This is a genomic window from Rhizobium sp. R711, assembly GCF_002211365.1.
In the GTDB taxonomy this organism is placed as follows: Bacteria; Pseudomonadota; Alphaproteobacteria; order Rhizobiales; family Rhizobiaceae; genus Rhizobium.
The window spans coordinates 1-222,403 of the sequence record NZ_LOKZ01000036.1 but is presented as its reverse complement, the minus strand read 5'-3'; the positions used below and the strand labels follow the sequence as shown (position 1 = coordinate 222,403).

The window sequence follows — 222,403 nt, the reverse complement described above, 5'->3', positions numbered from 1 at the left end:
GATCTCGCGGATGTCGTGCTCGTCGTCAACGACCAGAATATCAGAGGCCATAAACACTTTCCTTGTCACTTGTGGCCGAGGCAGAAGGCGCGGTTTCCAGACGTGGCAGATGCACGCGGATCATGGCCCCTCTTCCCTGGTCAAAATCGGCGGGCGCGTCATGCAGTTCGAGCTGCCCGCCGTGTTCCTCAATAATCTTCTTGACGATTGCCAGACCGAGGCCGGTACCCTTCTCGCGCATCGTCATGTAGGGTTCCAGAATGCTGTGGCGGTTCTCCACCGGCAGACCGCGACCGTTGTCGACCACGTCCACGGTGAAGCGATCGCGCACCGGGTCGAGCGAAGCCCGAACCAGGATCTTGCGCTCGTCGCGCTCGCCAGTCGGCACCGCTTCGATGGCCTCCACGGCATTCTTGATTAGGTTGCCGAAGGCCTGACCGAGCATGCGGCTGTCAAACTGTCCTTCCAGCGGCTGGTCGCCCAGTTCCTGCAGGAAGGTGACGTGGCTATTGCCCATCTCGCGTAGGAATACCGCGTCGTGCAGGATCTTACGCAGATCGCTAGGCTCCTTGATCGGCTTCGGCATCCGGGCAAAGGACGAGAACTCGTCAACCATGCGGCCAATGTCGCCAACCTGCCGGATGATGGTCTCCGTGCACTGGTCAAAAACGCTGCGATCATTCTGGTCGATCTGCTTCCCATAGCGGCGCTGAATCCGCTCCGCCGATAGCTGGATCGGCGTCAGCGGATTCTTGATCTCGTGAGCGATGCGACGGGCGACGTCGCCCCACGCGGTCGAGCGCTGTGCAATGACGAGATCGGTGATGTCATCGAGCGTGATGACGTAGGATTCACTCATGTCGCGCACTTCCTCGCGTGTCACCTGGACACTCAGAGTTCGCACGGTACCGGCCCGTACAAGGGCAATCTGCTTGCGGAAATCACCGCGATAACGGGAGGCGGCTTCCGTCAGGACCTGATCGACTTCGGGCGCGATCTCGGAGAGCTGCTTACCGAGCATGTCCGACGCCGGCAACGCCATCAGCGCTTCCGCTGAACTGTTGACGATGGTGATCCTGCGGTCATGCTCGACGCCGATGACCGACGCGGTTACGCCTGACAGAACCGCCTCGATGAAACGACGGCGGTCGTCCACCTCGTCCTTGGCCTCGAGAATCTCGTCGCGCTGTGTGCGAATTTCCGAGATCATCTTGTTGAAGGTGCGCGAGAGGTTGGCAACGTCGCCGTCCACAGCATGGACCGGCACGACGATATCCATATTGCCGGAGGCCACGCTGTCAGCGGCGGTAATCAGCAAGCGGATCGGACGCACGATACGGTCAGCCACGGCAATTGCAGTCCAAATTGCAGCCAGCAGAACGATCAGGGCAAAGCCGATGTAAAGAACCGCGAAAGCGATCTGCAGCGAGAAGCGCCCTGCCTCCATGGATTTGTACTCGGTCGCGTTCTCCTCCATGAGACGCATCGCGCCCATGACCTTGGGATCGACCGCACGGACCGTGTAAAGGAACGCTCCGTCGATAGCATCGAGCTTGATGATGGCGCCGACCAAATTCGTGACACCCGGCGGGATCAAGGTTGGCTGCCCGGCCGCGGCTTTATCCAACGCGTCCTGGGGAATTGCCGGTAGCGGCTTCTCGGTCTTGATGTCAGCCTGGGTAATAACCGAGCCGTCAGACTTCACGAGGAAGGCGCCGAGCAGCCCACGGCCGCGCGCCTGTCGCGTCATCAAATCGGAAAAGCCCGTGCGATCGAGATTGAACAGCGCCCTGTTACGTTCGAGGTCGTTCGCCATCGACACAGTCTGGCCCTGCAGGTAGCTCGCATTCTCCATCATGTAGGCCTGCCCGATGTTGCGGGAGGAACTGATGATCGACTGCGTACGAAGGGCAAACCACCGATCGAGGCCGGCGTTCAGCGTTATACTGGCGAAAATTGCGACAAGGATCGCCGGCGTGATCGCGACGATCGAGAAAAGCACGACGATACGGATATGAAGGCGCGCCGCGGCGCGCCCGCGTTTGCGTGCCTTTAACAGGCGGGACACCTCACGTGCGATGAGGGCCATCAAGCCGAGCACGAAGAACGAGTTCACGACGACCGAGGTGACGACGACATGGTAGGTCGGCGCGATCGGCGTCAGCCCCAGCAGCACGAAGAGCGTCAGTGTGGCGCAGAGAAGCGCACCACCGGCAAGGATCAGGCCCGGCAGCGCAAACAGGGCACGGCGATCGGTCACGGCCGTGACAGCTTCGCCTTCCGCCGCAGGCGGCATTGCATCCTGTTCCATTCGCTTAATTCTCCTGGCGGCAGACACTCGCTTCCGCCGCTCCCCGCAGACAGGCGCGGAAGCCGCCAACCTGCCTGCAAGACGCAACGACGAGTGCCGCTACGCTCTTGGACAGCTGCGAAAACCCGAGCCCCATGCGTGACTTCTAAGCAACGCATTGTGGCGAAAATGCAACGTCGCCAGTCACATTGTCAAGCAGTACGGGAGCTTCTATACACCGATACGCCAAGCTCTCTGATCTTCTTGCGCAGCGTATTGCGGTTCAGTCCCAAGAGGTCGGCGGCCTTGATCTGGTTGCCGCGTGTTGCCGTCAGCGCGGCGAGAATCAGGGGATACTCCATTTCCGTCAGCACTCGATCGTAAAGCCCGGGCGGCGGCAGGCCATCGCCGAAACCGGCGAAGTATGTGCGCATGTTTTCCTCGACAGCCTGGGCGATCGTCATGTTGCCAGAACGGATCGGACCCTTATCTATTGGGCTGTCCGGCACATCGGACCGAAGCTCGGCTTCGATGATTTCCCGGGTGATCACATCCTGTGGATAAAGTGCCATCAGCCGGCGAATGAGGTTCTCCAATTCGCGCACGTTCCCCGGCCAGGCGTAGGCTTTCATCAGATCGAGCGCTTCCTGATCGAAGCGCTTGGAACCGAGCCCTTCCTTTTCCGCCTGCTGAACGAAGTGGCGCACCAAATCCGGGATATCCTCCGCGCGATCACGCAGCGGCGGCAAACGCAACGGTACGACGTTCAGGCGGTAGTACAGATCCTCGCGGAAAAGCCCCTGATTGATCGCTTGTTTCAGATCCTTATTCGTCGCGGCGACGATGCGAACGTCGGTGCGGATCGGTGTGCGACCGCCGACGGTGGTGTATTCGCCCTGCTGCAGCACACGCAGGAGACGCGTCTGCGCATCCATCGGCATATCACCGATTTCATCGAGGAACAGCGTACCGCCCTCGGCCTGCTCGAAGCGACCGGTGGAACGTGTCTGGGCGCCGGTGAAAGCGCCCTTCTCGTGGCCGAACAGCTCGGATTCGATGAGGTCGCGCGGGATCGCCGCCATGTTGATCGCGACGAACGGCCCGTTGCGGCGCTTGCCGTAGTCGTGCAGCGCCCGGGCCACGAGTTCCTTGCCGGTGCCGGACTCGCCGGTAATCATCAGCGTCAGGTCGGTCTGCATGAGGCGCGCAAGGACACGGTAGATTTCCTGCATCGCAGCCGAACGGCCGACAAGCGGCATTCCGTCCTGCATATCCTCGTCAAGCTTGGCCGGCCTGCGCTTCGGCTCGGCCAGCGCACGACCGATGATGCCGATCAGTTCCGTCAGGTCGAACGGCTTCGGCAAGTAATCGTAGGCGCCTTTCTCGGAAGCCTTGATCGCCGTCATGAAGGTGTTTTGTGCGCTCATGACGAGGACGGGGAGGTCCGGGCGCGCCTTCTTGATCCGCGGCAGCAGGTCAAACGCATTTTCGTCCGGCATCACGACATCGGTTACGACAAGATCGCCCTCGCCTGCCGACACCCAACGCCAGAGCGTGGCGGCGTTGGAGGTAATTCGCACATCATAGCCGGCGCGGCTCAGAGCCTGATTAAGCACGGTACGAATTGCCGCATCATCATCCGCGACGAGGATCGTTGCTGTCATCGAGTAGGTCCTGTGGGAGTTATGGTCGTTGCGTCTTCCATCGATGCGTCCTTGGAGGCGGGCATCAAGACGCGGAATGTCGTGCGGTTGTTCTGGCTGTCGCATTCAATAATGCCGCCATGATCTCCGATAATCTTCGCGACGAGCGCCAGGCCGAGGCCACTGCCGTTCGTCTTGGTCGTAATGAATGGATCAAACAGATGCGGCAGTAGGTCCGCCGGCACGCCGGGACCGTTGTCCTGAACACAAAACTCCAGCGGCAACGAAATCTTTTCGCGAGTCCCGGCGACCGATAGGCGAATGCCCGAGCGGTAGGCCGTCGTCAAAACGATCTCGCCATCCGGACGATCGCCGACCGCTTCAGCGGCATTCTTCACGAGATTGAGAAACACTTGAACAAGCTGATCGCGGTTTGCGTAGACCGATGGCAGTGACGGGTCATAGTTCTCGGTGATGCGGAGGTGCCGCGCAAATCCCGCCTTCGCCACGGCCTTCACGTGATCGAGAACGGAGTGGATATTGACCGGCATCCGATCGACGGGGCGCTCGTCCGAGAATACTTCCATGCGATCCACGAGCGAGACGATGCGGTCCGTTTCGTCGCAGATCAGCCGCGTCAAGGCGCGGTCGTCATCGACGACCGATTGCTCCAGCAGCTGTGCCGCACCACGAATCCCGGAAAGCGGATTTTTGATCTCATGCGCCAGCATGGAGGCAAGCCCGGTAACCGAGCGGGCAGCCGCGCGATGCGTCAGCTGCCGATCGATCTTGTCCGCCATGGATCGCTCCTGGAAGACGATGACCACCGACCCGGGATCGCTGACCACAGGGGCGACATACAAGTCGACAAGCTTGTCCTGTCCGAGGCGCGGCGAACTCAAGTCGACTCGGTACTCATTGATCGGCGCGCGGCGTTCGCGAACCTGATCGATCAGGGCCAGTAGCGGACTGCCGAACGGGATGAAGGTCGAGATCTTGTAGCGGGCAAGGTGGGCGGCGCTGGCGCCAAAGAAGGCTTCCGCCTCCCAATTGGCGAAAGCGACGAGGCCAGCCTCGTTGACCATAACAACCGGATTCTGGATCGCGTTGAGTACAGCGATCGCAACTGCGCTACCGCCGTTGTCGATCGACGATGGCACGTCATTCGTCATGCAGCCTCCCGGGTCTGCGTGTTCGATGCCGCAGCCATCAATGCATCATAAAATCTTGCAGCGACGTCGTTGGGCTCGCGCGCAGTCATAATCGCAGCCCTCTCCTGCTCTGCGAGACCAGGCGCAAAGCGGCCGAGATACCAGCCAAGGTGCTTCCTCGCATGGCGGACGGCGACTGCCTCACCGTAGAATTCGAGCATCATTCTGTAGTGCTCGGTGGCAATTTCCGGGATGTCCCACGTTTTCGGTCCCGTCCGGCCAGCCAGTACGCCAGCGTGCCATGGCCTGCCCTGACAGCCTCTGCCGATCATCACAGCATCAGCTCCCGAGCGACGCAGAATCTCGTACGCGTCTTCAACGGTTTCGACATCGCCGTTCGCGACCAGAGGCACGGCGACAGCATCGCGGACGGCCCGTATTGCATCCCAATCCGCCCGGCCTTCGTAAAACTGCATGCGCGTACGGCCGTGGATCGTAATCAACTGGACGCCCGCCTCTTCCGCGCGACGCGCAATCTCGGGCGCGTTGATCGAGTCCTCATCCCAACCAAGCCGCATCTTCAGTGTCACGGGAACGCTGACCGCCTTGACTGACGCCTCAATAAGGCTGAGGGCGTGATCGGGATCGCGCATCAAGGCGGAGCCGGAATAACCGCCAATCACCTTCTTGGCCGGGCATCCCATGTTGATGTCAATGATATCAGCGCCGTGATCAGCCGCGATTTTCGCAGCCTCAGCCATCCAATGCGCTTCGCGGCCAGCGAGCTGCACCATGTGCGGCTCAAAACCCGCGCTCTCAAGCCGGGCCCATGATTCGGCGGTGCTGTTAACCAGTTCACGGCTCGCGACCATCTCTGTGACTACAAGCCCGGCGCCATGACGCCACGCCAGTTGCCGGAACGGCATGTCCGTCACGCCGGACATAGGCGCCAGGACGACACGGTTCCTGACTCCCACAGGTCCGATCCGCAAAGGTGATGCGAGGTCAAAGTCCAACAATTGATTATCTTTCAGGCACGCAAAATGCGTGCACTATTTTTAGACATGTTTGAATGGCTTGCCAAGAGGGCACTGCGCGAATTGACATTTTTCGGGCAAATGCTGGAATTCGAAGCGTCAAGCCGCTAAGCACCAGTGCAAAATCGCGCTTTGAGGATTTATGCCGCAAATGCATCAAAAGCAACCAACAATAGGTATTGTCGTCGTGGCGGCGGGGCGTGGCGAACGCGCAGGCGCATCCGAAGAAGGCCCGAAGCAATATCGGGCAATTGGCGGCAAGCCGGTCATCACTCATACACTGGAGAAGTTCGCCAGCTGGAAGCTCGCGAGCCACATCGTCGTGGTCATTCACCCCGACGACGAAGCCCTGTTCGCCAAAGCTGCCGGTCAAGTCCGGTCTGGCAGGCCGATCGATGCCGTTCACGGCGGCTCGACGCGCCAGCAATCCGTTCTAGCCGGACTGCGCCATTTGCGAAGCAAGAACGTCTCGCACGTTCTGATCCACGACGCTGTGCGACCCTTCTTCGACCATGCCCTTCTCGATCGCATCGCTGGCATGCTCCTGCAGGGCGTGCCGGCAATTCTCCCGGCCATGCCCGTCGCCGATACGCTGAAGCGAGCCGACCTCGACGGAACGGTGCTCGATACCGTTTCCCGCTCTCAGCTCTACGCAGCGCAGACGCCACAGTCGTTCGCATTCGAACCTATCCTCGCCGCCCACGAAAAGGCGGCCACCGCAAACCTGACGGATTTCACAGACGATGCCGCCATCGCCGAATGGGCCGGCGTGCCGGTGCGGATCGTCGAAGGTCTGGCGGACAACGTGAAACTGACGGTCAAACGGGACATTGCAATGGCAGACAGCAAACTTTCTGGACAGGCGCTCCCCGATGTTCGCACCGGCAACGGCTATGATGTTCATCAGCTCGAGCCCGGCGATGGCGTGACGCTCTGCGGCGTTTTCATTCCCCACGACCAGAAACTCAAGGGACACTCGGACGCCGACGTGGCCCTGCACGCCTTGACCGACGCGCTTCTGGCCACCTGTGGGGCGGGCGACATCGGCGATCATTTTCCGCCGTCGGATTCACAATGGAAGGGTGCGCCATCGCGCATCTTCATCGAACATGCGGCGAAGATCGTCCGCGAACGCGGTGGCACGATCATGAACGCTGACGTGTCGCTGATCGCCGAGGCGCCGAAAGTCGGGCCGCATCGCGACGAGATGCGTGCCAAGCTGTCGGAGTTCCTAGGCATTTCCATCGATCGTTGCTCGGTCAAAGCGACGACGAACGAGAAGATCGGCTTTGTTGGTCGCCGCGAGGGCATAGCCGCAATCGCCACTGCAACCGTCGTCTACCGGGAAAGCTGAGATGAGCATCTTCCCGGCCGATATCGTCGCGCAAGCCGAAGCCATCGTTCGCGACTTCACGGCTGCCGGGCTGATGATCTCGACGGCAGAATCCTGCACCGGCGGATTGATAGCAAGCGCGCTTACGGAGATTTCAGGATCGTCCGCGGTCGTGGACAGAGGTTTCGTCACCTATACCAATGCCGCCAAGATGGAGATGCTTGGCGTGCAGGAAGAGACGCTGATCCGCTTCGGCGCTGTCTCGGAAGAGACGGCACGGCAGATGGTGCATGGCGCCCTCTTCCGCTCTCAAGCGGTCATCGCTGTTGCCGTGACGGGCATTGCCGGCCCCGGAGGCGGGTCGGCCGAGAAGCCGGTCGGTCTCGTCCACCTCGCCGCCAAGTCGCGCAGGGGGAGCCTCGTTCATCGGAAGATGCTCTACGGCGATATCGGTCGCGATGAGGTGCGCCTTGCAACTGTCAGGACCGCCCTTGGCATGATCCAGCAACTGGCTCAGTCATAAATCTTCGTCGCCCGAGTTTCAAAGGCTTCGGAGAACATGCGGAAGGCACGGTCAAACATCGAGCCCATGACAGCCCCCAGGATGCGGCTCTTGAACTCGTAGTCGATGAAGAAGTGGACGTTGCTACCCGTTGCCGTTTCTTCGAAGCGCCAGCGATTGTCGAGATAGCGAAACGGCCCGTCGATATACTTGACCTCGATGAGGCGTTCAGCCCTGTTCAATAGAACCTGTGTCGTGAAGGTTTCGCGGATCGCCTTGTAACCGACGGTCATATCGGCGATCAGCAGAACCTTGCCGTCACGCTCCTTCCGGCTGCGAACGCTCAGCGCCTCGCAGAGTGGCAGGAACTGCGGATAGTGCTCGACGTCGGCAACGAGGTCGAACATCTGGTCGGCGGAATGCGGGACGGAGTGATGCGTTTCGAACTGGGGCATGATCGGCAGTTAAGTGGGAGCGCCGAGAAGATCAAGAAGGTGGTCCACCTCTCGCCGGCTTTTCAGCTGAAAAACCGGGACATCAGGTCCGTGCCTGTCGAGTCCGGCAATTACCAGAGGCGTGAATCGCTTCTCGAACGTCCATATGTAGCTGAGGAACTCCCGGTCCGGCAGGCGCTCCAGGCATCCGGGTGCCATGTCCGGCCGCGTCCTGCCGAAATGGAACAAAGCGCGTTTGCAGATGCCCCACAGGCAAAGCCAGCGCGGCATGCGTACCCAGATGACCAGTTGCGCGCGTGGCACACGAATATCGAAGGTCGACGGGCCGGTTCCGTCCATGAGCCAACGTTCGCCGGCGACAACCTCGGTGATCAGGCGGCGTTCTTCATCTTTCGAGCGCTTGACCCAGCCCGGCAGCCAGAAGAACTCTTTGTCCATGGAGAAATAGGGAAGATCGAGCCGGCTGCTGAACTTTCGCGACAAGGTGCTCTTGCCGCCGCCCGAGCAGCCGATGACCATAATGCGCTCGGATTGCCGCAGCAGTCCGGCGGCTTCCCGTGTATCGTCGATATAGGCGGGCATCCTCGTCGCCTCCGCAAACAAAAAGCCGCGGAAAATTCGGCGCGGCTTTCGAAAATTGCAAACGCTCGTTGATTATTCCGCTGCGATCAGCAGCTTTTTCTCGCGTGCGGCCTTGAGGCGCGCGAAATCGTCACCTGCATGATGCGACGAGCGGGTCAGCGGGCTCGAAGCCACCATCAGGAAGCCCTTGGTGTAGGCAACCGTTTCGTACGACTTGAACTCATCGGGAGTGACGAAGCTCATCACCTTGTGGTGCTTGCGGGTCGGCTGCAGGTATTGGCCGATCGTCAGGAAGTCGACGTCGGCGGTCCTAAGGTCGTCCATCAGCTGCAACACTTCGTTTCGCTCTTCGCCGAGGCCGACCATGATGCCCGATTTGGTGAACATGGTAGGGTCCAGTTCCTTCACGCGCTGCAGCAGGCGGATGGAGTGGAAATAGCGAGCGCCGGGGCGAACCGTCAGGTAGTTGCCGGCGACCGTCTCCATGTTGTGATTGAAGACGTCGGGCTTGGCGGCAACGACGCGCTCCAGGGCACCCGGCTTCTTCAGGAAGTCAGGCGTCAGGATCTCGATGGTGGTCGTCGGCGATGCTGCGCGGATCGCCCAGATCACCTTCTCGAAATGTTCGGCACCACCGTCTTCCAGATCGTCACGGTCGACTGACGTAATAACCACGTGGCTGAGGCCCATCTGCTTGACGGCCTTGGCGACGTTCTCGGGCTCTGCCATGTCGAGCGCGTTCGGCTTGCCGGTCGCAACATTGCAGAAGGCGCAGGCGCGGGTACAGATCTCGCCCATTATCATGAAGGTCGCGTGCTTCTTGTCCCAGCACTCGCCGATATTGGGGCAGCCGGCCTCCTCGCAGACGGTGACGAGCTTGTGCTCCTTCACGATCGAGCGCGTCTCCGCGTATCCTTTGGAGGTCGGCGCCTTGACGCGGATCCAATCCGGCTTGCGCATGACTTCCGTATCCGGGCGATGCGCCTTTTCCGGATGCCGCACACGCTTGGTGTCAGGATTGATCGTATCGAGAATGGTTACCATGGCAGTTCAAATCTCCGCCGCTCCATGCGGCAAAAGCCTATCTATCGGCGGACGAGCCGCGCGACGAATATCAGCAAGCAGGCACCAAGAAAACCCGTAATGAAGTAGCCGAGCCTGCCGCCGGCCACCTCTATATGAAATTGCGCGAGAATCGCGGTTGAAACGACGGAGCCGACGATGCCGAGCACGATGTTCAGCAATATACCGTAACGGGTCTCCATCAGCTTGCCTGCGAGCCAACCCGCAAAACCGCCGATGATGATCGCCGCGATCCAGCCTATACCTTCCATCCTGCCCTCGCACCTTAAAGTCTCATGTTCAGCCTGCGTCCTATCCGAAAACCGCTTTGCGTTCTTCAGGACACGCTATGCTATCGCCCTTGCGATCAGAACCACGATGATGGCTCCGACCGTTGCGTGAATGATCTGCACCACAAGCGCATTGTCGATACCAAGCGATATTCCGAGCGCGTTGAAGAGAAAGCCTCCGACGAACGCGCCGATGATGCCGCTCAGCAGGCACCGTATCAAGCCACCTCCCCCGACAACCAGGCTTGCGAGGAACCCCGCCACCAGGCCGATCAGGAGAAAGATAAGCAGTGCCTGCGTACCCATAGACATGATGATTTTCCTCCATTCTTTCCAGCCCCGAAATAGAGAGCGGGAAAGGAAACTATCAAGCGTTCAGCACCCGACCGTAGGCATCGAGCACTGCTTCCTTCATGGTTTCGGAAACCGTCGGATGCGGGAAGATGGCGTGCATCAGCTCCTCTTCCGTGGTCTCGAGGTTCATGGCGACAACGAAGCCCTGGATGAGTTCGGTGACTTCGGCACCGACCATGTGGGCGCCGAGCAATTCGCCGGTCTTCTTGTCGAAGATCACCTTGCAGAGACCCTGATCTTCGCCGAGCGCGATCGCCTTGCCGTTGGCTGCAAAGGAGAAGCGGCCGACGCGGATGTCGCGGCCCAGTTCCTTGGCCTTCGCCTCGGTTAGACCGACGGAAGCGACCTGTGGGTTGCAGTAGGTGCAGCCCGGGACCTTGCCCTTGTCGGTCGGATGGACGTTCGGCAGGCCGGCGATCTTCTCGACGCAGACGACGCCCTCGTGTTCGGCCTTGTGCGCGAGCATCGGCGGGCCGGCGACGTCGCCAATGGCATAGATGCCAGCGACATTGGTCTTGCCGTAGCCGTCGATGACGACGCAGCCGCGATCCGTCTTGACGCCGACAGCCTCGAGGCCGAGGTTTTCGATGTTGCCCTGGACGCCGACAGCCGAGATCATCCGGTCGGCCGTGATCTGCTGGACCTTGCCATCGGACGTCTCGACATGCGCGGTGATGCTGTTGGCGGACTTTTCGACCTTGGCGACCTTGGCGCTGGTGAAGATCTTCAAGCCACGCTTTTCCAGCTGCTTGCGCGCGATCGCAGTGACTTCGGCATCCTCGACCGGCATGATGGTGGGCATAACTTCGACGACAGTGACGTCGACGCCCATGGAACGGTAGAAGCTTGCGAACTCGATGCCGATCGCGCCCGAGCCCATGACGATCAGGGATTTCGGCAGCACATCCGGCTTCAGCGCTTCGAAATAGGTCCAGATCAGCTTGCCATCCGGCTCGATGCCCGGCAGGGCGCGCGGGCGCGCACCCGTTGCAACGATGATATGCTTGGCGGTGTAGGTGCCCTCGCCTTTGACGCCCTTCGGCACAGGATGCTGCGGCTCGACCACTGGCTTTGACGACTTGCCGACGACGATTTCGCCCGGCTTGGTAATCTTGGCTTCACCCCAGATCACGTCGACCTTGTTCTTTTTCATCAGGAAGCCAACACCGCCGTTGAGGCGGGCGGAAACACCGCGCGAACGGGCAACGACGGCCTTCACGTCTGCGCTCATCTTGCCCTCGAGCACGAGGCCGTAGTCCTTGGCGTGATTGGCGTGGTCGAGAATTTCGGCAGAGCGAAGCAGAGCCTTGGTGGGGATGCAGCCCCAGTTCAGGCAGATGCCACCCAGATGCTCGCGCTCGACGATCGCGGTCTTGAGGCCCAGCTGGCTGGCGCGCACGGCGGCGACATAGCCTCCGGGGCCGGAGCCAATGATGATGACGTCGTAGTTCTCAGCCATGTTTTCCTGCCTTTGCTATCGGGCGTCGCGGGTAAGAAGCACCCACTCGTGTTTCCTGCCGTTTTCGAAGAAGGCCACGGCATCCGCGCGCGCCGACTCCGAAAATCCATTCTTCTTGTAAAGCGACAGCGCCGCTTCGTTGTAACCTGCTGTAATCAGACTGACCGCCGCGTTCCCCGCCCGCTCAATCTGATCCTTAAGAAGCCGCTGACCGATCCCGATGCCACGCAGATGGCTGTAGACACCGAGCGTTCCGATAAACCAGCTTCCCACCACCATTTTCTGCAGATCGATGACCGGTTTCAGCGCCGGGCGATCCGCCTCGATATTCCGTATGCCTTCACCAAGACCGTAGCCAATCGCAGCGCCCGCGATCTCGCCGTAGGCTTCGGCAATAACCGCATCGTTCCAGTTGCCCTGCCCCTGGTCACCGCGCAGCTTCTGCCGTCCTCGCTCCATCGGCGTATCGCCGCCGCCGTTTCCGAGCTCCGAGAGCCACAGCCAGGAAGCGAAACCATGCGACGCGATATCCGTGAGTAAAGCCAGCTCCGTCGCATCCTCCCGCGTCGGGGAACGAAGCGAAACGAAGGATCCCATGCTCAAAGCCCCAGCATCATCCGCACAGTCGATTCCATGCCGCGCCCGAGAGCGCGGGTATTCTCCGCATCGAGGTGAATGCCATCAACCGGTGTTGTCTTCGCTACCGAATTGCCGTCAAAGAAGCCGCAGCCAAGTTCGTCCGCGAGATCGCGATAGAGGGTCGGAAGCTTCGCAGACTCCTCGATGCCGCCGACGAAAGATGCCGCAAACGGCACGTTCGCCGTCTCGCGAATCTTCGGCGGCGCGACGATCAAAATGTCCGGCCCGTCGAATTCGAAAGGCCAGGCATGGTTGCGGATCAACCGCACCAGCCGGGCGATGCCCTGGCAGGCGGCAAAGGCCGACCCTGCCACGACAGGCTTCATGTCGTTGGTGCCAAGCAACAGAATGACGAGATCAAGCGGCGCATGGCTCTGCAGGATCGTTGGCAGGATGCGTGCACCGTTCCGGTCGCAGTCGGCGAGATGGTCGTCGAAGGCGGTGGTCCGCCCGTTCAATCCTTCAGCGATGATCCGCACCTCGTTGCCGAGCGCCGCCTGAAGCGTGCTTGGCCAACGATCCTTGTAGGCATGACGCCCGATCGTGTCGGCGTCATAGCCCCAGGTCAGCGAGTCACCATAGCAAAGAACGGTCTTCGTCATTTCCGCCTCCGCTCCGGTCTCAGACGAGCATACCCATCGGATTTTCGATGTAGCCCTTGAACGCCTGCAGCAGCTCGGCGCCAAGCGCGCCGTCGACGCAGCGATGGTCGGTCGAAAGCGTGACGGTCATCACGGTCGCGACGGCCAGCTGGCCGTTCTTGACAACCGGGCGCTGCTCGCCTGCGCCGACCGCGAGGATCGTTGCATGCGGCGGGTTGATGACGGCTGCGAAGTTCTTCACACCCATCATGCCCATGTTGGAGACCGACGAGGTGCCGCCCTGGTATTCCTCGGGCTTCAGCTTGCGATCCTTGGCCCGCTTACCGAGATCGCGCATCTCGTTGGAGATGACCGACAGGGTCTTCTCCTCCGCCTTGCGGATGATCGGGGTGATCAGACCGCCAGGGATCGAGACGGCAACGCCGACGTCGGCGTGCTTGTGCTTGACCATGTTGCTTTCGGTCCACGACACGTTTGCATCCGGAACATCCCGCAGCGCCAGCGCCATGGCCTTGATGACCATGTCATTGACGGAGAGTTTGTAGGCCGGCGCGCCGTCCTTGCGGGGTGCCGCGTCATTGAGCTGGGTGCGCAGCGCCAGCAGCGCATCGAGCTCGCAATCCACGCTGACGTAGAAGTGCGGCACGGTCTGCTTGGACTCGACGAGGCGCTTGGCGATGACCTTGCGCATGCCGTCATGCGGCACGAGCTCGTAGGAGCCCGGCTCGAAGAGCTTTAGAACGGCATCGTCCGAAGCAGGCTTCGGCGCGACCGGAGCTTGCGCTGCGGCCTGTGGCGCGACTGCGGCAACGGGAGCCGCCTTGGCGCCACCGACTGCGACGGCGGCTTCGACGTCACTCTTGACGACGCGGCCATGCGGGCCGGAGCCAGCAATGGCGGACAGATCGATACCGGCTTCCTTCGCCAGACGGCGTGCGAGCGGCGAGGAGAACGTGCGATTGCCACCAGCCGAAGCAGCGGCAGGCGCCGCGGCGGGAGCCGGTGCGGCAGCAGCCGGGGCCTGTGCGGTCGGTGCGGGCGCAGCTTCCCCTTTCGGGGCTTCCGCAGCCTTCGGCGCCGGTGCGCCGGAGCCTGCACCGCTGGCAGCGGCAGCTACATCCTCACCATCGGCGGCAAGCACGGCGATCAAGGCATTGACTTTTACGCCTTCAGTGCCAGCAGGAACGACGATCTTGGCGACCGTACCCTCATCGACGGCTTCGACTTCCATCGTTGCCTTATCGGTCTCGATTTCCGCAATGATGTCGCCCGACTTGACGGTGTCGCCTTCCTTGACGAGCCACTTGGCCAAATTGCCTTCTTCCATCGTCGGAGAGAGGGCAGGCATCGTGATGTTGATAGGCATCGAAATACCCTCCCCTTGTTACTTGTAGCAAACAGCCTTCACGGCATCGACGACTTCGGCAACGCTCGGAAGCGCGAGCTTTTCGAGGTTTGCGGCGTAAGGCATCGGAACGTCCTTGCCGGCGATCGTGAGAACCGGCGCATCGAGATAATCGAAGGCCTGTTGCATGACGCGGGTGGCGATTTCGGTACCGACGGAGTTCTGCGGATAACCTTCTTCGACGGTGACCAGGCGACCCGTCTTCTTGACCGATTCGATCACGGTCGGAAGATCCATCGGACGCAGCGTACGCAGGTCGATCAGTTCGGCGTCGATGCCGATCTTTTCGAGTTCCGCGACAGCCTTGGTGGCATAGGTCATGCCGATACCGAAGGAGACGATCGTCACGTCCTTGCCCGGACGGTGGATGCGAGCCTTGCCGATCGGGAGAACGAAGTTATCGAGCTTCGGCACATCGAAGTGCTGACCGTAGAGGATTTCGTTTTCAAGGAAGACGACCGGGTTCGGATCGCGGATGGCGGCCTTGAGCAGACCCTTGGCGTCGGATGCCGTGTAGGGCATGACGACCTTGAGGCCCGGGATCTGGCTATACCAGGCCGAGTAATCCTGGCTATGTTGAGCGCCGACGCGGGCAGCAGCACCGTTCGGGCCGCGGAACACGATCGGAGCGCCCATCTGACCGCCAGACATGTAAAGCGTCTTGGCGGCGGAGTTGATGATCTGGTCGATCGCCTGCATCGCGAAGTTGAAAGTCATGAATTCGACGATCGGCTTCAGACCAGACATGGCAGCGCCGACGCCGACGCCGGCAAAGCCGTGTTCGGTGATCGGCGTGTCGATGACGCGGCGGGCGCCGAATTCCTGCAGAAGCCCCTGGGTCACCTTGTAGGCGCCCTGGTACTCGGCAACTTCTTCGCCCATGACGAAGACGCCGTCGTCGGCGCGCATTTCTTCGGCCATGGCGTCGCGAAGTGCTTCGCGAACGGTCATGGAAACCATTTCGGTGCCGGCCGGAATTTCCGGATCGTTCGGCACAGCTGCCTTTGGCTCAGCAGGAACCGGAGCAGCGGCAGGCTTCTCTTCAGCCTGCGGAGCGGCGGCAGGCGCGGGCTGCGCGGCAGGTGCGGTCGAGATATCGGACGCCGATTCGCCGTCCTGCAGCAGGACCGCGATCTTGGCATTGACCTTTACGTTTTCGGTGCCGGCCGGGACCAGCAGCTTGCCGATGACGCCTTCATCGACAGCTTCGACTTCCATCGTTGCCTTGTCGGTTTCGATTTCGGCAATCACGTCACCAGACTTGACGGTGTCGCCTTCCTGCTTGAGCCACTTGGAAAGCGTGCCTTCTTCCATCGTCGGAGAGAGGGCGGGCATGAGAATATCGATTGGCATGGGTCGTCCCTCCCCGATTAGAGCAGAATGTCAGTGTAGAGCTCGGACGCATCCGGCTCCGGATCGGCCTGGGCAAAGTCGGCGCTGTCTGCAACGATATCGCGGACGTCCTTGTCGATCGCCTTGAGATCGTCTTCAGAGGCCCAGCCTTTTTCGAGCAGGCGCGCGCGCACCTGCTCGATCGGATCCTGCTCCGAGCGCATCTTCTGCACTTCTTCCTTCGTGCGGTACTTCGCAGGGTCGGACATAGAGTGACCGCGGTAACGGTAGGTCAGCATCTCGAGGATGATCGGACCCTTGCCGGAGCGGCAATGCTCAAGCGCTTCGTCGGCAGCAGCCTTGACGGCGCGGACATCCATGCCGTCGACCTGAATGCCGGGGATGCCGAAGCCGGAACCGCGGAGCGAATAGTTCGACTGCGCGGTTGCGCGGGCGGTCGAAGTACCCATGGCGTAACGGTTGTTTTCGACGATGTAGATGATCGGAAGCTTCCAGAGAGCGGCCATGTTGAAGCTCTCGTAGACCTGGCCCTGGTTCGCAGCGCCATCACCGAAGTAGGCGACGGAGACGCTGTCATTACCACGATACTTGTTCGCGAAGGCAAGGCCCGTTCCGAGCGAAACCTGAGCGCCGACGATGCCGTGGCCGCCGTAGAAATGCTTCTCCTTGGAGAACATGTGCATCGAGCCGCCTTTGCCGCGCGAATAACCGCTGCGGCGGCCGGTCAGTTCGGCCATGACGCCACGCGCGCTCATGCCGGTCGCCAGCATATGGCCGTGGTCGCGATAGGCAGTGATAACCTGATCGCCTTCCTTCTGGGCCATCTGCATACCGACAACGACAGCTTCCTGACCGATGTAGAGGTGACAGAAACCGCCAATGAAGCCCATGCCGTAAAGCTGGCCGGCCTTCTCCTCGAAGCGGCGGATCAGCAGCATCTCGCGATAGGCGCTGAGCTCTTCGTCACGCGTGAAATCGGCAACAGGACCACCATTGGATGCCTTGTTTGCCGGCTTTGCGCTAGTTTTACGGCTGGAAACGGTCGCGTTTTTTCGCGGCGCCATTCAACCCTCCCTATGGGTTTGTCGGTTCTCTGGTGGCGCGTACCATAGGGAAGAAATTTCGCCACAGCAATGCCATAAATGCATGGCTCGTATTCACCAGCAAGCCACTGATAAATAACGATTTAATTCGATTAACTGGATTTGGGTTAATTGGAATAATGGTTGAATATGACGATCTCGTCGGCACGAGAAACATTAAGCTGAAGACGCGCTTTTTCGTCCAGCATATCCTTGTCCATAGAACCGTCGCTCAGCAGCGCGACCTGCTTTTCAAGATGCTCGCGCTTGCTTTTCAGAACCGCCAGCTCCCTTTCGCGCGCGATCCGTTGGCGCTCAAACCCTTCGGTTGCCCGCAGACCGTAGTCCCCATGGATGCAATGATAGCCGAAGTAGGAAAGAAAGGCGACCGTCATGGCCGGAACCACGAAACGACCGATCTTTTTCTTCTTGTGATGCTTTGTCCACATAAACACACGCTCGAACGCATTACCTCGATACGTGCGAGACTACCGGGCAGAGATTAACTGTCCGTTGACTATGAAAAATCAGGCAAGAAAAAACCCGCGCCTTTCGAAGGCGCGGGTCTAACTTGCTGAAATCAGACGCGATTAGCCGCGGATGATCGAGCGGCCAGCGTAGCGAGCCTGCGGGCCGAGGCCCTCTTCGATGCGGATCAGCTGGTTGTACTTGGCCAGACGATCGGAGCGCGACAGCGAGCCCGTCTTGATCTGACCACAGTTGGTGGCGACCGCCAGATCGGCAATCGTCGAATCTTCGGTTTCGCCGGAACGGTGCGACATGACGGCTGTGTAGGCAGCCTTGTGCGCGGTGTTGACGGCATCGAGCGTTTCCGTCAGCGAGCCGATCTGGTTGACCTTGATGAGGATCGAATTTGCGACACCCATGCGAATACCGTCGCGCAGGCGAGCCGAGTTGGTGACGAAGAGGTCGTCGCCGACCAGCTGAACCTTCTTGCCAGCGAGATCGGTCAGAGCCTTCCAGCCGTCCCAGTCATCCTCAGCCATGCCATCTTCGATCGAGATGATCGGATACTTGGCTGCAAGCTGAGCAAGGTATTCGGCCATGGCGCCCGGCTCCAGCGTCCGGCCCTCGCCCTCGAGGACATACTTGCCATCCTTGAAGAATTCTGTCGAAGCGCAGTCAAGACCAAGGCTGATGTCGTCGCCCGGCTTGTAGCCGGCTTTCTCGATCGACTTCATAATGAAGTCGAGGGCCTCAGGCGCACTCTTCAGGCCCGGCGCGAAGCCGCCTTCGTCACCGACGTTGGTGTTGTGACCCTGGGCCGACAATTCCTTCTTGAGGACGTGGAATACTTCCGAGCCCATGCGAACAGCTTCGCGAATGGAATCGGCGCCAACAGGCATGATCATGAATTCCTGGAAGTCGATCGGATTGTCGGCATGCGCGCCGCCGTTGATGATGTTCATCATCGGAACCGGCAGCAGGTGAGCGCTGGCGCCACCAACGTAACGGTAGAGCGGCAGACCGGCGGCCTGCGCAGCGGCCTTGGCCACGGCGAGCGAAACGCCGAGGATGGCGTTGGCACCGAGACGCGACTTATTCGGCGTGCCATCCAATTCGATCATGATGTTGTCGATCTGGATCTGATTTTCGGCATCGATACCGCCGATCGCGTCGAAGATTTCGGTGTTGGCGGCCTCGACGGCCTTCTCAACGCCCTTGCCGAGATAGCGCTTGCCGCCATCGCGCACTTCGACGGCCTCGTGAGCACCGGTCGAAGCGCCCGACGGCACCGCCGCACGGCCCATGCTGCCGTCTTCGAGATAGACATCGACTTCGACGGTCGGATTGCCACGGCTGTCGAGAATCTCGCGGGCGATAATGTCGGTAATTGCAGTCATCGGTTCTTCCTGCTCGGTGGGTGATAACGTTCGAAGCCTGTTTAATCGAAGGTACGCAAATTACAATGCCGCACTGACGACACACGGCATGTCACGGCCCTATAGCGCGAATATGTCAAGCTTTTGAAGCGGCGCGCCGTTCCGCCAATCCGTGAGGAACGAAATGTTTCCAGTATTTCAAAACCTCAAGTTTTGAAAACAGAGATTATTACTCTCAAGTTGGTTGAAATTTATCGGTCAGTAACCAATCAAACCTATAGTTAACGCTTGATGAGGAAATACTGCCCGCTCTTCGACGGACAGTATTGCATGATGCGCCTCCTCATGCGGTCCAACCCCGCCTACCAATGTAACCAGACCGTCGCCGTTACGGTTCGCTCGGAAATTCCAAGAATAGGTTTTAGCAACGACATTTTTCGCCATTAAAATTCACGGGGCATAGGATGAAACTCAACATTGCACGTAGCCTTGCCATCTTCGCGGCAGTCGTCACCGCGGGGCTTGTCGCTTCAATCGGCATACAGAATTATGCCTTCAACAAGTTGCGCGTGAACGGCGAGATGTACAAGCAGATCGTCTATGGGAAGGATCTCGTAGCCGATATTTTGCCGCCGCCCCTCTACGTCGTTGAGTCCTACATGCTCGCGCTCGAAGCGGTACAGCGCCCGGAGGTTGCTCGGAAGAACATCGACCGCATCCAAAGTGTCCTGATTCCCGCTTATGAGGACCGCCGTAAATATTGGCAGGCGACGGCGCTCAGCGCCGACCTCAAGGAAAAACTGCTGAACGATGTCCTCGTCAAAGGCGATTTGTTCTGGAAGGTGATGCAGGACGAACTTGCCCCTGCCATTCTCAACAACGACACCGCCGTTATCCGGACTGCTTTCGAGAAACTCGCGACTAATTTCCATGTCCACGAAAAGGCAGTCAACGAACTGGTCGATATGGCGAACGCCTTCTCGGCCCAGGCCGAAAAGGACGCTGCCGAGCAGACACACCTCCTCTCGACGATCACGTTTGCATCTGCTGCCGTCTCGCTTTGCCTGCTTCTTGGCGGCCTTTATGTCTTCCGCCGGCGCGCCATCGTGCCGCTGTCGGCGATGCGTGATTACATGACGGTCCTTGCCGGCGGTGACTATTCGAAGGATGTACCCTTCAGCGGCCGCGCCGACGAGATCGGCGAGATGGCACGCGCCGTCACCGTCTTCCGCGAATCTGCTCAAGAGCGAAACAACATCCGCCAGCGCCAGGACGCCGAGCGCCAAGCTCAAACGCTGCGCGATGCGGCGCATGCCGCCGTCAAGGCAGACGAGGAGGCCGCGCGCGAGCGCGTGATCGTGGACCTCGGCCGTGGCTTGGAACGCCTCTCCGGTGGCGATCTCACCGTACAGCTCAGCGAGCCCTTCGAGTCAGCCTACGAGAAGCTTCGCGAACAGTTCAACTCGAGCGTCCGCACGCTTTCCGGCGCGATGAAGGACATTGCAATCGCGACGAATGCGGTAAAGATCGGCTCCGGCGAAATTTCATCAAGCACTGAAGATCTGGCGCGGCGAACGGAACATCAAGCAGCCTCGCTCGAACAGGCCGCTTCCGCGCTCGACCAAATCACCGTGACCGTCAAGAACTCGTCGGAACGCGCGAATGAAGCGAATGCGATGATGACGGCGACCAAGGAAAGCGCCAGCTATTCGGCAACCGTCGTACACGAGGCGGTGGCTGCGATGGAGAAGATCGAAACGTCGTCCGCGCAGATTGGCGCGATCATCAATGTCATCGATGAAATCGCCTTCCAGACCAACCTGCTTGCGCTCAATGCCGGGGTGGAAGCCGCCCGTGCAGGTGAGGCCGGCAAGGGCTTTGCCGTCGTGGCACAGGAGGTGCGCGATCTGGCGGGCCGCTCTGCCAATCTGGCGAAGGAAATCAAACAGTTGATCGAGACCTCTTCCGGTCAGGTTTCGACCGGCGTTGCCTTGGTCAACCGCACCGGCGAAGCCCTAAACCATATCGATCAGCAGGTCCTGAAGGTGACGGCGCTGATAGAGGCGATCGTGCGTTCCTCTTCCGAACAGACGACCGCCCTCGTCGAAGTCAACGCCGCGGTCAACACCATGGACAGCGTCACGCAACAGAACGCAGCGATGGCCGAGGAAACGAGTGCGGCCTGCCGCGAGCTTGGCGACGAGACAGCACACCTCAATCACCTGCTCTCCCGCTTCGTCCTCGAGAATGCAACGAGGGCCGCGGCATCGGGATACTCTTCAAACCAAAGGATCGCGCTCGCCAGCTGATGGCGAGCATCCTCCGCTCGCCCTTCAAGCCAGTTTGGCAATCGCGTCGAAGGCGAGGAGTTTTTCCAGCAGCCGCGGCATATCCTTGAGGTATACCATGTTCGGGCCATCAGACGGCGCGTTGTCCGGATCTTCGTGTGTCTCGACGAATACACCTGCGACGCCGACTGCAACGGCAGCGCGCGCGAGAGTTTCGACAAACTCGCGCTGACCACCGCTGGAACCGCCTTGCCCGCCCGGTTGCTGGACTGAATGCGTCGCATCGAAAACAACCGGAGCGCCCATCGCCGCCATGATTGGCAGCGAACGCATGTCCGATACGAGCGTGTTGTAGCCGAAGGAGGCCCCGCGCTCGCACAGGAGAATATTCGGGTTGCCTGTCGAGTTCAGCTTGTTGAGGACATTCTTCATGTCCCAAGGCGCCAGGAACTGCCCCTTCTTGACGTTGATGGCTCGGCCGGTTTTGGCGGCAGCCACGAGCAGGTCCGTCTGGCGGCTGAGGAAGGCAGGAATCTGCAGGATGTCGACGACGGTTGCCACCTCGGCGCACTGCTCTTCCGTATGGATGTCAGTCAGAACAGGAAAACCGTATTCCTTCTTAAGATCGGAAAAGACCTCCAGAGCCTTTTCAAGGCCGATGCCTCGCTGGGCCGAGAGCGACGTCCGGTTGGCTTTGTCGAAGGACGACTTATAAACGAGACCAAGACCAAGCTTGTCGCAGAGTTCCTTAAGCACGCCCGCGACCATGAATGCATGGTCACGGCTCTCCATTTGACACGGGCCGGCAATCAGCGACAGCCTGCCGATATTCGAAAAGGTGACACGGTCGGCGCCTTGGCCAACCACGACTTCGGAATTTGTCTGGCTCATCGTTTCTCCTCGAAGGCGAAGAGCGCACCCTGCCCGGGCGCCGCCTTCACCAGAATTCGATTGTTCTTGCGCGTGTAGGTCATCCCGTTAGCAGCCAAATGCGCTTCTGTCACGGCGAGATCACTGACCGTGAAAACAATGGCGACGCCACGCAGGCCGCGATCGTTTGAGGGTGCGGGAATGTCGAAGTAGGCATCCAATCCATCTGGAGAGAGAACGCTCACTTTGGCGTTCGGAGTTGTAACACTCGCGCCAAAGGCCTCGTTGGTCACCGTGAGGCTGTGCGCCGCGGCGCGCACAAATGGTGCAAAAGCCTTTGGGTCCCGCGCGCCAAGAATGATCTCCGCGATTCCTTTGACGCCGTTCACATGGGTTTGCAGCGTCCTTCGATCAGACGGCAGCGGATTGACGCGTTGGCATGTGAAAAAGAAAAAGTCCGGAGCTCGCAGATCGACCGCGAACGCGAGCTTGAACGCGGCGGTTGCCTGAGAACCGTCGGGCAGTCTCATCGGTCGCTCGAACTGCAGCATCTCGCCACCGTTGATCTTTTCGGCAAGGAATCTGGCATGGTCGCGGTCGGCATCGGCGGTCGCGAAGACCGCCGCGGAGAACCCATCATCCCCGCATCGAAACCGAAAAGCGCGGTCACGCGCGGTAAAGACATTGCCTTTCTTCGCTGACGCCTCATACGGTTCTGCGCTGGCGACCGCGAGCGGCTCCAGGTAAGTTTCGTCGGCGAAGAATATGCAGGCGTTCTCGGTTCCAAAAGGATGCCGGGCATCGGGCGCGACGGTGAATCCGAGTTTTCCGAGACGCTCGCGGGCAAGTACAATATTGGAGACCGGCAGCACGATGTGGTCCAGCGGATGTGCTTCGCTCATGGCAAACTCCCGGGAATTTGCGAAGATGTGCGCCGGGCAAGGGAACAATGCAACCCCCTTCTGCGCTTTCGCTCAAAAGCAACGCAAAAACTGAACAAGTTGCAGGCAAGTTTTACGAAAATTTAGGTACTTGCGGAACACATATGGAACATATAGTGTCTGTTCTGGCTTTGTTTCACGACTCTGGGGTTCAACTTCGATGCTGACGCGCAAGCAACAGGAGCTTCTTCTCTTCATTCACGAACGAATGAAGGAGTCCGGTGTCCCCCCGTCTTTTGACGAAATGAAAGACGCCTTGGACCTCGCGTCGAAGTCCGGCATCCACCGGCTAATTACTGCTCTGGAAGAACGTGGTTTCATTCGTCGACTGCCGAATCGAGCCCGCGCCCTGGAGGTCATCAAGCTTCCTGAAGCCTACAATCCGAGCTTGCAGCCCCGCCGCGGCTTTTCGCCGAGCGTCATCGAAGGCAGCCTCGGAAAGCCACAGCCGGTCGCGCCGCCGAAGCCGGCTGCACAAGCCGACAACGGCAATTCCGCCTCCGTGCCAGTCATGGGACGGATCGCCGCGGGCGTGCCGATTTCGGCAATCCAGAACATTACCCACGACATCACTGTTCCAGCCGACATGCTTGGCCCGGGCGAACACTATGCGCTTGAGGTCAAGGGCGACTCGATGATCGAAGCCGGCATCTTTGATGGCGACACGGTGATCATCCGCAACGCCAGCACTGCAAATGCCGGCGACATCGTTGTCGCACTTGTCGATGACGAGGAAGCAACCCTTAAGCGCTTCCGCCGCAAAGGCGCTTCCATTGCGCTTGAGGCCGCGAACCCGGCTTATGAAACGCGTATTTTCGGGCCTGACCGTGTCAAGGTTCAGGGCAAGCTCGTCGGCCTCATTCGCCGTTATCATTGAAGACAGGCGGCTCACCGTCGAAGGTGCCGCTCCGCCAGTTGTATGCCCGATGCCGCATCCAAGGGCGGTCAAGTGTGGTGTAGGCCGTCGTTACCACGGGTACACCCTGGTCATCTATCCTTATCTCAGCAGCGCCCGAATGACGCAGGGTTTCGCCGGTGAACAGAAGCGCGCCCGACCGGCATGCCGTCGCCCGCAGGCGAGCGGGCGTTACGACGATATCAGCTGTATCACAGGCAGTGCCGAAATAAGCGAGATTTTCGACGATTGTCACGATGTAGCCGCATGCGGGGCAGTGCACCAGGCGCCTTTCAGGCAGACGAAGCGGTTCCCAGCGCCCGTCGCAGCCTGACGTAGCGCGTTGCGAGCGTTACGCAATTCCGTTGCTGAGAGCCGTGGAGCTTCCCCTTTACTTCTCCGCTGACGAACAGGGCCGACGCCTTCCAATAGTTGCGGTGGCTGGCTTAACTCCGCCGCGAGCGCCCTTCGCCATTGATCGAAGACGAAGTCAGGCGGATGGGGTCGATTGGATTGCAAGGACCTGCCCTTTGACAATCGCGACAAATGCTGCCGTCCTCGGCGATGACAATTTCGCGGGGGCGGTCTGGACGGCGCCAATGCCACAATGGCGCCAACGCGATCACGGCAGCGCCGAGATAGCGGAGCTTGGTTCGCAGAGGGGCAAGCGAGAGGAAGCCCGCGACCGCCACAGGAAAGTACCAACCCGGCAATCGTCCCATATCGACGTTGCCACCCCAGCCCGAGACCGTCTTGGCAATGGCGATCACGATGTCGAGCCCGAAGCCCGCGATTTTCCAGGGAATAACATCGAGGCCAAACGGCGTCAGCAACATCGCGAACATCCCCATTGGCATTACCACAAAAGAGATCACCGGCATGGCCATGAGATTTGCGGGTAGTCCGTAAGCGCTGAGCCGGTGGAAGTGCTCGACGGCAAAGAGCGCCGTCGAGAAGCCGCCGATCATCGAGGTCAGCAAGATGCCCCCAAAGAAGCGAGCGACAAAAACGATGGGCTTCACTGCGGCGACCTGCAGCAGAGGGTGTTCGCGCGCGCTTCTCTTCGACCAAATCGCGTAACCGGCGACAAGGGCGAGCGTCGCTGCAAATGACATCTGGAAGCTCGGTCCCAGCGCCTCGGACGGAGACAGGAGCAAATCCGTTCGCGCCGATCCCGTCGAAATAGGCGCTGAAAGCAAAATCGTTGATCTCGGGGGGCGCGGGTCCGGCAGGCGGCGTCAGCCGCGCGCGACCCGTCAACCACGCACCGATGCCGATTGGTTCCGCCTGCCCGCGCGACGACGGAAACCCGCTCAGGTGGCCGCCTTATCTCGGTGACTGCGTCGATGAGACGGAGAGGATGTAGCGCCACCGGCCACGGCCGTCCCCCTCGCGGCGCTCGACGCGCCCCGTAGTTGTGGTCGTCACGGCTGTGTCCAGTATAACGGTCGCTCCAAGTTTCGAACTGGCCCGCGAACATCCCGCGACGCAGAGCAAGCCCCCCAATGGGGCATTTCGGACAAGTCGGCGTCCTCGCCCTGCCGCCAGCACGACAAGGGCGAATGCCGCAAACCAGGCCACCATCCGTCGCTCCGGCAGGTCGCTTTCAAGTTCGAACCAGAGCACCGCGCCTGCCCCCAGGAAGACCGGCGAAAACAGGAAGAACCGCCCATGTTCCATTTCCGTTGCTGCGGCGTGTCGAAGCCACGCGGAGCAACAGTCCGTCGCAGTCATAATCCGAGTTGGCCACGGCAAGAACGATTGAGTGCGGAAAATGAGCGGCATTCCGGAGTAGCTTGCGGAACAAGAAAAGAAGGTTCTTCCGCGCGCTCAAACGCATCCGCGCCGGGTGCGACCTCCCTCACCTTGAATGGCTTCAACCCCGGCATGCATTGCGCCCAAAAACAGCCGCCCCTACAACCAGAATGCAAGCTCGATGGCTTCTAAGCAAGGATAATCGATTGAAATCTGAAGGAAAATCGGAAGTGAGAAAAGCCAAGGATAATCATCAGCTTCTGCTATGCGCGGCGCTCATCGCAGCAGTGCCCAAAAGTTGATACTGCGATGCACAAAATGGCGCCGCGGTAACTTGGCATTAGGCGCGCGATCATATAGCTATCGTCGACGACGCTTAACCTATGGCGCTTTTATGGCGCCAACCGCCAGTTTGGAGGATCAGAATGACGGAACAAAGCGCAACACTGAAAATCGGTGACAAATCAGTCGATCTCGCTGTCAAGAGCGGCACGATCGGTCCTGACGTCATCGATATCGGCGCCCTGTACAAGAACACGGCTTCCTTCACGTACGATCCTGGTTTCACCTCGACCGCATCCTGTGAATCGAAAATCACCTACATCGACGGCGACGCCGGTGTGCTTCTGCATCGCGGCTATCCGATCGAGCAACTCGCCGAGCACGGCGACTTCCTCGAAGTCTGCTATCTGCTTCTCTACGGCGAACTGCCGACCGCAGCCCAGAAGAAGGATTTCGACTATCGCGTCACGCATCATACGATGGTGCATGAGCAGATGAGCCGGTTCTTCACGGGCTTCCGCCGCGATGCGCATCCGATGGCTGTCATGTGCGGCTGTGTCGGCGCGCTGTCGGCCTTCTACCATGACTCCACCGACATCACGGATCCGCATCAGCGTATGGTCGCAAGCCTGCGTATGATCGCCAAGATGCCGACGCTGGCCGCCATGGCCTACAAGTACCACATTGGCCAGCCCTTCGTTTACCCGAAGAACGACCTCGACTACGCCTCGAACTTCCTGCGCATGTGCTTTGCAGTTCCCTGCGAGGAGTATGTGGTCAATCCGGTGCTGTCGCGCGCGATGGACCGCATCTTCATCCTGCACGCCGACCACGAGCAGAACGCGTCGACCTCGACCGTCCGCCTCGCAGGCTCTTCGGGTGCAAACCCGTTTGCCTGCATCGCTGCCGGCATTGCATGCCTCTGGGGCCCAGCTCACGGCGGCGCCAATGAAGCAGCGCTCAACATGTTGACCGAGATCGGCACTGTCGACCGCATTCCGGAATACATCGCGCGCGCCAAGGACAAGAGCGATCCGTTCCGTCTGATGGGCTTCGGTCATCGTGTCTACAAGCACTACGATCCGCGCGCCAAGATCATGCAGAAGACGACGCATGAGGTTCTCGGCGAGCTCGGTGTCAAGGACGATCCTCTGCTCGAGGTCGCGATGGAACTCGAACGCATCGCACTGACCGATGAATACTTCATCGAGAAGAAGCTCTATCCGAACATCGACTTCTATTCCGGCATCACGCTGAAGGCCCTGGGCTTCCCCACGACCATGTTCACCGTGCTGTTTGCTCTCGCCCGTACGGTCGGCTGGATTGCCCAGTGGAACGAAATGATCGAAGATCCGGAACAGCGTATCGGCCGCCCGCGCCAGCTCTATATCGGCGAGCCGCAGCGCGACTACGTGCCGGTTTCCAAGCGCTAATCAGCGACAGCAAAAAGCAAAAGCCCGGTCAGAAATGACCGGGCTTTTTCTTTTGAAGGATGTCGAGAACAATCTCGGCCGCGTGTTCTCCCGGCGGCTTTTCCGTCTGCATCCTCTGCCAGAGGACGTCATACCCCTCCATCATTGCCTGCCGAGGCAAGGTGTCTACCGAGAGCTTCTCCATCCAGCGCGCAAAGCTGCCGCCTCGGACAACGTCGTTGATATATTCGGGCACAACAGCGTAATCCGCGATCAGGTTCGGAAGAGCCGCGCTCCACGTTTTGATCTTGCTGGTCATAAGCTTGATGATCCAGTCGGTCTTGTACGCAGAGATGCAGGGAACCCCGGTCAGCGCCAGCTCGAGCACAACGGTCCCCGACGCCGCCATGGCCGCATCCGCTTCCGTGAAAGCCCGCCACTTCGCCTCCGCTCCCGTCACGATCTCCGGCTTGGTGGTCCAATCCTTCACGAGATCCCGGATCATGGATTCGCGGCGCGGCATCGTCGGCAAAATGAAGCGCATCTCGCCGTTACGTGCCACCAGCTCGTGCACGGCATCGCCAAAGTGCGGCAGCAGCTTGGTGATCTCGGACGAGCGCGAACCGGGCAGCAACATCACTGTCTTCCGGTCAGCCGGGCCTCGCGGTTTCGTCTGGGCGCGCTGGCCGCGGGCGTATAGCAGGTTCTGATCAGCAGTCAGGCGGTGGCCAACGTAGGTTGTCGGCGGGCCGCCCAGCCTGTGCATGACTTCCGGCTCGAATGGCAAGACAGCCAGCACATGGTCGACATAGGCGAGCATGCGCTGTGCGCGGTATTCCTTCCACGCCCAAACGCTCGGGCAAACATAATTGACAACAGGCAGGTCGGGCAGCGCCGTGCGCACACGCTTGGCGACCCTATGGGTGAAGTCCGGACTATCAACGATAATAAGCACATCGGGCTTGGCGGCGATGATTGCCGACGCCGTCTCGCCAATCCGCCGAACCAGCCGAGGCAGCTTCGAAAGCACCTGCGTGATGCCCATGACCTGCAGCTCGGAGAAATCGAAAAGCGAGCACAGACCCTGCGCCTCCAGTCCCTCGCCGCCGACCCCTCTCAGGTCCACGTCGCCCGGAAATTGCCGCTTCAGGGCTGCAATCAGGTCCGCGCCCAGAAGGTCGCCCGAAACCTCTCCAACGACGATAGCAACTTTCAGTGCCGCCTCGCTCACGCCAGCCCCCAGGATGGCAATCCCCTGTCCAATCCACACACGAAGATACCGGCTTCATCCGCAGCCTTTATGACAGCGTTTCGCTCCAGGACGAGTGAGCGGCCCGCTTCAACAGCCACGCCGGCCAGCCCCGCCTTCTGTAGGTTCTCGATCGTCGAAATACCGATCGATGGCAGGTCCGCGCGGATATCCTGCTGCGGCTTGCAGAGTTTCACGAGCACGCCACGGCGGCGCGCGGAAATTCGCCCAGCCGAGCGCAGATTAGCGACGCGATCCAACATGCTGTCCGTGCCCTCCACTCCTTCGAGCGCGACAATGCGGCCACCAACCGCAACAGCCCCCTGACCGACGTCCAGCCTACCGAGCGCATCCGCCGCTTCTGCGGCTCGCGCGATGTCCTTTATATCATCCGCGCTTGGGCGAATGGCACTCAGCGGACCGACGGACGCAAGCAGATCGGGTGCGATCTCGTGCGCACCAACGACCCGACGTCCATTCTCCTCGATCAAGGTAATGACCATCCGCAACACCGTATCGTCGCCGCCAGCAAGCAGCGTGCGAATTGTCGACGGCAGTTTCACGAGCGTTTTCAACGTCGGCCTGACTTCGCGCCACTCCGGACGCCGGCGTACGCCGCCTGACATTACGACGCGGTCTATGCCGTTGTTTTCAAAGATCCGATGGAGAGCAGCGAAATCGCCGACGCCGATGACCGCGTGGTCGAAGCCGTCCCAGGACCGGTCGGCCTCGTCTTTCAGAGCGATAATGAAGGGGTTCTCGCCTGCGTCTCGCGCCGCGGTGGCGACATGAGACGGTAGAAGACCGCTGCCCGCGATAATTGCCAAGCGGCCTTTTGCCATGTCACCCGCGAGAGCCAAGCATCACCCTTTCTGTCCCCTGGTCGGAGAGGAAAGAGCACGATCGCTTTCAGCGGCGATGAAGTCGAGAATCTGAATGACCTGCTCGCAATCGGCATATTCGTCCCGGATCGCGGCGGCGTTGTCACGGATCGAACCGTCGCCCTCGAAGATCGCCTTGTAGGCGCGCCGCACGGTATGGATCGTCGCCCGATCAACGCCAGCGCGGGTCATGCCAACGACGTTCAGGCCACTCAGAAGACCGGGATTGCCATTCAGCATGCCATAGGGAATGACGTCGTAGCTGACGGCAGAAAGGCCGCCGACAAAGGCCTGCCGGCCGACACGCGTGAACTGATGCACGGCACAGCCGCCACCGAGAATGACGCGATCCTCGATCGTCACGTGGCCGGCGAGCATCACATTGTTGGACATGATGACGTTGTTTCCGACCCGGCAATCATGGGCGATATGCGAATTCGCCAGGAAGAGGTTGTTATTGCCGACAATCGTCTGGCCACCAAAGTCGGCGGTACCCGTATTGACCGTCACGCCTTCGCGGAACGTGCAGTTATCGCCGACCCTCAAGGTCGTCTCTTCGCCGCCATGATGAACACTCTGCGGATCGCCGCCGATCACGGCCATCGGGAAAACGCGGCATCCCTTACCTAGCGTCGTCCTGCCGGAGACAACCGAATGCGCAAGCAGTTCCACGTTATCACCCAGCACGACCTTCGGCCCAACGTGGCAGAAAGGGCCGATCTTGACGTTCTCGCCGATCACGGCGCCGTCTTCGACAACCGCCATCGCGTGAATGCTGGCGCTGGCTGCAATGGTGCTCATGCCTGATCCTTGCGAACGATCATCGCGCCGATGTCAGCTTCGGCGACAAGCGCTCCATCAACCTTGGCATCGCAATGGAACTTCCAGATATTACCGCGCTGCTTCTGTTTCTTCACGTGATATTCGACACGGTCGCCGGGAACGACTGGCTTGCGGAAGCGCGCGTTGTCGATCGTCATGAAGTAGACCAGATTCCCAGTCTCGCCTTGCTTTTTGGCGCAGATCGCGCCGGCCGTCTGCGCCATGCCCTCGATGAGCAACACACCCGGCATGATCGGCGACTCCGGAAAATGACCGGTGAAATGCGGTTCGTTTGCCGTCACGTTCTTGATACCGATCGCGGATTCGTCGCCGTCGATATCGATGATCCGGTCCACAAGCAGGAACGGATAACGATGTGGCAGCAGCTTCATAATCTCAATGATATCTGCCGAAGAGAGCGAAGTCTTGGCTTCCTCAGTCATTCTTTTCTCCCGTTTTCTTGCCGCCCGTTGATCGCGCCAAAATCGCTGCGGTCTCTCGCAGAAAATCGTTGATGGGGCGCGCGGGCACACCACCGTAGCGTTCGCCGGCGGGTATGTCTCCGATCACGCCGCTCTTCGCGGCGATCTGCACTCCGTCACCGATCTTGATATGTCCGTTCAGTCCAGCCTGCCCGCCGATCTGCACGCCATCGCCAAGCACGGTGCTGCCGGCAATGCCGACCTGCGAAACGATGGCGCAATGGCGCCCAATGCGGCAATTATGGCCGATCTGGACCTGGTTATCGATCTTCGTGCCTTCGCCGATGACCGTATCGTCCATCGCACCACGGTCAATCGTCGTATTGGCGCCGATCTCGACGTGATCCTGGATGATAACCCGACCGATCTGAACGATCTTGATCATTCCGCGCGGACCCGGAGCATAGCCAAAACCATCCTGGCCGATGCGCGCGCCGTTATGGATGATAACGCCGTTGCCGACGAGTGCGCACAGCACGCTCGCGCCAGCCGCGATCGTACAATTGCGGCCGATCTTCACATTTGGACCGACGATGGCGCCGGCTCCGATGTGCGTGCCCTCGCCGATCTCCGCATGCGCGCCGATGATCGCGAATGGCTCGACCGAAACCCTGGCTTCCAGACGCGCCGTCTTATCGACGACCGCGCGATCCGAGACGCCAGCCCCTTCGGACAGCAGCGCCTCCGGCCGAAGTGCCTTCGGATGGAGATAACCGCCCGCCATTGCAAAGGCCGCATGAGCATTCTTCGAAATCAGCACAGGCAGATGCTCGGGCACCAGCGATCGCAGTCCGGCAGTGCAAAGCACAGCAGATGCCGCACAGGTCGCGAGCTCGTCCTTGCTCTTTTTCGACATGATGTAACAGAGATCGCCCGCTTTCGCCCGATTTACGGGCGAAACGGAGCGGATCACAACATCTGCATCTTTGGGGTCAGCAAGCTCTGCCCCAAGATACTGCGCCAACTCCGAGAGTTTCACGCCATCATGGGGCAGAAAAAAGCCATTTTGCTCCATCGGCAAATCTCCAGAACGGAATTCGGTTTTACGGTTCCGGACTGCCGATATCAGAATTGGTTGTTTATGCCAAACTTGAAGTTCTGAGTTTTGTCAAAGTCTTCCTTGACGACCGGGATCGCGTAGTCGACGCGCAGGGTACCAAACGGCGATGCCCACATAAGACCAACACCGACGGACGCGCGAAGCGATGCGTCCTCACCGTTCACACTGTCGCCAAGCGGATCGACGTCATTGCCAAACAGCGTGCCAGCATCGGCAAACAAGGCGCCGCGCAGGCCGAAGTCGCGCGGGAATGCCGGAAGCGGGAAGGTCGCTTCAGCCGACACCGTAAAGTAGGTCGTGCCACCGAGCGGGTCGTCGTTAGAGCCGGCAATGCGCGGGCCAATCCCCTTGTTCTCAAAGCCTCTGATATCGCCGTTGGTCAGCGTGAACTGGTCAAAGACATTCAGATGCTTGTCGAAGCCGACGACGTAACCTGCCGAACCCGCAAGCGAACCGATGATATCAGCATCATCTGCCAGCAGGTGATAATAGCGTGCCTTGCCGTAGATCTTATAGAACTGCGAGTCACCGCCGAGGCCGGCAATTTCCTGCGTCACGCTCGCATAGATGCCTTCGCGAGGCAGCGTCATATCGTCAAGCGTGTTGTAGGTCAGCGTCTGCGAAATGGACGACTTTACCCACGGGCTGTCTTCGACAAGATGCTGGTAAGGCGCAGACAGATCACTCAGCGATCCCGAAGGATCGTATTTCATCTGCTTATAGTTGTAACGGAACGTCGTTGCCAGATCTTCCGTGATCGGCGCCGTCGCACGCAGCACACCACTGTTTTCTTCGTAGTCGTAGTTGTCGTTGCTCGACGTCTCGCTGTGGTTCAGATCGAAACCGACGGCCAGACGATAGCCCAAGAAGTAGGGCTCGGTGAAGTTCAAGCCGTAGGTTCTGGAGCCCTCTTGGCCGCCACCAGCACTGACCTTGATGTACTGACCGCGACCCAGGAAGTTCTTTTCTTCAACCGAGGCTTCGAGGATCAGACCATCGCCGCCCGCAGCATAGCCCGCGCCAATACCGAACGAGCCGGTGGCCTGATCCTGCACATCAACAACGACGACGACGCGATCCGGCGAACTGCCAGGCTGCGTCGAGATGTTGACCGACGAGAAATAGCCGAGAGCTTCGAGGCGGCGCTTTGCGCGCGTGATCATCTGCTGATTGAACGCGTCGCCTTCGCTCATGTCGAACTCGCGACGGATAACGAAGTCGCGCGTACGGCTGTTCCCACGGATTTCAATACGCTCGACGTAGGCGCGCTCACCCTGATCGACCAGGTATTCGACGCCAATCGTGTTGTTGCCCAGATCGCGATTGCCGCGCGGCGTTACGCGCGCAAATGGATAGCCAGCGGAAGCCACCTGATCGGAGATCGCCTCCATGGACTTCTGGACTTCCTTGGCGCTGTAGACCTGGCCTTCGCGCGTGCGAACCAGCCCCTGCAGCTGCGTCGAATCGATGCCGGGAACGGTCGACTGCACAGTTATGGCACCAAAATCATAGCGCGGGCCTTCTTCGATGTTGAAGGTCAGCGTGTATTTGTTCGTTGCCTCGTCGAACGCCGCATCCGACGAAATGATACGGAAGTCGGCATATCCGCGATTGTAATAGAACTGACGCAGCGCCTCTTCGTCGGCGCGCAGCTTATCTTCGTTGTAGACGTCCTTGCGGGTCAGGAACGACAGAAAGTTGGAGCGCTTCGTGTTGATGACCGAAGAGAGACGGCCCGAGCTGTAGGCGTTGTTGCCCACGAAATTAATAGCGGCAATCTTGGTGCGATCACCTTCGTCGATGACGAAAGCCAGATTCACACGTCCCTCGCCGAGGGGCACGACCTGCGTGGTTACCTGGACCTCACTGCGACCGGTCGCGGCGTACGCATCCTTGATCGCTTGAATGTCCGACTGGATCTGCGCGTCGTTGAAAGGTCCGGCCGCATGCGTCTTCACGACAGCAGCAAGCTTGTCGTCCTTGATCTTGCGGTTGCCGTTGAAGACGACCTGGTTGATGAGCTGCGCTTCCTGGACGGAAACAACCAGCGTGCCGCCAGAGACGGAAATCTTCACGTCAGAGAAATAGCCAGTGTCGTAAAGCTGCTTCACCGAGTCATCGATATCGGTATTGGAGAAGCTCTTGCCAGGCTGGATTGTAAGGTTTGAGCGGACGGCCTCAGCGCCGACACGGCTGGCACCACGCACATCAATACGCTGAATAACTGCAGCTTCTGCCGTCGTTGCCGAGACGAAAACCGTTGCACCTGCCCCCGAAGCAACAATACCTGCAGACAGCGCAACCGCCGATACTGCGTTCAAAAATCTTGAACCAGCCTTCATTTCACCCATTACCTTTTTTCTCGTCCCCGGCTTCAGGCGTCCCCCGATTCCGGCCACGTGTGTCGTTTTACCCGCTTTTGACATACAAGCAAGGGAGCAAGTTAATTTCTGTTTACTTCATTTCAAAGCGTGACGCATTCGCCACTACAGCTTTGAAACATCGTAAATAAACGGTAATTTTCCCTCGTCCGGCAATCAGCCAATTAAAGCACTTATATCGTTCCAGGTGGCAAAAACCATCAAGCTCAAAACCATCGCCAAGCCAATGCGGAACGCAATGTCCTGGGCAGAAGAACCCAACGGTTTTCCCCTAACCGCTTCAATCGCATAGAACATCAAATGACCGCCATCAAGTACCGGTACCGGCATCAAGTTCAGTAATCCGATAGAAACCGACAAGACAGCAGCAAGCTGCAGCAAAGCTGCAACGCCCAACGTCGCCATCTGGCCGGAAGCCTGTGCGACGCGGATCGGTCCGCCAAGCTGGTCGGGCTTCATGTAACCGGAGACCAGATTGCCGATATACTTGAAAGTCCCGGTTACGATGTGCCAGGTCTGGATCGCGCCTTCCTTGACCGCCTCCAGCGGCGAATAGGTCTGCACCCGGAAGTGCCCGACCTCCTGGTTCGTAACGATACCGATAAGACCGATTTCGATCTTGTTGCCGAACTGATCGGTCATGTCAGTCCGGGCCGGCACCATGGGCACATCCAGCTTCTCGCCGTTGCGCTCAATCGTCACAATGATCCGCTGCTCGGGCCGAATGCTGACGTAGCGCCGCACGTCATCGAAGGTCTCTACCTTCGTGCCATCAATGGCGATCAGCAGATCGCCCGGCGCGATGCCGGCCTCAGCCGCGACGCTGCCCGGCTTGACTTCCGCGACAACAGGATCGGCGATCGATCGGCCGTAGATCGAGAAAAGAACTGCAAAAATCGCAATCGCAAGGATGAAGTTCGCAATCGGGCCGGCAGCTACGGTTGCGGCGCGCTTCCACAGCTTCGCGCCAGCGAACGAACGCGCGCGGTCTTCTTCCGACATCGCGGCGATCTTGTCGTCATCGGGCTTGCTCGATACGTCCTCGTCGCCGAAAAAGCGGACGTAGCCGCCAAGCGGTATCAATGAAAGCTTCCAGCGGGTTCCCTGCTTGTCCGTGAAGCCGATGAGTTCCGGACCAAAGCCGATCGAGAACGCCAATATCCGGATGCCGCTCCAGCGCCCGACAAGATAGTGCCCCATCTCGTGCACGAAGACGAGCAACGACAAGACGAGGACGAAGGGCACGATATAGCCCGTCAGGAACGCCAATATACCGGTCAAGCCAAGCATCTGATCTTTCCGCCAGCCTTTGCAGACATTATACGCCGAACAGGGCTGCACCGAGCGACGTTATTTCGCCGCCCTTTATCAGCGAAAAAAGCACAGCTAGCAAGAACGCCGCAAAGCAGGCGAAAATGAGCCCGTCGACACGGTCCATGACGCCGCCGTGCCCGGGGATCAGATGGCTCGAATCCTTGACGCCGAAGCGGCGCTTGATGAAGGATTCGAAGAGATCGCCGCTCTGGCTACAGACTGACAGTATGAACGCGACCGGCGCCACCAGCACGACGCTTTCCGGAAAGGCAAAATAGGCAACCAGGCTGCCGGCGATCACCGCGGATACGGCGCCACCGATGGCGCCGGACCATGTCTTTCCGGGAGATATCTTCGGCGCCAGCTTCGGGCCGCCAATCGCGCGCCCGACAAAATAGGCAAGAATGTCGGTCGACCACACGACCGCGAATACGAAGAGCATCGCAACGAGCCCGACACTGTCGGCGCCGCGGATGGTCGATAGCGCTATTCCTGTAAGGCCGGCGTACACGGCCCCCGTGGGAAACCAGCGCGACACGCCCAACGTAAACACGAAGCCGACGGCAATCAGAAAGAAAAGCACGAGGAGAAGAAGAGAATAGCCCAAGGTACCAGCAACGACGGCCACTGCGATCGCCGCCTGCCCTATCCAACCAACGGCGTTGGCGACCGGCTGTTCCGTGGCGAGCTTCGTGATGGTCGACCACTCATAGTAGATCAACAGCCCGATCAATGCCGATAGCAGGCTGAAGGCCACTCCGCCGTACCAAGTGGCGAGCAGAACAATGGCGGCGAGAATTACGCCGGAGACAATGCGTAGCTTCAGCTCCTGCTGCATCAGGTGCCCACTGCCGCAGCCGTCTGTGCCACCAGTCCGCCAAAGCGACGGTCGCGCGACGCGAAAGTCTCCAGCGCCGAGTAGAAAATTTCCCGGCTGAAGTCGGGCCAATACTCGGGAACGAAAATGAACTCGGAGTAAGCCGCCTGCCAAAGCAGGAAGTTGGAGAGACGTTCTTCGCCACTCGTGCGGATGATCAGATCGGGATCCGGGATCCCAGCGGTATCCAACCGGGCGTTGATCAGCGAAGGAGAAATGTCCTGCGCCCTCAGCCGGCCTGCCTCGACGTCACGTGCAAGGCCTGCCACGGCACGAGCGATCTCGTCGCGCGAACCATAGTTGAAGGCGATAACGAGCGTCAGCGCGGTATTCGCCTTTGTGGTCTCTTCCGCGTCCACGAGAAGATTGAGGATGTCACTCTTGAGGCTGTGTCGGTCACCAATGACTTTCACGCGCACGTTCTGGCGATGGAGTTCCGCCAAGTCACGACGAATGAAAGCTTTCAGCAATCCAAGGAGATCAGAGACCTCCGTTTCCGGACGACGCCAGTTTTCCGACGAGAAAGCAAAAAGCGTGAGATATTTGATCCCCACGTCGCCGGCCACACGCACGGCTTCGCGCACGGCGTCGACTCCTTTGCGATGTCCCATCGTGCGCGGAAGTCCGCGCTGCTTCGCCCATCGGCCGTTGCCATCCATGATGATGGCAACGTGTTCTGGCACAGTCAAAAATGTTCGTTCCGACATTTCCCGTCCGGTTCTTGCAGGCAAGGCGCAGCCGCAGCGCGCCTTAAACCTGCATGATTTCCTTTTCCTTGTCGCCAAGCAAGCGGTCGACCTCAGAAATCGTCTCGTCGGTCATCTTCTGCACACGATCTGATTGCGCCCGGCTTTCGTCCTGCCCAATCACACCGTCCTTTTCGGCTTTCTTAAGGCCGTCCATGCCGTCGCGGCGCACATGGCGAATCGCAACCTTGCTTTTCTCGGCATAGTCGTGGGCAACCTTCACCAGCGACTTACGGCGCTCCTCGTTGAGCTCCGGCAGCGGAATGCGCAGGTTCTGGCCGTCGATGATCGGATTGAGGCCGAGGTTGGATTCGCGGATGGCGCGATCGGTCGCGTTGACCATCGACTTGTCCCAGACCGAAACCGACAGCATGCGCGGCTCCGGCACGGTGATGTTGGCAACCTGGTTCAGCGGCACGCGCGAACCGTAGGCCTCGACCATCACCGGATCGAGAATGTTGGCCGAGGCGCGGCCGGTGCGCAGCGATGCGATATCGTGCTTGAACGCGGAAATTGCGCCATCCATGCGGCGCTTGAGTTCCTTGATGTCGATGCCTTCACTCATTTCATTGCTCCCGTCTTGGTAGAAGCTGCGGCAAATCGGCCGCCCACTCAATCAGTTATCAGAGACGACGGTCTTGAGGCCACCGCCCTTGAGGATTTCAGCGAAACCACCCTTCTCGTGGATCGAGAAGACGATGATCGGAATGGAATTCTCCCGTGCCAGGGCCACTGCCGCAACGTCCATGACGGCCAAGCCCTTATCCAGGACTTCCTTGTGGGTCAGATGGTCAAAGCGGGTCGCTTCAGGGTCCTTTTTCGGATCAGCCGAATAAATACCATCGACCTGCGTTCCCTTAAAGATCGCCTCTGCTCCCATTTCGGCTGCGCGCAATGCGGCTGCCGAGTCGGTCGTGAAGAACGGGTTGCCGGTACCGCCTGCGAAGATCACGACACGGCCGAGCGACAGGTGGTAGAGCGTGGCGCGCTGCGAAAAGCTCTCGCAGATCTCCGGCATCGCAATGGCCGACAACACGACAGTATCGATGTTTAGCTTGCGAAGCGACGTTGCCAGCGCCAGCGCGTTGATGACAGTCGCGAGCATACCCATGTGGTCGCCCGTGACGCGATCGCCGCCCTTGGAGGCAACCGCGACGCCACGGAAGATGTTGCCACCGCCGACGACGACGCCGACTTCCACACCCATCTGCCGCGCTCCGGCTATGTCAGCCGCAATGCGGTCTGCGACCGCTACATCAATTCCAAATCCCTGGCTGCCCATGAGGGCTTCGCCGGAAGCTTTGAGTAGAACGCGTTTGTAGACAGGCTCTGACGACATCGTGGCTCCTCGTATATTACCGCTGTGTGCCGGATACACGAAGGGCACCGCGTTGTCACGCGATGCCCTTCTGTTTTCACATGTATAGGTCGATCAGCCCTTGGCGACAGCGGCAACTTCAGCAGCGAAGTCGCTTTCTTCCTTCTCGACGCCTTCACCGAGGAGGAGGCGTGCCATGCCGACGACTTCGATCTTCGCGCCAGCTTCCTTTTCAGCTTCCTTGACAGCAGCGCCGACCGTCAGGTCGGGGTTGATCACGAAAGCCTGCGAGAGAAGAGCAACTTCCTCGAAGAACTTGCGCATACGACCTTCGACCATCTTTTCGATGATGGCGTCCGGCTTGCCGGATTCGCGGGCCTGTTCGATGAAGACGTTCCGCTCACGCTCGGCAACGGCAGCGTCGACTTCCTCGGCGCGGATGGCCAGCGGGTTCGTCGCAGCGATGTGCATTGCAACCTGGCGGCCGATCGAGGTCAGGACGGCCTTGTCGCCTTCCGACTTCAGAGCGACGAGAACGCCGAGCTTGCCGATGCCGTCGCCGGCAGCGTTGTGGATGTAGGTTGCAACAACGCCGTGCTCGACTTCGAGCTTGGCAGCGCGACGGAGCGTCATGTTTTCGCCGATGGTTGCGATCGCGTCCTTGATGGTGTCGGCGACCGGCTTGCCGGATGCCGGGTAGGTTGCAGCAGCAATTGCTTCAACCGTGCCGTCGGTGGACAGGGCAACGTTGGCGATGCCGCGAACCAGATCCTGGAAGGCATCGTTTCGGGCAACGAAGTCGGTTTCCGAGTTCAGCTCGACGACAACAGCCTTGTGGCCGGCGCCGGCGATGGCGATCAGGCCTTCAGCGGCAGCACGACCAGCCTTCTTGTCGGCCTTCGAGATACCCTTGGCGCGGAGCCAGTCGATCGATGCTTCGATGTCGCCGTTGTTTTCGAGCAGCGCCTTCTTGCAGTCCATCATGCCTGCGCCGGACTTCTCGCGCAGTTCCTTCACCAGTGCAGCCGTAATCTCGGTCATAAGCTTCCTCTTGTCGGTTCAAACGGTGGCCCGCTAAAGGCGGTGCGGCACCGGATTGAGGCACGAAATGTACCTGTATGTATGACAGCGTGATGAAAGACGCGTCATAACGAAACTCAAATGGCGAGAGACTGAATTCCCTCGCCTGAAACGGTCAAGGCCGCCGAACTTTATAAAGTCGCGAGCGGCCTTTTCCCAATCTCTGGAAAGCATGGCGGACCGCTGGGTCCGCCTGCTTCTTTTATCAGGCTTCGGCTTCGCCTTCGAGCGCCGGCTCAGCCGGAGCTTCGATCGATGCACCGAGGTCACGACCCGACGAGCTCTGCTGACGGGCGATACCGTCGATGGCAGCGCGCGAGATCAGGTCGCAGTAAAGGGCGATTGCGCGCGAGGCGTCGTCGTTGCCGGGGATCGGATAGTCGATCAGGTCCGGGTCGCAGTTCGAGTCGATGATTGCGACAACCGGGATGCCGAGGCGCTTGGCTTCGTCGATCGCGATCTTTTCCTTGTTGGTGTCGATGATGAACATCAGGTCCGGCGTGCCGCCCATGTCCTTGATACCACCGAGAGCCTTGTCGAGCTTTTCGCGCTCGCGCTCGAGGTTCAGGCGCTCTTTCTTGTTGTAGCCGGACTGTTCCGAAGACAGGATCTCGTCGAGCTTGCGCAGGCGCTGGATCGAGTTGGAGATCGTCTTCCAGTTGGTCATCATGCCGCCGAGCCAACGCGAGTTGACGTAGTACTGAGCGGAACGCTTGGCCGAGTCAGCGATCAGCTCGGAAGCCTGACGCTTGGTGCCAACGAAGAGAACGCGGCCGCCACGAGCAACGGTGTCGGAGACAACCTGCAGGGCGCGCGACAGCATCGGAACCGTCTGTGCGAGGTCGATGATGTGGATGTTGTTGCGATCGCCGAAAATGTACGGCTTCATCTTCGGGTTCCAGCGGTGCGTCTGGTGGCCGAAGTGGACGCCTGCTTCGAGGAGCTGGCGCATAGAAAAATCGGGCAATGCCATGCCTTGTTATCCTTTTCCGGTTGAACCTCCGCAAGGCTAACAGCATCCTCTTCGAGGAATGCCACCGGGCGGAACCATCCGGATTTCTCCCGGACAATCCCATGCCTTACGTGTGGAATGCGGGTGCCCTTACCCCCCCTTCCGAGGAAAATCAAGGCTTCCCGCAAAAAAAGCGACAAAGAAAGTCGCGGGAGACCGGCCGTATCGGCGCGACGCTGCAACGCTCCGTCAATCGGAGGCACATGGCCAGCTTGCCGGCGCGGAAAGGCCTGTCGGCAATTTTGTCTTAGCGTCGCCACAGGCGAGATCGACCTGCTCTTGTTCAAGGCCGGTTGCGGCGGACAAATCAAGCCCTTCGATTCGCGTCAAAAACATGAAGGCACGATCCAGGGCGATCGGCCCGTCAAAGGTGGCGCCACTGAGGTCGGCACGCGAAAGATTGGCGAGGGAGAAGCTAGCGCCGGTCAGCACCGCCTTATTAAAACTTGCGCGACCGAGCTCGGCCTTCTCGAAATTCGCGCCGCTGAGCTTTGCGCCGTTGAAATTGGCGCGCTGCAGTTCAGCTCCGGCGAAGGATGCGCCCTCAGCGGAAACATTCTCGAATCCGGCCCGAAACGCCTCGATCTTCGAGAAATTCGCCTTGCCTGCCTGCGCCCCCGTGAACCAGGCGCGCACCAGCGTTGCCTTTTCCAGATTCGCGGAGGTCAGGTTCGTGCCGCTCAGATTGGTCAGGGTGAGATCGGCATCCGCCAGGTTCGCGCCCTGAAAATCGCTCCCCTGCAGCATGAGGTTCTTCTTGCTGCACTCACTCCAATCGATGCCTGCCACCGGCGTGCTGCTGCAATTCGACGCCAACGCAGGAGCGCTCGAGAACAACGTCAGCGCGACCAGTCCGGTTGAGATGCCGACGAGTCCACCACCCAATACACCATGCTGTATCGCCAAGTTCCTCACTCCAATCCGACTGTACTGTTACGCCCAAATCAGCGCCCTTCCGGATTCCTAACATAGAGAGGGTTTGCTTAGACATACCGACAATCGTCGCGGTGAGCGTGCCACGACGATTATTTGCAGGCCGCCGATTTGCTGTCGAGCAGTTCGAGCTTCGCAAGCCGGCCGCTTAGAACAAAGTCGCCATAGTCCATCGTCAAATCACGCGTAATGCCGTTTTCGTAGAGCTTGAACGACATGCGGTAGACAGGCAAAGCGTCCGTCTTTGTGTTCTCATTGAAATACGAGATCGTGACCGGCCAGAAGGCGGCCTTCGCGAAGGCTCCCGCATTACCCGCATCGGCCTCATCGGTCGCAGGCGCCACCTGTTTGCCGACGACGGTCGTCGTTACCAGCGCCTTGTCCCCATCATCCGAGCCGTCGAAGACGCGCGCCTCGAACAGCCGCTTGCCAGCCTTGGCATTCTCGATCACGTCCAGCATATGTTCGGTCGGGAACCGGCTCGCGGCGAGCTGCAGTTCCTTGCTGGTCGGCTGCGTCAGAGCAACCTTTACCCCTTCAGCCTGATCCTGCGCAGCACCGTTGACCTCTTTGTCGAGCTGGTCATCGGTAAAGGACTTGGTGTCGAAAGTGAATCGGCGATCCTTGAGGTTCTCGAAGGTCTTCGTCTGCTGGTCGCTGACGCGGACAGCATCGCCCGTATCGATCTGCGTCACGAAGCGGAAGTTGGTGGTAAAGCCGGTGCAGTAGTTACCCTCGAACTCGTAGACCATTCGGCCGGACATGCCGGAGATCCCGGAGCGCTCGGAGGCATCCTTCAATTCCAGATCGTAGACCGCCCGATGAGCGACGAGGCCAGTCGCAATCGCGGCGCTGGTCGCTGGCGCAGCCGCAAAGGCGGACGTCGAAACGCTCGCCAGAAGAACTGCGGCAAGACTCGATCGGAACATTGACAATCTCCTGTTGAACTCGCCTGCAATGTTATAAGAACGCTTTCGGCCAAATCGAGGCTCGAAAATGTCACAATCTAGATTCCAAGCCTTGATGCATAATTTTAGAACTATTGACAACAAAAGCGGAGAGGAAAATGTCCGATCAAATCGCTGCGCGCCTGAAAGAAATGGGGATATCCCTGCCTGAAGCTGCCGCACCGGCCGCAAACTACGTCCCCTATGTCATCAGTGGCAACCTTCTCTACATCTCCGGGCAGCTACCGCTCGAGAACGGCAAAATAATTACGGGTCATTTGGGCAAGGCTGTCGACGTCGCAACCGGCCAGCGTGCCGCAGAGCTCTGTGCCATCAATATTCTTGCCCAGGCAAAGTCTGCTCTCGGCGATCTCAGCCGCATCAAGCGCGTCATCAAACTCAATGGCTTCGTGGCCTCGACGCCCGATTTCGTTGAACAGCACCTCGTCATCAATGGCGCCTCCAACTTGATCGCAGGCGTCCTCGGTGAGGCCGGAAAGCATGCGCGCGCCGCCGTCGGCATGGCCGCGTTGCCGATGAACGCCGCTGTCGAAATCGACGCAATCGTGGAAATTGCCTGATGACCGCGGCTGCATGGCTCAAGGAACAGCCCGTCGCCCACCGCGGCTACCATGACCTCAACAAGGCGGTGTGGGAAAACACGCTCTCCGCCTTTTCCCGCGCGGTCGAAGCAGGCTTCGCGATCGAATGCGACCTGCATTATGCGTCCGATGGCGTACCTGTTGTCTTCCACGACGAGGATCTGGAACGCCTCTGCAATCTCAAGGGTGACGTGCGCGAGCGGACGTCACAAGAACTCGGCCTCATCTCCGTCGGCGGAACGGCCGACAAGATCCCCACGTTGCGGCAGCTGCTGGATCTGGTAAAAGGCCGGGTTCCGCTGGTTATCGAGCTGAAAGGCCGCGAGGCCGACGACGAGGGATTTGCGGAAGCAGTTCTCGAAGTGCTTGAAGGCTATGAAGGCAAGGTTGCCCTGATGAGCTTCGACCACTGGCTGCTTCGCGATCTGAAGGCGCTTAATGCCCCCTATCCGCTTGGGCTGACGGCGGGCGGCAACAAGCCGCAAGAGTTCGAAGTCCACGAAAAGGCCATGGAACTCGGCCTCGACTTCATCTCCTATTTCTTTGCCGATCTGCCTAACCCCTTCATCACAGCGCAGCGCGAAAAGGGTGTCGTCGTCATCACCTGGACCGTGCGCGATGAAAAGGCGCGAAAGCACACCTTCGAGAATGCCGACCAGATGACATTCGAGGGATTCGATCCGCGCGTTTCGGCTTGACGCTCGCTTTTTGGACAAGATCATGCGCAGACTGTCGATGAGCCCTATTCTCCTCCCAAACGGTCTCGCATTCGCTCCATGACAGACGAACTTTCAATCCGCATCGAGCGGTCCTTTACCGCGATTTCCCCGGAGAGCTGGTCGCTGCTTTCCGGGACCTCCCCAAAAGGCGGCGCGCTCGCCTATAATCCGTTCGTGTCGCATGCTTTCCTGTCCTCGCTGGAAGAATCGGGATCGGCGACGGCGCAATCCGGCTGGATGGGCCACCATCTTCTGTTGGAAACGGACAAAGGCGAGCTCATCGGCGCCCTGCCCGGTTATCTCAAGAACCATAGCCAGGGCGAATATGTTTTCGACCACGGCTGGGCCGATGCCTTCGAGCGAGCCGGCGGACGCTACTATCCGAAGCTCCAATGCTCCATTCCCTTTACGCCCGCGACCGGCCCGCGTCTGCTTGTCGCCGAAGGTTTGCAGCGCCTCCCGATCCAGCACGCCATAGCCGAGAGTCTCAAGGAAGTCGTGCGCCGGCTTGGCGTCTCTTCCGCTCATATTACGTTCGTACCCGAGGACGAAATCGGCATCTTTGAAGGCGAGGACTACCTTCATAGGACGGATCAGCAGTTCCACTTCGTCAACGAAGGTTACGCCAATCACGAGGAATTTCTGGAAACGCTCGCGTCGCGCAAGCGCAAGGCGCTTCGCAAGGAACGCCGCACCGCCCTCGAACATGGCATCAGCGTCGATTGGCTGACCGGTCGCGATCTGACTGAACGGGTATGGGACCAGTTCTTCGAGTTCTACATGGACACGGGCGGCAGAAAATGGGGCCGACCCTACCTGACGCGCAAGTTCTACTCGCTGATCGGCGAGCGCATGCCCGACGACATCCTGCTCATCATGGCAAAGCGTGACGGGCGCTATATTGCCGGTGCGATCAACTTCATCGGTGGTGATGCGCTCTACGGCCGCCATTGGGGCTGCATCGAGGACCACCCATACCTGCATTTCGAAGTCTGCTACCATCAGGCGATCGACTTTGCCCTTGAAAGAGGCCTCAAGCGAGTGGAAGCCGGCGCGCAGGGTGAACACAAGCTGGCACGAGGTTACCTGCCGGTGACAACCCACTCAGCGCACTATGTTGCACATGCCGGTCTGCGCCGGGCGATTGCCGACTATCTCGAGCGGGAGCGCGACGACGTCGAGCACATGAACGAGATCTTGACGGAGCACAGCCCGTTTCGAAAGGGCGAGCGCCAGCAGGAGGATTGACGCTCTCGCCCCTGCCGCGCTACGCGGTCACAAGAGCAACGAGGAGATTTTGTATGACCAGCGCCGCCTACGACAACAACAACATTTTCGCCAAGATCCTGCGCGGCGAAATCCCCTCGCACCGCATTTACGAAGACAACGACACTGTCGCCTTCATGGACGTGATGCCTCAAGCACCTGGTCACGTGCTTGTTGTTCCCAAGGCGGCGTCGCGCAACCTACTCGATGCGGACCCGACAGCTCTCGCCAAGACGATTCCCGTCGTCCAGAAGATCGCCAAAGCGGTCAAGGAAGCCTTCGAGGCCGATGGCGTCTTCGTCTGCCAGTTCAACGAGCCTGCCGCTGGCCAGACCGTTTTTCACCTGCACTTCCATGTCATTCCGCGTTACGAAGGCATGGCGCTGCGCCCGCATTCGGGCCAGATGGAAAACAATGCAGTGCTTGCTGCGAACGCAGAGAAGATCAGAGCCGAGCTTTGATCAGGCGTTGCCAGCGGTCAACGTGCGATCGTCGGGCTGACGCTGTTGCACCTTTTCAAATTGGCGGAGTGCGGCATTGGCGAGCATGTACGCAAGGGCGAAGGCCAGCAAACCTCCGAACACGTCAATAAAATGGTGCCCACCCTGTATCAGGACGGCGGGCACCATTAGTGTATTCAAAACGAGGAACGGTGCGGCGAGCGCCCCGCGACGGATCATGAAGCATGCGGACATGGCTGCCATGACCGTGTGGAATGACGGAAATCCAATCAGACCGAGAACATTTCTGGGCGTCAAATAGGTCACGCCGTTGCGTCCCAGTTCGACAACCTTAGCATTATAGTCAGGCCCCACGGCAAGTGGAACGGCCTCGGTCACCTCGGGTGGCAACTGGTAGATCGCGGAGGCGCCAAACGACGGCAAGAAGGACCAGAAAATGATTGCCAACAGCGCTCCCACAACGCCAGTCATCAGAAAGTGATGAAGCAGCCTCATGTGCCCGCTAAAGCCCAGGATCAGCAGAATGGCAAGCAACTGCGGCAGTGACGATGCATAAACCACCCTCAGCAGCATTCCCGTGCGTGGATATTGGGAAGCCCACGTCACGAAGGCAGGCCAATGAAAACCCAGCGCTTCATCAAACCGGCCAAGAGCGGGATCGATAAACTGGAACCGCAGCGGCAGGAGCAGATAGTTGAATACCGAGCCGGCAATCGTGAACAGCACGAAGAGACCGGCGGCAGTGGCCGTCACGGCAATCCGTTCGTTGCGGCGGACCTGGCGATAGAATTGGCCAAGTGCAAGCAGGAACGCCCCGCAAGCGACGAGGCTCGCATATCCGGCAACGTCGATGCCAACGCCCTTCAATAACAACAGGCCGACATCAAGCAGCGCCAACGTCGCGATGATCAAAATGATGAAACGTTCAGCCGGCAGAAACGCCATCGTGAGGCTCCTTGCTGGAGCCGATATAAAGCCGGTTCATTTAAGAATTGTCTAAGCGATCTCCAGTGGGACAAAGAAAAAGGCGGCTGTCGCAGCCGCCTTTTCTCAGTTTACTTCTTCGGAACTCTCGGAACCGCACTGCCCTTCTTGGGCGGGCTCTTCGCCTGATGTTCGACGACTGCCTTTGCCTTCCTGGCCGTCGTCTTCTTCGTGCGGGTCTTCGTCTTCAGCTCGCCGTCATCCTCGTCATCGGCCTCCGGATGGACGACTTCTGCTTCCGGCTTCGGCTTGATCGGAGCGCTATCCGGCACCGCTTCCAAAATGATATCCGGCTTTCCGTCTTCCTTCGGCCCGACAGTGACGTGGACCACGCCACCTTTCCGTAGCTTCCCGAAAAGGATTTCGTTTGCGAGTGGCTTCTTGATGACGTCCTGGATGACGCGGGCAAGCGGGCGGGCGCCCATCTTGTCGTCGTAGCCCTTTTCAGCCAGCCATGCGATCGCATCCTCGTGCAGGTCGAAGGTGACGTTCCGTTCCGAAAGCTGTGCTTCGAGCTGCATGATGAACTTCTGCACAACCTTATAGATGACTTCCGTCGGAAGCGCCGCGAACGGGATGATCGCGTCGAGGCGGTTGCGGAACTCGGGCGTGAACAGGCGGGTTAGCGCCTCTTCGTCTTCGCCTGTCCGCTTGGACGAGCCGAAGCCAATCGCGGCCTTGGCCATCTCCGATGCGCCCGCGTTGGTCGTCATGATCAGGATGACGTTACGGAAGTCGATCTTCTTGCCGTTGTGGTCCGTCAGCGCGCCGTGGTCCATCACCTGCAACAAGATGTTATAGATGTCAGGATGCGCCTTCTCGATCTCATCGAGCAGCACAACGCAATGCGGATGCTGGTCGACGCCGTCGGTCAGGAGGCCGCCCTGGTCGAAGCCGACATAGCCGGGAGGTGCACCGAGCAGACGCGATACCGTATGCCGCTCCATGTATTCGGACATGTCGAAGCGCAGGAGTTCGACCCCCAGCGACGATGCCAACTGCTTGGCAACCTCGGTCTTGCCGACGCCAGTCGGGCCGGAGAAGACATAGGAGCCGATCGGCTTGTTCGGTTCGCGCAAGCCCGCGCGAGCGAGCTTGATCGAGGTCGACAGCGCTTCGATCGCCTTGTCCTGGCCGTAGACGACCGAGCGCAGTTCCTGCTCGAGATTGGCAAGAACGGCTTCGTCGTCCTTCGACACGGTCTTCGGCGGGATGCGGGCCATCGTCGCGACAGTTGCCTCGATCTCCTTTTCGGTGATCAGCTTGCGGCGCTTGGACGGCGGCAGCAACATCTGGGCAGCACCAGTCTCATCGATCACATCGATTGCCTTGTCAGGCAGCTTGCGGTCCGAAATGTAACGGGCTGACAGCTCGACGGCGGTCTTGATCGCTTCGTTCGAGTAACGCAGGTGATGATATTCCTCGAAGTAAGGCTTCAGGCCCTTCATGATTTCGATCGCATCATCGATCGACGGTTCATTGACGTCGATCTTCTGGAAGCGGCGAACCAGAGCACGGTCCTTCTCGAAGAACTGGCGGTATTCCTTATAGGTGGTCGAACCGATGCAGCGGATCGCGCCCGAGGACAGAGCCGGCTTCAACAGATTCGAGGCATCCATCGCGCCGCCCGACGTCGCACCCGCACCGATGACGGTGTGGATCTCGTCGATGAACAGTACGGCGCCCGGATATTCTTCCAGCTCCTTGACGACCTGCTTCAGACGCTCTTCGAAATCGCCGCGATAGCGTGTGCCAGCCAACAGCGTGCCCATATCCAGCGAGAAGATGGTGGCATCGGCCAAGGCTTCCGGCACCTTGCCTTCGACGATGCGCTTGGCAAGGCCTTCGGCAATCGCCGTCTTGCCGACGCCGGGATCGCCCACGTAGAGCGGATTGTTCTTTGACCGACGGCACAGGACCTGGATGGTCCGATTGACCTCTGCCTGACGGCCGATCAACGGATCGATCTTGCCGCCCTTTGCCTTCTCGTTGAGGTTCACGCAGTAGGCCTTCAGAGCATCCTGCTGCTTCTTCGGACCGCCCTCTTCCTGCTCGCCGCTGCCACGTGACGTTGGCTTGCTCTCAGATTCGCCATCGTCGGCACCACGTGGCGGACGCGATTCTGACGAGCCCGGTCGCTTACCGATCCCGTGCGAGATGTAGTTGACCGCATCGTAACGGGTCATTTCCTGCTCCTGCAGGAAGTAGGCCGCATGGCTCTCTCGCTCGGCGAAGATCGCAACCAGGACGTTAGCACCTGTCACCTCTTCGCGGCCAGACGACTGCACATGGATCACCGCTCGCTGGATAACGCGCTGGAAGCCGGAGGTCGGCTTGGAGTCCTCGTCATAGCCGGTGACCAAATTGGAGAGTTCGTTATCGACATATTCAACAAGCGTTTTGCGTAGCGCGTCGAGGTCGACGTTGCAGGCCCCCATAACGGCGGCGGCATCGGCATCGTCGATCAGGGCGAGCAGCAGATGCTCGAGCGTGGCATATTCATGATGCCGCTCGTTAGCAAAGGTCAGTGCCTGATGGAGCGCCTTCTCAAGACTAGGCGAAAATGTTGGCACGTTCAGATCCTCACTTCTTTTCCATGACGCATTGCAGCGGATGCTGGTGCTGTCGGGCGAAGTCCATCACCTGACTCACCTTCGTCTCCGCCACCTCGTATGTAAATATTCCGCATTCACCGACGCCGTGGTTGTGGACGTGGAGCATAATGCGGGTGGCACTTTCACGATCCTTCTGAAAAAAACGCTCGAGGATATGAATGACAAATTCCATGGGAGTGTAGTCGTCATTCAAGAGTAGCACGCGGTAGAGATTAGGCTTCTTGGTCTTCGGTTTGGTGCGTGTGATGACCGAGGTTCCGCGATTTCCGTTGTCCCCGTTCCTTTCGCTATCGTTTTGCATCCGGATCGGCTTTGCGATCATTTTCCTTCATTCCTCGATCGGTCCGGCGGGGCATGGGAGGGCTGCTTTTCCGCCGAATATTCGAAATACTAACTTAGTTCATCCTGGAGCGATTTTAAGCCCCTCGTTTCACACTGCAATCACAATTCGGCCAGTCTCAACGCAAAGACACAAAAACTGGTGACGGCAGCCGATGGGCACCGTGAAAAAAGAAAAGACCGGCCGCAGATGCGTAGCCGGTCTTCGTTTTTCAAGAGCTATGCGGGCTGTGCCGCGTATCTTTACGCCGCGGCGGGCGGGACAACTGCAGCGGCTTTCGTTGCCTTTGCGGTCGCTGCCACGACAGGCGCTTCGTATGGTTTGTAGGCGTTCTTGGCGAGATCGGAATACATTTCGCCGAGCTTGGTGGCTTCGCTCACGAAGCTTTCGTATGCGCTTTTCACATAGTTGGTCTGCAACTCGAACGCCGCTTCGAGGCTACGAGCGCCGGACAGGCTTTCAAAATGCGTCACCGCGTCCTGAAAAGACTTCTTCGAGTACTCGACCCCTTCAACAGCGATTGCCTGAAAGCCTTTGGCGGTATCGGAATAGCTCTTCAGCATCGTATCCATGGCTTCCTTGCTCTTCCGGCTCGCTTCATCGAAGTTCAACATGACCATCATCCTCCTTGGCCTTTGCAGCAGGATGAAGCGTAGCTGCGGCGCACAAATAGTCAAGCAGTATTGTGCATTGCAAAACAATCCGTGATTGCATCCTTGATGCTTTTACTTTTGGCCGCGCAGGATGGTCATATTTGAATAATTGATTTTGCTAAAATATATCAGAAGCGCCGCAACCAGAAGCTTTATCAAAAATGTCGCCACGGCGCCGATGGCATAGAGCCCTCAATCGAGAAGCTCCGCAGGAACCTTTCCGCCGTTCTCGGCAAGTCGCTTCATCAACGCCTTGTGCAGGAACATGTTCATGGTGGCGGTGTCGTGCGGATCGCCTTTGAAGCCAAGTTCCGTCGCAAGCTCTCTGCGCTCCGCAAGGCTCGCGTCCATGCCGACAGCCTTCATGAGATCGACGATCGAGTGGCGCCAGTCCAGTTTCTGTCCGCTTTTCTTCACCGCCGCGTCCAATAGCGGCACGATATCGATCGCCGCCGCGGCTGCCGACACCTGCTGGGATGCTGGCGTGTCGCTTGGCGCTGCTGCAGTCGGCGGTGGCGCAGGTGTGGCGGACGGAGTGGCCGGAGCAGCTACGGCCTCACCAAAAATCGCATGCTTGATCTTGTCGAAAATACCCATCCTCGGCATTCCTCCATTGACACTAGAGCACATGCTCAAGGGGGAGATGGAGCATCCGGCGGGGTGGTCCAGAGAAGGAGGCTTGTTTTTCCGCTAAAGATTGCCCTGCGAAAAGAAACAATCGGAGGTTTGCGAGATCAAGGCTTGAGCCGCGCTGCAGGTCGATCGATCGGCCCGCCTTAAGAAGCCAGCCGCTCGCGGTTGCGGTCTGGGCAGACGGGCGGCGAAAGACGAGCCGCCCATCAATCACGGATCAAAGATCGACGTCGAGGATCGCCATCGAGAAATTGTAGGAGCGGTCGCCGTCCTCGTCATCGATATAGACGACACCCAGAAATTCTTCGCCGAGATAGACTTCCGCGGAATCATTCTTTCGCGGGCGTGCCTTGACGATCACCTGCGGGTTGAACGTGCGCTTGAAATAGGCGTCGAGTTTCTTGATTTCTTCGGGCTTCACACTGCATCTCCTGAGCGGTCTCGGTTGGCCGCTTCTTGCATGGGAAAGACGGCGCTGTAAAGGCACGGGGGACGGACGCATGAACGCTATCCCCGCCGATATGCCACGCTGTTAAGTGACGCGCGGCTCAGATATCCGCGCCGATCACCTGATCCATTATTCGCGACGGCTCCGAACACCCTGCTTCTCCGACCACCTTGGCCGGCACGCCCGCCACGGTCGTCTTAGGCGGCACCGCCTTCAGCACGACAGAGCCTGCGGCAATGCGCGAGCAATAGCCGATCTCGATGTTACCGAGAATCTTGGCACCAGCGCCGATCAGGACACCGCTGCCGATCTTCGGATGCCGGTCCGAGCCTTCCTTGCCGGTACCACCGAGCGTGACACCATGAAGGATCGACACGTTGTCGCCGATCACAGCGGTTTCGCCGACGACCAGCCCGGTGGCATGATCGAGGAAGATGCCCCTGCCGATACGCGCCGCGGGATTGATGTCGGTCTGGAAAACACTCGACGATCTGCTTTGCAGATAGAGCGCCAGATCGCGCCGACCGCGGTTCAGCAGCCAATGCGCCAGGCGGTGCGTCTGCAGCGCGTGGAATCCCTTGAAATAGAGTACGGCTTCCATGAAGCGCAGGCACGCGGGGTCGCGATCATAGATCGCCTGGATGTCGACGCGCAGAATGGCACTCCACTCCGGCCAATCGTCCAGCATCTGATCGAAGGTCTGGCGCAGCAGGATCGCCTGCATGTCCGGGTGATCGAGACGTTCGCAGATGCGGTAGATCACGCACTCCTCGAGCGACCGATAATTCAGCACGGTCGAGTAGAGAAATGCGGCCAGCACCGGATCATTTTCTGCGGCAGCGCGCGCTTCGTCGCGCAGGCTGTCCCAGATCGGATCCATCACCTTGAGAGGATTGCCTGTCTCAAGAGAGCGAATGTCTGTCTTTGCGACCATGAAAGGTCTCCTCGTATGCGTAGGATCGGCTCTATATAGGGCAAAAACCTGTTAACATAAATGGGTGCGTCGGGAATCGTTCCCGCGGTCCTCGAACCGCCACGACAAATCCCATATCACCGCCCGGAGACTTCGGCGTAAAACTCCAGCACTGCCTTCTTGAAAACCCGGTCTCCCACGGCCAGCATGTGATCGCGGCCAGGAATATCAAGGGCCTGGGCATGGGGCATCAATGCCGCAAGCTCCTGAGCTGAACCCGCGATATCGTCCTTAGTTCCAACGCCAATCAGTGTCGGAGCGTCGATTTTCGTCATGTCGGACCGTGCGACAAGATCGCGAGATCCCTTGATACAGGCGGCGAGCGCTTCACGGTCACTCTTCGTCTGATCGGCGAAAGCCCGGAACATGCGTCCGCGATCGTGGACGACATCATCAAGCGACTGGGCCAACAAGGCATCCGCAATCGGATCCCAATCGCCGACCCCATCCGTCATGCCGATCCCCAGGCCGCCGAGAACCAGAGAGCGGACCCGGTCTGGATGGGCAAGTGCCGCGAAGACGGAAATGCGGGCTCCCATCGAGTAACCGATGAGGTTGGCTTCAGAAATCCCGAGGTGATCGAGGAGCGCAATTGCATCGCTCGCCATATGCCAGGGACGATAGGCCTCGGCGTCGCGTGGCTTGTCACTTGCGCCGTGTCCGCGGTTGTCGATGGCAATGACCCGATAACCCGCATCACCCAAGGTCTTCAGCCAACCCGGATGAACCCAGTTCACGTTGGCGCTGGAGGCAAAACCGTGGATCAGCAGAACCGGCGCCCCGGACGGATCGCCTTCATCAAAGAAGGCAAGCTTCAGACCATCATGTGTGAAGCTGGAAAAAGCGGGCGTATTCAAGTTCATCGGACTGTCCTTTTTTGCCGGACCATATTTTATAGGTCACCGAACTGAAACCCTCGCAGTTGCAAAAACTGTGCGCCGGGACACTCTTTGGCTCTACACATTTGCAGTGAAGGACTATAAGGTCCGCGCACATTACAAAGCATTCGGAGACGAACATGGCCGGCCACAATATTCCCCACTTCCAGAACGACGGCGGACACCGCGTTATCGAAGTCGGTGTGAAAGAGTTCATGTGCACCGGCGCCTCCGTTCCGTTCGATCATCCGCACATCTTCATCGACATGGGCGATGAGAACGAGAAGGTCTGCTCCTACTGCTCGACCCTCTACCGTTTCAATGGTGCGCTGAAGGCAAACCAGACCAATCCGGCTGGCTGCGTTTTCCACGTCAAGGCTGCCTGAGACGCAATCTAAGATCGGACAACCTATGCCGGCAGAACATGCCGCCATCGTCGGCGCGGGCGTAGCGGGGCTTACGACTGCACTGGCGCTGGCGCGGCACGGCATCAGTTCCGAGATTTTCGAGCAGGCACCTAAACTGACCGAAGTCGGGGCAGGTCTGCAGATTTCGTCGAATGCTTCTCGCATTCTGGCGGAACTGGGCGTCCTCGAGCACCTGACCGACACCTGGCTCGAGCCAGATTCCATTCGGCTTATGTCCGGAACCACGCTGCGTCAGCTCGCAGCCGTTCCTGCTGGTGGATTTGCACGCGCCCGGTGGGGCGCGCCCTATGGTGTCCTCCATCGCTCCACCTTGCAGCGGGCGCTGCTTGACGCGGTCTCCAAGGAGCCACTTTGCAAGCTGCATCTGGGAGCGCGGATCAAGAGCCGGGTATTGTCGGACCTATCCCGCCCGGCGGATCTTCTGATTGGTGCCGACGGCGTCTGGTCGCAGGTTCGGGAAGACATCGAAGGCAGCCCCTCGCCTCGCTTCTCCGGCAACATCGCCTACCGCTTCACGATAGACGCGGCAAACGCGCCCACCTTTCTTGAACGCACGAGCGTCTCGGCATTCCTTGGTCCGGCGGCACACCTCGTCTGCTATCCGCTCCGTGAAACCAGCAGTTTCAATATGGTGGCGATCACTGCCGGCAACGCCACATCGCATGACTGGACCAGCCAGCCGACGGAAGCGCAGCGTCAACAACTGCTTTCGCGGTTTTCCCGGTGGCACCCTGCCGTGGCCGAACTTTTCGCGAGGACGGGCGACATCACCTTCTGGCCTCTCTATGAAACGAAAAATGGGCGTTGGCAAAACGGCCGCGATTGCGTCCTTATTGGCGACGCCGCGCATGCAATGATGCCCTTTGCGGCACAGGGCGCTGCAATGGCGATCGAGGACGCCTATGAGCTTGCGATGTTCGTGGCAACACGGCCGGTTGCCGAAGCGCTGCGGTTGTTCGAAGCACATCGCACACCGCGGATAGCGCGGCTGCGCCAGCGCGGTGCATTCAACCAGTTTGCCTATCACGCCCGCGGGCCGGTGCGCATCGGGCGCGATATCGTTCTGGCATTAAGACCGCCGCAAAGCCTCGCGGCGGATCTCGACTGGATCTACGGCTACCAAGCCGGCGCCTGATCAGACGGCCTTTGCCGCGGCGAAACCGCGCTCGATATCGGCCTTGATATCAACGACGTCCTCAAGCCCGATCTGCAGGCGGATGACCGGTCCTTCGGTTGGCGCCGTTCGAATGCGGCGATCGCTCAGGTTGACGTGAATGGCGAGGCTTTCGAAGCCGCCCCACGACCAACCGAGGCCGAAGATCTGCAGCGCATCGAGGAAAGCATGGGCCTTGGCCCTGAACTTTTCCGGTGCGTCGACGGCAAGCACGAAAGAGAAGATGCCGCTCGCGCCCTTGAAGTCGCGCTTCCACAATTCGTGCGACGGGAAGCTCGATAGCGCCGGATGCAGCACCTTGGCAACGTCCTCCCTGCCCTCCAGCCATTTGGCAATCGTGAGCGCACTTTCGTAATGGCGCTCCAGGCGCACGCCCATGGTGCGCAAACCGCGCAGGATCTGGTAGGCGTCGTCGGGCGCACCGCAAATGCCGAGCGTGATGTTCGCTTCGTGGAGCTGCGACCAGTATTTGGCGTTTGCGGAGACCGTACCCATCAGGATATCGGAATGCCCGGACGGGTATTTGGTGGCTGCGTGAATGGAGACATCGACACCGAAGTCCAGCGGCTTGAAGTAGACAGGCGTCGCCCAGGTGTTGTCCATCGTCACGACCGCACCGTGCTTGTGCGCGATTGCTGCGATCGTCGGAATGTCCTGCATCTCGAAGGTATTCGAGCCGGGCGCCTCCGTGTGGACGAGCTTGGTGTTCGGCTTGATCAGCGCCTCGATGCCCGCACCAACCATTGGATCGTAATAGTCTACCTCGACACCGAGACGCTTCAGCATCGTGTCACAGAAATGCCGGGTCGGCCCATAGACCGAGTCGACGATCAATGCGTGGTCACCAGAAGATAGCAACGCCAGGAACGGGACGGTCACAGCCGCCAGTCCCGACGGTACGAGAATCGTTCCGGCCGACCCTTCCAGCGCATCGATCGCCTCACAAAGGGCATCGGTTGTCGGAGTCCCGCGCGTTCCGTAGGTGTATTTCTGTCCACGGGTTTCCATTGCTCGCGCATTTGGAAAGAGGACTGTCGAGGCGTGAACAACCGGCGGATTGACGAAACCGTGGTATTCGGCCGGGTCGTTGCCGAGATGGGAAAGGCGCGTGTTGATGCCAGCGTTCTGAAGCGGGCCTTCTTTATCTTTCATATTGGGAATGCCTTTGGCGATAAGATGCGGTCGGCAAACTCTTGAACCGCACGAAACGATCGGTCAACCCCGAAGCCGGACCACGTACAGCATCCCTGCCATGCAGATTCTTCAGATATATCAGTGATTTTTCGCGATTTTTTTCGGCAACGGCCGCCATTTCGATAGTCATCTGCTTATTTTGCGCGCCTCAATTAGAGAATTGCCGAAATATCACGCAATCTTTCACTGCGACACTTGACCATGGTGACATTTGCGACTGTGATAGAACCACTCGCGCCGGGAGGGTGTCGGGTCATATGGGAGGTTCCGCGTGCTTCGGCGAACGCTCCCACAAAAAGATAAGACAAAGGAAAAGGTTGGGAAAAATGAAGATTAAGCTTCTGTCCGCCGCCATCGGCGCAGCAGTTTTCGGACTTGGCGCTTCGGCAGCTTCTGCCACCACGCTCGAAGACGTAAAGGCAAAGGGTTTTGTTCAGTGCGGCGTCAACACCGGCCTTCTTGGTTTCGCGCAGCCTGACGCTTCCGGCAATTGGGCCGGCTTCGACGTCGACTTCTGCAAGGCAGTTGCCTCCGCCGTCTTCGGCGACCCGACTAAAGTGAAGTACACGCCACTGTCGGCCAAGGACCGCTTCCCGGCTCTGAAGTCGGGCGAAGTCGATGTTCTATCGCGCAACACGACGTGGACCATCAACCGCGATACCGCGCAAGGCTTCAACTTCCGTCCAGTCACCTATTATGACGGTCAGGGCTTCATGGTTCGCAAGAGCCTTAACGTGAAGTCGGCGCTCGAACTTTCAGGTGCCGCCGTTTGCGTCCAGGCCGGCACAACGACGGAACTGAACCTCGCCGATTACTTCAAGTCGAACAACCTCCAGTACAATCCGGTCGTCTTCGAGAAGCTTGAAGAAGTCAACGCCGCCTACGACGCTGGTCGTTGCGATGTCTACACGACCGACCAGTCCGGCCTCTACTCACTGCGCCTGACGCTGAAGAATCCCGACGAACATGTGGTTCTTCCGGAAATCATCTCGAAGGAGCCGCTCGGACCGGCCGTTCGCCAGGGCGACGATCAGTGGTTCGATATCGTATCGTGGACGGCCTATGCCCTCGTCAATGCTGAAGAGTTCGGGATTACCCAGGCAAACGTCGATGAGATGAAGAACTCTGCAAATCCCGATATCAAGCGCTTCCTCGGTACGGAAACCGATACAAAGATCGGTACCGACATGGGGCTTACCAACGAGTGGGCCTATAACATCATCAAGGGCGTCGGAAACTACGGTGAAGTCTTCGACCGCAACGTCGGTAAAGGCAGCCCGCTCAAGATCGAGCGCGGCCTGAACGCGCTGTGGAACAAGGGTGGCATCCAATACGCTCCGCCGGTCCGTTGATCGGATAGACCTTCAAGACTTGGAGAGGCGGTTTGCCGCCTCCCCATCATAAAGAGAAAAGCCCGAAAACGGGCTCATAGGGGATTAGGCTCGGCATGACGCAAGAGGCTGTGCACACGTCGCATGTGCAAAGCACTGGCTGGAGTTTCCAATCAGTGATCTACGACCCGAGGTTTCGGGGCATTTTCTTTCAAGTTCTCACCATCGTGATCCTCGTCGGATTCGTGTGGTGGGTCACCCATAACACGGCCCAGAATTTGGCCCGCACCGGCACTGCGTCTGGCTTCGGGTTCTTGAACGGTCGGTCGGGCTTCGACATCGGTCAGTCGCTGATCGACTATTCCAGCGATGCCACTTATCGGCGCGCATTGTTGGTCGGCCTTCTCAATACCATGCTGGTCGCCGTAACCGGGATTATTACCGCAACGATCATCGGTTTCGTCGTCGGTATCGGCCGCTTGTCACATAATTGGCTGATCTCGAAGCTGTGCACGGTCTACGTCGAGGTCTTCCGAAACATTCCGCCGCTGCTCGTCATCTTCTTTTGGTACCAAGGCGTCCTTGCCGTCCTGCCTGGACCGAGAGATTCCCTCCACCTGCCCTTCAGCATGTTCCTCAACAACCGCGGCCTTGCTTTTCCGAAGCCGATTTTCGGTGAAGGCATATGGGTGGTCGGTATAGCGATCATCGTCGGGATCATCGCTTCCACGGTTGTTGCGCGCTGGGCGCACAAACGCCAGGCTACCACCGGCAAACAGTTCCACACGATCTGGACGTCCATCGCTCTGATTGTGGGCCTGCCGATATTGACCTTCTTTCTGGCCGGCATGCCTCTGTCGTTTGACGTTCCCATTGCAGGCAAATTCAATCTCACCGGCGGCTCCGTCGTCGGGCCGGAATTCATGTCGCTGTTCCTGGCTCTATCCTTCTACACTGCGGCCTTCATTGCCGAAATCGTCCGCGCTGGCATTCGCGGCGTTCCCAAGGGCCAGTCGGAGGCTGCCGGTGCGCTTGGCCTCCATCCGTCAAGCATCACGCGCCTCGTTGTCGTCCCCCAGGCGCTGCGTATCATCATTCCTCCGCTGACCAGCCAGTACCTGAACCTGACGAAGAACTCATCGCTGGCGATCGCCATCGGTTTCGCGGATCTCGTCGCGGTTGGCGGCACCATCCTCAACCAGACCGGACAGGCGATCGAAATCGTGTTCATCTGGGCGGTTGTCTATCTCACGCTCAGCATCCTCACTTCGCTGTTCATGAACTGGTTCAATGCCAAAATGGCGTTGGTGGAGAGATAAGATGTCGGTATCCAACCAATCTTTCGTCAGGACCGCTTTTATCGACCCGGCACCAGCACCGCGCAGCGAGAGCGGCGCATGGGCCTGGGCTCGCAAGAACCTGCTAGCAACGCCGAAGGACATTGTCCTGACCGTCATTGCCGTTACCTTCCTCGCCTGGGCGTTGCCGCACGTCATCAACTGGTTGTTCATTCAGGCCGTCTGGACCGGAACGGACCGCACCTTCTGCGCGACGACTGTTCAAGGTGGCACCCAGCCTGATGGCTGGAGCGGCGCTTGCTGGGCATTCGTCAACGCGAAGATCTCTCAGTTCGCGTTCGGCACTTACCCGCTCGACGAACGTTGGCGCCCGACGATCGTCGGTGTCCTGTTCGTGCTGCTGCTCGCGCCTATGCTGGTCCCCAAGGCGCCGTTCAAGCGCATCAACGCCATTCTGCTGTTCGCCGTCCTGCCGCTTCTTGCCTTCTGGCTGCTTTACGGCGGTTTCGGGCTCGAAATCGTCGATACGCCTCTATGGGGCGGCCTGATGGTGACGCTGGTGCTTTCCTTCGTCGGCATTGCCGTGTCGCTGCCGTTTGGCATCATTCTGGCGCTGGGGCGCCGATCGAAGATGCCTGTGATCAAAATTGTCTGCGTCGCCTTTATCGAAATCATTCGCGGCATACCGTTGATCACCGTGCTGTTTATGGCGAGCGTATTGCTGCCGCTTTTCCTGCCGACCGGGTTCACCATCGACAAGCTGCTGCGCGCATTGATCGGTGTGGCAATCTTTGCTTCCGCATACATGGCGGAGGTCATTCGCGGTGGCCTACAGGCGATCCCTAAAGGCCAGTCCGAAGGCGCCGACTCGCTCGGGCTCGGTTACTGGCAGAAGATGCGACTGATCATACTTCCGCAGGCGATCAAGCTGGTCATCCCCGGCATCGTCAATACCTTCATCGGCATGTTCAAGGATACGTCACTGGTGTCGATCATCGGCATGTTCGACCTGCTCGGTATCGTCCGGTTTAACTTTACCGACGCCAACTGGGCGAGCGCGGTCACGCCCTTGACAGGCCTGATTTTCGCTGGCTTCGTTTTCTGGCTGTTCTGCTTCGGCATGTCGCGCTATTCAGGCTTCATGGAACGCTATCTCGATACCGGCCACAAACGATAAAAGATCAAGGGAACGAACATATGGCTGAGGCTCAAAAGAAGATGACTGTTTCGGCGACAGACGTTGCCGTCGACATCATTGGCATGAACAAGTGGTACGGCGATTTTCACGTACTGCGTGACATCAATCTCAAGGTAATGCGCGGCGAGCGCATCGTCATTGCCGGCCCCTCGGGCTCGGGAAAATCGACGATGATCCGCTGCATCAACCGTCTGGAAGAGCACCAGAAGGGCCAGATCATCGTCGATGGGGTCGAACTCACCAACGACCTGAAGAAGATCGACGAAGTGCGCCGCGAAGTCGGCATGGTCTTCCAGCACTTCAATCTCTTCCCGCATCTGACCATTCTGGAAAACTGCACGCTGGCGCCGATCTGGGTGCGCAAGATGCCGAAGAAGCAGGCCGAAGAAATCGCCATGCACTTCCTGAAGCGCGTCAAAATCCCGGAGCAGGCCAACAAGTATCCGGGTCAGCTCTCGGGCGGTCAGCAGCAGCGCGTGGCGATCGCCCGCTCACTCTGCATGAACCCGAAGATCATGCTTTTCGACGAGCCGACCTCGGCGCTCGACCCTGAGATGATCAAGGAAGTTCTGGAGACCATGGTCGGACTGGCAGAGGAAGGCATGACCATGCTTTGCGTGACCCACGAAATGGGCTTTGCGCGTCAGGTCGCCAACCGCGTCATCTTCATGGACCAGGGACAGATCGTCGAACAGAACTCGCCTGCCGAGTTCTTCGACAATCCGCAGCACGAGCGCACCAAGCTCTTCCTCAGCCAAATCCTGCACTAAGTCGATTGGCGAACAACGAATTCAAGGGCCGTCGGATTTTTCCGGCGGCCTTTTCGTTTTGGCGTATTTTCGACGGTCGGTTTGAGAGCGAGCGCCGCATGACGACAAACAAAAGGCCCCGATGACGGGGCCTTCCGAGTTGAGCCAAACCCCTATCAGCTCTTCAGCTTGGCATTGCACAGGCTGTAAAAACCACCGCCCTTCTGGATCCACTTCAGACCATTGAGCGTATTGGCGTCCTTATTCTGGTGATAGGCGTCGACGCAGGTATGCATCCGTCCCTTGCCGGGTGTTTCCTTCGCATATTTCGGTGAAATGGCTGTTGGGAACGAAACGCCCTTGGGCGCCGTCATCGTGGGCTTTTCTGGTTCTTCACCACTATTGAGTGTCACATCCGGCTCAGCCGTCGCATCCGGACCGCACTGCGCCTTGCGGAAATCATTCCACTTCATGTCCTTCGCGGAGCCGTCAGCCTGGGCCGCCTTATACTTCGCGCTGCACTCCTTCATGGTCAGCGCCGAGGACGGCGTCGCAAACGCGAGCGCCCCGAGCAGGGAAACGGATGCAAGAATAGTCAAACGCTTGATCATTGATCTTCCTCCAAGCCTCTAGGGGCTAGCGAACTATCAATCTGACGTTTTTTCTTGTCAACGCGACAATTGGCGCAACCAACACGTTAATTTTGTTCAAGGATCGCGCTTCGTCTTCGTAAGCGGAACAGTTTGCCACTAATGCCGCAGTGTTGTTTTAGCGGCAAACACCGGCAGTGATATAGTGCCCGACGGGCTGGTTTTTCCTGCATCTCCGAGGGAGGAAGACATGCGCGAACCCGACATGCAGAAAGTGGATGCACTCGTCGGTCGGTTGATCGGCGACGTAGGCGCGGCCGTATCCGGAGCGCTGGTGGTGCTGGGTGATGACCTTGGCCTGTTCAAGGCCATGGCCGACGGCAAGCCACGCAACTCATCCGAGGTATCGAAGGAAACCGGCATAAAGGAACGTTACCTCAGAGAGTGGCTCTCCGCCCTCGCGGCCGCCGACTATCTCACCTATGACGAGAAGACCGATCGCTTTCACCTGACGCCGGAGCAGGCAATGGTCTTTGCCGAGGAGGATAGCCCTGCCTTCTTCGCCGGCGCTTTTCAGGTCGTGCAAGCCATGTGGATGGACGAACCCAAGGTAGCCGACGCCTTCCGCACCGGCACGGGCGTCGGGTGGCACGAGCACAGCGCTTGCCTGTTTCGCGGTACCGAGCGCTTCTTCCGAACCGGCTACAACAACAATCTGGTTGCCGACTGGATTCCTGCCTTGAAGGGCGTCGAGGCCCGTTTGAAGGCCGGCGCACGAGTCGCCGACGTCGGCTGCGGCCACGGCGCTTCGACGATCCTGATGGCTCAAGCCTATCCCGCTTCAAAGTTCTTTGGCTTCGATTATCACGCGCCGTCGATCGAGCGGGCGAAGGCTGCGGCCAAGGAGGCTGGCGTTGCCGATCGTGTCACGTTCCAGCAGGCGCCCGCTGCTGGATTTCCGGAAGGAAACTACGATCTCATCGCCATGTTCGATTGCCTGCACGACATGGGGGACCCGGTCGGCGCCGGCAAGCACGTCAAGGAATCGCTCTCCGCTGACGGCACCTGGCTGGTCGTCGAGCCCTTTGCGCATGATTGCCTGAAGGACAATCTCAACCCAGTCGGTCGGGTCTATTACGGCGCGTCGACGATGATCTGTACCCCGGCATCGCTCTCGCAGGAGGTTGGACTCGGGCTCGGCGCGCAGGCCGGCGAAACCAAGCTGAGGAAAGTCGCCCTCGATGCCGGTTTCAAGCATTTCCGCCGCGCCACGGAAACACCCTTCAACATGGTCTTCGAGGTGCGCGCCTGAGGAAGTTGCATTACTCGCGACGCGGCTGCCCCGGTCGGCCGCGTCCATCGAAACTTTCCACATGTCCATCAATAGCCTGTGGAACTAGAAATAACGTAGCGATATCAAAATGATAATCACCAATTACAGAGCACCACGGGCGAGAAGCCAAGAAAAATTCGCGCCATTGTGATTTTTTCTTGTTTTGCCGCTTGCGGGATTCAAAGTGCCTGACTATAAGGGCGCCACCACGAAGGAAGCGCCCTTCGTCTATCGGTTAGGACACCAGATTTTCATTCTGGGAAGAGGGGTTCGACTCCCCTAGGGCGTGCCAACTTCTTTTTCTCCCTTCAATATTTTCAATACGTTGCGGGTAGCATCTGCTAACACCGTTTCCCTTATCGACGAGCGCCTTTCCAGATTGGAGAGCCGCAAGCAAACGAGTTCGCTGATCATCACGCGGGGGGGGTGAAAGAGCGCGTTTAGCCTTCGGTTGAAGAAGACGAAGAGGCGATTTACTTTCCGCTAGACGGAACTGACGTTCCCCCCACGTGGCCTCCCGCCTGATTGTAACAAATGCAGGAGGGGAAAATGAGGATTATTGCTTATTTAGCAATGCCTTCAGCCTTGCTCTGCGTCGCTCCATCGGCACAAGCCGATTGGCAATATACCAAATGGGGCATGACGCCCGATCAAGTCATTGCTGCTGCGCCTCCTGAAAGCGGACTGCGATGGGTCGCCAAATCCGCCACCAACGAGCCTTATCTCACTATGGTGCCGGAGAATATAGGTTCGAAAGCAGATTTTGGTTCAGCGACAAGGGCCTTTACGAAGTCGAACTAGAGCTTGATACCCGTACGGCTTACTGTATCAAACTTAAAGCATCCATGCTTGTGACCTACCCCGACATCGAGCCCAATCGGAAGGCCGCGCTGCACGGGCATTTCCTTCAGACTTACGATAACGCCATAGAATGGATTGACCACGCCAAATCCAATGTCGTGTATATGAACGAGGATCTGTCTTCCTGTTCCCTCGTTTATCACCCGATGCCACCAAAAATCGAAAAGGAAGATGGCCTGTAGCGCCGCCACGAGAAGATGCTGCCCAGGCGCGTTTCCGATCGCCTCCTCCATAGTCTCGCCCATGCCTGCCGGCCTCACCGCGCTGGAGCGGCGTCCTGAACACGTAGCTGGATGCGTCGGGAGCCCTGATAGTGGTCCGCGCCGAGCGAGCCCGCGACGTGCAGACTGGAGCCCCTTGAATTCAGCAGCAGGTTGCCCAGTTGCGTATCGGCTGCCCGAAAGGCGATTCCGTCGAGACGGGCGCCGTCCATGGCTTCGAGCGTCACCTTCACATGCTTCTCGCCAACCAGGCGGGAATCGCGAAGGCGATGAGCGGGAACCGCAAAGAGCGGCTGGGAATGACCCGATCCGTAAGGCCCGGCCGTCTCCAGGCGATCGATCAGTTCGATCGTTGCACCGCTGGCGGCAATCGCACCGTCTATCTTCAGCGTCTCGTTAGCCACGAGCGCGGCTATTGTCTTTTCCGCGCGTTCGTCAAAAAAGCTGCGCAGCAGACCCAGCTTGTCGCGCTCGACGGTCAGGCCAGCGGCCATGGCATGGCCACCGCCCTTGACCAGCAAACCTTCGTCCACGGCCGCGCGCACCATCTTGCCCATGTCGAAGCCGTTGATGGAGCGGCCAGAGCCGGTGCCTTTGCCGGATGGGTCGAAGGCGATCGCAAAGGCTGGGCGCTTGAATCGCTCCTTGAGGCGGGCGGCAATCAGGCCGACAATGCCGGGGTGCCATTTTTCGTGCGCGGTGACGATGACCGACGCCCCCTCACCGTCCCCGTATTCCGCCATCGCCTCGGCCTCAGCCTCTTGAAGCATCGCGGCTTCCATCGCTTGCCGGTCGCGATTGAGGTCATCGAGTTGCTGCGCAATAACCTCGGCCCGGCCTGTATCATCGAGGGTGAGCAGGCGGCTGCCAAGTGCGGCGTCGCCGATGCGCCCGCCCGCATTGATGCGCGGGCCGATCAGGAAGCCGAAGTGATAGGGTGTTACAGGCCCGGCAAGGCCCGCCCTACGGAACAGCGCGGACAAGCCTGCATTGCCCTGATGCCGCGCGGCAATCAATCCCTTGACCACGTAGGCACGGTTCAGGCCCTTCAGGGGGACGACATCGCAGACAGTCGCGAGCGCGACAATATCAAGCCACTGCAGCAGGTCGATCGACCGCGCGCGTGGGTCCCCGGCTTCCCGCAACAAGCGCAGCGTCGCGACGAGCACAAGGAATACGACGCCGGCGGCACAGAGATGTCCTTGCCCTGAAAGATCGTCCTCGCGATTCGGATTGACCAGCGCGTGGCAGGGCGGCAAATCATGTGTCACCTGATGGTGATCAATCACCACGACATCGATGTTGCGTCTCGCAGCTTCGGTCAGCGCTTCATGGCTCGTAGATCCGCAGTCAACGGTGACGATCAGCCGTGCCCCATTGTCGATCAGGTTGCCGATCGCCACAGCGTTGGGACCGTAACCCTCAAAAATGCGGTCGGGAATATAAATCTCGGCCTTGACGCCAAAGTGTTTGAGAAAGCGAAACATGAGCGCCGATGAGGAGGCGCCGTCGACATCGTAATCTCCGAAAATCGCGACCTGTTGATGGCCGCTGATCGCTTCGGCAAGCCGCTTGGCTGCCTTTTCGCAATCCGTCAGGGTATAGGGATCAGGCATCAGGCCACGAAGGGTCGGGTCAAGAAACTCCAGGGCCTCATCGACGGTGACACCGCGTCCGGCAAGAACGCGCGCAATGAGCTCCGGCAGTCCATGCATCTGAGACATCGCGAGCGCCCGGTTCTGGCCGGCTTGATCCAGGCGCGAGATCCAACGGTTGTCCAAGACGGACTTCTCTACGCCCAGAAACGCGCGCTGTACCGGATCGGCCGGAATCTCCATCTCGTCTGCTGCCCTCATCGCTTGTCACCACCCCGAGACCGGAGGGATATCGGCAGCTTTAAGCGGCTTGGCACGGCCACACAACGATTTTGGCGAAGACATACGACGTTAGCTGTGGATGCACGCAGCAGATCTGCCGCGGCACCCCAAGCAACGCCAATATGCCTGAAAACGAGGAGACTTCTCAGTCTTCCTTTGGCCGCTCGATGCGGATCACCTGCGGTTCGCCGACATGGTAGCCCTCGCCCTTGATCGCGGCGACCGCCTTGCGGACGGAATCCTCCGTCGTCGCGTGAGTCACCATGATGATCGTCTGATGATGCGAGGGCGCCAGATGCTGCTTCGAACGCTGAACAATCGATTCCAGCGAAATGTGGTTTTCCGCCATGTGGGTGGCGACGCTTGCGAACACGCCGGTACGGTCGAGCACGGTCAGGCGAATGAAATATCCGCCTTCGTGGCTTCGCATCTGTGCCTTGCGGTAGGGCTCCAGCGATTTGGCGGGATGGCCGAGAACGGGCACGCGCTGTGCACCGGGTCGGCTTTTTGCGATGTCCGCGATGTCACCGAGAACGGACGAAGCCGTCGCATTGCCGCCGGCGCCGGGGCCGACCATCAGCAACTCACCGAGAACGTCGGACTCGATCGCAACCGCGTTTGTCACGCCGTCGACCTGTGCAATCACGGAATCAACGGGCACCATCGTCGGATGGACGCGCTGTTCGATGCCGGTATCGGTCCGCTGTGCAACGCCGAGCAGCTTGATGCGGTAGCCGAGATCGGCTGCGGCGTGGATGTCTTCGATCGAGATGTTGGTGATGCCTTCGAGGTAGATGTCGTCGGCTGCGATCTGGTTTCCGAAGGCGAGCGTCGTCAGAATGGAGAGCTTGTGCGCCGTGTCATTGCCTTCGATATCGAAGGCGGGATCAGCTTCGGCATAACCGAGCCGCTGTGCTTCCTGCAGGCAATCGGCAAAGGAAAGGCCTTCCTTTTCCATCTTCGTCAGGATGTAATTGCAGGTGCCGTTCATGATCCCGTAGATGCGGGAGATCGTATTGCCCGTCAGCGATTCGCGCAGCGCCTTGATGACCGGAATACCGCCGGCAACCGCCGCCTCAAAGTTCAGCAAGGCGCCCTTCTCTTCCGCGATCGTAGCCAGCTCGACGCCATGATAGGCAAGCAGCGCCTTGTTCGCTGTCACCACGTGGAGACCACGCTGCAGAGCCGCACGCACAGAGCTGTTGGCCGATCCATCGACGCCGCCCATGAGTTCGACGAAAACATCGATGTCGCCCTTCTCCGCCAGATCTTCCGGCCGGTCGAACCACTCGATGCCGCCGACGTCGATGCCGCGGTCCTTGGTCTTGTCTCGGGCGGAAACGCCCGTAATCAGGATCGGGCGCCCGCATGTTGCGGCAAGCTCGTTGCTGCGCTGCTGAATGATACGGACAAGCGAAGCACCAACGGTACCCAAGCCCGCAATGCCGATTTTGAGGGCATCTGCCATGGATCGATCCTGAAATGTGTCATGAAGGGCAGCCGCCGAAGCGGCTGCCGTTGAGGAGATTATATCAGCGATGTGCGTTGAGCGAGATGACGTTGTGCATCGTCTCGTCGGCCGTCGACATGAACTTCTTGATGTTGCGGGCTGCCTGACGAATGCGGTGTTCGTTCTCGACGAGCGCCAGACGCACATAGTCATCGCCCATTTCACCGAAACCGATGCCTGGCGCGACAGCCACGTCGGCTTTCTCGACGAGCAGCTTGGAGAATTCCAGCGAACCGAGGTGGCGGAACTTCTCCGGAATCTTGGCCCATGCAAACATGGTCGCCGCCGGTGGCGGCACTTCGAAGCCAGCCTTGCCGAAGGTATCCACCATGACGTCACGGCGGCGCTTATAGACGTTGCGGACTTCCGCGATGTCGGAGCCGTCACCATTCAGCGCATGCGTTGCCGCCACCTGGATCGGCGTGAACGCGCCGTAATCGAGGTAGGACTTGACGCGCGTCAGCGCCGCGATCAGGCGCTCGTTGCCGACGGCAAAGCCCATGCGCCAGCCCGGCATCGAGAAGGTCTTCGACATCGAGGTGAACTCGACCGTCACATCCATCGCGCCCGGAACTTCCAGAACCGACGGAGGCGGCTCGCCTTCGAAGTAGATCTCGGAGTAGGCCAGGTCGGAAAGCACGATGATGTCATGCTTTTTCGCGAAAGCGATGACGTCCTTGTAGAAGTCGAGCGTCGCAACAAAAGCCGTCGGGTTGGACGGATAGTTGAGAATCAGCGCCAGCGGCTTCGGGATCGAATGACGGACCGCGCGCTCCAGTGGCGGGAAGAAGCTCTCGTCCGGCTCGACCGACATCGACCGGATGACACCGCCTGCCATCAGGAAGCCGAAGGCGTGAATCGGATAGGTCGGGTTCGGGCAAAGGATCACGTCGCCGGGCGCTGTGATCGCCTGCGCCATGTTGGCGAAGCCTTCCTTGGAGCCCAATGTCGCAACGACCTGGGTATCCGGATTGAGCTTCACGCCGAAGCGGCGGGCGTAGTAGGCGGCCTGGGCCCGGCGGAGACCCGGAATACCCTTGGACGAGGAATAGCGATGCGTGCGCGGATCCTGGACGACTTCGCAGAGCTTGTCGACGATCGCCTTCGGGGTCGGAAGATCAGGGTTTCCCATGCCGAGATCGATGATATCGGCCCCGCCCGCTCGCGCGCTTGCTTTCAAACGGTTGACCTGTTCGAAAACGTAAGGCGGCAAACGCCGGACTTTGTGAAACTCTTCCATTTCTTTCCCCACGGAAATGCGGCCACCATGACCGCGCTCGAAGTTCGTCCTAATTCCCGGCTGTTCGCGATACGAACTTCAGAATCGCCAACGCCGTATTCATCAGACTTGTGTCACACGGCATTTCTTTGGCGGAAAACCGTGCAGGCCTTGCATTATTGGGAAAAATTCATCTTCCGCCACTACTGGAAGGCTTTGCTTCCAAATCGCAGCGAAGGCAAGGCCTAATTGGCGATTTCGGAGAGCGTTTCGGCGCCATGCTCGGCCGCAAGCTTGCGAAATTCCGCTACGCGACGCTGATACTCGGCTTCCGAGATCGTGCCGGCCTTGCGCTGTGCGCCGAGGGCCGTCAGCTTCTTCTGAAGCCCGCCGGCCTCGTCGTCACCCATCTGAACGTTTGCGGCTGTCAGCGGCGCACCGAATCCCGGGTAGCCGTCCTTGTAGTGTGACAGGCCGCTTTCCGTCGCCGCCTCGCCCTTCGTTGCGTTCATGACAACAGGCGTCGGCGCTGCCTGCCTGGCCCGGAAGGCGGCCTTTTCCTCGGGCGTTTCCAGGCATCCGGCAAGCGTCATGGCCGCGGCGGCGCTAATGAGCGCGATGCGGGTCACGTTTGCGATAGTGCGGATGCCGTTTTTCGTCATGTGCCAGAGGTCCCAAATCCTGAGGTGCTTCGACTGTTAAATTCGTCGCCGCCACAAAGCAATAGCACGAGCGTGCATCAGCGGAACTTGTTTTATCGATCTTTCCAGATGTACAACTCGATTTGCAGGATATGCTGCCGCCGGAGGAGACGCGTGACCGACAGCAAGCAGGACAACGGCAACAAGGCAAAAGGCCCGGGCTTCGATGCAAAGGACCTCGATCCCTACCTGTTGAAAGATCCCGAGGCGATGGCGATCAATTTCGCCCGGGCGCTCGAAAATCTCGGCAAGGCGGCTACAGCCTGGCTCGCGCCTCGCGAACGTGGCGAAATCGCGGAAAATGCCGCAGAACCGGTGACCGACATGGTGAAGACGCTCTCCAAGGTCACCGAGTACTGGATCTCCGATCCGCGCCGGACCTTTGAAGCGCAGACGCAGCTGATGAGCAGCTACTTCGGCATCTGGATGCGCTCGATGCAGCGCATGCAGGGCGAGACACCGACGGAAGAGCCGGACCGCAAGGACAAGCGCTTTGCCGATGAGGACTGGCAAAAGAACCCGTTCTTCGAATTCCTGAAGCAGGTTTACCTGATCACCGCCGATTGGGCCGAGAAGATGGTGGCCGACACCGACGGGCTCGACGAACACACGAAGCACAAGGCCGGTTTCTATGTGAAGCAGATCACGGCCGCGCTCTCGCCAACCAATTTCGTCGCCACCAACCCCCAGCTTTACCGCGAAACGATCGCCACCAGCGGCGAAAATCTTGTGCGCGGCATGAAAATGCTTGCCGAGGATATCGCGGCGGGCCAAGGCGACCTCAGGCTTCGCCAAACCGACATGACCAAGTTCGCCGTCGGCCGCGACATGGCGCTGACTGCAGGCAAGGTGATCGCGCAGAACGAGATCTGCCAGATCATCCAGTACGAGCCGACGACCGAGACGGTGCTGAAGCGCCCGCTTCTCATCTGTCCGCCGTGGATCAACAAGTTCTACATCCTCGATCTCAACCCGCAGAAATCATTCATCAAATGGTGCGTCGACCAGGGGCAGACCGTTTTCGTGATTTCCTGGGTCAATCCGGACGCGCGCCATGCGCAAAAGGATTGGGCCGCCTATGCGCGCGAAGGCATCGACTTTGCCCTCGATACCATCGAGAAGGCGACGGGCGAGAAGGAGGCAAACGCTGTTGGCTACTGCGTGGGCGGCACACTGCTCGCCGCAACGCTGGCACTGCACGCCAAGGAGAAGAACAAGCGGATCAAGACCGCCACCCTCTTCACGACGCAGGTGGATTTTACCCATGCCGGCGATCTCAAGGTCTTCGTCGACGAGGAGCAATTGGGACGGCTTGAAGCCCATATGGAGGAGATTGGCTATCTCGACGGGTCGAAGATGGCGACCGCTTTTAACATGCTGCGGGCCTCGGAGCTGATCTGGCCCTATTTCGTCAACAACTACCTGAAGGGCCAGGATCCGATGCCCTTCGACCTGCTCTTCTGGAACGCTGATTCCACGCGCATGGCGGCGGCGAACCACGCTTTCTACCTGCGCAATTGCTACCTCAGGAACGCATTGACTGCGAACGAGATGATCCTCGACGGGCAAAAGCTGTCCCTGAAGGACGTCAAGATTCCGATCTACAATCTCGCAACCCGCGAAGACCACATCGCGCCGGCAAAGTCGGTGTTCCTTGGCAGCCAGTTCTTCGGTGGTAAGGTCGATTTCGTGCTCGCAGGCTCCGGCCATATCGCTGGCGTCGTCAACCCGCCGGACAAGAAGAAGTACCAATACTGGACCGGCGGCGCAGCGAAAGGCGACTACGAGACATGGCTTACCGAAGCCGCCGAAAATGCCGGCTCGTGGTGGCCACACTGGCAGGCATGGATCGAGGCGAAAGACAGCAAGCGCGTGCCCGCCCGCAAGCCGGGCGGTGCTGCGCTCAACGCCATCGAAGAAGCGCCGGGAAGCTATGTCATGGAGCGAGCCTGAGGCTTGCTGGAAACCGCAGCGGCTCTGTTACTCCAGGAAGATCAGGCTGGCCGGTGACGGCGAAAGCGGCTTCGTCGCGACGACGCGAAAACCGGCCGATTTGGCCATCTCGGCAAGCTCCCGCCCGGTATAGGCATCGCCATTCGGCGTCGTAGCCAGCATGACCATGGCAAACGCCGCCGGGAACTCGGGCGACACGCGATCCTCGTTCGGAACGAACTCGACCACCGCCACGCGGCCTTCAGGCACGAGGCTCGCACGCGCTTTCTTCAACAGCGTAACGCAGCCCTCTCGATCGAAGTGATGGAGAAAGTTCGGCAGCAGGATAAGGTCATAGCCACTGCCCCAATCGACTTCGAAGGCGCTGCCGGGGCGGAACGTGAAGCGCTCGGCAACGCCTGCTTTCGTCGCATTCTCTTCCGTCACCGCAAGAACCGGCTTCCAGTCGATAGCGACCACACTGGCCGATGGCGCCACCTTGGCGATCTCTATGCCGAAGGCGCCGGGACCGGCCGCGATATCCAGCACCCTGCTCGGCAGCTTTGGCCACGTCGCCACCTCAGACGCCAAGGCCATTGCGCTTGCACCGGTAAAGGAACCCATTGCCCGGGCAAACTTGACCCAAATGGGATTGTCCGGCGCTACGTTGGCCAAGCCGACGGAGCCGCCGTTGCGAACAAAGGCAGCCGGGTTTTCGAGGAACAAGGACATCATTTGCGGCGAAGCCAGGAAATCGATCGCCGCTCCCATATAGGCCGGGGAGCGCCTGTCGAGAAAGGCCTGGCTCGACGGCGTCAGCGCATAACTCTCGCCGCTCTTCGTCAAAAAACCCGAAACCACCAGAAAGTCGCAGAGAATGCGCACTCCGCGCTCGGCGCAATCCAGGTCCGACGCAAGCATCTTCGCGGTGCGCGCCTGGCCGCCAAACTTCGTGAAAAGATCGAATTCGATTGCGGCCTTCATTGCCGCCGTTTTTCGAAAAGCAAACATCGCATCGACCAGCGACGCTGGCGAGATTTCTTCATGAACCACTTGTGTCGAAGACATCGTTTTCCCTCCCAAGGTAGAGACACGCGACGGCAGGCATTCATAGCAGAATCCGCGTTCTTCGGCACGTCATGACAAAGAAGGAGGCGGGTAAAATCGAGCCTCGGGGCCATGCCGAAAGCTCTGCATTCAAATTCGTACGGTGCAAGCGATCACGTAAAGGAATTGGTTACCATAATTCGCCATTCTGTCAGGCAACCGGACATATTAGCAAAGCCGCAATTTGGCCCTGATGCTCCTATACCGGCCCCGGCGAAGAAAATTATCAATCTGTCAGTACCGCCGGCCTTGTAACGAGTTGTGAAAGACAAGTGTTATGGCGTTTGCGGTCGATGTGTTTGCCAATACCAGGCCCATAGGTACGTCCATTTCTCGCTTCGGTCGCTCTTTCCATTTTCTCTCAGGTGCAACTCTTATCGGTGCGGGGTTTGCCGCTTCGGCGTGGATCGTCGCCACAGTCGCGACCATGCACATGGCTGCGCCAGCTCCGCATCCGAGCACCGGTCGCTTTGCCGACATCGCGCTGGCCCCTGCAGCCATTGCTAGAACCGAGCCCATGCAGCGCCTCGTTCATGTCAAGAAATTCTCGCGCCTACGAATGAGCTCGGAAAGCGAGCTGGCGGAGGCCACGGGTATTCGCGTGGCCGCTCCATCCGCGGCGCTGGCAGCTGCATTCGTCGGGCAATCCGAACCTCTTGCTATTTCTGAAGGCTCTCCGAACAAGCAGCCGGCAATGGTTGCCGCAACGACAGCACCTGCCCTGCCAAGCCGCGAGACCAAGGACGACGCCGTCACGGCGACACCGGTCGCTGTTGCCTCGGCTGATCGCATCATCATTCCGTCGAAAGAAGAAATTGCAGTTGCCGAAGGACCTGCCCTGCTGGCGCTCGCCGCAAGACCTGCTGACCCCATCAAGGGACAGGTTCCACCCGCGGCGGCCAAGCCAGGAGGTCCGGTCGAGGTTGCAAGTCTTGCTTCTGCCGCGCCGACCGAGCAACCTGCGTCGTCCACCCAGCCGTTTGATCTCGTATTGAGCGGCAGCGACACGTCGATCCCCTTGCCGATGGCCCGGCCCGATGGCCTGACCAAGCGGGCGACGCTCAGCGATCGTAGTGCTCCGGCAGAACCCGTGCTGGCCTATGCCCGGCCGGATGCGGGCGCTTCGGATGATGACGAAGACGCAATGCCGACCGTGAAGAAGGGACTATCTGCGCCCGTCGCGCGTAGTGGCGTCGCGGTCTACGACATTTCCGCCAACATAGTCTACCTTCCGAACGGTGAGCGCCTGGAAGCCCATTCCGGTCTCGGCAAGATGCGTGACAACCCGCGCTATGTGAATGCCAAGAACCGCGGACCGACCCCGCCGCATACCTACAATCTGACAATGCGCGAAAGCCTGTTCCACGGCGTCGAGGCTATTCGCCTCAATCCTGTTGGCGGCGCAGGTTATGTCTACAACCGCGTTGGCCTGCTAGCGCATACCTACATGCTCGGCGCTCGCGGCGATTCCAACGGCTGCGTGTCCTTCAGGGATTACAAGCGCTTTCTCGCCGCCTTCAAACGCGGCCAGATCCGTCAACTGGTGGTGGTCACGAGCATGCCGAACAAGCCGACGTCCACCTTCGCTTCGTTGTTCTCGTCGCGCTCCTAATCAATAGTCATCAAGAACGACGTGCTCGATTTGCCCAGCGGCACGCGGAAATGCCATCATCGTTGCGTCGGATACAAGCCACAGATGACACCCGCCGCGTGAAGGCAAGCCCTCGCGCCGTCACCCAGCCGTTCACCTCCTCGTCCCCCCCCCCAACTGGATCCAGAGCCAGCGCGCTCAAGTCCTGGGCGAGAAAGACGCCTTTGCGCCGTAGACGCGGGGCTACTGGATGCCGGGTCGAGCCCGGCATGACGGGAGCTAACGGTGAACGACGAAGTGCAAGACAGGCCGGCCCGGGCAACTGCTCTCCTCCCGTCATCCCGGACCTGATCCGGGATTCCGCCACCTCGCATCCGCGCGGTGAATCAAGCGGCTCCTGCGCAATCAGCAATTGCTTTGATGTTGAGGTGCCGCATTCGTAGTAGGTCTCGACAGCTCACCATATGAACGTAATCTGCGACTGTTCCCACAAAAACAACCACATAGCCCCCGTTCCATCCCCACCCCTCGCCCCCATGCCATCATCCCCTCGTCCCGTCATGGATACACCGCAAGGCGTTGCGGCGAGGCGGGACCGGCGCGCCGGGTGCGGAGGAAGGACGTGAGCTTCCGCATCAGGGGCCCGCAGAAAATGGCCTCCCTCCGGGGACGGCGGCGTCCGCGCGAATGCGGCGTCGAGTTGAGCCCCGGACGTGCCTGTGTGGCACACATGGCCCCCAGGGGAAGCAAGAGCTTCCTCGGGCAGGCCGCAGAGGGACCGGAGTTGCGGGCACAAACCGCCGAACGGGGCGCTGGGAAGCGCCATATTGTTTTACTCAGCGAGGCACTTTCCAGCGCCGCGTCCGAGTGACAATGCAGGTCAAGCCACGGGCCAAAAGGATCGCGTGAAGGCGAAGCTGCGCGCGGCTCGCAGAAGAGCTGCCGGTGCCGGTTCAACGCGACCGCAAGGCCATAAATCACATCCACCCCATTGATCGCGATGGACGAACCCTGCATAGCTGCATTATGTACCAGAATGACAATCCTAAAGGCCTGCAATGGTGAATTATATCGAAGCCTCTTCCGCGCCATCGAAAAATACGGGCGCAATCAGGCTCTACGGTCCTGAAGCTTTCGAGGGAATGCGGAAGGCTTGCCAGCTGACGGCGCGCTGCCTCGACGAGCTGGCCGCTGTCGTGAAGCCGGGCCTTCCGACCGACGCCATTGACCGCTTCGTTTTCGAATTCGGCATGGACAACGGTGCGATTCCGGCGACGCTCAATTATCGCGGATACACGAAATCAACCTGCACCTCGATCAACCATGTTGTCTGCCATGGTATTCCTGATGCCAAGCCTCTGCGCGAGGGCGACATCGTCAACATCGATGTAACCTACGTGGTCGATGGCTGGCACGGCGACTCAAGCCGCATGTATCCGGTCGGGACCATCAAACGTGCAGCGGAGCGGTTGCTTGAAGTGACCTACGAATCCCTTCTGCGTGGCATATCGGCCGTTCGGCCCGGTGCTCGCACCGGCGCGATTGGAGAGGCCATTCAGACCTATGCCGAAGCCGAACGCTGTTCCGTTGTGCGCGATTTCTGCGGTCACGGCGTCGGTGCGTTGTTCCACGACTCCCCGAACATTCTGCACTACGGCCGCGCGAACGAAGGGCCGGAACTGCGCGAAGGCATGATCTTCACGATTGAACCGATGATTAACCTGGGTCGGCCGCATGTGAAGGTGCTGGCGGACGGCTGGACTGCCGTTACGCGCGATCGCTCGCTTTCGGCGCAATACGAACACACGGTCGGCGTCACCGCCGACGGCTGCGAGATATTCACGCTTTCGCCTGGCGGCCTCGACCGACCCGGCCTTCCGCCCTTGAACCGATGAGCGCTTGATGACGAAGGGTCCTGTTTCGCAATCCAACGACGCCGAACTGCCCTTCGCCACCAGCGATGCAAGCGACGAACGCTCCTTCTTTGCGGAATAGGCCGCCAAGCCGGCATCGCTCACGAAGCAGGCCAACCTCCCGGCATCGCTCGGCAAGGAAGAGCACTATCACGGACACCGGGAGCGGCTACGCGACCGATTTCGTCAGCATGGCGACACGGCGCTCGCCGATTACGAGTTGCTCGAACTGCTGCTGTTCAGGCTGATCCCGCGGCGCGATACCAAGCCAATCGCAAAGGCGTTGCTCGAGCGCTTCGGTTCACTTGCCGCCGTCTTCGGCGCACCACTGCCTTTGTTGCAGTAGGTGAAGGGCATCGGCGAGGCCGTGGCGCTCGATCTGAAGCTGGTCTCGACAGTCCGCACACAGGACCCTGAAGAGCGAGCTTCGCGGCAAGCAGGTGCTATCATCATGGTCGTCAGTGATTCAATACTGCACGCCGCCACGGCCCATGAGACACGCGAGCAATTCCGCATTCTCTTTCTCGACAAGCGCAACGCGTTAATGGCCGACGAGGTTCAGGGACGCGGGACGGTTGACCATACGCCGGTCTAGCCGCGCGAGGTTGTGCGGCGCGCGCTGGAGCTTTCGGCGACGGCGCTGATCCTCGTCCGCAACCATCCCTCGGGCGATCCGACGCCGTCGAGGGCCGATATCGACATGACGAGGATGATTGTCGATACGGCAAAGCCGCTCGGCATCACCGTCCACGATCACATCATCATCGGTAAGGACGGTCACGCGAGTCTTAAGGGTCTACGTCTGATTTAGAGACCAAACCTGCTTCAGGTGTCCGTCAGGTTTGGGTGGCAAGGCAAGCATGCTGCAACCGTTCTGCTTCGAGACCTTTATGACGACGACCTTTGTTTCTCGCCAATTCCCTCGTTCCAGGATGGCAGCGGCATTTCTGCTCACCCTGCTCCTTGCCATCGTTGGCGGCTACGCTTTCTATTTGGAGGCGACGAGCAACTTTCATGCTGTCGTTGCCGGCGAAGTCTACCGTTCGTCGCAGCCATCCCCACAGGAAATTGCCGACTTCTCGAAGCGCTATGGGATAAAGACCATTATCAATCTGCGCGGCGGGATCAACAGCCCGACATGGAGCGCCGAGGTCGAACAAGCCAAGACACTTGGCATCGAGCACATCGATTTCCCGATGTCGGCTTACAAGGAGCTTTCCCCGGAGCGGGCGAAGGAATTGATCCAAGTCATGAAGGACGCTCCGAAGCCGCTGTTGATCCACTGCCTCTCAGGTGCAGATAGAACCGGGCTCGCATCCGCGCTTTATCTGGCGGCGATCAGCAAGACGAACGAGAAAGTGGCTGAAGGGCAGATGTCGATCTTTTACGGCCATATCGCACTGCCGATCAGCCGGGCTTTCGCCATGGATCGCACCTTCGAGAAGTTGGAACCCCTACTTGGCCTCAATGAATCCTGATATCCGCTCATAAAATAATCTGCAACATTGACCTGCTACCGGTGGACGCGCGAGATATTGCGTCGCAAAAATGATTCCAGCTTTTCAATCGGGGCCAGCTTAATGTTCGAGTACGATCTTGTTGTTGTGGGTAGTGGTCCCGCAGGCCGCCGCGGCGCTATTCAGGCCGCCAAGCTTGGCAAGAAAGTTCTGGTCATCGAACAGGGCAAACGCGTTGGCGGCGTTTCGGTGCACACCGGCACCATCCCCTCCAAGACGCTGCGCGAAACGGCGCTCAATCTCTCCGGCTGGCGCGAGCGCGGCTTTTACGGCCGGTCTTATCGCGTGAAGGAAGAAATCAGCGCGGAAGACCTTCGGCGGCGCCTGCTGATCACCCTCGATCACGAAGTCGAGGTGCTGGAGCACCAGTTCGCCCGAAACCGCGTGCAGCATATCAGAGGCAAGGCAAGCTTTGTCGACCCGTCGACGCTCGAAGTCGTCAAGGACGACGGCGAAATCCTCAGGGTCACAGGCGCCAGCATCCTTCTTGCGGTCGGCACGAAGCCGTTCCGCCCCGATGACATCCCATTCGACAACAAGACGGTGCTCGACAGTGACGAGCTGCTCGACATCGAAGAGCTGCCGCGCTCGATGGCCGTGATCGGCGCGGGCGTCATTGGCATCGAGTATGCGACGATCTTCAGCGCACTCGATACCGCGGTGACCGTGGTCGACCCTAAGCCGACGATGCTCGATTTCATCGACCGGGAAATCGTCGAGGACTTCACCTACCAGCTGCGCGATCGCAACATGAAGATCCTGCTTGGCACCAAGGCCGACAAGGTGACGCGCCTGGATAACGGCAAGGTCGAACTGAAACTCGACAATGGTCGCCATCTGGTGACCGACATGGTTCTCTTCGCCGCCGGCCGTATGGGCGCGACCGATACGCTCAACCTGGAAGTGGCGGGACTCGAAGCCGATAGCCGTGGCCGCCTCAAGGTCAATCCGGAGACCTTCCAGACCTCTGTCCCGAACATCTACGCCGCGGGCGACGTTGTCGGCTTTCCGAGCCTCGCATCCACCTCCATGGAACAGGGCCGCATCGCCGCCCGCGTTGCCATCGGTGCGGTCGCGAAGGAGCCGCCGAAATACTTTCCCTACGGCATCTACGCCGTTCCGGAGATCTCTACCTGCGGCTTGACGGAGGAAGAGATGAAGGAGCGCGGTATTCCCTATGAATGCGGCATCGCGCGTTTCCGCGAGACCTCGCGCGGACATATCATGGGTCTCGATACCGGGCTTCTGAAGCTCATTTTCTCGTTGAAGACGCGCCGACTGCTTGGCGTGCACATCGTCGGTGAAGGGGCAACCGAGCTGGTTCACATTGGCCAGGCCGTGCTGAACCTCAAGGGAACGGTGGAATACTTCGTCGAAAACACGTTCAACTATCCGACGCTCGCCGAGGCCTACAAGATCGCCGGTCTTGATGCGTGGAACCGGATGGGCGACATCAAATCGGAGCTGTGATCCCCTAACCAGGCTGCAGGCTTTGACAATTTAGTAAACGAAAACAAAAATCTAAGATCCGGCCAAAATACGGTCGACCTGACTTATTTGTGTCGAATAGCGCCGGTAAAACCTTCGCTTGTATAATCCGCCGCGTCTGGTAGCGTCCATTTTCGGGGATTCCTCTTACCAGCGAGTGACCGTGCAAGATCTGTCCAAGACCGCCAAACGGAGTTTCCAGCTCATCCTGATCAAGCCGTCGCATTATGACGATGATGGCTATGTGATCCGGTGGTGGCGGGCAATGATCCCCTCAAATTCCTTGGCTGCGATCTATGGAATCGCGTCCGATTGCGCTGAGCGCAAGGTCCTCGGCCCCAATGTCGAAATCGACATTACGGTCATCGACGAGACCAACACGCGGGTCAACATCCCGGCTCTGCTCAAACAACTTGGACAACACGCCAATTTCGGGATGGTCGCCCTGGTCGGCGTTCAGTCGAATCAGTATCCACGGGCACTGGATATCGCGCGCCCCTTCCGCGCCGCCGGCATTCCAGTTTCGATGGGCGGCTTTCACGTGTCGGGGTGCCTGGCCATGCTCGACGGCAAGGCGGTCGGCCTGGACGCGTGTCGCGAGATGGGTATCTCGATGTTCGCCGGCGAGGCCGAAGGCCGGCTGGAGCGCGTTCTGCAGGATGCCGCCAGCAGCCAGCTTGAGCCGCTCTACAATTTCATGAACGACTTGCCGAGCATCGAAGGTGCGGCCGTCCCGTTCCTGCCGAAAGCCAATGTGGCGCAGACGCTTGGCCTCAGCACGAGTTTCGACGCCGGCCGCGGTTGTCCGTATCAATGCTCGTTTTGCACCATCATCAATGTGCAGGGGCGTAAATCGCGCTTTCGATCGGCCGATGATGTCGAAAAACTGGTGCGGATGAACTGGGCACAAGGCATCCACAAGTTCTTCATCACCGACGACAACTTCGCGCGTAACAGGGATTGGGAAGCAATCTTCGACCGCTTGATCGAGCTCCGAGAGAAGGACGGCATCCCACTTGGATTGATGATCCAGGTCGACACGCTCTGCCACAAGATCCCGAACTTCATCGAAAAATCCAAACGCGCCGGCGTCACCCGCGTGTTCATCGGGCTTGAGAACGTAAACCCCGACAATCTGACTGCGGCCAAAAAGAACCAGAACAAGATCACCGAATACCGGAAGATGCTGCTCGCCTGGAAGGCACAGGGCATCATGACGCTCGCCGGCTACATTCTCGGCTTCCCTGCAGACACGCCGGAGTCGATCCGGCGCGACATCGCGATCATCCAGCACGAATTGCCCCTTGATGTCATCGAGTTCTTCGTGCTGACCCCGCTGCCGGGCTCGGAGGATCATCAGACCCTGTGGAAGAAAGGCGTCGAGATGGACGCCGATCTCAACATTTACGACGTCGAGCACGTCTGCACTGCGCATCCGAAGATGAGCAAGCAGGAATGGGAAGACATCTATCAGGAGGCCTGGTCGCTCTACTACTCGCCAGAGCATATGAAGACGCTGCTGCGCCGGGCTGTTGCCACGGGCGTACCGCTCGCCAGCCTTGTCAAGATGCTCGTGTCGTTTGCGACGACGGTGCCGCTGGAGAACGTTCATCCGCTGCAGAGCGGACTGCTTCGTCTCAAGCATCCATCCGAACGCCGCCCCGGCCTGCCACGAGAAAGCGCCGTGACGTTCTGGCCACGTTTCATCTGGGAAACCGTTCGCAAGCACCTGTCGCTAGGCGCCACCATTGCCAGCCTCGCAACGAGCGCCTTCTTCATCGCACGCGACAAGAAATCGAAGACGTATATGGATCAGGCACTGACACCGGTCGGTGACCACGAGGATGAAACGCTTGAACTGTTCACCAAGACAGCAGGCGGACGAGCCGCCGTCTCTCATATTCACAAGGTCGCGGAACTGACCCACGCACACAAGGCTCGGCCCGCGGTCTGAACGCAGTAGGACGCCGGCTTACAGAAGACGGGCAAACTAGCCGTTGAGTCGCCGGGATCGTCGCGATGTCAGTGGTAATGTGGCCTGAAGCGTGTCGATAATTCCACGCATTCAACAACCACGTCGTTGTCGAATGTCATCTTGTCCATGACCTCTGTCTCGAACCTCGCCGTGCCGTGACGCATTTTCCCTGCGATGCATAAGTGCGACGTCGCCCTCGGCACGAAGGGCTTTCATCTCCAAGTGTCGATCCATGCAGCACCGTCGCGCGAAGCGCAGTGCTCCCGACAACAGGATCCGTGAGCGGTGCCGACGGCGGCTTCCACGGGCCGAACGGCAGTCGCTGGCTCCGAAAACAAAAAGCCCCGCACGAGGCGGGGCTTTCGTAAATCCGATTGGCCAAAAGATTACTCGGCGCCTTCCTCGGAAGCCTTCTTCTTCGGAGCGGCCTTCTTCTTCGGAGCAGCGGCTTCTTCGCCTTCAGCCGCTTCTGCCTTGGCAGCAGCCTTCTTCTTCGGGGCAGCCTTCTTGGTTTCCTTTTCGGACACTTCGCCTTCTTCGTCGGCGAGCAGTTCTTCCTTAGTCACCTTCTTGTCCGTGACGTCGATCTCGGTCAGCAGATGGTCGATGACCTTTTCTTCGAAGATCGGTGCGCGGATCGAGGCGGCGGCACCCGGCTGGCTGCGGAAGAAGTCAAGGATCTGCTTCTCCTGGCCCGGATACTGACGCAGCTGCTCGTAGATGGCGCGCTGCATTTCGTCTTCGCTCACTTCAACGCCAGCCTTTTCGCCGATTTCGGAGAGAACGAGGCCGAGGCGAACGCGACGCTCAGCGAGCTTCTTGTACTCTTCGCGAGCCTTCTCTTCCGTCGTGTCTTCGTCTTCGAAGGTCTTGCCGGACTGAGCGAGGTCGTTGGCAACCTGGTTCCAGATGCCGTTGTACTCGGCTTCGACGAGCGAGGCAGGCGTCTCGAACTTGTACATTTCGTCAAGCTGGTCGAGGATCTGGCGCTTGACCTTCTGGCGGGTCATCGAGCCGTACTGCGACTCAATCTGGCCGCGGACGATTTCCTTGAGGCGGTCAGCCGATTCAAGGCCGAGCTTCTTTGCCAGTTCGTCGTTGATTTCAACGTCGGCCGGGGCAGCAACGTCCTTGACCGACACGTCGAAAGTGGCTTCTTGGCCGGCCAAGTTCTTGGCCGGGTAGTCAGCCGGGAACGTAACGGTGATGGTCTTCTCGTCACCAGCCTTCGTGCCGACCAACTGGTCTTCGAAGCCTGGGATGAAACGGCCGGAGCCGAGAACGAGTTCGGCGCCCTGGTCGGTGCCGCCGTCGAATGCTACGCCATCGACCTTGCCGACGTAGTCCATCGTGATGCGGTCGCCGTCAGCAGCCTTGCCCTTCTTGGTTTCGTACGAACGGGCGCTTTCAGCAACCTTCAGTACCTGTTCGTTGACTTCTTCGTCGGAGATGTCGACGACTTCGCGCGTGATCTTGATGCCCTTGTTGGACTTCAGTTCGATCGGCGGCAGAACTTCGTAGGAGAGTGTGAACTCGAAGTCCTTCTGAGCGGCGAGGATCTGTTCTGCCTCGTCCTTGTCTTCCGTCATCGCGATTTCCGGCTGCGTCGCGGACTTTTCGCCGCGCTCGGCGAGAATTGCGGTCGGCTGCTCGCGAACGATCTCGTTGACGAGATCGGCCATGATGGACTTGCCGTAGACCTTCTTGAGGTGAGCGGCCGGAACCTTGCCTGGACGGAAGCCGTTGATGCGAACCTTGTCCTTCACGTCGGCAAGACGCTCGTTCAACTTGACTTCCATGTCCTTGGCCGGGACTACGACCTTGATTTCGCGCTTCAGCCCTTCAGCGAGCGTTTCGATAACCTGCATGTCTTCCTACCTTCATTTCGTGGCGGCCGTGCCCAGACGCCGTTCGTTTCGATGAGCACGACGCCGGAAAATTGCCGGGCGTGGCTTGTTCTCAATTCTTCTTCATTCCACCCTTGGCGGAACGGCGCTTTGCTGCCGGGTAATCGAGGGACACCGGTTCCGATCCCCCCGCCTGCAAGCCAGCTTTTGGTGCGGGTAGAGAGACTTGAACTCCCACGCCTTGCGGCACCAGAACCTAAATCTGGCGTGTCTACCAATTTCACCATACCCGCGTTCTCAAAAACCGCATGCATATGCCTGCACATGAGGCCTTCCGGAGCGCGGCGTCTCTATATCACCCGATTTGGTAGAGGCAAAGGAAAAATGAAGGGCAAATGACAGTGTTTTCGCCCGCACTCGTAGGCCTCCACACCCATTCGGTGTCAATTTAATAAAGAGGCTCGTCGTAAGCGGGCTTACCATCGACGAGCAGGCTCCTTATCTGCGCCGTCCCATCCGAACCGACGCGAATAGCAATGGAGACGTCACCGCCCTGCCGAGCCTTCTCCAGGGCCGTCCCTTGCCCTTCGGGAACATAGTAACGCTCGATGCCGTACTCGACGCGGATATGGTCGGCGGAATTGGGGCCGTAACTATAGAAGGGTCTACTGTGCAGAACCACAGTACCCGGCTGCTCCGGAAGGCGTTCGAAAGATGATTCGACAATGCCGGAGAAGCCGCCCTCGCCGGGCTTCAGCCGCACCCAGAGGCTCTTCTTGCCCTGATCCTGCGGCACACCCCCGACAATCGACCCCACCGGGACCGAGGAGATGTCGTAGTTCAGCACAACATAGTCTCCGCGTAAAAAGTCGCGCGGATCTACGGGTGCAGTCTTCAGCAAAGCGTCGGCGCCACTGCGCAGAATCGACGCACGGCTCTCAATGACATAACCGAGAACGGCCGTCTGCAGGGCTGCCACAATGATTGCGGCGACAACATAACGACGCCCGGAGTTCTGCCTCGTGAAAATGCTCATCGGGTTGCCTCCGGGTTTCTCATGGCAAATCGCCGCTCGAGGCGAATGACGATCCACGCAACGGCAGCGACGAAAAGCCCGGAGAACAAGAAGAGGCTCGAGGTGCCGAGAATCGATCCGACCGTCACCGACGCAAGGTAGAGCATCTCGACGGCAAAGGCCGTGTAAGCCAGATAGCGCACCGCACCGTTGTCGCGCCCCTGAAGCGCAATGGCAAGCACCGCGGCCCCCAGCGTCACGAGCGCCAACGTTATGAACTGCCAGCCGTGCTCCAGTTCAACATGCAGGAGAAACAGACCAATCATGGCGACGAGGAAAGTGTAGAAGGCAGGAGCGGAGCCGGCGGTTCTGATGAGCGTCGAACGTCGTGACAGCGGCAAACTGACAAGCACGAACGCAAGCATGCCACCGACGGCATAGCCGAGCGCGAGCCAGAAATTCTCGTTCACGGCATAGAGCCACGCAAGCCAACCGACCAACAGCAGATACGCAAGGTGACGCACGCGGTCTGCTCCGGTGAAGCGCACGAGACCAATGACCACCGCTGCCATGAGCGGTACAATCCAAGGCTCGAGCCCGACCCATCGCGTGTCATAGGTGTTGAGATAGGCGGCGAAGCTACCCCAGGACAGAAAGCCCGCCACCGCGGCAACGACACCGGACCGGAACAGAACCGCCGACACCGCCGCGATGGCAAACCAGAGATACATCACTGTCAATTCGTCGCCCGACAGCTGGTACATCTGCCCGACCAGCGAAATGGCCCCGCCGAAGGACAAGGTGCCTATAACGAGCAGTCCGCTCGCGGCAGCGATCGCGCCGCGCCTCAGCATGGCCGCTGCACCGAGATGCACGGTCCAGATAGCCGCAAGAATGACGGCGAGGCGCACAAGCCGCGGGATGGCCTCCCAGTTCGAAGCGATAACCAGCAGGATAGCCGCCCCAAGCAGGATTGCCGCAAGGATCATCAGCACCTTGCCGAGGCTGAAGCTTGCCGGGCGGGCATCATATTCACTCAGCAGCGCTCCAGCGGTTGCTTCCGGCAAAAGCCCCTTCTCGACCCAAACCGAAAGGTCTCGCTCCAATCGACCGCGGTACATGCCCTACTCCGTGCAAACGCGCGATGATGCGCTTCTCCCCGCCTTATAGCTGCTAGTCGAGCATCAGGGAAATATTCCCATACAAATTCCTAGACGAAGTCGGGGCACACATTAACCGATCAACAACATCAAATCTCTAATATAAAGTCATTCACCGAAAGCCATGCATCCAGCGCATGGTCACCATGTATATATTGCACTGCAAAATCCACGCGGAGCGATTTATATTACTTTTCGGAGAGCAGGGGATGGCGTCCCTGCCCGGACCTTCCGGAAGCCTTCGAAGATGATCTTCGTAACGAAATTCGGAGCAGCGCACTCCTCCTCCCAGCGCCCTCCGATGGACTGACAACACTCCTCCTCCCAGTTGTCAGTCGCCTTAATGCGCCCACCGGATCCTCCCCCGGTGGGCGTTTGGTTTTTGGGACCTGCAGAACTACAAACCTGTTTCTTCAATGCAATCAGGGCATCGACCGCAACTAGCTCGCGCAGAAGCGCGCGCATGAGAGGCTGACAACAGTCTTTCCATGATAGACGCCGATCGACGACCTCGACAGCAGTCAAGCCTCCTTCATGCCGACGCCGCAGTGTACCTGGTCGAACTGACTGCACGAAGCAAACATCAATTGGGCTCGCCTCAGCGCCATTCTGCCTAATGATTGATCATATGTTGGCCAAATCGTGCAATCGACGACGACAGACTTGCATTCCGCGCATAGGTGCTCTGAAATCTTGTCTCTGTTACGACTTCGCAGTGCAACATATATTCGGGTCATCAAATAGAGGTCAGCGCCGATCGGCGGCAGCTGGCAGATCGCAAGCCCTAGGAAAGGGGATTAAAATGAACCTCACACGCTCTTTCAACAACTGGCGCAAGTACCGTCAAACCGTTACCGAACTCGGCCGCATGACCAACCGCGAATTGCACGACCTCGGCATCGACCGCTCTGACATCCATCGCGTTGCTCGCGAGGCTTCTGCCCGCTAATCCAAGCGATCCGCTATCCTCCCGAGCAGATCGCCTTGCCAAAACGCCCGCTGCCCATGGCAACGGGCGTTTTCTTTTGTCTGGCTACCAGCTTCCGCAATAGTTGCGATTGCATCCGCTCCCTTTTGGTAGCGCTCAGAAAGTAATCACTGCATCGGGAATGAGCATCGCATGCACAATTGCATAGCAGATGCCTTTTCTTTGCACTGCACAATGTGACAGGGAACGCCTATATGAATGTCAACGATGAGACGGCGATGGCGCTGCTCTCGACGATCATTCTGAGGAAGACGAACATGAACCCGATCCGCATTGCAAAGAGCTGGATTAGCTACCGCCGTACGCTCAGCGAACTTGGCAGCCTTTCCAACCAGACCCTCGCCGACATTGGCGTTAGCCGTTACGACATTCGCACCATCGCTTCCCGCTCGTTCCGCTAATAGCGGCGAGCGTGAAGCTTCCAAGACGGCGCCTTTGGCGCCGTTTTTGATTCCAGGCCTTTCGCCGCGAACAGGCGCCGTCAAAGCGATACGATCGCGAACCAAATCCCCGAGAACCGAATAGCGGCAGCAGCGCGAACACGCGACATGGCGAGATCCACTCTGGGCTGTCCTGTTGATACCGGGGTTGCCTCCATTCTTTAGGGTGGACTAATATTAACCATTGTGAAACTATCCGGCCGCTGCCTAAGGAGAGATACGCGATGTGCCGATATAATCTTCGCATGGAAGATGGTTTGTGGACGGTTGTCGATGCAACGACACAGAACCCGGCTGAATTGAACGGCGTTCGGATGGCTCGGATGACGTGGCGCGAAGCATGCGACATGGTCGACATCCTGAACAACCTCGATCGAATAAGCTTCCTGTCAAAACGCTACGAAGCCTCGGCCAGGACAATGGCCTGAGGACGGATGCGGCCGCCGCGGTATGGCCCGAGCGGCTTCGAGGCTGAAACCGCCTCGGCATCGAGACAACTCCGGCCACTAGAGGCCGAGGGCCTTTATCTTCTGAACGGCGAAATCCACGAACGCACGCGTCTTGGCCGAGACGTGCCTGCCCTCGACGTGAACGACGTGGATCGGCAAGGGCTCTTCTTCATACTCACCAAGTACTGTTTTCAGCCGACCGGCAGCAATATGTTCCGCCACCTGGTAGGACAACGTACGCGTCAGGCCCCAGCCGGTCACGACTGCGGAGATGGAGGCATCGACAGTATTGCAATACATCCGCGGGCGCAGCTTGACGGGCATATGGTTCGGCGCAAAGTGCCAGTCCAACGGCGCCGATGACCCTGTATTCACGATGGTTACGTGCCGGGCGAGGTCGGCCGGGGTTGCCGGTTCGCCATGGCGCTCGAAGTAAGCTGGCGCCCCGCAGACGACGCGGCGCACGCTACCAACCTTTATCGCCTGCTGGTCCGAATCCTGAAGATGGCCAATACGGATGGCGACATCGATGCCCTCCTCTACCAGGTTGACCATCCGATCGAAGAAGAGGACGCGTCCGGTGACGGCCGAGTGCATCGTTAGAAACTCGGTCACGATCGGGACGATATGAATCTGACCGAACAGCACCGGTGCCGTGATGGTCAAGACTCCCGATGCCGTTGAATGAGATCCACCGGCAGAGGCTTCCGCCTCGTCGATATCGCTGAGGATTCGTCTGCAGTCATCGGCATACCGACTTCCCGAGGGCGTCAGCTTCACCGAGCGCGTTGAGCGCACGAACAGCCTCGCCCCTGTAGCCTCTTCCAGAAAGGCAACCGCGCGCGTGACAGCCGGAGGGCTCATGTGAAGTTGGCGCGCCGCCTGTGCAAAGCTCGCCGTCTCGGCGACCTTGACCAAAACCCTCATGCATTGAAGCCGATCCATCGTTTTATTCCGCGTTCAGAAATAGTATCTTTCTTATTATCATCATTCATCGCCTCATCTGAAACAATTATCGTCTGATCACCAACACGGAGATCAGCCTGATGAAACTCTATTCGCATCCTCTCTCGGGCCACGCCCATCGCGCCTGTCTCTTCCTCTCTCTTATCGGCGCCAAGGCCGATGTCGTGGACGTCGACCTAGCGGCGCGTGAACACAAGAGCCCCGGTTTCCTGGCGCTCAACCCATTCGGACAGCTGCCGGTGCTTCAGGACGGCGACGTCGTCGTCAGCGATTCCAACGCCATCCTCGTCTATCTTGCCAAGAAGTATGCGCCAGAGGGATGGCTCCCGGAGGAGCCGGCAACTGCGGCGGCGGTTCAACGATGGCTGTCGGTCGCGGCGGGCGAAATCGCCTATGGTCCATGCGCGGCACGTCTTGTGACCTTATTCGGAGCGAAATTCGACACCGAAGAAGTGATCGCGAGAGCTCATCGCATTCTTGGCCTTATCGATACGCATCTGGCCGGTCGCGAATGGCTCGCCACGACGAGACCGACGATCGCCGACGTCGCCCTTTACAGCTACATCGCCCGCGCCCCTGAGGGAAACGTTGACCGATCTGCCTACCGAAGCGTAACGGCCTGGCTCGAGCGGATAGAAGCGCTTCCCGGCTTTCAACCCTTCCAGAAATCACCCGTCGGCATCATCGAGGCGGCTTGACGCGTTTCATCGCGCCGCGCCCAAACCAAAGCCGTCAAGGAGCCGTTATGCCTACCGAGGCACAGAGCACCACATCCTCTCCCTGGCATGCCGGAGAGATAGCACTGCAGGAAAAGGTCGGGGTCGCGAAGCGAATGGACGAAGTGGGCCGCCGCGTGCTGCGAGATTACCTGATCGAGCAGCACTGCCAGTTCTACCCGCAGCTGCCCTTCATCGTCCTGGGAACGGTGGACGCGGGCGGCAACGCATGGGCGACACTCCGTGCCAATCGTCCGGGTTTTCTTGAGAGCCCGGACGTCCATACGCTGAGCGTCCGCCTTGCGCGTGAGCAGCTCGACCCGGCCGACCTGGGAATAGACAACGGCAAGGCCATCGGCATGCTGGGCATCGAACTTCACACGCGCCGCCGCAACCGGCTGAACGGCACCATCCATAGAACCGGGCAGAACGGCTTCGATGTGCGCGTGGGGCAGTCCTATGGTAACTGTCCGCAATATATCCAGCTGCGCGATTTCGAATTTGCACGCGATCCGATACAGCCTTCGGGGTACGACCCGGTCAGCTTTGGCAATCTCGACGGTCGGCCCGCCGAAATGATCGCCAAGGCGGACACGTTCTTCGTTGCCTCGTATGTCGACCGCGACAATGAAGGGCGCCAAATCGACGTTTCGCATCGTGGCGGCAGGCCCGGCTTTGTCCGGATTGGTCAGGACGGCGTTCTGACCATTCCGGACTTTGCCGGCAACCTCTTCTTCAACACGCTCGGCAACATTCTCGCCAACCCGAAGGCGGGGTTGGTCTTCGCGGATTTTGAGAGCGGCGATTTGCTGCAATTATCAGGCGACGCCGAGGTCGTTCTGGAATCGCCTGAGATAGCGGCGTTCCAGGGTGCGGAGCGACTATGGCGCTTTCGCCCGACGCAGATCGTCTACAGGCAGGAAGCGTTGCCGCTTCGTTGGCGGTCGCGTGCCGATGGTCGCTCTCCCAACTCCTTGATGACCGGCAGCTGGGACGAGGCCGCCGCGCGGCTTCGCGCGAAAGCCCTCGCGAGGAGCTGAGCTGTGAGCGAGACAGCGGCTCGGCTGGCGCTGGATATCTGAAGACATCCGCGCCGACATCGAATAGTCGCCAATTCTTTGGTTCCCTGCGCTGGCCCGGCGTGGTAATCAGCCGCGCATGAACAAGACCTCTTCCCATTCCCCCATCCATGTGGTCGGCGGCGGGCTCGCCGGCTCCGAGGCGGCCTGGCAGATCGCCAATGCCGGCGTACCTGTCATCCTGCACGAGATGCGCGGCGTGCGCGGCACCGACGCCCACAAGACCGATGGCCTGGCCGAACTGGTGTGCTCCAACTCCTTCCGCTCAGACGACGCGACCAGCAATGCGGTCGGCGTCATCCATGCCGAGATGCGCATGGCGGGATCGCTGATCATGGCGTGCGCCGACAAGCACCAGGTCCCCGCCGGTGGCGCACTGGCCGTCGACCGCGACGGATTTTCCGACGCCGTTACCAAGGCCATTCAAGAGCATCCCTTGATTACGGTCGTTCGTGAAGAAGTAGCCGGTCTGCCGCCGAAAGAATGGGATCTCGCCATCGTTGCTACCGGCCCGTTGACGGCGCCTTCGCTTGCAGGCGCTATCCAGGCCGAGACGGGTGCGGACGCGCTTGCCTTCTTCGATGCGATCGCGCCGATCGTTCATCGCGACAGCATCGACATGGATATCTGCTGGTACCAGTCGCGCTACGACAAGGTTGGTCCCGGCGGTACCGGCAAGGATTACATCAACTGCCCGATGACCGAAGAGCAGTACAATGCTTTCGTGGACGCACTGATCGCCGGCGATACGGTCGGGTTCAAGGAATGGGAAGGAACGCCCTACTTCGATGGCTGTCTTCCGATCGAGGTGATGGCGGAGCGCGGCCGCGAGACGCTGCGTCACGGCCCCATGAAGCCGATGGGCCTGACCAATGCGCACAACCCGACAGTCAAGGCATACGCCGTCGTTCAGTTGCGGCAGGACAATGCACTCGGTACGCTCTACAACATGGTCGGCTTCCAGACGAAGCTGAAGTATGGCGCCCAGGCAGAGATCTTCCGTATGATCCCGGGGCTCCAGAACGCCGAATTTGCCCGCCTCGGCGGCCTCCACCGCAATACCTACATCAATTCGCCGACGCTGCTTGACCCGTCGCTCTCGCTGAAGTCGCGCCCGGGCCTGCGTTTCGCCGGGCAGATCACCGGCTGTGAAGGCTATGTCGAAAGCGCGAGCGTCGGGCTGATGGCGGGCAGGTTCGCCGCAGCAGAGCGCAAGGGAGAGACTGTATCGCTGCCGCCTGCAACAACGGCGCTCGGCTCGCTGCTCGGCCACATCACGGGCGGTCACATCGTCAACGACGAGGAACCTGGCAAGCGGTCGTTTCAGCCGATGAACATCAATTTCGGCTTGTTCCCCGAGCTCGAGCCCGGATCAATCGTCAAACCCGAAGGCGTGAAGCGTTTCCGCGGCAAGGACAAGACGATCATGAAGCGGCAGCTGATCGCCAAGCGGGCGCTTGCCGATTGTGCCGGCTGGCTCGGGCAAGACGTTGAGCTCGCTGAAAGTGCGTGATCGAGCCGCGAAACTGTCGATCTAGCCACAAGCGTCTTGCCGAGAATCGTATTTCTGCATGGTGAGACCTTCCGCGAAGGGCGTGACGTTTATGGCAGCATTGTTTCAAGGCACGTCCATGCCAGACAGAGATTGGTGGTCTGCGCTGTGGCCTGATCCCAAAGGGCTGCTTCAACAGATTGGCATCCGGCAGGGCATGAGCGTTCTCGACCTTTGCTGCGGTGACGGCTACTTCACCGGCCCCCTCGCAGCACTGGTCGATGGAAATGTGGCGGCCCTTGATCTCGATCCCGCTATGATCGAGCTGGCGAAGGCCGAAGTTGAACGACGAGGCGCGTCCGTTCGTCAGTGGATTTGCGCGGACGCCACCTCGCTAGGCGAGAGCCTTGACGAGCCGGTCAACTTTGTCTTGATCGCCAATACCTTCCACGGCGTTCCTGACCAGATTGGCCTTGCACATTCCGTGAGGGCAGTTCTTCAGCCAAACGGGTTGTTCTGCATCATCAACTGGCATCCAGTGCCTCGAGAGGAAACGGTAGTGTTGGGCAAGCCGCGCGGACCGCGGACTGAAATGCGCATGTCACCCGAGGCCGTCCGTACCGTCGTCGAAACCGCTGGCTTTGCCATGCAGCGGATCGTTGACCTCCCGCCTTACCACTACGCGGCCATATTTCAGGTAGCCTGACAGCACCTCGGCGCCATGCGGGCCTGAATCGGTGGGCACGGCACTGATCCGTATGAGCAAAAGATGCAGCAATCACCCTGCTTTGGCTTGAGCGTTGCGCCACAGCCTCGGCATTCGTGAACCCAAACACAGGCGTCAACCGGCATCGTCTCCACCGACCGGTGGCCGCAGAGGGGACAGGTCAGAATTGATCGCTGCTCTTCCATCGTATCGCCTCACACGGGAAACTACCCCTAATGCGCGATCGGTCCGTCGGCTTTCTTCCAGGCATCGATGCCTCCTTGAATATGAAAGGCCAGGGGAAGGCCGGCATCGTGCGCCGCCTGCACGGCCATTGCCGATCGTTCACCAAACGCGCAGTAGAAAAGCAGCCTCTTGCGGGTCGAGCTTGCCAGCTCATGCAGCATCCCACCGGCGCCGATGCTTTCCTCCAGCGACGGATAGGGTACGTGCAGAGAGCCCGGGATTGTGCCGTTTCGCTGCCGCTCGGGATTCTCACGTAGATCGATGAGGGCGACGTCGCCGAGGCCAACAACGCTCAGCGCTTGCTGCGCCGTCAGTGCCCAGCCATGGCGCATCACGTTGTCCTGATTCATGCCGACCTTCATGTTGGCCGGAACGGCGACATCCATCATCTTCGGGTTGGCCAGCTTCAGATTGTTCATCAGATCGGCATATTCATCGGCGGACCTTACCTGCAGGCGCGGATTGAAAGCCTTTTCTTCACCAATGGTTGAGACGGTATCGCCCTTATAGTCGTGTGCCGGGAAAACCAAGGTCGATTCCGGAAGCTTCAGCAGGCGCCCGAAGATCGACTCGTATTGCGCCTTGGGATCACCATTCTGGAAATCGGTCCGGCCCGTGCCGCGAATGAGCAGCGTGTCGCCGGTGAAGACGCGGTCGGGCAAGACGAAACTGTAGGAATCGTCCGTGTGGCCCGGCGTATAAATCACATCCAGGGCAAGTCCCTCGATAGTCAACTTGTCATTGTCCGACAGACGCATCGAAACGACGTCGGCCTTCGTCTGTTCTCCCATCACGGTAATGCAGTGGGTCTTGTCGCGCAGAGCGCCAAGACCCGTGATGTGGTCGGCGTGGAGATGCGTATCCACGGCCTTCACCAGCTTCAGATCAAGCTCGTGGATGAGCTGGAGATAACGATCGACCCTTTCCAGCACCGGATCGATGATCAGCGCCTCACCGCCCGTCCGGCTTGCGAGCAAATATGAATAGGTACTCGACACCGGATCGAACAGCTGCCGGAAGATCATCCCCACCTCCTTCATGGCGGCTTGGCTTGCGATAAACTATCCGTGCGGCTGCGGCACGATCCTGATGTAAGGCTTCGGCGCACGCCAACCTTGCGGGTACTGCTTCTTTGCGTCGTCGTCGGAAACTGAACCAGCGATGATCACATCCTCCCCGTTCTTCCAGTTCACCGGCGTAGCGACCTTATGCTTAGCGGTAAGCTGAAGGGAATCGATGACCCGCAGCACTTCATCGAAGTTGCGACCAGTGGTCATTGGATAGACCATGACCAGCTTGATCTTCTTGTCAGGCCCTATCACGAAAACGTTGCGGACCGTCTGGTTATCGGCGGGGGTACGCTCGGTCGGATCACCGGACACCAAAGCAGGCAGCATGTTGTAGCGCTTTGATACGGCGTAATCGACATCCGCGATCATCGGATAATTTGGACGATAGCCCTGCGTTTCCTCGATATCCTTCATCCAGCTGGTGTGACGTTCAAGCGGATCGACGGAAAGGCCGATGATCTTCACACCGCGCTTGTCGAATTCGGGCTTGATCCGCGCCATGTAACCGAGTTCGGTTGTGCAGACGGGCGTAAAATCCTTGGGGTGCGAAAACAGCACCGCCCAAGAATTACCGATCCACTCGTGAAAACTGATCTTGCCTTCGGTAGTCTGGGCTTCGAAATCCGGAGCGGTATCATTGATTGCAAGCATCACGCACCTCCCGTAGCGTTTGTGAATACAAACTCAAACTTTTACCGGATGAGCATAAATCTTGCGCCTATTTCAAACGGTAGGCAACGGCAAAACGGCCGCGTCCGGCATCACTGGAGGTGCCACCGATCGGAATGAAGGTGACTGCCGTAACGTGAGGATAAGACCCCGTTCACCCTACTGGCCGTTGGCAGTCGTGGAGCCATGGGAGGGCAAAGCCTTGTCGGGGTCGGCCACATAGTTGCCGAGCAGCCAGAGGGAGACCTCTGATGCCTCCCTGGCGGATACGAATTCGAACGTACCGTTCTGATGCGGGGCGTCGAGGAACTCGATGCTGAGGCCGTTGCCCGTTTCAGAACTCAGGACACGTACCCTGCCCGGCTCGATGATGTGGCATGAATAGTGTCTCTGCATGTTGCGCATGAAGCCCGCCTTATTGTCATGCAGGCGCACGAATACAGCCTGGCCGTTGGCGGTTGCCTGCAACTGGCGGATCGCTTCAGTGGGGAAAGCCCGATTGAACTCGATGATCGCGAGGCCAGTGTCGTGAAGGCCATCTTCCTTGTTCTGCGCAGCCATGCGCGTCGAAATGAAGGCGATGAAAACCACGATCGCGAATATAACGCACCAGACGATAATGCTCACATCGCTCTCCGATCAAAGCTGCAACGGCGCTCTTATAGAGCACGAGCCTTGCGCGAGTTTAAACAAGGTCAGATTTTCTTGCGCATCAACGCGAGCAACATACCCACCTGGCGCCGCAACTGCGACCGCTGTAGTTGACGCTCGAACAGGCCCGCGCCTACACGCTGGGCGCTGACGAGAACCGGTTCTGCCAAAGCGACAGGTAGAAAGGCGGGGAACACGGCTTGCGGGATCGCGAGTTTTCTCGCCTTGGCAAGATGATCACGGCCAAGCCCCGCAAAGGCTTCGATCGCGGCAGAGATACGCGGTTTGTCCTCGCCGGCGAGAAACGCATCACGATCGAGCCCGGTAGCGGACAGGATTTCAAGCGGGATGTAGAGCTGCCCGCGGTGGCGGTGCAATGGCATCAGAAGCAAGAGCCCGGCGATGGCCTGCGCAACACCAGCGTGCCCAGCAGCTTCGGCCGTTCTGGCGGCGTCCTCTGGTGCAAGCACCAGGCTGGCCAGCTGAATGAGGGCAGATGCCGTCTCGCCGGCATATCCCTCGAGCGAGACGCGTGTCTCCATCGCATCGTCGTAGAGATCGAAGATGCGAGCATCGATCATGTTGACGAGGGTCTGCGATGGCAGGCGGTGCGCTTCGATTGTCGATAGCAGGGCCGCGGCAATTGGATTTGCCTGGGTGGATCCATGCGCGCTCCCCTGCAAGAGGTCACGCCAGTATTGCATACGAACCTCGCCTGGAAGGGGCTCGTGCACCAGATCGCGAATGCGCGCAAGCTCGGCGTTGAAGGCGTAGAGGGCCGCCAATGCGTCCCTTTTACCTTCCGGCGACAGCAGGCAGGCCAGATAGCGGTCGCGGTCGTTGTCGCGCAGCGTCGCCAGGCAAATGTCCTGGTTCGTCAAAGACTGATCGGCCATTGTCAGACCGCTATCAATGCCGCGGCAACAGCGCGGGATTCCATCAGCATGATATTGAAGGTGCGGACCGCCGCGCCGGTATTCATGGGATCCGAGGAAATACCCGCTGCCTTCAGCGCGGACTTCAAATCCGCCGGGATCGGCCGCATGTCGTTTCCGGTACCGATCAGCAGGACCTCGATCTCGGCCGCCTCATCGAGCACCTTCTGAAAGTTCTCGATCGATAGCGGCTTCGACATATCCATGTCCCAGCCATAGATGCCGGACGGCAGGCAAAGGATCGACCCGCGATGGGACATGTCGGCGAAACGGAAACCACCATTGCCGTAGGTGTCGATGGGCGCGCGTCCGGGAAAATGCGCCTCGCGGATTTCTATGCCTCTTGCCATATTCTCACACTGCCGGATTGCCGGAGTTCGTATCCGGCTCGGCCACTTTCTCATGTTGGTCGCTATCAACCACGTCCGGGCGGAGCTTGAAAGCGATCAGCACGGGCGCGGCTATGTAGATGGAGGAAAAGGTGCCGATGGCAACGCCAAACAGCATCACAAAGGCGAACGGGCGGATCACGTCACCGCCGAAAAGGCAGAGCGCGACAAGCGCAAGCAAGGTCGTCGCAGCCGTCAGTACCGTGCGCGACAGCGTCTGATTGATGGACGCGTCGATCAGGATCGGCATCGGCATCTTGCGATAGCGCTTCAGATTCTCGCGCATCCGGTCGTAGACGACCACCGTATCGTTGAGCGAATAGCCGATGATCGTCAGGATGGCCGCGACGCTCGTGAGATTGAATTCCATCCCAGTCAGCACGAAGAGGCCAAGCGTCAGTATGATATCGTGTAGTGTCGCGATGATAGCCCCGACCGCGAACCGCCATTCGAAGCGCAGCCAGATGTAAAGTAAGATGACAGCCAGTGAGCCAAGTATGCCCAACGTCGCGGCCTTGGTCAGTTCGCCCGACACCGCGGGGCCGACAACCTCGACCCGCGGGATCTCATAGTCGTCGCTCAACTCATCACGCAGCAAGGTCATCGCCGACTGCTCAGCATTTTCGCCGCCGCCCTGCGCCTGGATGCGAACCAATGCCGTCGACGCGTCGGAGAGGCGGCGAGCTTCAATGTTCCCAATGTTCAGATCGTCGAGGCGGGCACGAATATCATCAGGATCGGCATTGCCGTGCTTCGCCTTGACCTCCACCAACGACCCGCCGGCAAAATCAACGCCAAGATTGGCGCCGACCGTTGCGAAGCCGATCATCGCCAGGATCGAAAGCGCTGCCGACGCAGTGAAGGTGTAGCGCCGTATCCCCATGAAGCGGATGTTGGCGTGATCAAAGATGCCTGTGCGGACGTCCCTGGGCAGATGCCGCGGATGCTTGCGGTGAAGCCAGGTGACGACAATCCAGCGCGTCAACGTGAAAGTGGTAAAGACGGTCGTCAGAATTCCCGCCGCCAGCGTCACCGCAAAACCCCGAACGGTGTCACTGCCGAGATAGTAGAGGATGACTGCCGCGATGACGATCGTGACATTGGCATCAAGGATCGTCAGGAATGCACGCGAAAACCCGTTACTGATCGCATCCGCGAAGGAGTGACCGGCTTTCGCCTCCTCCCGGATACGCTCGTAGACGAGCACATTAGCATCGACAGCCATGCCTATGATCAAGACGATGCCTGCGAGGCCGGGCAGCGTCAGCGTTGCGCCGATTGCGCTCAGCACAGCGAGAATCAAGAGGAGGTTCAGGACAAGCGAAATGCCGGCGATGATGCCCAGCTTTCGATAGAAGGCAAACATCAACCCGGTGACAAGGATCGCAGCGACGAAGCCAGCTACCAGACCGGCGCGCTTCGATTCCGCGCCGAGGCTGGGGCTGACGGTGCGCTCCTCCACGGTCGTCAACGTCGCCGGCAGAGCGCCGCTTCGCAACATCAGCGCAAGATCGCGGGCTCCGTCCTCGCTGAAGCTGACCGGCACCCTTCCGGTGCCGTCCAGGATCGGCGCATTGATCAGCGGCGCAGCCATGACCTGATCATCGAAAAGTATGGCCAGGTGCCGTCCGATGTTCTGGCGCGTCTTCTGCGCGAGTTCCTCGGTTCCTTCGGCATCCAGCTTATAGGTGATCGCGACCGAGTCCGTTTGCGCATCGGCAACCGCCTGGACATCAACGAGATTCTTGCCTGTAACGAAATCTGTTCGATCGACGAGGTAGGGAACGGGCGGATCGTCCAGAGAATAGAGCACCTCTGATGTCGCCGGCCAGCGACCGGCAAGGGCCTGCTGCCCCGACATGCTTTCATCGATCATCCGAACCGAAAGCTCAGCAGGCTCGTTCAGAATATTCTTCAGCCGCTCGACGTCGATAGAACCGAGGGCCTCGACGTCGATACGGTCGTCACCATCGGCGCGAACGGAAAAATCGTTGATCCCCAGACCGGCGATGCGGCGCTCGACGACTGCGAGGGACTGAGCTTGCGCGGTTGCAATTCCTTCGTCGATGCTATCGTTTGAAATTCGCAGCGTAAGCTGTGCGTCGTTGCCCTTCTCCAGGGAAACACTTTGGACCGAACTTCCAAACCAGCCGCTCTTCGTGGTCGCGGTCAGTGCGTTCAAGGCCTTGACGGCAGCATCCACCTGGCCGGCGTCGGTTATCTTGACGGTGACGTCCTGGTCGTTCCCGGTCAGACCGGTGTAGCGAATGTTGGCTTCACGCAACTTGCCGCGAACATCCGCGACCGTGCGTTCGAGCCGGTCCTTCACGACATCAACGCGTTCGATCTGGAGAAGCAGATGGGAACCGCCCTGCACATCGGGTCCAGGCACAACGCGACTGTGAGCCAGCCAAAAGGGGAGCTTAGAGCGCTGCCCTTCCGATAACAGATTTGGGGCCGCGATTATCGCGGCCGCCACCACCAACAACCAGATCAGAACGGCCTTCAAGCGGGAAAAACGACGCATTTTCTCTCGACTGTTTCCGACCCGACCAATCCGGTTCGCGGCTAGGTTTGCAATACTACGCGGCGTCCGCCTTGACCGGCTCACCCTTGACGCGAACTTCCGAAATGCCGGTGCGGACGATGCGAACGCGAACGCCGTCAGCAATCTCCACTTCGAGTTCCTTGTCGTCAACAACCTTGGTGACCTTGCCGACGAGGCCGCCACCGGTGACAACCTGATCGCCGCGACGGATCGCCTTCAGCGTCTCTTCGCGCTTCTTGGCCTGCGCGCGCTGCGGACGGATCAGCAGGAAGTACCAGACGACCATCAGCGGCACGAAAAGGATGATCATTTCAAAGCCAGAGCCGAACGGCGACGCCGCAGTGTCGGTAGCAGCCTGGGCAAATGCCGGGGTGATGAACATGCTAAACTCCTCAAAACATTCCGGTGGCGGAACTCCGCCTTTTCTCGGGTGGCCGGACTATAATTATGGTCTTTGCGAATGCAACAGAAACAGCTGGAAACCGTACCGATTCCGCTGCCTCATAACCTTTCCGCTCGCAAAAGGCCATGCTACGCCGCAGGCAAAAGACACGGTACGCTGGCTACAACCAGAATTCAGGAGGAAGGCCCCATGGCCGAAGACGTCAACCACGCCATTCTGACGGAGCTGCGCCGACTGACGGACGCGATCGACCGCTTGGCCGGCCCTGCGCCCGCAGTCAACGACTGGAACGCGGCCGACTGCTTCGTCTGGGCCCCTGCCCGCCAGCATCTCCAGCCGGTTGCGCGGCCGAACCGCGTGGCACTCAAGCTGATCCGCGGCGTCGACCACGTACGCGACATCCTGCACGAGAATACGGTGCGCTTCGCCGAAGGCTATGCGGCAAACAACGTTCTCCTGTGGGGTGCGCGCGGCATGGGAAAGTCATCGCTGGTCAAGGCTGTTCACGAGGATGTGCGGCGCGAGAGCGGAGTATCGTTGAAGCTGGTGGAAGTGCATCGCGAAGATATTGCGAGCCTCCCGACACTGCTCGATCTTCTCAAGGACACCCCGCATCGCGTCATCGTCTTCTGCGACGACCTTTCGTTCGATCACGATGACACGGCATACAAATCGCTCAAGGCAGCCCTTGATGGTGGTGTCGAGGGGCGGCCAGACAACGTGCTCTTCTATGCCACCTCGAACAGGCGCCATCTGCTTCCGCGCCACATGATGGAGAACGAGCAGTCGACGGCGATCAATCCCTCCGAAGCGGTCGAAGAGAAGGTTTCACTATCCGATCGGTTTGGCCTTTGGCTCGGCTTCCACAAATGCAGCCAGGACGACTATCTGACGATGATCGACGGCTATGCTGACCATTTCAAGCTGCCGATCGATCGCGAAAAGATGCATGCGGAGGCGCTGGAATGGGCTACGACGCGCGGCGCGCGTTCCGGCCGCGTCGCCTGGCAGTACATCCAGGATCTCGCCGGCCGTATGCGCATCGCACTCGACCGCGCATAATGACAAAAGCCCGGCTTCGAAGCCGGGCTTTTGAGCATCCTCGGACGCAATACCTATTCGAGGAAAGTAATCGGGTTGACCGGAGTCGCATCCTTGCGGACTTCGAAGTGGACCTGCGGCTGCTTGACGCTGCCGCTCATGCCGGAGACGGCAACCGTCTGGCCGCGCTGGATCTTCTGGCCGCGGGTAACGCTCAGGGTGTCGGCGTTGCCGTAGACGGTGACCGTGCCGTCATCATGGCGGACGAGAACCGTATTGCCGAGTTCCTTCAGCCCGTTGCCGGCATAGATGACGACGCCGTTTTCGGCGGCCTTGATCGGCGTGCCCTGCGGCACGGAGATATCGATGCCATCATTGCGGCTACCGTTGACGTTGGCGCCATAGGCCGCAATCACTGCACCGCGAACCGGCCAGCGATACTTGCCGATGCCGGTTGCCTCGGGCGCCGCGGACGCCACTTCCTTCTTGGCAGCCTCATCCACTGTCTCCGTGGCGACGGGAGCCTTGTAGGTTGCCGGTTGCGCAGCGGCACTCGTCGTTGCAGAGGCTGGCTGTGCGACCGGCTTCGGTTCTGCCTTCGCTGGAATGGAGGCGGTTTTCATTCCATCCTGCGAAACGCCAGGGAGATTGAGTTCCTGACCGATGCGGATCGAACCAGCCGACAGGTTGTTGGCGGCCTTAAGATCGTCGATGCTGGTGCCCGTCGCCTTGGCAATCTTGGCAAGCGAGTCGCCAGGCTTGACGACATAGGTGCCGCCAGCGCCCTTCGGCCCCTTGCCTGCGCCGGCGGCAAGCTTGCTGGACGGATCGGCATTTGCGACCGACTTGTCGCGGGCGGAATTCGCACCCGGAACGACGGCAACGTTCTGCTCCTGCTGCTTGCCCGGTTGCGGCAGATGCCCACCCTTTGAGAGGTCGGCTGTCTGTGCGGCTGCCTTGGCGGCATTGCCTCCGTTGAAGGTCGGGATCAGAATGATCTGACCAGGCTTGGCGGCAGCTGCAGTTTTGAAGCCGTTGACCCGAAGGATTTCCTTCTCCGGCACACCGTAGCGATTAGCCAGTGTCGCAGTGCTTTCACCCGGGCGAAGCGTGACGGACGGCGCGTTGGTTGCCGACCAGCCGGAGGCCTTCGGGGTCGTGCCGGTAACGATCGAGTCGGTTGCCGTCTTCGGAGGAACGAGAATGGGCGCCGACTTCTTCGGGGCAGCGGCTGCAGGGAATGGCTGAGCGAGAGCGACCTGCCTTTCGTGGGATGGCGCCACTGGCGTTCCTGCGGAGGGAGCAGCGAGATCGGAACGCTGAACGGAGACAGGTGCCGAGGCCATGCGGGCACTGGAGGCGCCGTAAGCGGGCTGCGCCGGATAAGGTTGATTCATCGCCTGATTGCTCGGCGAGTAGCCGCCCTGCGCCAGATCCGCCTGCGGAACCGGATCGGCCTGCAGACCGCCCATGCTTCTGCGCGGAATGGAATTGGTCGTCATCTGATCCTGACCGGACGACGAGAAAAGACCACCGAAACGTGTCACATCGGAACTGCAACCCGCTACGGTACTCGCCAGCAAAGCCGCTATCAGGACATTACCGGCAGACTTGCCTACTCTTGGCGAAAGACTGAAACGCATGACTCGACCCACTGATGAACGCAACCATTTGTGGGTTTATTAAAGCGCGTTAGTATTACCACGCGGTTAAGGTACCGAAATCCGCGAGATTTTTTTGAGAGATTGCTAACCATAGCAACGCCAACGGGCGGATCGCCTCAAAGTTGCGAGGCCAGGCGCGGCACGATCGGGAGATAAGGCGTGTCGAACAGTTCTTCGCGCTCGAAGCGGCTGCCCGTTTTCGTCAGCCGCACCAGGCGACACTCATCCTCGGAGATCATCAAGGGGGCGATCATCGAACCGCCGGAAACAAGTTGATCGGTGTAGAACCGCGGCATGGAGTTGAACGCGGCGGTGACCAGAATGCGGTCGAACGTCCCCTCGCCTTGCAGACCGGCGCTGCCGTCGGCCTGTCGAATGATGACGTTTCGAAGCCCGAGCGAGTCGACACGGCGCTGCGCATTCGTCGTCAGCGTCTTGTAGCGGTCTATCGTCAGCACGCGTTCGGCCATGCGGGCCATGACGGCGGACATGAAACCACTACCAGTGCCGACCTCGAGTACACGCTGCCCCGGCTTGATCTTCAGATGGTGGAGGATCCTCACTGCGAGATCGACACCCTCGAGGAAGGAGCCGCATTCGATCGGGATCGTGCGGCTCGAATAGGCCTGCTCGGCAAACTGAGGCGGCACGAACAGCGACCGCGGCGTCTGCTCGACCGCAGTCAGCAGGTCCAGATCGGATACGCCCTCGGCTCGCAGCCTCAAGACGAGCGCCGCAAAACCTTCCTTCTCCACCAGCCGTGCCGTCAAAGCAATTTACTCCGTACTCGAAAGCGCCCGCGCCACGCGGTCCTGTACGGAATAATCAGTCAGATCCAGTTTCAAAGGAGTTACCGAAACCTTGCGATGCTTCAGAGCGTGAATATCTGTACCGGCGACGAAGGCACCCGCACGCTCTCCAAACCTGAGCCAATAGTAGGGAAAGCCGCGTCCGTCAGAACGCGCATCGACCTGCAGGTTGAAAGCAAGCTTGCCTTGCGCCGTGACTTCCACGCCCTCGACCTCTTCAGGCCGACAATTCGGAAAGTTCAGGTTCAGGAACGTGCCCTCTGGCAGGTCGAGCGATATCAGCTTGTCGAGAAGTGCCGGCGCGTGCGCCTCGCAGACCTCCCACGGGACGGCCCTTGCGCCGTCATGGTGCAGATAGGCCTGGCTCAAAGCAAAGGAGCGGACGCCCTGCATTGTGCCTTCGATGGCGCCGGCGATAGTGCCGGAATAGGTGACATCATCGGCAACGTTCGATCCCGAATTAACGCCTGAGAGCACGAGATCCGGCTTGGCGTCCATGACCTGCCTGATGCCCATGATGACGCAATCGGTCGGCGTTCCGCGCAGCGCGAAATGCTTGTCGGAAATCTTGCGCAGCCGCAATGGCTCGGAAAGGCTCAACGAATGTGCAAGGCCGCTCTGGTCCGTCTCCGGCGCGACAATCCAGACATCATCGGAGAGCGTCCGCGCAATCCGTTCCAGCGCCGCGAGGCCTTCTGCATGAATGCCGTCGTCGTTGGTGAGCAGAATGCGCATCGGCTCAGGCCGCCCGTTCGATCTTCTTCAAACCACCCATATATGGCAGCAGGACGTCAGGGATAGTCACAGAACCGTCCTCGTTCAGGTAGTTCTCCAGAACCGCGATCAGGCAGCGGCCAACGGCGGTGCCCGAACCGTTCAGCGTGTGGACGAACTTCGTCGCCTTGTCTTCTTTGCCGCGATAGCGCGCATTCATGCGACGCGCCTGGAAATCGCCGCAAACCGAGCAGGACGAGATCTCACGATAAGTGTTCTGGCCCGGCAGCCAAACCTCAAGGTCGTAGGTCTTGCGCGCGCCAAAGCCCATGTCGCCGGTGCAGAGCGTCATCGTACGGAAATGCAGGCCGAGGCGCTTCAACACCTCCTCAGCGCAGGCTGTCATGCGCTGATGCTCGGCAAGCGAGCTCTCGGCATCGGTGATCGAGACGAGTTCACACTTCCAGAACTGATGCTGGCGCAGCATGCCACGCGTGTCGCGACCGGCAGACCCCGCCTCCGAACGGAAAGACGGCGTCAGCGCGGTGAAGCGGAGCGGCAGCTTCTCCTGATCGAGGATTTCGCCCGAGACAAGATTGGTCAGTGTCACTTCCGCGGTCGGGATCAACCAACGACCGTCCGTCGTCTTGAACAAATCCTCCGCAAACTTCGGCAACTGCCCGGTACCGAACATAGCATCATCGCGAACCATCAGCGGCGAGCTGACTTCGGTATAGCCGTGCTCGCTCGTATGCAGGTCGATCATGAACTGACCGAGTGCCCGCTCGAGCCGAGCCAGCGGACCGGTCAGCACTGTAAAGCGCGATCCGGAGAGCTTGGCGGCCCGCTCGAAATCCATGTAGCCAAGCGCTTCACCGATCTCGAAATGTTCCTTGGGCGTGTGGTTCCAGCGAGGCTTTTCGCCGACGACGCGGGCAACGGCATTGTCGTGCTCGTCCTTGCCGACCGGCACGTCGTCATGCGGGACGTTCGGAATGCGCGACAGCGCGTCATTCAGTTCGTCCGTCGCCTGGCGTTCGTCCCCTTCGACGGTCGGAAGCAACACCTTCAGGTCGGCCACTTCCGCCTTCAGTTTTTCTGCAAGCTCGCTGTTCTTCTGCGCCATCGCCGCACCAATTTCCTTGGATGCGGTATTGCGGCGGGACAACAGGTCCTGGACCTTTTGAACGGCCGAGCGGCGCTTTTCATCGAGCGCAACCAGACTTTCGGACAAAGGCTCGGCACCACGCTTGGCAAGTGCCGCATCGAGCGCTTCGGGATTCTCACGGATCCATTTTATATCGAGCATCGTCGTTCCAGGTCGTTGTAAGAAAGATAACCCGGCCAAAGCCCTGCTAGGCCTCGACCGGATACTTGGAAGCGTTCATTGAGGGAGAGTGGTCAGACGTTGTCCGTCTTGGCAACGTCCGTGGTTCCTTCAGCCTCTTCGACCGCCTCGCGGGCACGCTGGCGCTCCACGAGTCGCGCCGCGTAGATGGAAATCTCGTAGAGAAGGATGGTCGGCAGTGCAAGGCCGATCTGGGACATCGGATCGGGTGGCGTCAGCACCGCTGCAACGATAAAGGCAAGCACAATCGCGAACTTGCGCTTCTCAGCCAACCAATCCGACGTCAGCAATCCGACGCGCGCCAGCAGCGTCGTGATAACAGGAAGCTGGAAGACCAGTCCGAACGAGAAGACCAGTGTCATGATCAGGCTGAGATACTCGGAGACCTTCGGAAGCAGGGAGATCGCGACATCGCCCTCGCCAGGGGCCTGCTGCATGGTCAGAAAGAACCACATGACCATCGGCGTGAAGAAGAAATAGACAAGCGAAGCGCCCATCAAGAACAGGATAGGCGACGCGATCAGAAACGGCAGGAAGGCGGCGCGCTCGTTTTTGTAGAGGCCAGGCGCGACGAACTTGTAAATCTGTGCGGCGATAATCGGAAAGGCGATCACCAGGCCGCCGAACATAGCAACCTTCACCTGCGTGAAGAAGAATTCCTGCGGCGCGGTGTAAATGAGCTGCGCTTTGGACACGTCCAGCTTCGCCCAGACCACCGCCCATTTGTATGGATAAACCAGGACGTTGAAGAGGTGCTTGGCGAATATGAAGCAGACAATGAACGCGACGAAAAACGCACCGATCGACCAGATCAGCCGCGTACGCAGCTCCATGAGGTGTTCGATCAGTGGCTGCGGCTTGTCTTCGATTTCACCGCTCATGCGTCGTCCTTCTTCTTCTTTGCTGCTGTCTTCTTCGGAGCGGTTGTGGCGGCAACTGCCGCAGGCTTCTTGGTGACAGCTGTCTTCGTCGAAGCCCGCTTAGGCTTCTCGACAGCGGCAGCGACCGGTGCAGGAGCGGTCTCAGCCTTGGCGCGCGGCTTGCGGACTGCCTTAGGCTTCTCCTGAACTGCCGCAGTTTCCACATTTGCTACAGCAGCAGGCACCGGCGTGACGACAGGCGGCGTCTCTGGCAGGCTCATCGACGGCTCAGGCACCGATACAGCAGCCGGCGGAACCTCGGTCTTGTTGTCGACCGTCGTCGCCTTCTGCAGGTCAGCCTTGATTTCATTACCCATCTGGCGAAGCGGGTTCATTGCTTCGCGCAAACTGTTGACGGGGTTCAGCTTCTGCGCATCCGTCAGCGTCTGGCGGACTTCGTCCAGGTCTGCCTCGCGCAAGGCCTCGTCGAACTGAGCACGAAACTCACCGGCAACCTTGCGGGCGCGTTGAGTCATCTTGCCGAACGCACGAAGCATCGGCGGCAAGTCCTTGGGACCAACCACCACGATCAATACGACCGCGATGACAAGCAGCTCGGTCCAGCCAATATCGAACATTCAAGGCTCCTGAACGGGAAACGTGGGGGCTACGTTGCCCGGAAGTGGATTACTTCGTTTCGTCGGCCTTGTGATCGACGGTCTTGGCAGTCGTGGACTCAGGCGCGTCTTCGTCGTTCATGCCCTTCTTGAAGCTCTTGATGCCCTTGGCGACATCACCCATCAGCTCCGGAATCTTGCCACGACCGAACAACAACAGCACGATGACCAGAACGATCAGCCAGTGCCACATGCTAAAAGAACCCATTACGCTAACTCCCTGTTGCGATGTTTCCAGATGTAAGAGCTTCCTACACCAATTCCAACATCAAAGTTCCCCTTGGATTGTCGCTTAATGTCACGGTATCGCCCTCTGTGACAAGAGATTACACATTCGAAAAACCGTGATCGGCATTGTTTTCGCGACACGTAGCGGAACCACGACAAATCCGATCAGTCTTCGGACCCGCCACCCGGCGCAAGCAGGCCGAGTTCCTCGAGATCGAGTTGCGTTATGGGATCTTCGTCCTCGGTCAACTCGTCGTTCATCATAGGCGATGGTACATTGAAATTGGCCGGTATGCGACCGGAGAGCAGCCCCGCTCCCTTCAATTCTTCCAGCCCCGGCAAGTCGCGCAGTTCTTCCAAGCCGAAATGGTCGAGGAAATCCCGGGTGGTGCCGAGCGTGACCGGGCGGCCCGGCGTCCGCCTGCGACCGCGGAACCGAACCCAACCTGCCTCCATCAGCACATCGAGCGTGCCGCGAGACGTTTGTACGCCTCGGATGTCCTCGATCTCGGCGCGCGTCACCGGCTGGTGATAGGCGATGATCGCCAAGACTTCTAGGGCTGCGCGCGACAGCTTCTTCGCTTCGTTCTCGTCCCGCCTGATGACGAAAGAGAGGTCGGCTGCCGTTCTAAACGCCCAGGCATCATCTACCTGGACGAGATTGACGCCGCGATGGGCGTATTGCTCCTTCAGGCGCAACATGATGGCGCGGACGTTGAAGGTGCGAGGCAAGCGGTCCGCAATGAAGCTTTCGGACACGGGCTGGGCAGACGCAAAAACCAGCGCCTCGGCAATGCGCTCCGCCTCGCTCTCCGCACGAACCTCCTCGTCTGAATCTTCCGTCATGGCGCTATCAATGCGTTCGTCTTCCAGATCGGTCACGCCGGTCGCTCCTGTTCGACGACCTGCAGCGTCGCATGCTTCGGGCCTCGCCGCATGTAGAGCGGCTGGAAGGCTCCATCCTGGCGGATTTCAAGTTTACCTTCGCGGACAAGTTCGAGGGAGGCTGCAAAGGCACTGGCAATCGCCGTGACCCTGTCTTCCGGCGACGCCATGTAACGCAAGAGATAAGATTCGAGGGCTGTCCAGTCGCCGATCTCGCCGGTGATGCGAGTCAGAAGCTCGCGGGCGTCCGTCAGCGACCAGACATTGCGTCGAGCGATCGTCACCTGCGTCACTGCCTGACGCTGCCTGAGCGACGCATAGGCCGTCAGCAAATCGTAGAGGCTCGCATCATATGCCGACTGATGTCTATCGGGGATGTGCTCCGGCGCGCCGCGAGCGAAGATATCCCGCCCAAGACGGTTGCGGTTGACGAGACCGCTCGCGGCCTCGCGCATCGCCTCGAGGCGCTTCAGGCGGAAAGCGAGCGTCGCCGCCATCTCCTCGCCGGAAGGTCCGTCATCCTTGGCCTGTTGCGGGATCAGCAGGCGTGATTTCAAATAGGCAAGCCAAGCGGCCATCACCAGATAGTCGGCAGCAAGCTCTATCCGTATCCGCCGTGCGCTTTCGATGAACTGCAGATATTGCTCAGCCAGCGCAAGAACGGAGATGCGGGACAGATCGACCTTCTGATTGCGGGCGAGATAGAGCAAGAGGTCGAGGGGACCTTCGAAGCCGGCGACGTCGATCAACAGCGCGGGATCGGAGCTCGCGCGCTCGGCGCCGTTCTCCTGCCACAGCTTGTCCATCGGCGTTGCCGCCGTCTGTAGCCGTTCCGTACCCTTGGTCGTCGTCACCCTGCCTTGCTCCTATGGTGATCAGACTGTTGCAAACATCGCATCGAATTCGGCGCGGAGCGAAGCTTCCTCGGCCCTGTCAGCCGTTGGGAAGCCCTTCAGCACCGCTTCTGCGCGCGACAGCGACTGGCCCTGCAGGACCGGTACGTTTTCCGCAACCTGTTCCATTTCGTCCATGTGGCCATTGCAATGCAGCACGATATCACATCCACCGGCGATGATGTTGGCGGCGCGCTCACCGATCGTACCGGCCAGCGCGTTCATCGACGTGTCATCGGAAAGCAACAGCCCTTTGAAGCCGATATATTCGCGAATAATGCCGTCGATGACTTTACGAGAGGTAGTTGCCGGACGCGCAGAGTCGATGGCCGCAAAGACAACATGACACGTCATCGCCATCAATTCGTCCTTCATGGCAATGAAGGGCGGGAAATCGTGCGCCTCGAGTTCCGCGCGCGAAACCGTCACAACCGGCAGTTCATGATGGGAATCGGCAAAGCCGCGACCGTGGCCCGGCATGTGCTTCATCACAGGCAGAAGGCCGCCGGCTTTCAAACCTTCGGCCGCCGCACGCCCCATGGCAGTCACCGTTGCAGGATCGTCGCCGTAGGCACGGTTGCCGATCACGTTGCTGCTGCCTTCCACCGGAACGTCCAACACCGGAAGGCAGTCCACGTTGATGCCAAGGCTCGATAAATCGAAGGCATGCAGCCGCGACATCAGCCACGCGGCGCGAAGGCCCTTTTCTCTGTCCTGCCGATAGATATTGCCAAGCTGTTGCCCCGAGGGATAATGCTGGAAGATCGGCGGACGGATGCGCTGGACGCGTCCGCCTTCCTGGTCGATCAGGACAGGGGCGTGCCAACCAACAGCATCTCGCATCTCCGCGACGAGGTCGCCGATCTGCCGCGGCTCGGAAATATTGCGCCCAAACAGAATGAAACCCCAGGGACGCTCGGCGCTGAAAAACGCCCTTTCTTCGGGAGTGAGAGAAAGGCCGCTACAGCCAAGGATCATCGCTTTTGATTCGGTCATACCCGAATCATAGAGGTGTCGGGCGGAAATACGAGCCGCGTCAACCGGCATTCACAAAAAAAGCGGCGGACCGGAGGCCGCCGCTTTCCTTGAATGCTTGCAGAAGCTTACTTCGAGATAAGGCAGCTGCCGCCTGCGGCGCGGTATTTTTCGCAGACCGCCGCGGCTTCGTCCTTGGAGCCTGCCGGGATGCGAACACGGTAGAAGGTGCCCTTGCCCGCAATATCCGCCTTGCGGATCTCGTAGCTGCGACCGGCAAGCACGCTTGCAAACTTCTTCGAAAGGCTCGCGTAGGACTTCTTCGCCTCGTCCTCCGAAGGAAGCGATGCGATCTGGACTCCATAGCCTCCAGCTGCAGCCGTCGGTTGGGCCTGGGTCGCTGCCGGCGAAACAGCGGCAACCTCCTTCGGCTTTTGCGCCGCAGGCGCAGCGGGCGCCCCAGCAGGTGCCTGAACCGCATTTGTCGCTGCCGGGCGTGTTGCCGGAGCCGGCGCAGCGTCGCTAACCGTCGAGCTCTTCACAGCGCGGACTGGCGGATCGACGTTCGCGGGAGTGGCGGCGGCCGCCTTGGCCAGTGCGTTCTCGGAGGGTGCCTGCGCCGGCGTCGGCTTGGCTTCTTCAACCGGTGTTGAACGGATGTCGGCCGAGGCGACCTGGCCCGATGCAGGGAAATTCGCAGCAGTGCCGCCGGCCGGCTTTGATCCAGCCGTGACCTTCTGCGTCTGAACCGGCGTTGCCTTGGGCAGCGTCGGGGCCGCTTCCGGAGCGGGCTCGTCGCGGGCAACCAGAGTGCCGTCCGGCCGGACGATCATGGTGCGGACCTTGCGAGCGGAAACCGAAGGCGCCTGATTGGCATTATCTGCTTCGTCAGTTGCGGCCGTATCCTGGCTGGGCAACAGACGCGGATCCTGGGTGTCGCCGACAGGTGTTGCCATTGGCGGCGCGATATCGCTGTCGTTGTCTTCAGGCAGCGTTTCCGGGGTCAACGTGCGCTGCACGACGTCCACCGGCTGCTCGTCGCTGGATACCAGCGCCTTCTGCTTTGGCGCTTCGGCAGCGGCACCGCCGACGCTATCATAAACGGCCTTGTCCTGGTTTGGCACGGTCTTGCCGCCGGGATTGTCCGGCACAACCTTAACGGGATCCTTGTCCGCTGTGATCACACGCGGCTCGCCGGAGGTGATACCGAGGCCTCCATCACGGGCGAGCAACGTGTAACCTGCATATGCGACGCCGCCGAAGACGACGATCGCGGCAGCAGCAGCCAGCATACGCTTCATCGAGCGGGCGCGGCTCATATCCTCAGCTTCACTTGCCGACTGAATCTGCACCTGGGAAATGTTCTCGCGGCGCTGGACCGGTTCGTTGACGCTCCGGCGGAAATCTTCTTCCAAGGCGCGCTCAAACTCGTCCAGGCTTTGCAACGGAACCTGCTTGGCGCCTGCCGCCGCTGGCGCAGCGGCCGGCGCGACAGAGATCGGCGCACGGGTCCGCCATGCCTCGACGGCCGGCTTCGCAGGCGTTTCTGCCGGCTTGGCGGGTGCGAGAAGGTTGGCGATTTCAGCGTCGACGTCGAAATCGAAGTCGGAGGTCGCGACGACCGGTTCCGGTTGTTCGACGGGCGGCAGCACCGGCACGTGCATTTCTTCGACGGCTTCCGGATGATATTCCGCATCCGAGATCATCGATGGATCGAAAGGAAGATCATCTCCGGCATCGGCCGAGAACGCAGGAGCCACGGGCGCCTTCGTGACGAACGCTGCCTCCGCCGAAGCCTGACTGATCGGCGCGGCAGCAACGATGGGAGCTGGCGCCGGCTGGAAAGCGGGCACCGGGGCGACCGGCTGCGGTTTAGCTTCCTGGATATGCTGCGCCGGAACTCTCTGCGCCTCGACCGCCTGCGGTTGCGCCTTTACCGGTTCAGCAAAATCAAAATCGGCAAGTTCCAGTTCGATGCCTTCGAGATCAAGCTCAAAGTCATGGCCGGCGAAAGGATCGTCACCTTCCGGTTCGGCTTTGGCCGCAGGAGCGGGCACAAGCTGCTCGACTGACGTCGGCAATGGTGCCACTACGGGCGCGGCTGGGCGAGCCGGCTCCGGCGAGGTCGGCATCTCCGCGACATCCGCCGCAGGCGCGGTCTGGCGCTCGGGAACGGGGTAATGAGACACATCGGCAAGGAGTTCATCGATATCGAAGGTAATATCGTCGATCTCCACCGGCGCGGCTTCGGTTAGCGCGGCGTCAGCTTGAACAGCGCCATCATCCTTCGCGGCAGCAGCCAGGTCGAAGGCGCTATGATCGATTAGAGATTCTACGACCGGCGCTTCCTGGCGCATCTCAGACGCATCGGGTTCTTCGTGGCGATCGATTTCAGCGGGGAAACCCGCGGCAACAGGCACGTCGAAAGCAGCAACGCTCTCCGACGCAACAACGATCGGTTCATGCGCGGGAGCAGCGACGGGAGTGACCGACGCAGATGAAGCCTCATCGCGGCGTGCCGGGTGGAAGTTCGCGATCGGCAACCGAATGCTGGCGGCAGACCACTGCGGAGCCTTGACAGGCGTAACGGGCGCTGCCGGAGCAGGCGCCGCGCCGATCGACATCTCGAGCTCTTCAATCAGATCACGAGCGCCACCGGCGACCGGTTCGCCCTCACGAGCGACCGATGCCCAAGCGGCAGAGGTCAGGTTGGAAGCCCGGTCAAAAGGCTGACGAACGAGCGGTTCGCCGGCAAGCTCAGGCTGAACGACGAATTCGGGTTCAGCCATGGCAACCGGCGGAACATCCGCTTCGACGGGAGCCTCATAGGCAACCGGCTGCTCCAAGACGGGCTCAGACAGACGATCGAAGGAAGCCGCGGACTGAGGTTCGTCGTAGCGCTCGAACTCGCGCAACAATTCATCTTCGAGATTGAACGCCGGCTCCTGTCGGGGGGCGTCTTCGACAGTATTTGCTGCTACCCGCGGCTCAAAGCCAACGATGCGAGCAAGTTCCGCCAAAGGATCGTCGTCGGCAAAGAGGTCCGTATTCTTACGCGTGTCATACGCCCGCTGTTTGTCTGCCATACTCATCCCACTCGCAACTGCTAAGGTTTATGCCAGAGCATTGTGGGTAAATGGTGACGCTACCGCATCTCATCCGGCGCAGCGGTACCCGCAATGGCAAGTCCCGACTTCAAAACCGACGCAACGGCGTACACCAGCCCTAATCTGGCTATACTCGATTCTCGGTTCTTATCGTTAATAAATCGTAAGTCTACTTGATCCTTACCTTTATTCCAGTGCGCATGGAAAGAACTTGCCAGATCGTAGAGATAAAATACGACGCGGTGAGGCTCCTGCGACTGTGCCGCAGACTCGACCAAGCGTGGAAACTCTGCGGCCTTTGCAACCAGCTGCAATTCCGCGGGATCCGAGATGCCTGCCACCGCTTTCGCGAGGTCGGCGGGGGTGACATAGAGGTCCGGAAACGCCTCCTTCGCCTGCCGGAAAACAGACATGCAGCGCGCATGCGCATACTGCACGTAGAACACCGGATTATCCTTCGACTGCTCCGTTACTTTGGCGAAATCGAAGTCCAGCGGCTCGGAGCTTTTCCGGTACAGCATCATGAAGCGAACCGAATCGCGACCGACCTCCTCGACAACGTCGCGCAACGTCACGAAGTCGCCCGAGCGCTTCGACATCTTCACCGGCTCGCCATTGCGGAACAGCTTCACGAGCTGGCAAAGAAGGACGGTCAGCTTTGCCTTACCTTCGGAAACGCCCCTGGCCACCGCTTCCAGGCGCTTGACGTAGCCGCCGTGGTCGGCGCCGAGAACATAGATCATCTCGTTGAAACCACGGTCGAATTTGTTCTTGAAGTAGGCAACGTCGGCGGCGAAATAGGTGTAGGAGCCATCCGACTTGATTAGCGGCCGGTCCATATCATCGCCGACTTCCGTCGAGCGGAACAGCGTCTGCTCACGGTCTTCCCAGTCCTCGGGCAACTGGCCTTTAGGCGGCGGCAGCGTGCCCTTGTAGACGTGCCCCTTGAATGTCAGATCGTTGATTGCGGTGCGGATCGCCGCAGCGCCGTGCGCATGCAGCGTGCGCTCCGAGAAGAACACGTCGTGATGCACGTTCAACGCGTCCAGATCCTCACGGATCATCGCCATCATTGCGTCGATCGTGCGATCCTTGACGATCGGCATCCACTGATCGTCGGACATGTTGTGCAGCTTGACGCCGTAGTCACGAGCCAGTGACTCACCAACAGGCACCAGGTAATCCCCAGGATATAGGCCGGGCGGAATCTCGCCGATGTTCTCGCCGAGAGCTTCGCGATAGCGCAGGAAGACAGACCTCGCCAATACGTCGATCTGCGAGCCCGCGTCATTGATGTAGTATTCCTTGACGACCTCGAAGCCGGCAAAGGAAAGCAGGTTGGCCAGCGCGTCGCCGACGACGGCGCCGCGGCAATGGCCGACATGCATCGGACCAGTCGGGTTTGCCGACACATATTCGACGTTGACGCGTTTGCCAGCGCCAATGGCCGAGCGGCCGTAGTCCGTGCCAGCCTCGATCATCGAGGCAAGCAGGCGCTGCCAGTAGCCGACGGAGAGCCTGATGTTGATAAAGCCGGGGCCAGCCACCGAGACGTCCGCGACATCGGCGTCTTCTTTCAACTTCTCAGCGATGACCTCCGCCAGAGCGCGCGGATTGGTGCCGAGCGGCTTTGCCAGCACCATGGCGGCGTTGGTCGCGACATCCCCGTGGCTCGGGTCGCGCGGCGGCTCGATCGCGATGCGGCCGAAATCCACCTCGGATCGCTTCTCCTTGACCAGATCGATCTGTTCAAGGGCAGTTTTAATCCTGGTGTCGAAATCGGTAAAAAGGTTCATCACAATCTTCCATGCATAGGCTTTGCCACAAGGCATTTGTCCGGTCCTGGCCGGGCGATCGCTGCCTATCGCAAATCCGGAGTGTGGTCAAACAATCGCCTGTGGGCGCTGATCGCGTAGGTGTCGGTCATCCCCGCCAGATAGTCGCCGACATGGCGCGCCCTCGCCGCTTCGGCAAGACCCGCGATACGATCCACCCAATAGTGGCTCTGCATCTCCTTCGGATTGGCCATATAGGCACCGAAGAGATCGGTCACGATCTGCGCGGCGCCGGCGCGGATGCGCATGATCTCGGGGTGCCTGTAGATGCGCTTGAAAAGCATCGCCTTGATCTGCCGGTCGGTTTCGGACATCGCTTCGGAAAATGTCGCGACCACGCGATTGGCCTGGCGAATATCCGTTGCGCTTTGCGGCCTGATCTCCGCAAGACCTTGTTGAGCGACGGAAATGACGTCCTCGACCATCCGTGTGATCTGACGGCGCATGATCTCGTGGGTAAAGCGGCTGGCTTCGAGGTTTGGATAGCGTTCCCGTACTTCTGCCATCAGACCCGCCAGAAACGGGATCTCCTCCAGCATATCGAAGGTCAGATAGCCGGAGCGAAGCCCGTCGTCGATGTCATGCGTGTTGTAGGCAATATCGTCAGCGATTGCCGCGACCTGCGCTTCAAGGCTTGCATAGGTATCCAATTCCAGGTCGTGGATCTCGCAATAATCCAGGATCGGCTGCGGAACCGGCCCACGCGTGCCGGCGCCGTCCTTGGTCAGAAGCGGGCCATTATGCTTGACGAGCCCTTCCAGGCTTTCCCATGTCAGATTGATGCCATCGAAATCGGCATAGCGCCGTTCCAGCTTGGTGACGATACGCAGCGACTGGGCGTTGTGATCGAATCCGCCGTAGGGCAACAGAACCTCGTGCAGCGCATCCTCGCCTGTATGGCCAAAAGGCGTGTGGCCGAAATCATGGACGAGCGCCACACCCTCTGCGAGGTCTTCGTCCAGCCTGAGTGCTCTGGCAAGGGCGCGGGCAACTTGCGCAACCTCGATGGTGTGTGTCAGGCGGGTGCGGTAGTGATCGCCATCCTGGGCGATGAACACCTGCGTCTTGTGCTTCAGCCGGCGAAATGCCGTCGTGTGAACAATGCGGTCACGGTCACGCTGAAAATCCGAACGGGTGGGGCTGAGGTCCTCGGGATAGAGCCTCCCGCGCGTCGACCAGGGATCGGCCGCATACGCCGCTCTGTCACTATTGCCGTACCCCAAAGCCTGCCTGTCAATCGTCATTCGTCACCGTTACCCGATATGCAGCCGCCCATTGACGCGGCCTTGCGCTCTTCATACCTATAGAGAACATAAACGGCAAAGCGATGCTTTCGCAGTCATTTTGTCGGAACCTGCGCTTTCGTGCTATAGAGCGTAAGTAGCTTTGAAATCAGCCGCTTGAAACCAGCGGCTAACAGGTATTCTCTCCGGATCTTGACCCCGGCAGGAGCAAACATGACGGATGTAAGTGTAACCCTTTCCGATGCCGCGGCAAAACGAATCGCGGCAATTGTCGGTACCGAACCGGGCAAGAGCGCGCTGCGCGTTTCCGTGGAAGGCGGCGGTTGCTCGGGCTTTTCCTACAAGTTCGACCTTGCAGATGGTGCGCAGGACGACGATACCGTCGTTCAAAAGAACGACGCCAAAGTCCTGATCGACAGCCTCTCGCTGGTTTACATGGCCGGATCCGAGATCGACTTCGTCGACAACCTCCTCGGCCAATCCTTCCAGATCAAGAACCCGAACGCAGTCGCAAGCTGCGGCTGCGGCACAAGCTTCTCGATCTGATCTCTGTCCCGGGTATCCACATCGAACCGGCCGAAGAACCCCTTACGGCCGGTTTATAGTCTTGTCCGCGCCCGATGGAGCGCGATACAAGAGGCCGACGAAGCGGAACAGGACACTCCATGAAGATCGCGACCTGGAACATCAATGGCGTCAAGGCGCGCATCGACAATCTCATGCAGTGGCTGAAAGACTCCGATCCCGATATCGTCTGCCTGCAGGAGATAAAGACGATCGACGAGGGCTTCCCGAGGCTCGAAATCGAAGCCATGGGCTATCACGTCGAGACGCACGGCCAAAAAGGCTTCAACGGCGTCGCGATCCTTTCCAAGACCAAGCCCGATGAAGTAAGCCGCGGGCTGCCCGGCGATCCGCTCGACGAGCAGGCTCGCTTCCTGGAAGCCGTCTTTTCGCTGCCGGGCAACCGCGTCGCGCGCGTCTGCTGCCTCTACCTGCCGAATGGCAATCCTGTTGAAACCGAGAAATACACCTACAAGCTCGCCTGGATGGAGCGGCTGCGTTCATTCGCAGCCGAGCGGCTGGCCTACGAGGAAATCCTGATCCTGGCCGGCGACTATAACGTCATTCCGGAGCCTCATGACTGCTTCGATCCGAAGGTCTGGGAGAACGACGCGCTGTTCCTGCCGCAAACACGCCAGGCATTCCGTCGACTTGAAGGCCTTGGACTGACGGAAGCCGTGCGCGCCACGACGGACGTCGTCCAACTCTACTCATTCTGGGATTATCAGGCCGGTGCCTGGCAGAAGAACAACGGCATTCGTATCGACCACCTGCTGCTTTCGCCGGAGGCTGCCGACCGCATGACGTCCTCGGCGATTGAGAAGCATGTCCGCGCCTGGGAGAAGCCATCGGACCACGTACCTGTCGTGGCCTACTTCGATTTCGCGGCCTGAGCCTGGCGCGCCGCGATCGTTCAGATCACTTGCGCAGGCTCGCCGTTCGCACGGCATTACTCGGCGCCGTTGACGCCGATTTTATGAGAAAGCGCGACAGCCGAGCGGCGGTCGCTTTCGGTCGCGACGGAGAAGGCCTGTTCCTGCAGTGACTCCATCCAGCCACAGTCCTTCGGCTTGCAGCGGTCGAGAGCGGCTGTCATCAGCGCAAGGCCGTTGGCTGCCTGCCCTTCCTGGAAAAGGATATTGCCGAAGACCGCCATAGCGCCAGGATGGCCGCTCTTGCGGGCCTGGTTGAGCCACTTCTTCGCCTGCTGTGCACTGGTGCTGCCGCCTTCGCCCGCCAGCATCATCTGCGCCAGCTGGAACTGGGCCTCGGGTACGCCGAATGTGGATGCAACCTGGAAGTAGAGCTGACGCGCCTGGCTGAGATCAGTCTTAACAGGGCTGCCGGGAATGCCGTGCTTGTAATAGTTGGCAAGCGACAGAAGCGCGTTGACGAAGAAGCCGGTATCTTCGGAGCCGGGCTCGACGCCCTGCTGCGCAATCTCGCTGTAGATCTTGAAGGCTTCGAAGTCATCCTGCGCGACGCCATCGCCGTCGGCATACATGTTGGCGAGCGCCCAGCGTGAACCCGTATGCCCCTTCTCGGCCGCATATTTATAGGCTTCGACCGCTTCTTCCTTCTGACCGTTTTTGTAGGCCTTGAACCCAAACTTGAAGAGGTCGAAGGGACCGGACTCCTTCGAAACGCCTGACTTGATGTCGAATGCGCTTGCTGGCGATGCAATTGCCGCGCAACAGGCAATGGAAAGCCCCATGAGCAGCAGTCTGAAGGGTCTGGACTCGGACGTCAGCATTTCACTCGGTTTCTTTCGCTTCCCATCCGAGCGGACTTTCGATCCGCGGATGCATTCCTCCCGGCGAGCGATCCCGCGGTGGGCTCAAAGGCCCCTTTGCCCGCGTCGCATCCAGCCTTCGCCCTCCATCGAGAGCCTCAACTCCAAGTGCATCGCCCCTGTCCGCCCGCTGTCCGGCGCGGCCCGCCCGCGATGCCATCCGCCTCACTCCCGCGGCCCGGCTATTCGCCTTTCCGCCGTCAAGAAAAAGGTAATCACCAATTGTGACCAAACCTGTGTCGATGTTACTGGAAGCCGATTCCAATGACGCCGATCGATCTGAACACGAGAAGAAAGAGAAGCTTGGAAGCGCAACGTCAGAGCGAACTTCTGAGGCGGAATCGCCTTGCGGGAAAAGGAAACTGGCGCGGACAACGGCATTTTTACCGTAAGCTTCACCGATCCTGTTTGTACCCGTTACGAACTCGCTCATCGTACTCTTTTACGCGCACCTATGCCTGTCATTCCCTCGCCCGCCTATAGCGCTGCGCCTAGTTTGTGGCGGGAAATGGACAATTTGGCCCCGAGATCATCTTACTCAAATGCTGGTAAAAAACTGTTGCTGAATCGTCACAAAATGAGACGCGGAAACCTCATGCTTAACGAGGTGTACATAAAGAAAAGCCCGGCTGTTTTGCCGGGCTGATCTGAGGCTCGTCTTTGAAACTTAGAATTTCACCTTGATGCTGGTCGAAACGGCAGCCACAAGATCATTGCCGAAGTCGTAAGAGACGTCATTTCCATAGGTGACACCATCTTGTACGAGCACACCGGACGAACCGCTTGTGAGTACGCCGAGCGCGCCTGCAACACGCCATTCAATGTTGTCGGTCGGGTTATAGGCAGCGCCGACACCAACCGTCCAGCTGTCCGTCTGAGAGCCGTAGCCGTGGCTCGTGCCGCGATCCCATGTCAAGCTGACAGCACCGGTCCACTGCTCATTGAACTTGTGACCGATGCCACCTGTAACGGTCCAGCCGTCCTGATAGAGCAGGTCAAGCGACGTCAACTGATTTGAATGATTGCAGCTGCCCGTGACAGTGGTCGGGCACAACGCAATCGACTGAAGTACGCTCCAGTTGGTCCATTTCACGGAGCCGAAAGCCAGCCAATCTGGGGCGATACCACTCTGAACCTTGAGTTCCAACGAATCCGGGGCCTCGGTAGAGCCTACGACGTTGGTAACCTTACCGCCATACGTCGGAACGACAGGGACCTGAGTAAGATCAACGGTACCAGACAAGTCGTCATATTTGACCCGGCTATTGTAGACCAAGCTGGCACGCACCCCGTATTCTGGGATTTCATAAGCTATACCCGTTCGCCAGCCCCAGCCATTGTCCGCGAGATCCAGCCGACCGACGCCTGTCCCGGTGCCCATTGCGATAGGCAACGTGCTTACCAAACGCTCCTTGAAGCCTTCCACCTCTTGATAGAAGGCGCCGCCAATCAAGCGAAGCTGGCCGGGACCGACATCAAACTTGTAAGAGCACGTAGTGGCGTAGTTGTGCGTCTCAATTTTTGTTTCGATGTTGTTGTTGGCGCCTGCCCAGTTGATACCCGGGTTGGTGTGTGCCCCAAAGGGCTCGGAATAGTCGAGCAAGCAATCGACATCTTCGTAGCCTGCCTTCAAGCCCAGATATGGGACGGCATAGTTTTCAGTATCGTCCGCATGATTGGGACGTCCATTTAGATTGCCATCGCCACCGAGCAACGGCGACCGTGTATTGGTGTCCTTCACATTCTTGAGTTCACGCTGCGGCATGACGTAGATCACGGCCGCCTGCGCTGAAAAACGCGACTGATCAAACAGCAGATCGATATTGTAGCCACCGCGATCAAGGCCGCCCGCGAAGGACGGCTGCGCCAGCGTTGAAAATAGGGCAAGCGATAGAACGCCGGCAGAAGTCATACGAGATGCCAAGGTGTCTCCCCCACTCGGGCAATTGCAACGGCCGGACTGTGCAGGCGATGCCGATAAATGGCAACTTTGTGGCGGTGCGTGATTGGAAACTGAGCTAACGGATGTTTTACGTAAAATATTGACGGGCACGTCAATATTTCCAAAATGTGGAATAAAATTCTACTATCGGTAAAATTACCCACCCCTTTGAGGGTGACCATTCCACATTAGCGCAGTCGTGTAACACGGAAACAACACTCATATTTTTCGCCAACGGCGGCCGGAAACCGTGTGGAATCAAGGCAAGGCGCTGTGGATATGGGTGAATCCGAGAGGGAATTCGACGCGTCGCGTTGGACCTCAACAAAAAGGCGCCCGATTCGACATCGGACGCCCTTAAAATTTCATACTACCAGGCGTTGGCTTCAGCCGGCCTCGGATACACGCGCCAGTGCAACCCGCAGGCTGGCGGTCTGGCCCTGCAATTCGTCCAGGCGATCACGCTCGGCAGCGACTACCTCAGGATTGGCATTGGCGACGAACTTCTCGTTCGAGAGCTTGCCATTGATGCGCGCGATCTCGCCATCGGCCTTGGCAATTGCCTTCTCAAGGCGCGCCTTCTCGGCCGAAAGATCGATTAGCGTGCCGAGCGGCAGGCAGACAGTCGCTTCGGCAACGACGATCTGCGCAGCGCCCTTCGGCGCTTCGCTTGCCAGCGAGATAGCGTCGACACGGGCAAGACGCTTGATCGCGGCGTCATGCCGGACAAGCCGCTCGCGCGTCAGGCTATTGGCGCCGACGACAACCAGCGGCGCGACGGCTGACGGCGGGACGTTCATTTCAGCGCGAACGGAGCGGATGCCGGAAACCAGATCGATCAGCCAATTAATTTCATCGGCCGCGGCATCATCGGCATAGGACGGCGCCGGCCATTCGGCGTGGCAGACCAGCGTGTCGCGCTCGAGGCCCTCGCCTGCGGTGTGCGCCCAGAGTTCTTCCGTCATGAACGGCATGAAGGGATGCAGGAGCTTGTAGATCTCCTCCAGGATATAGGCGGCGCAAGCCTGCGCTTCCTTCTTGGCGCCCTCGTCCGTGCCATTGAAGACCGGCTTCAGCAGCTCGAGATACCAGTCGCAGACCTGGTTCCAGACGAAGCGGTAGAGCGCGCCCGCCGCATCGTTGAAACGGTAGGATTCCAAGGCTTCCGTTACGTCACGTTCCGTACGGGCAAGCTCCGTCAGAATCCAACGGTTGATCGTCAGTTCGGCGGCTTCGGGCACGAAGTGCGGATCGCTCTTGGCGCCGTTCATCTCGGCAAAGCGCGTCGCGTTCCAGAGCTTGGTGCCGAAGTTGCGGTAGCCGGCGATACGCGCGGGATCGAGCTTCACGTCGCGGCCCTGCGCTGCCATGATCGCCAGTGTGAAGCGCAGTGCGTCAGCACCATACTCATCGATCAGTTCAAGCGGATCGATGACGTTCCCCTTGGACTTCGACATCTTCTGGCCGTTCTTGTCGCGCACCAGCGCATGAACATAGACCGTGTTGAAGGGCTCGACCGGAACGCCATCCTCATCCTTCATGAAGTGCAGGCCCATCATCATCATGCGGGCAACCCAGAAGAAAATGATGTCGAAGCCGGTGACCAGAACGTTCGTCGGGTAGTAACGCTCCAGTTCAGGCGTCTTGTCGGGCCAGCCGAGCGTCGAGAAAGGCCAGAGCGCGGACGAGAACCATGTGTCGAGGACGTCTTCGTCACGCGTCAGGATCTCACCCGGCTTGAAATTCTCGAGCAGGTCCTCGACGTAGGCCTTCATTGGGCCTTCGTGCGAGAGATAGTGCTGGATCGCTGCCTGCAGGGCTTCCTCTTCCGTCTTTTCGACAAAGACCTGACCATCGGGACCATACCAGGCCGGGATCTGATGGCCCCACCAGAGCTGGCGGGAAACGCACCACGGCTGAATGTTTTCCATCCACTCGTAATAAGTCTTGTCCCAGCTGCGTGGAACGAGCTTGGTGCGGCCCTCGCGAACCGACGCGATCGCCGGTGCTGCGAGCGTCTTGGCGTCGACGTACCATTGCTCCGTCAGGCGCGGCTCGATCGGAACACCACCACGGTCGCCGTGTGGAACCATGTGCTTGTGCGGCTCGACCTTGTCGAGCAGGCCACCCTCTTCGAAGATGCGGACGATGATCCTGCGGGCCTCGAAGCGATCCTTGCCTTCGAGTTCGTCCCAGGCGCCATGCAGGGCTGCGGCGTCCGGAATGCCTTCCAGGAAATCCTCGTTGTCCTTGAGCGTGATCCGCGCATCGGCGGTGAGCACGTTGACAACACGAAGACCGGCACGCTTGCCGACATCGAAGTCGTTGAAATCATGCGCTGGCGTCATCTTGACAGCGCCGGTTCCGGCCGTCGGATCCGGATAATCGTCGGCAACGATCGGAATGCGGCGGCCGACGATCGGCAGGATGACGTGCTTGCCGACGAGCGGCTTGTAGCGTTCATCCTTCGGGTTGACCGCAACGCCGGTGTCGCCGAGCATCGTTTCCGGGCGGGTGGTGGCGACGACGATATAGTCGCGCGTTTCCCATTCAGTCGCTTTGCCCTCGTCGTCGAATGCAACGGGATGCTGATAAGTGACGCCGGGCTCTAGCGGATAGCGGAAATACCAGAGATTTCCGTTGACCTCGTGCTGCTCGACCTCGATGTCGGAGATCGCCGTCAGGAGCTTCGGATCCCAGTTGACCAGACGCTTATCGCGATAGATCAGGCCTTCCTTGTAAAGGCTTACGAAGACTTCGAGAACCGCAGCGGAGAGACCTTCGTCCATCGTGAAGCGCTCTCGCGACCAGTCGCAGGAGGCACCGAGGCGTTTCAGCTGGTTGAAGATAAGGCCGCCCGATTCCGCCTTCCATTCCCAGACCTTCTCGATGAAGGCTTCGCGACCCATGTCGCGGCGGCCCGGCAGCTGCTGTTCCATCAGCTTGCGCTCGACAACCATCTGGGTGGCGATACCGGCATGGTCCATGCCTGGCTGCCAGAGAACGTCCTTGCCGCGCATGCGCTCGAAGCGGACCATGACGTCCTGCAGCGTGTTGTTCAGCGCGTGGCCCATATGCAGCGAGCCGGTCACGTTCGGCGGCGGGATGACGATGGTGAAGGTCTCAGCGCCCGGCTTGGCATTTGCGCCCGCCCGGAAGGCGTCCGCCTCATCCCATTTTGCAGCGATTTTCGGTTCAACGGCAGCGGAATCGTAGGTCTTGTCGAGCATTTGGGGACCAAAATCTGGAGGTTCTTAGATGCGGGTTGTAAATAGGATGGCTTCGGGCAAGTCAATAAAAAAGCCGCTCCGGGACCGGAGCGGCTTTTTGAGAAAAGGCGTTTCCGATCAGCGGCGCGGGCCGCGCGCCACGCGCTCGATCTCTTCGCGCACGAGACGCTCAACCAGGGTCGGCAGATTGTCATCCAGCCAGTCGCGCAGCATCGGGCGCAGCATATCTTCCGCGATCTCATCGAGCGAGCGACGCTGTGCGCCATCGACAACGGCAGCAAGCTCCTCAAAGGAACGGCTGACTTGAAGGCCCGCGTCATGCGAGAGCAATGCCGGCTGCTGCTCATCCTCAATGCGGCGCCGCGGTGTGTCTTCAACCATCGGCTCGGCAATGGCAGGTACGGAAACTTCTGTCGCCTGGACAACAGCGGGTCGCGGCTCCACGGCGATGGCCTGAGGCATTTCGAACGGCACTTCCACCGGCGGGCGCACAGCGACGACTTTCGGCGCAGGAGCTGAAATGGGGGCCGTAGCGGCTTCGGCAGGTTGCGAAGCCCTTGGAGCCGAAACCAGCACCTCGCCAACAGTCTCCGGCGCCTCGGTCCTCAGTTCCGCGGCCTGCCGAAATGCCGGCGGCACTTCGCGCTGCAACTGGGCAGCGTTCCGCTCCGACGCTGCTCGGACGCGCGCAGCGACATCCGCCAGAGACATGGCGCGCGGCTGCGCCTCCGGCAGAGGAGCCGAGCCTGCCGAATTGGCGGCAACGAAACGCGGATCGGGCTGAGGGACTGTTTCAGGGAATTCCACGCCAGCGTAAGTCTCGTCCACCGTCAAATGGATGTCCGAATCGCGATCATCCTCATCGCCGCCATAAACTGCCGGGAGCGAAGCGGAGAGCGCCCTGCCTGCACCCGGGTCATTGCTTTCGATGATCTGGCGGATCGACGCTAGAATTTCTTCCATTGACGGTTCACGCGCTACACTTGGCTGAGCCATATCTATCCCCGTTATTCCGAAAAACGACCGGATTGCGTGGAATGGGCATCCGAATCACCCATACCTTAGGATAGCCGATGATTGAAAAAAATCATCGCGAATCAAATGAATGCTGCCATGCACAGCTTTCTGCACGCTGGCCTGGCAACCCCGAAATTCGATGGATGGAAAAGAAAAACGGGCGCTAAAGGCGCCCGTTGAAAGTCAGTGATCGCAGCTATCGATCAGAACACGAATTCGCGCGCCTTGGCAAAACCGGGAAGCGGCTTAACAGAGGCGTTGAAGTAGACGTTTTCGGAAATCGTGCCGCGCTCGCTCACAAAAACCTTTGCACGCGCCGAACCGCCGTAACCCTGTACCGTGACCAGACGGCCGCCGTCACGAAGCTGCGACAGCAAGGAAGAAGGAACCTCCTCGACAGAACCGCTGACAAAAATGAGATCATAAGGAGCGCCTGACGGGCTGCCAGCATTGAGCGGGCCAGTGACAACAGACACGTTTGTGTAGCCGGCAAGGTTGGTCTTGGCTTCCGCCGCAAGCGTTTCGTCCTCTTCAACCGCGATCACCGTACCGGCAAGCTGCGAAAAAAGAGCCGATACGTAGCCGCTACCGGCACCGATCTCGAGTACGACATCATCCTTCGTGACCGCCGCAAGCTGGAGCAGCTTTGCAAGCGGCGACGGCTGCATCAGATAACGCGCCGGCTTGCCGGACGCTGCCGGACAGATTTCGACGTCACGATCGATATAGGCAAGCGCCTTCGCCTTCTCTGGAACGAAAGCCTCGCGCGGCACCGTGAGGAAGGCCGTCAGCACTGAATGCGAGGTGACGTCCGTCGTGCGGAGCTGGTTGTCGACCATGTTTGCGCGTGCTGATTCGAAATTCATCATGTCCTCTCGCTCGGTAGAAGCGGCTTTGTCTGGACGTCTCTTAATCTCAGCACACTGGCCTTTCAAGGCTTCGCGAATGCCTGCGGCAAGAATTCGGGGTGCGAGCATTCCCGATGCGGGCCCGCAGCCACCCTTCGTGGAACAAACGAGCGCGCTGTGATATTATTGCAACCGGAGGAACAGAGGAGGAGTAGGCCATGCTGAACATCATCGAATATCTCTCATTGTTCGACTTCTTCATCATCGCAACGCTGATCGGCATCTTCTGCTGCGGCCTTTTCGATCGTGAAACGAGCTAACTAACTGCCTTCAGGCCATTGTCAGTTTTTGTCCCGATAGTGTCGTTTCCTTGGGATTCGGCGGATGTGACATGGCAATCAAACCACTCGTGCTGGGCGGCTTCTTCATCGGCGCGCTGCTGGCGATCATACTCCTTATCCCCTTTGTGAGAGTCAGCGCCCCGAGTGTCGCGACAACTGGCGTATCACCAATGCCGTCACTGCAAAGGGTCAACTGAACTGCAAGCCGCGGCGTGGGTGACGAGTGGACCGTTGAGAAGTTCTTTTTAGGCAAGAACAAACGACGAAACCTACCTTTAAGCACCAATGTTGGCCGTCGAATGGGATCTATATCGTGTCGCGGTCGATCCCGGAGCCTCCCCAGCCCCTCCCCGATCGACAACCCGGCCGGGGCCAAAACAGCCGCGGCCGGGGCCGCTCGGTTTGCCGGTGAAGGCTACTGCAGTTCGGTTTCCTCTTCTATGTCGACGAGAATGCCGTGGCGCAACGCCTCTTCCTGCGCCTCTTTCAGTGCCTCCTCGATCAGCATGACAAGCATCTCGGCGTGGAGTTCACGCTCGGCCATCTCGCGCGCCACACTTAAAGCAAAGATCAGTTGCGGTATTTTGGTCGCCGACATCATAGGCGCTCCTCAGAATTGAGGGTGAAGCTTAGCGCCCTATCAAAAACCCGGCAATCGCCGATTTGGTCATGGAAAGCATGCACCAAATCTAACACCTTGCGGATTTTCACTATGCCGGTGGAGAAAAATGTCGTCGGAGCTTAAATTTGGAAGGAAGGCGTCCAGAAGCGTTCGACCCCGACCGCCAAGATACTCGGCAGGACCACGTAATCATGATCCGGGAGGGGGCGACCAACCTGGCCGCCCCCTCAGCATTGCTGGGACAGAAAACTTACCCCCGCCCTGTCTGCCGTGGGCAGCGAAATGGAGCTGATCAAGGAGTGGGTCCGATACCTTCAACGCCTTATCTTGTCCCCCGGCAGACCAGCAAAAAGAACATAGCTCCGTTGTAAGAGCTGTCACAGATGGACCTAGGTCCTAGTCCGATTGGAGTAAGTGGGTTGGCGAGCTCGCTGCAAATAAATTCCCGAGGATCGAAACGGCAGGAGACTTACTGCCGGCTGGCGATTGAACAGCAACCTGCAAACCCGAATAAGACGCCCGCGCCCGACTCGACTTGGCTACAGTCACTGCAGCCGAGTCACAAAATCCGACTGCAAATCAATATCTTACGGATAGAAAATCAAGATGGAGGCCTCGCCCGGAATTGAACCGGGGTACAAGGATTTGCAGTCCTCTGCGTCACCACTCCGCCACGAGGCCTCACTGCGCTTCATCACCGAAGCGTTGGCGGGCATTTAGAATGAATAGAAATTGAGTGCAAGGGGGTTATTAAAAAACCGGCAGGATTTCCAATCGATATGCCCGCCGGTTTCTATGATCAACCATTAGTATGGTGAGTGGCACTGCCGCCGCGGGCCATAATACGGCTGATAGGTGTTGTCATATGCGCGATAGGAGCGGTAACGGCTGTAACACCAATCGACGTGGGAATTGCCGACCGGGTAGGCCCGTGGCTGAGCAATCAGTCCGCCGATGATCGCGCCCGCCGCCAAGCCACCGATCAGTGCGCCGGCATCATTGTCGTAATGGCGATAGTAATCATCATGATAGTAGCGCCCACTATAATGGCCATGCCGGTAACCACCGCAACGATAGAAGCTGCAGCGGTCGTAGTTGCGGCTGTTTCTGGCGCCGGAATCTCCAAACTCGCCGCGGCTTTGAGGTGAATGCTCGTCACCCGAATTTTCAGCGAAAGACGGTCCGATGCCGGACAGGCTCGTCGCGATTGCCAATACCAGTACCGCAAGCTTCTTCATTCCAGCACCTTCTCATTTCCTGCATGTCTCGCGTCAGAAAACGCTTAGAACTTTAACGCTCAGGCAAGTCTCAAGTTCCCTGACGCCCATTGCAAATGCACGGCGGAAAAGAATCTTGGCCGGTGCAATTGTGACACTTTTATTGCAAGCCCTGCTAATTTATGACGGGCTCCTAAAAATTCTCAAACGGATGGATGGAATGCTCGGCTGGTTTCGTAAACTTCTACCGCGTGAAGACCGCTTCTTTGACCTCTTTTCCCAGCATTCCCAGACGATCGTAGGGGCGGCGGAAGCGCTGAACGAATTGCTTGCCGGCAAGGACACCGAGCGGCATTGCGATCGGATCGTCGCACTCGAAAACGATGCCGACGAGATCACCCGCGAGGTGCTACTCGCGGTTCGCCGAAGCTTCATCACGCCTTTCGACCGTGTCGATATCAAGGATCTGATCCAGTCGATGGATGACGCGATCGATATGATGCACAAGACCGTCAAGACGATCCGGCTCTTCGAGCAGACCCAATTCGATCCCCGCATGCAAGAAATGGGGGCGGCCATCGTGCAGGCTGCCCATCTCATCGGCGAGGCGATCCCCCTGCTCGACCGCATCAACGCCAATGCCCCGCGGCTCATGGCGATTGCGGAGGAGGTCACCCGCGTCGAAGGGCGCTCGGACGAGTTGCACGACCACGGCCTGAAGGAGCTTTTCCTTCGTCACGGTGCGTCAAATGCAATGGCCTACATCGTCGGCAGCGAAATCTACGGTGAACTGGAGAAGGTCGTTGATCGCTTCGAAGACGTTGCCAACGAAATCAGCGGCATCGTGATTGAGAACGTTTGATGGACGCCACCCTCGCCTTTCCGGTGCTCGCCGGCCTGATCGCGGTTGCGCTGTTCTTCGACTTCCTGAACGGCCTTCACGATGCCGCGAATTCGATCGCAACGATCGTCTCGACGCGGGTGCTCCGACCTCACTATGCAGTTGTCTGGGCAGCTTTCTTCAATTTCATTGCGTTTCTGTTCTTCGGTCTCCACGTTGCCGAAACCCTCGGTACCGGCATCATCGATCCCAATATCGTCACACCGCTGGTCATCTTTGCGGCACTGATGGGTGCGATCATCTGGAATATCGTCACCTGGATCTTCGGTATCCCGTCCAGTTCTTCGCACGCGCTGGTGGGCGGGCTGGTGGGAGCCGGCCTCGCAAAAGTCGGCTTCAGCTCAATCGTGTGGAGCGGATTGCTGAAGACAGCGAGCGCCATCGTCATGTCGCCGTTCATCGGCTTCATGTTGGCGCTCTTCCTCGTGCTTGCCGTCTCCTGGATCTTCGTTCGACAGACACCCTTCGCTGTCGATCGCACATTCCGCGTCCTGCAGTTCGTATCCGCCTCTCTCTATTCGCTTGGTCACGGCGGCAATGATGCACAGAAGACGATGGGCATCATTGCCGTGCTCCTCTATTCGCAGGGTTATCTCGGGGGAAGCTTTCACGTACCACTCTGGGTCGTGCTCTCCTGCCAGACGGCGATGGCGCTTGGGACACTCTTCGGCGGCTGGCGAATCGTCCACACCATGGGGTCGAAGATCACCCGACTGAACCCGATGCAGGGTTTCTGTGCGGAGACCGGCGGCGCGCTGACGCTCTTCGGAGCCACATGGCTCGGGATTCCAGTGTCCACGACCCACACCATCACCGGTGCGATCATAGGGGTGGGTGCTGCACGCCGCGTCTCGGCAGTCCGTTGGGGCCTGGCAGGCAACATCGTCGTTGCCTGGGTAATCACGCTTCCGGCGGCTGCGCTTATCTCGGCGCTGTTTTATTGGACCGCAGGTTTGTTCAGCTAATCAAGGGGCGGTTTCCGCCTCTTGCTCCACCAGACAGAGACTCGCCGCCGCATCCGGCGAACGAGATGCAGATCGTGCGACAGCACGATGAATCCCAGCGGGAGCATCCAGAAGCCTAAAATGGGCAAGAATCCCAAAACGCCACCCAGGATCAGCAGAATGCCGATCGTCATTCTACCGAGGCGCGACCGTGGAAGCGGAATGCTCACGGAGCCTAGAACGAGATGGCCGGTGTTGTGATTGATGCCAAATCGCTTGGCGCCCGATTTTCCAGTGGTATCATGTGCTTCAGTCATCCACAGGAGATGGGGTTATACAGAGCGAATACAAGCGGATGTCATTTTTTTGAAAAAACCGCTTGGCAAATCGGGCAAGCATTTGTATTAGGCCACTCACACCGCGGCGAGCGGTGATCCCTGGTAGCTCAGCGGTAGAGCATTCGACTGTTAATCGACAGGTCGCCGGTTCGAATCCGGCCCGGGGAGCCAGATTTAGAAGGGCTGCGCCACAAGCGCGGCCCTTTGTTTTTCCAGCGTTTGCAACGGTTTAGCGCCTTATCTTCGCGCTCGATTTATGGCTTGCCGCGCAAGCCCCTTGCGATTTCGGGTACATTTTGGGATACATTCAGGCATACATTGCACTCCCAAGCCAACAGGATGCCCGACCTCATGGCTCACGACGACATTTCCCGATACGTGGTCAAAGATCCGACCAGCGGCATCTATCGCTACTATCGCCGCGTGCCGATCGAGGTTGTTCCGCTGGACGGCCGAATCCACGTCAAGCAGTCGCTGAAGACGAAGAACCACAAGGAAGCGCTTGGCCGCGCCGAAAGCGTCCACCAGGCGATCGAGACGTTGTGGAAAGCCCTCTTGCATGGCGAGGGCAAAGAATCATCTGTCGCGCGCTATGAGGCAGCGCTGAAGGCCGCACAGTCCCTTGGCTTCACCTACAAGCCCGCCGTCGATGTCGGCGAGGTTGATCTCAAGGAATTCGAACGCCGGATCTCGGTTGCCGAAGGCGCTTTCGAAAAGTCGGAGACGATCGTGGATGCCGTCATGGGCACCGCCGCCGATCCAGCCCCTACCCTCGACGATGTCTGGAAGCTTTACGAGGAACACAACGAAGCCGGCCTGACCGGCATGTCGCCGGACCAGACGCGCAAGCACAAGAACTCGCGCATGCGGGCGATCGCCTACGCGAAGGAACAGCTTGGCGAGCATACCGAGCTTGGCAGGATCGTACGCGCTGACACGCTGCGCTATCGCAGCTGGTGGACGCAGAAGGTCAAGGACGAAAACCTGAAGGCCTACACGGCAAACCGCAGCTTCAGCGACATGCTCGGTATGCTGACGGTTATCGACGACGCACTGCAGACAAATTACAAGGAACCGTGGACGAAGATCCGGATCAAGGAAACCAACGCCAACAAGCTCGACAAGCGCCACCCCTTCTCGACCGATTGGGTTCAGAAGAAGATCCTTGCCAAGGGCGCGCTGGAAACCATGAACCTCGACGCACGCTGCATCGTCTACATCATGATCGAGACTGGCATGCGGCTTGGCGAAGTCTGCAATCTTCGGCCTCAGGATATCCGCATCAACGATGAGGTTCCGCATGTCGAGGTCGCAGAGCGCACCGATCGCCGGCAGAAGACCGATTACTCAATCCGCCGCATTCCGCTTGTCGGTATAGCCCTATGGGCTGCCAAACAATACCCGGAAGGTTTTCCGCGATACCAGGACAAGGCCGATGTCGCATCCGCCCTCATCAATAAGATGATGAAGAAAGAAGGCCTGCGGCCGGAAGGCGGCAAGCACACGCTCTATTCGTTCCGCCACACGTTTCAGGATCGCATAGAGAACGCCGGCGTCTCCGATCGGATGCAAGCTGACTTGATGGGGCACGAGTTTGGCCGGCCGGTCTACGGCGACGGCTCGGAGATGAAGCGGCGCCAGACGCTGTTGGAATCAATTAAGCTTCAGTGGAGAGACGGGTAAAATAAACTGAGCAACGGGAGTTAAGTGGAAATTTACTCGGCATGTCTACCGGTGAGGTTCATCGGGAGGCAATGAAATGAGCGAGAGCCTAAGGCGAAGAGCAGGATTTAAGAAGCACCCGCACCAAGATTGGGTTGGGCGGAAGGCAGATAGATCATTCGACATCATCTTGGAAAAAGGCGAGAAAACGCCGGGCTGGATAGCCGATGCCACTCGAAAAATCCCCGAATGGCGCCAAGATGTGAAGGACGTTTATCTGCGATGGGCGATCACAATAAATGCTATGCATGTCGCTAGAGACAGATACCGCTCCAATCCGAAAATGGCGCTGGAAACAAAGACCGTCCGAGCACCGAAAGGCGAAGCAGAGTTTGTCGTCTTAGAGACCTGGTCGGCTGCAGACACGGCGAGGAACTATGAGCTTTCAATACCACCCTTATCCGCCTTCGCGCTTACCGACCTATATGGCTTGCTAGAGGAGATCATATTTGAGCTCTACCTAATCTTTCTCAACGGCGACCCTTCCATCATTCTTAAGGGGGACGAATTCAAAGAACTTCGTCAGCTTTATCGGCAGCGGAGTGATAGTCGCGCCGCGGCGGAGGCTTGGGAGACCGCATGGGCTCAGCGGCTCGCCAATTGGCAACGAAAGCGGCTATACGACGGACTGCATAACGTATTTGCTGCTTTCTTCCGGTCTACGGGCCTGAAGAGACCAAGCTTCTTCAAAAAGAGCGATATCGATGATTGGGTAAGAACCATCGAAGCGATAGGGGAAGCGAGAAATCTTATTGTTCACGGGGTAGGAACTGTATCTGAACGGCTCCAGCTTTTGACATCAGACATCCCTACGAACATCTTCGTTTTCACCGAAGGTGAACCGCTTGAAATCAAAACGGCTCACCTGGCATTCATCGAGTGTTTTTGTGAACAGATGTTCAATGCGTTGAACACGAGCCTTTTCGAGAAAGTTTATGGGCCGATCGAAAAGCCAAACTTCGCAGAATGATGGTATCGGCGAGCATCTACCATGATTATTCAACATAAAGGACCGCAACGCGACCGCGGCTGGACCACGGATTTCAAGTCAGATCCTCATTCTGCATCGTCCTGCGCGTCCCGCGAAGGGGAATATGTCTCGGTGACTGTGCTGGATGACACAGGTCGCGTCTGCAGAATCCTCTATACTGAGGAGGAGGCTCTGAATCTTTATCGGGCAGCAGTGGGATTGAGCGCTGTTGAGCTCGATGAGGCCGTCAACGGTCGCGGCGAGCGCTATTAGCGCCCCACGTCCCTGGCGCCGTTTTCCCGGTTCTTTCCATGCGATAAAGTGTTGCCGGTGGCGCGCGACGATTCGTGGGAAAGGGCTATATGGACTACTCTGAGAACGACTCCAGGGAATTTACCCAATGGAAGCTTGACCGAGAGCAAGCTCTGGCTGCCCACGCAGAGCATCGGGCAGAGGGAGGTCGCTTCATGGAGTCGACCGTTAGCTTCGGTTTGGAGGCAATAAGGACAGCGGCCCTTGTCAACGGGGGCGCCGCGATCGCCATGATGGCATTTCTAGGCGCAACCTTTAGCAGCGAAACTGAAAGCGCCAACGTGGTTAGAACTTCGCTTTTCGCCCCCGCGTTCATCTTCGCGATCGGGGCCGTCCTTTCTGGGCTAGCTTCAGGTTTGGCATACCTGGCGCAAAGGTTTTTCTACGACGACCATGCCCTTGTCCGCTATCAGTGGCAGAAGCCTTTCGTTGATGATCTTCCTGAAGCTGCACCAGCGAGGAGACGCGGAAACTCAGCGCTTCAGCTGTGTGTCACCTGTGTTTGTCTTTCATACGGTGCTGTGCTGCTTGGTATGTACAAAGCTTGGAGCGCGCTCTCGTCGGCTATCTGATAGCACTAGCGCCCCACGTCCCGAACGACGTGGGGCTCTCGAAAGCCCGCATTTCCGGTGTTTCTTGTTCAAAGATTTCTACGTTTGTTCCAGACTTGTTCCGCGAAACTGTGCGGAAGCTGTGCGGATGGCGCCCCGTCGTATCAGGTTGTCAGTTCGCCTCCAAAGCAGAAATTATGTCGCTAGGCAAGCGTATCGTCCAGCCTCCGTCATCAATCGACCAGCCGGCAACATCCGCTTTCGCCCGCCGTGCATCCTCCCCTTCTGCCGGGATCACCGTGAGAGCATTGGCTAGCTTTGCCAAGCGGGCGAAGGCCAATTCCCTATCCTTCCCCTCGGCCACAGACATCCGGTCAGCTTCCCCCAGAAACTCCCGTCGCAGATATCTGACCGTCTCATCGTGAGGGCCAAAGACAGGCCGCGCTATTCCGATACTTGCCAGCGCGGCTATTCCGCTGAGGACGCCTCGACGCGCGAGACATGGAGAATCCGTCGCGCCGGCGCAGCCGTCGCGGTATGCATCGCTTCCCATTTCATCAGTTTCCTTAGCTTATATCCACCACTCGAAGCGGCCGAGCCAGGGCGACGCTAACCCGGCCATCTTCGTTCTTATTCGCCCCCGGCACTATCGCGAGACGACAGCGGATCATTAACTACGCTCAACCTCGGATATGCATAAAACTATGTGTGGCATCGGTGTGGCATATCGGTCAATTGCCACTTGTGTCATCCGTGGGGCATGGCCAGAGACGACTTATTTTTTAGGTTACGAATACCTGAAGAGCTGAAGCGGCGGGTGTTCGCAGCTGCGCGCGCAAACGATCGGTCGATGACTGCCGAGATCAACGCGCGCCTCGAAGGCACGTTTTCAAGTGAGGACGTAGATCCCAGCGATACTGAGCTAGTCGACATTGTCGCCGACCTTGAGCGCCTGAAGCGGCGCATCATCCAATCAAGGCAACCAAAATAGCGATGTGTTGACGGACGACGTCACGCGCATCATATGAAAGCCGTCAAGGCACACCAGCAAATGACAATCGACATGCGGCGGTCGATCCTTATGAGGAGACACGGCATGCGATTCATTCAAACACCAAACTGGAAGCCTGGCTGCATTCACTATGTCCCGAATCACGTGGACATCGTCGTGAAATGCCATGCCTGCGAAGCGGAACGCCAGTTCGATCGGAACAGCCTGCCGGCACGGTTTGAACATGCCTATATCGACGAAATCCAACCTCGGCTAAAATGCAAGACGTGCGGAGCCAAGGGCGGCGAACTGATGTTCGGGAGTGTGGAGAAGGACTCAGACGCTCTTTGAATCCGGCGACCGTGGTCCGCGTCTGCCCTTCGGGGGACGCTTTTCGCCACGCACCTGGATGTATTCTTCCTGTACCATCAGCATCTCGGCAGCAATCGCCGCAGTTACAAACGCTGCCCTCGCCTGTTCCGGGTCTCTATGCCCTTCCATGGCCTCAAGGCACATCGTTTGCGCCCGTACCCATTCCTTGCCGCGATGATCATCAGGCCAGCGATAGAGCAGGCTGTAGGCAAGATCCGCCAGCGTCATATGCCGGCGCATGTTGATGCCTTTACGCTTCTCCACGCAGACGATGCAGTCTCTGATGCTGATGTGCTCGCCAATATATTCGGACATACGCATTACCTCCGGCCGAATCAGGTGATGATTGAATCCGGCGAGTCAAGGTTTGTTTATAAGAAATCCCTAATCAGCGAAAAAATACGACATTTTACGAATATCTTTTCTATGCATGAGCGACCATCGTGGCTGCGCGTCGAGCAAAGGTTGAGCTACCGCGACGTGGGGTCGAGAGACCCGGGCCAAGGGCTGCGTGGAAACGGTCCTTGGCCAAATCTATCGGCTCGAAGCCCAGGCAAAGAGGGCCGCACCAAACTTCGTTGCAATGAAGGTCAGCGCCGACGCCCCAATCCCAACGATAGCAATGGCGCCAATACCGCGCTGTCGCCACATCTTCACGTCGTCGGTGACTGGCTTCATCTCGGACACATCTTCCTGAACGGCAGCGACATTGCCCTCAACCTTGCCGACACGCTCCGCGATCTCGTCCATGCGTCTGTGCATGGAGGCACGGCTCACGTCAGATTTTTCTTCCGATCGCCGGACCCCCTCAAGTATCATGTCGACTTTCGCCGTCAGCATGCCGAGCTCGCGATGCATCATTCCGTCTTCCGTTGGTGTCAATTCCCCGCCCCTTCAAATGCGTATTCAATGCTATTGCTTCAGTTCACGCCGTACTTGGATTTCACGCTGTCGTAAAAATTCGAGCAGCGGTCATTCTTTCCGTCTTCCGCATCAGCAGCGAACTCCCATCGGAGTTGCGTATTGCGAGGCTTCTCGGTGAGCCTCGGAAAGACCCGTGCCATCTTGGCTCGGCACTCGGCCGGTAGATCGGGGAGGTGCACGGCCGCCTGCACCCTGCCCTTCGCCTCAGCGGCTGCAGTAGCGCGGCTGTCCGTGCTCACACAGCCAGAGGAAATCAGCAGCGCTCCAATTGGGGCTATCAGTGCCAGTGTCTTCCGCAATTGCCTTCTCCAGCTTGTCTTGAGCTTCAGCGTTCGCCCGCTGGGCCGCATCAGCGCGTTTCCGGTACTCTTCGCTGATCTGAGCCGCCTCTTGGGCGCGACGGCGTTCCTCGGCGAGCTGCGAGGCGAGCACGTCGCGCTCGAACTTCGTGACCATGCCAGCCTTTGCGTCCCGCGCCGCGGCGGGATAGCCGATCGACAAGGCGTAGAGGTGATAGACCATGACGCCGACCGCGATCCCGGCGCCTATCTTGAAATAGTCGAGGATGCCGAACACTCACGCGCCCTCCAGACACATGTTGCGTTCTTCCTGGCGGCGAAGCGTAAGGCCTTTGATGGCGCGGCCACCGGCCTTGTTCCACGAGAGCATGGCATCACACGCGCCTCTGATGTCGCCAGCATTCGCCTTGCGTGCCACTGTCGAGCCACAGAAGGCGCGAGAGCCGATGTTGTAGGAAAGCGAGAGGAAGGCCACATAGGGCTTGTCGGGGATCTTGTCCGGATTGGTCAGGCAGGACCGCATATTACCTTCGAACTCGACAAGCGCATCACCGAGCATGGTCCTGCATTCTTCCATCGTGGCAGTGTCGCCCATCCTCACGCCGCGGGTCTCTCCGAAGCAGATGGTCGGGACGCCGACGACATCGCGATAAGCTCTCGTGCTGACACCTTCCTTGCCGCCGACGAAGCCGACAGCCAACGCGCCGGCGACGGTAAGGCCATAGCTGGCCTTTCTAAGTCTACTTGCCATTTTCGAAATCCTTTTGGGCAACGATGCGGGCGACGAAGGCAGCCGCCACCGTCAAGCCGGAAAGAGCGGCGAACAGCCGCGGCGGTATCGGCAGGTATCCGTCGAGGTATGGGAGAGCGAATTCGGCGCCGGAAAGCGCACCGGCAAGAAGTAGAAGACGGATGGACCAGGCGCGCAAAAGCACCCGTCGCCATTCGGCAATGAGTTTCATTTGAAAGCTCCAGATTGTTGATGATGTTGGGCCGGAAGTGCGCTGGCTGATTGCGCCTGCGGCAAAGTTGTGTTTTACAGCCCGTGGAGTGGCGACAGGCACGCTCGCTTAGCGATGTACGCGAACTAGGAGAAGACGATGGGCACACTCAAGGAACTGATCTGGGGCAAGAAGCCAAAGGCGCAGCCTTCAAAGCCTGTGTTGGTTGCCTCAACGCCAAAGCCCGCTCCGGCACCCGCACCGCAGCCAGCGCCAGCTCCAAAGCCCGCTTTCGATTGGTCCGCCTCAGAAGCCTTCCAGCAGCGCACCTATCCGACTTATGAGGCCTATACCGAGCATCAGAAGTCAAAACTGAGCAAGCTCGACCTCACGAAATACAACGTGCAATTCTCCGCAGCGCTGCAAGAACGCCTTGGGAAAGTCCTCAATGGCTTTAAGCCAGGCGGAAACGTGTTGTGCCTCGGAGCCCGCACCGGCGCCGAGTGTGAGGCATTCATCAAGCTCGGCTACTTCCCGATCGGCATTGACCTCAACCCCGGTGAGGGAAACAAGTACGTGGTGGTGGGCGACTTCCATGATCTGCAGTATGCAGACCAGTCGGTTGACATGGTCTACACCAACGCGCTCGATCACGCCTTTGATCTTGAGAAGATCATGAAAGAGGTCACGCGCGTTTTGAAGGATGACGGCCTCTTCATCGCCGAGATCGTTGACCCAGCGGTTCGCGGCCCCGGCGATTACGAGGCGATTTGGTGGAAGACGCTCGGCGATGTGATCGAACGCATCGAACGCACCGGCCTTACGGTTTGGGAAAACGAGGATTTCGAATACCCGTGGCAGGGCCGCCAGGTCATCTTTGTCAAGAATGGCAACCGCCGCAAGCTTGCAGTAGAGACCGTCGGTTCCTAAGCCTTAAAACAGTCCTCAGTCGACGTCCGTCGAGTGCTGTCTACTGCGGGCGCAAGTCCGATGGGTAGTACAGCTCTCCAGCCCGATTGTCTGCCAGCAGCGCAAACACCCTCACGTCACGCCCAACCGAGTTCGGCACCGTGAGGTGAAAACCCGGCCGGTGGCCATCGACAAATCTAATACCGGCTTCGACGGCTCGGAACTGGTAGACAGGCGCTTGGGACTGCACAAGCTGGCCGTCGACAAATACGAGCACCGCTAGAGCTGTCCGATTTCGCTCGCGATCCAGCGCCCAGCCACCGAGCTCCAGCGAACCCTCATTCCTTTTGAAATCAGACACCCAGCCTTGCCGCTCGGCGGTCATCGCCAGTGGAGCACCATTTAATCTTAGAACAGTGTTTGTGCCGTCTTGTTCGAGACTTCCGCTCCCGCCGTCATAGGCAAGCGCCGGCGGGATGATCTGGTCATAGGAGCGCGTAATCAGTGCTGCGCTAGTGATTGCCACTGCCACAAAGGCCGCGACATACCCGAAGCTTTGACGGTTGTTCCGGACGTCCCTGAACGCTGCCAGGATCGGCTTTTCGACGTATCGATATACGAGCCAACCAATCAAGACGGCCGCACCTATCAGCAGCACCGCGTAGGCCGCATGGCTTCCAACCGTGTGAGGCATGTCGGCCAACACCCGACGCAGAGCGAGGAAAATCGTTATGTGTGTCAGGTAGATCGAATAGGAGGCATTCCCGAGCTCGATCAGCCAGGACGGAAATGTGCGTTCTCCGGCCCTGATCTCCAATGCCACTGCCCCGTACACGATGAACATCGAAGCGACCCCGTACTCTGCGACACGATGCCAATCGAGGTCGACGCTCATCGTGCCGGTGGCGTTCAAGACGATCGAAGCGGCGACCCAAACAAAGCCGATGACCAGGGCCGGTACTGCGAACCTCGTTTCACGCCGAAGGGCCAGCATTCCAACAGCACATCCTCCGATGAACTGAAGGTTCAAAGGGCTGAACAAAGCAAACGCCTTCAGGGAGCCGATACCCAAGACGTGAACCGCCGCGATGGCGACCGCCCAAAGAACGAGAGCCGGCGCGAAGGCCTCCCTTCTCATGAAAAAGAAGCCCAGGAACACACAGTAGAACAGCAATTCCCACGACAGGCTCCATGCCTGAGGCACGAAGCAATTCTGGACGCCTAGGGTCAGCGAAGCAGTCTGAACGAGATTCCAGAAAGCGTCCGTTTCGACGCAATAGTTATCCTGAAGCAGACGAAAGCTTATCCAGGCGGCCGCCACCCAAACCACACAGTACACCGGCAACAGGCGGATCAAGCGCTTCCGAAGATAGGATGCAGCGCGTGATCGATCGCCGACTTCGCGATAGTGAACCCAGGTGATGATGAAGCCCGAGATTACAAAGAAGAGATTCACGCCACCATATCCGAAGAAATACAGCAGCGAAAAAAATGGGGTCTCAACCTTGTCGCCGAGGTCTATCTCAATGGCGTTGAAGTGAAAGATCACTACCACGAGGGCAGCTACGGCCCTCAGTGCCTGGATACTGTTGAGCCTGATCATCGCCACCCGCAAACTTGAAGTTTCCCCGGATTAGCCTGCGAAACAGGGAAACTGCAAGCAGGATCTCACTCCAGCACCAACTGCTTAACAGCTTCCAGCGCTTTGAACTCATGGCCCATCGGCCATTCTATAAGACGCACGTCCGCGTCTGGAGCCGCTTCCAACATCGCGATGCGAGCATTCTCTCCGTTGATTTTCGGTACTTCAAGATCATTGGTGCCCGTGTTGATGAACACGGTCGCGCGTCCATTGAAGTTTTGGAGACAGGACCGCGGCGAGCGAGCGAGATACCTCGCGTCATCAGGATCGGCCGGCGCGCTTCCGAGGACAGTCATCATATCTGTTTTCAGGTTCTGATTGCTGGTGGCCGCATAAAGAGAGGCCAGATCGTAGATCGGAACCCAGATGGATGCGCGATGCACGATATCAGGGTAGCGGCCTAGCAATAGAAGCGATGCCATGCCGCCGCCAGACGCGCCCACCAGGTAGACACGCGTGAGGCCGCTTTTGTACCGAACCTCAGATACCACACGTGCAATTCGATCCGTGCTGTCCTGACTGCCGAGTGCAGCCGCAGTGTTGTTATACCCACCGAAGTTTGGCGCTATAATGCACGAATTCTCTATATTGACGATCTCAGGGAACCCCTTGACCTGATTCAGATCAGCCGACCAGGAATGCAGGAAAAGAATGATCTTATTTGGCTTCCCATTAGTGTGGAGCAAGTATGGTTCGCCAGCAGCGTCCTGCCTTGAATAGGAAACAGATGCAAATGACGAAGGGTAGATCGCGGCGGCAGCTGCGTCGCCTGCCTTTTCGGAAGCACGCAATAACGCCAGGGTTTCCGCTGAATACATACTTGTGTTCCTTATCAGTTAGGCCAGACGATCTCGGGAAGCTCTAGCAGGAAATCATCGATCGACGGCTGCTCCCGCTCTCCAGCTTGCACCTTCGCTAGCTCGCTATAAGCGTATTGCCAGACCGCATCACGCCAAGCGACGAATGCCTGAGCCTCTGCTTTCCACGCGGGGTTTGTCGAAGCGACATAAGAGGCAAGCGAATCGCCGTTGTTGTAGCGACGGGACCTCGCTGTCTGATCAACAAGAGCTTGGACAGAGCTCTGATAATCGTCGACCGCCATAGATTCGCTTGGCGGCGCTTTCCATCCGGCTCCATCCTTTATGAACCCGGCGAATACGTCGTCGGCCACTTCGATCCAGGGCTTTTCCTGTGGCTCAAAGGAAATCGTGTCGATGACACCGTTGATAACAAGGGCTGATTTCATCAGAGCCTCCCCTTAAGCAGGACCATAGCAAAAATCTCTGCTGTTCCCTTCGTGCCAGCGACTCCAAGGCCATTCGTCGCCTTGGCCTGTTGGGAGAACATTTCGAGACGATATGATTTTCCAGCGGTCAGCAGTCCGTAGACATGCAGGTTGGAAGCGGCATAGTCGGCGGCGTTGTTGGAATAGCCGTTCACCCCGTCTGGAGAAACTGCCACGCTGTCCGTCACATTCCAGAAACGGGCTGCCAACCCTTGGCCGCCATAGCCCTGACACCATCCCCAAGCCTCACAGTCGATCGTTGCCGTGAAGACGTTGGAGGAAAGCGTCACAATATTGTCGGCATCGAGCACCTCGGTATTAAGAGTTCTCGTCTGCCAGCCGGCCGAGGATGCTCCACCTGCTGTTCCCGACGCCTTCTGATCCTGAAGGATCGCGATCTTCTGTGTCAGACCGGCGCGCTGGTACCGGGTGACGAACCAGTTTCCGGAGCCGAGAGAGACTGCAGTCAGCGTGTCATTCGCCGCGGTCAGGATGTCCTTGCCGTTGTTCGGCAGGATCAGCGAAGTCGCATTGTGCGTCAGCGTGAGAGCTGCCGCAAAACGAAGGTTCCGGACCGTGCCTGCGGGTGCCGTTCCGAAACTAGTGATCCCTGTTGTCCCAGTAATCTGGAGATTCTGAGACGACTGCGCACCGAGGTTCACGGTCGCAGCCGATGCTACGTTCGCGTAGGGCTGGAGAATGTCCAGCTTGGTTGAGATCTGCGCAGCAATCGTCGCAGCGAAATTCGGATCGTCGCCGAGAGCTGCTGCAAGCTCGTTCAAGGTATCGAGAGCGCCAGGCGCCGCATCCACCAACAAGGCGAGTACTTGAGCGACAGTTAACTTAAGCGTGGCGCCGCCCTGAAAAACCGGAATGAACGCCGTACCGAGAGCGCCTGCGGCCGGCGAGAGATTGTCGATGGTAATTCCCACGTGGTCCTCCTTAGGCGTTGGCCACCCAACCAACATAACCACCACCAGGATCGGCGGAGCGCTGGTAAATGGCCTTGATCTGGTAACGGCTGAGAGATTGCACGACGATGTTGACTTCCTTGGTCGCCGTATCATTGCCCTGCTGGACTGTGACGTCGGTAAAGCCAGTCAGAGAGGCAATCGGCTTGCGAGCGAAATTGATGTTGACAACCGCGCCGTCCGGCGCGGCCAAAGCAGATGGGGCAAGCTCATCCTCATAACTGGTGAACCCTTGAAGTTCTTCACCGCTTTGAACAAGGCGGGCCTTGTTTTTGAGGTTCGTGATCGTCGCAACGTTTGAGGGGTTGGTGACGATGCGAGCCACCAACATGTCGTCATAAACGCTGTCGAAAGCCACGTTAGCTTCCGCGAGAGCAGCTGGATTATAGCCAACGTCAGCCAGGTCCTTCAGGGCAAAGCCCGCCACCGGCGTCCAGCGAACATGGTAAGTTTTGTTGGCGGCAGTGGCAAAGTCGGATTGCACAGTCGTCACATTGAAAATGCCCCTGTGCAGAAAATTCGTACCAGCTGGCACGCGGACCTGACCGGTCGATGGAGAAATGACACCAATCCCGCCGTCCGATGTCAAAACCTCGGGAAAGATTGGAAGGCGCGCTCGAGCAGCTGCCATGAGAACGAAGTTGCTAGTGTCGCCGCCGCCCGTCGCGGCTGAGATCAGAGCCTCGATCGCCTGCAGCAATTGGGTCAGATCTCCGCTGGAAGGCGGAATACCGGCAGCATCGATAACCGCCATGATCTCGCGCTGAGGATGCTCTACCGCTGCAGCCGGCACCCGTGATCCGGACTGCGCGCCCGGTGTATTGCGATCGATGTAAGGCGCGTTTGGGTCTGCGCTGCCATAGGGAGCGTTGTACTTCATTTGTGTCCTCGATGATCAGTTGTTCAGGGTGACGAGAATTTCGTTACCGTACTCGTCGACGATCGGCGTACCGTCCTCGGTTACAAGCGTGTCGAGATAAATCCACGGCGCTAGGATCGGCAGTGTCCAGGCGGGTGCCAGCTTGCGCAGAAGGCAGAGGATCTGCTCGGCTGCGCCAAACGAGAACAATGGATCGTAGCCGCACTCACTGGCACCGGCCTCAAAGTAGGTGAGGCCGGCATCCTTAACGCGCACAATCCAGTATGTTTCCTCATAGGCAGGTCCCGGCGCGTGAAAGCCAGCGACTTCCGAAAACCCGCACTCGAAGATTGCTGGCTCTTCGATCTCGATCTCGAAGCCATGGTCGAGCGCGACGCGCACGAATTGCTCCGGATGGTTGATGGCATCGGCTTTCACTTTGCGCGCCAACTCACTAAGCCGCTGCGCCGTGCTGAGGTCGCCGACAAAGCACCCTTCGGGCAGGCCATAATCCGCTTCCCAATCGGGCAGCAGCTCGTCGACGCCTCTCACGGATGCTTCGAGAGAGAGGCGAAAGGCGCGCGCATAGAGCCAGACAAAACCGTCGAGCAGTACCCGGGAGAATTTCGCGAGGCCTGAAGACAGCGACACTGCCTGACCATTTGGCGAGCCCCATGCTGATCCCTGCGGCCAGAAAGATAAGGCCGCCGCCACCAGGTCGTCGTTCGACGGATTGGCCAGAGCATCGTAAGGAGCCGCCACCGCGATTGCATCAGCGTCGACAGCGGCAGCACGCGTTATCGTATTGAAGGCAGGGCTACGCGCCATAGGTGATTTCCCCCAGCACAGGGAACCGCCCGTTGGTGTATGTCACGTCATCCAGGGGTGATGCGAGAATGTGCCGATCTTCACCAACAACGGACGATATCGCTTCTGAGATCCATGAGCGCGACAGCGTGAACGTATCGCCGGAGATACCCGGCCGGCCACGTTCCAGAAGCATATTGGTCATCGCCAATGCAATCTGATCGCGAACTGTCTGGTTGTCATTGTCAAGACCATTGATGACGAGATCGAGGGCGATTGGCGTCGGCGCAACCGCGACACTGTCGTCTATGCGGATCAACCGCTTCGCGTCGATTGCCGCCTGCACCGTGGCGACGTCTCCGCTCGTTGGGATTAGGTTCGGCCTTCCAGAGAACAAGAAGTAGACGGCAATGAAGCCGGGAGCGAGCGGCTGACGAAATGCCCACGCCTTGACCACGCCGGGCACGTCAAGCGCGATGTTTTCGTAATCGCTCAACTTCCCCCCACCTGGCGGGTTTTGTTTTCGATGCAGGACACGAGCGCGAAAAGATTCGATGTCCTCGACATCCGCACCGCCGCCAAGCCCTGACGCGCCGACCGCCCACTCGGTGGACAGGTCAGGCCAGAGGACCGGATCTGCAAGCGCCAGAACACCATCGGCGTCACGGTTAGCCGCCGCTCCGGTAGGCTCCGAGGAAACCAGCAATGTCAGCACGCCGAGCGGGCTTGCTGAGGCGGGCGCCGTTGAAACATAAGTAACACTGCCGGAAACGAAGCGGATGCCAGCCGGATAAGTCACATTCGCTGCACCGCTGCCGATGATCGCGCCGGAGGCGATCGAGGCTGGCTTGCGATAGATGCCGATATCGGCGCCATGACGTAGCAGGAACGTGCCACTTGCGGTGGACGCAAAGAGTTGCTTGGCAAGGTATGCCATGCGCAGTTCGAACTCATGCGCCATGCCCGCAAGCACCTTCGCGGTGACTGTCACGAAATTGTTGGCGAGTGCAGAATCTGTCCCCGGCATGTACTGGCGGAATGCTCCACGTACGCGGGCGGACGCATCACTGAGCGAGCGGATTTGCCACGCCATCTATCTGTCTCCAGAGAAGTTCGAATTTCGAGCTGTAAACTTGCGCGCCGTTTCGGCCATAGAGCGATACGGCCAAGTCGAGGCGGTTGCTGCCGGCGGTCGCGCTTACATCCACTTTTGCGACCGCGCCTTGGTCAATAAGCGGCTGCAGCGCTTCGCGTGCGTAGTCCTCTGCCTTCATCTCAATACCGGGGAAAAGGGCCGATCGGCGAAGAAGCCAAAGCCGCGAGCCGATCGGCGTCTCGCCTTGCATCACGTCGAAGCTGTCTCCAATCCAGCCCCGGTTCTCGTCGCCGTCCCGAAGCTCGCTCGCCTCGACCCGACGATCCGTCATCAGGCAGATCAATACCTGTGTCGCCAGCCCCTGCTCGGCGCGAAAATCGCCGGGCGCCAGCGGATGGGTAAGCGGATTGAGGATCAGATCGCCGACAAGGCCATCCCAGCCTAGATCAGGCGCGCGGTATGGCTCCTCGACGTCGTCCGCCGGAATGACCTTGAGCATTCTATGTTGCCTTCAGTGGGTATGATGCGGCGTGTTCCCGCCATCGTCGATGATCGAGCCGGTCGCGTGGATGTTTCCCGCGACCTCAAGATTTCCGGTGATCGTCACGTTTCCGGCAATCTTCCACTCTCCGCCGGTCATAGTGATCGTTCGGTTTCCGAAATCCATGATGACTTCGTCCATCCAGAGCTTGATGACGTTGCCGTTGTGATCGTAGAGCGCCGTCGCACCCGGAGGGAGATCCCCAGGCCGATGACCCGGATGCTCACCGCCGAAGACAAAAGCCTGATCGGCGTCACCATTCGCAGCGATCAGGTAAGCCTTGGCTCCCTTGACCGGCGATGAGGCGAACCCCGCCGGTTCAATCCGGTGGATCCGCGTATAACCATCCTTCGCGAACGCGCGTCCATTGACGAACTGTTGCCCGCCCTTTTCGACATTTGCACCGTCGAGCTCTATCCGCTTGCCGATCATTCGTCCTCGTACTCCACCGTGATTGCGCCAGGCGCCGAATAGACCCCCGCCGTTCTGCCTCGCGGGTTCTCGCCGCCAAGGGCGCGCGGATCGGCGAGCGACAGGACGGCTAACGTGCCTTGGCCTTCACTATCCTGTGTCAGGCTGACGCCCTTGATCACCATCATGCCTTCAATGCCAATCCAAGGGTCCTCGACGTAGACGAGCCAGTTGCGGTTCCAGATTGCTCCACCGCCATCGCGCCAGCCGGTCGTGGTGATCGAGGCGGTCGCGGCAAATCCGGCGCCGCGCTTCACGCCCCAGTCAGCTCTTTTTTCCAAACGATCGACAGTCGTTTCGCCCTCGTGCGGGATAATCAGGGGACGGTTACGGCTCACACCTGCATCGCGCGCGGTTGCCTCGGCCCGCAACTGCTGCCTGTCCGTCCCCTCGCTCGCCTGCCCTCGCACTTTTACAGCACTGTAGCGGCCGCGCTCGGTCAGTTCCGACGATGCCTGCTCGATGTTGCGACCCCAGTAGAGACCACCCTTGTGCGTGCCTTCCGGCTTGGTTGCGAGCTTCAACTTTCCCTTGGGGGTGTCATAGATCAGAATTCCCCGACCACGAGCCCGCCGTTCGATCGTCGAAAACAATGTCTCACCTACATGCAGCTTGTGACGTGGCTCGACGGGAAGCGTCCCGTCGCTCTCGACGCCAATGCCAAGGCCGTCGAATTCCTTGGCGATTGCGGCAAGATCCTTGTCCATCGCCTCGCCGGTCGGATGCTCGACTGAGCATTCGGTCGCATCCACGGTGCGCGAGCATATCGTTACCGTCAGTGCGCGAGAGCCCGCATCATGCGACGGTCGCACGTCGCGGACATAGCCCGTCAACAACAGATCCTTGCCGGCCCTGATCACGGCGACCCGGCCGGGCACGACTGGCACACCGTCGCCTTGCGGCACAAGAGCCACCTCCGCCGTCCGCACCGCCTCCTCTGCCGACATGTTGACGGTAATGGACTTGATGGGCGGGAAGCCGTCGATCGTGATCGTTTCAAGCATCAGGAAGCCAGGGCATCGAACAGGACAGGCATGACGAGCGGTGTTGCGGAACCGGCGATATCGACAAGGCCATCAGCCCTTTTTGCATCGCCGTACAACTGATAGGCGAGAACGGTAGACGGTAGCGAGACGCCTGTCGAAACCTTGATGATAGGAGCCGCATCCGCCTCCAGATCCGAGATCACCCGAACCGCTGTCGCGGTGATGTTCGCCGACCAGGCGTAAAGCTCAGCGCCATCGCCGCCCAGCTGATCGATTGCGGCCCCGGCAGCCTCACCGGCAGACGCCACCCGAGACCGGGCACGGCGCGCCATCGGCCGCGATGGCCAATCGGGACGGCATGCCGCTACCGCTAGCCCCATGCCGAGCAAGATGGCGATCGCGTCCGCCGTCGCCCTTGTTGAAGCGATCGGCTGCGCCAACCGGTCGAAGTCGGACGGATCGTCGACGCTCTCGGCGATGACCCGCATCAGCGAAAGCGCTTCGCTCGCGAAGGCCGAAGAATCGAGACCCGGAGCTGCAGCAATCCGGATCGCCACGTCGGAAAGGTCATCGGCATCTGTCACGATGGCGGCAGAAAGGTCCGCCAGCCACGACAGGATCGTGCCTCTATCTGCCGCCATTATGAACCTCATAAATTAGAAGAAACGTGCAAGCTGTGCCGCAGCTGCCGCAAATCCGTTTGCGACTGCCGCCGTGACGTCGCCGATCGAGAGCACGACGCTACTCTCGTTCAGCGTCGGAATGAACGTCACTTCGTAGCCGACGTATCCCATCCGCCTCTGTTCGCGCGAGCGCCGGAAATCCTGCGCCGTCGCCATCATTCCACCGTCTATCGGCAGAACGAGATAACCAGGTCCGTCCGCGAGCGTCAGCGCTGCGAAAGACTTCGCTTCGATATCGGCGTCGTCGCTGACGAAATAGATCGTCAGCCCGTATGCCGCGGTAGCGAGCCCCAGCTCCTCCACCTTTGTGACTTTGCCGCCCGCATACTCATGCAGCGCCAACCGCTTGCCGGCGGACAGATCCTCGAAGTCCACCCAGAATTCAACGCCGCGAAAGCTCGCGCGGCGCAGGGTTTTCGTCCAGTCCCGCATGATCGCCTACTCCTAGTAACCGCCACCACCGCCGCCACCAGCCGGAGCGCCGGCCTGCGGCGGCATCGACCGCCCAGTGTTCGCATTGACCGAGGGCGGCCTGATGCTTGTCGCACGGTTGAAGGCGCCGGCAGCCGTAGTGAGCTTTTCAGCCGCCGACAGGATGGCAGAGCTGATGCTGTTTCCCGCCGCCTCTAGTGAAGCAGCAGACTCCTTGATCGACGCTCCGGCCTCACGGCCGCCATCCGCCACCTTCTGCGCGGCCTCGTCGCCGGACTCCTTCAGGCCCGTCGCATCGATCTTCAGCGCCTCACGGAACTCTTCCTTCGATGGTATCCGGAAGAAATCCTTCATCCACGATGTGAGCCCCGGACCAATGGGCGATGGCATGCCCGCCATCGTCACTCCTGCGTCAGCGGGCCGCCCAGGTAGCTGATGGCTCCGAGCATAATCGCCGTAGACACTCACTATCGATGGTGAGACCCCTGGACGCGATCCCGGTACCGGCCCTGTCGGCGGCAGGTTACGGGAATCAATGTTGCGATCGCCGCCCGGAAACTCCGGCATGTGAGGCCCCTGCGGCATATTAGGGCCCTGCCGCATCCGATGGATGAAGTCCGGATCTCGATAGCCGCCCGCCAAAGCTAACTTGTCAGCTTCCGAACTGTGAGAAAACGAACCGAATGGCAGGTTTCTTGCCATCCATGTTTCGGTCGCCCAATAGCCGTTTCCTTGCTGCTGCAGACCAGAACGGACGGCATCGCCGAAATCGACATCCTTGGTAACAGCATCCATGATCGGAACAGCCGGCCGGGAAACTCCTTTCCCAATGCTGTTCATGAGCTTGTCCCAGCTGCTGGACAGCTTGTCGATGCTGGATTGAGTATCGCCGGTGACACGCGCCAGATCGCGAAACACTGTTCCGTCAACCTCGGTGCTATTGACGGTCTTCAGGAACTTTTCATAGCTGTCGGCACTGGTCATCAAGGACTGCATGCCGAGGCGAAACTGCTCGTCGGTAAAGAGCAATGGCAGCTTGCTCAGATCGCCCTTGATCGCTTCTTTAGAAATACGGACGAATGCGGAGACAGTGTCCTCGCCGCTCTTCCGGGCAGCGTCAAGTTCCTTACGGAGATCGACGCCCATTTTCGAAAACTTGGTCGCAGTGTCCTGCGAATAGATCTTGCCGAAGACGTTCTGAGCATAGGTCGCCGCAGACGAGGCGGACCCGGTATCTTCGCGGATCGTCTGCAAAATCGAGACGAGCTTCTTCAGCCCGTCCTCGCCGTTGTAGCCGAGCGACGCAAATGAGTTGGCGAGATCCGGAATATAGGTCGCCATGTCCTTTAGTTCGAACTGTCCAGCCTTGCCACCAGCCACCATGATATCGAAGGCGTGCTGCATCTGGCTGGTCTCCAGCTTCAGGGCAGAGGCCGCCTTGATCGCGGTATTGGCGATATCCTCGGTCGCAGATCCGGAAGCCTGCGCGGTATTCAGCACCGACGGCAGGAAATCCATCGCTTCCTTCAGGTCGAGACCAGAAGCAACCAACGTGTCGAGGGCAGTGATTGCCTGGTCGACAGGCAACGACGTCTGCTTGGAGATGTCCTGCAGCCGAGTGAAGGCTGCGTTCGTTTCCTCGACACTGGCATTGGCGGTTATGCCAATGCGGTTCATCTGCCGTTCCACCGCGGCGAAATCGGTCAGGGCTCGCTTTGCGCCGTAGGCCAAAGCCGCAGGCGCAGCATAGCGCAGCATCGCGCCATAGGCGGCCTGCGAGCCGCGAGCAAGCATGCCTTGCTGACGGTTGAGGGCGTCAGCCCGGCGATTGATCTCGCCCATCTTGCCGGCGACGGACTTGAACACCTGCCCCGTCTTGTCGACAGCAGAGATCCGCAGCTGTGCTTCAACCGTCCGCGTCACGCCTTGTTCCTTTCAACGAACTGTTGCAAACGCCGGCCCCAGTAGATCAGCTGGCTCGGCGTCATTTCCTCCGCCAGATCGGAGGCCCACCCCATCCGGAAGACGAGGATGTCGGCGACATCGTCGAGGTCGCCTACACCGGAAAAAAATTGAGAATAGCCTCTTCCAGCGCAAGCGCATCGGCCACATCTAGATTGCCGATGTCCTCGTAGCTTGGCGAAACGACGAGGACCTGAAGATAGGAGTCTACAACACCGGGATACGAGACGATCACGGGCCCATGCGGACTCGGCTGCCACTCGCGTGGCTTGCCTCGACCCTGCATGAAGATCTCTTTGTAGCGGGGTTCGCGCAGTTCGATCTTCTCAAATTCCTTGTCGTGCACGGAATAACGTCGCGACAGCGGGACAACGACATTGGCCATCAGCCGTTATCCCTCGTGTACTTCTCGGAGTAGATCGAGAAGCTGGACACTTCGCCGTTCATCCGGTTGACCTGCGGATCACCGACGACGAACGCGTCTGTGAAATAGTGGGTAACTCCGGTGAATTGCTCAATGAAGGTCGCATTGAAGCGGTCGGCCTTCAAAAGGGCGTCATAGTCAATGCCCCGATCCGCAAAACTGATCTCGGCGCGACGGGCCTGCACTGTTGCGACGCGGTCGACCGAACCATCCTGGTTGACGACAGCCTCGTTTGATTGGCCAGCCGAGTTCATGTTGAGAGTGCCACGCAGTGATATGGCCTCGCCGGAAGATAGGCGCAGTGTCATGTGCCCGCCAAAATCCTTGGTCCCCATGGGAACGATCTCCTAGTTCGTGCTGAGAAAGAAAGCGCTGAAAGATGGAAAAGGCGTCAGAGAGACGCCGTTGCTGCGGAAGTCAGGAACTGGCTGTAGATATTGGCGAGGCCAGCGAAGATATCGAGCGCATTGACGCGATCCATCGGCAACTGCGCATTGACCCGGTTCGGATTATCCTGATCAATCGACACGACGATGTAAGGCAGCACCGATGTCGCGTTTTTGAGAACTCCCGGCATTGACTGGTAGGTGTGAAACAGCGTCGCGCGAATGTCCTTCGGCGTCGTGATGGCGTCGAGGTTAGATGGGTTGTCCTGCGCGAGCGCCTTGTTCGAATGCTCGAAAGCAAGATCGGCGCGGAACTTCTTCAGCGCGTAAGTGACCTGATAGACTGCCTGAATGTCCCGGAACGTCGTGTCCGGCGCTCCGTTGGTGGTCTGCTGGTGGGTGATGATCTTGTCGATCGTCACGTCGCCGTTGCGATTGACAGACCAGGTCGACACACCACTCTTCAGCATGGCGTCACGCGTGGCGTAGTCCATCCAGTAGGTACGGTCACGGGGAGCCAGAACATCGACCACGACAAGGCCCGTTTGGTTACGCGACACATCGCCGTTGGCACCGCCACCGAGCCATGGTGCAATGCGCGCGACGAATGCCGCAACCCATTGGTAGTCAGGCGTGCCATTTCCGCCGCCGGTCAGCTGCGGCACCATGGTCAGGTGCCAGGTGTCGCGAGCCAGGGCAAAGGTCGCCAAGTTCGACGACGTGTCCGTCTTTGGGTAGAAGGCGCCGCCGTAGAGTTGCTGCGCGTAGGACCAACGCCCCGATACCGTCCCGAGGAAGGTATCGAGCAGGCCTAGGTTCGTGGTGTCCCCGAAGGCCGAAACGATGACCTCGAAGGGATCGTCGTTCATTGCCGCCAGTACGTTCGCGAGCGACGGCGCACCGGCGCCTGGCGTCGAGGTCGCAAACGTGAACAGGCCGCTGAAGGCGTTGGCGCTGTCGAGTACTGGGACGAAGACATCCAGTCCGGTTGCGTAGGTGCCCTTGTGCCGCGCCGTCAGCGTGACGACGTTCGTGGCGACCGAAGCCGTAAACGGCAAGGAGCGACCGGTGATACGGTTATAGTAGGCGTTGATGGCGGCAGACAGCGAGGCTGCGACGGCGTTCGCGTTCGCACCGGCCGGGATCTCGATCGAGACGGATTCGCCAGCAATCTGCAATACGCCGTGGCCGCCGGTTGCAGGGACGGCACCAACCGTAATGGTGCGGATTTCCGCCGTGCCTGTGTCAGCAACGCGACCGATCCAGATTTCCTGCGCCGGCGCATTGCGGCGCGCGGCGATGAACATGGATTCAAGCATGGAGCCAGCGCCGGCAAGGCGCCGCGCATCTTCCTTGGTGTTGCAGAGCGCAATGCTATCGGCAGCAAGCGCGCCAGCGGCAAGGCCGTGCCCCAACAGGATCAGCCGGGTTTCGGCTTGGAAGTTGCCGCCGCTCTGCACATCGAACGTGAAGAGCGGCGCCGTCAGATTGGCGGGAATGTTGGATGCCATTTATTTCGAGCCTCCGGTTTCGCCGGCCGGATTCTTCGGCGCGGGTTTGGTTTTGACTTTGACGAGATCGCCATCCCTCACGAGCCGCGCTTCGTAAGGGCTGGCGAAATTCACGGGATGCCCATCGGCCGGCCAATCGCCCTGTCGACCAGGCATGGGAATGCGTAAGCCCGCGTCGCGAGGCTTGTAGAGAATGGCCATCAGACCCTCCGATGATCAGGTGAAATCGACTTGGGCGCCGGGCTGCCCCGGTCCTGCAGCAATCGTGATGCGGTCGAGAGATGGCAGCGCGTCCGGGGCGAAATGATTGGCGAGCGCCGCAAGTTTGGCCTTCGCATAGGACTGCGCCGGCAGCTGCGCATAGACGCTAGCAAGAGGTTCGGGCAAACCGGCCACCTCGAAATCATCATCGCGGATCGCGCAGTGGAAGCGCATGGTCGTGCGCTGGATGCGCACTCCGAGATCCGGCGCCGCAAATGTCTGGTATTCGATATTCACGATCCGCTGCACGAGCCGACGCCACAATCCACCGGCCTGGCTGCGCTCGAGCAGATATCGGACCTGTGAGCAGAGTGCGGCAAGTACGAGGCGCGCTTCCGGGTCTGTCGTGGCGGCAGCAAACGCAAACTCGCCCTGCGCGTCGTGCTCGATAACCGCCAGTTCGGCGACGACATCGAGCACCGCGTCCGCGTTCACGTCGCCCGCCGAAGACAGCGGCCCACGAAGAGCAACGCCTGCCTCAGTCGTGTGAAGAGCGAGGATCGGCGTGTAGGGCTTGCTGCGATCAATATCCTCGATCGCAGTCTCGCGGCTGTCGAGGACATTGAGACCCGCCAGCGTCGGGAAGCCGGCGCCGGCCTCGACTGCTGCAGTCGGCCTCAGAACCTCGATCGCGGCCAGTCTTAATGCTTCAGCTGCTAGCACGTCAGGCCTCGGGCAACGTCTGCTCGGTCGCGAGGATGGCCAAGACCGTCCCCAGCCCATCAGGGTCGAACCGAGAAATTGAGAAGATCGCTCCATCCTCCTCACGTCGGAGGAAAAAGCCGGGCTTGAGCGGCATGCCTTCAACCAGGCGAATGGATGCCTGTATCTGCAGCGTGCGGTTGGCGAGCCTGCCCATACCGGTCAACGGCTGTGCCTTGGCATCGTTCTCGATTAACGTGTTTTCGAAGAAGCAGGCGGACGAGATGTAGGATGCCTCGGAGGTCGAGAGGCGCCGGGGCGCGTTCGGATCTTTCGAGGTTAACGGGAAGATCATCACATCCTTGCCGTGAACACGTTCGACGGTGGAGCGGCTGACTTTCGCCAGCCGCTCGAAGATGTTGGACATCGGCTTAGACCGTGGTCGCGCCGAGCTTGATCTTCGCGGTCGCGGAGGGGTTTGCTGCATCCGCGACGGCGATGCCGACGAGGGTATTGCCCGCCGACGTTTTGTTGACGTTCTTGGCGGCCGCGTCCCAATACACTTTGTCGCCGACAGCGATGGCGAGGGCGGAAACCTTGGCCAGGTCGAAGACACCTTCGGTGGAGAGTGCTACCGATTCGCCTTGGGCGACCGTCGATGCAGCAACGCCGATCAACGAACCAATGACGACGATGTTGCCGGATATAACGCCACCGGCAGGCGCGGCGACGTCGATCGACTTCCCCGGTTGAACAAAGTTCTTCATGTCTGAATCCTCTTGATTTCAGGAATGCCTCGACGAGGCGATGAAGGAGAAGGTTGAGGTTGATCCGGGCTTAAGCGCCCGGATCCTTGTAGGCGCCACGGAACTCGATCGCGCCGACGCCGAAGTCGTGCTCGACAGTCATGGCCTGTCCCTGCGTACCGAACGGTTCGTCGAAGCGAATGCGCGGCGCGCTGTAGCCATCCAACAGACCCCATTGATAGACGGCGGCCTCGTCCGGGCTGGCGAACAGATACCAGGCGTTTCCGCTAAGCTCGGCAGCGACCACGGGCTCAAGCGTGCCGACATGCGGATTGACCTTGATGGCGTCATTGGCGTTGATCGGCGACAGGTACTGGAGCGCCTCAGTTTCCTTGTCCGGAGAAACCAGCAGAATGGACGGCTGGACGTTCATCGTCGCACCGTCGAGATTCTTCTGCTTGCGCATGGCGGCCTTGCCCGCGCCGATGCTGGCAACAGTAATAGCCGAGCCAGCTGCCGCCAGGTTGTTGTGGTTTGCATGGAACACGACCTGTCCGTCGGACAACTTCGTGTTGGCAGAGAGCATCATCGCATAGAACGTGATTTCCTCGAACCTCGCCACGGTCCGTCCATATCCACCGAGAACTTCGCCGATCGCGTTCAAGCGATCATTGACCATCATCTGACGGCTGACACGGATGCCTTTTGCGTATGGCAGGACGGCGATCGTTTCCTTGCCTTCGCCGAACGTGCCGAACTTGATTTCACCCGACTCTGTCAGCTTTTCGAGCATTGGGAACTCGCCGACCGAGACCGCATAATGCGGACGGAAATCGACGAAGTCGCGGCGGCGGGATATGCGACGATAAGTCGGCTGCGCCAACGCATATCGACGCTCAAGGAGCGTGTTGATAGCGCTGGAGAAGATCGCCGGGAAATCGCTGGTGGCGTGGAATGCGCGCTCCAACATTTCCTCCCGTTCGCGAACGGTGCGGAGCATTCCGCGATAGCCCATGGCAGCCGCAGCGAATTCGACGACGTCATGATTATCTATGAAGCCGCGAGCCTGAGACGCCTGGTCGCCGGTCGGCTGATCAATGCCGCCGAGGCGGAATGCCAGCGCGGTCGTCAGACCAGCCCGCCGCGTCTCGGCTTCATCCCGAACAACGTGAACGCCGCTGGTCGGTGTGCGAGCGGACTGTGCTGTCATGTGATCGAAGGCCTGCGCACGGAAGGCGTCAACCGCTGTACCATTGCGAAGGGCCGCCTGGATGACCTCATTCGTCATTCCGGCACGCGTGCCGATGTCGTAGATGTCGGCGGCACGGGCTCCATCGGAGTTAGCAGTCGGGTTAGCCGGCGGCGTGACAGTTCCGTTGGCGTTCGCCTCATCCTGCTCAGCCTTGCGGATCTCGCCCTGCAGCGCCTCGATGTCTTCGAGCAGCTTCTTGTGATCTGCCTGGATAGTACGAGCAGCGTCGGGCGCCGTATCGTCCTTCAGCTCCGCGATCTTGTCGGTCGCGCGTTTCTGGAGCTCAGCAAGATTGGCACGCATGACAATCAGCGGGATGGCAAGGTCCGGGCCATACTCGCGAACTGCATCAAGCAAGGTCGCGATATGAACTGGAGCGTGCGGCATTGCGGCAAAGGCTTCGGAGACCAGTCCGAAGCTCATTACACATGCGATAGCGAGCGTGCAGGCTACCGCCAGTACGTTTTTCATCTTCATGGATGTTTTCCTTGAAAGGGCCTTGCCCAGAGGCGTCAGATGGGCGACCGCCGAGGCGGTTTATGGCATGCGGTAGCCTGCGCTAGCCTGCCAATTCCTGTTGCCGCATCTGCATCTCCATGCGCATGCGACGAATTCTGTTGGTGGTAGAAAGGTCAGGATCGACGCGGCAGGCGAACAGAGCACCTTCATCTTTGCCGCTGCGGATCTGTGCGCCGGGGTCCGCAGGGATGGGAACAGCGGAGATTTCCCACGGCTCCCAATCGATTACACGGTGCACCGGTGTTTTCCCCTCGCGCTCCGTCTTCTCGACCGCATGGATGCGATAGCCGACTGAGATGTTGGTGACGCTTCCCTCCTTGATCTTTGCAACGCGGTCGACTGCATCAGCTGCGTTGGAAAGACGGATCTTGGCGACGCCAATGCCGCCCTCGATCCGGGCAGAGCCCTTCACGACCGAGCCGATGACGTCAGCAAGGCTCCATGTCCCGTGCGTGTCGAGGAATGGAGCACCCGCATTCAGGCGATCGAGACGGATAGCGGATGGGGAAACGACAAGCTCCTCATCAAACTCGCCGTCCATCCAACTGACCCGCCGTACGGCAGCGCCTGTCGTCCAAACGACGTCGATCGTATTGTCGGCCTCGTTGAACGAGGCGGCCCGCACTTCAGCATTGCGGCTGAGCTGCGGCAGCCGGATGATGTTAGTCATTCTGCGCTCCTTCCACTGGTGCGGCGTTGGCTCTGGCGCCGTTTGCCGGCCGCCGTGGGTCGATATCGAGAGGAACGTTGTTCGCGTCCGCGAAGCTGAAGAACGCGCTGAAGTCCTTGACAACCTTCCGCCAGTCGTAACCCCATGCCGAAATGAAGGACTGAGGCGACATGCGGCCAGCTCGAACCGCGAGGATGTCAGCCTCCAGATCCTTCTTTGGATCAATAGGCTCGACGGCCGGCATGATGTGGTCGACACGGTAGCCGTCCTTTCGAGGGCGCAGCTTGCCTGCCATAACTGCCAGTTCCTCGAACCGTCGATCAACCTTCTCGCACACCATCGGGACAAACACTTGCCACTGGACCTGCTCGACCAGACGTCGGAATTCGATCTTGCCGGCGCGCAACGACGAGTAGTTCGCTTGCGTCAGGTCGCCGGTCAACTGGTCATAAGTGATGCCGGCGCCTGCCGCCATCGCCCAAAGGCCGGCCTTGTATGCTTCGCCAAAAACGGACTGCGACGAGGGGTTAGCAAACACGATATCGGACTCGCCGATATCCTGGATCTGTCCGGGCTCGATGCGAGTAACCTTCGTCCCGTCTTCTTCCTTTTTTGTCACCAGCGGGTTCGCCGCACCAGGCGCTCTTTTGAGAAAGCCGGCGAAGCTCGCTTGCGTCCGCTGCTGGACAATGGCCGCTTCCATCAGGTCTTGGATTTCCTTCGCGTTCAGAAGGATTGGAGCAAACCAAGATATCCCGCGCAATTGGCCAAGGCGAAGCGGCCTGTATAGGTAACAGAGATCCTTCCACTCGACGAGTTTCGATCCCTCGCTTCCCAGCACTGCGAAACCATCGCCGGGATGTGTTGAATGAAGATAGAGACCTTCTCTGGTGTTCCATTCGCCAAGCTGCACGCCGAGGCGAACATTGCGATCCTTGCCAAGGAGACTATCGCGCGATGAATCGATCAGGTCACCCTCAAGCCCCTGAAGCCTGAACGGCACATTGGAGCCATCAGCTTCAAACTTCATCGGCAGCATGCGTAGAACGCTGTCACCACCCTCGACCATGGATCGGAGCATCAGCGCCTGCTGGCCGCCGTAGTTGAGCACGTTCTCGATGTCCGACCGATTCTCCCACTCCTCCCGGAGAAGGCGATAGCGGTTGTCGTCGCGATCCGAACCCGTATTCGGTACCGTCACGATGCCGGTTCCGATGACATGCGACGTCAGGACATCGAGGATGCGCTGACCTGCCCAGCCGTTGCGCACGAAGTCGCGAGCTCGATCCCGAAGCGTTGAAAGTGCACCTGCAACTTCGGTTGTTGCAGACGTCCCGCGCCCGCGCCACGCCTTGTTGCGGCGCCCGAACTGAGCCGCCGAATAGTCGCGCTGTTCCGCAGACCGCAGCAGCTGCCGAGCAGCCGCTCGACTGACACCCGAGACCGGATCAAAAAACGATATGACCTTGTCGAGGACATTCATCAGTAGCCGCCCCGGTAATCTACGAAGATCGCGCCGCCGCGATCAGTGGCGCCCTCGACCTCAGCCTTGATGAGATCGCGAGCCGTCAGCATTTCCTTCAGGGACTGGTACTCAACTTCGTGCGTCTGGAACCGAACCCGTTTTGCGCCGGTCGCGATCGCCGAATTGATTGTGTCCAGATCTGTTTGCGTCCACGCCATGTTCAGCGATCCCAGAAGGAGGAGGTTTCATCGGAGGAGTACCAGCCGCCCCCTTCATCTGCGGTCGGCTGGGTAGATATTTCGACCGGTTGCGGCGTGTTCTGCATCGCCGCCTGTTGCGCGACGACCAGCGGCGCCGGCGCAAATAGGTCAGGATCGATCACAGCATCAGGCAACCCACGCATCGACGCCAACTGCCGCCACTCGTCGGGCAACATCCGGGAGATACCCAGATAATCGCCGAGAGCATCACCATAGACCTCGCAATCAAGAAAGTGGTTCTGCTCCCCGTTGCGAACCGTCCAGACACGGCGAGCGAGGCCCTTGAACTTCCTCTTCTTGTCGACGCCCAGATACTCGGACGTAATCTGACGGAAATAGACCTCATCCATCCAGCCGCCGAAATGACAGTATCCGGGTGGATCGAAGTCCTGCCCAGCGGCGCGGCCAACCTTGTGAAGATTGGCGTAAAACGCGCCCTTCAAAGACCAGGTGCCAACGCCCCAGACCATGACACCGTTGCGTATGCGTTGGCCATTGAAGTTGATTTCGACCGGCGACGGCTGACCGATCGCCGGCCGCTGCCACCCATCTAGGCCCTTCAGCGCAAAGGTTGCCGCCTTGCCCCGCGCCCACGTGTAGACCACGTGGGAACGGTATCCGGAGTCGATGCCAAACGCGTCGACGGCGCGATGGCGGCCGAAGGCATCCGGCCACTGCTTGGTGCGTAGCTCCTCGAGCTTCAAGAACGCGCCGGCATGAGGATCATCCGTGGCGCCCTCGATAAACCCTGCGTCGACACGCCAGGACTGGCGATCAGGTCCGAAGGCTTTGAAGACGTAATAGATGCCGTTCAGCTGGACGTCGGCGGCACCCACAAAGACTAACCCGAGCGCAGGAATGCGGCCGCGCAGAAGTTCGGGATCACGGCGTTCCATCAGTCTGACGTGGTCCGGCGCATCGCCCTTCATGTCGTAGGGGAGACCGAGAACCAGATTGTAAAACGTCTTGAGTTTGTGTGGATCGTCCTTGCACTGGCAGAACTCTGCAGCGATCTCGTGCCACGGCACGAATGGTGACGACAAAGCGTCGAAATGGTAGGAAGGATACGCGCCTGGTCGCGGGCTTTCCGCGACCCAGCAGCCCCTCTTCATCAACCCGACCTTCTCGTGCGGCTCGATGATTGAACCACAGCAGGGCGTGGCATAGTGAGGCTCGTAAGGGAACGTGTCGTTGAATCGGAAATACTTCCGGTCAAAGACGAACTTGAAGCGCTCCCCGCAGCCAGGGCACGGCATGTGCCAGTAGCGCTGGTCTCCGGCCTCGAAGTAATCGTCGATCTTCGACGCGCCCTTGATCGTGGGTGTCGAGATATACACACGCAGCCACTCGCCTGACATCAGGAACGATGTTTGGCGCGCCTTGACCATTCCGATCGGGTCGCCCTGCCCGTCCAAATCGTCAGGATACTCGTTGACCTCGTCGAGAAACGCCTTCTTGATCGTCGACGAACGGAGATCCGCAGCCGAGCTGGCGATCGCTAGCTTGAGCGATCCGCCTGGAAAGCGCTTTGCCTGCGCGGTCGAACCTTCGCCGCTGCGGCTGGTCTGGTCACGAACAAGCTTGCGCAGCGCCGGCGAGCTTTGCAGCATGATCGTCAGCTTCTCCCGGTTGAACTCCGAGAGCGCGCCAGTCGTCGGCTGCACGATCATCATGCGACAAGGATCTTGCCCGATATGATAAGCGGCTGATGCCAACAGAAGCGTCGTGAAACCGGTCTGTGCGGACTTTCGGACAGCAATTTCGTTGACGCCGCTTTCCGTCATCGTGAACTGCAGGGGCTCGACGATGTAGGGCGTCAGACTGTCGTCCCACAATTCGCCGGCCTTCGGTCCATCCGGTACGACCATGCTGGCGCGGGCATAGTCGACTGCCGTCGCCTGCTCGGCAGGCATGATCGCCGCCGCGAGGGCTGCGGCCACAACAGCTAGCGCAGATCGTTTCAGCGTAACTCTCACGCGCCCTCCCCGAACATAAAGTCGACTTGCAACCCGGCCTTTTCGGCTTCGGCGGCTTCGCCTGCAAGCTTAGCCAGCGTTTGCGCCATCGCCGTCCGCTGGTCGCGAACCTTGTTTCTGAGAACCCGCCGCAAGGCCGGCTCGCCTTCCCTCGACGCTTCGAGGATTTCCGAGACCCAGTTCAAGGGTGCGCCCAAGTCCCGTAGCAACGCTTCCGTCACGCGTACTAGGGCGGTTTCAAGACCGTGCTCGCCCCTTAGCGCAACGAGCTGGCCTTGGCGTTCTGCCAGGTCCAACGCCTTCAGCTGGGCGTCATATTTTGCGCGCTCGGTCTGAGCGTCGCGCAGACCAGAGTTCGCCGGATCAGCACCATCGTCGCGTTTGGTTTCCGCGCCGATCTCCTTGGCCGCATCCCCGACAACGCCAATGGCGCGGTCGTAGGTCGCCAACTCCACCAGGCGCCGCCGGCCTTCCCGCCGGGTTGTGATGCGGCCCTCGTCCTCGAGGCGGTTCACCTTCTCGGCAGCCGTCTGCTTGCTCACACCTTTGCGGCGGGCCAGCTCGGCCACCGTGATCCAAACACCGCCGTCGACCGATAGGAGGTTTTGTTGTGCGTCGGTTGCCATCGGAGTCAGGTCGTCAGCCTTCGAGTCAGGTGAGTCAGGTCAGTTTTTTGATCGCCGTGACTAGCGAAATTTCGGGGTCGTCCCGGCCCGCTTGGGGGTAGGCCCGAGGGAGGACCCTGTAAGGGGGTGGGCGGGCATGGGCGAGGCCCGAGGGGTCGACCCGCCCGAGTAGCCCTCACCGAGGGAGAAGTCGATCGAGTTCGTGCAGCAAGCGAGGAGCAAGATGTTCCTGTATGATCTCGGCCAGCACGTCGAGGTAGACGTCCGGATTATTCGTGATGGCATGCGCAGGGTTAGGGCCGAACAGTTCACGGATCGGCAGACGCTTGTCTGAAACCCTCATGGCTACTGCCCTATGGCCGCTGTCCATTTCAGCGAGGAAGGCGTGGGCATATGACCCTCGCGCCCGAACCCGTACACCGCGAGAGGTCTGCGTCGCGCCCAGCTTGTAGAGATGTATCCATCCCGATTTGACAATTACGTCCTGCGTATTGCCACCGGCATTGAAGCGGGCCGTCGTCATCTTGCGAACCACGCCAGGCGGAAGCCTCGTGTGCTCGGCTGCGCGCTTGACGATCCGGCTTCGGGCCATCTCGCGCATTCGGCGCATGGCACTGGCCAGAGCCTTCGTCTTGATGCCCTCTGGTAAAGCCCGGATTGCACGTGACAGGTTGAGTATTTCGTTTGCGTCGAAACGAAGCTCTGCTGTCACGTGCTGGCTCCCGGAGTGATACCGCCATTACAGCGGCGAGGTCATGGCTGCCTCCATTGGTTGGATGATGGAACGCCATAACCATTGAACAAAAAAGGCGGCCCGGAGGCCGCCCATCTCATAGCAGTAGCACTTGCCCTGAATCAGCGCCTCGTCGTCGAGGCAGTCAAGGCTGGGTCTGACCGGTAAGCAACCCTGAAGCTTTCGCTTCATTCGCCGATGATCGAGCCATCGACTGTTTGGGCCCACGCTGGGATCTCAGATCTTCCGAGGCAATTTGTAGTCAGATTTTTTCGATCTGCGCAAGATCCAGTTCCACCGGTGTCTTGCGTCCGAAAATCTCAACCTCGACCTTCGCGATGTACGCCTCGACGTCCACAGAAACCACAACGGCACAAAACGTAGCAAATGGTCCATCGCAGACACGGACTATCTCCTCTGGCAGGAAATCGACCTTCGGCTTGACCTTGTGATCGTATTTCCCCTGCTCGGCCATCGCCTTGAATCGAGCGATGGATTCCGCATCGGCACGATATGGTGTTTCGGCGCCACCAACCACCTCGATCACATCCTTGACCGCAAGCAAACCAGACATCGCAGCGGCCGTTGGAACGCAATGGACGAGCACATAACCAATGATTACGGGGCGCTCCGGGACCATGCGAACCCGCCCACGCTTGACCGTCTTATAGGGATTGGAGCGAACAACGAGGCTTTCAACATCGGCATCGGCCAGCAGTTTTTCCACAGCGAACTCGCGGCCAGTCCTCACCCGGAGGCAGTACCAGTGCGATTTCACCTGCTCAGACGCGGTGATTCGCTTCACGTTCGCCTTCGATGCCATCGAGAGCATCGTCGCGTTGATTCGACGTAGGCTGACCGCTCCCTCTAGCGCTGGCATCAGGCGGTTGATGTCGACCTTCTCGGCCATGATGATTTTACGCTGCATGATCATTGTCCCTGCCCTCTCTCAGTGCTGTCTCAAATTCGCTCAGTGCCAGTTCACACGCTTCGTCCAGATCCTCGATTGCATCTGGCAAACGCGGGAACTGCATCCATTCCAACCCCTCCGGAGCCGGTAGCCATGGCCAGCAACGCCGATGGTGCAGGCGCTGCCAGGCTTGCCAGACCTCACTGCCAACCTTCACCTTGTCGAAGCTCTGGCCGATCGACACGATGCGCGTGGGAACGTTGAAGCGCTTCCGCTGCATCGTCGTGTCAATGAGCTTGGACGCCTCTGGCCATCCCTGCTTTTCCCGCTTGTCGCGCCAGATCAGATCTCGCTTCTCCGGCTTATCATCGATGATCTTCTGCTCGATCGGATTGAGTGCGAGGTAACGCTCCGGCTTCAGCAGCTCGGCCAGCAGCAGTGCGCGCCCTGCCCTGGAATAGGCAGTGTAGGCCTCCGGAGCATTGGCCGAGACCATGGCACCGGTCCTTTCCCCCAATCTCTCCCAAGCTCGTTCCGAAAGGTAGGTCGCCGCTGCTTTCGAGAATTTACGTCCGGCAGCTTTCGCTGTGGCGAGGTAATCGGCGGTGCGCTCTTCGCATGCCTTCCGCTGGTCTGGCGTCAGATCCAGCCAGGCGCGTCGCGTCGTGGCTTCCGTGTCCGTCGCGTAAGTTGGCCATGTCGACCACCATTTCCGGAATCGCTTTTCCAGCGCCTTGGGATTTTCTTCCCCTTCATCATCCCGATCGCGCTCTCTCTCTTCTTCGTTAGGACTGGAAGTTAGAGAACTGTCGTTAATAGGTGCCGGTCCAGAACCGGCAGGGGGTGCCGCCTCAGGACCGGCAGGGGGTGCCGGTATACCGGCAGGGGGTGCCTCCAAAGATGTCTCGGAAATAGGACCAAATTCCTCTTCGTCGTCTGCATCCCATGCACCAAATGCATTGCTGGAAGCCGCGCGATCGAGGATGACGCGATACCAATGCGCGCTGTCGCGACCGTCCGCGCTCTCGACCTTCCGTTTCTCGACAGCGCCGATGTCAGCAAGCCGATTAAGAGAGTCCTGCACCGTGGAACGTCCACAACCGAGCTGCTCGGCCATCTTGACCTGGCTGCGCCGGCACCAGCCTTCCTTATTGGTATGAGTGCCCAACAGGCAAAGCACCTTGAGATCGCTGCCCTTCAATCGGCCATCCGTGACGATCCAAGCCGGGATAATCGAAAAACGTGGGTTGCTCATGCTGCACCTCCGATGGCGCTGTAGTTCGCCAGGATGTGCAGCCCCTTCTTCGTGAGCCCCTCGAATACCCATCCGTCCTGATAGAAGCAGTGGCCCCAGGTTGGCCGCCCAGCGCGAAACGTCGGCCGCACCCCGCGCGGATCGACGTAGGTATAGAATCGGGTCGCGGGCCATCGCTCCGCCGCTAACGCTCGAGCTGAGGACAGGAGATCGGAGGCAACGTCACCGCGCTCCCGTCGGAATACCGCACAGTTGACCCCCGACTGCCCATCACCACTGATGAATTTGCGCCAGACGCATACGGCGCCAGCGTCATGGGTCAACAGAACCATCTTTTCACCGGGCCCGACGAAAAGCTTCGGTTTTCGGCCATCGGCGTAAAAGTATCGACTGTAATGCCGGTCAAAGATGGCACGCGCCGTGTCGTTTCCGTCGCGAACCTCGATCCAGCCATCACCAAAGAGAAATGGCTGCGTCATGCCGCCACATCCCGCAGGGCAAAGCCGCCCCACTGCACGGCAGCCGCAGCCGCGATACCCGGATATGTCTCCGATCGCAGCTTCCAGCGATCAGCAGACGGCGGCGCGCGGTGCACCCGCGCCCACCGATTGCGCTCGATTGTTCCGGCCGGCGGCGGCGTCAGCTTGTTCGTCGGAACGAGCTTGGGAAGGCCCTTTAGATAGAAGCTCGTTGCTTTCAATGCCTCGTCGCCAAACCACCACGGCTGCACGGTCTGCGCCGGCGGCTGGTAGTTGCGTATGCGCTCCTTGGCGTGCCGGTGCATGACAGGGTTCTCGATCGCGATACGCTCGATAGGCGCATTCCAGCAATCTGAAAATAGCGCCGCACCCTCGTCGAGGTCGGCCCACATTTCTTCGAGTGCCCGACCCTTCGGCGGCCTCGTGAGCCAGCGCACGCCCGAATTGCAGAGCCTGGTGCACGGTGGATGCATCACTGCCAGCAAGTCCCAGCCATCACCGAGCAGATCGCGTACATCGCCGATGATATGCCGGTTGCTTCCATCGACTGATGGCAGCAGATCGCACGACCAGACGTCATGCCCCAACTCGGTAAAGGCGCGTCGCATGCGCCCAGATGTTTCGCAGCCGATTAACACTCTTAAGGAATTCACAGTCATCAAGCCCCCGTGGCGCCCGCCCGCGCCGCTATGTTCAGATCGATTTTGGTGATGTTCAGCGCAAGAATGCGCGTCTGTGGCAGAGCCCCGTCCGGCTGCCGCACAGAGTTCACGGCTGCGAGCCGCGCATCGAGATAGGCGATGCCAGCCACAAAGCCGGCCGCCTGAAGCACACTGCGGATGTCCATGTGGTCACGAAACACGACACCGTCGGGCACGCGTGTCAGCCACTCCGCGCGCTCGGCATGCGTCGCCAGATCAGCGAGGATATCGACAAGGGGAAGCATCGCGCTCACGACGCCTCGCTCCCCGCTGGTGGCAGATAGTCTTTCCAGTCGACACGGATCAGCCTTGAGCCGCTAGCGCCATATGTGCCGTCCTCTTGCAGTTCCCACACGAACCACGCGGTATTCATGCGGCTGGAGGATTCAGGCCCATCCCAGCCGTCGCGGTGCATCATCGGCAGGCGCCGAGTGAAGACGTAGATCCGCGCGGGCGAATTTTCGTCCATAGCGAAATTGCGGTCCTCGTCGTCGAAGCCGCAGACGAAATTGAGGTTTAGAAGCAGCGCCATCTTACGGGGCTTGTGGACGCGCAGCGCATGCGCCACGTAGGCATTCAACACCTGCCCGTAAGGCGGGTTTGTGACAATGTCGTAGCTGCTGGCGCCTTCCGGGTCGCCTTGCGTCGTCAGGAAATCGACCTCTCTTTGCACTTCGCCAAAGCTGTCCGCCGTCCCGTAGTCGACGAGATCGGACAGCACGACACCATAGCTTGCCGCCTCCAGCATGCGCGCGATCGCGCCCTTTCCGCAGGACGGCTCCCACACGGTCGCGGTAAAGGTTTCGAGGGCGAGCAGCGTGTGCATCGCCTCGGGTGGCGTTTCATAAAGGTTATTGCCGCGCTCTTCCTTCGTCGCCGTTGCGGTTCCGACCGCCGCCCTGAGGTTAGCGCGAGACGGTTCCAGCCCGGCATCGACACGGGCCTGAATGGCCCGCTCGACTAGCCCAGGCGCCTTCCGCTCGGCCTCCGCCAGCTTACGCGCCTCGTGAATTTCCTTGCGGGAGAGCCCCGCCTCTTCGGCCGTAAAAGTGTTCCCGTCCGGAATGCTTTTCGGGCGGCCCTTGAGGGTCTTGCCGTCGGCGACGGCGCGATCCCACTCTTGCGCAAGCAGGATCTTGGCGCGTGCCTCAATCAGCAGCGCCTCTGCCTGCAGGCGCCGCGCCTTCTGCACCAGCCGATCCTTGGCGCCAACCCGTGCTGCGAACTGCGCCCCGGCCTTAGCCTGATCGTAGGCGGCAGAGGCCAGCAGCCGGGCCGCCATGGCGTCGCCTTCGTCGAGAAGCATGCGCGCCCGATCGACGACCTGGACGAGGCCAGACGCGTCGGCATTGACGATCGATATGACCTGGTTGGCATGCGCTTCCGGCGTATCCTCGGGCTCGCCCAGCTCGTCGAGCAGAGCGACATAGTCCCGCGCCTTGTCGGTGGGGTAATATCGGGTGCCAACTTTCGGATCTCGCGACAAAAGCTGACGCCCGTTCAATCGATTGGCGGCCCGCACGTCGCGTGGTTCCGGGCAATCAATCACGCCATCCCCTACGGCCCGGCGCAGCATGTCGTTTGCTCTATCGCTCAGCTTCATCACTCGCACCTCATGAGGAGGTCGAGAAAGGCATCGCCCTTATCGGTGATGGTGACGAAGTGCGGATCGTCATTGAGGCGGACGAGGTAGCCGCCGTCGATCGCCGAGGCGACGCCGCGTAGGTCGCGGTCCAACGAAAGCGGGTACGCCCGGCTGTTTTGCCGGGCGTGTAGCCGTACACGGTAAAGGAGGCGGCAACCAGCGCTGCTGAGACCAGGTTCTGTTGCCATCATTCGACACCCATCGCGCCGATTCGAGCCAGCGCGTCCCTGCGGCTCATGGGCTCTGGAAGGGCCATTCGCGCCGGGAAGGCTTTGTCGATCCACTCGAGAACGCCAGCCCTGAGGCTTTCGGATTTAACGGGGAACGAGGCACCGCGACGTTTTGCGGCCTGTCTTTCCTGCTCGTCGCGATCGGACATATCCCAGAAATCGAAAAGCTCGAGAGCCGCCCTAAAACCTGGATTGGACAGAGCCGCCGGGCGCTCGGCTAGCGCCATCACAACGGGGAAAAGCTTGGATGCATCCCAGATATCAGCGTTGTCGCCGTACCCTTCAGCCTCACGAAGGTGGCGAAGCGCTGCAACGATAGCAGCCCGAGGACGCTTTTCGATGACGGCAAGGAACCCGCGAACGCCATAGATCTGGCCAGGCTTCTTGTTGTCCTTCGTTCCGTAGTAAGTCATGAGCTTGCAGCCGGCTTCGCTGGCGACAGCCATCGCGTTAACGGCCCATACTTCGCCGGCCGCTATTCCCGCTTTGAGCAGGTGATAGGGCGTCACCTGTGTGACGACGCCATTGACTGCCGCGAAGCTGGCTGCCTGCTCTTCACGCGTCATGTGCACAACTTGGCAGGGCACCTGAGAAAATCCGCACATCGCCGCGGCATGCGATCGATGCTGACCATCGATGATTGCGAACCTCCCACCCTCGATCGGAGAGACGAAGACGGGAGAGAACATCGACCAGCGGAAGTTGGCGGCGATTTTCCGGATTGCTAACCAGTTGGCGCGGCGCAGATCGCGCTGATAGGCCTCATCGACAACAAGATTGTCGACGTCGATCCATTGCAGGATCGGGGCAGATCCGGGCGACACGCTTGCCGGCCGGTCAGCTGGCGATACATCGATCTTGCGATAGGTCATTGGTCACCGCCTACGACCTTGAGCGCCGCCTTGCCGCCGCCCGCCGCCTTGATGACGGCAAGGGCCGCCCGCAGATCCGAAGCCGCCCGCTCCATGCCGCTGGCGACGCGATCGACCGTGGTCGCCTCCGAGGGCGTCACCTGGCCGTCGGCGATCGCGACAGCAATCGCGTTGGCGAGTTCCGCCGACTGCCGCATCAGCTCGGCATGCGATGTGAGAACGTTGATTTCCGCCTTGCGCCCCTCTTCCGGGTCGGTCAGCCGGCGACCGTTGGTTTCGGCCAAGACCGCGGTGACGAGCGCCTGACCGCAGTCGCGCTCGAGGACCGCAATGGCGCCGACCGGCATCAGGTCGGGTTCGGCGCCGTTGTTCCAGCGTCCGACCTCGCTCTTGGAATAGCCGGACTTTTCGACGACGCGCATGATGCCGCCGCAGCGTTCTATGAGATCTCGTTGGGCCGCTTTCACGCGGAAGAGGAAGGCATCCATGTCAGTCTCCGAAAGGCAAAGAAAAGGCTTTCCCGATCCGGGAATTTCCGGCGGGCTTTCCCGTGTTGGGAACGGTTCAGAAATGCGATGTTCAGTTCGTCAGCAGATCACGGAGGTCCGCATGCCTGGACGAAACATCGAAGAGAAAGCGCGCCGGAAGGCGGAAGTCGTGCAGTCCGGCGCGAGGTGGCGCGGTGAGGACCGCGCAGGGAACAACGGGAAGTCATGCGGCCTCCTTCGTGGGCTCTGGACGAGGCAGGGGACCAGCATCGGGCCAGGCAACACCTTCGGGCCAATTGTCGGAAAACCACTGGAGAGCACGCTCAAACGTGCCGGTCGCAAGGTCGCCACCGTCGACGATGTCGTCGAGTTTGGCACCGCGATTGAAGACGATCGTCGACATGCGCTTACGCCCAATGCCAGAGGCTTCGGCGTAGGTGTCAGCCAGAGTGATAATTTGCTCTCGTAGGGTCATGGCGGCAAATTGCGGTCAAATGGCCGCATCTGTCAAGATCAAATAACCGCTTTCCAATGTTCGCACTGCGGCTGATAATCCGCACATGGAGAAATCTGTGACAGACATCCTCAAAGATATCATTGCCGAGCAAGGGCTTACGTGGGAGGCGGCATCCCTCAAGAGCGGCTTGGAGCGGAGCTATTTTCGTAAGCTGTTCGAGCGCGGCGGCGCCTCCCCGCGTGGTCAGACCCTGAAAAAGATTGCCGACGGTCTCGGCGTACCGATGACGGTATTGCTTGGTGAGTCCACCGATGCCACAGCGATCAAAGTCCACCCTCCGCTAATAACTGATGTGCGGCCGGCATCTGCCAGCTTGCCACTTCCGATGGAAATGGCCAAAGATGTGCCGGTCATGGGGACGGCAGCCGGCTCGCATCTTAGAGGTGCATTTCAGCTGTCATCCGAGCCGGTAGACTATGCGAGGCGCCCGTTTACGTTGATGAATGCTCGAAATGTGTACGCCCTCTACGTCGAGGGAACCTCGATGGAGCCACAGTTTCAACCTGGCGATCTGGTCTATGTGCACCCTGACAAACCACCACGCTTTGGCGATGCCGTCGTCATCCAGGTGCAGTTGGGCGGCAGCGAATCAATGGAAGCGACGATCGGCATCCTCAGCAAGCGCGGCCCCGAAGCAGTGACCATCCGTAAGCACAATCCGAGTGCCGAGATCGAGATCCCAAGGGCGACGATCGTCGCGATTCACAAGGTGCTTTCGCTAAACGAGATCTACGGCGTTTAGCCTCACCAAGCCTATTGACGAACACAAAAGAGCGGCGAATCACTTCGTCGCTCTTTCAGTTTTTACCCCAACTTTTCAGGTACATCCGCAGCAATGCGGTTAAATAGCCGCACTCGTCGTTGACAGCGGGCATTTGTCCGCATTATTGTCCGCTCTGTCCGGTCTACTCCTCCTCCCAAGATCCGGGCCGCCCAATCGGGGGCGCGCCGCTGCTCCCTCCTCCTCCCGGAGCAGCGGCGAAACCGGGAGGGGAAGGAGAGCCCAGTGCAGACACAGACCTACCCGGCAGCCATCGCCCGCAACATTGCCAACGAGATGGCCGACCTCGCCCTTGAGCGCCGCGAAGGCCTCACCCGCAAGGACTTCCGCGATCTCGGCTACACCGACGAGCAGATCGACGCTTACAGTCAGAAAGCCGCCCATATCCATTCCCGCCGCGCCGTGCGCCGCGTCGCCTGAAACCGTCCGGTTTCGGTCACCGCTCCGACCAGGAACGGAGCGGGTTCCCAAACGGAAGCGAAAGGGCTCCAACCATGCAGACAATTCGGACAGTTCGTCCGGTAGCGATGGCGCTGCCGGAACCGGGATCGCTTTTCCTGCGCGTAACGCGGATGCCGATCGAGAGCCAGCGCCGCGCCGAGTTCGCGTTGCTGACCATCATCGTCGCGGTTTTGCCATACGCAATAATCCTGCAGGCGACACGATGAAGGACGAGGCGTTCACGGTTCTCGCAGCCCTTGGCTGTACTCTGGCCGGCGGAATCCTTTTTGCCGTGGTGATGTTCACGATCGACGCGATCTCGAAGGCGGTTCGCCGCTTTGCCGAGCGGCGCCGTCTGCGCTCATTGCGCGTCGACGACACGTGGGAAAACTCACCGTGGAGGGACATGTGATGGCTGACATCCTGACCTTCCCGCCGAAACTGCGCATCGTCTCGCACGACTTCAGCCCGAGCATCGCCGAAGAAATCGAAATCGAGATGGGCCGGGCCCGTCGCCGCCACGTGGCACAGGCGCTCGAATACGTCGCCGGCGCGAACATCGATCTCGCCGTCGATAATCTTTGCGGCAAATCGGGCTTCGAAGGCCTGACCGATGAAACCATGATCGGCCTAGCGCACGCGATGATCCACGTCATTGACGCGCTCGGTTGCCGCAATGCGGACCTGCCGCTGCGCCGCACTCTCACGGAAGCAATCGAACGGATGGAGGAAGCCAATGCAGGCTGAAATTCTCGCCGCCCTTTCCCCTGCCGCCAAGTTCAACCTCGCGCTCAAGCTGGAGAACGTCACACTGCCGCTGCGACACGAGAGCGAGAACGTCGGCACGATCGTCGATGCGACCGGTCGCGGCTTTGTCGTCGTCGACATGCATCGCGAGCTGCCGGACGCCCAGGTTACAGAGATCGCCGAGCTGATCGTGCTCGCCGTCAACGCGCAAGGTGGTTTTCCGGCCAGCGTCGAAATGCGAGGTGCGGCATGATCAGCACCCGCGACGAGGCGCGAGCCAGCCTGGACACGCTCAACACAACGATCGGAACGGCCGTGCTTCTGCTCCGCCAGCAGCAGGACACCATCGAGCAGTTCATGCGCGAGAGCCGCGACATGGACAGCGTCGGTCACGTCCTCGACCCCACGCTTTTCAACAGCAGCGAGCGGCGCGCCACAGAGGCGATCCTCAAGCCGATCTACGCCGCAGCCGTGAATTTGATCGAAACATACGACCGCCAGATCGCGCAGGCCGCGACGGCATTGCGGAAGGTGACTGCCAATGGCTGACGGAACCAAGATCGAATGGACCGACGCTACATGGAACCCAATCACGGGCTGCAGCGTCGTCTCGCCTGGCTGCACCAACTGCTACGCCATGAAGCTCGCCGGCACGCGGCTGCGAAATCACGAAAGCCGCGCCGGCCTCACCTCGGACACCAAGGCTGGGCCCGTCTGGAATGGTGAAGTTCGCCTGAATGAAAAGTGGCTGACACAGCCGCTTACCTGGTCGCGTCCGCGTATGATCTTTGTCTGTGCCCACGCCGATCTATTCGCAGAGAGCGTGCCGGACGCATGGATAGACAAAGTCTTCGCGGTAATCGGCCTTGCGAGCCGCCTGCATCACTGCCCCGTCGAAGATGGCGAACTTAATCGCCATGTCTTTCAGCTGCTGACAAAACGCCCCGAGCGAATGCTCGCCTACATCAGTGAAATGGAAAGGTGCTTCGAAAGCGATCCGAGTGAGTTCGCGAAGCGCTGGGGTACCGCCGCCGCTGATGTGATGGGTTCCCCCTGTGCCGCAGGCATCATCGAAGACATCGAATGGCCACTGCCTAACCTTTGGCTTGGCGTTTCGGTAGAAGACCAGAAGCGCGCAAATGAGCGCATACCCCATCTTCTTCAAACATCGGCAGCTCTTCACTGGATAAGCGCGGAGCCGATGCTAGGCCTAATTGACCCTCGCAACATCGTCTTTGCCGATGGAGACACTGAGATCCGCTACGACGCTCTGACCGGCGAAGCTTGGGTCGAAAACAGTGACAGCGCCAGCGCCTATGATTGCAACCTTCCGAAGCTCGACTGGGTCGTCGCCGGCGGAGAGAGCGGCCCTGACGCACGGCCGATGCACCCGGGTTGGGTTCGCTCCCTTCGCGACCAGTGCGCGACGGCTGGCGTTCCGTTCCTGTTCAAACAATGGGGCGAATGGGCGCCGCAGGTTGGCGCAGTCGATGGCTGGACGATCGACGACAATCCTGAAATCAGCCGCTTCGACCATCGCGACTGGGAAGAGGATCGCTGGGGCGAGCACTACCGCCCCGCATGGTGTGACGACATCGACGACGACACCGTTTCCCGCATCGGCAAGAAGCGCGCCGGCCGCAAGCTCGACGATGTCGAGCATGATGCCTTTCCGCCTCTGCCCACTAGCATTTCGAGGGCGGCAGAATGACGCCGATCACCAGCCTCGCGACCTCCCGGCTGCTGGTCGAAGCGTTCGCCGCGCGCGAACTTGAGCTTCCACTCAGCCTCAATCCCGCCGAACCCGGCGACGTGATGGACGCCAAAGGGCGTCACGTCTTCGTCATCGATCTCAATCGCGAGCGTAGCGACATCGAGGCGACCGAGATCGCTGGCCTGATCGTTCTTGCCGTCAATCGCTGCGCCGGTTTCCCCTTCCCTGTTTTGCAATCTTCGGAGTCGCAATGAGAGCCCACAACGCCAAACTTCCAGGCAAGGAAATCCTCGCGCAGCTGATCGAGCGTGGCGTGTCGCGTGAAGACATCGCAAAGCGCTACGCGGTCAGCCGCGACCATGTGACCGCGACGCTCAAGGCTCACGGCCTTGCCCCCGAGCGCGAACCGACATTGCTTGACCTCTTCGAGCGGAAAAGCTTTGAAGCGGATCTCCGCGCTGGTCTGAACCTCAAGCAGATCGACAAGAAGTATGGCGCTAATCCCGGCGCCGCCCGCCGCTTCGCGCTGGCGAACAACATCGACCTGGTACGGCCCGGCATCCAGATCAAGGAAGACAGGATCGTCTACGGCCGGCGTGCCAACAGCAAGACCGGCGGTTTGGCCTTCATGGCTGTCAGCGTTCCGCGCGTCTCTATGCTGGTCGCCCATCTGGAGACGCCGCTATGACGCGAGGTTTTCTGCTAAGCGCCGACGAAGCACGCGCCTGGGCTGTCCACTTGTTTGACGCCGCCCAGAAGATCATGGACCCGTCAACGCTGGATGATGTTCCGGAAGACAAGCAAGCTGAGGCGCTACAGCTGATGGCGATCGAAGCCCTCACAAAAGCGCCGCCGTGCGCGCCCGCTCCAGTATCTAAGGCAATTTCAGATGTGGTCGCCGAGCGCCGCCGGCAGATCGATGCCGAAGGCTGGACGGTCGAGCACGACGATCAGCACACCGATTACAGTATCTCGCGTGCGGCAGCTGTTTATGCCCTCATGGCTTCCGAGGCATGCAAAGCCAATCGTGCGGTAATGGACGGCTTCAAGCGCGCATCGTCTGTGCCAGCAGAGATATCATCTTTATGGCCGTTGGCATGGCGCATGGATTGGCTCAAGCCGCATTCGCGCCGGAATGATTTAGTCCGCGCTGGCGCACTGATCCTCGCCGAGATCGAGCGCCTTGACCGCTTGTCTGAGGTGGAGCGCGCCAATGCCTGATGCAGCGCAGATGAGCCTTGCAGTGTCGGTCCAGCAAGAAACATGGAAGCAGCCAAAAGGCAAGCATTCTTGCGGCAGAGATCCGAGCGCCGGTCCCGGCAGCTGCTGGCATTGGTGGGAAGGATGCCCAAAGGCGGAGCAACGGAATTGCTATCTCTTGTGGAAGCGCCAGGTCGCGACCACCCCGAGCGGGCAGAACGGAGAACAGCCCTAATGTCGCGCCGTCAGAAAATCCTTGAAAAAGTGATGGCTCGCGTCCGCGTGGATGAAGAGACGGGTTGCTGGATCTGGACAGGCCCAACGTCTGGATCTGAAGGACGCGGCGCCGGATATCCGCGCATGTCGCTGGGCAGCCAGACCGTCGCCGTCCACCTTGTCATGTGGACCAATGAGCACGGCTACATCCCCGGCAAGAAGGAAATCGACCACTACTGCCGTAACCGCCTTTGCGTGCGGCCGGAGCCAGATCACCTGCAACTTGTCACCAGAAAGAGAAATGCCATCCGGCGCGAGCAAGCCCGGAAGGAAATGCGATGCGAGGAGATCTAGCCATGACACCCGTACGCCTTCGTCTGTCGCGTTCCGCCGGCTTCAACCTTCAAGCTTTGTCGAAGAAAACAAACGGCCTCGCTGCTGTGCATGTGGGCCGACCCGGTCCATGGGGAAATCCATTCATCGTGGGCAAACATGGCGACGCCGCCTATTGCGTGGACCTCTATATGGCGCTTCTCGCCGGTCTATTACGCGTTGGCGCAGATCCGGACATCGAGGCGCTGGAGCGAGCCCGCCTTTTCGTCAACGAGAACGCCAACGAACTACGCGGCAAGAACCTCGCATGCTGGTGCAAGCACGGCTCGCCCTGCCATGCAGACGTATTGCTGCAGGTTGCGAACCGGCCGCAGCGAAAATGCGAGGAAATCTAGCCATGGCACAGCCAGAGATTACACTGGAGCGGCTTGGCGAGATGCTGATTTTCGCGGCGAAGCTGGTCGATCGCAAAGGCCCGATCGCGCAACCGATCCTCGATCGCTGTGAGCGCGAATATTTGGCCGCAAAGCAACGGCAGGAAACGAAAGGCGGCAGCCAGCTCGATCGAGTTAGAAAATTGATGGGAGCCAATGCGCAAATTTAGGCATACTTTTTAGACTACTTTTCGGACTACATGCGTTTCACATGAGCACTTATAAAAACCTCAAACACCCTGCATCGCAAGGAAACTCCCCTACTTTAAAAATTGGAGCCAAGTCCGGCCCGGGGAGCCAGTTTCAAAGATAAGCGCCTGCTTTTGTTGATATTCCAAAAGCAGGTGTTTTCTTTCCCCACTTTTGAAATGCTTTCGAACGGTCGGCGCCTGGGATATTCGCACCGACGGCCGTGCGCTGTAGTGTTGCCCAGATTTAGCGCTTTGAACTCTTCACGTCCCAATTGTATCCTGAGGTTCGACGCATTGCGTGTCTCAAGGAATTGGAGAGGGGCAATAGCAATGAAACGCATGTTCCTTCTGGCCGCGGCGCTATGTGCGGTCGCTGCGCTGGCCGGCTGTCACAGTCCGACTCCCGATACCGATGTCAGACGGCCGGAAATTCCTGCGGGGAGTGCAACGGTGAGAGCCGGCTTGCTCCACGCGAAGCAGCAGCAACAGAAACAACAGCAGCCGCTGACCAATTTCCAGACCCGTTGCCAGCGAATGAACGACACCACGCATTGCCAGACGTCGAACTGAGCATCTTTCGATCATGGCTGGCTAACCATGAGAATCTCTTTTCCCACTCTCAGGTGTATCGCTAGATCAGCACCTTGCTCTTCGCCGACCAAGACCCTGCAGCCGTTCGGCCCAACGAATGGCGGCCCCACAAATCCCAGCTCCAGCACCTACGCGGGCGACTATACGAGCGGCGATAACGGCAAACCCGATCACTGTCGCCCCGGTTAACCCAACGCATCACGCCCCAGCCAAAGGCCATGGATTGCCGGGTGCGGCACATGCAAATTCGGGCGTTGATACCCCTGGCGGCGAGAGTGGCGCATCAATCAATGACGCTTGCCGCGAATACGATAACTGATCGGGCCGATATAGATGGCCTCCAAAAGGGCCGGGATAACCGGCCCTCCTCTTGCGCTGGAACCTCTCGAAAATTCTCCGACGACGGCCGAAACGTCTGTTCCGCGCGAGCCCCTGTTTCGTCGCAGGAGCAAAATGCCAATGCGAGATCGCCTAGCCGAATTTGGCGAATTTGTCACTGGCCAGGGACTTCGATTTCAGGTTAGACTATGCTGGTACACTTGCCGAAATGGCGCGAGCGCTTTTGGTCGGCACAGGAGCGTGTTCGCCCATTGGGCTTCGATAAACGCTTCGAACGCCTCTTGGAATTCTGTTTATTGTGAGCAGGCTTCCGCGGCTAGAAATATAGACGTCCGCCAGGTCGTCTTTGTCGCGGAGCTGACGAGAGCGGGTGGCGGCCTGTTGACAGATGACCTCCTGTCTGGCCGCCATCCGCCTCGTCTCTGCCTCAGACAGCAACGGCTACTCTGCCGGATGCGCCATACCTGGCCGTGGGTGCTTTTCCAACGGCCGCTCCCGCCAGCCGGTCGAGCGATTCACCAGCCAGAAATAGAGATTATAAGGCAGCAGATTGACGAGCTTCATCGTGTAGGTGAAACGCTTCGGGAAGGTAATCTCGAAACGCTGAGACTTGAGTCCCGCCGAAATCTGTTCGGCAGCCTCCTCGACCGAGACCAGCGAGGGCATGTGAAATTGGTTTCTCTTCGTTGCAGGCGTATCGACGAAGCCAGGATTGATGAGTTGGATGCGGATGCCCATCTTGTCGAGATCGAATTTCAGGCTCTCCGCCATGTTAATCAATGCGGCTTTCGTAGCGCCGTAAGCGGCACCGGTCGGCAGCCCGCCATAGCCTGAAACCGACGAGACGATGGCGATTTGCCCCTGCCCCTTCACCTTCATGTGCCTTACGGCCGGGACAAGGCAATTCACAACACCCTGCAGATTGACAGCAAAGCTCCGCTCAAAATCTGAAAGCTTCAACTCTTCCGCGTGGATAGGCAAATAAACGCCGGCGTTGAAGACCGCCAATGCCAGCGCACCGTACTCGTATTCGATTGAAGCAAGCACATGCTCCATGTCCTCGGGATTGGTGACATCACCATCGAGCACGATGATGCTGCCGGGCAGATCGGAAGCCTCAACCTGCAATTCGGCAAGCTTTTCATGATCGCGAGCGGTGACAGCCACCTTGTATCCGTCCCCCGCAAGCTTCAGTGCCAAGGCTCGCCCAATTCCTGAACTCGCGCCGGAAATCCAGGCTATTCCATGTTCAGGACGAGCGACGAAATCTTGCATGGCACATATCCTCCGGGCTGTGTTCTGAACGTCAAAACAGGTCCGGGAGTTCCTCGCCATCTCCCGGATTTAAGGCATATCACGCTATTGTGGCTGCTTTCAGCCGATCAGGTCGCCGATGATTTGGCGGAAGGAGCCTGTCAGCTTGATCGGCGCGTCGAGGACCGAAAACGCGACGCATGGACGGTTCTTTTCGGCAATCGGTCGATGGTCAACGCTCTCGTCGGCGACCGAGATATCACCGGGTCCGAAACGGCCGCGGCTGTCGCTGAATGCGCCATCCAGGATCAAGGTGAGTTCCATGCCCTTATGAGTGTGCGCTGGCAGCGCGCGGCCAGCCTTGATCCACATCAGGCTGACTTCGCAGCCATCGAGGTCGGTTGAGTATTGCTTGAAGCCCGGAAGCTTCGTTTTCCAGGGCACAGTGTCCAAGTCATAACCGACGAGATCGCGAATCGCTTTCGGGAAGAAACCTTTTTCCATCCGCAGATTCGTTGCTGTGTGGTTTTCGGCGGGCGGCGCGGAGGAGAAGACGGCCGCGAGCCGCGTAGCGCGGTCACCGATCGCAGCCTCCGGCATCTGCTCGAGAGCCTCGCCGGCCAGAGATTCGAGATCACTCACCAGCAAGCGATGATCCGGCTTCATTTCGAGATGCGATTCCACCAGCACTCGCGCCGGCTGAGGAAGAGATCCGGCGACATAGTGCGCCATCAGTACATCGACCGTGTCGATATGCTCGTGAACCATGACGGTTTCGGTCATTTCCGCTTTTAGAGATTGCTTTGTTGTCATCCGTACGTTGAAAGTCAATCTCCGGATCACAAGGGGCGCAGACGGCTCCGGTTCAATGCCCCTCGACCACGACGAAGTCTAATTTTATCGCTGCGCTCAAAGGGATGGAATAGCATTTCTTGCCAACCTAGCCTTGTGAAGGGAAAAGACCGTTCTTAAACTAAGCGTTCAAAAGAGGCAGAGTCCATGACCGTCCATCCGTCCGTTCTAGAGGCAATCGGCAACACCCCCCTGATCAAGCTCAAGGGCGCGTCGGAAGCGACCGGCTGCACTATTCTCGGCAAAGCGGAGTTCCTCAATCCGGGCCAGTCGGTCAAGGATCGCGCGGCGCTCTACATCATTCGCGATGCAGAGAAGAAGGGCTTGCTGAGGCCGGGCGGCGTTATTGTCGAAGGAACTGCCGGCAATACCGGTATCGGCTTGACCGTCGTTGCGAAGGCACTTGGCTATCGAACCGTCATCGTCATCCCGGAAACCCAGAGCCAGGAAAAGAAGGACGCCCTGAAATTGCTCGGTGCCGAGCTCGTCGAGGTGCCCGCCGTTCCCTACAAGAATCCGAACAATTATGTGAAGGTGTCCGGAAGGCTCGCCGAGCAGCTGGCGAAGACTGACCCGAACGGCGCGATCTGGGCAAACCAGTTCGACAACGTCGCCAACCGGCAGGCCCATATCGAAACGACGGCCCGCGAAATCTGGAACGATATGAACGGCAACGTGGACGGTTTCATCTGCTCGGTCGGCTCGGGCGGGACGCTTGCCGGGGTGGCAGCCGGCCTCAAGGCGTTCAGCAAGGACATCAAGATCGGCATCGCGGACCCTGATGGCGCCGCGCTCTACGAATTCTACAAGAACGGCGAACTCAAGTCGGCCGGCTCCTCAATTACCGAAGGAATCGGTCAAGGCCGGATCACGGCCAACCTGGAAGGCTTCACACCCGATTTTGCCTATAGCGTTTCGGATGCGGAAGCCCTGCCCTACCTCTTCGACCTCGTCGAGCATGAAGGTCTGTGCCTGGGTGGATCGACGGCGATCAACATCGCCGGCGCGGTGCGCCTTGCCAAGGAATTCGGCCCCGGCCATACCATCGTTACAATCCTCTGCGACTACGGCAACCGCTATCAGTCCAAGCTCTTCAATCCTGACTTCCTAACCTCCAAGGGCCTGCCCGTTCCGGCGTGGCTCGCCAAGACGCAAGACATACAGATCCCATACGAACCAGCAGCGTGAGACCCCATGCCCGTCAATGCCCTCTATCGTGACGATTTCTATCTTTCGACATGCGAGGCGGAGGTAACCGCCGTTCACGAAGACGGGGGCATCGAGCTGGATCAGACCTGCTTCTATGCGACGTCAGGCGGGCAGCCGGGCGATACCGGCTTTCTCGAGCGCGCCGACGGCAGCAAGATCACGCTCGGACAGACGAAGCACGGAGCAACCAAGGACATCGTCGTGCATGTGCCGTTCGAGGGCCAGGAACAGCCGGTCGTCGGTGAAAAGCTGGTGCTGCACGTCGACTGGCCGCGCCGCTATAAGCTGATGCGAATGCACACCGCCTGTCACCTGCTCTCCGTCGTCTGCTCCTATCCGATCACCGGTGCGGCTGTCGGCGAAGATGAGAGCCGCGTCGACTTCGACATGACAGAGACGATCGACAAGGACGACGTCACCGAAAAACTCATGGAGCTGGTACGGCAGAACCACCCGGTTTACCTGCAGTGGATCGCCGATGAAGAACTGGCGACCAATCCCGGCATCGTCAAATCCAAGAATGTTCGCCCGCCGATCGGGCTAGGCCGGGTCAGCCTTGTCTGCATCGGCGAGAACTCGGCGATTGACAGTCAGCCTTGTGGCGGCACACATGTCTCCGAAACTCAGGAAGTCGGTCAGATTCACATTGCCAAGATCGAAAAGAAGGGCAAGGAGAACCGTCGCTTCCGAATTCGCTTCGGCGCTCCCGGCGACGAAGCCTGAAGCCCAGGGAGAGCAGAATGAGCGAAGAAAAAAGCCGTTTCGTCGTTTCGGCCGATTGGCTGCAGGCGGAACTGGGCAAGGCGGACTTGCGCGTCCTGGACGCGTCCTTCTATCTGCCGGCACAGAAGCGCGATGCCGACGCGGAGTACGCCACCGGCCATATTCCTGGCGCCGTCCGTTTCGATCAGGACAAGATCGCGGATCACTCCATACCGCTGCCGCACACTATCCCGTCGCCCGAGCTTTTCGCAGCTGAGGTTGGCAGACTCGGGATCGGAGAAAACGATCGTATCGTCGTCTATGACGGGATCGGGATGTTCGCATCACCACGGGTCTGGTGGCTGTTTCGCGTGATGGGCGCGCGGCAGGTATACGTACTCGACGGCGGTCTCGACGGGTGGAAGTCAGAGGGGCGCCCGCTTGAGACAAGCGCGCCTCGCTACGACCCCAAGGTTTTCAAGCCGACCTATGACGCCTCGAAAGTCGTCACTCTTGACACAATGCGGGACATTGTTGCGAGCGGCGCGCTGCAGATCGCCGACGCCAGAAGTGCGGGCCGATTTGCAGCGCTCGAGCCCGAGCCGCGGGCCGGCATGCGCTCCGGCCACATGCCCGGTGCACGCAACCTGCCATCGGGCGTCTTCGCCACTCAGGGTCGCTTCAAGTCGCTGCCGGAGCTTAAGCGGACGATCGAGAACGCGGGCATAGATCTTTCGAAGCCAGTCGTCACATCGTGCGGTTCCGGCATCACTGCCGCAATCATTACGCTGGCGCTGGAGTCGCTGGGGCACACCGACAACAAGCTCTACGACGGCTCCTGGAGCGAATGGGGTGGCCGCGAAGACACGCCCGTCGTTACTGGCCCGCCGGAACCGGTCAAAGCCTGACGCGATGGTGAAGGCGCCCTCTTCTTTGAAAGCCCATATCACCCGCCTGGAAATGACGGCACCGCCGAAGGCAAGCCTCCCGGTGCCGATCAACATCCAGACGGCGATCATGCGGGCACCCGATATTCCGCTGCCCTTCTACCGCTATCTCTACCGCCAGGTTGGGGCCCGGTGGCAGTGGGTGGATCGTTTGCGGATGGCCGACGAGGATCTGGCCAAGACGCTTCACGACAAGCGCAACAATATCAGCGTCCTTTACGTCAATGGCGCGCCCGCTGGCTTCTATGAATACTTCGTCGAGGATGAAGAGACAATCGAACTCAGCCACTTCGGGCTCTTCGAGCGTGCGCTTGGTCTGGGGATCGGAAAATGGTTCCTGCTGCAGTCGCTCTACGCGATCTGGACGCTCAATCCGAAGCGGGTGACAACGACGACCAACAACCTCGATCACCCGCGCGCCTTGCAACTCTACCAGATGTTCGGCTTTTCACCGGTCTCCACCGGTTCGGGCATCGTCCGGCCTCTCAGCGACAAGGAACTTCTAGACCTGAGTAAGAAGGATTGGTGAGCCGGTCAGACGAAACCAAGCAAGAATCGGGTGGCGGGCGCAGGCGCAAGGGCGCATCTCATGGCAATTAGCAAGGAGATCCGCCATGACCGACATCCGCTTTTCCGCCATGCCCACTGCCGACGCTGAGAATCTCTGGAACGGCGGTAGAGACGCCTACGGTTTCTTGCCCGAGACAATGGTCTCAGATGGCCCAGGCCATCCCTGCCGTCATTGCCTGAAGAACATCGATGATGGCGAGGAACTGCTGATTTTTGCATACCGGCCTTTTCCCGAGCTTCAGCCCTATGCTGAGACCGGTCCGATCTTCCTCCACACGCAACCGTGCGAGCGCTATGCTGCGGCAGAGGTCCCGCCGCCGGTCTTGACCAGCCCGGATTTCATCGTGCGCGGCTACAATGCCGAAAACCGCATTGTTTACGGCACGGGCGCTGTGACACTGACGCCCGATATCGGCTCCTATGCCGCCCAGCTCCTGGAGCGGACGGACATCGCCTATGTGCACGTGCGCTCGGCGCGCAACAACTGCTATCAATGCCGCATCGACAGATGACAGCAAAAAGGGCCGGTCGCATGAGAATGCGACCGGCCCTGCCTCACGTGACGCGATGGGATTTACGCTACGTTCAGTACGCTTTCCGGTGCGTAGGCTTCATAGCCCAGAGCTTCGGCCACCGGCTTGTTGGTGACACGGCCCTTGTGGATGTTGAGACCGTTCCTGAGGTGACGATCCTCCGCGATGGCGCGCAGCCCACGGTCGGCAAGCGCCAGACCATAAACCAGCGTCGCATTGTTCAGGGCATGCGCTGAAGTGACCGGCACCGCGCCTGGCATGTTAGCGACGCAATAATGCACCACGTCATCGACAACATAGGTCGGTTCGGAATGGGTCGTCGCATGCGACGTCTCGAAGCAGCCACCCTGGTCGATGGCGACGTCAACGATGACAGAGCCACGCTTCATGCCCGACAGCATTTCACGGGTGACAAGCTTCGGTGCGGCCGCCCCCGGAATGAGCACAGCGCCGATAACGAGGTCGGCCGAAAATACTTCCTCTTCCAGCGCCTGAATGCTGGAATAGCGGGTGTGGACACGACCGCCGAAGATGTCGTCGAGCTGGCGCAGACGCGGAAGAGACTTATCGAGGATGCTGACGTCGGCACCGAGGCCCGCCGCCATCCTGGCTGCATGCAAGCCGACCACGCCGCCGCCGATGACCGTAACCTTGGCCGGCAGCACGCCGGGTACGCCGCCGAGCAGGATGCCAAGGCCGCCATTCGCCTTCTGCAGCGCGGTCGCGCCCGCCTGGATTGACAGGCGTCCGGCGACTTCGGACATCGGCGCCAGGAGCGGCAGGCCGCCGCGATCATCAGTTACAGTCTCATACGCAACAGCGGTGACGCCGGAAGCAAGGAGGCCCTTGGTCTGTTCCGGATCAGGGGCGAGATGGAGATACGTATAGAGAATTTGGCCGTCGCGAAGCTGCGCCCACTCGGAGGGCTGCGGCTCCTTAACCTTTACGATCATGTCACACTTCTCGAAGATTTCCTTGGCCGAGGCAGCAATCTTTGCGCCAGCGGCCGCGTAGGCGGCATCATCGGCACCAATGCCAGCGCCTGCCTTGGTTTCAACCCAGACCTCATGGCCATGAGCGACATATTCACGAACGGATGCAGGTGTCAGGCCGACACGATATTCATGATTCTTGATTTCCTTCGGGCAACCGACACGCATTGGGCGTTCCTCTCTTTTTGTCCGCTTGGCGGAGTGTTTTGACGAGGAAATCCAACCACCACAGCCGCGAAATGTCCTTGCAAAGAAGGTTTGCACCGACGCTGATTTTCGAAGATTATTGCAAATTCGAGCAAATAATCGAAAGTTCTTCGAATGTCCGAACTCGACACCATCGATCTTGCGATTCTGAAGACACTTCAGTCCAGCGCCCGCATCACTAATGCCGATCTTGCAGCCAAGGTTGGTTTGTCGGCATCGGCCTGCTCTCGGCGGCTTGATATCCTGGAAAAGAGCGGTGTAATCAGCGGCTATCACGCGCACGTCTCTCACAAGTCATTCGACTATAAGATGATCGCGGTGGTGCATATCTCCCTATCCGGTCAGTTTGCGAAGACGCTTTCGGAATTCGAGGCCGCCGTTAAACGCTGTCCGAACGTTCTCGTCTGCTATCTGATGTCAGGCGAATATGACTACATTCTCCGTGTTGCCGCCCGCGACCTCGAGGACTACGAGCGCATCCATCGCGACTGGCTCTCGGCGCTTCCGCACGTTGTTAAGATCAATTCGAGCTTTGCCCTGCGGGAAGTCATCGACAGACCAAATGTCGGGCTCTGACTGAAGAGCCAAAAATCGCCAGACAGTTCTTGCATCGGAGTGGCAGCTTCGTTACCCCTTGCCTGATCCTCCGCAGCAAGACGCACGCATGAAATCCAAGACCCAAGGCTATATCTTCGTCCTGCTCGCGATCACCATTTTCTCGCTGCAGGACGGCATCTCGAAGCATCTGGCATCCGCCTACCCGCCCGTCTTCATCACCATGATCCGCTACTGGGCCTTCGCCGCCTTCACCGTAGCGCTTGCTAGCAGGATGAGAGGTGGCTTGAAGCAGACGGCGAAAACCAGGAGGCCGCTGCTGCAGCTGATCCGGGGTATTTTGCTGGCCGCCCAGGTTGTCGTCGTCATCAACTGTTTTGCGCTGATCGGCCTTGCCCACTCACAGGCAATCTTCTCAGCGACGCCGATTCTGATTGCGTTGCTCTCGATGCCCATCCTCGGAGAGCGGGTCGGCTGGCGTCGCTGGACGGCGATTGGTGCGGGTCTCGTCGGGGTGCTGCTGATCCTCAAGCCGGAAGGCGGGTTCTTCGACTTTAAGCTGCTACTTGCCGTCTTCTCGTGCTTCCTCTTCGCCTTCTACGTCATCGCCACGCGCCTCGTCAGCAGGGACGATTCGGCCATGACAAGCTTCTTCTATACGGGCGTCGTTGGCGGCATCGCCATGTCGCTGGTCGGTCCCTTCTATTGGACCTGGATGTCGGGCTGGGATTGGGGATGGATGGCGCTTGTCTGTCTGACCAGCATATCGAGCCACTATTTTCTCATTCGCGCCTACGACATGCTGGATGCAGCGGCAGTTCAACCGCTGACGTATCTACAGCTCGTCTATGCATCGATCATCGGCGTATTGATCTACAATGAGAAGCTGAGCCTGAACATGATCGTCGGCTCGGCAATCGTCGTCGCGGCAGGCATCTTCACCGTATGGCGGGAACATGTCGTTGCACGCAGGTCACGTTCGCAATCGGCATCTCCACAATTTTAGATCGAGCTATTAAAGCATTCTCAACGTTCGCCTCATAGAATTCATCCGTATGTTTCTGGTGGAGCGTAACATGCAACGCAATCTGAATATCATTACCCGCAAGGCCGAGCGCCGGTCCTGCCGCATATTCGGTAAGGTCCGCTACCTCACCAAAGAAGTGGATGCTCGCATCCTCGACATGTCGATTACCGGCATGGCCGTCGAAATCCGGGCGCCGATTCATGCCGCCTCCGGCAGCCGTGTACAGATTCTTGCTGATGATCTGGGCACGCTGCAGGGCATCATCCGCTGGAGCCACAATGGCCGTCTGGGAATTCAGTTCGATCCGAACTCCAATGCCCGTGCGCAGGTGGCATCATACTTCCGATTCTTCCACAAGGAAGTGAAACCGGTCCTGACACGATAATTCCCCTGTCATTTTCAGGGTTTACTCCTTCGCAAATCACCCTAGTCTCGCCTGCGGGGCCGGGCGATCAGTGATTTTCGAAGGAGTTTTCATGTCTTCCATTCTCGATCTGCCGCCAATGACCCGCCGCTCCTTGCTTGGCGGCCTTGCCGCGACGTCCGCACTGATCCTGCTTCATCCCTTTAGCGCGCGCGCAGCCGCCAATCAGGCTCATCTGCGCCTGATGGAAACGACGGACATTCACGTCAACGTCTTTCCCTATGACTACTACGCCGACAAACCGAACGACACGATGGGGCTGGCGCGCACCGCGACGATCATCGACAACATCCGCGCGGAAGCTGCCAATTCGCTGCTGATCGACAACGGCGACGTGCTGCAGGGCAACCCGATGGGCGACTATATGGCCTATCAGAGCGGCATGAAGGACGGCGACGTGCATCCAGTCATCAAGGCCATGAACACGCTCGGCTACACCGTCGGCACACTCGGCAACCATGAATTCAATTATGGCCTCGACTTCATGTTCAAGGTGCTGAACGGGGCGAACTTCCCCTTCGTCTGCGCGAACCTGACGAAGGGCCAACTCGCGTCCGACCCGACGAAGGATGAGCTGTTTTTGAAGCCGTACATCATCGTCGAAAAGACCATCAAGGACGGCGCCGGTAATGAAAGCCCGGTCAAGATCGGCTTCATCGGCTTCGTCCCGCCGCAGATCATGCTTTGGGACATCAAGAACCTTGAAGGCAAGACGCAGACGCGCGACATCGTTGAGGCAGCCAAAGCCTGGGTACCTGTCATGAAACAGGAAGGCGCGGATATCGTGATCGCGCTTTCGCATTCCGGCATCGACGGCGCCGCCCCATCCGAGAAGATGGAGAATGCATCCCTGCATCTTGCCGCAGTCGACGGGATCGACGCGATCTTCACCGGGCACCAGCATCTCGTCTTCCCCGGGCCGAAGACCTGGGACGGCGTTCAGAACGCCGATCCGGTGAAAGGCACCTTGCACGGCAAGCCGGCGGTGATGGCGGGCTTCTGGGGCTCCCATCTCGGCCTGATCGACCTCCTGCTGGAGAAGGACGGCAAAGGCTGGAGGATCGTCGACTTCACCTCCGAAGCCCGACCGATCTACCACCGCGATGACAAAAAGAAAGTCGTCGCCGACGTCGCGGACAAAAAGGACGTTATCGACGCCGCAAAGGCCGAGCACGAGGCAACGCTCGCTTATGTGCGTACCCCGGTCGGCAAGACCTCGGCGCCGCTCTATTCCTATTTCGCGCTGGTCGCCGACGATCCTTCCGTTCAGATCGTTAGCCAGGCACAGACCTGGTACATCAAGCAGATGTTGGCCGACACGGAATACAAGGACCTCCCGGTGCTTTCGGCGGCAGCACCCTTCAAGGCCGGCGGTCGCGGCGGCGCGGACTACTATACGGACGTGCCCGCCGGCGACATCGCGATCAAGAACGTCGCTGACCTCTACCTCTATCCCAACACGGTCCAGGCCGTCGCCATCACTGGCGAACAGGTGAAGAACTGGCTGGAAATGTCAGCCGCCATGTTCAACGAGGTGAAACCGGGATCCAAGGATGCGGACCTGCTGAACAACGCCTTCCCATCCTACAACTTCGATGTGATCGACGGCGTCACCTATCAGATCGACCTATCGCAGCCGCGCAGGTTCGATGATGACGGCAAGCTGATCAATGCCGATTCAAACCGCATCCAGAACCTGCAATTTGACGGCAAGCCCATTGATCTCAAGCAGAAATTCGTGGTCGTCACCAACAATTACCGCGCGGGCGGTGGTGGCAAATTTCCGGAAATTGCTGCCGACAAGGTCATCTTCCAGGCGCCCGACACGAATCGCGACGTCATTGTCCGCTTCGTCCACGAGGAGGGCACGATCAATCCCTCGGCCGACGGGAACTGGACGTTCAAACCACTGCCGGGGACGACAGCCGTCTTCCAGAGTGGTCCGAAGGCCAAGCAATTCCTCGCGGACGTGAAAAGCGTCAAGATCGAGGACGCCGGCGAAGGCACCGACGGCTTCTCGAAGTTCAGGCTGATACTCTAGATGTGAGCTTCACGAGGGCGCGGGAAATCCGCGTCCTCTTACTCGGCGGCAATCGGCAAATCAGGCGGCGACAGCTCGGCCAGTTGAGCTGTAAAATCGGCGTGCCTGGGACATTGCTCGAGCCTCACCCGAAACGCATCGATCATCCAACTCGCTGCCGGACCCGGCGGGCTGGCGGTCCGTCTCATGGCGTAGATCGGATATTCTCCCTGCTCGAAAGCCGGCAAGTCGAGATGGACCAAAGCACCGCTTCTCAGATCGTTGCGAATAAGCGAGGCGGGCAAGCCGCCCCAACCCAGCCCACCGCGAATGAGAGAGTGTTTCGTCGCAACGTCGCTTACCCGCCATGTTTTGTAGGAAAGCACATTGAAATCACGGCCTTTTGTTAAGCCCGATGCATCCGTCACCACCAACTGCGTCTCCTCGCGGACATCCGCCAGGGTCAACGGTCTACCGATCTTCGCGAGCGGATGATCATGTGCGGCAACGGGCATCATGAAGGAGTGTCCTATTTGTTCTGCAACAAGCGCGTCATGTTGCTTGAGCAGAGCGCCGCCAATGCCAATCGTTGCCTTGCCGCTCAAGACGAGATCCATCACCACGCCAAGTTCGCCCACCGTCAAACTGAGCGCCACGGACGGGAATTTGTCACGGAACCCGCGCAGCACGTCGACGACCGCGTGCGACGGCACCATGACGCTGATCGCGACGGAGACTTCGGCCTCCAGCCCTTCCTTCAGCCCTTTCACGCGGGCGCGCATTACCTCGAGATCGGAGACAAGCCGCCGCGCATCTTCGAGGAGCGCCTTGCCCGCCTCCGTCAGCTTCGGCTGCCTTGCGCCGGAGCGCTCGAAAAGCGGCACTTCCAATTGAGCTTCAAGGTTGGCGATCGTGTAGCTGATGACCGATTGAGCACGGTTTAGCGAGCGCGATGCGGCCGAAAAGCTGCCCGTTTCCGCAACGGTGAGGAACACCTGCAACTGGTCGAGTGTGGGATTCGGAAGCATCTTCCATCCAATCTATCGATGATTTCGATCGACATTATCACAGTTTTTTCGATAGTCAGCCAGACCTATTTTCTGCCTCGAAACAGCGGCTCGAAGCTCCCTACAAGAGCCGAGAACTCCAATTCGAGAGGAAATTCAATCATGTCTTCCATCCTGCTTCTGACGTCCAGCCCGCGTGCAGACTCGCTTTCCACCACGATCGCCGTTGACCTTGTCGAAAAGATCAAGGCCCAGCAGCCAGGCAGCGCCGTCGTTCGTCGCGACCTCGCCGCCAACCCGCTGCCGCACATTGATGATCTCTTCACCGCTGCCATCCGCAAGCCCGCCGATGACCGCACCGCCGCCGAAGCCGCAGCCGTGAAGACGTCGGACGAACTCGTTGCTGAACTGCTTGCAGCCGATACGATCGTCATCGGTACCGGCCTCATCAACTTCAACATCTATTCGTCGCTGAAGACCTGGATCGACAACGTCGCCCGGGCCGGCCTTACCTTCAAGTACACCGAAAGCGGCCCGGTTGGCCTTGCCACCGGCAAAAAGGTCTACGTCGTTCTTGCTTCCGGTGGCGTCTACTCGCAGGGTCCGGCAGCTGGCATGAACCACGCGGTTCCGTATCTGAAGTCGGTCCTCGGCTTCCTCGGTATCACCGATATCGAAACGATCTACGTTGAAGGCCTCGCCTTTGGTCCGGAAGCTGCCGAGAAGGCAATTGGCGCCGCAAAGGCCCGCGCCGAGGAAATCGCCCTCGCCGCCTAACAGGTGTCAGAATTGATGTTGAAACGGCCGGAACTCACCGGCCGTTTTCATTTTGTGCAGAAGTCGTTCACGAAGACCTTTACGGTATCGAGTATCTCGCCGGCAAAGGCTTCATCGTTCGAGATCCGGGCAAGACCCAACGCGCCTGTCATGAGGCAGGACGCAATAATCGCCTGGCGGCGGGCTTCTGCCGCGTCCGTGGGGTTCATCCGCGCCTGCATGTTGCGCATGTTCGTTTTTATTTGGTCGGTCGCGAGCGACCGACATTTCTCGCCGCTGCGCGCCATATCAGCCGCGAGGGCCGCGAACGGGCAGCCGCCGGCCGTATCGTCTCGATGTTCCCCGCTCAGGTATGTCGCCGCATACTCCTGCAACGTAATGTCCTCCGGAGCCCGCCCTTCCGCCCGGACCTTCGCGGACCAGGCGCCGAAGGCCGATTGCATCGCTTCGGCCACCAGTTCGTCACGCGACGCGAAATGCTTGTAGAAGCCGCCGACCGTCAGCCCCGCCTCCTTCATCAGATCCGCGACGCCCACGCCTTCCAGCCCCTTCTCGCGCAGACGTCTCGAAGCGATCTCAACGATCCTCTCGTGCGTCTTCCGTTTATCCTGCTGTGAGTGACCCATGAAAATTCTCTCCGGCACTTATTGACGCATGAGGATTATAATCGTAATCCTTGAGGATATTGATCATAATCCAGATCGCGAAAGTTTCCAATAGGAGTCATTCAATGCGCCTGCAGAACAAGGTCGCCCTCATCACGGGCGGAAACAGCGGTATCGGTCTTGCCACTGCCAAGGTCTTCCTTGACGAGGGGGCGAGGGTGATCATTACAGGCCGCAATCCCGAGACCCTCGCGGCCGCCGAGAAGGCTTTGGGCAGCAACGTGCTCACGCTGAAGCTCGACGTGACTGATGTAGCTGCCACGGAACGGGCATTTGCGGAAGCAGCTGCCAAATTCGGGAAGTTTGACGTGCTTTTCGCAAATGCAGGGATCGGTGGCGCCACTCCGTTGGGCGCAACGTCGCTGGAGCAGTTTAACACCATTATCAACACGAACCTCACGGCCGTCTTCTTTACGGTCCAGGCCGCGCTTCCGCATCTGAACGACGGCAGCTCCGTCATCCTCAACGGATCGGTGCATTCGGTGCTTGGTGCGCCCGGCTGGTCGGCCTATGCCGCTACGAAGGGTGCGGTACGTGCCATGACCCGCAACATGGCTTCCGAGCTGGCCCCGCGCGGCATCCGCGTCAATCAGGTCACGCCGGGTGGCACCAAAACACCGATCTGGCAACCAATGGCGTCGACGGCGGATGCAATGTCCGCGCTTGAGGCCAGGCTGGGCGGCATGAGCCCGCTCGGACGCATGAGCGAAGCGGAAGAGATTGCCAAGGCTGCGCTCTATTTTGCCTCAAGCGACTCGAGCAACGTCACAGGGATCGAAATTGTGGTCGATGGCGGCGCGACAAGCGCACCCTCCGGCGCCAAGATATTCCGCGCCAGTTAAACGCTAGCCGGTCTTCACAAGGCCAGGCTTGCCAACAACGCAATTGCGGCCGCCTTTCTTTGCCTGATAGAGCCTTTCATCCGCGGTCGAAAGAACAGTTGTGAAGCTTACTCCGTCGGTGTCGGCTGTCGCCACACCGACGCTGACGGTAACGGGCTTGCCATCCGGCGTCTTCACGCTGCTCGCAATCGTCCAGCGCAAGCGCTCGGCAAGTCGCATTCCCTCGGCATGGTCGGTTGCCGGGCAGACCGCGACAAATTCCTCGCCACCAAAGCGGAAGACACGGTCGGCCGATCGCAAAATGGTCCCTAAGCGAAGCGTGATCGCCTTCAACACCTCATCTCCCTGCAAATGCCCGAAGCGGTCATTGACCTCCTTGAAATGGTCTGCGTCCAGAATGATCACCGTAGCGAACTGCCCTTGCCGCAAGGCTTCGCGGACCATGACCGGCGCTTCCATTTCCATGCGCGTGCGATCGTAAACGCCGGTCAGAACGTCCCTGCCCGTCCGGTTCAGCAGATCGTTGTAACGCTCACGAAAGGTCAGGTCGCTGAAGATATCGCTGATCGGCCGCATGCTCGCCGGAATACCGTCGCGGCGTATCCAAATCTCGTAGACTGCAAAGAGCACGGTGTAGACACAGACGGCGAACATCTTTGCCCTCCACCCGTCCCAGAAGGCGGAGGCCGGAATCTCAAGGAAATAGTGCAATGCACCGAAGAACCCGATCTGATCGAAAGTCAGGAGGACGAAGCCACAGATCATGAAGCGTAAAATGATCCTGTGCCTCAGATAGCGACCGAGGCGCTCGTACATCAAGATGATGCCGATGGAATCGAGATACAGGAGCGTTGTGCCCCACACCATGAGCCAGCCCATTTCCTTGAGGAAATCGAAGTTCGCTCCGTCGCCGCGGGGGAGATCGATCGGCGTATGCAACTGAAGCAGCCACGCTACGGCCACCGTCAGGATGTTGCCGAGAAACAAGCCGTAGATCGGTTGGCGAACCGTAGCGGCATCTTCTTGCAAATACAGCATCAGGATCATCATCAGCTTGCCGGCGAAGAACACCGACGAACCGGGCGACGCAACGCCGAATGGCAGCGCCACGTAAAACACTGCAGCAAGATAAGTTTCCATGAAATGCATGACGCCGAGGGCAGTGAGAAACACGCCCAAGCCGAGGCGATGACGGAAATGCAAGAGCGTTACCATGAGCGTGAAATAGCCAACAGCTTCAATGGCAAACAGCAGCAGGTTAAAGGCTTGCATCAGGCGCCTCTCGCATCAGCGCCCGAGACGGCGCCGCGCCAAGAATCAGCGGCTGCGAACATGAGTGGCTGTCTGTGTGTATTGTAAGGCACGTGGTTGTCCTGCAAGGCTCCAGACACCAAGATTCCTCGCAATCCTTTAAGATTACGTGAGGATTAATGCCGTCAAGTCTGACACCGAAGAAGCGGTGTCAGAAGCCAGGTCAGACCTGGCGAACCTTTGCGCCATCGTTGAATAACGATGGACCATTCTGATCGATGATCTGCTGTGCTTTGCGCACCGTGCACTCGATCGCATCGTCGGAGGACCCGAACATGTCGGCGCGAATGAAATTGCGTATGAGGACTTCCCCACCTACCGTCTTCTCGATCCGGCCGGCAAGGCGATACTGGCCACCTTCCTTCTGCGGCTCGGCGTAGATCGTGCAGTCGCCGTAGAGCTGCGGCTCGGAAGAAACGCCTGCCGGGGCGTCAGCCGATTTGCCACCGCCTGAAAACCTTGAGAAAATGCTGGAGAAGATCGAAGCCATACTTCGCCTTTATCATGGCAGCTCGTGCCGGAAAAGTTAAATGATGAGGTTTGCAAGGATCTCGTTTTCGGTGATGTCCTCGAAGCCAATGGCGGCGTTGTCGAAGTTCGCGATGAGTTGCGCGAAATTCTCGGGCGCCTTGGTCTCAATACCGATCAGCACCGAGCCGAAGTTGCGTGCTGTCTTCTTCAAATATTCGAAGCGAGCGATATCGTCGTCGGGGCCGAGCAGATTCAGGAAGTCACGCAAAGCGCCCGGTCGCTGCGGCATTCGCACGATGAAGTACTTCTTCAAGCCGGCGTAGCGCATCGCGCGCTCCTTGACATCGGGAAGGCGCTCGAAATCGAAGTTGCCGCCAGAAACGACGGCGACGACAGTCTTTCCTCTGAGCACTTCCGGATCCATCGCAGCGATCGCGGTCAGCGACAGTGCCCCTGCCGGCTCGAGAACAACGCCCTCTACATTCAGCATCTCGCTAATGGTCACGCAGATCGCGTTCTCCGGCATCAGCATGACCTGTTCGGTCGGGAACCTTTCCAAGGCCGCGAAGTTCAGATCGCCGATCCGCGCCACGGCCGCACCGTCGACGAAATTGTCAACCTTGGTGAGCGTCACCACGCCCCCCGCCTCAATGCTTCGCTTCAAGCTCGGCGCTCCAGCCGGCTCCGTAAAGATGAAGCCGGATTTTGGCAAAACGCCCTCGAGATAGCCGGTGATGCCAGCCGCGAGGCCACCGCCCCCCACAGGCATCACCACCAAATCAGGTAGCGTTCCCCCAGGCAGCTGTTGCAGAATTTCCGCAGCAACTGTCGCCTGCCCCTCGATGATATCGGCATGGTCGAACGGCGGTACCATCACACCGTCGATCGCCTCGACGTGATCGCGGGCGGCCTGGTAGCACTGATCGAAGAAATCACCGGTCAGCTTAATCGTGATGAATTCCGCGCCAAAGATGCGTGTCTTGTCGATCTTCTGCTGCGGCGTCGTTACCGGCATGAAAACAACACCAGGCACTCCGAAATAGCGGCAGACAAAGGCGAAGCCCTGAGCATGATTGCCGGCCGAAGCACAAACGAAGGTCTTGCCGCCAGCACCCTCGGCGATCGCCTTCCGGAAGAAATTAAACGCTCCGCGAATCTTGTAGGAGCGCACGGGCGAAAGGTCTTCGCGCTTCAGCCAGATGTCCGCGCCATAGCGCGCAGACAGGTGCTCGTTCAGTTGCAGTGGCGTTTCTGGAAAGAGGCTGCGCATGGCCACCTCGGCGCTCTCGACATCCTGTCTGGTCACGATCGTTCGTCCATTCCTGTTTCGCTTTCGCTATCGCACAAGTGGGAGGAGCAAAAAAGCCCATATCCACCAATATTGTTTACTTCAAAAGTCACCTTTTAACTCAAATCTCTAGATCCCCGGTCGGATAACGCAATTGTGCGCTATCAATTCGCCCGCGATGCGGCTAAATCACTCTGATGATCTCGAGCAAATTTGCAAAGCCGGTTGCCTGGTTGCTTCTCGCGGCCATTATTTTCGTCACGCTGTCACCGATCGGACTGCGGCCGCATACCGTGACCTCGGTCAATCTCGACCGCGCACTCGCCTATGTGTTGGTCGGCTTCATGTTCGCACTGGCCTATCCCAGGCATTGGCTCGCTGTCGCCGTGCTCTTGATCGTTGGCGCATTTGCAATCGAATATCTTCAATATCTGTCGCCAACGCGCCATGCGCGCCTGCACGATGCGCTCGTCAAGATCCTCGGCGCATCTGCGGGAATATTCGCGGCCCGCGTGTACGCAAAATCCGCAGCTGGCGCCTCATAAATACCCACACCTATCCCGCTCTTCTCACTGGTTCGGCTTGGTTGACTTAGCGCAACTCGGAATGGGATAGTACCATCCAACTTTCGTCAATGGTTTACATCGGATGCCGACGACATTGCGCATCATCTCGCTCTCTACTATCCCTCCACGTTTCTCCAAGCTTGCACCGACACTTAACAGCCTAATAAAGCAGAACGGCGCGGTGGATGAGATCCGGCTCTACGTTCCCAAACGATATCGGCGGTTTCCCGACTACGATGGATCGGTTCCGTCAGTCCCCACCGGAATCACGATAGTTCGCCCTGAAGAAGACATGGGACCTGCGTCCAAGGTGTTGTTTGCCGCACGCGAGTTCCGCGGGAAAAAGGCACAGATTCTATTCTGTGATGACGACAAGATGTTCTCGCCTAATTGGGCCTCTCAGTTGTTCGCGGCACAGGACGAGCGACCAACAGAATGCGTAGCCCTCATCGGCAAGGACGTGCCGACCCATATAGCGAAACCCTCCGCCTTCGTGCCGAAAGCAGTGCGGAGGCGGAGAATGGATCTTTTGCTCCGCGCCCGCCGACTACGGCATAAGGTCGCTTCCATGGTCTTGCGTTTGGACCAGCCGAAACCGATGCGAAGGCTGGTTGCAAAGGGGGGCTATGTGGATGTGCTTCAAGGGCTCGGTGGTGCCGTGGTGCGTCCGGAGTTTTTCGATGACATCGCATATGACATCCCTGATGTCATATGGGCAGTTGATGATGTTTGGTTGTCAGGCATGCTTGCGCTGAAAGGTATCCCGATCTGGCTCCCTGCTGGGCTGGAAGAACCACAGACGACCGCAGCACACGATGTCGCCTCACTATACCTCGCCACCATCGAGGGTGCGCGTCGCAGCGAAGCCAATCGCCGGTGCATCGAGTACATGCAGCAGCATTTCAATATATGGCAGTAAATTGCACCACGATTGGTGCGCAGAGCTTCCCAAAACAGATTCGCTAAGTTATTGGGATCGTTGAACGCGAGCGTGGCGAAACTGGTAGACGCAAGGGACTTAAAATCCCTCGGCCTTAGGCTGTACGGGTTCGATCCCCGTCGCTCGCACCATCATGCCGGTCTCCACCAACTCCGGCGAACCCGCCATTGCCCTTTATCATCGCTTGCGAATGTGCTTCTATGCGCGCGCCAGAAGGACCGCGGTTGGGGCTGCGCATAGTTGTAAGCTTGTCTTGTGGGAGTAAGGCGATGGTTTACGATTGGGATGGCACGAGAACGCGACGTCTCAAATTGCTCCGGGCGGGAACGACATTCATGATCGCGGTTGCGATTGTCGGCATACCGCTTCTTTTCTGCGCAGCGAAACTGCACGAACTTTACGGCTGACGCAATCGGCTACTCTGGTGTAAGCGGGCGCGACCCCGATGGCCGCGCCTATCACTGAAGGGAGCCGGTCAGCCCAGCTTGGCAGCAATCTTGGCGACGTGAGCGCCCTGATACTTGGCCGCTTCCAGCTCGATTGCGGAAGGCTGACGCGATCCGTCACCGTCCGTGATGGTCGACGCGCCATAGGGCGAGCCGCCCTTGATTTCATCAACGCCCATCTGGCCCTGGAATGCATAGGGAAGGCCGGCGACGATCATGCCCTGGTGCAGGAAGGTTGGAATGAAGCCGAGAATGGTGGACTCCTGACCGCCGTGCTGCGTTGCCGACGAGGTAAATACGGAGCCCACTTTGCCGACCAGCTTGCCAGAAAACCAGAGGCCGCCCGTCTGATCCCAGAAATTGCGCATCTGCGAGGCGACCGTCCCGAAGCGCGTACCCGCACCGACGATGATTGCGTCGTAATCGGCAAGTTCGTCGACAGTGGCGATCGGAGCAGACTGATCCATCTTGTAGTAGGACGCCTTGGCGACCTCTTCCGGAACCAGCTCCGGAACACGCTTGACGGTGACTTCCGCGCCAGTCGACCTTGCGCCTTCGGCAACGGCGTATGCCATCGTTTCGATGTGGCCGTAAGCCGAGTAGTAGAGCACCAGTACCTTAGCCATTACCTATCTCCATCAATTCTATTTGAATTCGTAACGGCTGGAGTCTTAGCAGCGGAGTGTGTCGAACATAGCCCTGCGCCGCAGCACGCACTGTTCAATAGCCATAGACGAAAAATTGCTTGTAGCATTGCTCGAGTTGTCGGCAGCGACACGGTTTGCAAGACCAGCGAACGGCGCTACCTATGCTAGGATCCAAATATTCGGAAATTTCCAATGACCAATCAGACAATCGTCACCGCCGCCATGCTTGCCATTGGCGACGAACTCCTATCCGGCCGCACCAAGGACAAGAACATCGGGCACCTGGCCGATATGCTGACGCTTTGCGGCATCGATCTCAAGGAGGTCCGCATCGTCGGCGACGAGGAAGACGCGATCGTCGAGGCACTCAATACGTTGCGTGCAAAATACGACTACATCTTCACCTCGGGGGGCATTGGACCGACCCATGACGACATCACCGCCGATGCCGTGTCCGCGGCATTCGGGTTGCCTTGCGAATATGACGCCGACGCCATGGCTTTGCTTGGCGAAATGTATGCACGCCGTGAGCTTGATTTCACCGATGCCAGAAAGAGAATGGCGCGCATGCCGAAAGGCGCGCGCCATATCCCCAACCCGGTCTCGACAGCGCCCGGCTTTATCATCGGCAACGTTCATGTCATGGCCGGCGTTCCGCAGGTCTTCCAGGCCATGGTCGACGCCGTCATCCCGACCTTGCGCACCGGCACGCGCGTGCTCTCGCTCGGCATCTCCTGCCCTTACGGCGAGGGTGACATCGGCACGCCGCTTGCCGCCATCCAGAAAGCCCACCCGGAGACGAGCATCGGCTCCTACCCCCGCTATATCGGCCAGGCATTCTCGACTGAAATCGTCATCCGCAGCCGCTCGCAGGATGCGGTCGATGCCGCGGGAATCGACGTGCGTGCCATGATCGAGACCATCCGCCAAGCAAAGGAGGTCGCTGAAAACCGTTCGGCAGAGGCGTAGCATAGAGGAGATCCGGTTAGCCCTTGATATGCATCAAGGAACCGGCGCCCCTGCCGGCGCATTCTCGTTGAAGATAGCCGATTTCATCCGCGTAAGGAGAATTGTTTATGTCTTACAAAACCATACTCGCCATTCTCGATACCGTCGATAACGCCAAAGCCGTGGCCGATTTTGCTTTTGCCATTGCCGCGCAGACCAATGCCCACGTTATCGGCCTTCATGCGGAAACCGTCGCAGTCGTGCCACTTGTCGCGCCGATGGAGATACCCGACCCCGTCGCTGTGCAGGCGCTTCAGGACATGGCCCGTGCGGAAACGGTCGAGGTCGAGCGCATCTTCCGCAGAAAGGCACAGGCTGAAGGCGTCTCCTATGAATGGCGGAACTTTGCCTCATCGACCGGCTACGGCACGGCGCCGTTGATCGAAAGCGCCCGAAGCGCTGACTTGCTGATCGCGTCACAGGCCAATCCAGCGAAGCCGTCGGACAGTCACGTCGACATCGACAACTTTCTCTTCGAAAGCGGTCGCCCGGTCATGATGATCCCCTTTGTGCTGCGCCAACCGAAGCCGATCAAGCGTGTTCTTATCGCCTGGAACGGCTCAAGGGAGGCAGCGCGCGCCGCGTTTGATGCCTTGCCGATACTGAAGGCCGCTGACGAAGTCGAGATTTTCTCCGTCGACCCCGTCGACAATGCACTCCAGTCTGCGGCTGTTGCGGGCGCGGACATTGCATCGGCTCTCTCCCGTCACGGCGTCAAGGTCACCCTGGCGACCGCCCAAAGCGTAGACAAATCCGCGTCGACAGTCATCGAAAACCGCCTCTCCGACAGCAGCATCGACCTGCTGGTCATGGGCGCCTACACCCATTCGCGACTCTGGCAGATGATTTTCGGCGGCACCACGAAAACGCTGCTCCAGTCGATGACTGCATTGACGCTGCTGTCACGATAAGAATCACGAGGGGCTTGCGTTTTGTCCCCGGAATCCGTTAATTGCGGCGACCGATGACGAGCTCCGGCTTCGGTCCTCCTATCGCGCAGTCTCGGCTGCGCGATTTGCGTTTGGCCGATCGCGGAATGCCTTGTCCGGCCGCCGGCAAACGGCGTGTCATCATTCATGCCGCGGAGCAAACCATGTCCCTTCCCGATAAAGCCTTTCCCGTTTCCTGGGATCAATTCCACCGCGATGCGCGTGCCCTTGCCTGGCGCCTCGCTGGTTTGAAGCGCGATTTCAAGGCAATCGTCTGTATCACGCGTGGCGGCCTCGTGCCGGCGGCGATCATCTCGCGCGAACTTAACATCCGACTGATCGAAACGGTCTGCGTCGCGTCCTACCACGACTATGTGAACCAGGGTGAAATGATGCTCCTGAAGGGCATCGCGCCGGAACTGACCGCTGATGAAGGTGAAGCTGTCCTCGTCATTGACGATCTGACCGACACCGGTAAGACGGCCTCGGAAGTTCGCTCGATCCTGCCCAAAGCACACTTTGCCTGCGTCTACGCAAAGCCTCAAGGTGTGCCGACGATCGATACGTTCGTTACGGAAGTCAGCCAGGACACCTGGATCTATTTCCCTTGGGATATGGGGTTCACCTATCAGGAGCCGATCTCCAAGGCCGGCCGCGGCTAAAGGTCGGCTGTCGCAGGCCAATGAGCCCGCACAATTTCAGATTGTGCCAATCTTTGTTTAACTAACGCATTGGATTTCGCTATCGCGCCGCTCCCTCAGGCCTTATCCTTCTAGCCAACAGTCCAGCGCGGCAACGGCACCGCGCTGTGGACTGGGTTGGAAGTCTAGTCGCCGGGCGCGACGTTGGAACGAATATGATGCGTTGGGGCTACGTCGGGACGGTTGCGGCTTTAGGACTCAACCTTTGTCTCTCGCCTTTGGCCGCTTCGGCGGAACCGGCCTATGTTTCCGTCGTAAGGGAATATGTCGAGACCGTCGTCAAGCCGATGGTGAATACGCCAATCGTCCGGAAGGCGATTGAAGATCAGAACGCCAAGTTCGACAATATCACCGATGCGAACATCCAGGTGCTCGATAATACGTACCGCGCCGAGGTGCAGAGCGGCGGCTGGGAGATGGTCCGGCGCCTGCTCAACAAGCCGGTGTCGCGATACCTCAAGACCAAACAGGATGATTCGCAGGGCATCATCATCGAGTTTTTCGTGACCGATCGTCATGGACTCAATGTCGGCCAGGGCACGATGACCACCGACTATTGGCAAGGTGATGAAGACAAGTTCTTGAAAACATTCGCGAAGCAGTCGGACGAGATATTTATCGACCGGGCTGAGCGCGATGAACAGACACAATTGCTGGAAACGCAGGCGAGCTTTGTCATCAAGGATGAAAACGGACAGCCTATAGGTATCGCAACGGTGACGATTGCGATTGACGCATTGTGATCAAAATTGTCTCAACGAATCGGCTGCCGCATTTGGCCGGCAAAAGCTGCAACCAAATCAACACGGTCGCAACTTTTCTTAGATTTTTTAGGCTCTGGGGCGACGAAGGCGCGCAACCCATTGAATTTCTTAGACGACTTTCTTTTCCCCATTCTCCACAGCCCGATCCACAATATGTTGTGGTGAACACTTCATTAAAAACAACCCCTTGACGGAATCGCCTGTTTCCAACTTAATAGAGTCCGATGTTGCGACGGCAGTTGGGCCGGAATGAACGAGGCCGGTTCCCTCCAAAAAATCGAGCGTAGAATCAGGGTGTTGCGTCCATGAAGGGCGACCGCCATGAGGGGTTTCGTGCGCGATTTTTATCTTCCGAAAAAAGTGACATCCGGGGCTGGCGATAATAAGCTGTTAACACTATATTTAGTGTTTGCAGCCACGATCACCACAAGATACAGGAGCAATCATCTCCGGATGACACTCCTGTGATGATACGGAACGAGAACTGGCTGCGCTCCTCACGGCGCTGCCGGAGGTGGAAACTTGCGCCTTGGTCGACGGGGACGAGGCGCGCAGCTAGAGGTTAGAGAAATGCGCATAGAACGCCGTTTCACGAAGGCAGGACAGAGCGCTTACGCGGATATCGAATTCCGCAAGGCGACGAGCGAGATCAAGAACCCGGACGGGTCGATCGTATTCCGCCTCGAAAACATCGACGTTCCGGCGCAGTTCTCGCAGGTCGCGGCCGACATCCTGGCACAGAAGTATTTCCGCAAGGCCGGCGTTCCCGTGAAGCTGAAGAAGGTCGAGGAAAACGACGTTCCTTCCTTCCTGTGGCGTTCGGTTGCTGACGAAACAGCTCTGAAGGATGTTCCGAAGGACCAGCAGTACGGTTCCGAAACCGACGCCCGCCAGGTCTTCGACCGTCTCGCCGGAACCTGGACATACTGGGGCTGGAAGGGCGGCTATTTCTCGTCCGAAGAAGATGCCTCTGCCTTCAAGGACGAGCTTGCCTACATGCTGGCCACCCAGCGCGTTGCACCGAACTCCCCGCAGTGGTTCAACACGGGCCTGCACTGGGCCTACGGCATCGACGGCCCCGGCCAGGGTCACTTCTATGTCGACCCCTTCACCGGCAAACTGGTGAAGTCGAAGTCTGCCTACGAGCATCCGCAACCGCATGCCTGCTTCATCCAGTCCGTTGAAGATGATCTCGTCAACGAAGGCGGCATCATGGACCTGTGGGTCCGCGAAGCTCGCCTCTTCAAGTACGGCTCCGGCACCGGCTCGAACTTCTCCTACCTCCGCGGCGAAGGCGAAAAGCTTTCCGGTGGCGGCCGTTCCTCCGGCCTGATGAGCTTCCTGAAGATCGGCGACCGTGCAGCGGGCGCCATCAAGTCGGGCGGCACGACGCGCCGTGCGGCGAAGATGGTCGTTGTCGACATCGACCATCCAGATATCGAGGAATATATCAACTGGAAGGTGAAGGAAGAACAGAAGGTTGCCGCCCTCGTCACCGGCTCCAAGGTCGTCGCCAAGCACCTGAAGGCGATCATGAAGGCCTGCGTCAACTGCGAGGCCGACAATGGCGACTGCTTCGACCCGAACAAGAACCCTGCCCTGAAGCGCGAAATCCGCGCTGCCAAGAAGGACCAGGTTCCTGAGAACTACATCGGCCGCGTCATCCAGTTCGCCCGCCAGGGCTACAAGGACATGGAGTTCAAGACCTACGACACGGACTGGGACAGCGAAGCCTACCTCACCGTATCGGGCCAGAACTCCAACAACTCCGTCTCGATCAAGGACGACTTCCTGCGCGCAGTCGAAAACGACGGCGACTGGCAGCTGAAGGCCCGTAAGGACGGTAAGGTCATGAAGACCTTGAAGGCACGCGACCTCTGGGAGTCGATCTCCTACGCTGCATGGGCATCGGCCGATCCGGGCCTGCACTTCAACACGACGATGAACGACTGGCACACCAGCCCGGCTGCCGGCGCGATCCGCGCATCCAACCCATGCTCGGAATACATGTTCCTCGACGACACGGCCTGCAACCTTGCCTCGCTGAACCTCATGCAGTTCAAGGATGCTGCCACCAAGCGCATCAACATATCAGACTACGAGCATGCCGTTCGCCTGTGGAGTGTCGTTCTCGAAATCTCCGTGATGATGGCGCAGTTCCCGTCGAAGCGGATTGCCGAGCTCTCCTACGAATACCGCACGATCGGCCTCGGCTACGCCAACATTGGCGGCCTGCTGATGTCCTCGGGCATTCCCTATGACAGCGACGAAGCTCGCGCCATCGCCGGCTCGCTGACCGCAATCATGACCGGCATCTCCTACGCCACCTCGGCCGAGATCGCCTCCGAGCTCGGACCGTTCCCGATGTTCGCGCCGAACCGCGAGAACATGCTGCGCGTCATCCGCAACCACCGCCGCGCCGCTTACGGCGAGACGTCGGGCTATGAAGGCCTGTCGATCAACCCGGTCGCGCTCATCCACTCGGAGAACCCGGACCAGGATCTGGCGGCTCACGCCAAGAGCGCCTGGGACAAGGCTCTCGAGCTCGGCGAAAAGCACGGCTACCGCAACGCCCAGGCAACCGTCATCGCTCCAACAGGCACGATCGGCCTCGTCATGGATTGCGACACAACAGGTATCGAGCCCGACTTCGCGCTGGTGAAGTTCAAGAAGCTTGCCGGCGGCGGCTACTTCAAGATCATCAACCGCGCCGTTCCGGAAGCGTTGCGCACGCTCGGTTACTCCGAAAGCCAGATCGCCGAGATCGAAGCTTACGCTGTTGGCCACGGCAACCTGAACCAGGCACCTGCTATCAACCCCTCGACGCTGAAGGCCAAGGGCTTCACCGACGAGAAGGTCGATGCCGTCAACGCCGCGCTGAAGTCGGCCTTCGACATCAAGTTCGTCTTCAACCAGTGGACGCTCGGCACCGACTTCCTGAAGGGCACGCTGAAGGTTTCCGACGAGCAGCTCGCCGACATGAGCTTCAACCTGCTCGACCACCTCGGCTTCTCCAAGAAGGATATCGAGGCTGCGAACATCCACGTTTGCGGTGCGATGACGTTGGAAGGCGCACCGTTCCTGAAGAACGAGCACTTGCCCGTCTTCGATTGCGCCAACCCCTGCGGCAAGATCGGCAAGCGTTACCTCTCGGTCGACAGCCACATCCGCATGATGGCTGCCGCCCAGCCGTTCATCTCGGGTGCGATCTCCAAGACGATCAACATGCCGAACGACGCAACGGTCGACGATTGCAAGAGCGCCTACATGCTTTCCTGGAAGCTCGGCCTGAAGGCAAACGCCCTCTATCGTGACGGCTCCAAGCTGTCGCAGCCGCTGAACGCCTCGCTGATCGAAGATGAAAGCGATGAGGACGCACTGGACGATCTGCTGCAGCAGCCGGTCGCCGCCCAGGCCGTCACCATCACCGAAAAGATCATCGAGCGTGTGGTCGAGCGCGTCACCCGCGAACGCGAAAAGCTGCCGAACCGCCGCCAGGGCTATACCCAGAAGGCTGCCGTTGGCGGACACAAGGTCTACCTGCGCACCGGCGAATTCGGTGACGGCCGCCTCGGCGAAATCTTCATCGACATGCACAAGGAAGGTGCCGCCTTCCGTGCGATGATGAACAACTTCGCCATCGCCATCTCGCTCGGCCTGCAGTACGGCGTGCCGCTCGAAGAATATGTGGAGGCCTTCACCTTCACCAAGTTCGAGCCGGCAGGCATGGTCATCGGCAACGACGCGATCAAGAACGCCACATCGATCCTCGACTACGTGTTCCGCGAACTCGCCGTCTCCTACCTCGGCCGCCACGACCTGGCGCATGTCGATACGTCTGATTTCTCGAACACGGCACTCGGCAAGGGCATCCAGGAAGGCAAGACGAACCTCGTCTCGACCGGCTGGACCCGCGGCTACAAGCCGACGCTGGTTTCGAACGGCGAACGCCAGGCATCAGGCGAGCCGAAGGGCTCGGCAACCGCCGCCCCTGCCCGCGCCTCCTCGACGGGCACCGTGACGTCATTCGCAGGCGCCGCGGCCCGCAGGATCGAGCCGACCGTTGCCATCTCCAGCTCCGAAATCGTTGCCTTCAAGCGCGATTACGAGGAGCGGGCAAAGGAACTGGCCGAAGAGATCGCCGAAGAGGTACTCGGCGAGGTCGCCAGCGAAAGTCAGCAGCAGGCAACCGCCCTCTTCTCCGACAAGGCAGCCGCCGACGCGGCATCGGCCAAGACGGAGGCCAAGAAGGTCGAAGCCGAACGCCGCGCCCGCTCGATCATGCAGGGGTACACCGGCAACATGTGCTCCGAGTGCCAGAACTTCACAATGGTCCGCAACGGCACCTGCGAGAAGTGCGACACGTGCGGCGCAACGAGCGGGTGCTCTTGATGATGCGGTGATCATCGCAGTCTGGGAAGCCAATGGGTTTGTCCCAGAACCGATGAGCGTGTCCTAAAAGAGAAACTTCCGGGCGCCTCGGTGCCCGGAGATGTAGGGAGCCACTAGGTTTGTCACTGCGCCATTTCGATGACATTGAACTAGAATGAGCGAGCACGAATTCGAAAAAGAAGCGAAGGCTCTTCTTCGAAATTGCCCTGAAACCTACGATGAAATTCTTAGCGGCCGCGTTGGCAATCGCCGGCGTGAGAAGGATTTCCAAGCGAAAACCGGTCAAGAAGCAGTGATTGTTTCCATCGGTGAAAAACAGCGGGAACACATCAACATGTTTGCTGTGAAGCTAACTGTCGCGACTTTCTATCAGATTTCAGGACGAATTTTAACGGACGAAGAAGCCATCACAGTATTCGTGCATACGTCAGCCAATGTGGTCGACGGAACCTTCCCCGAAATGCTTTCAATTCTAGGAGGTTATCGAACCATGCGACAAGGGAATTGGAGCGTTGAGTCGCAATTCGCCTATAGATAGGCGCTAACTAATGACCAGCATGCCGGTGTGTTTCACGTCGTCCTCCAAGATAATTTTTCACTAGCAACCTTCGTCTTTGATAAGAGCGATCTGAGATTTCAGCGGGACGACCTTCCTCGTCTCTCTATAGAGAGTATTCGGGCGGTGTCGGATGACCTTCGCAACCCTTATCCCAGTCTCTCAATGAAACTAGATATCGCCGGCTCCTAGGAAGTACCTGCTCTCTTCGTCTGCACAGGGCCCACCCCCTTGTGGCCGCCATTCTCCAAAACGCCCTTCCCTTCTCGATGATTTGCATCACATTACCGTTGGCTCGCAGCGCCGCTAAAGCCGCATCATGATGATGATGACGTAGTACGGCATGTGAGCCAGCTCTGCCGGACGCCCCAGAACATGGGCGCCGGAAGGATGCTCGCGTGCCTTTACCGCAATCGAAGCAATCACATCCAGAAAGAGGGACCTGATCATGCCATTCATCAAGACCGCCGACGGAACCGAAATCTTCTACAAGGATTGGGGTCCGCTCGATGCCCAGCCCGTTGTCTTTCATCACGGCTGGCCGCTCAGCGCCGACGACTGGGATGCACAGATGATGTTCTTTCTGGACAAGGGCTATCGGGTGATCGCCCATGACCGGCGTGGGCACGGCCGCTCCAGCCAGACGTGGCAGGGCAACGAGATGGACACCTATGCGGCCGATGTCGCCGCGCTTACCGATGCGCTCGACCTCAAGAATGCGATCCATGTCGGTCACTCGACCGGCGGTGGTGAGGTCGCCCATTACGTCGCGCGTGCAAAGCCCGGCCGCGTCGCCAAGGCCGTGCTGATCGGCGCCGTACCGCCGATCATGGTCAAGTCGGACAAAAACCCCGGCGGGCTTCCACTCGAAGTTTTCGACGGTTTCCGTGCGGCGCTCGTCGCCAACCGCGCGCAGTTCTTTCTCGATGTGCCGGCCGGCCCCTTCTACGGCTTCAATCGGCCAGGCGCCAAGGTCAGCCAGGGCATCATCGAGAACTGGTGGCGGCAAGGGATGATGGGCGGGGCGAAGGCGCATTACGATTGCATCAAAGCCTTCTCCGAAACGGATTTCACCGAGGACTTGAAGCAGATCACTGTGCCGACGCTGGTAATGCACGGTGACGACGATCAGATCGTTCCCTATGCCGATTCAGCACCGCTTTCGGTCAAGCTCCTGAGACACGGAACGCTGAAGACCTATGCCGGCCTCCCGCACGGCATGTGCACGACGCATCCTGATATCATCAACGCCGATCTACTGGAGTTCTTCCTGGACTAATATGGACCGAGCCGTCGGCCTGCTTTATCTGGAGCCGAGACCTTGGGATTGACGCAATATCGAGAAGCCAAGGCGGGTGCCCTTGTTCCCGCCTGGCGGCCAGGAGGTGTGCTATCGGCGGCGGCTGATCGGCCTCCGCGGATTATCGCACCACAGCAGTTTCCGCCGGAGCTGCGGCCGGTTGGGGCGACTCTTCCGCAATCTCTTCGGCAACGGCCGAGAGATCGAGGTTCCCCCAGATCGACGCGGACTGGCGACGCTCGGCGCGGCGGGAGGATTTGACTTCGACGATGAACGACTTCGACTGAGCGCGCATGGGATTCCTATTAAGAGGCGTTGAACGAATCCATCAACCAGCCAAGCCTATGAAGCGTTGCGCGCTCACGCAAGATCGTGCCGCGCATTGAATCCAGCCTCGCACAGGTCAGGCCGCGACGGAACAAGCATCGGGCGAGCGGCGTTTGAGCTTTTCAATCTGCGTGGCGCCTGGATGCAAATTCCTGCGAAAAGTTCTTGAAGGAAAGATCGATGTCGATTACCTACCACGTCGCCGAACACGATGGCGCCTGGGCTTACCGCCTGGACGATGTCTGGTCGGAAACTTTCCCAACTCACGAAGAAGCACTGGCAGCGGCCAAACACGCCGCAGAGCGACAACAGCTCGGTGGCCAGGATGCGGACATTACATATCAGCGTGCAGACGGCAGCTGGACAACGGAACGGTCGAACCGAGGCGACCGCCCCGAGGCTGATGTCGTCGATGACGCCAAGGAAAAAGACTAGGAATGACCATTAAAGAACGCTTTCTGAAGCAGCAGCATGCCTGGATGCTCGGCGCATGCTACTCCCGCAAACATCCCGACTTCCATCGCTTTGGTGGCGTGGATGTTTCAATCTCTCCTCGCTGGAAAGACAGCGTTGAAACCTTCGTCAATGATATGATCGACACCCTGCCGCGCAGCCTCTCCGAGCGCCGGATGGCATTGAGAAACCCGCGTCGCCCGTTTGAGCCTGGCAATGTGGAATGGGTGTTTGCAAGCAAGCACTACGGCCTTCGCGCTCCTGACGGGACGCGGCCCGACATGGCGGACGCTCGTTCGCGCCGCGCGTAAGCGCTCTTTACGGATCACATCTTTCGCCGGCGGAAGCTCGCTCAGAGGCTTCTTTCGCCGGCGAATTATTTTAGAGGCTCGGACGCGCAAGAATGCCCTGCCTGCATCCAGATCAAATGTCGCCAACTGGCGACACATGCCGCGCCAGTCTGTTGACTGCGGCAGCTCAAGCCACATGGGCGCCTCAATCGCTACCGGTGCTGTGCGTTTCTCGTCACCACAATCACAACAATTCCGACGATCGTTGCGAGCGCGCCCCAATAGACCCAGGGCGTCTGGTTGATCATGAAGCTTTCTTGCGGATAGGGAAAATAGCCGCTGCCCTGCCCCATCCAGACCACTCCGATCAGGATCAGCAGACTGGCAACAAGATAGCCAAACTTCACCATTCGATATCCTCCACCACAGCGGCGAGACGCCCGTTTTCAGGTTGCTCCGCTTGCGCGGACGTCAGTATTTCCCGAGACGATTTTACGCCTTCGGGAAATCAGCCCCGAGGCTCGTTTCGCGCCATTCCTCTATCTGCGCCAGTCGCTCGCGCAACTTGTTCGTGACGTTGTTATAGCCGATTTCACCGAGCACGAGATGGCGTGGCGGTTCTTCCACTTGCGTGACCCGGATCATCGCCTCGCCGCCGCGCACGGGATCGCCGGCCTGCTTGCCGCTATATTCGGATGTCTGCCTCATCCGTGCCGCCGCGGTATCGGCATAATCGGAAATCGTGCTCTTCGTTTGCCTGAGTGACCGGCCGGCCCAATCGGTGCGGAACGGGCCGGGTTCGACGCAGGTTACCTTGATGCCGAGCGGCTTGCCCTCGGCGTAAAGTGCATCGGAAAAGCCTTCTACCGCGTGCTTGCTCGCGGCATAGAAGCCGGAACCGGGAAAGCCCATGAAGCCGGCAACCGAGGTGATGTTGATGATGTGGCCATGCCGGCGTTGCCGCATACCGGGCAGGACGGCGCGGGTCATCGAAAACAAGCCAAACACATTCGCCTCGAACTGATCGCGGATTTCCTGCTCTTCGGCTTCCTCGACCGTCGACTGATAGCCATAGCCGGCATTGTTGACGAGAACGTCGATGCGGCCGAAGCGCTGCTCGGCTGCCGTGACCGCCGCCTTGACTTGTGCGCGATCCGTCACGTCAAGATCCAGCGCCAGCGTGTTCGCTTCGTGACCTAAGGTGAGATCTGCGAGGCGAGCCTTGTCGCGCGCGGTGACGACCGTTGGCCAACCGCGGGCAATGGTAAGTTTCGCTAGCTCGCGGCCGAAGCCGGTGGAGCAGCCGGTGATGAACCAGACGGGCAATGTGTCTTGGGGCATGAGATTTTCCTGATTTTGTCGGGAACGCCTTGGCGGGCGAAGGGGCGAGAGCGGATTTAGGGCCGCTGCCTGACATTTCCAGGACAACGGCAAGCCTACGCCGAAACGACATCAATCAGGAAGCCTGCGCACCGATCGAGCGCGCAGGCGATAGGGTCTACTGCAGCGTACGCGTCTGCATGTCCTGGCCGAGCGCCACGCCCTGATGGGTCCGCGTTCCAACCGTCCCGTCAAGGCCTGTGGCGACGACCGAGACGCGGAACTTGCCATCGAGGTTGCGGTCGAAGATCGCGCCAACGACGATGTCGGCCTCTTCCTGAACCTCATCGCGGATGCGGCTTGCCGCTTCATCCACCTCGAAGAGCGTCATATCGGAGCCACCGGAAATCGAGATCAGAACACCCCTGGCGCCCTTCATCGAGATATCATCGAGCAGCGGGTTGGCGATCGCAGCTTCGGCGGCCTTCATTGCACGCCCCTCGCCCGAAGCCTCGCCCGTGCCCATCATCGCCCGGCCCATGCCACGCATAACGGATTTCACGTCGGCGAAATCGAGGTTGATAAGGCCTTCCTTGACGATCAGGTCGGTGATGCAGCCGACACCAGCATAAAGCACGCGGTCGGCTGTCATGAAGGCGTCGGCGAAGGTGGTCTTTGCGTCTGCGATGCGAAACAGGTTCTGGTTCGGGATGACGATCACCGTGTCGGCCGCCTCGCGCAGCGCCTCGATACCGACATCGGCCGTCTTCATGCGGCGGTTCCCTTCGAAGGTGAAGGGCTTCGTTACGACTCCGACCGTCAGAATCCCGGCGTTGCGGGCAGCCTGCGCAATCACAGGCGCAGCGCCAGTGCCGGTGCCGCCGCCCATGCCTGCGGTGACGAAGCACATATGCGAGCCAGCCAGATGATCCATGATCTCGTCGATGGATTCTTCGGCGGCCGCGCGCCCTACTTCCGGCAGCGAACCAGCGCCCAGCCCTTCGGTCACATGCGCACCGAGCTGGATGCGGCGGGATGCCTTGGAGGTCGCCAGGACCTGCGCATCGGTATTGGCCGCGATGAAATCGACACCTTCGAGATTTTCCGCAATCATGTTGTTGATGGCATTGCCACCGCCGCCGCCGACACCAATTACTGTAATTCTCGGTCGCATTTCGGAAATCCCGTTCTTGGCGTTCGTCATCGCAATCTCCTTCGTGCGTTTTTCGTCATGGCTCCGCCTCTTGTCGGGAACCGAATCGAGCATCAACCTAGTCGCGCAACAAGGCAGAGCCGGGGCGAAAGAACAAGATGAAGCGTTCTTGAAACTTTATCCGGAACCTTTTTTGATCTCGCGCTTTATTGTGAATCATCCCCTGCCAGAGAGAGGAGTACCGCGCAGATGCCTACGCTTGCCACCCGCCCGTCAGTTACCCCTCCGAATGATCACATTCTTACCGCCCAAGAGGCCTTGGAACCGCTGTTCTTAAAGATCGAAGAGGAAGCCGAAGTTCGGATGATCGCCGCGGCCATCCGCGCCGGCTGGTCTGCGGACGATGCGGTGGCTGCGATCGACGAGCTTCGTCGCAACGAGCTTCTTCCCGGCTCCAACCAATAAAAGCATCGACCGGCTTCAAAAATCACTCGCCTTGAGGGACGGATGACCTAAGTTCAGCGCGACCAGTCAATCGCGGAAAGATCATCGCATGCCCTTCAAGAACATCTGCATCTTCGGCGCCGGTGCCCTCGGCGGCGCCATCGCGGCCAAGCTTGCCTCGTCACTCGGCGCAGAGGCCACGGTCTCGGTCGTTGCCCGCGGCGCTCATCTCGCGACTATCCGGGACGATGGGTTGCGTCTCATTGAGGCTGGCGCTGATTTTCCCTTTCGCGTGTCGGTAACAGCCACAGACGATCCAGCGGAACTGCCGCCACAGGATCTCGTTATCACCGGACTGAAGGGCCATCAACTCAGCGCGGCGGCGGAAGGAATTGGCCATCTATTGAAGGATGGCACGCGTGTCTTGATGATCCTCAACGGCATTCCGTGGTGGTATTTCCATCGCGATCAGGACAGCGCGCATGCGGAGCTCCAATTCGAGGAACTCGATGAAGGCGGCAGGCTCTGGCAGTTTGTCGGCCCGCAGCGGGTGATCGGCTGCGTCGCCCATCAGGGTGCCGAAGTCAGCAAACCCGGTGAGGTCAGACTCAGCAACAAGGGCCATTTCATTCTCGGCGAGCCCTCCGGTGAGATCTCTGCAGATTTGCGGGAGATTGAAGCATTGCTGCGACGCGCAGATATCGAGGTGAAGCTCTCTAGCCGGATCCGCGACGATATCTGGAGCAAGCTGATGGGCAACGCATCCTTCAACCCGATCAGCGCGCTGACGCGTTCATTGATGTCGGAGCTGATGGCGGATGCCGCGATCACTGACCAGATCGGAAAGGTCATGAAGGAGGTAAAGGCCGTAGGAGAAGCGCTCGGCGCGAATGTTGGGATGTCCGTCGAGCAACGACTTGAGCAGGCGCAACAGATCGGGCCAGTTCGCACGTCGATGCTGCAGGACCTTCTCGCTGGCAAATCGCTGGAACTTACACCGCTGGTGGGAATGGTCGTTTCGCTAGGTCGCCTGACAGCAGTGCCAACACCAGTTTCAGAAACGATCCTGGCGCTGGTGTCGCAGCTTGACCGTGAGAACTGCCGAGCGACCAAATAAAGGGCCTTAACGGTCGAGCGGCCTCCGGCAGGCTGCTCAGACACTGAATCAGCAAGTCTCCGCAAGCTCCTATAACGGAAGAGATTTATTTCAGCCACACAGCGATGCGCTCGACTGCTTCAATGATCTCGGCTTCGGAACCAGCATAGGACATGCGCATCGAGCGATCGCCTTCCAGGGGGTCAAAATCCAGACCTGGCGTCGCGGCAACGTTGATCTCCGCCAGCATCCGCTTGGCGAACGCCATGCTATCATTGGTAAAGCGAGTCACGTCGACATAGGCGTAGAAGGCGCCGTCCATCGGCGATGCAATCGATAGGCCAATTTCCGGCAGACGCTTCAGCAGGAATTCGCGGTTGGCTGAGTAGCTCGCCTTGTACACGTCGAGTTCTGCGCTCGCTCCCAGCGCCGCCGTCGCTGCGATCTGCGAAAGTTCGGGCGGCGAGATGTAGAGGCTTTGCGCAACACGCTCGATCGGACGCACCAGTCGCTCGGGCAGTACCATCCAGCCAACCCGCCAGCCCGTCATGCAATAGTATTTGGAGAAGGAGTTGATAACGATCGCCTCGTCGGTCAATTCCAGCACACTGGTCTCTTCCCCGGCAAACATTAGGCCATGATAGATTTCATCTGAAATGAACGCGATCGAATTGGCCGCGCAATAGTTCGCCAACTCCTGCAGGCCTTGGCGGCCAGTCACAGTGCCCGTCGGGTTGGCGGGGCTCGCCAGAAGAACGCCCTTCAGCTTGACGTTGTTTGCCGCTTGCGCAGCCTCAAGGCTCTCGGGCGTCAACGTGAAATGCGTCTCGGCCGTTACCGGGACCTCTATAACCTTCAGCCCGAGCGCGCCGAGGATGTTGCGATAGGCAGGATAGCCGGGACGGGCAATGGCGACCGCATCACCGGCATCAAACAGGGAGAGAAAGGCGAGATTGAAGCCGGCGGAAGAACCGGTGGTTATTGCGATACGCGCAGGATCAATTTCCAGCCCGTGACGGTCGCGATAATGCCCGGCCAGCGCTTGTTTCAGCCTTGTCGTGCCGAGCGCATCTGTATAGCCGATATTGCCTTCCACAAGCGCCGCCTGCGCCGCTTCGAGCGCAGCGCGCGGAGCCGGATGGGATGGCTGCCCGACAGCCATGGAAATGACCGGGTGACCGCTCGCTCGCCGCTTCGTCGCTTCGGCCAGAACATCCATGGCGTGAAAGGGCTCGACTTCACTGCGTTTGGAAATGGAAAACAAGATCGGGTCTCTCTAACTTTTGCTTGCGGCCAGACAATTGCCGCAATAATCGGATCATCACAATCCCGCGATTGAACAGTGGATACGAAAATACCTGTTTGAAGACGATCGGGCGCACCGTAATTTGGCGACACCGGACTGCCGCCGTTAACCGGGCAGTGTTATCCGGCGCCTAGAAAGATACATACGAACTGCCAAAAACGAGGATATGATGGCCATACTTCCGAAAATCTTCACCGCACTGGCGCTCACCGCCTCGGTCGCCACGGCCTATCCGGCGGCAGCGCTCGATGACGCACAGAAGAAGGAGTTCGGCGAGTTCATCAAGCAGTACCTGATCGAAAATCCGGAGATCATGCTGGACGTTCAGGACGCCCTGCAGAAGAAGCAGGATCAGGCGCGCCTTGTTAAAGCCAACGCGGTGATTGCTGACAACAAGTCAACGATCTTCAATTCGAGATATGACATGACGATCGGCAATCCGAAGGGTGACATCACGATCGTCGAGTTCTTCGACTACAACTGCGGCTATTGCCGCCACGCGCTTTCCGACATGCAGACGATGCTGGAAAAGGACAAGAACGTCCGCTTTGTGCTCAAGGAATTCCCGATCCTAGGGCCGGAATCGGTCGCAGCCCACAAGGTGTCGGATGCATTCCGGAAGCTGGCACCAGAGAAATATAGCCAGTTCCATATTGCACTTCTCGGCAGCGACGGTCGCGCCGATGAAGCCAGCGCGATCGAAGTTGCCGAGTCGCTTGGCGTCAGCGAAAAGCAGATCCGCGACGAGATGGCCAAGAGTTCGAGCGATGCTTCCGTCAAGGAAACCTACCAGCTTGCTCAGAGTCTCGGCATCACAGGTACGCCATCCTATGTAATCGGCAATGAACTGGTTCAAGGCGCGGTTGGCTTCGACGACCTTGAGGCCAAGGTCAAGAACATGCGCGCCTGCGGCAAGACAAGTTGCTGATACGGCGCCCATCAAATCGCCAAAATCGAAGTGTTTCAGCCATGTGGACAAATGTGGCGTGATTCGGGCTGCGCTTTCCAAAGGGCTTTCATTAGGTCCGCTGGGAGTCTATAGGTTGCCGTCTCGCATCTACTGGAACATTCGATGACGCAAACGATATTCGTCCTGAACGGGCCCAATCTGAACATGCTCGGCAAAAGAGAGCCCGGCATCTATGGCGGCAAGACGCTTCAGGATATTGAGGCTGACTGCAAGACGGCCGGGCGCGAGCTCGGCTTCGACATCGATTTTCGCCAAAGCAATCACGAAGGTACGCTCGTTGATTGGTTCCATGAAGCCAACGACAAAGCGGTCGGTGTCGCGATCAATGCAGGCGCCTACACGCATACGTCTGTCGCGCTCCACGATGCAATTCGCGCTATTTCCATCCCGGTGATAGAACTCCATATCTCCAACGTTCATGCGCGGGAAGAATTCCGCCACAAGTCGATGATTGCGCCAGCGGTGAAAGGCGTCATCTGCGGCTTCGGGCCTTACAGCTATATTCTGGCGCTGCATGCGCTGAAGAATCTCACGGCATAAAAAGAAGACAGGGCACATACTCATGGCTGAGAAGAAAAACGGTATCGACCAGGCGCTGATCCGCGACCTCGCGAACATCCTCAACGACACGGATCTCACGGAAATCGAAGTCGAGCAGGACGATCTGCGCATCCGCGTTTCGCGTGCCGGCAACACCCAATACGTCCAGGCTCCGATCGCCGCGCCCGCATTTGCAGCCGCGGCTCCGGCAGTGGCCGCCCCAGCTGCAGCGCCCGCGGCTCCTGCAGCTGCTGCGCGCAACCCTGCAAATACCGTCAGCGCGCCGATGGTCGGCACGGCCTATATGGCTCCGGCTCCGGGCGCACGTCCCTTCATCGAGCTCGGCGCGACCGTCAAGGAAGGCCAGACGCTGCTCATCATCGAAGCGATGAAGACCATGAACCAGATCCCTTCGCCGAAGTCCGGCAAGGTCACCGAAATCCTCGTCGAGGACGGAAGCCCCGTCGAATACGGCCAAGCCCTCGTCGTTATCGAATAAGGCGAGCGTCATGGTCTCGAAAATCCTCATCGCCAATCGCGGGGAAATCGCGCTTCGCGTTCTGCGTGCTTGCAAAGAGCTCGGCATTCCCTGCGTCGTCGTTCACTCGACCGCCGACGCCGATGCCATGCATGTACGCCTGGCCGACGAAAGCGTCTGCATTGGCCCTCCGCCTTCGCGCGACAGCTATCTGAACATCCACCAAATCGTGGCTGCCTGCGAGATCACCGGCGCCGATGCAGTTCATCCGGGCTATGGCTTTCTCTCCGAGAACGCCAAATTTGCGGAAATCCTCGAAGCGCACGGCATCACCTTCATCGGCCCCACGGCGGAACATATCCGCCTCATGGGCGACAAGATCACCGCCAAGACGACGGCGCAGGAACTCGGCATCCCCGTCGTTCCGGGTTCGGACGGCGAGGTGAAGACCGAGGAAGACGCGCTACGGACTGCTACTGAAATCGGCTATCCGGTCCTGATCAAGGCGACTGCCGGCGGCGGCGGACGCGGCATGAAGGTCGCCAAGTCCGAGGCCGACCTGATCGAAGCCTGGTCGACGGCACGCACCGAAGCCGCTGCCGCTTTCGGCAATGATGCTGTCTACATGGAAAAGTACCTTGGCAAGCCGCGCCACATCGAAATCCAGGTGTTCGGCGATGGCGAAGGCAATGCGATCCATCTCGGTGAACGCGACTGCTCGCTGCAGCGCCGCCACCAGAAGGTCTGGGAAGAAGCGAATTCCCCTGCCCTCAACGTCGAACAGCGCATGAAGATCGGCCAAGTTTGTGCCGACGCCATGAAAAAGCTGAAGTATCGCGGCGCGGGCACGATTGAGTTCCTGTACGAGAATGGCGAGTTCTATTTCATCGAAATGAACACCCGCCTGCAGGTCGAGCACCCGATCACTGAAGCGATCACCGGCATCGACCTCGTTCACGAGCAGATCCGCGTCGCGTCCGGCGGCGGACTCTCTGTCAAACAGGAAGACATCAACTTCCACGGCCACGCCATCGAGTGCCGCATCAACGCCGAGGACGCGCGGACCTTCGTGCCCTCGCCCGGCACGATCACGCACTTCCATGCGCCGGGTGGTCTTGGCGTTCGCGTCGATAGCGGCGCTTACCAGGGTTACAAGATCCCGCCCTACTACGACAGCCTCATCGGCAAGCTTATCGTCTTCGGCCGCACGCGCGTCGAATGCATGATGCGCCTGCGTCGCGCGCTCGACGAATTCGTCGTCGACGGCATCAAGACGACGCTTCCGTTGTTCCAGGATCTGGTGGACAATCAGGACATCGCCAACGGCGACTACGATATCCACTGGCTTGAAAACTATCTGGCCAAGAAATCGGCGTAACAGAGAATGGCAGGATCGCGCAGGAAGTCTCCAGGCATAACACCGGAAATCCTCCTGCGCGCCTATTCCATCGGTCTCTTTCCGATGGCCGAATCGGCTGATGACCCAGAAATATTCTGGGTCGAGCCTGATCTTCGCGGCGTCCTGCCGCTCGACGAATTTCACGTTTCCAAAAGCCTCGCCAAGACGATTCGGCGCAAGCCGTTCGAAATCCGCTTCAACTACGATTTCGATGCGGTCATCGCAGCCTGCGCGGCAGAGACCGGGAACAGGCCGAGCACCTGGATCAATCAGACTATCAAGACGCTCTATTCGACGCTGCATCGCATAGGCCATGCCCACACCGTCGAAGCCTGGGACGGCGGCGAGCTTGTCGGCGGGCTATATGGCGTTTCGCTTGGCTCGGCATTCTTCGGCGAAAGCATGTTCTCGCGGCGGACGGACGCCTCGAAGATCTGCCTCGTTCATCTCGTCGAGCGGCTGCGCGCCAAGGGCTTTACTCTGCTCGATACACAGTTCACGACCGAGCACCTGAAGACGTTCGGAGCCATCGATGTTCCGAAGGATGAGTATGCTCACATACTCGCGGCGGCAATGGAATCACCGCACCTCAAATTCTGAGAATTAGTTAGCTGCCTTGTCGGGCGCAGGAACGTCCGAGTTCTGCTTGCAGTCTTTCAGCCAGACGTCATAGATCGGATGCTCGACGGCGTTGAGGCCGGGGCTGTCGGCAAACATCCAACCCGTAAAGATGCGGCGGATCTTGCGGTCGAGCGTGATCTCGTCGACTTCCACGAAACCATCAATCTTCTGCGCTTCGGCCTGATCACGCGAATAGCAGGCCTTCGGCGTGACCTGCAGGGCGCCGAACTGCACGGTCTCGTTGACATATACATCGAAGGTCGTGATGCGACCGGTGATCTTGTCTAGGCCGGAGAAAACGGCGACCGAATTCTCGATGCGGGCAGCGGTAGCGACCTGTGGCAGAAGCGTCGAGCCAAGCACCAGGGAGAGCCCGGCGGCACGCAGGAGCTGGTTCCGCGTGAAAAGCTTCATGTCTGCCCGTCTCCACAGCATCTTAAAATCGGAAGGCCGCAGTCGCTGCGGCCATTCTGCGGGTAATGGTCAATTGTGGCTAAAAGCGGGGCCGGTCAGGCCGCCTGCTTAGTTGCCAGGCGTCCAAGCGTCGTAGTCGCCGGTAACCCGAGGACGCTCGCCAGGAACGACCAGCGAGCCGGGCGGGCGATAAGCCTGTGGCGAACCGGTCGGGTTTGCGCGATGCGGCTTCTGCCATTCCTTGGCGACGTAGTTTTCCTGGCTCGGCGGAACGTTTGTGCGGTGATGCATCCAGCCGTGCCAGCCCGGCGGAATTGCCGAGGCTTCGGCGTAGCCCTTGTAGATCACCCAACGCTTCGGAAGGCCGTAAGACGACATGCCGCCTTCGTAGTAAACATTACCCAATTCGTCTTCACCGACGCGCTTGCCAAAACGCCAGGTCGCGAAACGCGTACCGATCGTCTGACCGTTCCACCAGGTGAAGATTTGCACGAGGAGATTCTTCATGTCTTTTCCTTGAGCTAGCCAGACGGCAAGCGGGACCAGAATTTGATCCCTCGCTTATGCCGCCAGCGATCCGCATTGTCCAGTGATTCCGGCGCCACACCAGCTCATTTCAGCGCCATCTTGAAGCCGAGATGCGATTGCCTGAAGCCGAGCCGCTCGTAGAAACGGTGCGCATCCTTGCGGCTGGCGTTCGAGGTTAGTTGAACAAGGCGCAGGCCGCGACGTTTTGCCTCCGCGATGGCGAACTCGATCATCTGAGCGCCAATGCCCTGCCCACGCATGTCAGCGCGCGTCTGCACCGCTTCGATAATCATCGACGACGAGCCACGACCGACCAGTGACGTCACGATCATCGTCTGGAACGTGCCGACAACCTGTTCCTCGCGTTCGGCGACGTAGAGCGTCTGATCGCGTGACGAGGCGACCCGCTCGAAAGCTCTGAGATAATCGCCCAAGGCTTCGGTAGCAGTCGTATCGCCGTGACCGCCGAGATCATCAGAGGCAAAGATCGCGACAAGCGCAGCAACGTCAGCGCTACGCGCCTCGCGAATGATGGTTTTGCTCATGATTGGCTAGCGCAGTTCGAGAGTTTTTTCGAGGATCAGTGTCGGGATGCCGGATTGTCCCGGCCCGTCATTTTCGTTGCGACCGACATCCTCGAAGCCATGGGCATGATAGAAGGCGATTGCCGTAGTGTTCCGTGGCTCGACCTCGAGGCGCATGATCTCGGCGTCGGGAAAGCAGGTTTCCAGCTCGGCAAAAATCTCGCGCCCGATGCCCTGGCGATGCAGCGGCGGTCGGACATATAGCAGATGGAGCATGACGGTCTTCGTCATTTCATCCGACATGGCGGCATAGCCGACCCCGCCGATATCCTTGCCGTTGTCGGCAACGAGGAACTCTGCATTCTTCTTCGCCAGGCGCGCCTGCAGCGCCGCCGGCGAAAACAGATGCGCAATGAGCTCTTTCACCTTCGCTTCGCCGTAGAGGCCAGCGTAAGTCGCGCGAAAGCCCTCATCCAGCAAAGTGCGCATCTTGCTAAGATCACCCTCGCTGGCAGTGCGCACGAAATACACGGTCCCTACTCCTCGATGCCGAGCTTCGCCTTCACGAGAGCCTGGACGGCCTGCGGGTTTGCTTTGCCGCCGGTCGCCTTCATGACCTGACCGACAAACCAGCCGGCAAGAGTCGGCTTGGCCTGAACCTTTGCGACCTGATCGGGGTTGGCGGCGATAATTTCGTCCACGGCCCGTTCGATCGCACCAGTATCGGTCACCTGTTTCATGCCGCGGGTTTCGACAATCTCGGCCGGATCGCCGCCCTCATTCAGCACGATTTCGAACAGGTCCTTCGCGATCTTTCCGGAAATAGTCTCCGCTTTGATGAGGTCAATGATCGCACCAAGCTGAGCCGGCGAAACAGACGTCTCTTCGATGCTCTTGCCGGTCCTGTTCAGCGCACCGAGCAGATCGTTGATGACCCAGTTGGCGGCTGTCTTGCCATCGCGGCCCTCAGCCACGGCTTCGAAATAGTCGGCGATCGCCTTTTCCGAGACGAGAACGGAAGCGTCGTAGACCGAGAGGCCGAGTTCGCGCACGAAGCGCTCCTTCTTGTCGTCGGGCAATTCCGGAAGGTCGGCTTCGAGCGCCTTGACGAAGGCATCGTCGAACTCGAGCGGCAGCAGGTCCGGATCCGGGAAGTAACGGTAGTCGTGCGCATCTTCCTTGGAACGCATTGAACGCGTCTCGCCCTTGTTCGGGTCGAAAAGACGGGTCTCCTGCTCGATCGAGCCACCGTCCTCGAGAACGCCGATCTGGCGGCGGGCTTCGTATTCGATCGCCTGACCGATGAAGCGGATGGAGTTGACGTTCTTGATCTCGCAACGCGTGCCGAAGCCTTCGCCCGGGCGGCGGACGGAGACGTTGACGTCGGCGCGCATCGAGCCCTCGTCCATGTTACCGTCGCAGGTGCCGAGGTAGCGTACGATCGAGCGCAACTTCGTCATGTAGGCCTTGGCTTCATCGGAAGAGCGCATGTCAGGCTTGGAGACGATCTCCATCAGCGCAACACCCGAGCGGTTGAGGTCAACGTAGGACATCGTGGCATGCTGGTCGTGCAGCGACTTGCCGGCGTCCTGCTCCAGATGCAGGCGCTCGATGCCGATCTCGATGTCCTCGAACTGCCCCTGACGATCCGGGCCGAGCGAGATGATGATCTTGCCTTCGCCGACGATCGGATCCTTGAACTGCGAGATCTGATAGCCCTGCGGCAGGTCTGGATAGAAATAGTTCTTGCGGTCGAAGATCGAGCGCTTGTTGATCTGCGCCTTCAGGCCGAGACCGGTGCGGACCGCCTGGGCGACGCATTCCTCATTGATGACGGGCAGCATGCCGGGCATCGCGGCATCGACGAGCGAAACGTTGGAATTCTGCGGCTTGCCGAATTCGGTCGCGGCACCCGAGAACAGCTTCGAATTCGACAGCACCTGCGCATGGACTTCCATGCCGATGATGACTTCCCAATCGCCAGTGGCGCCGGGAATGAAGCGTTTCGGATCAGGCGTGCGAACGTCGACAATGGTCATTGGGATGCTCTTTTTGAGGCTGTTCTTTTCAACTGGTGAGGTAACGGAAATGGCTTGCCGGTGCAAGGCTTTCGGCTGTGCGTCGCAGCGACGCCAGCCGGTTTGGCGCGTGTTAACTCAATGTCGCTAGCGTGACCCGCATGACGACAGCGGATATTTTCAAGATCATCGCGCTTTTCATGGCACTGAATGCCTTCGTGTTCTCGGTCTATTTTCTCGACAAGCAGGCCGCTCGCCACCATTGGAGGCGGACCAGCGAAAAGACCTTACTGACGCTTGCATTGGTTGGCGGCAGTCTAGGCGCCGTTTGCGCGCAGAAACTGCTACGTCACAAGACACAGAAAGAGCCGTTCCGCTCGATCCTGAGGGCCATCGTCGTCTTTCATGCCGCAGCCGCTCTGCTGTTATCGGCCGCCCTCGGTTACGTCGTACTAGGCTAAGGCTAGGCCGTATGTGCCGTCATCCGCGGCTTCCAGAGACTTTGACAGACCGACGGACGGCACATCACGATCGAGCTTGGGATTGTAGACGATCGATAGCCAATGAATTGTGTATCCCCGCTTCTGGAAGAAGCCGATCGCTTCGGAGTTCCCTGAGTGCGTCTGCATCATCGCCGTATCGAGGCCCTGCGCGGCGATGTCTTTTTCGATATTTTGCAAGAGCGCCGTCCCAAGACCATGACCGGTGAAGGCGGGATCGATCCAGAAATCTGAAATCTTCTCGTCGAGGGTCTCGCGCGCTGCCCATCCGGCCGGATGTCCGTTCCATTCGATGACGGTGACGGTGATCCAGCTACTTGCGACGAAATTGAAGAAGGCGCTCCGCGCGGCATCGACCATAGCATCCCCTTCGCCGATGGATGCCATCGCCTTCTGCCAGGCCCTCACTCCGATCTCGCTCAGGAGTTCCGCTTCGTCTTCGCGGGCATTGCGAATATGGATCAACGGTACCTCCGCGTTTCCACTGAAGTAAAACACCGAATCACCGCATTATCAAAGCCTCGCGTTAGGCGCGTGGCTCGTTGCAAGATCCCCCATCGGTTGCAAGAAACTTGACGGGATGTCGAGCAGCCGATATGACGACCACATGTTGAACTTGTCTTCTCAGACCCGGTAGAGGCCCCTGCCCGCAGGTTTTGCTTGCGCGCACGGGCCCGAAAAGAACGAAGCCCTGACGTCCGATCGGACGCCAGATCGTTTTTGTACGCCCTAGGGCGCTACCACCGGATCAACATTCCATGGATATTTCACGTACGGAGCAGCGTATCCTGCACCTATTGGCCCAGGGTGGCCGCATTGAAATCGAACGCTACGAAAACCGAAAGATCGAGGCGGTGAAGTGCTTCACACGCGATGGCTGGGTTTATCCCGGCTTCGGCCTCGAGCTGTTTCGCAAGCTGAAGCAGAAGCGGGCCATCAAGTCCTCGGGCGGCAGACCCTATCGCATCACCGAACGGGGATTGGTTCTGGTGAGAGCGGAACAGGATAACAGGTAGCTTTTCGATTTTGGCCGCGCATCGCTTCGGCGCGCGGCTTTTCTTAACGATGGGTGGAAAGCTCGGCCCTCATCGCTGACCACTCCTCGGCCACCGTGCCGTTCTCGCGGCGCTTGCCCGCTCGCCGGTACCAGTAGTCCGAATTCCAGTCGTCGCCTTCGATACGGTGGCAGAGCGCGTGCCCCCAGTCGAAAGGCGCCTCACCTTCATGCGCCTGGCAGATCTCGTGAACGGCCTGCCATTCCGCACCCATCGTGAAACCCACCGCCGCGAGGCAGTCGAACGCTTCGATCATATCCGCCAGATTCTGTTTGGACATTAGCCTCCTCCCGAGATTGCGGCCTTAGCCGAGACGCTTCTCCAGATGCACCTTTTCGAGCGGAATACCGAGTGCCGCATCGAACTTCTCATCACGCCAGATGATCGAGAAACCCGCTCGCTCGTAGAGCCGGATGGCGCCGGCATTGGTAGCTCGGGTGTCGATTTTTGCAACCTTGAAGCCGTCGGCGGCAATGCGTTCAATGAAATAGCGAATAAGGGCGGAGCCGATGCCACGGCCCTGGCAAGCGGGATCGATCCAGATGTCCGATATGTGATTGGGCTCGTTTTCCCGGCCGCCCCAGCCGACTATCCTGCCTTCGAGTTCAGCGACGGCGACATCGCCCTTTGCCGCAGCGGGATAATCGAAGAATGCTTTGCGGGCATGTTCGATGACGTGTGCCTGGTGGAAGCCAACCTCTTTGGCGCCGCTGGATTTCCAGGCCGTAAAACCGACTTCGCCGACCATGTGATGGTCGGCGACGGTCATTTTCCGGACTTTAAGCTCGCTTACCACCACTTGGCGGGCGTGAACTTGCCTGCCGCCTGTTCGATCACATGCGCCGTCTTGAACAGCGTCTCTTCGTCGAAGGGCTTGCCGATCAGCTGCAGGCCGAGCGGGAGGCCCTTGTGGTCGAGACCAGCCGGAACGGCAATGCCCGGCAAACCGGCCATGTTCACCGTTACGGTGAAGATGTCGTTCAGGTACATCTTCACCGGATCGGAAGCGAGATTTTCGTCAGCGACGCCGAAAGCCGACGACGGGGTCGCGGGCGTCAGGATCGCGTCGACACCGGCATTGAACGCCAGTTCGAAGTCACGCTTGATCAGCGTGCGGACCTTCTGGGCCTTGATGTAGTAGGCGTCGTAGTAGCCGGCGGACAGAACGTAGGTGCCGATCATGATGCGGCGCTTGACTTCCTTGCCGAAGCCGGCAGCACGCGTCCTTTCATACATGTCGACGATGTCCTTGCCATCGACGCGCAGGCCGTAGCGGACGCCGTCATAGCGCGCGAGGTTCGACGAGGCCTCCGCCGGAGCGACGATGTAGTAGGCCGGCAGGGCATACTTGGTGTGCGGCAGCGAGATGTTGACGATCTCGGCGCCGGCATCCTTCAGCCAGGCAATACCCTGCTGCCAGAGCGTTTCGATCTCCTCCGGCATACCGTCGACGCGGTACTCGTTCGGAATGCCGATTTTCATGCCCTTCAACGACCGACCGAGCGCCGCCTCATAATCAGGAACCGGCAGGTCGACCGAGGTCGTGTCCTTGGGATCGACCGACGCCATCGACTTCAGCAGGATCGCGGCATCGCGTACGTCGCGCGCAATCGGGCCGGCCTGATCGAGCGAGGATGCGAAGGCGACCGTACCCCAGCGCGAGCAGCGACCATAGGTCGGCTTGATGCCGACCGTGCCGGTGAAAGCGGCAGGCTGGCGGATTGAGCCGCCCGTGTCGGTTGCCGTGGCGCCAGCGCAAAGGTGGGCTGCAACGGCAGCCGCCGAGCCGCCCGAGGAACCGCCAGGTACCAGCTGCTGATTGGAGCCAGCCGACCGCCAGGGATTGATCACCGCCCCGTAATAGGAGGTTTCATTGGAAGAGCCCATGGCGAACTCGTCCATGTTGAGCTTGCCGAGCATAACGGCGCCATCGTCCCACAGGTTCTGCGTGACTGTTGACTCGTAGTGCGGCTTGAAACCATCGAGGATGTGGCTGCAGGCCTGGGTATGAATGCCCTCGGTGGCAAACAGATCCTTGATACCGAGCGGGATGCCTTCGAGCTCGCCGCCCTTGCCGCCGGCGAGCCGTGCGTCGGAGGCTTCCGCCATCTGCAACGCCTTCTCGGGCGTGACCTTGATATAGGCGTTGAGCTTGTCGTTGGCCGCTTCGATCGCCGAAATATAAGCTTCGGCCAGTTCGGTCGCTTTGATTTCCTTGGCGCGCAGCTTCGTGCGGGCTTCGGCAATGGTCAGGCTGGTGAGTTCGCTCATGGTAATTCGCTTCAAATCTGGAATGGCAACGGAGGTCGGAAAGCGGCGAAAGCCTTATTCGACGACTTTGGGTACCAGGAAGAAATTCTGATCGGTGACAGGCGCATTCGAGACGATGTCGGCGGCCTTGTTACCATCGGTCACGTCGTCCGTGCGCTTCTTCATCTCCATCGGCGTAACCGATGTCATTGCCTCGACGCCCTCAACATCGACCTCGGAGAGCTGTTCGACGAAGCCGAGGATGCCATTCAGCTCACCCACCATGCGATTTGCCTCTTCTTCGGAGACGGCAATACGGGCAAGGCGCGCTACGCGCTTAACGGTGGCAAAGTCGACGGACATGGTATTCTCCGGATAGGATTTTTCCTACCCGCTATAAAGGCCATGCCCGCTATGCGCAACGGGCATGGCCTTTGGATAGCGTAGAATTCCGCCTCCAAAATCGAAGCGATTTCGGTAGACCTAGAGAGAAAAGCTTTCGCCCGGCTTCGGCGTCTTCACCGCTGTCTTCGATCCCTCCATGCCGGAGACGAACTTCTCAGGCGTCGGGTCGATGATCGGGAAGGTGCCATAGTGACAGGGAATGGCCGTCTTGAAGTTGAAGTAGCGCTGGCAGGCGAGTGCCGCCACCGCGCCGCCCATGGTGAAGCGGTCACCGACCGGCACGAAGCCGATATCCGGCTGATGCAGTTCGTTGATCAGCGCCATGTCCGAAAAGATGTCGGTATCGCCCATGGCCAGAATAGAAGCTTCCTCATCGAAGTGCAGCATCAGGCCGTTGGCATTGCCGAGGGCGTGTGAAACGCCGTCCTCGGTGATCTGCGCGGATGAATGCAGCGCATTGGTAAAGGTCGCAGAGAAACCGTCGAACGAAATCGTACCGCCGGTGTTGCCCGCTTCGATTTTCTTCAGGCCTTTCGAGCCCAGCCAGGCGGCAAGATCGGCGTTTGCGAGAACGACGGCGCCGGTCTCCTTGGCAAGTGCTACGGTATCGCCGACATGATCGCCGTGACCGTGCGTCAGCAGGATATGGGTGACACCGCTCGCGACATCCTTTGCATTCTGCCCTGCAAAGGACGGATTGTGCGTGAGAAACGGATCCAGCAGGATTTTCGCCTTTCCGATCTCGATACGGAAAGCGGAATGACCAAGCCAAGTGATCTTCATGAAAATTCTCCAATGAAAGAACACAAGGGACAAAACACCGCCATTTGCCGGCTTCTCCTTGGGTTCGGTTATGGTTTGACCGGCGCTTTTGCCGATCGGCTAAATCTTCTCCGTCCGCTGGACAGGTTGTTTGC

At 59.2% G+C, this 222,403-nt stretch carries 242 protein-coding genes, 5 tRNA genes and 2 pseudogenes (1 of these 249 cut by a window edge); 93 read left to right on the top strand and 156 right to left on the bottom strand.

Annotation, left to right across the window (positions count from 1 at the left end):
* The 5 genes from ATY80_RS24725 to dusB all read right to left on the bottom strand — a co-directional run.
* Positions 1–51, bottom strand: partial view of a sigma-54 dependent transcriptional regulator gene (locus ATY80_RS24725; RefSeq protein ID WP_088694925.1) — the start only. Its footprint begins 1,314 nt before the window's first position; the window shows 51 of its 1,365 coding nt (coding positions 1–51); its start codon is at positions 49–51; its stop codon lies beyond the left edge, outside the window.
* Positions 41–2,311, bottom strand: coding sequence for a PAS domain-containing sensor histidine kinase (locus ATY80_RS24720; RefSeq protein ID WP_088694924.1), 2,271 nt, complete (start codon positions 2,309–2,311; stop codon positions 41–43). Before ATY80_RS24720 ends, ATY80_RS24725 begins: the two co-directional genes overlap by 11 nt.
* A gap of 191 nt (positions 2,312–2,502) precedes the next feature.
* The gene (gene ntrC / locus ATY80_RS24715) at positions 2,503–3,954 is read right to left on the bottom strand and encodes a nitrogen regulation protein NR(I) (protein ID WP_088694923.1); all 1,452 of its coding nucleotides are present in this window, start codon (positions 3,952–3,954) and stop codon (positions 2,503–2,505) included.
* Positions 3,951–5,105, bottom strand: a complete 1,155-nt coding sequence (locus ATY80_RS24710; RefSeq protein WP_088694922.1) for a nitrogen regulation protein NR(II) — start codon at positions 5,103–5,105, stop codon at positions 3,951–3,953. The genes ntrC and ATY80_RS24710 overlap by 4 nt, the downstream gene beginning before the upstream one ends.
* Complete coding sequence (gene dusB, locus ATY80_RS24705; protein WP_280950702.1) at positions 5,102–6,103, bottom strand: tRNA dihydrouridine synthase DusB; 1,002 nt, start codon at positions 6,101–6,103, stop codon at positions 5,102–5,104. The genes ATY80_RS24710 and dusB overlap by 4 nt, the downstream gene beginning before the upstream one ends.
* 160 nt (positions 6,104–6,263) lie before the next feature.
* Between dusB and ATY80_RS24700 the strand changes: the two genes are divergently transcribed.
* Both ATY80_RS24700 and ATY80_RS24695 read left to right on the top strand, forming a co-directional pair.
* Entirely contained in the window at positions 6,264–7,475 is a 1,212-nt protein-coding gene (locus ATY80_RS24700) for a bifunctional 2-C-methyl-D-erythritol 4-phosphate cytidylyltransferase/2-C-methyl-D-erythritol 2,4-cyclodiphosphate synthase (RefSeq protein ID WP_088694920.1), read from the top strand.
* A gap of 1 nt (position 7,476) precedes the next feature.
* Positions 7,477–7,977 (top strand): CinA family protein, encoded by a 501-nt coding sequence (locus tag ATY80_RS24695; protein ID WP_088694919.1) that lies wholly within the window; start codon positions 7,477–7,479, stop codon positions 7,975–7,977.
* On the opposite strand, the gene ATY80_RS24690 is transcribed toward ATY80_RS24695, so the two are convergent.
* From ATY80_RS24690 to eno, 13 genes are all read right to left on the bottom strand, one after another.
* The gene (locus ATY80_RS24690) at positions 7,968–8,411 is read right to left on the bottom strand and encodes a type II toxin-antitoxin system RatA family toxin (protein WP_088694918.1); all 444 of its coding nucleotides are present in this window, start codon (positions 8,409–8,411) and stop codon (positions 7,968–7,970) included. The two genes, ATY80_RS24695 and ATY80_RS24690, sit on opposite strands and share 10 nt — an antisense overlap.
* Positions 8,412–8,420: 9 nt before the next feature.
* Positions 8,421–8,993 (bottom strand): AAA family ATPase, encoded by a 573-nt coding sequence (locus ATY80_RS24685; protein ID WP_088694917.1) that lies wholly within the window; start codon positions 8,991–8,993, stop codon positions 8,421–8,423.
* A gap of 72 nt (positions 8,994–9,065) precedes the next feature.
* Positions 9,066–10,037 carry a lipoyl synthase gene (lipA, locus tag ATY80_RS24680; RefSeq protein WP_088694916.1) on the bottom strand — a complete coding sequence of 324 codons (972 nt, stop codon included), beginning with the start codon at positions 10,035–10,037 and terminating at the stop codon, positions 9,066–9,068.
* A 41-nt stretch (positions 10,038–10,078) separates the two neighbouring features.
* Entirely contained in the window at positions 10,079–10,327 is a 249-nt protein-coding gene (locus tag ATY80_RS24675; RefSeq protein WP_088694915.1) for a GlsB/YeaQ/YmgE family stress response membrane protein, read from the bottom strand.
* A 75-nt stretch (positions 10,328–10,402) separates the two neighbouring features.
* Positions 10,403–10,657 (bottom strand): GlsB/YeaQ/YmgE family stress response membrane protein, encoded by a 255-nt coding sequence (locus tag ATY80_RS24670; RefSeq protein WP_007790427.1) that lies wholly within the window; start codon positions 10,655–10,657, stop codon positions 10,403–10,405.
* 55 nt (positions 10,658–10,712) lie between these two features.
* A complete protein-coding gene (lpdA, locus tag ATY80_RS24665) occupies positions 10,713–12,158 on the bottom strand; it encodes a dihydrolipoyl dehydrogenase (RefSeq protein WP_088694914.1) in 1,446 nt (481 codons plus the stop codon).
* A 15-nt stretch (positions 12,159–12,173) separates the two neighbouring features.
* Entirely contained in the window at positions 12,174–12,755 is a 582-nt protein-coding gene (locus tag ATY80_RS24660) for a GNAT family N-acetyltransferase (protein WP_088694913.1), read from the bottom strand.
* A gap of 2 nt (positions 12,756–12,757) precedes the next feature.
* Positions 12,758–13,399, bottom strand: coding sequence for an SGNH/GDSL hydrolase family protein (locus tag ATY80_RS24655; RefSeq protein WP_088694912.1), 642 nt, complete (start codon positions 13,397–13,399; stop codon positions 12,758–12,760).
* A gap of 19 nt (positions 13,400–13,418) precedes the next feature.
* Positions 13,419–14,765, bottom strand: a complete 1,347-nt coding sequence (locus tag ATY80_RS24650) for a pyruvate dehydrogenase complex dihydrolipoamide acetyltransferase (RefSeq protein ID WP_088694911.1) — start codon at positions 14,763–14,765, stop codon at positions 13,419–13,421.
* A gap of 18 nt (positions 14,766–14,783) precedes the next feature.
* Positions 14,784–16,157 carry a pyruvate dehydrogenase complex E1 component subunit beta gene (locus ATY80_RS24645; protein ID WP_088694910.1) on the bottom strand — a complete coding sequence of 458 codons (1,374 nt, stop codon included), beginning with the start codon at positions 16,155–16,157 and terminating at the stop codon, positions 14,784–14,786.
* 17 nt (positions 16,158–16,174) lie between these two features.
* Positions 16,175–17,221, bottom strand: coding sequence for a pyruvate dehydrogenase (acetyl-transferring) E1 component subunit alpha (gene pdhA, locus ATY80_RS24640; RefSeq protein ID WP_088694909.1), 1,047 nt, complete (start codon positions 17,219–17,221; stop codon positions 16,175–16,177).
* A 146-nt stretch (positions 17,222–17,367) separates the two neighbouring features.
* Positions 17,368–17,688, bottom strand: a complete 321-nt coding sequence (locus ATY80_RS24635; protein ID WP_037127727.1) for a septum formation initiator family protein — start codon at positions 17,686–17,688, stop codon at positions 17,368–17,370.
* Between the two features lie 141 nt (positions 17,689–17,829).
* Positions 17,830–19,104 (bottom strand): phosphopyruvate hydratase, encoded by a 1,275-nt coding sequence (eno, locus tag ATY80_RS24630; RefSeq protein ID WP_028748139.1) that lies wholly within the window; start codon positions 19,102–19,104, stop codon positions 17,830–17,832.
* Positions 19,105–19,547: 443 nt separating this feature from the next.
* Between eno and ATY80_RS24625 the strand changes: the two genes are divergently transcribed.
* The gene (locus ATY80_RS24625) at positions 19,548–21,392 is read left to right on the top strand and encodes a methyl-accepting chemotaxis protein (protein WP_088694908.1); all 1,845 of its coding nucleotides are present in this window, start codon (positions 19,548–19,550) and stop codon (positions 21,390–21,392) included.
* Positions 21,393–21,416: 24 nt separating this feature from the next.
* Here the strand turns inward: ATY80_RS24625 and kdsA are convergent, their stop codons facing one another.
* Both kdsA and ATY80_RS24615 read right to left on the bottom strand, forming a co-directional pair.
* The gene (gene kdsA, locus ATY80_RS24620; RefSeq protein ID WP_088694907.1) at positions 21,417–22,262 is read right to left on the bottom strand and encodes a 3-deoxy-8-phosphooctulonate synthase; all 846 of its coding nucleotides are present in this window, start codon (positions 22,260–22,262) and stop codon (positions 21,417–21,419) included.
* Positions 22,259–23,143 (bottom strand): VOC family protein, encoded by an 885-nt coding sequence (locus ATY80_RS24615; RefSeq protein ID WP_088694906.1) that lies wholly within the window; start codon positions 23,141–23,143, stop codon positions 22,259–22,261. The genes kdsA and ATY80_RS24615 overlap by 4 nt, the downstream gene beginning before the upstream one ends.
* 199 nt (positions 23,144–23,342) lie before the next feature.
* Here ATY80_RS24615 and lexA point away from each other — a divergent pair, with 199 nt between their 5' ends.
* On the top strand, positions 23,343–24,059 hold the full coding sequence (gene lexA, locus ATY80_RS24610) for a transcriptional repressor LexA (RefSeq protein WP_088694905.1): 717 nt from the start codon (positions 23,343–23,345) through the stop codon (positions 24,057–24,059).
* On the opposite strand, the gene ATY80_RS29820 is transcribed toward lexA, so the two are convergent.
* Together ATY80_RS29820 and ATY80_RS29815 are read right to left on the bottom strand one after the other, a co-directional pair.
* Positions 24,040–24,333 (bottom strand): hypothetical protein, encoded by a 294-nt coding sequence (locus tag ATY80_RS29820; RefSeq protein WP_245306926.1) that lies wholly within the window; start codon positions 24,331–24,333, stop codon positions 24,040–24,042. The genes lexA and ATY80_RS29820 overlap by 20 nt on opposite strands.
* 190 nt (positions 24,334–24,523) lie before the next feature.
* On the bottom strand, positions 24,524–25,192 hold the full coding sequence (locus ATY80_RS29815; protein WP_245306925.1) for a ComEC/Rec2 family competence protein: 669 nt from the start codon (positions 25,190–25,192) through the stop codon (positions 24,524–24,526).
* Between the two features lie 1,065 nt (positions 25,193–26,257).
* On the opposite strand from ATY80_RS29815, the gene gltA reads away from it, so the two are divergent.
* Positions 26,258–27,547 (top strand): citrate synthase, encoded by a 1,290-nt coding sequence (gltA, locus tag ATY80_RS24600; protein ID WP_088694904.1) that lies wholly within the window; start codon positions 26,258–26,260, stop codon positions 27,545–27,547.
* 28 nt (positions 27,548–27,575) lie between these two features.
* Here gltA and lpxB read toward each other — a convergent pair whose 3' ends face one another.
* The 15 genes from lpxB to ATY80_RS24525 form a co-directional block, all read right to left on the bottom strand.
* Positions 27,576–28,757 carry a lipid-A-disaccharide synthase gene (gene lpxB, locus ATY80_RS24595; RefSeq protein ID WP_088694969.1) on the bottom strand — a complete coding sequence of 394 codons (1,182 nt, stop codon included), beginning with the start codon at positions 28,755–28,757 and terminating at the stop codon, positions 27,576–27,578.
* Positions 28,754–29,635: an LpxI family protein gene (locus ATY80_RS24590; protein ID WP_189637258.1), complete on the bottom strand. Its 882-nt coding sequence runs from the start codon at positions 29,633–29,635 to the stop codon at positions 28,754–28,756. Before ATY80_RS24590 ends, lpxB begins: the two co-directional genes overlap by 4 nt.
* A 3-nt stretch (positions 29,636–29,638) precedes the next feature.
* Positions 29,639–30,457: an acyl-ACP--UDP-N-acetylglucosamine O-acyltransferase gene (lpxA, locus tag ATY80_RS24585; RefSeq protein WP_088694902.1), complete on the bottom strand. Its 819-nt coding sequence runs from the start codon at positions 30,455–30,457 to the stop codon at positions 29,639–29,641.
* Positions 30,454–30,921, bottom strand: coding sequence for a 3-hydroxyacyl-ACP dehydratase FabZ (gene fabZ, locus ATY80_RS24580; protein ID WP_088694901.1), 468 nt, complete (start codon positions 30,919–30,921; stop codon positions 30,454–30,456). The genes lpxA and fabZ overlap by 4 nt, the downstream gene beginning before the upstream one ends.
* On the bottom strand, positions 30,914–31,975 hold the full coding sequence (gene lpxD / locus ATY80_RS24575; protein WP_088694900.1) for a UDP-3-O-(3-hydroxymyristoyl)glucosamine N-acyltransferase: 1,062 nt from the start codon (positions 31,973–31,975) through the stop codon (positions 30,914–30,916). Before lpxD ends, fabZ begins: the two co-directional genes overlap by 8 nt.
* Positions 31,976–32,025: 50 nt before the next feature.
* Positions 32,026–34,362 carry an outer membrane protein assembly factor BamA gene (gene bamA, locus ATY80_RS24570; protein ID WP_088694968.1) on the bottom strand — a complete coding sequence of 779 codons (2,337 nt, stop codon included), beginning with the start codon at positions 34,360–34,362 and terminating at the stop codon, positions 32,026–32,028.
* A 195-nt stretch (positions 34,363–34,557) separates the two neighbouring features.
* Positions 34,558–35,691 carry an RIP metalloprotease RseP gene (gene rseP, locus ATY80_RS24565; protein ID WP_088694899.1) on the bottom strand — a complete coding sequence of 378 codons (1,134 nt, stop codon included), beginning with the start codon at positions 35,689–35,691 and terminating at the stop codon, positions 34,558–34,560.
* 28 nt (positions 35,692–35,719) lie between these two features.
* Positions 35,720–36,553, bottom strand: coding sequence for a phosphatidate cytidylyltransferase (locus tag ATY80_RS24560; protein WP_088694898.1), 834 nt, complete (start codon positions 36,551–36,553; stop codon positions 35,720–35,722).
* Positions 36,553–37,299, bottom strand: coding sequence for an isoprenyl transferase (locus ATY80_RS24555; RefSeq protein WP_088694897.1), 747 nt, complete (start codon positions 37,297–37,299; stop codon positions 36,553–36,555). The genes ATY80_RS24560 and ATY80_RS24555 overlap by 1 nt, the downstream gene beginning before the upstream one ends.
* 43 nt (positions 37,300–37,342) lie before the next feature.
* Complete coding sequence (gene frr / locus ATY80_RS24550) at positions 37,343–37,903, bottom strand: ribosome recycling factor (protein ID WP_007790369.1); 561 nt, start codon at positions 37,901–37,903, stop codon at positions 37,343–37,345.
* A gap of 51 nt (positions 37,904–37,954) precedes the next feature.
* Positions 37,955–38,677 carry a UMP kinase gene (pyrH, locus tag ATY80_RS24545; protein WP_088694896.1) on the bottom strand — a complete coding sequence of 241 codons (723 nt, stop codon included), beginning with the start codon at positions 38,675–38,677 and terminating at the stop codon, positions 37,955–37,957.
* A 93-nt stretch (positions 38,678–38,770) separates the two neighbouring features.
* Positions 38,771–39,697 (bottom strand): translation elongation factor Ts, encoded by a 927-nt coding sequence (gene tsf / locus ATY80_RS24540; RefSeq protein WP_088694895.1) that lies wholly within the window; start codon positions 39,695–39,697, stop codon positions 38,771–38,773.
* A gap of 244 nt (positions 39,698–39,941) precedes the next feature.
* Positions 39,942–40,709, bottom strand: coding sequence for a 30S ribosomal protein S2 (gene rpsB / locus ATY80_RS24535; RefSeq protein WP_088694894.1), 768 nt, complete (start codon positions 40,707–40,709; stop codon positions 39,942–39,944).
* Positions 40,710–40,937: 228 nt separating this feature from the next.
* Complete coding sequence (locus ATY80_RS24530; protein WP_189637257.1) at positions 40,938–41,654, bottom strand: pentapeptide repeat-containing protein; 717 nt, start codon at positions 41,652–41,654, stop codon at positions 40,938–40,940.
* Between the two features lie 119 nt (positions 41,655–41,773).
* Positions 41,774–42,610, bottom strand: coding sequence for a cell envelope integrity EipB family protein (locus ATY80_RS24525; protein ID WP_088694893.1), 837 nt, complete (start codon positions 42,608–42,610; stop codon positions 41,774–41,776).
* A 137-nt stretch (positions 42,611–42,747) separates the two neighbouring features.
* On the opposite strand from ATY80_RS24525, the gene ATY80_RS24520 reads away from it, so the two are divergent.
* The 4 genes from ATY80_RS24520 (at position 42,748) to ATY80_RS24505 (ending at position 45,676) form a co-directional block, all read left to right on the top strand.
* The gene (locus ATY80_RS24520; protein WP_088694892.1) at positions 42,748–43,209 is read left to right on the top strand and encodes a RidA family protein; all 462 of its coding nucleotides are present in this window, start codon (positions 42,748–42,750) and stop codon (positions 43,207–43,209) included.
* The gene (locus tag ATY80_RS24515; RefSeq protein WP_088694891.1) at positions 43,209–43,928 is read left to right on the top strand and encodes a glycerophosphodiester phosphodiesterase; all 720 of its coding nucleotides are present in this window, start codon (positions 43,209–43,211) and stop codon (positions 43,926–43,928) included. The genes ATY80_RS24520 and ATY80_RS24515 overlap by 1 nt, the downstream gene beginning before the upstream one ends.
* Before the next feature lie 78 nt (positions 43,929–44,006).
* On the top strand, positions 44,007–45,197 hold the full coding sequence (locus ATY80_RS24510; RefSeq protein WP_088694890.1) for a GNAT family N-acetyltransferase: 1,191 nt from the start codon (positions 44,007–44,009) through the stop codon (positions 45,195–45,197).
* Between the two features lie 53 nt (positions 45,198–45,250).
* Positions 45,251–45,676 carry an HIT family protein gene (locus ATY80_RS24505; protein WP_088694889.1) on the top strand — a complete coding sequence of 142 codons (426 nt, stop codon included), beginning with the start codon at positions 45,251–45,253 and terminating at the stop codon, positions 45,674–45,676.
* Here the strand turns inward: ATY80_RS24505 and ATY80_RS24500 are convergent, their stop codons facing one another.
* The 8 genes from ATY80_RS24500 to ATY80_RS24465 all read right to left on the bottom strand — a co-directional run bounded on the left by ATY80_RS24500 (position 45,677) and on the right by ATY80_RS24465 (position 53,185).
* Positions 45,677–46,621 carry a phosphatase PAP2 family protein gene (locus ATY80_RS24500; protein WP_088694888.1) on the bottom strand — a complete coding sequence of 315 codons (945 nt, stop codon included), beginning with the start codon at positions 46,619–46,621 and terminating at the stop codon, positions 45,677–45,679. It lies immediately after the preceding gene.
* A 110-nt stretch (positions 46,622–46,731) separates the two neighbouring features.
* The gene (gene clpA, locus ATY80_RS24495) at positions 46,732–49,233 is read right to left on the bottom strand and encodes an ATP-dependent Clp protease ATP-binding subunit ClpA (protein ID WP_088694887.1); all 2,502 of its coding nucleotides are present in this window, start codon (positions 49,231–49,233) and stop codon (positions 46,732–46,734) included.
* Positions 49,234–49,243: 10 nt separating this feature from the next.
* Positions 49,244–49,597: an ATP-dependent Clp protease adapter ClpS gene (gene clpS / locus ATY80_RS24490; RefSeq protein ID WP_008526939.1), complete on the bottom strand. Its 354-nt coding sequence runs from the start codon at positions 49,595–49,597 to the stop codon at positions 49,244–49,246.
* Positions 49,598–49,857: 260 nt separating this feature from the next.
* Positions 49,858–50,229, bottom strand: a complete 372-nt coding sequence (locus ATY80_RS24485) for a phasin family protein (protein WP_088694966.1) — start codon at positions 50,227–50,229, stop codon at positions 49,858–49,860.
* Between the two features lie 231 nt (positions 50,230–50,460).
* Positions 50,461–50,865 (bottom strand): DUF3597 domain-containing protein, encoded by a 405-nt coding sequence (locus ATY80_RS24480; RefSeq protein WP_088694886.1) that lies wholly within the window; start codon positions 50,863–50,865, stop codon positions 50,461–50,463.
* Between the two features lie 253 nt (positions 50,866–51,118).
* Positions 51,119–51,322: a DUF3126 family protein gene (locus tag ATY80_RS24475; protein ID WP_007532353.1), complete on the bottom strand. Its 204-nt coding sequence runs from the start codon at positions 51,320–51,322 to the stop codon at positions 51,119–51,121.
* A 127-nt stretch (positions 51,323–51,449) separates the two neighbouring features.
* The gene (gene cysE, locus ATY80_RS24470) at positions 51,450–52,283 is read right to left on the bottom strand and encodes a serine O-acetyltransferase (protein WP_088694885.1); all 834 of its coding nucleotides are present in this window, start codon (positions 52,281–52,283) and stop codon (positions 51,450–51,452) included.
* A gap of 116 nt (positions 52,284–52,399) precedes the next feature.
* Positions 52,400–53,185, bottom strand: coding sequence for an alpha/beta hydrolase (locus ATY80_RS24465; protein WP_088694884.1), 786 nt, complete (start codon positions 53,183–53,185; stop codon positions 52,400–52,402).
* 155 nt (positions 53,186–53,340) lie between these two features.
* Between ATY80_RS24465 and ATY80_RS24460 the strand changes: the two genes are divergently transcribed.
* Positions 53,341–53,586 (top strand): zinc-finger domain-containing protein, encoded by a 246-nt coding sequence (locus ATY80_RS24460; protein ID WP_007790335.1) that lies wholly within the window; start codon positions 53,341–53,343, stop codon positions 53,584–53,586.
* 25 nt (positions 53,587–53,611) lie between these two features.
* The gene (locus tag ATY80_RS24455) at positions 53,612–54,763 is read left to right on the top strand and encodes an FAD-dependent monooxygenase (RefSeq protein WP_088694883.1); all 1,152 of its coding nucleotides are present in this window, start codon (positions 53,612–53,614) and stop codon (positions 54,761–54,763) included.
* Here ATY80_RS24455 and ATY80_RS24450 read toward each other — a convergent pair whose 3' ends face one another.
* On the bottom strand, positions 54,764–55,954 hold the full coding sequence (locus ATY80_RS24450; RefSeq protein WP_088694882.1) for a cystathionine beta-lyase: 1,191 nt from the start codon (positions 55,952–55,954) through the stop codon (positions 54,764–54,766).
* A gap of 368 nt (positions 55,955–56,322) precedes the next feature.
* On the opposite strand from ATY80_RS24450, the gene ATY80_RS24440 reads away from it, so the two are divergent.
* The 4 genes from ATY80_RS24440 to ATY80_RS24425 all read left to right on the top strand — a co-directional run bounded on the left by ATY80_RS24440 (position 56,323) and on the right by ATY80_RS24425 (position 60,593).
* On the top strand, positions 56,323–57,348 hold the full coding sequence (locus ATY80_RS24440) for an amino acid ABC transporter substrate-binding protein (RefSeq protein ID WP_088694880.1): 1,026 nt from the start codon (positions 56,323–56,325) through the stop codon (positions 57,346–57,348).
* Between the two features lie 95 nt (positions 57,349–57,443).
* Positions 57,444–58,646, top strand: coding sequence for an amino acid ABC transporter permease (locus ATY80_RS24435; protein ID WP_088694879.1), 1,203 nt, complete (start codon positions 57,444–57,446; stop codon positions 58,644–58,646).
* A 1-nt stretch (position 58,647) separates the two neighbouring features.
* Complete coding sequence (locus tag ATY80_RS24430) at positions 58,648–59,802, top strand: amino acid ABC transporter permease (protein WP_088694878.1); 1,155 nt, start codon at positions 58,648–58,650, stop codon at positions 59,800–59,802.
* A gap of 20 nt (positions 59,803–59,822) precedes the next feature.
* Positions 59,823–60,593, top strand: coding sequence for an amino acid ABC transporter ATP-binding protein (locus tag ATY80_RS24425; RefSeq protein ID WP_088694877.1), 771 nt, complete (start codon positions 59,823–59,825; stop codon positions 60,591–60,593).
* 155 nt (positions 60,594–60,748) lie between these two features.
* On the opposite strand, the gene ATY80_RS24420 is transcribed toward ATY80_RS24425, so the two are convergent.
* A complete protein-coding gene (locus ATY80_RS24420) occupies positions 60,749–61,183 on the bottom strand; it encodes a hypothetical protein (RefSeq protein WP_088694876.1) in 435 nt (144 codons plus the stop codon).
* 229 nt (positions 61,184–61,412) lie between these two features.
* Here ATY80_RS24420 and ATY80_RS24415 point away from each other — a divergent pair, with 229 nt between their 5' ends.
* The 3 genes from ATY80_RS24415 to ATY80_RS24405 all read left to right on the top strand — a co-directional run bounded on the left by ATY80_RS24415 (position 61,413) and on the right by ATY80_RS24405 (position 63,296).
* Complete coding sequence (locus tag ATY80_RS24415) at positions 61,413–62,474, top strand: class I SAM-dependent methyltransferase (RefSeq protein WP_088694875.1); 1,062 nt, start codon at positions 61,413–61,415, stop codon at positions 62,472–62,474.
* A gap of 238 nt (positions 62,475–62,712) precedes the next feature.
* Positions 62,713–62,787: transfer RNA gene (locus tag ATY80_RS24410), tRNA-Glu, on the top strand.
* Positions 62,788–63,044: 257 nt separating this feature from the next.
* The gene (locus tag ATY80_RS24405) at positions 63,045–63,296 is read left to right on the top strand and encodes a hypothetical protein (protein WP_141105590.1); all 252 of its coding nucleotides are present in this window, start codon (positions 63,045–63,047) and stop codon (positions 63,294–63,296) included.
* Here the strand turns inward: ATY80_RS24405 and ATY80_RS24400 are convergent.
* The 4 genes from ATY80_RS24400 to ATY80_RS24385 all read right to left on the bottom strand — a co-directional run bounded on the left by ATY80_RS24400 (position 63,293) and on the right by ATY80_RS24385 (position 68,204).
* Positions 63,293–63,601 (bottom strand): hypothetical protein, encoded by a 309-nt coding sequence (locus tag ATY80_RS24400; RefSeq protein ID WP_088694873.1) that lies wholly within the window; start codon positions 63,599–63,601, stop codon positions 63,293–63,295. The genes ATY80_RS24405 and ATY80_RS24400 overlap by 4 nt on opposite strands.
* Positions 63,602–63,612: 11 nt before the next feature.
* The gene (gene recJ / locus ATY80_RS24395) at positions 63,613–65,415 is read right to left on the bottom strand and encodes a single-stranded-DNA-specific exonuclease RecJ (RefSeq protein ID WP_088694872.1); all 1,803 of its coding nucleotides are present in this window, start codon (positions 65,413–65,415) and stop codon (positions 63,613–63,615) included.
* Between the two features lie 184 nt (positions 65,416–65,599).
* A complete protein-coding gene (locus tag ATY80_RS24390; RefSeq protein ID WP_088694871.1) occupies positions 65,600–66,922 on the bottom strand; it encodes a homoserine dehydrogenase in 1,323 nt (440 codons plus the stop codon).
* 64 nt (positions 66,923–66,986) lie between these two features.
* Positions 66,987–68,204, bottom strand: coding sequence for an LL-diaminopimelate aminotransferase (locus ATY80_RS24385; protein ID WP_007532313.1), 1,218 nt, complete (start codon positions 68,202–68,204; stop codon positions 66,987–66,989).
* A gap of 27 nt (positions 68,205–68,231) precedes the next feature.
* Here ATY80_RS24385 and ATY80_RS28745 point away from each other — a divergent pair, with 27 nt between their 5' ends.
* Entirely contained in the window at positions 68,232–68,432 is a 201-nt protein-coding gene (locus tag ATY80_RS28745; RefSeq protein WP_141105589.1) for a hypothetical protein, read from the top strand.
* Here ATY80_RS28745 and ATY80_RS24380 read toward each other — a convergent pair.
* Entirely contained in the window at positions 68,429–68,845 is a 417-nt protein-coding gene (locus ATY80_RS24380) for a hypothetical protein (RefSeq protein WP_088694870.1), read from the bottom strand. The genes ATY80_RS28745 and ATY80_RS24380 overlap by 4 nt on opposite strands.
* A 108-nt stretch (positions 68,846–68,953) precedes the next feature.
* Here ATY80_RS24380 and phaC point away from each other — a divergent pair, with 108 nt between their 5' ends.
* A complete protein-coding gene (phaC, locus tag ATY80_RS24375) occupies positions 68,954–70,837 on the top strand; it encodes a class I poly(R)-hydroxyalkanoic acid synthase (protein WP_189637256.1) in 1,884 nt (627 codons plus the stop codon).
* A gap of 27 nt (positions 70,838–70,864) precedes the next feature.
* On the opposite strand, the gene ATY80_RS24370 is transcribed toward phaC, so the two are convergent.
* Positions 70,865–71,884, bottom strand: coding sequence for a methyltransferase (locus ATY80_RS24370; protein WP_088694868.1), 1,020 nt, complete (start codon positions 71,882–71,884; stop codon positions 70,865–70,867).
* A gap of 316 nt (positions 71,885–72,200) precedes the next feature.
* On the opposite strand from ATY80_RS24370, the gene ATY80_RS24365 reads away from it, so the two are divergent.
* The 6 genes and pseudogenes from ATY80_RS24365 (at position 72,201) to ATY80_RS24335 (ending at position 80,386) form a co-directional block, all read left to right on the top strand.
* Positions 72,201–73,535 carry a DUF2778 domain-containing protein gene (locus ATY80_RS24365; RefSeq protein WP_088694867.1) on the top strand — a complete coding sequence of 445 codons (1,335 nt, stop codon included), beginning with the start codon at positions 72,201–72,203 and terminating at the stop codon, positions 73,533–73,535.
* A gap of 1,037 nt (positions 73,536–74,572) precedes the next feature.
* Entirely contained in the window at positions 74,573–75,409 is an 837-nt protein-coding gene (map, locus tag ATY80_RS24355) for a type I methionyl aminopeptidase (protein WP_088694865.1), read from the top strand.
* A gap of 163 nt (positions 75,410–75,572) precedes the next feature.
* Positions 75,573–76,238 (top strand): annotated as a pseudogene (gene radC, locus ATY80_RS24350) (DNA repair protein RadC); the annotation flags it as partial.
* Between the two features lie 49 nt (positions 76,239–76,287).
* Positions 76,288–76,905 carry a dual specificity protein phosphatase family protein gene (locus ATY80_RS24345; RefSeq protein WP_088694864.1) on the top strand — a complete coding sequence of 206 codons (618 nt, stop codon included), beginning with the start codon at positions 76,288–76,290 and terminating at the stop codon, positions 76,903–76,905.
* Positions 76,906–77,007: 102 nt separating this feature from the next.
* Positions 77,008–78,414: a Si-specific NAD(P)(+) transhydrogenase gene (gene sthA / locus ATY80_RS24340; RefSeq protein ID WP_088694863.1), complete on the top strand. Its 1,407-nt coding sequence runs from the start codon at positions 77,008–77,010 to the stop codon at positions 78,412–78,414.
* 181 nt (positions 78,415–78,595) lie between these two features.
* Positions 78,596–80,386 (top strand): radical SAM protein, encoded by a 1,791-nt coding sequence (locus tag ATY80_RS24335; protein WP_189637255.1) that lies wholly within the window; start codon positions 78,596–78,598, stop codon positions 80,384–80,386.
* Positions 80,387–80,793: 407 nt separating this feature from the next.
* On the opposite strand, the gene tig is transcribed toward ATY80_RS24335, so the two are convergent.
* The 4 genes from tig to ATY80_RS24315 form a co-directional block, all read right to left on the bottom strand.
* Complete coding sequence (tig, locus tag ATY80_RS24330; protein ID WP_088694862.1) at positions 80,794–82,275, bottom strand: trigger factor; 1,482 nt, start codon at positions 82,273–82,275, stop codon at positions 80,794–80,796.
* Positions 82,276–82,462: 187 nt separating this feature from the next.
* Positions 82,463–82,547, bottom strand: a tRNA-Leu gene (locus ATY80_RS24325).
* Between the two features lie 155 nt (positions 82,548–82,702).
* Positions 82,703–83,290 (bottom strand): GDYXXLXY domain-containing protein, encoded by a 588-nt coding sequence (locus tag ATY80_RS24320; RefSeq protein ID WP_088694861.1) that lies wholly within the window; start codon positions 83,288–83,290, stop codon positions 82,703–82,705.
* Positions 83,287–84,390, bottom strand: coding sequence for a DUF2157 domain-containing protein (locus tag ATY80_RS24315; RefSeq protein WP_088694860.1), 1,104 nt, complete (start codon positions 84,388–84,390; stop codon positions 83,287–83,289). The genes ATY80_RS24320 and ATY80_RS24315 overlap by 4 nt, the downstream gene beginning before the upstream one ends.
* Positions 84,391–85,231: 841 nt before the next feature.
* Here ATY80_RS24315 and ATY80_RS24305 point away from each other — a divergent pair.
* The 3 genes from ATY80_RS24305 to ATY80_RS24295 all read left to right on the top strand — a co-directional run bounded on the left by ATY80_RS24305 (position 85,232) and on the right by ATY80_RS24295 (position 86,285).
* Positions 85,232–85,378 (top strand): DUF1127 domain-containing protein, encoded by a 147-nt coding sequence (locus tag ATY80_RS24305; protein ID WP_088694858.1) that lies wholly within the window; start codon positions 85,232–85,234, stop codon positions 85,376–85,378.
* Between the two features lie 296 nt (positions 85,379–85,674).
* Positions 85,675–85,818 (top strand): DUF1127 domain-containing protein, encoded by a 144-nt coding sequence (locus tag ATY80_RS24300; RefSeq protein WP_016553778.1) that lies wholly within the window; start codon positions 85,675–85,677, stop codon positions 85,816–85,818.
* 263 nt (positions 85,819–86,081) lie between these two features.
* On the top strand, positions 86,082–86,285 hold the full coding sequence (locus tag ATY80_RS24295) for a hypothetical protein (protein ID WP_088694857.1): 204 nt from the start codon (positions 86,082–86,084) through the stop codon (positions 86,283–86,285).
* Positions 86,286–86,363: 78 nt separating this feature from the next.
* Here the strand turns inward: ATY80_RS24295 and ATY80_RS24290 are convergent, their stop codons facing one another.
* Positions 86,364–87,251, bottom strand: coding sequence for a LysR family transcriptional regulator (locus tag ATY80_RS24290; RefSeq protein ID WP_088694856.1), 888 nt, complete (start codon positions 87,249–87,251; stop codon positions 86,364–86,366).
* A gap of 101 nt (positions 87,252–87,352) precedes the next feature.
* On the opposite strand from ATY80_RS24290, the gene ATY80_RS24285 reads away from it, so the two are divergent.
* From ATY80_RS24285 to ATY80_RS24270, 4 genes are all read left to right on the top strand, one after another.
* Positions 87,353–87,970: a glutathione S-transferase gene (locus ATY80_RS24285; protein ID WP_088694855.1), complete on the top strand. Its 618-nt coding sequence runs from the start codon at positions 87,353–87,355 to the stop codon at positions 87,968–87,970.
* Between the two features lie 47 nt (positions 87,971–88,017).
* A complete protein-coding gene (locus ATY80_RS24280) occupies positions 88,018–89,028 on the top strand; it encodes a pyridoxamine 5'-phosphate oxidase family protein (protein WP_088694854.1) in 1,011 nt (336 codons plus the stop codon).
* 118 nt (positions 89,029–89,146) lie between these two features.
* Complete coding sequence (gene trmFO / locus ATY80_RS24275) at positions 89,147–90,580, top strand: methylenetetrahydrofolate--tRNA-(uracil(54)-C(5))-methyltransferase (FADH(2)-oxidizing) TrmFO (protein WP_088694853.1); 1,434 nt, start codon at positions 89,147–89,149, stop codon at positions 90,578–90,580.
* A 118-nt stretch (positions 90,581–90,698) separates the two neighbouring features.
* Entirely contained in the window at positions 90,699–91,265 is a 567-nt protein-coding gene (locus ATY80_RS24270) for a class I SAM-dependent methyltransferase (protein WP_245306924.1), read from the top strand.
* Here the strand turns inward: ATY80_RS24270 and ATY80_RS29810 are convergent.
* The 8 genes from ATY80_RS29810 to yajC form a co-directional block, all read right to left on the bottom strand.
* Complete coding sequence (locus ATY80_RS29810) at positions 91,253–91,471, bottom strand: GDCCVxC domain-containing (seleno)protein (RefSeq protein WP_088694852.1); 219 nt, start codon at positions 91,469–91,471, stop codon at positions 91,253–91,255. The two genes, ATY80_RS24270 and ATY80_RS29810, sit on opposite strands and share 13 nt — an antisense overlap.
* A 27-nt stretch (positions 91,472–91,498) precedes the next feature.
* Positions 91,499–92,536, bottom strand: coding sequence for an MBL fold metallo-hydrolase (locus ATY80_RS24260; RefSeq protein WP_088694851.1), 1,038 nt, complete (start codon positions 92,534–92,536; stop codon positions 91,499–91,501).
* A gap of 36 nt (positions 92,537–92,572) precedes the next feature.
* On the bottom strand, positions 92,573–93,232 hold the full coding sequence (locus tag ATY80_RS24255; RefSeq protein ID WP_088694850.1) for a peroxiredoxin: 660 nt from the start codon (positions 93,230–93,232) through the stop codon (positions 92,573–92,575).
* 177 nt (positions 93,233–93,409) lie between these two features.
* Entirely contained in the window at positions 93,410–93,877 is a 468-nt protein-coding gene (locus ATY80_RS24250; RefSeq protein WP_088694849.1) for a hypothetical protein, read from the bottom strand.
* Between the two features lie 68 nt (positions 93,878–93,945).
* The gene (locus ATY80_RS24245; protein ID WP_088694848.1) at positions 93,946–94,797 is read right to left on the bottom strand and encodes a phytoene/squalene synthase family protein; all 852 of its coding nucleotides are present in this window, start codon (positions 94,795–94,797) and stop codon (positions 93,946–93,948) included.
* A gap of 2 nt (positions 94,798–94,799) precedes the next feature.
* Complete coding sequence (locus tag ATY80_RS24240) at positions 94,800–95,186, bottom strand: Mth938-like domain-containing protein (protein ID WP_088694847.1); 387 nt, start codon at positions 95,184–95,186, stop codon at positions 94,800–94,802.
* A 4-nt stretch (positions 95,187–95,190) separates the two neighbouring features.
* Positions 95,191–97,752 carry a protein translocase subunit SecDF gene (gene secDF, locus ATY80_RS24235; protein ID WP_088694846.1) on the bottom strand — a complete coding sequence of 854 codons (2,562 nt, stop codon included), beginning with the start codon at positions 97,750–97,752 and terminating at the stop codon, positions 95,191–95,193.
* A 55-nt stretch (positions 97,753–97,807) separates the two neighbouring features.
* A complete protein-coding gene (gene yajC / locus ATY80_RS24230; RefSeq protein ID WP_018859378.1) occupies positions 97,808–98,155 on the bottom strand; it encodes a preprotein translocase subunit YajC in 348 nt (115 codons plus the stop codon).
* Positions 98,156–98,365: 210 nt separating this feature from the next.
* Between yajC and ATY80_RS24225 the strand changes: the two genes are divergently transcribed.
* Positions 98,366–99,238: an ATP-binding protein gene (locus ATY80_RS24225; protein ID WP_088694845.1), complete on the top strand. Its 873-nt coding sequence runs from the start codon at positions 98,366–98,368 to the stop codon at positions 99,236–99,238.
* Between the two features lie 53 nt (positions 99,239–99,291).
* Here the strand turns inward: ATY80_RS24225 and ATY80_RS24220 are convergent, their stop codons facing one another.
* The 13 genes from ATY80_RS24220 to ATY80_RS24160 all read right to left on the bottom strand — a co-directional run bounded on the left by ATY80_RS24220 (position 99,292) and on the right by ATY80_RS24160 (position 114,456).
* Positions 99,292–100,860 carry a M23 family metallopeptidase gene (locus tag ATY80_RS24220; protein WP_088694844.1) on the bottom strand — a complete coding sequence of 523 codons (1,569 nt, stop codon included), beginning with the start codon at positions 100,858–100,860 and terminating at the stop codon, positions 99,292–99,294.
* A gap of 137 nt (positions 100,861–100,997) precedes the next feature.
* Complete coding sequence (locus ATY80_RS24215) at positions 100,998–101,651, bottom strand: protein-L-isoaspartate(D-aspartate) O-methyltransferase (RefSeq protein ID WP_088694843.1); 654 nt, start codon at positions 101,649–101,651, stop codon at positions 100,998–101,000.
* Between the two features lie 6 nt (positions 101,652–101,657).
* Entirely contained in the window at positions 101,658–102,425 is a 768-nt protein-coding gene (gene surE, locus ATY80_RS24210; RefSeq protein ID WP_088694842.1) for a 5'/3'-nucleotidase SurE, read from the bottom strand.
* Positions 102,426–102,429: 4 nt separating this feature from the next.
* Positions 102,430–103,713, bottom strand: coding sequence for a serine--tRNA ligase (serS, locus tag ATY80_RS24205; protein WP_088694841.1), 1,284 nt, complete (start codon positions 103,711–103,713; stop codon positions 102,430–102,432).
* 92 nt (positions 103,714–103,805) lie between these two features.
* Complete coding sequence (tatC, locus tag ATY80_RS24200) at positions 103,806–104,633, bottom strand: twin-arginine translocase subunit TatC (protein ID WP_088694840.1); 828 nt, start codon at positions 104,631–104,633, stop codon at positions 103,806–103,808.
* On the bottom strand, positions 104,630–105,250 hold the full coding sequence (gene tatB, locus ATY80_RS24195; RefSeq protein ID WP_088694839.1) for a Sec-independent protein translocase protein TatB: 621 nt from the start codon (positions 105,248–105,250) through the stop codon (positions 104,630–104,632). The genes tatC and tatB overlap by 4 nt, the downstream gene beginning before the upstream one ends.
* Before the next feature lie 49 nt (positions 105,251–105,299).
* Entirely contained in the window at positions 105,300–105,497 is a 198-nt protein-coding gene (locus tag ATY80_RS24190; RefSeq protein WP_007532194.1) for a twin-arginine translocase TatA/TatE family subunit, read from the bottom strand.
* A gap of 185 nt (positions 105,498–105,682) precedes the next feature.
* Complete coding sequence (scpB, locus tag ATY80_RS24185; RefSeq protein ID WP_088694963.1) at positions 105,683–106,363, bottom strand: SMC-Scp complex subunit ScpB; 681 nt, start codon at positions 106,361–106,363, stop codon at positions 105,683–105,685.
* 32 nt (positions 106,364–106,395) lie between these two features.
* Positions 106,396–107,256, bottom strand: coding sequence for a ScpA family protein (locus tag ATY80_RS24180; protein WP_088694838.1), 861 nt, complete (start codon positions 107,254–107,256; stop codon positions 106,396–106,398).
* Between the two features lie 21 nt (positions 107,257–107,277).
* Positions 107,278–108,291: a beta-N-acetylhexosaminidase gene (nagZ, locus tag ATY80_RS24175; RefSeq protein WP_088694962.1), complete on the bottom strand. Its 1,014-nt coding sequence runs from the start codon at positions 108,289–108,291 to the stop codon at positions 107,278–107,280.
* A gap of 107 nt (positions 108,292–108,398) precedes the next feature.
* Positions 108,399–111,356: an SPOR domain-containing protein gene (locus tag ATY80_RS24170; RefSeq protein ID WP_088694961.1), complete on the bottom strand. Its 2,958-nt coding sequence runs from the start codon at positions 111,354–111,356 to the stop codon at positions 108,399–108,401.
* Positions 111,357–111,415: 59 nt separating this feature from the next.
* The gene (argS, locus tag ATY80_RS24165; protein WP_088694837.1) at positions 111,416–113,173 is read right to left on the bottom strand and encodes an arginine--tRNA ligase; all 1,758 of its coding nucleotides are present in this window, start codon (positions 113,171–113,173) and stop codon (positions 111,416–111,418) included.
* A 65-nt stretch (positions 113,174–113,238) separates the two neighbouring features.
* Positions 113,239–114,456 (bottom strand): deoxyguanosinetriphosphate triphosphohydrolase, encoded by a 1,218-nt coding sequence (locus ATY80_RS24160; RefSeq protein ID WP_088694836.1) that lies wholly within the window; start codon positions 114,454–114,456, stop codon positions 113,239–113,241.
* Positions 114,457–114,669: 213 nt separating this feature from the next.
* Between ATY80_RS24160 and erpA the strand changes: the two genes are divergently transcribed.
* Positions 114,670–115,002: an iron-sulfur cluster insertion protein ErpA gene (erpA, locus tag ATY80_RS24155; RefSeq protein WP_088694835.1), complete on the top strand. Its 333-nt coding sequence runs from the start codon at positions 114,670–114,672 to the stop codon at positions 115,000–115,002.
* A gap of 119 nt (positions 115,003–115,121) precedes the next feature.
* Positions 115,122–115,913, top strand: coding sequence for an exodeoxyribonuclease III (gene xth, locus ATY80_RS24150; RefSeq protein WP_088694834.1), 792 nt, complete (start codon positions 115,122–115,124; stop codon positions 115,911–115,913).
* Between the two features lie 56 nt (positions 115,914–115,969).
* Here the strand turns inward: xth and exoR are convergent, their stop codons facing one another.
* From exoR to ATY80_RS24120, 5 genes are all read right to left on the bottom strand, one after another.
* A complete protein-coding gene (gene exoR, locus ATY80_RS24145) occupies positions 115,970–116,773 on the bottom strand; it encodes an exopolysaccharide production regulator ExoR (protein WP_088694833.1) in 804 nt (267 codons plus the stop codon).
* Positions 116,774–117,479: 706 nt separating this feature from the next.
* Complete coding sequence (locus tag ATY80_RS24135; protein WP_088694832.1) at positions 117,480–118,736, bottom strand: OmpP1/FadL family transporter; 1,257 nt, start codon at positions 118,734–118,736, stop codon at positions 117,480–117,482.
* Positions 118,737–119,140: 404 nt separating this feature from the next.
* The gene (locus tag ATY80_RS24130) at positions 119,141–121,984 is read right to left on the bottom strand and encodes a valine--tRNA ligase (RefSeq protein WP_088694831.1); all 2,844 of its coding nucleotides are present in this window, start codon (positions 121,982–121,984) and stop codon (positions 119,141–119,143) included.
* 117 nt (positions 121,985–122,101) lie between these two features.
* Entirely contained in the window at positions 122,102–122,980 is an 879-nt protein-coding gene (locus ATY80_RS24125) for a DUF2497 domain-containing protein (RefSeq protein ID WP_088694830.1), read from the bottom strand.
* A 224-nt stretch (positions 122,981–123,204) separates the two neighbouring features.
* Positions 123,205–123,870, bottom strand: coding sequence for a protein-L-isoaspartate O-methyltransferase (locus tag ATY80_RS24120; protein ID WP_189637254.1), 666 nt, complete (start codon positions 123,868–123,870; stop codon positions 123,205–123,207).
* 370 nt (positions 123,871–124,240) lie between these two features.
* On the opposite strand from ATY80_RS24120, the gene ATY80_RS29115 reads away from it, so the two are divergent.
* Positions 124,241–124,387 (top strand): hypothetical protein, encoded by a 147-nt coding sequence (locus tag ATY80_RS29115; RefSeq protein WP_189637253.1) that lies wholly within the window; start codon positions 124,241–124,243, stop codon positions 124,385–124,387.
* 218 nt (positions 124,388–124,605) lie between these two features.
* Here the strand turns inward: ATY80_RS29115 and ATY80_RS24115 are convergent, their stop codons facing one another.
* The 3 genes from ATY80_RS24115 to ATY80_RS24105 form a co-directional block, all read right to left on the bottom strand.
* On the bottom strand, positions 124,606–124,788 hold the full coding sequence (locus ATY80_RS24115; protein ID WP_088694959.1) for a hypothetical protein: 183 nt from the start codon (positions 124,786–124,788) through the stop codon (positions 124,606–124,608).
* Between the two features lie 631 nt (positions 124,789–125,419).
* Positions 125,420–125,493: transfer RNA gene (locus ATY80_RS24110), tRNA-Cys, on the bottom strand.
* A 125-nt stretch (positions 125,494–125,618) separates the two neighbouring features.
* Positions 125,619–126,050, bottom strand: a complete 432-nt coding sequence (locus ATY80_RS24105) for a BA14K family protein (protein WP_088694829.1) — start codon at positions 126,048–126,050, stop codon at positions 125,619–125,621.
* Between the two features lie 199 nt (positions 126,051–126,249).
* Here ATY80_RS24105 and ATY80_RS24100 point away from each other — a divergent pair, with 199 nt between their 5' ends.
* Both ATY80_RS24100 and ATY80_RS24095 read left to right on the top strand, forming a co-directional pair.
* Entirely contained in the window at positions 126,250–126,891 is a 642-nt protein-coding gene (locus ATY80_RS24100) for a DUF47 family protein (protein ID WP_088694958.1), read from the top strand.
* Complete coding sequence (locus ATY80_RS24095; RefSeq protein WP_088694828.1) at positions 126,891–127,895, top strand: inorganic phosphate transporter; 1,005 nt, start codon at positions 126,891–126,893, stop codon at positions 127,893–127,895. Before ATY80_RS24100 ends, ATY80_RS24095 begins: the two co-directional genes overlap by 1 nt.
* Here ATY80_RS24095 and ATY80_RS29805 read toward each other — a convergent pair.
* Entirely contained in the window at positions 127,892–128,191 is a 300-nt protein-coding gene (locus ATY80_RS29805) for a hypothetical protein (protein ID WP_088694827.1), read from the bottom strand. The genes ATY80_RS24095 and ATY80_RS29805 overlap by 4 nt on opposite strands.
* Before the next feature lie 117 nt (positions 128,192–128,308).
* Here ATY80_RS29805 and ATY80_RS24085 point away from each other — a divergent pair.
* From ATY80_RS24085 to ATY80_RS24050, 6 genes are all read left to right on the top strand, one after another.
* A tRNA-Asn gene (locus tag ATY80_RS24085) sits at positions 128,309–128,383 on the top strand.
* A 180-nt stretch (positions 128,384–128,563) separates the two neighbouring features.
* Positions 128,564–129,895 (top strand): site-specific integrase, encoded by a 1,332-nt coding sequence (locus ATY80_RS24080; protein ID WP_088694957.1) that lies wholly within the window; start codon positions 128,564–128,566, stop codon positions 129,893–129,895.
* Between the two features lie 76 nt (positions 129,896–129,971).
* Positions 129,972–130,904, top strand: a complete 933-nt coding sequence (locus ATY80_RS24075) for a hypothetical protein (RefSeq protein ID WP_088694826.1) — start codon at positions 129,972–129,974, stop codon at positions 130,902–130,904.
* 467 nt (positions 130,905–131,371) lie between these two features.
* Positions 131,372–131,788: a hypothetical protein gene (locus tag ATY80_RS24065; protein WP_141105587.1), complete on the top strand. Its 417-nt coding sequence runs from the start codon at positions 131,372–131,374 to the stop codon at positions 131,786–131,788.
* A gap of 739 nt (positions 131,789–132,527) precedes the next feature.
* Positions 132,528–132,758: an Arc family DNA-binding protein gene (locus ATY80_RS24055; RefSeq protein WP_088694822.1), complete on the top strand. Its 231-nt coding sequence runs from the start codon at positions 132,528–132,530 to the stop codon at positions 132,756–132,758.
* Between the two features lie 105 nt (positions 132,759–132,863).
* Positions 132,864–133,109 carry a hypothetical protein gene (locus ATY80_RS24050; RefSeq protein ID WP_088694821.1) on the top strand — a complete coding sequence of 82 codons (246 nt, stop codon included), beginning with the start codon at positions 132,864–132,866 and terminating at the stop codon, positions 133,107–133,109.
* On the opposite strand, the gene ATY80_RS24045 is transcribed toward ATY80_RS24050, so the two are convergent.
* The 5 genes from ATY80_RS24045 to ATY80_RS24025 form a co-directional block, all read right to left on the bottom strand.
* Positions 133,095–133,445 (bottom strand): DUF982 domain-containing protein, encoded by a 351-nt coding sequence (locus tag ATY80_RS24045; RefSeq protein ID WP_189637252.1) that lies wholly within the window; start codon positions 133,443–133,445, stop codon positions 133,095–133,097. The two genes, ATY80_RS24050 and ATY80_RS24045, sit on opposite strands and share 15 nt — an antisense overlap.
* 219 nt (positions 133,446–133,664) lie before the next feature.
* Positions 133,665–133,988 carry a DUF1515 family protein gene (locus ATY80_RS24040; RefSeq protein WP_088694956.1) on the bottom strand — a complete coding sequence of 108 codons (324 nt, stop codon included), beginning with the start codon at positions 133,986–133,988 and terminating at the stop codon, positions 133,665–133,667.
* A 270-nt stretch (positions 133,989–134,258) separates the two neighbouring features.
* The gene (locus ATY80_RS28740) at positions 134,259–134,630 is read right to left on the bottom strand and encodes a hypothetical protein (protein WP_141105586.1); all 372 of its coding nucleotides are present in this window, start codon (positions 134,628–134,630) and stop codon (positions 134,259–134,261) included.
* Positions 134,631–135,104 (bottom strand): lysozyme, encoded by a 474-nt coding sequence (locus tag ATY80_RS24030; protein WP_088694819.1) that lies wholly within the window; start codon positions 135,102–135,104, stop codon positions 134,631–134,633.
* On the bottom strand, positions 135,094–135,315 hold the full coding sequence (locus ATY80_RS24025; protein WP_088694818.1) for a hypothetical protein: 222 nt from the start codon (positions 135,313–135,315) through the stop codon (positions 135,094–135,096). Before ATY80_RS24025 ends, ATY80_RS24030 begins: the two co-directional genes overlap by 11 nt.
* Before the next feature lie 138 nt (positions 135,316–135,453).
* Between ATY80_RS24025 and ATY80_RS24020 the strand changes: the two genes are divergently transcribed.
* Positions 135,454–136,224: a class I SAM-dependent methyltransferase gene (locus tag ATY80_RS24020; protein WP_088694817.1), complete on the top strand. Its 771-nt coding sequence runs from the start codon at positions 135,454–135,456 to the stop codon at positions 136,222–136,224.
* Positions 136,225–136,264: 40 nt separating this feature from the next.
* On the opposite strand, the gene ATY80_RS24015 is transcribed toward ATY80_RS24020, so the two are convergent.
* The 37 genes from ATY80_RS24015 to ATY80_RS23835 form a co-directional block, all read right to left on the bottom strand.
* Positions 136,265–137,806, bottom strand: coding sequence for an acyltransferase (locus tag ATY80_RS24015; RefSeq protein ID WP_088694816.1), 1,542 nt, complete (start codon positions 137,804–137,806; stop codon positions 136,265–136,267).
* Positions 137,807–137,871: 65 nt separating this feature from the next.
* Positions 137,872–138,663, bottom strand: a complete 792-nt coding sequence (locus tag ATY80_RS24010) for an alpha/beta fold hydrolase (RefSeq protein WP_088694815.1) — start codon at positions 138,661–138,663, stop codon at positions 137,872–137,874.
* Positions 138,664–138,677: 14 nt separating this feature from the next.
* A complete protein-coding gene (locus tag ATY80_RS24005) occupies positions 138,678–139,091 on the bottom strand; it encodes a hypothetical protein (RefSeq protein WP_245306923.1) in 414 nt (137 codons plus the stop codon).
* Positions 139,091–140,062, bottom strand: coding sequence for a hypothetical protein (locus tag ATY80_RS29800; RefSeq protein ID WP_088694814.1), 972 nt, complete (start codon positions 140,060–140,062; stop codon positions 139,091–139,093). The genes ATY80_RS24005 and ATY80_RS29800 overlap by 1 nt, the downstream gene beginning before the upstream one ends.
* Positions 140,063–140,072: 10 nt before the next feature.
* Positions 140,073–140,981, bottom strand: a complete 909-nt coding sequence (locus ATY80_RS23995) for a hypothetical protein (protein WP_088694813.1) — start codon at positions 140,979–140,981, stop codon at positions 140,073–140,075.
* Positions 140,982–140,996: 15 nt separating this feature from the next.
* On the bottom strand, positions 140,997–141,788 hold the full coding sequence (locus ATY80_RS23990; RefSeq protein ID WP_088694812.1) for a putative phage tail protein: 792 nt from the start codon (positions 141,786–141,788) through the stop codon (positions 140,997–140,999).
* On the bottom strand, positions 141,778–142,860 hold the full coding sequence (locus ATY80_RS23985; RefSeq protein ID WP_088694811.1) for a baseplate J/gp47 family protein: 1,083 nt from the start codon (positions 142,858–142,860) through the stop codon (positions 141,778–141,780). Before ATY80_RS23985 ends, ATY80_RS23990 begins: the two co-directional genes overlap by 11 nt.
* Positions 142,832–143,362 (bottom strand): phage GP46 family protein, encoded by a 531-nt coding sequence (locus ATY80_RS23980; protein WP_088694810.1) that lies wholly within the window; start codon positions 143,360–143,362, stop codon positions 142,832–142,834. The genes ATY80_RS23985 and ATY80_RS23980 overlap by 29 nt, the downstream gene beginning before the upstream one ends.
* A gap of 12 nt (positions 143,363–143,374) precedes the next feature.
* Positions 143,375–143,836 (bottom strand): phage baseplate assembly protein, encoded by a 462-nt coding sequence (locus ATY80_RS23975; RefSeq protein WP_088694809.1) that lies wholly within the window; start codon positions 143,834–143,836, stop codon positions 143,375–143,377.
* Complete coding sequence (locus ATY80_RS23970) at positions 143,833–144,879, bottom strand: hypothetical protein (RefSeq protein ID WP_088694808.1); 1,047 nt, start codon at positions 144,877–144,879, stop codon at positions 143,833–143,835. Before ATY80_RS23970 ends, ATY80_RS23975 begins: the two co-directional genes overlap by 4 nt.
* Entirely contained in the window at positions 144,879–145,502 is a 624-nt protein-coding gene (locus ATY80_RS23965; protein ID WP_088694807.1) for a hypothetical protein, read from the bottom strand. Before ATY80_RS23965 ends, ATY80_RS23970 begins: the two co-directional genes overlap by 1 nt.
* Before the next feature lie 15 nt (positions 145,503–145,517).
* A complete protein-coding gene (locus ATY80_RS23960; protein WP_088694806.1) occupies positions 145,518–145,976 on the bottom strand; it encodes a DNA circularization N-terminal domain-containing protein in 459 nt (152 codons plus the stop codon).
* A 12-nt stretch (positions 145,977–145,988) separates the two neighbouring features.
* Complete coding sequence (locus ATY80_RS23955; RefSeq protein WP_088694805.1) at positions 145,989–147,899, bottom strand: phage tail tape measure protein; 1,911 nt, start codon at positions 147,897–147,899, stop codon at positions 145,989–145,991.
* A gap of 133 nt (positions 147,900–148,032) precedes the next feature.
* Entirely contained in the window at positions 148,033–148,323 is a 291-nt protein-coding gene (locus ATY80_RS23950) for a phage tail assembly protein (RefSeq protein ID WP_088694804.1), read from the bottom strand.
* Positions 148,323–148,697 carry a phage tail tube protein gene (locus tag ATY80_RS23945; protein ID WP_088694803.1) on the bottom strand — a complete coding sequence of 125 codons (375 nt, stop codon included), beginning with the start codon at positions 148,695–148,697 and terminating at the stop codon, positions 148,323–148,325. The genes ATY80_RS23950 and ATY80_RS23945 overlap by 1 nt, the downstream gene beginning before the upstream one ends.
* 56 nt (positions 148,698–148,753) lie before the next feature.
* Complete coding sequence (locus tag ATY80_RS23940) at positions 148,754–150,259, bottom strand: hypothetical protein (RefSeq protein ID WP_088694802.1); 1,506 nt, start codon at positions 150,257–150,259, stop codon at positions 148,754–148,756.
* The gene (locus ATY80_RS23935) at positions 150,260–150,460 is read right to left on the bottom strand and encodes a hypothetical protein (RefSeq protein ID WP_088694801.1); all 201 of its coding nucleotides are present in this window, start codon (positions 150,458–150,460) and stop codon (positions 150,260–150,262) included. It lies immediately after the preceding gene.
* A gap of 15 nt (positions 150,461–150,475) precedes the next feature.
* Positions 150,476–151,183 (bottom strand): hypothetical protein, encoded by a 708-nt coding sequence (locus tag ATY80_RS23930; protein WP_088694800.1) that lies wholly within the window; start codon positions 151,181–151,183, stop codon positions 150,476–150,478.
* Position 151,184: 1 nt separating this feature from the next.
* Positions 151,185–151,589, bottom strand: a complete 405-nt coding sequence (locus tag ATY80_RS23925) for a hypothetical protein (protein WP_088694799.1) — start codon at positions 151,587–151,589, stop codon at positions 151,185–151,187.
* A gap of 4 nt (positions 151,590–151,593) precedes the next feature.
* Positions 151,594–151,929 (bottom strand): DUF2190 family protein, encoded by a 336-nt coding sequence (locus ATY80_RS23920; protein ID WP_088694798.1) that lies wholly within the window; start codon positions 151,927–151,929, stop codon positions 151,594–151,596.
* Between the two features lie 70 nt (positions 151,930–151,999).
* The gene (locus tag ATY80_RS23915; protein WP_088694797.1) at positions 152,000–153,637 is read right to left on the bottom strand and encodes a hypothetical protein; all 1,638 of its coding nucleotides are present in this window, start codon (positions 153,635–153,637) and stop codon (positions 152,000–152,002) included.
* An 82-nt stretch (positions 153,638–153,719) separates the two neighbouring features.
* The gene (locus tag ATY80_RS23910) at positions 153,720–154,349 is read right to left on the bottom strand and encodes an HK97 family phage prohead protease (RefSeq protein WP_088694796.1); all 630 of its coding nucleotides are present in this window, start codon (positions 154,347–154,349) and stop codon (positions 153,720–153,722) included.
* Positions 154,342–155,832 (bottom strand): phage portal protein, encoded by a 1,491-nt coding sequence (locus ATY80_RS23905; protein WP_088694795.1) that lies wholly within the window; start codon positions 155,830–155,832, stop codon positions 154,342–154,344. The genes ATY80_RS23910 and ATY80_RS23905 overlap by 8 nt, the downstream gene beginning before the upstream one ends.
* Complete coding sequence (locus ATY80_RS23900) at positions 155,832–156,032, bottom strand: hypothetical protein (protein WP_088694794.1); 201 nt, start codon at positions 156,030–156,032, stop codon at positions 155,832–155,834. Before ATY80_RS23900 ends, ATY80_RS23905 begins: the two co-directional genes overlap by 1 nt.
* Before the next feature lie 2 nt (positions 156,033–156,034).
* Positions 156,035–158,050: a terminase gpA endonuclease subunit gene (locus tag ATY80_RS23895; RefSeq protein ID WP_088694793.1), complete on the bottom strand. Its 2,016-nt coding sequence runs from the start codon at positions 158,048–158,050 to the stop codon at positions 156,035–156,037.
* Positions 158,047–158,676: a winged helix-turn-helix domain-containing protein gene (locus ATY80_RS23890; protein ID WP_088694792.1), complete on the bottom strand. Its 630-nt coding sequence runs from the start codon at positions 158,674–158,676 to the stop codon at positions 158,047–158,049. The genes ATY80_RS23895 and ATY80_RS23890 overlap by 4 nt, the downstream gene beginning before the upstream one ends.
* Before the next feature lie 175 nt (positions 158,677–158,851).
* Positions 158,852–159,388, bottom strand: a complete 537-nt coding sequence (locus tag ATY80_RS23885; RefSeq protein WP_088694791.1) for a hypothetical protein — start codon at positions 159,386–159,388, stop codon at positions 158,852–158,854.
* A 283-nt stretch (positions 159,389–159,671) separates the two neighbouring features.
* The gene (locus tag ATY80_RS30185) at positions 159,672–160,337 is read right to left on the bottom strand and encodes a transcription termination/antitermination NusG family protein (protein WP_348626663.1); all 666 of its coding nucleotides are present in this window, start codon (positions 160,335–160,337) and stop codon (positions 159,672–159,674) included.
* Positions 160,327–161,574 carry a helix-turn-helix domain-containing protein gene (locus ATY80_RS23870; RefSeq protein ID WP_189637251.1) on the bottom strand — a complete coding sequence of 416 codons (1,248 nt, stop codon included), beginning with the start codon at positions 161,572–161,574 and terminating at the stop codon, positions 160,327–160,329. The genes ATY80_RS30185 and ATY80_RS23870 overlap by 11 nt, the downstream gene beginning before the upstream one ends.
* Complete coding sequence (locus ATY80_RS29110) at positions 161,571–162,053, bottom strand: hypothetical protein (protein WP_189637250.1); 483 nt, start codon at positions 162,051–162,053, stop codon at positions 161,571–161,573. Before ATY80_RS29110 ends, ATY80_RS23870 begins: the two co-directional genes overlap by 4 nt.
* On the bottom strand, positions 162,050–162,712 hold the full coding sequence (locus ATY80_RS23865) for a hypothetical protein (protein ID WP_088694787.1): 663 nt from the start codon (positions 162,710–162,712) through the stop codon (positions 162,050–162,052). The genes ATY80_RS29110 and ATY80_RS23865 overlap by 4 nt, the downstream gene beginning before the upstream one ends.
* Positions 162,712–162,999, bottom strand: coding sequence for a hypothetical protein (locus ATY80_RS23860; RefSeq protein WP_088694953.1), 288 nt, complete (start codon positions 162,997–162,999; stop codon positions 162,712–162,714). Before ATY80_RS23860 ends, ATY80_RS23865 begins: the two co-directional genes overlap by 1 nt.
* Positions 163,000–163,004: 5 nt before the next feature.
* The gene (locus tag ATY80_RS23855; protein WP_088694786.1) at positions 163,005–164,357 is read right to left on the bottom strand and encodes an SAM-dependent methyltransferase; all 1,353 of its coding nucleotides are present in this window, start codon (positions 164,355–164,357) and stop codon (positions 163,005–163,007) included.
* A complete protein-coding gene (locus ATY80_RS23850; RefSeq protein WP_245306922.1) occupies positions 164,357–164,587 on the bottom strand; it encodes a hypothetical protein in 231 nt (76 codons plus the stop codon). The genes ATY80_RS23855 and ATY80_RS23850 overlap by 1 nt, the downstream gene beginning before the upstream one ends.
* Positions 164,587–165,501 (bottom strand): DUF6551 family protein, encoded by a 915-nt coding sequence (locus tag ATY80_RS23845; protein ID WP_088694784.1) that lies wholly within the window; start codon positions 165,499–165,501, stop codon positions 164,587–164,589. The genes ATY80_RS23850 and ATY80_RS23845 overlap by 1 nt, the downstream gene beginning before the upstream one ends.
* Positions 165,498–165,989 (bottom strand): hypothetical protein, encoded by a 492-nt coding sequence (locus ATY80_RS23840; protein ID WP_088694783.1) that lies wholly within the window; start codon positions 165,987–165,989, stop codon positions 165,498–165,500. Before ATY80_RS23840 ends, ATY80_RS23845 begins: the two co-directional genes overlap by 4 nt.
* A 223-nt stretch (positions 165,990–166,212) precedes the next feature.
* Positions 166,213–166,464, bottom strand: a complete 252-nt coding sequence (locus tag ATY80_RS23835; RefSeq protein ID WP_088694782.1) for a hypothetical protein — start codon at positions 166,462–166,464, stop codon at positions 166,213–166,215.
* Positions 166,465–166,561: 97 nt separating this feature from the next.
* Between ATY80_RS23835 and ATY80_RS23830 the strand changes: the two genes are divergently transcribed.
* The 15 genes from ATY80_RS23830 to ATY80_RS23765 all read left to right on the top strand — a co-directional run bounded on the left by ATY80_RS23830 (position 166,562) and on the right by ATY80_RS23765 (position 173,133).
* Positions 166,562–167,248: a S24 family peptidase gene (locus tag ATY80_RS23830; RefSeq protein WP_088694781.1), complete on the top strand. Its 687-nt coding sequence runs from the start codon at positions 166,562–166,564 to the stop codon at positions 167,246–167,248.
* A 264-nt stretch (positions 167,249–167,512) separates the two neighbouring features.
* A complete protein-coding gene (locus ATY80_RS23825) occupies positions 167,513–167,707 on the top strand; it encodes a hypothetical protein (RefSeq protein WP_088694780.1) in 195 nt (64 codons plus the stop codon).
* Between the two features lie 74 nt (positions 167,708–167,781).
* Positions 167,782–167,955, top strand: a complete 174-nt coding sequence (locus tag ATY80_RS29105) for a hypothetical protein (RefSeq protein WP_189637249.1) — start codon at positions 167,782–167,784, stop codon at positions 167,953–167,955.
* Positions 167,952–168,140, top strand: coding sequence for a hypothetical protein (locus tag ATY80_RS23820; RefSeq protein WP_088694779.1), 189 nt, complete (start codon positions 167,952–167,954; stop codon positions 168,138–168,140). Before ATY80_RS29105 ends, ATY80_RS23820 begins: the two co-directional genes overlap by 4 nt.
* Positions 168,140–168,475, top strand: coding sequence for a hypothetical protein (locus ATY80_RS23815; RefSeq protein WP_088694778.1), 336 nt, complete (start codon positions 168,140–168,142; stop codon positions 168,473–168,475). Before ATY80_RS23820 ends, ATY80_RS23815 begins: the two co-directional genes overlap by 1 nt.
* Positions 168,465–168,728 carry a hypothetical protein gene (locus tag ATY80_RS23810; RefSeq protein WP_088694777.1) on the top strand — a complete coding sequence of 88 codons (264 nt, stop codon included), beginning with the start codon at positions 168,465–168,467 and terminating at the stop codon, positions 168,726–168,728. The genes ATY80_RS23815 and ATY80_RS23810 overlap by 11 nt, the downstream gene beginning before the upstream one ends.
* Complete coding sequence (locus ATY80_RS23805) at positions 168,725–169,024, top strand: hypothetical protein (RefSeq protein WP_088694776.1); 300 nt, start codon at positions 168,725–168,727, stop codon at positions 169,022–169,024. Before ATY80_RS23810 ends, ATY80_RS23805 begins: the two co-directional genes overlap by 4 nt.
* Positions 169,017–170,186, top strand: coding sequence for a phage Gp37/Gp68 family protein (locus tag ATY80_RS23800; protein ID WP_088694775.1), 1,170 nt, complete (start codon positions 169,017–169,019; stop codon positions 170,184–170,186). The genes ATY80_RS23805 and ATY80_RS23800 overlap by 8 nt, the downstream gene beginning before the upstream one ends.
* Positions 170,183–170,443 carry a hypothetical protein gene (locus tag ATY80_RS23795; RefSeq protein ID WP_088694774.1) on the top strand — a complete coding sequence of 87 codons (261 nt, stop codon included), beginning with the start codon at positions 170,183–170,185 and terminating at the stop codon, positions 170,441–170,443. The genes ATY80_RS23800 and ATY80_RS23795 overlap by 4 nt, the downstream gene beginning before the upstream one ends.
* Complete coding sequence (locus ATY80_RS23790) at positions 170,440–170,877, top strand: hypothetical protein (protein ID WP_088694773.1); 438 nt, start codon at positions 170,440–170,442, stop codon at positions 170,875–170,877. Before ATY80_RS23795 ends, ATY80_RS23790 begins: the two co-directional genes overlap by 4 nt.
* Before the next feature lie 50 nt (positions 170,878–170,927).
* Positions 170,928–171,410: a hypothetical protein gene (locus tag ATY80_RS23785; protein WP_141105585.1), complete on the top strand. Its 483-nt coding sequence runs from the start codon at positions 170,928–170,930 to the stop codon at positions 171,408–171,410.
* A gap of 213 nt (positions 171,411–171,623) precedes the next feature.
* Positions 171,624–171,959, top strand: coding sequence for an HNH endonuclease signature motif containing protein (locus ATY80_RS23780; protein WP_088694771.1), 336 nt, complete (start codon positions 171,624–171,626; stop codon positions 171,957–171,959).
* A 2-nt stretch (positions 171,960–171,961) separates the two neighbouring features.
* The gene (locus ATY80_RS23775) at positions 171,962–172,333 is read left to right on the top strand and encodes a DUF4326 domain-containing protein (protein ID WP_088694770.1); all 372 of its coding nucleotides are present in this window, start codon (positions 171,962–171,964) and stop codon (positions 172,331–172,333) included.
* Positions 172,318–172,542, top strand: coding sequence for a hypothetical protein (locus ATY80_RS23770; RefSeq protein ID WP_088694769.1), 225 nt, complete (start codon positions 172,318–172,320; stop codon positions 172,540–172,542). Before ATY80_RS23775 ends, ATY80_RS23770 begins: the two co-directional genes overlap by 16 nt.
* A 351-nt stretch (positions 172,543–172,893) precedes the next feature.
* A complete protein-coding gene (locus tag ATY80_RS23765; protein ID WP_088694768.1) occupies positions 172,894–173,133 on the top strand; it encodes a hypothetical protein in 240 nt (79 codons plus the stop codon).
* Positions 173,134–173,934: 801 nt separating this feature from the next.
* Here ATY80_RS23765 and ATY80_RS23750 read toward each other — a convergent pair.
* Together ATY80_RS23750 and ATY80_RS23745 are read right to left on the bottom strand one after the other, a co-directional pair.
* Positions 173,935–174,768, bottom strand: a complete 834-nt coding sequence (locus tag ATY80_RS23750) for an SDR family NAD(P)-dependent oxidoreductase (protein WP_088694767.1) — start codon at positions 174,766–174,768, stop codon at positions 173,935–173,937.
* Between the two features lie 99 nt (positions 174,769–174,867).
* The gene (locus ATY80_RS23745) at positions 174,868–175,530 is read right to left on the bottom strand and encodes a ChrR family anti-sigma-E factor (RefSeq protein WP_088694952.1); all 663 of its coding nucleotides are present in this window, start codon (positions 175,528–175,530) and stop codon (positions 174,868–174,870) included.
* A gap of 216 nt (positions 175,531–175,746) precedes the next feature.
* Between ATY80_RS23745 and ATY80_RS23740 the strand changes: the two genes are divergently transcribed.
* The 5 genes from ATY80_RS23740 to ATY80_RS23720 all read left to right on the top strand — a co-directional run bounded on the left by ATY80_RS23740 (position 175,747) and on the right by ATY80_RS23720 (position 179,539).
* Positions 175,747–176,787: a cysteine synthase A gene (locus tag ATY80_RS23740; RefSeq protein WP_088694766.1), complete on the top strand. Its 1,041-nt coding sequence runs from the start codon at positions 175,747–175,749 to the stop codon at positions 176,785–176,787.
* A gap of 6 nt (positions 176,788–176,793) precedes the next feature.
* On the top strand, positions 176,794–177,531 hold the full coding sequence (locus ATY80_RS23735) for an alanyl-tRNA editing protein (protein WP_088694765.1): 738 nt from the start codon (positions 176,794–176,796) through the stop codon (positions 177,529–177,531).
* 17 nt (positions 177,532–177,548) lie between these two features.
* Complete coding sequence (gene sseA / locus ATY80_RS23730) at positions 177,549–178,418, top strand: 3-mercaptopyruvate sulfurtransferase (RefSeq protein ID WP_088694764.1); 870 nt, start codon at positions 177,549–177,551, stop codon at positions 178,416–178,418.
* 4 nt (positions 178,419–178,422) lie between these two features.
* Complete coding sequence (locus ATY80_RS23725) at positions 178,423–178,986, top strand: GNAT family N-acetyltransferase (protein WP_088694763.1); 564 nt, start codon at positions 178,423–178,425, stop codon at positions 178,984–178,986.
* Between the two features lie 85 nt (positions 178,987–179,071).
* Positions 179,072–179,539, top strand: a complete 468-nt coding sequence (locus tag ATY80_RS23720) for a DUF1203 domain-containing protein (protein ID WP_088694762.1) — start codon at positions 179,072–179,074, stop codon at positions 179,537–179,539.
* A 62-nt stretch (positions 179,540–179,601) separates the two neighbouring features.
* Here the strand turns inward: ATY80_RS23720 and ald are convergent, their stop codons facing one another.
* Positions 179,602–180,720: an alanine dehydrogenase gene (ald, locus tag ATY80_RS23715; protein ID WP_088694761.1), complete on the bottom strand. Its 1,119-nt coding sequence runs from the start codon at positions 180,718–180,720 to the stop codon at positions 179,602–179,604.
* A 153-nt stretch (positions 180,721–180,873) separates the two neighbouring features.
* On the opposite strand from ald, the gene ATY80_RS23710 reads away from it, so the two are divergent.
* The 4 genes and pseudogenes from ATY80_RS23710 (at position 180,874) to ATY80_RS23695 (ending at position 184,806) form a co-directional block, all read left to right on the top strand.
* On the top strand, positions 180,874–181,335 hold the full coding sequence (locus ATY80_RS23710; RefSeq protein WP_088694760.1) for an Lrp/AsnC family transcriptional regulator: 462 nt from the start codon (positions 180,874–180,876) through the stop codon (positions 181,333–181,335).
* Positions 181,336–181,423: 88 nt separating this feature from the next.
* Positions 181,424–182,320: a DMT family transporter gene (locus tag ATY80_RS23705; RefSeq protein WP_088694759.1), complete on the top strand. Its 897-nt coding sequence runs from the start codon at positions 181,424–181,426 to the stop codon at positions 182,318–182,320.
* Between the two features lie 70 nt (positions 182,321–182,390).
* Positions 182,391–182,717, top strand: a pseudogene (locus ATY80_RS23700) (PilZ domain-containing protein); the annotation flags it as partial.
* A 100-nt stretch (positions 182,718–182,817) separates the two neighbouring features.
* Positions 182,818–184,806 carry a bifunctional 2',3'-cyclic-nucleotide 2'-phosphodiesterase/3'-nucleotidase gene (locus tag ATY80_RS23695; RefSeq protein WP_088694757.1) on the top strand — a complete coding sequence of 663 codons (1,989 nt, stop codon included), beginning with the start codon at positions 182,818–182,820 and terminating at the stop codon, positions 184,804–184,806.
* A 38-nt stretch (positions 184,807–184,844) separates the two neighbouring features.
* Here ATY80_RS23695 and ATY80_RS23690 read toward each other — a convergent pair whose 3' ends face one another.
* Positions 184,845–185,813 carry a LysR family transcriptional regulator gene (locus ATY80_RS23690; RefSeq protein WP_088694756.1) on the bottom strand — a complete coding sequence of 323 codons (969 nt, stop codon included), beginning with the start codon at positions 185,811–185,813 and terminating at the stop codon, positions 184,845–184,847.
* A 141-nt stretch (positions 185,814–185,954) separates the two neighbouring features.
* Here ATY80_RS23690 and ATY80_RS23685 point away from each other — a divergent pair, with 141 nt between their 5' ends.
* On the top strand, positions 185,955–186,569 hold the full coding sequence (locus ATY80_RS23685) for an FMN-dependent NADH-azoreductase (RefSeq protein WP_088694951.1): 615 nt from the start codon (positions 185,955–185,957) through the stop codon (positions 186,567–186,569).
* Positions 186,570–186,616: 47 nt separating this feature from the next.
* On the opposite strand, the gene ATY80_RS23680 is transcribed toward ATY80_RS23685, so the two are convergent.
* Entirely contained in the window at positions 186,617–187,195 is a 579-nt protein-coding gene (locus tag ATY80_RS23680) for a TetR/AcrR family transcriptional regulator (protein WP_088694755.1), read from the bottom strand.
* A gap of 104 nt (positions 187,196–187,299) precedes the next feature.
* Here ATY80_RS23680 and ATY80_RS23675 point away from each other — a divergent pair, with 104 nt between their 5' ends.
* Positions 187,300–188,076 carry an SDR family oxidoreductase gene (locus tag ATY80_RS23675; protein ID WP_088694754.1) on the top strand — a complete coding sequence of 259 codons (777 nt, stop codon included), beginning with the start codon at positions 187,300–187,302 and terminating at the stop codon, positions 188,074–188,076.
* Between the two features lie 3 nt (positions 188,077–188,079).
* Here the strand turns inward: ATY80_RS23675 and ATY80_RS23670 are convergent, their stop codons facing one another.
* The 3 genes from ATY80_RS23670 to ilvA all read right to left on the bottom strand — a co-directional run bounded on the left by ATY80_RS23670 (position 188,080) and on the right by ilvA (position 191,164).
* On the bottom strand, positions 188,080–189,351 hold the full coding sequence (locus ATY80_RS23670; protein ID WP_189637261.1) for a GGDEF domain-containing protein: 1,272 nt from the start codon (positions 189,349–189,351) through the stop codon (positions 188,080–188,082).
* 199 nt (positions 189,352–189,550) lie between these two features.
* The gene (locus ATY80_RS23665) at positions 189,551–189,877 is read right to left on the bottom strand and encodes an HlyU family transcriptional regulator (protein WP_088694752.1); all 327 of its coding nucleotides are present in this window, start codon (positions 189,875–189,877) and stop codon (positions 189,551–189,553) included.
* Between the two features lie 36 nt (positions 189,878–189,913).
* Entirely contained in the window at positions 189,914–191,164 is a 1,251-nt protein-coding gene (gene ilvA, locus ATY80_RS23660; RefSeq protein ID WP_088694751.1) for a threonine ammonia-lyase, read from the bottom strand.
* A gap of 179 nt (positions 191,165–191,343) precedes the next feature.
* Here ilvA and ATY80_RS23655 point away from each other — a divergent pair, with 179 nt between their 5' ends.
* From ATY80_RS23655 to ATY80_RS23645, 3 genes are all read left to right on the top strand, one after another.
* Positions 191,344–191,691, top strand: coding sequence for a VanZ family protein (locus tag ATY80_RS23655; protein WP_088694750.1), 348 nt, complete (start codon positions 191,344–191,346; stop codon positions 191,689–191,691).
* A gap of 115 nt (positions 191,692–191,806) precedes the next feature.
* Positions 191,807–192,631: a glycosyltransferase family A protein gene (locus tag ATY80_RS23650; protein WP_245306921.1), complete on the top strand. Its 825-nt coding sequence runs from the start codon at positions 191,807–191,809 to the stop codon at positions 192,629–192,631.
* Positions 192,632–192,697: 66 nt separating this feature from the next.
* Positions 192,698–192,783, top strand: a tRNA-Leu gene (locus tag ATY80_RS23645).
* A 344-nt stretch (positions 192,784–193,127) separates the two neighbouring features.
* On the opposite strand, the gene wrbA is transcribed toward ATY80_RS23645, so the two are convergent.
* Positions 193,128–193,724, bottom strand: coding sequence for an NAD(P)H:quinone oxidoreductase type IV (gene wrbA / locus ATY80_RS23640; RefSeq protein ID WP_088694748.1), 597 nt, complete (start codon positions 193,722–193,724; stop codon positions 193,128–193,130).
* A gap of 213 nt (positions 193,725–193,937) precedes the next feature.
* Here wrbA and ATY80_RS23635 point away from each other — a divergent pair, with 213 nt between their 5' ends.
* The 6 genes from ATY80_RS23635 (at position 193,938) to ATY80_RS23610 (ending at position 202,077) form a co-directional block, all read left to right on the top strand.
* On the top strand, positions 193,938–194,714 hold the full coding sequence (locus tag ATY80_RS23635) for a competence/damage-inducible protein A (protein WP_088694747.1): 777 nt from the start codon (positions 193,938–193,940) through the stop codon (positions 194,712–194,714).
* A gap of 107 nt (positions 194,715–194,821) precedes the next feature.
* On the top strand, positions 194,822–195,664 hold the full coding sequence (locus tag ATY80_RS23630; RefSeq protein WP_088694746.1) for a universal stress protein: 843 nt from the start codon (positions 194,822–194,824) through the stop codon (positions 195,662–195,664).
* Positions 195,665–195,846: 182 nt separating this feature from the next.
* Complete coding sequence (gene gpt, locus ATY80_RS23625; RefSeq protein WP_088694950.1) at positions 195,847–196,344, top strand: xanthine phosphoribosyltransferase; 498 nt, start codon at positions 195,847–195,849, stop codon at positions 196,342–196,344.
* A gap of 194 nt (positions 196,345–196,538) precedes the next feature.
* Positions 196,539–197,126 (top strand): hypothetical protein, encoded by a 588-nt coding sequence (locus tag ATY80_RS23620; RefSeq protein ID WP_088694745.1) that lies wholly within the window; start codon positions 196,539–196,541, stop codon positions 197,124–197,126.
* Between the two features lie 591 nt (positions 197,127–197,717).
* The gene (locus ATY80_RS23615) at positions 197,718–201,539 is read left to right on the top strand and encodes a vitamin B12-dependent ribonucleotide reductase (RefSeq protein WP_088694744.1); all 3,822 of its coding nucleotides are present in this window, start codon (positions 197,718–197,720) and stop codon (positions 201,537–201,539) included.
* 154 nt (positions 201,540–201,693) lie between these two features.
* On the top strand, positions 201,694–202,077 hold the full coding sequence (locus ATY80_RS23610) for a hypothetical protein (RefSeq protein WP_088694743.1): 384 nt from the start codon (positions 201,694–201,696) through the stop codon (positions 202,075–202,077).
* 324 nt (positions 202,078–202,401) lie between these two features.
* On the opposite strand, the gene ATY80_RS29100 is transcribed toward ATY80_RS23610, so the two are convergent.
* A complete protein-coding gene (locus ATY80_RS29100) occupies positions 202,402–202,545 on the bottom strand; it encodes a hypothetical protein (RefSeq protein ID WP_189637248.1) in 144 nt (47 codons plus the stop codon).
* On the opposite strand from ATY80_RS29100, the gene ATY80_RS23605 reads away from it, so the two are divergent.
* Positions 202,544–203,374, top strand: coding sequence for an alpha/beta hydrolase (locus ATY80_RS23605; RefSeq protein WP_088694742.1), 831 nt, complete (start codon positions 202,544–202,546; stop codon positions 203,372–203,374). The two genes, ATY80_RS29100 and ATY80_RS23605, sit on opposite strands and share 2 nt — an antisense overlap.
* A 142-nt stretch (positions 203,375–203,516) precedes the next feature.
* On the opposite strand, the gene ATY80_RS29095 is transcribed toward ATY80_RS23605, so the two are convergent.
* Entirely contained in the window at positions 203,517–203,690 is a 174-nt protein-coding gene (locus ATY80_RS29095; protein ID WP_189637247.1) for a hypothetical protein, read from the bottom strand.
* A gap of 212 nt (positions 203,691–203,902) precedes the next feature.
* Between ATY80_RS29095 and ATY80_RS23600 the strand changes: the two genes are divergently transcribed.
* Together ATY80_RS23600 and ATY80_RS23595 are read left to right on the top strand one after the other, a co-directional pair.
* Entirely contained in the window at positions 203,903–204,157 is a 255-nt protein-coding gene (locus ATY80_RS23600; RefSeq protein WP_088694741.1) for a DUF2188 domain-containing protein, read from the top strand.
* Between the two features lie 2 nt (positions 204,158–204,159).
* Positions 204,160–204,486, top strand: a complete 327-nt coding sequence (locus ATY80_RS23595) for a hypothetical protein (protein ID WP_007531928.1) — start codon at positions 204,160–204,162, stop codon at positions 204,484–204,486.
* A 191-nt stretch (positions 204,487–204,677) separates the two neighbouring features.
* Here the strand turns inward: ATY80_RS23595 and ATY80_RS23590 are convergent, their stop codons facing one another.
* From ATY80_RS23590 to ftsZ, 3 genes are all read right to left on the bottom strand, one after another.
* A complete protein-coding gene (locus ATY80_RS23590; protein WP_088694740.1) occupies positions 204,678–204,875 on the bottom strand; it encodes a hypothetical protein in 198 nt (65 codons plus the stop codon).
* Positions 204,876–204,957: 82 nt separating this feature from the next.
* Entirely contained in the window at positions 204,958–205,806 is an 849-nt protein-coding gene (locus ATY80_RS23585; RefSeq protein ID WP_088694739.1) for an oxidoreductase, read from the bottom strand.
* Positions 205,807–205,963: 157 nt separating this feature from the next.
* A complete protein-coding gene (gene ftsZ / locus ATY80_RS23580) occupies positions 205,964–206,989 on the bottom strand; it encodes a cell division protein FtsZ (RefSeq protein ID WP_088694949.1) in 1,026 nt (341 codons plus the stop codon).
* A 198-nt stretch (positions 206,990–207,187) separates the two neighbouring features.
* On the opposite strand from ftsZ, the gene ATY80_RS23575 reads away from it, so the two are divergent.
* Both ATY80_RS23575 and ATY80_RS23570 read left to right on the top strand, forming a co-directional pair.
* Entirely contained in the window at positions 207,188–207,403 is a 216-nt protein-coding gene (locus ATY80_RS23575; RefSeq protein WP_088694738.1) for a hypothetical protein, read from the top strand.
* Between the two features lie 88 nt (positions 207,404–207,491).
* On the top strand, positions 207,492–208,499 hold the full coding sequence (locus ATY80_RS23570) for a 2-dehydropantoate 2-reductase (RefSeq protein ID WP_088694737.1): 1,008 nt from the start codon (positions 207,492–207,494) through the stop codon (positions 208,497–208,499).
* 85 nt (positions 208,500–208,584) lie between these two features.
* Here the strand turns inward: ATY80_RS23570 and ATY80_RS23565 are convergent, their stop codons facing one another.
* Positions 208,585–209,742: an aminotransferase class I/II-fold pyridoxal phosphate-dependent enzyme gene (locus ATY80_RS23565; protein ID WP_088694736.1), complete on the bottom strand. Its 1,158-nt coding sequence runs from the start codon at positions 209,740–209,742 to the stop codon at positions 208,585–208,587.
* Between the two features lie 211 nt (positions 209,743–209,953).
* Here ATY80_RS23565 and ATY80_RS23560 point away from each other — a divergent pair, with 211 nt between their 5' ends.
* From ATY80_RS23560 to aat, 5 genes are all read left to right on the top strand, one after another.
* Positions 209,954–210,712 (top strand): DsbA family protein, encoded by a 759-nt coding sequence (locus tag ATY80_RS23560; protein WP_088694735.1) that lies wholly within the window; start codon positions 209,954–209,956, stop codon positions 210,710–210,712.
* A gap of 144 nt (positions 210,713–210,856) precedes the next feature.
* Entirely contained in the window at positions 210,857–211,294 is a 438-nt protein-coding gene (gene aroQ, locus ATY80_RS23555) for a type II 3-dehydroquinate dehydratase (RefSeq protein WP_088694734.1), read from the top strand.
* 22 nt (positions 211,295–211,316) lie between these two features.
* The gene (gene accB, locus ATY80_RS23550) at positions 211,317–211,793 is read left to right on the top strand and encodes an acetyl-CoA carboxylase biotin carboxyl carrier protein (RefSeq protein ID WP_088694733.1); all 477 of its coding nucleotides are present in this window, start codon (positions 211,317–211,319) and stop codon (positions 211,791–211,793) included.
* Between the two features lie 10 nt (positions 211,794–211,803).
* Entirely contained in the window at positions 211,804–213,150 is a 1,347-nt protein-coding gene (accC, locus tag ATY80_RS23545; RefSeq protein ID WP_088694732.1) for an acetyl-CoA carboxylase biotin carboxylase subunit, read from the top strand.
* Between the two features lie 6 nt (positions 213,151–213,156).
* The gene (aat, locus tag ATY80_RS23540; protein ID WP_088694731.1) at positions 213,157–213,771 is read left to right on the top strand and encodes a leucyl/phenylalanyl-tRNA--protein transferase; all 615 of its coding nucleotides are present in this window, start codon (positions 213,157–213,159) and stop codon (positions 213,769–213,771) included.
* Positions 213,772–213,774: 3 nt separating this feature from the next.
* Here the strand turns inward: aat and ATY80_RS23535 are convergent, their stop codons facing one another.
* The 5 genes from ATY80_RS23535 to gatB all read right to left on the bottom strand — a co-directional run bounded on the left by ATY80_RS23535 (position 213,775) and on the right by gatB (position 217,297).
* The gene (locus tag ATY80_RS23535; RefSeq protein WP_088694730.1) at positions 213,775–214,206 is read right to left on the bottom strand and encodes a DUF2155 domain-containing protein; all 432 of its coding nucleotides are present in this window, start codon (positions 214,204–214,206) and stop codon (positions 213,775–213,777) included.
* Between the two features lie 108 nt (positions 214,207–214,314).
* Positions 214,315–214,713 carry an NADH:ubiquinone oxidoreductase subunit NDUFA12 gene (locus tag ATY80_RS23530; protein ID WP_007792741.1) on the bottom strand — a complete coding sequence of 133 codons (399 nt, stop codon included), beginning with the start codon at positions 214,711–214,713 and terminating at the stop codon, positions 214,315–214,317.
* A 104-nt stretch (positions 214,714–214,817) separates the two neighbouring features.
* Positions 214,818–215,279, bottom strand: a complete 462-nt coding sequence (locus ATY80_RS23525) for a GNAT family N-acetyltransferase (protein ID WP_088694729.1) — start codon at positions 215,277–215,279, stop codon at positions 214,818–214,820.
* 6 nt (positions 215,280–215,285) lie between these two features.
* Positions 215,286–215,789 carry a GNAT family N-acetyltransferase gene (locus ATY80_RS23520; protein ID WP_088694728.1) on the bottom strand — a complete coding sequence of 168 codons (504 nt, stop codon included), beginning with the start codon at positions 215,787–215,789 and terminating at the stop codon, positions 215,286–215,288.
* Between the two features lie 5 nt (positions 215,790–215,794).
* Positions 215,795–217,297: an Asp-tRNA(Asn)/Glu-tRNA(Gln) amidotransferase subunit GatB gene (gene gatB / locus ATY80_RS23515; protein ID WP_088694727.1), complete on the bottom strand. Its 1,503-nt coding sequence runs from the start codon at positions 217,295–217,297 to the stop codon at positions 215,795–215,797.
* A gap of 140 nt (positions 217,298–217,437) precedes the next feature.
* Here gatB and ATY80_RS23510 point away from each other — a divergent pair, with 140 nt between their 5' ends.
* Positions 217,438–217,737 (top strand): DUF1294 domain-containing protein, encoded by a 300-nt coding sequence (locus ATY80_RS23510; protein WP_088694726.1) that lies wholly within the window; start codon positions 217,438–217,440, stop codon positions 217,735–217,737.
* On the opposite strand, the gene ATY80_RS23505 is transcribed toward ATY80_RS23510, so the two are convergent.
* Positions 217,729–218,241, bottom strand: coding sequence for a GNAT family N-acetyltransferase (locus tag ATY80_RS23505; RefSeq protein WP_088694725.1), 513 nt, complete (start codon positions 218,239–218,241; stop codon positions 217,729–217,731). The two genes, ATY80_RS23510 and ATY80_RS23505, sit on opposite strands and share 9 nt — an antisense overlap.
* Before the next feature lie 293 nt (positions 218,242–218,534).
* Between ATY80_RS23505 and ATY80_RS23500 the strand changes: the two genes are divergently transcribed.
* Complete coding sequence (locus ATY80_RS23500; protein WP_088694724.1) at positions 218,535–218,792, top strand: YjhX family toxin; 258 nt, start codon at positions 218,535–218,537, stop codon at positions 218,790–218,792.
* Positions 218,793–218,835: 43 nt separating this feature from the next.
* Here ATY80_RS23500 and ATY80_RS23495 read toward each other — a convergent pair whose 3' ends face one another.
* The 5 genes from ATY80_RS23495 to ATY80_RS23475 form a co-directional block, all read right to left on the bottom strand.
* Positions 218,836–219,111 carry a hypothetical protein gene (locus tag ATY80_RS23495; protein WP_088694723.1) on the bottom strand — a complete coding sequence of 92 codons (276 nt, stop codon included), beginning with the start codon at positions 219,109–219,111 and terminating at the stop codon, positions 218,836–218,838.
* A gap of 24 nt (positions 219,112–219,135) precedes the next feature.
* On the bottom strand, positions 219,136–219,600 hold the full coding sequence (locus tag ATY80_RS23490; protein WP_088694722.1) for a GNAT family N-acetyltransferase: 465 nt from the start codon (positions 219,598–219,600) through the stop codon (positions 219,136–219,138).
* A gap of 20 nt (positions 219,601–219,620) precedes the next feature.
* Positions 219,621–221,102, bottom strand: a complete 1,482-nt coding sequence (gene gatA, locus ATY80_RS23485; protein ID WP_088694721.1) for an Asp-tRNA(Asn)/Glu-tRNA(Gln) amidotransferase subunit GatA — start codon at positions 221,100–221,102, stop codon at positions 219,621–219,623.
* Between the two features lie 54 nt (positions 221,103–221,156).
* Positions 221,157–221,444 (bottom strand): Asp-tRNA(Asn)/Glu-tRNA(Gln) amidotransferase subunit GatC, encoded by a 288-nt coding sequence (gene gatC, locus ATY80_RS23480; protein ID WP_088694720.1) that lies wholly within the window; start codon positions 221,442–221,444, stop codon positions 221,157–221,159.
* Positions 221,445–221,564: 120 nt separating this feature from the next.
* Positions 221,565–222,269: a metal-dependent hydrolase gene (locus tag ATY80_RS23475; RefSeq protein ID WP_088694719.1), complete on the bottom strand. Its 705-nt coding sequence runs from the start codon at positions 222,267–222,269 to the stop codon at positions 221,565–221,567.
* Between the last annotated feature and the right edge of the window lie 134 nt (positions 222,270–222,403).

Coding starts and splice junctions, on each gene's coding strand:
- ATY80_RS24480 (WP_088694886.1), bottom strand. CDS start 50,865: ATGGGTATTTTCGACAAGATCAAGCATGCGATTTTTGGTGAGGCCGTA.
- map (WP_088694865.1), top strand. CDS start 74,573: ATGGTGAATTATATCGAAGCCTCTTCCGCGCCATCGAAAAATACGGGC.
- ATY80_RS23890 (WP_088694792.1), bottom strand. CDS start 158,676: ATGGCAACCGACGCACAACAAAACCTCCTATCGGTCGACGGCGGTGTT.
- ATY80_RS23815 (WP_088694778.1), top strand. CDS start 168,140: ATGGCTGACATCCTGACCTTCCCGCCGAAACTGCGCATCGTCTCGCAC.
- ATY80_RS24220 (WP_088694844.1), bottom strand. CDS start 100,860: ATGCGTTTCAGTCTTTCGCCAAGAGTAGGCAAGTCTGCCGGTAATGTC.
- gpt (WP_088694950.1), top strand. CDS start 195,847: ATGTCCCTTCCCGATAAAGCCTTTCCCGTTTCCTGGGATCAATTCCAC.
- ATY80_RS24005 (WP_245306923.1), bottom strand. CDS start 139,091: ATGAAATCAGCCCTTGTTATCAACGGTGTCATCGACACGATTTCCTTT.
- ATY80_RS23475 (WP_088694719.1), bottom strand. CDS start 222,269: ATGAAGATCACTTGGCTTGGTCATTCCGCTTTCCGTATCGAGATCGGA.
- cysE (WP_088694885.1), bottom strand. CDS start 52,283: ATGGTCGCAAAGACAGACATTCGCTCTCTTGAGACAGGCAATCCTCTC.
- lpxD (WP_088694900.1), bottom strand. CDS start 31,975: ATGGAGCAAAATGGCTTTTTTCTGCCCCATGATGGCGTGAAACTCTCG.
- scpB (WP_088694963.1), bottom strand. CDS start 106,363: ATGACGGAAGATTCAGACGAGGAGGTTCGTGCGGAGAGCGAGGCGGAG.
- ATY80_RS23635 (WP_088694747.1), top strand. CDS start 193,938: ATGACCAATCAGACAATCGTCACCGCCGCCATGCTTGCCATTGGCGAC.
- ATY80_RS23925 (WP_088694799.1), bottom strand. CDS start 151,589: ATGTCCAACATCTTCGAGCGGCTGGCGAAAGTCAGCCGCTCCACCGTC.
- ATY80_RS24025 (WP_088694818.1), bottom strand. CDS start 135,315: ATGAAACTCATTGCCGAATGGCGACGGGTGCTTTTGCGCGCCTGGTCC.
- kdsA (WP_088694907.1), bottom strand. CDS start 22,262: ATGAGCCAGACAAATTCCGAAGTCGTGGTTGGCCAAGGCGCCGACCGT.
- ATY80_RS24400 (WP_088694873.1), bottom strand. CDS start 63,601: ATGGGCGAGACTATGGAGGAGGCGATCGGAAACGCGCCTGGGCAGCAT.
- ATY80_RS23970 (WP_088694808.1), bottom strand. CDS start 144,879: ATGCTTGAAACGATCACGATCGACGGCTTCCCGCCCATCAAGTCCATT.
- ATY80_RS24685 (WP_088694917.1), bottom strand. CDS start 8,993: ATGCCCGCCTATATCGACGATACACGGGAAGCCGCCGGACTGCTGCGG.
- ATY80_RS24315 (WP_088694860.1), bottom strand. CDS start 84,390: ATGTACCGCGGTCGATTGGAGCGAGACCTTTCGGTTTGGGTCGAGAAG.
- ATY80_RS23965 (WP_088694807.1), bottom strand. CDS start 145,502: ATGGCGGCAGATAGAGGCACGATCCTGTCGTGGCTGGCGGACCTTTCT.
- ATY80_RS24105 (WP_088694829.1), bottom strand. CDS start 126,050: ATGAAGAAGCTTGCGGTACTGGTATTGGCAATCGCGACGAGCCTGTCC.
- ATY80_RS24695 (WP_088694919.1), top strand. CDS start 7,477: ATGAGCATCTTCCCGGCCGATATCGTCGCGCAAGCCGAAGCCATCGTT.
- ATY80_RS24650 (WP_088694911.1), bottom strand. CDS start 14,765: ATGCCTATCAACATCACGATGCCTGCCCTCTCTCCGACGATGGAAGAA.
- ATY80_RS24515 (WP_088694891.1), top strand. CDS start 43,209: ATGACCGCGGCTGCATGGCTCAAGGAACAGCCCGTCGCCCACCGCGGC.
- ATY80_RS24380 (WP_088694870.1), bottom strand. CDS start 68,845: ATGACGAAAAACGGCATCCGCACTATCGCAAACGTGACCCGCATCGCG.
- ATY80_RS24045 (WP_189637252.1), bottom strand. CDS start 133,445: ATGTCCGAATATATTGGCGAGCACATCAGCATCAGAGACTGCATCGTC.
- ATY80_RS24510 (WP_088694890.1), top strand. CDS start 44,007: ATGACAGACGAACTTTCAATCCGCATCGAGCGGTCCTTTACCGCGATT.
- ATY80_RS24030 (WP_088694819.1), bottom strand. CDS start 135,104: ATGGCAAGTAGACTTAGAAAGGCCAGCTATGGCCTTACCGTCGCCGGC.
- ATY80_RS24415 (WP_088694875.1), top strand. CDS start 61,413: ATGCGCGAACCCGACATGCAGAAAGTGGATGCACTCGTCGGTCGGTTG.
- ATY80_RS23530 (WP_007792741.1), bottom strand. CDS start 214,713: ATGAAGAATCTCCTCGTGCAAATCTTCACCTGGTGGAACGGTCAGACG.
- ATY80_RS23605 (WP_088694742.1), top strand. CDS start 202,544: ATGCCATTCATCAAGACCGCCGACGGAACCGAAATCTTCTACAAGGAT.
- sseA (WP_088694764.1), top strand. CDS start 177,549: ATGAGCGAAGAAAAAAGCCGTTTCGTCGTTTCGGCCGATTGGCTGCAG.
- ATY80_RS24455 (WP_088694883.1), top strand. CDS start 53,612: ATGCCGGCAGAACATGCCGCCATCGTCGGCGCGGGCGTAGCGGGGCTT.
- ATY80_RS23980 (WP_088694810.1), bottom strand. CDS start 143,362: ATGCTCAAGGTCATTCCGGCGGACGACGTCGAGGAGCCATACCGCGCG.
- ATY80_RS24240 (WP_088694847.1), bottom strand. CDS start 95,186: ATGGCAAGAGGCATAGAAATCCGCGAGGCGCATTTTCCCGGACGCGCG.
- tsf (WP_088694895.1), bottom strand. CDS start 39,697: ATGACCGAGATTACGGCTGCACTGGTGAAGGAACTGCGCGAGAAGTCC.
- ATY80_RS23500 (WP_088694724.1), top strand. CDS start 218,535: ATGGATATTTCACGTACGGAGCAGCGTATCCTGCACCTATTGGCCCAG.
- ATY80_RS29110 (WP_189637250.1), bottom strand. CDS start 162,053: ATGACGCAGCCATTTCTCTTTGGTGATGGCTGGATCGAGGTTCGCGAC.
- ATY80_RS24720 (WP_088694924.1), bottom strand. CDS start 2,311: ATGGAACAGGATGCAATGCCGCCTGCGGCGGAAGGCGAAGCTGTCACG.
- ATY80_RS24170 (WP_088694961.1), bottom strand. CDS start 111,356: ATGGCAGACAAACAGCGGGCGTATGACACGCGTAAGAATACGGACCTC.
- rseP (WP_088694899.1), bottom strand. CDS start 35,691: ATGCTTGGCTTGACCGGTATATTGGCGTTCCTGACGGGCTATATCGTG.
- trmFO (WP_088694853.1), top strand. CDS start 89,147: ATGAACAAGACCTCTTCCCATTCCCCCATCCATGTGGTCGGCGGCGGG.
- lpdA (WP_088694914.1), bottom strand. CDS start 12,158: ATGGCTGAGAACTACGACGTCATCATCATTGGCTCCGGCCCCGGAGGC.
- ATY80_RS29815 (WP_245306925.1), bottom strand. CDS start 25,192: ATGTCATTTGCAGCGACGCTCGCCCTTGTCGCCGGTTACGCGATTTGG.
- ATY80_RS23655 (WP_088694750.1), top strand. CDS start 191,344: ATGATCTCGAGCAAATTTGCAAAGCCGGTTGCCTGGTTGCTTCTCGCG.
- ATY80_RS23535 (WP_088694730.1), bottom strand. CDS start 214,206: ATGAAGCTTTTCACGCGGAACCAGCTCCTGCGTGCCGCCGGGCTCTCC.
- ATY80_RS23935 (WP_088694801.1), bottom strand. CDS start 150,460: ATGGCCATTCTCTACAAGCCTCGCGACGCGGGCTTACGCATTCCCATG.
- ATY80_RS23850 (WP_245306922.1), bottom strand. CDS start 164,587: ATGGCAACAGAACCTGGTCTCAGCAGCGCTGGTTGCCGCCTCCTTTAC.
- ATY80_RS24015 (WP_088694816.1), bottom strand. CDS start 137,806: ATGATCAGGCTCAACAGTATCCAGGCACTGAGGGCCGTAGCTGCCCTC.
- ATY80_RS23780 (WP_088694771.1), top strand. CDS start 171,624: ATGTCGCGCCGTCAGAAAATCCTTGAAAAAGTGATGGCTCGCGTCCGC.
- ATY80_RS23685 (WP_088694951.1), top strand. CDS start 185,955: ATGTCTTCCATCCTGCTTCTGACGTCCAGCCCGCGTGCAGACTCGCTT.
- accB (WP_088694733.1), top strand. CDS start 211,317: ATGGCTGAGAAGAAAAACGGTATCGACCAGGCGCTGATCCGCGACCTC.
- ATY80_RS24560 (WP_088694898.1), bottom strand. CDS start 36,553: ATGCAGCAGGAGCTGAAGCTACGCATTGTCTCCGGCGTAATTCTCGCC.
- ATY80_RS23675 (WP_088694754.1), top strand. CDS start 187,300: ATGCGCCTGCAGAACAAGGTCGCCCTCATCACGGGCGGAAACAGCGGT.
- ATY80_RS24635 (WP_037127727.1), bottom strand. CDS start 17,688: ATGTGGACAAAGCATCACAAGAAGAAAAAGATCGGTCGTTTCGTGGTT.
- ATY80_RS23705 (WP_088694759.1), top strand. CDS start 181,424: ATGAAATCCAAGACCCAAGGCTATATCTTCGTCCTGCTCGCGATCACC.
- ATY80_RS24125 (WP_088694830.1), bottom strand. CDS start 122,980: ATGGCTCAGCCAAGTGTAGCGCGTGAACCGTCAATGGAAGAAATTCTA.
- ATY80_RS24625 (WP_088694908.1), top strand. CDS start 19,548: ATGAAACTCAACATTGCACGTAGCCTTGCCATCTTCGCGGCAGTCGTC.
- ATY80_RS29105 (WP_189637249.1), top strand. CDS start 167,782: ATGCAGACAATTCGGACAGTTCGTCCGGTAGCGATGGCGCTGCCGGAA.
- ATY80_RS23945 (WP_088694803.1), bottom strand. CDS start 148,697: ATGGGGACCAAGGATTTTGGCGGGCACATGACACTGCGCCTATCTTCC.
- nagZ (WP_088694962.1), bottom strand. CDS start 108,291: ATGACCGAATCAAAAGCGATGATCCTTGGCTGTAGCGGCCTTTCTCTC.
- ATY80_RS23775 (WP_088694770.1), top strand. CDS start 171,962: ATGACACCCGTACGCCTTCGTCTGTCGCGTTCCGCCGGCTTCAACCTT.
- ATY80_RS24065 (WP_141105587.1), top strand. CDS start 131,372: ATGGAGTCGACCGTTAGCTTCGGTTTGGAGGCAATAAGGACAGCGGCC.
- ATY80_RS23735 (WP_088694765.1), top strand. CDS start 176,794: ATGCCCGTCAATGCCCTCTATCGTGACGATTTCTATCTTTCGACATGC.
- ATY80_RS23840 (WP_088694783.1), bottom strand. CDS start 165,989: ATGGATGCCTTCCTCTTCCGCGTGAAAGCGGCCCAACGAGATCTCATA.
- ATY80_RS23600 (WP_088694741.1), top strand. CDS start 203,903: ATGTCGATTACCTACCACGTCGCCGAACACGATGGCGCCTGGGCTTAC.
- ATY80_RS24255 (WP_088694850.1), bottom strand. CDS start 93,232: ATGCTTGCAATCAATGATACCGCTCCGGATTTCGAAGCCCAGACTACC.
- ATY80_RS23595 (WP_007531928.1), top strand. CDS start 204,160: ATGACCATTAAAGAACGCTTTCTGAAGCAGCAGCATGCCTGGATGCTC.
- ATY80_RS23960 (WP_088694806.1), bottom strand. CDS start 145,976: ATGCGGGACTGGACGAAAACCCTGCGCCGCGCGAGCTTTCGCGGCGTT.
- ATY80_RS24450 (WP_088694882.1), bottom strand. CDS start 55,954: ATGAAAGATAAAGAAGGCCCGCTTCAGAACGCTGGCATCAACACGCGC.
- ATY80_RS23940 (WP_088694802.1), bottom strand. CDS start 150,259: ATGGCATCCAACATTCCCGCCAATCTGACGGCGCCGCTCTTCACGTTC.
- ATY80_RS23845 (WP_088694784.1), bottom strand. CDS start 165,501: ATGACCTATCGCAAGATCGATGTATCGCCAGCTGACCGGCCGGCAAGC.
- ATY80_RS23720 (WP_088694762.1), top strand. CDS start 179,072: ATGACCGACATCCGCTTTTCCGCCATGCCCACTGCCGACGCTGAGAAT.
- rpsB (WP_088694894.1), bottom strand. CDS start 40,709: ATGGCATTGCCCGATTTTTCTATGCGCCAGCTCCTCGAAGCAGGCGTC.
- ATY80_RS24520 (WP_088694892.1), top strand. CDS start 42,748: ATGTCCGATCAAATCGCTGCGCGCCTGAAAGAAATGGGGATATCCCTG.
- tig (WP_088694862.1), bottom strand. CDS start 82,275: ATGCAGGTTATCGAAACGCTCGCTGAAGGGCTGAAGCGCGAAATCAAG.
- accC (WP_088694732.1), top strand. CDS start 211,804: ATGGTCTCGAAAATCCTCATCGCCAATCGCGGGGAAATCGCGCTTCGC.
- ATY80_RS24385 (WP_007532313.1), bottom strand. CDS start 68,204: ATGGAAGAGTTTCACAAAGTCCGGCGTTTGCCGCCTTACGTTTTCGAA.
- ATY80_RS23915 (WP_088694797.1), bottom strand. CDS start 153,637: ATGAAGATGAAAAACGTACTGGCGGTAGCCTGCACGCTCGCTATCGCA.
- ATY80_RS23790 (WP_088694773.1), top strand. CDS start 170,440: ATGAGAGCCCACAACGCCAAACTTCCAGGCAAGGAAATCCTCGCGCAG.
- lexA (WP_088694905.1), top strand. CDS start 23,343: ATGCTGACGCGCAAGCAACAGGAGCTTCTTCTCTTCATTCACGAACGA.
- ATY80_RS24115 (WP_088694959.1), bottom strand. CDS start 124,788: ATGTCGGCGACCAAAATACCGCAACTGATCTTTGCTTTAAGTGTGGCG.
- gatC (WP_088694720.1), bottom strand. CDS start 221,444: ATGTCCGTCGACTTTGCCACCGTTAAGCGCGTAGCGCGCCTTGCCCGT.
- ATY80_RS24020 (WP_088694817.1), top strand. CDS start 135,454: ATGGGCACACTCAAGGAACTGATCTGGGGCAAGAAGCCAAAGGCGCAG.
- ATY80_RS23975 (WP_088694809.1), bottom strand. CDS start 143,836: ATGATCGGCAAGCGGATAGAGCTCGACGGTGCAAATGTCGAAAAGGGC.
- ATY80_RS23510 (WP_088694726.1), top strand. CDS start 217,438: ATGACGACAGCGGATATTTTCAAGATCATCGCGCTTTTCATGGCACTG.
- ATY80_RS24305 (WP_088694858.1), top strand. CDS start 85,232: ATGAACCTCACACGCTCTTTCAACAACTGGCGCAAGTACCGTCAAACC.
- ATY80_RS23590 (WP_088694740.1), bottom strand. CDS start 204,875: ATGGTGAAGTTTGGCTATCTTGTTGCCAGTCTGCTGATCCTGATCGGA.
- ATY80_RS28745 (WP_141105589.1), top strand. CDS start 68,232: ATGACCGCGCTCGAAGTTCGTCCTAATTCCCGGCTGTTCGCGATACGA.
- xth (WP_088694834.1), top strand. CDS start 115,122: ATGAAGATCGCGACCTGGAACATCAATGGCGTCAAGGCGCGCATCGAC.
- ATY80_RS23630 (WP_088694746.1), top strand. CDS start 194,822: ATGTCTTACAAAACCATACTCGCCATTCTCGATACCGTCGATAACGCC.
- ATY80_RS23575 (WP_088694738.1), top strand. CDS start 207,188: ATGCCTACGCTTGCCACCCGCCCGTCAGTTACCCCTCCGAATGATCAC.
- tatB (WP_088694839.1), bottom strand. CDS start 105,250: ATGTTCGATATTGGCTGGACCGAGCTGCTTGTCATCGCGGTCGTATTG.
- ATY80_RS24645 (WP_088694910.1), bottom strand. CDS start 16,157: ATGCCAATCGATATTCTCATGCCCGCCCTCTCTCCGACGATGGAAGAA.
- ATY80_RS23805 (WP_088694776.1), top strand. CDS start 168,725: ATGATCAGCACCCGCGACGAGGCGCGAGCCAGCCTGGACACGCTCAAC.
- wrbA (WP_088694748.1), bottom strand. CDS start 193,724: ATGGCTAAGGTACTGGTGCTCTACTACTCGGCTTACGGCCACATCGAA.
- ATY80_RS24370 (WP_088694868.1), bottom strand. CDS start 71,884: ATGTCTTCGACACAAGTGGTTCATGAAGAAATCTCGCCAGCGTCGCTG.
- ATY80_RS24130 (WP_088694831.1), bottom strand. CDS start 121,984: ATGCTCGACAAGACCTACGATTCCGCTGCCGTTGAACCGAAAATCGCT.
- ATY80_RS24270 (WP_245306924.1), top strand. CDS start 90,699: ATGCCAGACAGAGATTGGTGGTCTGCGCTGTGGCCTGATCCCAAAGGG.
- ATY80_RS23680 (WP_088694755.1), bottom strand. CDS start 187,195: ATGGGTCACTCACAGCAGGATAAACGGAAGACGCACGAGAGGATCGTT.
- ATY80_RS24405 (WP_141105590.1), top strand. CDS start 63,045: ATGAGGATTATTGCTTATTTAGCAATGCCTTCAGCCTTGCTCTGCGTC.
- ATY80_RS24615 (WP_088694906.1), bottom strand. CDS start 23,143: ATGAGCGAAGCACATCCGCTGGACCACATCGTGCTGCCGGTCTCCAAT.
- ATY80_RS23525 (WP_088694729.1), bottom strand. CDS start 215,279: ATGAGCAAAACCATCATTCGCGAGGCGCGTAGCGCTGACGTTGCTGCG.
- bamA (WP_088694968.1), bottom strand. CDS start 34,362: ATGAAGGCTGGTTCAAGATTTTTGAACGCAGTATCGGCGGTTGCGCTG.
- argS (WP_088694837.1), bottom strand. CDS start 113,173: ATGAACCTTTTTACCGATTTCGACACCAGGATTAAAACTGCCCTTGAA.
- ATY80_RS29810 (WP_088694852.1), bottom strand. CDS start 91,471: ATGGAAGAGCAGCGATCAATTCTGACCTGTCCCCTCTGCGGCCACCGG.
- ATY80_RS23950 (WP_088694804.1), bottom strand. CDS start 148,323: ATGGCCAATGTCGTTGTCCCGCTGTCGCGACGTTATTCCGTGCACGAC.
- ATY80_RS23615 (WP_088694744.1), top strand. CDS start 197,718: ATGCGCATAGAACGCCGTTTCACGAAGGCAGGACAGAGCGCTTACGCG.
- ATY80_RS29805 (WP_088694827.1), bottom strand. CDS start 128,191: ATGACTGAAGCACATGATACCACTGGAAAATCGGGCGCCAAGCGATTT.
- lpxA (WP_088694902.1), bottom strand. CDS start 30,457: ATGAGCACCATTGCAGCCAGCGCCAGCATTCACGCGATGGCGGTTGTC.
- ATY80_RS24040 (WP_088694956.1), bottom strand. CDS start 133,988: ATGCATCGCGAGCTCGGCATGCTGACGGCGAAAGTCGACATGATACTT.
- ATY80_RS23995 (WP_088694813.1), bottom strand. CDS start 140,981: ATGAAGTACAACGCTCCCTATGGCAGCGCAGACCCAAACGCGCCTTAC.
- ATY80_RS24345 (WP_088694864.1), top strand. CDS start 76,288: ATGCTGCAACCGTTCTGCTTCGAGACCTTTATGACGACGACCTTTGTT.
- fabZ (WP_088694901.1), bottom strand. CDS start 30,921: ATGACTGAGGAAGCCAAGACTTCGCTCTCTTCGGCAGATATCATTGAG.
- ATY80_RS24465 (WP_088694884.1), bottom strand. CDS start 53,185: ATGAACTTGAATACGCCCGCTTTTTCCAGCTTCACACATGATGGTCTG.
- ATY80_RS24700 (WP_088694920.1), top strand. CDS start 6,264: ATGCCGCAAATGCATCAAAAGCAACCAACAATAGGTATTGTCGTCGTG.
- ATY80_RS29100 (WP_189637248.1), bottom strand. CDS start 202,545: ATGATCAGGTCCCTCTTTCTGGATGTGATTGCTTCGATTGCGGTAAAG.
- frr (WP_007790369.1), bottom strand. CDS start 37,903: ATGAGTGAAGGCATCGACATCAAGGAACTCAAGCGCCGCATGGATGGC.
- yajC (WP_018859378.1), bottom strand. CDS start 98,155: ATGTTCATCACCCCGGCATTTGCCCAGGCTGCTACCGACACTGCGGCG.
- ATY80_RS24010 (WP_088694815.1), bottom strand. CDS start 138,663: ATGTATTCAGCGGAAACCCTGGCGTTATTGCGTGCTTCCGAAAAGGCA.
- ATY80_RS24190 (WP_007532194.1), bottom strand. CDS start 105,497: ATGGGTTCTTTTAGCATGTGGCACTGGCTGATCGTTCTGGTCATCGTG.
- ATY80_RS23795 (WP_088694774.1), top strand. CDS start 170,183: ATGACGCCGATCACCAGCCTCGCGACCTCCCGGCTGCTGGTCGAAGCG.
- aroQ (WP_088694734.1), top strand. CDS start 210,857: ATGACGCAAACGATATTCGTCCTGAACGGGCCCAATCTGAACATGCTC.
- exoR (WP_088694833.1), bottom strand. CDS start 116,773: ATGCTGACGTCCGAGTCCAGACCCTTCAGACTGCTGCTCATGGGGCTT.
- ATY80_RS24430 (WP_088694878.1), top strand. CDS start 58,648: ATGTCGGTATCCAACCAATCTTTCGTCAGGACCGCTTTTATCGACCCG.
- ATY80_RS24390 (WP_088694871.1), bottom strand. CDS start 66,922: ATGGCAGATGCCCTCAAAATCGGCATTGCGGGCTTGGGTACCGTTGGT.
- ATY80_RS23740 (WP_088694766.1), top strand. CDS start 175,747: ATGACCGTCCATCCGTCCGTTCTAGAGGCAATCGGCAACACCCCCCTG.
- ATY80_RS24120 (WP_189637254.1), bottom strand. CDS start 123,870: ATGATGAATTTCGAATCAGCACGCGCAAACATGGTCGACAACCAGCTC.
- ATY80_RS23990 (WP_088694812.1), bottom strand. CDS start 141,788: ATGGCGCGTAGCCCTGCCTTCAATACGATAACGCGTGCTGCCGCTGTC.
- ATY80_RS23860 (WP_088694953.1), bottom strand. CDS start 162,999: ATGCTTCCCCTTGTCGATATCCTCGCTGATCTGGCGACGCATGCCGAG.
- ATY80_RS24435 (WP_088694879.1), top strand. CDS start 57,444: ATGACGCAAGAGGCTGTGCACACGTCGCATGTGCAAAGCACTGGCTGG.
- pyrH (WP_088694896.1), bottom strand. CDS start 38,677: ATGTCGTCAGAGCCTGTCTACAAACGCGTTCTACTCAAAGCTTCCGGC.
- clpS (WP_008526939.1), bottom strand. CDS start 49,597: ATGATCGCAAAGCCGATCCGGATGCAAAACGATAGCGAAAGGAACGGG.
- ATY80_RS23910 (WP_088694796.1), bottom strand. CDS start 154,349: ATGACTAACATCATCCGGCTGCCGCAGCTCAGCCGCAATGCTGAAGTG.
- gatB (WP_088694727.1), bottom strand. CDS start 217,297: ATGACCATTGTCGACGTTCGCACGCCTGATCCGAAACGCTTCATTCCC.
- phaC (WP_189637256.1), top strand. CDS start 68,954: ATGTACAACTCGATTTGCAGGATATGCTGCCGCCGGAGGAGACGCGTG.
- ATY80_RS23585 (WP_088694739.1), bottom strand. CDS start 205,806: ATGCCCCAAGACACATTGCCCGTCTGGTTCATCACCGGCTGCTCCACC.
- gltA (WP_088694904.1), top strand. CDS start 26,258: ATGACGGAACAAAGCGCAACACTGAAAATCGGTGACAAATCAGTCGAT.
- ATY80_RS23835 (WP_088694782.1), bottom strand. CDS start 166,464: ATGACCCTACGAGAGCAAATTATCACTCTGGCTGACACCTACGCCGAA.
- ATY80_RS29115 (WP_189637253.1), top strand. CDS start 124,241: ATGGCAATCAAACCACTCGTGCTGGGCGGCTTCTTCATCGGCGCGCTG.
- ATY80_RS24420 (WP_088694876.1), bottom strand. CDS start 61,183: ATGATCAAGCGTTTGACTATTCTTGCATCCGTTTCCCTGCTCGGGGCG.
- ATY80_RS24050 (WP_088694821.1), top strand. CDS start 132,864: ATGCGATTCATTCAAACACCAAACTGGAAGCCTGGCTGCATTCACTAT.
- ATY80_RS23920 (WP_088694798.1), bottom strand. CDS start 151,929: ATGAAGAACTTTGTTCAACCGGGGAAGTCGATCGACGTCGCCGCGCCT.
- ATY80_RS30185 (WP_348626663.1), bottom strand. CDS start 160,337: ATGCAGCGTAAAATCATCATGGCCGAGAAGGTCGACATCAACCGCCTG.
- ATY80_RS24075 (WP_088694826.1), top strand. CDS start 129,972: ATGAGCGAGAGCCTAAGGCGAAGAGCAGGATTTAAGAAGCACCCGCAC.
- ATY80_RS23765 (WP_088694768.1), top strand. CDS start 172,894: ATGAAACGCATGTTCCTTCTGGCCGCGGCGCTATGTGCGGTCGCTGCG.
- ATY80_RS23570 (WP_088694737.1), top strand. CDS start 207,492: ATGCCCTTCAAGAACATCTGCATCTTCGGCGCCGGTGCCCTCGGCGGC.
- serS (WP_088694841.1), bottom strand. CDS start 103,713: ATGCTCGATATAAAATGGATCCGTGAGAATCCCGAAGCGCTCGATGCG.
- ald (WP_088694761.1), bottom strand. CDS start 180,720: ATGCGTGTCGGTTGCCCGAAGGAAATCAAGAATCATGAATATCGTGTC.
- ATY80_RS23665 (WP_088694752.1), bottom strand. CDS start 189,877: ATGGCTTCGATCTTCTCCAGCATTTTCTCAAGGTTTTCAGGCGGTGGC.
- ATY80_RS24290 (WP_088694856.1), bottom strand. CDS start 87,251: ATGGATCGGCTTCAATGCATGAGGGTTTTGGTCAAGGTCGCCGAGACG.
- ATY80_RS24555 (WP_088694897.1), bottom strand. CDS start 37,299: ATGTCGGAACGAACATTTTTGACTGTGCCAGAACACGTTGCCATCATC.
- ATY80_RS24320 (WP_088694861.1), bottom strand. CDS start 83,290: ATGAGCATTTTCACGAGGCAGAACTCCGGGCGTCGTTATGTTGTCGCC.
- ATY80_RS24425 (WP_088694877.1), top strand. CDS start 59,823: ATGGCTGAGGCTCAAAAGAAGATGACTGTTTCGGCGACAGACGTTGCC.
- ATY80_RS24100 (WP_088694958.1), top strand. CDS start 126,250: ATGCTCGGCTGGTTTCGTAAACTTCTACCGCGTGAAGACCGCTTCTTT.
- ATY80_RS24690 (WP_088694918.1), bottom strand. CDS start 8,411: ATGCCCCAGTTCGAAACGCATCACTCCGTCCCGCATTCCGCCGACCAG.
- ATY80_RS24675 (WP_088694915.1), bottom strand. CDS start 10,327: ATGGAAGGTATAGGCTGGATCGCGGCGATCATCATCGGCGGTTTTGCG.
- ATY80_RS24260 (WP_088694851.1), bottom strand. CDS start 92,536: ATGATCTTCCGGCAGCTGTTCGATCCGGTGTCGAGTACCTATTCATAT.
- ATY80_RS24285 (WP_088694855.1), top strand. CDS start 87,353: ATGAAACTCTATTCGCATCCTCTCTCGGGCCACGCCCATCGCGCCTGT.
- gatA (WP_088694721.1), bottom strand. CDS start 221,102: ATGAGCGAACTCACCAGCCTGACCATTGCCGAAGCCCGCACGAAGCTG.
- ATY80_RS23690 (WP_088694756.1), bottom strand. CDS start 185,813: ATGCTTCCGAATCCCACACTCGACCAGTTGCAGGTGTTCCTCACCGTT.
- ATY80_RS24300 (WP_016553778.1), top strand. CDS start 85,675: ATGAACCCGATCCGCATTGCAAAGAGCTGGATTAGCTACCGCCGTACG.
- ATY80_RS24500 (WP_088694888.1), bottom strand. CDS start 46,621: ATGGCGTTTCTGCCGGCTGAACGTTTCATCATTTTGATCATCGCGACG.
- tatC (WP_088694840.1), bottom strand. CDS start 104,633: ATGAGCGGTGAAATCGAAGACAAGCCGCAGCCACTGATCGAACACCTC.
- ATY80_RS24670 (WP_007790427.1), bottom strand. CDS start 10,657: ATGTCTATGGGTACGCAGGCACTGCTTATCTTTCTCCTGATCGGCCTG.
- ATY80_RS23490 (WP_088694722.1), bottom strand. CDS start 219,600: ATGACCGTCGCCGACCATCACATGGTCGGCGAAGTCGGTTTTACGGCC.
- ATY80_RS29095 (WP_189637247.1), bottom strand. CDS start 203,690: ATGCGCGCTCAGTCGAAGTCGTTCATCGTCGAAGTCAAATCCTCCCGC.
- ATY80_RS24080 (WP_088694957.1), top strand. CDS start 128,564: ATGGCTCACGACGACATTTCCCGATACGTGGTCAAAGATCCGACCAGC.
- ATY80_RS24095 (WP_088694828.1), top strand. CDS start 126,891: ATGGACGCCACCCTCGCCTTTCCGGTGCTCGCCGGCCTGATCGCGGTT.
- lipA (WP_088694916.1), bottom strand. CDS start 10,037: ATGGTAACCATTCTCGATACGATCAATCCTGACACCAAGCGTGTGCGG.
- recJ (WP_088694872.1), bottom strand. CDS start 65,415: ATGGAGATTCCGGCCGATCCGGTACAGCGCGCGTTTCTGGGCGTAGAG.
- ATY80_RS23620 (WP_088694745.1), top strand. CDS start 196,539: ATGATGCGTTGGGGCTACGTCGGGACGGTTGCGGCTTTAGGACTCAAC.
- eno (WP_028748139.1), bottom strand. CDS start 19,104: ATGACTGCAATTACCGACATTATCGCCCGCGAGATTCTCGACAGCCGT.
- ATY80_RS23750 (WP_088694767.1), bottom strand. CDS start 174,768: ATGCAAGATTTCGTCGCTCGTCCTGAACATGGAATAGCCTGGATTTCC.
- ATY80_RS23725 (WP_088694763.1), top strand. CDS start 178,423: ATGGTGAAGGCGCCCTCTTCTTTGAAAGCCCATATCACCCGCCTGGAA.
- ATY80_RS23900 (WP_088694794.1), bottom strand. CDS start 156,032: ATGGCGTGGACGCAAACAGATCTGGACACAATCAATTCGGCGATCGCG.
- ATY80_RS23710 (WP_088694760.1), top strand. CDS start 180,874: ATGTCCGAACTCGACACCATCGATCTTGCGATTCTGAAGACACTTCAG.
- ATY80_RS24655 (WP_088694912.1), bottom strand. CDS start 13,399: ATGACGAAGACCGTTCTTTGCTATGGTGACTCGCTGACCTGGGGCTAT.
- ATY80_RS23870 (WP_189637251.1), bottom strand. CDS start 161,574: ATGAGCAACCCACGTTTTTCGATTATCCCGGCTTGGATCGTCACGGAT.
- ATY80_RS24365 (WP_088694867.1), top strand. CDS start 72,201: ATGGCGTTTGCGGTCGATGTGTTTGCCAATACCAGGCCCATAGGTACG.
- ATY80_RS23820 (WP_088694779.1), top strand. CDS start 167,952: ATGAAGGACGAGGCGTTCACGGTTCTCGCAGCCCTTGGCTGTACTCTG.
- ATY80_RS23560 (WP_088694735.1), top strand. CDS start 209,954: ATGGCCATACTTCCGAAAATCTTCACCGCACTGGCGCTCACCGCCTCG.
- ATY80_RS24440 (WP_088694880.1), top strand. CDS start 56,323: ATGAAGATTAAGCTTCTGTCCGCCGCCATCGGCGCAGCAGTTTTCGGA.
- ATY80_RS23985 (WP_088694811.1), bottom strand. CDS start 142,860: ATGGCGTGGCAAATCCGCTCGCTCAGTGATGCGTCCGCCCGCGTACGT.
- ATY80_RS23855 (WP_088694786.1), bottom strand. CDS start 164,357: ATGAAGCTGAGCGATAGAGCAAACGACATGCTGCGCCGGGCCGTAGGG.
- sthA (WP_088694863.1), top strand. CDS start 77,008: ATGTTCGAGTACGATCTTGTTGTTGTGGGTAGTGGTCCCGCAGGCCGC.
- ATY80_RS23695 (WP_088694757.1), top strand. CDS start 182,818: ATGTCTTCCATTCTCGATCTGCCGCCAATGACCCGCCGCTCCTTGCTT.
- pdhA (WP_088694909.1), bottom strand. CDS start 17,221: ATGGCGCCGCGAAAAAACGCGACCGTTTCCAGCCGTAAAACTAGCGCA.
- ATY80_RS24660 (WP_088694913.1), bottom strand. CDS start 12,755: ATGGGATCCTTCGTTTCGCTTCGTTCCCCGACGCGGGAGGATGCGACG.
- ATY80_RS23865 (WP_088694787.1), bottom strand. CDS start 162,712: ATGACTGTGAATTCCTTAAGAGTGTTAATCGGCTGCGAAACATCTGGG.
- ATY80_RS23810 (WP_088694777.1), top strand. CDS start 168,465: ATGCAGGCTGAAATTCTCGCCGCCCTTTCCCCTGCCGCCAAGTTCAAC.
- ATY80_RS24280 (WP_088694854.1), top strand. CDS start 88,018: ATGCCTACCGAGGCACAGAGCACCACATCCTCTCCCTGGCATGCCGGA.
- ATY80_RS23745 (WP_088694952.1), bottom strand. CDS start 175,530: ATGACCGAAACCGTCATGGTTCACGAGCATATCGACACGGTCGATGTA.
- ATY80_RS24485 (WP_088694966.1), bottom strand. CDS start 50,229: ATGTTGAACTTCGATGAAGCGAGCCGGAAGAGCAAGGAAGCCATGGAT.
- ATY80_RS23770 (WP_088694769.1), top strand. CDS start 172,318: ATGCGAGGAAATCTAGCCATGGCACAGCCAGAGATTACACTGGAGCGG.
- ATY80_RS23610 (WP_088694743.1), top strand. CDS start 201,694: ATGAGCGAGCACGAATTCGAAAAAGAAGCGAAGGCTCTTCTTCGAAAT.
- ATY80_RS24295 (WP_088694857.1), top strand. CDS start 86,082: ATGTGCCGATATAATCTTCGCATGGAAGATGGTTTGTGGACGGTTGTC.
- ATY80_RS24525 (WP_088694893.1), bottom strand. CDS start 42,610: ATGTTCCGATCGAGTCTTGCCGCAGTTCTTCTGGCGAGCGTTTCGACG.
- ATY80_RS24055 (WP_088694822.1), top strand. CDS start 132,528: ATGGCCAGAGACGACTTATTTTTTAGGTTACGAATACCTGAAGAGCTG.
- ATY80_RS24505 (WP_088694889.1), top strand. CDS start 45,251: ATGACCAGCGCCGCCTACGACAACAACAACATTTTCGCCAAGATCCTG.
- ATY80_RS24460 (WP_007790335.1), top strand. CDS start 53,341: ATGGCCGGCCACAATATTCCCCACTTCCAGAACGACGGCGGACACCGC.
- ATY80_RS24245 (WP_088694848.1), bottom strand. CDS start 94,797: ATGGCCGATCAGTCTTTGACGAACCAGGACATTTGCCTGGCGACGCTG.
- aat (WP_088694731.1), top strand. CDS start 213,157: ATGGCAGGATCGCGCAGGAAGTCTCCAGGCATAACACCGGAAATCCTC.
- ATY80_RS23495 (WP_088694723.1), bottom strand. CDS start 219,111: ATGTCCAAACAGAATCTGGCGGATATGATCGAAGCGTTCGACTGCCTC.
- surE (WP_088694842.1), bottom strand. CDS start 102,425: ATGCGCATTCTGCTCACCAACGACGACGGCATTCATGCAGAAGGCCTC.
- secDF (WP_088694846.1), bottom strand. CDS start 97,752: ATGCGTCGTTTTTCCCGCTTGAAGGCCGTTCTGATCTGGTTGTTGGTG.
- ATY80_RS23905 (WP_088694795.1), bottom strand. CDS start 155,832: ATGAATGTCCTCGACAAGGTCATATCGTTTTTTGATCCGGTCTCGGGT.
- ATY80_RS24160 (WP_088694836.1), bottom strand. CDS start 114,456: ATGACGATTGACAGGCAGGCTTTGGGGTACGGCAATAGTGACAGAGCG.
- ATY80_RS23800 (WP_088694775.1), top strand. CDS start 169,017: ATGGCTGACGGAACCAAGATCGAATGGACCGACGCTACATGGAACCCA.
- ntrC (WP_088694923.1), bottom strand. CDS start 3,954: ATGACAGCAACGATCCTCGTCGCGGATGATGATGCGGCAATTCGTACC.
- ATY80_RS24225 (WP_088694845.1), top strand. CDS start 98,366: ATGGCCGAAGACGTCAACCACGCCATTCTGACGGAGCTGCGCCGACTG.
- erpA (WP_088694835.1), top strand. CDS start 114,670: ATGACGGATGTAAGTGTAACCCTTTCCGATGCCGCGGCAAAACGAATC.
- ATY80_RS24710 (WP_088694922.1), bottom strand. CDS start 5,105: ATGACGAATGACGTGCCATCGTCGATCGACAACGGCGGTAGCGCAGTT.
- ftsZ (WP_088694949.1), bottom strand. CDS start 206,989: ATGACGAACGCCAAGAACGGGATTTCCGAAATGCGACCGAGAATTACA.